The organism is Psychrobacter sp. ANT206 (assembly GCF_056880555.1).
In genome coordinates this window covers 115,343-346,028 of the sequence record NZ_CP096271.1, presented here as the reverse complement: position 1 = coordinate 346,028, position 230,686 = coordinate 115,343, and the positions used below count along the sequence as shown (strand labels likewise).

Annotated in this window: 190 protein-coding genes and 7 tRNA genes (2 of these 197 cut by a window edge); 79 read left to right on the top strand and 118 right to left on the bottom strand. The window is 42.6% G+C overall.

Features of this window, described 5'->3' with window-relative positions:
* The 4 genes from M0221_RS01480 to M0221_RS01465 form a co-directional block, all read right to left on the bottom strand.
* Positions 1-292, bottom strand: partial view of an RnfH family protein gene (locus M0221_RS01480; RefSeq protein ID WP_483284147.1) — the 5' portion only. 128 nt of this gene lie to the left of the window's left edge; 292 of the gene's 420 nt are visible here — the first part of the coding sequence; it begins with the start codon at positions 290-292; its stop codon lies beyond the left edge, outside the window.
* Entirely contained in the window at positions 280-1,422 is a 1,143-nt protein-coding gene (locus M0221_RS01475) for a hypothetical protein (protein ID WP_149408892.1), read from the bottom strand. Before M0221_RS01475 ends, M0221_RS01480 begins: the two co-directional genes overlap by 13 nt.
* A 256-nt stretch (positions 1,423-1,678) precedes the next feature.
* Positions 1,679-2,347, bottom strand: coding sequence for a c-type cytochrome (locus M0221_RS01470; protein ID WP_011512659.1), 669 nt, complete (start codon positions 2,345-2,347; stop codon positions 1,679-1,681).
* Positions 2,348-2,689: 342 nt separating this feature from the next.
* On the bottom strand, positions 2,690-3,025 hold the full coding sequence (locus M0221_RS01465) for a c-type cytochrome (RefSeq protein WP_011512658.1): 336 nt from the start codon (positions 3,023-3,025) through the stop codon (positions 2,690-2,692).
* 411 nt (positions 3,026-3,436) lie between these two features.
* Here M0221_RS01465 and yihA point away from each other — a divergent pair, with 411 nt between their 5' ends.
* Positions 3,437-4,207 (top strand): ribosome biogenesis GTP-binding protein YihA/YsxC, encoded by a 771-nt coding sequence (yihA, locus tag M0221_RS01460; protein WP_084674207.1) that lies wholly within the window; start codon positions 3,437-3,439, stop codon positions 4,205-4,207.
* Between the two features lie 107 nt (positions 4,208-4,314).
* Here yihA and M0221_RS01455 read toward each other — a convergent pair whose 3' ends face one another.
* Positions 4,315-5,019 (bottom strand): HAD family hydrolase, encoded by a 705-nt coding sequence (locus M0221_RS01455; protein ID WP_483284146.1) that lies wholly within the window; start codon positions 5,017-5,019, stop codon positions 4,315-4,317.
* A 135-nt stretch (positions 5,020-5,154) separates the two neighbouring features.
* Complete coding sequence (locus tag M0221_RS01450; protein ID WP_483284145.1) at positions 5,155-6,171, bottom strand: RluA family pseudouridine synthase; 1,017 nt, start codon at positions 6,169-6,171, stop codon at positions 5,155-5,157.
* A gap of 1,207 nt (positions 6,172-7,378) precedes the next feature.
* Between M0221_RS01450 and M0221_RS01445 the strand changes: the two genes are divergently transcribed.
* Positions 7,379-11,719 (top strand): Rne/Rng family ribonuclease, encoded by a 4,341-nt coding sequence (locus M0221_RS01445; RefSeq protein ID WP_483284144.1) that lies wholly within the window; start codon positions 7,379-7,381, stop codon positions 11,717-11,719.
* 123 nt (positions 11,720-11,842) lie between these two features.
* Here M0221_RS01445 and M0221_RS01440 read toward each other — a convergent pair whose 3' ends face one another.
* Positions 11,843-12,766, bottom strand: coding sequence for a DUF808 domain-containing protein (locus tag M0221_RS01440; protein ID WP_149408897.1), 924 nt, complete (start codon positions 12,764-12,766; stop codon positions 11,843-11,845).
* A gap of 401 nt (positions 12,767-13,167) precedes the next feature.
* On the opposite strand from M0221_RS01440, the gene M0221_RS01435 reads away from it, so the two are divergent.
* From M0221_RS01435 to M0221_RS01415, 5 genes are all read left to right on the top strand, one after another.
* Positions 13,168-14,025 carry a DsbC family protein gene (locus M0221_RS01435; RefSeq protein ID WP_483284143.1) on the top strand — a complete coding sequence of 286 codons (858 nt, stop codon included), beginning with the start codon at positions 13,168-13,170 and terminating at the stop codon, positions 14,023-14,025.
* 214 nt (positions 14,026-14,239) lie between these two features.
* Complete coding sequence (locus M0221_RS01430; RefSeq protein WP_483284142.1) at positions 14,240-15,586, top strand: homoserine dehydrogenase; 1,347 nt, start codon at positions 14,240-14,242, stop codon at positions 15,584-15,586.
* Positions 15,587-15,644: 58 nt separating this feature from the next.
* Positions 15,645-16,826 (top strand): thiolase family protein, encoded by a 1,182-nt coding sequence (locus tag M0221_RS01425; protein WP_483284141.1) that lies wholly within the window; start codon positions 15,645-15,647, stop codon positions 16,824-16,826.
* Positions 16,827-17,213: 387 nt separating this feature from the next.
* Positions 17,214-18,062: a DUF2382 domain-containing protein gene (locus tag M0221_RS01420; RefSeq protein ID WP_133103825.1), complete on the top strand. Its 849-nt coding sequence runs from the start codon at positions 17,214-17,216 to the stop codon at positions 18,060-18,062.
* Between the two features lie 171 nt (positions 18,063-18,233).
* Entirely contained in the window at positions 18,234-18,902 is a 669-nt protein-coding gene (locus M0221_RS01415) for a YsnF/AvaK domain-containing protein (RefSeq protein WP_483284140.1), read from the top strand.
* A 94-nt stretch (positions 18,903-18,996) separates the two neighbouring features.
* Here M0221_RS01415 and M0221_RS01410 read toward each other — a convergent pair whose 3' ends face one another.
* On the bottom strand, positions 18,997-19,518 hold the full coding sequence (locus tag M0221_RS01410) for a hypothetical protein (RefSeq protein WP_483284139.1): 522 nt from the start codon (positions 19,516-19,518) through the stop codon (positions 18,997-18,999).
* A 182-nt stretch (positions 19,519-19,700) separates the two neighbouring features.
* The gene (gene secA, locus M0221_RS01405; protein ID WP_483284138.1) at positions 19,701-22,469 is read right to left on the bottom strand and encodes a preprotein translocase subunit SecA; all 2,769 of its coding nucleotides are present in this window, start codon (positions 22,467-22,469) and stop codon (positions 19,701-19,703) included.
* A 398-nt stretch (positions 22,470-22,867) separates the two neighbouring features.
* On the opposite strand from secA, the gene mutS reads away from it, so the two are divergent.
* The gene (gene mutS / locus M0221_RS01400) at positions 22,868-25,987 is read left to right on the top strand and encodes a DNA mismatch repair protein MutS (RefSeq protein ID WP_483284137.1); all 3,120 of its coding nucleotides are present in this window, start codon (positions 22,868-22,870) and stop codon (positions 25,985-25,987) included.
* A 92-nt stretch (positions 25,988-26,079) separates the two neighbouring features.
* A complete protein-coding gene (gene fdxA / locus M0221_RS01395; protein ID WP_440825423.1) occupies positions 26,080-26,403 on the top strand; it encodes a ferredoxin FdxA in 324 nt (107 codons plus the stop codon).
* A 94-nt stretch (positions 26,404-26,497) separates the two neighbouring features.
* Here fdxA and M0221_RS01390 read toward each other — a convergent pair whose 3' ends face one another.
* The 23 genes from M0221_RS01390 to M0221_RS01280 form a co-directional block, all read right to left on the bottom strand.
* Positions 26,498-27,025 carry a pilin gene (locus tag M0221_RS01390; protein WP_483284136.1) on the bottom strand — a complete coding sequence of 176 codons (528 nt, stop codon included), beginning with the start codon at positions 27,023-27,025 and terminating at the stop codon, positions 26,498-26,500.
* A gap of 118 nt (positions 27,026-27,143) precedes the next feature.
* The gene (locus M0221_RS01385) at positions 27,144-28,226 is read right to left on the bottom strand and encodes an O-antigen ligase family protein (protein WP_483284740.1); all 1,083 of its coding nucleotides are present in this window, start codon (positions 28,224-28,226) and stop codon (positions 27,144-27,146) included.
* 317 nt (positions 28,227-28,543) lie between these two features.
* The gene (locus M0221_RS01380) at positions 28,544-29,002 is read right to left on the bottom strand and encodes a pilin (protein WP_483284135.1); all 459 of its coding nucleotides are present in this window, start codon (positions 29,000-29,002) and stop codon (positions 28,544-28,546) included.
* 294 nt (positions 29,003-29,296) lie between these two features.
* The gene (locus M0221_RS01375) at positions 29,297-29,749 is read right to left on the bottom strand and encodes a type IV pilin protein (RefSeq protein ID WP_263240901.1); all 453 of its coding nucleotides are present in this window, start codon (positions 29,747-29,749) and stop codon (positions 29,297-29,299) included.
* Positions 29,749-30,315 carry a type IV pilin protein gene (locus M0221_RS01370; protein ID WP_327107299.1) on the bottom strand — a complete coding sequence of 189 codons (567 nt, stop codon included), beginning with the start codon at positions 30,313-30,315 and terminating at the stop codon, positions 29,749-29,751. The genes M0221_RS01375 and M0221_RS01370 overlap by 1 nt, the downstream gene beginning before the upstream one ends.
* Before the next feature lie 142 nt (positions 30,316-30,457).
* Complete coding sequence (locus M0221_RS01365; protein ID WP_483284134.1) at positions 30,458-34,384, bottom strand: PilC/PilY family type IV pilus protein; 3,927 nt, start codon at positions 34,382-34,384, stop codon at positions 30,458-30,460.
* A 138-nt stretch (positions 34,385-34,522) separates the two neighbouring features.
* Positions 34,523-35,353 (bottom strand): PilX N-terminal domain-containing pilus assembly protein, encoded by an 831-nt coding sequence (locus M0221_RS01360; RefSeq protein WP_263240903.1) that lies wholly within the window; start codon positions 35,351-35,353, stop codon positions 34,523-34,525.
* 22 nt (positions 35,354-35,375) lie between these two features.
* Complete coding sequence (locus M0221_RS01355) at positions 35,376-36,353, bottom strand: PilW family protein (RefSeq protein WP_483284133.1); 978 nt, start codon at positions 36,351-36,353, stop codon at positions 35,376-35,378.
* Positions 36,353-37,003 (bottom strand): type IV pilus modification protein PilV, encoded by a 651-nt coding sequence (gene pilV, locus M0221_RS01350; protein WP_483284132.1) that lies wholly within the window; start codon positions 37,001-37,003, stop codon positions 36,353-36,355. Before pilV ends, M0221_RS01355 begins: the two co-directional genes overlap by 1 nt.
* On the bottom strand, positions 37,000-37,479 hold the full coding sequence (locus M0221_RS01345) for a pilus assembly FimT family protein (protein ID WP_483284131.1): 480 nt from the start codon (positions 37,477-37,479) through the stop codon (positions 37,000-37,002). The genes pilV and M0221_RS01345 overlap by 4 nt, the downstream gene beginning before the upstream one ends.
* A gap of 302 nt (positions 37,480-37,781) precedes the next feature.
* Complete coding sequence (locus M0221_RS01340; RefSeq protein ID WP_483284130.1) at positions 37,782-38,624, bottom strand: ComF family protein; 843 nt, start codon at positions 38,622-38,624, stop codon at positions 37,782-37,784.
* Positions 38,625-38,666: 42 nt separating this feature from the next.
* The gene (locus M0221_RS01335) at positions 38,667-40,085 is read right to left on the bottom strand and encodes a phospholipase A (RefSeq protein ID WP_483284129.1); all 1,419 of its coding nucleotides are present in this window, start codon (positions 40,083-40,085) and stop codon (positions 38,667-38,669) included.
* Between the two features lie 473 nt (positions 40,086-40,558).
* On the bottom strand, positions 40,559-42,793 hold the full coding sequence (locus M0221_RS01330; RefSeq protein ID WP_483284128.1) for a cytochrome c biogenesis protein CcdA: 2,235 nt from the start codon (positions 42,791-42,793) through the stop codon (positions 40,559-40,561).
* Between the two features lie 59 nt (positions 42,794-42,852).
* Positions 42,853-43,377, bottom strand: a complete 525-nt coding sequence (locus tag M0221_RS01325) for a protein-disulfide reductase DsbD domain-containing protein (RefSeq protein ID WP_483284127.1) — start codon at positions 43,375-43,377, stop codon at positions 42,853-42,855.
* Positions 43,378-43,682: 305 nt separating this feature from the next.
* Entirely contained in the window at positions 43,683-44,216 is a 534-nt protein-coding gene (gspG, locus tag M0221_RS01320) for a type II secretion system major pseudopilin GspG (protein ID WP_474723366.1), read from the bottom strand.
* A 515-nt stretch (positions 44,217-44,731) separates the two neighbouring features.
* The gene (gspF, locus tag M0221_RS01315) at positions 44,732-45,934 is read right to left on the bottom strand and encodes a type II secretion system inner membrane protein GspF (RefSeq protein WP_149408917.1); all 1,203 of its coding nucleotides are present in this window, start codon (positions 45,932-45,934) and stop codon (positions 44,732-44,734) included.
* An 83-nt stretch (positions 45,935-46,017) separates the two neighbouring features.
* Positions 46,018-47,106, bottom strand: a complete 1,089-nt coding sequence (locus tag M0221_RS01310) for a hypothetical protein (protein ID WP_483284126.1) — start codon at positions 47,104-47,106, stop codon at positions 46,018-46,020.
* Between the two features lie 283 nt (positions 47,107-47,389).
* Positions 47,390-48,325: an AraC family transcriptional regulator gene (locus tag M0221_RS01305; protein ID WP_483284125.1), complete on the bottom strand. Its 936-nt coding sequence runs from the start codon at positions 48,323-48,325 to the stop codon at positions 47,390-47,392.
* A gap of 350 nt (positions 48,326-48,675) precedes the next feature.
* A tRNA-His gene (locus M0221_RS01300) sits at positions 48,676-48,751 on the bottom strand.
* 40 nt (positions 48,752-48,791) lie between these two features.
* A tRNA-Arg gene (locus M0221_RS01295) sits at positions 48,792-48,868 on the bottom strand.
* Positions 48,869-48,960: 92 nt separating this feature from the next.
* Positions 48,961-49,037 (bottom strand) — tRNA-Pro (locus M0221_RS01290).
* 248 nt (positions 49,038-49,285) lie between these two features.
* Complete coding sequence (locus M0221_RS01285; protein ID WP_483284124.1) at positions 49,286-50,782, bottom strand: McrC family protein; 1,497 nt, start codon at positions 50,780-50,782, stop codon at positions 49,286-49,288.
* Between the two features lie 12 nt (positions 50,783-50,794).
* Positions 50,795-52,291 carry an McrB family protein gene (locus tag M0221_RS01280; RefSeq protein ID WP_483284123.1) on the bottom strand — a complete coding sequence of 499 codons (1,497 nt, stop codon included), beginning with the start codon at positions 52,289-52,291 and terminating at the stop codon, positions 50,795-50,797.
* A gap of 248 nt (positions 52,292-52,539) precedes the next feature.
* Between M0221_RS01280 and M0221_RS01275 the strand changes: the two genes are divergently transcribed.
* Entirely contained in the window at positions 52,540-53,259 is a 720-nt protein-coding gene (locus tag M0221_RS01275; RefSeq protein ID WP_149408921.1) for a DUF4442 domain-containing protein, read from the top strand.
* 146 nt (positions 53,260-53,405) lie between these two features.
* Entirely contained in the window at positions 53,406-53,927 is a 522-nt protein-coding gene (locus tag M0221_RS01270; RefSeq protein WP_483284122.1) for a RidA family protein, read from the top strand.
* A gap of 22 nt (positions 53,928-53,949) precedes the next feature.
* On the opposite strand, the gene gspE is transcribed toward M0221_RS01270, so the two are convergent.
* Positions 53,950-55,515: a type II secretion system ATPase GspE gene (gene gspE, locus M0221_RS01265; RefSeq protein WP_483284739.1), complete on the bottom strand. Its 1,566-nt coding sequence runs from the start codon at positions 55,513-55,515 to the stop codon at positions 53,950-53,952.
* A gap of 206 nt (positions 55,516-55,721) precedes the next feature.
* Here gspE and M0221_RS01260 point away from each other — a divergent pair, with 206 nt between their 5' ends.
* Together M0221_RS01260 and M0221_RS01255 are read left to right on the top strand one after the other, a co-directional pair.
* A complete protein-coding gene (locus M0221_RS01260; RefSeq protein WP_483284738.1) occupies positions 55,722-56,504 on the top strand; it encodes a thiazole synthase in 783 nt (260 codons plus the stop codon).
* Positions 56,505-56,550: 46 nt separating this feature from the next.
* Complete coding sequence (locus M0221_RS01255; protein ID WP_483284121.1) at positions 56,551-57,990, top strand: WS/DGAT/MGAT family O-acyltransferase; 1,440 nt, start codon at positions 56,551-56,553, stop codon at positions 57,988-57,990.
* 48 nt (positions 57,991-58,038) lie between these two features.
* Here the strand turns inward: M0221_RS01255 and M0221_RS01250 are convergent, their stop codons facing one another.
* Complete coding sequence (locus tag M0221_RS01250) at positions 58,039-58,866, bottom strand: inositol monophosphatase family protein (protein ID WP_011512618.1); 828 nt, start codon at positions 58,864-58,866, stop codon at positions 58,039-58,041.
* 368 nt (positions 58,867-59,234) lie between these two features.
* Positions 59,235-61,286, bottom strand: a complete 2,052-nt coding sequence (gene dxs / locus M0221_RS01245; RefSeq protein WP_483284120.1) for a 1-deoxy-D-xylulose-5-phosphate synthase — start codon at positions 61,284-61,286, stop codon at positions 59,235-59,237.
* A gap of 561 nt (positions 61,287-61,847) precedes the next feature.
* On the opposite strand from dxs, the gene ribA reads away from it, so the two are divergent.
* The 3 genes from ribA to M0221_RS01230 all read left to right on the top strand — a co-directional run bounded on the left by ribA (position 61,848) and on the right by M0221_RS01230 (position 64,596).
* Positions 61,848-62,522 (top strand): GTP cyclohydrolase II, encoded by a 675-nt coding sequence (gene ribA, locus M0221_RS01240; RefSeq protein ID WP_483284119.1) that lies wholly within the window; start codon positions 61,848-61,850, stop codon positions 62,520-62,522.
* Between the two features lie 18 nt (positions 62,523-62,540).
* A complete protein-coding gene (gene hemF / locus M0221_RS01235) occupies positions 62,541-63,551 on the top strand; it encodes an oxygen-dependent coproporphyrinogen oxidase (protein ID WP_483284118.1) in 1,011 nt (336 codons plus the stop codon).
* Between the two features lie 574 nt (positions 63,552-64,125).
* Positions 64,126-64,596: a c-type cytochrome gene (locus M0221_RS01230; protein WP_181209462.1), complete on the top strand. Its 471-nt coding sequence runs from the start codon at positions 64,126-64,128 to the stop codon at positions 64,594-64,596.
* Between the two features lie 80 nt (positions 64,597-64,676).
* Here the strand turns inward: M0221_RS01230 and gloA are convergent, their stop codons facing one another.
* Together gloA and M0221_RS01220 are read right to left on the bottom strand one after the other, a co-directional pair.
* The gene (gene gloA, locus M0221_RS01225; RefSeq protein WP_483284117.1) at positions 64,677-65,243 is read right to left on the bottom strand and encodes a lactoylglutathione lyase; all 567 of its coding nucleotides are present in this window, start codon (positions 65,241-65,243) and stop codon (positions 64,677-64,679) included.
* A 96-nt stretch (positions 65,244-65,339) separates the two neighbouring features.
* Entirely contained in the window at positions 65,340-65,978 is a 639-nt protein-coding gene (locus tag M0221_RS01220; RefSeq protein ID WP_149408929.1) for a carbonic anhydrase, read from the bottom strand.
* A 444-nt stretch (positions 65,979-66,422) separates the two neighbouring features.
* Between M0221_RS01220 and potA the strand changes: the two genes are divergently transcribed.
* The 4 genes from potA (at position 66,423) to M0221_RS01200 (ending at position 70,332) form a co-directional block, all read left to right on the top strand.
* A complete protein-coding gene (gene potA / locus M0221_RS01215) occupies positions 66,423-67,631 on the top strand; it encodes a spermidine/putrescine ABC transporter ATP-binding protein PotA (protein WP_483284116.1) in 1,209 nt (402 codons plus the stop codon).
* Complete coding sequence (potB, locus tag M0221_RS01210) at positions 67,631-68,509, top strand: spermidine/putrescine ABC transporter permease PotB (protein WP_483284115.1); 879 nt, start codon at positions 67,631-67,633, stop codon at positions 68,507-68,509. The genes potA and potB overlap by 1 nt, the downstream gene beginning before the upstream one ends.
* Positions 68,509-69,339, top strand: coding sequence for a spermidine/putrescine ABC transporter permease PotC (potC, locus tag M0221_RS01205; protein WP_483284114.1), 831 nt, complete (start codon positions 68,509-68,511; stop codon positions 69,337-69,339). The genes potB and potC overlap by 1 nt, the downstream gene beginning before the upstream one ends.
* Before the next feature lie 102 nt (positions 69,340-69,441).
* A complete protein-coding gene (locus M0221_RS01200) occupies positions 69,442-70,332 on the top strand; it encodes a LysR family transcriptional regulator (protein WP_483284113.1) in 891 nt (296 codons plus the stop codon).
* An 82-nt stretch (positions 70,333-70,414) separates the two neighbouring features.
* Here the strand turns inward: M0221_RS01200 and M0221_RS01195 are convergent, their stop codons facing one another.
* The 4 genes from M0221_RS01195 to M0221_RS01180 all read right to left on the bottom strand — a co-directional run bounded on the left by M0221_RS01195 (position 70,415) and on the right by M0221_RS01180 (position 72,977).
* Positions 70,415-70,786: a CrcB family protein gene (locus tag M0221_RS01195; protein WP_011512607.1), complete on the bottom strand. Its 372-nt coding sequence runs from the start codon at positions 70,784-70,786 to the stop codon at positions 70,415-70,417.
* A 58-nt stretch (positions 70,787-70,844) separates the two neighbouring features.
* Complete coding sequence (gene tsaD, locus M0221_RS01190) at positions 70,845-71,912, bottom strand: tRNA (adenosine(37)-N6)-threonylcarbamoyltransferase complex transferase subunit TsaD (RefSeq protein WP_483284112.1); 1,068 nt, start codon at positions 71,910-71,912, stop codon at positions 70,845-70,847.
* A 96-nt stretch (positions 71,913-72,008) separates the two neighbouring features.
* Positions 72,009-72,524: a c-type cytochrome gene (locus M0221_RS01185; protein WP_483284111.1), complete on the bottom strand. Its 516-nt coding sequence runs from the start codon at positions 72,522-72,524 to the stop codon at positions 72,009-72,011.
* 66 nt (positions 72,525-72,590) lie between these two features.
* Positions 72,591-72,977, bottom strand: coding sequence for a hypothetical protein (locus M0221_RS01180; protein WP_483284110.1), 387 nt, complete (start codon positions 72,975-72,977; stop codon positions 72,591-72,593).
* 392 nt (positions 72,978-73,369) lie between these two features.
* Here M0221_RS01180 and rpsU point away from each other — a divergent pair, with 392 nt between their 5' ends.
* On the top strand, positions 73,370-73,585 hold the full coding sequence (gene rpsU, locus M0221_RS01175) for a 30S ribosomal protein S21 (protein ID WP_010195908.1): 216 nt from the start codon (positions 73,370-73,372) through the stop codon (positions 73,583-73,585).
* A gap of 191 nt (positions 73,586-73,776) precedes the next feature.
* Positions 73,777-74,226, top strand: a complete 450-nt coding sequence (locus M0221_RS01170; RefSeq protein WP_483284109.1) for a GatB/YqeY domain-containing protein — start codon at positions 73,777-73,779, stop codon at positions 74,224-74,226.
* Positions 74,227-74,300: 74 nt separating this feature from the next.
* Here M0221_RS01170 and M0221_RS01165 read toward each other — a convergent pair whose 3' ends face one another.
* On the bottom strand, positions 74,301-75,986 hold the full coding sequence (locus tag M0221_RS01165) for a M48 family metalloprotease (protein ID WP_483284108.1): 1,686 nt from the start codon (positions 75,984-75,986) through the stop codon (positions 74,301-74,303).
* A 385-nt stretch (positions 75,987-76,371) separates the two neighbouring features.
* On the opposite strand from M0221_RS01165, the gene M0221_RS01160 reads away from it, so the two are divergent.
* The 4 genes from M0221_RS01160 to thiS all read left to right on the top strand — a co-directional run bounded on the left by M0221_RS01160 (position 76,372) and on the right by thiS (position 78,717).
* The gene (locus M0221_RS01160) at positions 76,372-76,866 is read left to right on the top strand and encodes a sulfurtransferase TusA family protein (RefSeq protein ID WP_483284107.1); all 495 of its coding nucleotides are present in this window, start codon (positions 76,372-76,374) and stop codon (positions 76,864-76,866) included.
* Between the two features lie 241 nt (positions 76,867-77,107).
* Positions 77,108-77,971, top strand: a complete 864-nt coding sequence (gene rpoH, locus M0221_RS01155) for an RNA polymerase sigma factor RpoH (RefSeq protein ID WP_011512600.1) — start codon at positions 77,108-77,110, stop codon at positions 77,969-77,971.
* Positions 77,972-78,036: 65 nt separating this feature from the next.
* Positions 78,037-78,405 (top strand): DUF423 domain-containing protein, encoded by a 369-nt coding sequence (locus tag M0221_RS01150; protein ID WP_201530492.1) that lies wholly within the window; start codon positions 78,037-78,039, stop codon positions 78,403-78,405.
* A 111-nt stretch (positions 78,406-78,516) separates the two neighbouring features.
* Positions 78,517-78,717 (top strand): sulfur carrier protein ThiS, encoded by a 201-nt coding sequence (gene thiS, locus M0221_RS01145; protein ID WP_011512598.1) that lies wholly within the window; start codon positions 78,517-78,519, stop codon positions 78,715-78,717.
* 297 nt (positions 78,718-79,014) lie between these two features.
* Here the strand turns inward: thiS and hpf are convergent, their stop codons facing one another.
* Both hpf and rpoN read right to left on the bottom strand, forming a co-directional pair.
* On the bottom strand, positions 79,015-79,383 hold the full coding sequence (hpf, locus tag M0221_RS01140; protein WP_149408943.1) for a ribosome hibernation-promoting factor, HPF/YfiA family: 369 nt from the start codon (positions 79,381-79,383) through the stop codon (positions 79,015-79,017).
* Positions 79,384-79,784: 401 nt separating this feature from the next.
* Complete coding sequence (gene rpoN / locus M0221_RS01135; protein ID WP_483284106.1) at positions 79,785-81,497, bottom strand: RNA polymerase factor sigma-54; 1,713 nt, start codon at positions 81,495-81,497, stop codon at positions 79,785-79,787.
* Positions 81,498-81,820: 323 nt separating this feature from the next.
* Between rpoN and M0221_RS01130 the strand changes: the two genes are divergently transcribed.
* Positions 81,821-82,717 carry a nitrilase-related carbon-nitrogen hydrolase gene (locus tag M0221_RS01130; RefSeq protein WP_483284105.1) on the top strand — a complete coding sequence of 299 codons (897 nt, stop codon included), beginning with the start codon at positions 81,821-81,823 and terminating at the stop codon, positions 82,715-82,717.
* A gap of 75 nt (positions 82,718-82,792) precedes the next feature.
* Here M0221_RS01130 and M0221_RS01125 read toward each other — a convergent pair whose 3' ends face one another.
* The 4 genes from M0221_RS01125 to lptM form a co-directional block, all read right to left on the bottom strand.
* Positions 82,793-83,842, bottom strand: coding sequence for a tyrosine recombinase XerC (locus M0221_RS01125; protein WP_483284104.1), 1,050 nt, complete (start codon positions 83,840-83,842; stop codon positions 82,793-82,795).
* Between the two features lie 63 nt (positions 83,843-83,905).
* Positions 83,906-84,793, bottom strand: coding sequence for a diaminopimelate epimerase (gene dapF, locus M0221_RS01120; RefSeq protein ID WP_483284103.1), 888 nt, complete (start codon positions 84,791-84,793; stop codon positions 83,906-83,908).
* Positions 84,794-84,993: 200 nt separating this feature from the next.
* On the bottom strand, positions 84,994-86,325 hold the full coding sequence (lysA, locus tag M0221_RS01115) for a diaminopimelate decarboxylase (protein ID WP_483284102.1): 1,332 nt from the start codon (positions 86,323-86,325) through the stop codon (positions 84,994-84,996).
* Between the two features lie 95 nt (positions 86,326-86,420).
* Positions 86,421-86,732 (bottom strand): LPS translocon maturation chaperone LptM, encoded by a 312-nt coding sequence (gene lptM / locus M0221_RS01110; RefSeq protein WP_483284101.1) that lies wholly within the window; start codon positions 86,730-86,732, stop codon positions 86,421-86,423.
* 601 nt (positions 86,733-87,333) lie between these two features.
* On the opposite strand from lptM, the gene M0221_RS01105 reads away from it, so the two are divergent.
* The 9 genes from M0221_RS01105 (at position 87,334) to M0221_RS01065 (ending at position 96,305) form a co-directional block, all read left to right on the top strand.
* Positions 87,334-88,566: an acetate/propionate family kinase gene (locus M0221_RS01105; RefSeq protein WP_333954656.1), complete on the top strand. Its 1,233-nt coding sequence runs from the start codon at positions 87,334-87,336 to the stop codon at positions 88,564-88,566.
* Positions 88,567-88,676: 110 nt separating this feature from the next.
* Entirely contained in the window at positions 88,677-90,833 is a 2,157-nt protein-coding gene (gene pta, locus M0221_RS01100; RefSeq protein WP_483284100.1) for a phosphate acetyltransferase, read from the top strand.
* 196 nt (positions 90,834-91,029) lie between these two features.
* A complete protein-coding gene (locus M0221_RS01095; protein ID WP_133103871.1) occupies positions 91,030-91,938 on the top strand; it encodes an adenylyltransferase/cytidyltransferase family protein in 909 nt (302 codons plus the stop codon).
* Between the two features lie 140 nt (positions 91,939-92,078).
* Positions 92,079-92,492, top strand: coding sequence for a ribosome silencing factor (rsfS, locus tag M0221_RS01090; protein ID WP_011512587.1), 414 nt, complete (start codon positions 92,079-92,081; stop codon positions 92,490-92,492).
* Between the two features lie 221 nt (positions 92,493-92,713).
* On the top strand, positions 92,714-93,514 hold the full coding sequence (locus M0221_RS01085; RefSeq protein WP_133103872.1) for an MOSC domain-containing protein: 801 nt from the start codon (positions 92,714-92,716) through the stop codon (positions 93,512-93,514).
* 6 nt (positions 93,515-93,520) lie between these two features.
* Complete coding sequence (locus tag M0221_RS01080; RefSeq protein WP_483284099.1) at positions 93,521-94,405, top strand: N-acetylmuramoyl-L-alanine amidase; 885 nt, start codon at positions 93,521-93,523, stop codon at positions 94,403-94,405.
* Between the two features lie 29 nt (positions 94,406-94,434).
* Positions 94,435-94,641: a hypothetical protein gene (locus M0221_RS01075; protein ID WP_483284098.1), complete on the top strand. Its 207-nt coding sequence runs from the start codon at positions 94,435-94,437 to the stop codon at positions 94,639-94,641.
* A gap of 190 nt (positions 94,642-94,831) precedes the next feature.
* Complete coding sequence (locus M0221_RS01070) at positions 94,832-95,401, top strand: DUF6932 family protein (RefSeq protein WP_483284097.1); 570 nt, start codon at positions 94,832-94,834, stop codon at positions 95,399-95,401.
* On the top strand, positions 95,394-96,305 hold the full coding sequence (locus tag M0221_RS01065; RefSeq protein ID WP_483284096.1) for a hypothetical protein: 912 nt from the start codon (positions 95,394-95,396) through the stop codon (positions 96,303-96,305). Before M0221_RS01070 ends, M0221_RS01065 begins: the two co-directional genes overlap by 8 nt.
* A gap of 407 nt (positions 96,306-96,712) precedes the next feature.
* Here M0221_RS01065 and purL read toward each other — a convergent pair whose 3' ends face one another.
* A complete protein-coding gene (purL, locus tag M0221_RS01060) occupies positions 96,713-100,723 on the bottom strand; it encodes a phosphoribosylformylglycinamidine synthase (RefSeq protein ID WP_483284095.1) in 4,011 nt (1,336 codons plus the stop codon).
* Positions 100,724-101,159: 436 nt separating this feature from the next.
* Between purL and M0221_RS01055 the strand changes: the two genes are divergently transcribed.
* The gene (locus M0221_RS01055) at positions 101,160-101,654 is read left to right on the top strand and encodes a pyridoxamine 5'-phosphate oxidase family protein (protein WP_483284094.1); all 495 of its coding nucleotides are present in this window, start codon (positions 101,160-101,162) and stop codon (positions 101,652-101,654) included.
* A gap of 140 nt (positions 101,655-101,794) precedes the next feature.
* Here M0221_RS01055 and pgsA read toward each other — a convergent pair whose 3' ends face one another.
* From pgsA to acs, 4 genes are all read right to left on the bottom strand, one after another.
* Positions 101,795-102,475 carry a CDP-diacylglycerol--glycerol-3-phosphate 3-phosphatidyltransferase gene (pgsA, locus tag M0221_RS01050; protein WP_011512579.1) on the bottom strand — a complete coding sequence of 227 codons (681 nt, stop codon included), beginning with the start codon at positions 102,473-102,475 and terminating at the stop codon, positions 101,795-101,797.
* Positions 102,476-103,066: 591 nt separating this feature from the next.
* Complete coding sequence (locus M0221_RS01045) at positions 103,067-103,498, bottom strand: MgtC/SapB family protein (RefSeq protein WP_011512578.1); 432 nt, start codon at positions 103,496-103,498, stop codon at positions 103,067-103,069.
* Between the two features lie 98 nt (positions 103,499-103,596).
* The gene (locus M0221_RS01040) at positions 103,597-104,766 is read right to left on the bottom strand and encodes an NAD(P)/FAD-dependent oxidoreductase (protein ID WP_483284093.1); all 1,170 of its coding nucleotides are present in this window, start codon (positions 104,764-104,766) and stop codon (positions 103,597-103,599) included.
* Positions 104,767-104,979: 213 nt separating this feature from the next.
* Positions 104,980-106,947, bottom strand: coding sequence for an acetate--CoA ligase (acs, locus tag M0221_RS01035; RefSeq protein ID WP_483284092.1), 1,968 nt, complete (start codon positions 106,945-106,947; stop codon positions 104,980-104,982).
* 387 nt (positions 106,948-107,334) lie between these two features.
* Between acs and M0221_RS01030 the strand changes: the two genes are divergently transcribed.
* A complete protein-coding gene (locus M0221_RS01030) occupies positions 107,335-108,636 on the top strand; it encodes a BaiN/RdsA family NAD(P)/FAD-dependent oxidoreductase (protein WP_483284091.1) in 1,302 nt (433 codons plus the stop codon).
* A 74-nt stretch (positions 108,637-108,710) separates the two neighbouring features.
* On the opposite strand, the gene nemA is transcribed toward M0221_RS01030, so the two are convergent.
* Complete coding sequence (gene nemA / locus M0221_RS01025; RefSeq protein ID WP_483284090.1) at positions 108,711-109,814, bottom strand: N-ethylmaleimide reductase; 1,104 nt, start codon at positions 109,812-109,814, stop codon at positions 108,711-108,713.
* Between the two features lie 234 nt (positions 109,815-110,048).
* Between nemA and M0221_RS01020 the strand changes: the two genes are divergently transcribed.
* Positions 110,049-110,201, top strand: coding sequence for a hypothetical protein (locus tag M0221_RS01020; protein WP_483284089.1), 153 nt, complete (start codon positions 110,049-110,051; stop codon positions 110,199-110,201).
* Positions 110,202-110,522: 321 nt separating this feature from the next.
* Here M0221_RS01020 and M0221_RS01015 read toward each other — a convergent pair whose 3' ends face one another.
* Complete coding sequence (locus M0221_RS01015; RefSeq protein WP_483284088.1) at positions 110,523-111,419, bottom strand: DMT family transporter; 897 nt, start codon at positions 111,417-111,419, stop codon at positions 110,523-110,525.
* A gap of 100 nt (positions 111,420-111,519) precedes the next feature.
* Positions 111,520-112,746, bottom strand: coding sequence for a tryptophan synthase subunit beta (gene trpB / locus M0221_RS01010; protein WP_133103883.1), 1,227 nt, complete (start codon positions 112,744-112,746; stop codon positions 111,520-111,522).
* Positions 112,747-113,139: 393 nt separating this feature from the next.
* Here trpB and M0221_RS01005 point away from each other — a divergent pair, with 393 nt between their 5' ends.
* On the top strand, positions 113,140-114,738 hold the full coding sequence (locus tag M0221_RS01005; RefSeq protein WP_483284087.1) for a GMC oxidoreductase: 1,599 nt from the start codon (positions 113,140-113,142) through the stop codon (positions 114,736-114,738).
* Positions 114,739-114,838: 100 nt separating this feature from the next.
* Here the strand turns inward: M0221_RS01005 and M0221_RS01000 are convergent, their stop codons facing one another.
* The gene (locus tag M0221_RS01000; RefSeq protein ID WP_483284086.1) at positions 114,839-115,684 is read right to left on the bottom strand and encodes a pPIWI-associating nuclease domain-containing protein; all 846 of its coding nucleotides are present in this window, start codon (positions 115,682-115,684) and stop codon (positions 114,839-114,841) included.
* 24 nt (positions 115,685-115,708) lie between these two features.
* On the bottom strand, positions 115,709-116,149 hold the full coding sequence (locus tag M0221_RS00995; protein ID WP_483284085.1) for a hypothetical protein: 441 nt from the start codon (positions 116,147-116,149) through the stop codon (positions 115,709-115,711).
* A gap of 233 nt (positions 116,150-116,382) precedes the next feature.
* On the opposite strand from M0221_RS00995, the gene lplA reads away from it, so the two are divergent.
* Positions 116,383-117,402 carry a lipoate--protein ligase gene (gene lplA, locus M0221_RS00990; protein WP_483284084.1) on the top strand — a complete coding sequence of 340 codons (1,020 nt, stop codon included), beginning with the start codon at positions 116,383-116,385 and terminating at the stop codon, positions 117,400-117,402.
* A gap of 129 nt (positions 117,403-117,531) precedes the next feature.
* Here the strand turns inward: lplA and M0221_RS00985 are convergent, their stop codons facing one another.
* Entirely contained in the window at positions 117,532-119,667 is a 2,136-nt protein-coding gene (locus tag M0221_RS00985; RefSeq protein ID WP_483284083.1) for a 2,4-dienoyl-CoA reductase FMN-binding domain-containing protein, read from the bottom strand.
* Between the two features lie 348 nt (positions 119,668-120,015).
* Here M0221_RS00985 and M0221_RS00980 point away from each other — a divergent pair, with 348 nt between their 5' ends.
* Positions 120,016-121,680 (top strand): AMP-binding protein, encoded by a 1,665-nt coding sequence (locus M0221_RS00980; protein WP_483284082.1) that lies wholly within the window; start codon positions 120,016-120,018, stop codon positions 121,678-121,680.
* A gap of 118 nt (positions 121,681-121,798) precedes the next feature.
* Here M0221_RS00980 and M0221_RS00975 read toward each other — a convergent pair whose 3' ends face one another.
* From M0221_RS00975 to hemA, 4 genes are all read right to left on the bottom strand, one after another.
* Positions 121,799-122,221, bottom strand: coding sequence for a DUF6691 family protein (locus M0221_RS00975; protein ID WP_333954676.1), 423 nt, complete (start codon positions 122,219-122,221; stop codon positions 121,799-121,801).
* A 72-nt stretch (positions 122,222-122,293) separates the two neighbouring features.
* The gene (locus M0221_RS00970) at positions 122,294-122,731 is read right to left on the bottom strand and encodes a YeeE/YedE family protein (RefSeq protein ID WP_011512564.1); all 438 of its coding nucleotides are present in this window, start codon (positions 122,729-122,731) and stop codon (positions 122,294-122,296) included.
* A 266-nt stretch (positions 122,732-122,997) separates the two neighbouring features.
* Entirely contained in the window at positions 122,998-124,134 is a 1,137-nt protein-coding gene (locus M0221_RS00965) for an aminotransferase class V-fold PLP-dependent enzyme (protein WP_483284081.1), read from the bottom strand.
* 571 nt (positions 124,135-124,705) lie between these two features.
* The gene (gene hemA, locus M0221_RS00960) at positions 124,706-126,100 is read right to left on the bottom strand and encodes a glutamyl-tRNA reductase (RefSeq protein WP_440825556.1); all 1,395 of its coding nucleotides are present in this window, start codon (positions 126,098-126,100) and stop codon (positions 124,706-124,708) included.
* Positions 126,101-126,786: 686 nt separating this feature from the next.
* Between hemA and M0221_RS00955 the strand changes: the two genes are divergently transcribed.
* The 10 genes from M0221_RS00955 (at position 126,787) to M0221_RS00910 (ending at position 135,769) form a co-directional block, all read left to right on the top strand.
* Positions 126,787-128,742: a tetratricopeptide repeat protein gene (locus M0221_RS00955; protein ID WP_483284080.1), complete on the top strand. Its 1,956-nt coding sequence runs from the start codon at positions 126,787-126,789 to the stop codon at positions 128,740-128,742.
* 184 nt (positions 128,743-128,926) lie between these two features.
* Entirely contained in the window at positions 128,927-129,565 is a 639-nt protein-coding gene (gene lolB, locus M0221_RS00950) for a lipoprotein insertase outer membrane protein LolB (RefSeq protein WP_483284079.1), read from the top strand.
* Between the two features lie 96 nt (positions 129,566-129,661).
* Positions 129,662-130,630, top strand: coding sequence for a 4-(cytidine 5'-diphospho)-2-C-methyl-D-erythritol kinase (gene ispE / locus M0221_RS00945; RefSeq protein ID WP_483284078.1), 969 nt, complete (start codon positions 129,662-129,664; stop codon positions 130,628-130,630).
* Positions 130,631-130,797: 167 nt separating this feature from the next.
* Positions 130,798-130,873: transfer RNA gene (locus tag M0221_RS00940), tRNA-Gln, on the top strand.
* A gap of 242 nt (positions 130,874-131,115) precedes the next feature.
* Positions 131,116-131,191, top strand: a tRNA-Gln gene (locus tag M0221_RS00935).
* Between the two features lie 110 nt (positions 131,192-131,301).
* Entirely contained in the window at positions 131,302-132,249 is a 948-nt protein-coding gene (locus M0221_RS00930) for a ribose-phosphate pyrophosphokinase (RefSeq protein ID WP_011512558.1), read from the top strand.
* Positions 132,250-132,681: 432 nt separating this feature from the next.
* Entirely contained in the window at positions 132,682-133,356 is a 675-nt protein-coding gene (locus M0221_RS00925; protein ID WP_011512557.1) for a 50S ribosomal protein L25/general stress protein Ctc, read from the top strand.
* A 159-nt stretch (positions 133,357-133,515) separates the two neighbouring features.
* Positions 133,516-134,097: an aminoacyl-tRNA hydrolase gene (gene pth, locus M0221_RS00920; RefSeq protein WP_011512556.1), complete on the top strand. Its 582-nt coding sequence runs from the start codon at positions 133,516-133,518 to the stop codon at positions 134,095-134,097.
* A 99-nt stretch (positions 134,098-134,196) separates the two neighbouring features.
* Complete coding sequence (gene panD, locus M0221_RS00915; protein WP_011279481.1) at positions 134,197-134,577, top strand: aspartate 1-decarboxylase; 381 nt, start codon at positions 134,197-134,199, stop codon at positions 134,575-134,577.
* Between the two features lie 211 nt (positions 134,578-134,788).
* The gene (locus M0221_RS00910; protein ID WP_020442551.1) at positions 134,789-135,769 is read left to right on the top strand and encodes a calcium/sodium antiporter; all 981 of its coding nucleotides are present in this window, start codon (positions 134,789-134,791) and stop codon (positions 135,767-135,769) included.
* Positions 135,770-135,811: 42 nt separating this feature from the next.
* On the opposite strand, the gene M0221_RS00905 is transcribed toward M0221_RS00910, so the two are convergent.
* From M0221_RS00905 to M0221_RS00895, 3 genes are all read right to left on the bottom strand, one after another.
* On the bottom strand, positions 135,812-136,465 hold the full coding sequence (locus M0221_RS00905) for an RDD family protein (protein WP_483284077.1): 654 nt from the start codon (positions 136,463-136,465) through the stop codon (positions 135,812-135,814).
* A gap of 174 nt (positions 136,466-136,639) precedes the next feature.
* Positions 136,640-136,716: transfer RNA gene (locus M0221_RS00900), tRNA-Arg, on the bottom strand.
* A 183-nt stretch (positions 136,717-136,899) separates the two neighbouring features.
* A tRNA-Ser gene (locus M0221_RS00895) sits at positions 136,900-136,989 on the bottom strand.
* A gap of 247 nt (positions 136,990-137,236) precedes the next feature.
* Between M0221_RS00895 and M0221_RS00890 the strand changes: the two genes are divergently transcribed.
* On the top strand, positions 137,237-138,031 hold the full coding sequence (locus M0221_RS00890) for a hydroxymethylpyrimidine/phosphomethylpyrimidine kinase (protein ID WP_483284076.1): 795 nt from the start codon (positions 137,237-137,239) through the stop codon (positions 138,029-138,031).
* 123 nt (positions 138,032-138,154) lie between these two features.
* Here the strand turns inward: M0221_RS00890 and M0221_RS00885 are convergent, their stop codons facing one another.
* Together M0221_RS00885 and proC are read right to left on the bottom strand one after the other, a co-directional pair.
* Positions 138,155-138,724, bottom strand: a complete 570-nt coding sequence (locus M0221_RS00885; RefSeq protein ID WP_011512552.1) for a YggT family protein — start codon at positions 138,722-138,724, stop codon at positions 138,155-138,157.
* Between the two features lie 121 nt (positions 138,725-138,845).
* Positions 138,846-139,679 carry a pyrroline-5-carboxylate reductase gene (proC, locus tag M0221_RS00880; protein WP_483284075.1) on the bottom strand — a complete coding sequence of 278 codons (834 nt, stop codon included), beginning with the start codon at positions 139,677-139,679 and terminating at the stop codon, positions 138,846-138,848.
* Between the two features lie 227 nt (positions 139,680-139,906).
* Here proC and M0221_RS00875 point away from each other — a divergent pair, with 227 nt between their 5' ends.
* On the top strand, positions 139,907-140,431 hold the full coding sequence (locus M0221_RS00875; protein WP_020442546.1) for a GNAT family N-acetyltransferase: 525 nt from the start codon (positions 139,907-139,909) through the stop codon (positions 140,429-140,431).
* Between the two features lie 6 nt (positions 140,432-140,437).
* On the opposite strand, the gene tilS is transcribed toward M0221_RS00875, so the two are convergent.
* From tilS to ppx, 3 genes are all read right to left on the bottom strand, one after another.
* Entirely contained in the window at positions 140,438-142,039 is a 1,602-nt protein-coding gene (gene tilS, locus M0221_RS00870) for a tRNA lysidine(34) synthetase TilS (protein WP_483284074.1), read from the bottom strand.
* Between the two features lie 157 nt (positions 142,040-142,196).
* On the bottom strand, positions 142,197-143,000 hold the full coding sequence (locus M0221_RS00865) for an acetyl-CoA carboxylase carboxyltransferase subunit alpha (protein ID WP_011512548.1): 804 nt from the start codon (positions 142,998-143,000) through the stop codon (positions 142,197-142,199).
* 229 nt (positions 143,001-143,229) lie between these two features.
* The gene (gene ppx, locus M0221_RS00860; RefSeq protein ID WP_020442544.1) at positions 143,230-144,756 is read right to left on the bottom strand and encodes an exopolyphosphatase; all 1,527 of its coding nucleotides are present in this window, start codon (positions 144,754-144,756) and stop codon (positions 143,230-143,232) included.
* Between the two features lie 405 nt (positions 144,757-145,161).
* Between ppx and M0221_RS00855 the strand changes: the two genes are divergently transcribed.
* Positions 145,162-145,566, top strand: a complete 405-nt coding sequence (locus M0221_RS00855; protein WP_020442543.1) for an Mpo1-like protein — start codon at positions 145,162-145,164, stop codon at positions 145,564-145,566.
* Between the two features lie 86 nt (positions 145,567-145,652).
* Here the strand turns inward: M0221_RS00855 and hemL are convergent, their stop codons facing one another.
* Positions 145,653-146,954: a glutamate-1-semialdehyde 2,1-aminomutase gene (hemL, locus tag M0221_RS00850; protein ID WP_020442542.1), complete on the bottom strand. Its 1,302-nt coding sequence runs from the start codon at positions 146,952-146,954 to the stop codon at positions 145,653-145,655.
* A 98-nt stretch (positions 146,955-147,052) separates the two neighbouring features.
* The gene (locus tag M0221_RS00845; RefSeq protein WP_011512544.1) at positions 147,053-147,406 is read right to left on the bottom strand and encodes a zinc ribbon domain-containing protein YjdM; all 354 of its coding nucleotides are present in this window, start codon (positions 147,404-147,406) and stop codon (positions 147,053-147,055) included.
* Between the two features lie 295 nt (positions 147,407-147,701).
* Between M0221_RS00845 and ygfZ the strand changes: the two genes are divergently transcribed.
* Together ygfZ and M0221_RS00835 are read left to right on the top strand one after the other, a co-directional pair.
* Entirely contained in the window at positions 147,702-148,469 is a 768-nt protein-coding gene (gene ygfZ / locus M0221_RS00840) for a CAF17-like 4Fe-4S cluster assembly/insertion protein YgfZ (RefSeq protein ID WP_483284073.1), read from the top strand.
* A 52-nt stretch (positions 148,470-148,521) separates the two neighbouring features.
* Positions 148,522-149,841 (top strand): D-amino acid dehydrogenase, encoded by a 1,320-nt coding sequence (locus M0221_RS00835; protein WP_020442540.1) that lies wholly within the window; start codon positions 148,522-148,524, stop codon positions 149,839-149,841.
* A gap of 96 nt (positions 149,842-149,937) precedes the next feature.
* On the opposite strand, the gene M0221_RS00830 is transcribed toward M0221_RS00835, so the two are convergent.
* A complete protein-coding gene (locus M0221_RS00830; RefSeq protein ID WP_020442539.1) occupies positions 149,938-152,181 on the bottom strand; it encodes a molybdopterin oxidoreductase family protein in 2,244 nt (747 codons plus the stop codon).
* A 496-nt stretch (positions 152,182-152,677) separates the two neighbouring features.
* Between M0221_RS00830 and M0221_RS00825 the strand changes: the two genes are divergently transcribed.
* The 3 genes from M0221_RS00825 (at position 152,678) to M0221_RS00815 (ending at position 154,983) form a co-directional block, all read left to right on the top strand.
* Positions 152,678-152,881 carry a CsbD family protein gene (locus M0221_RS00825; RefSeq protein WP_011512540.1) on the top strand — a complete coding sequence of 68 codons (204 nt, stop codon included), beginning with the start codon at positions 152,678-152,680 and terminating at the stop codon, positions 152,879-152,881.
* Between the two features lie 903 nt (positions 152,882-153,784).
* Complete coding sequence (locus M0221_RS00820) at positions 153,785-154,408, top strand: hypothetical protein (RefSeq protein WP_020442538.1); 624 nt, start codon at positions 153,785-153,787, stop codon at positions 154,406-154,408.
* A gap of 203 nt (positions 154,409-154,611) precedes the next feature.
* Complete coding sequence (locus M0221_RS00815; protein WP_149408985.1) at positions 154,612-154,983, top strand: hypothetical protein; 372 nt, start codon at positions 154,612-154,614, stop codon at positions 154,981-154,983.
* Between the two features lie 32 nt (positions 154,984-155,015).
* On the opposite strand, the gene M0221_RS00810 is transcribed toward M0221_RS00815, so the two are convergent.
* Together M0221_RS00810 and M0221_RS00805 are read right to left on the bottom strand one after the other, a co-directional pair.
* On the bottom strand, positions 155,016-155,327 hold the full coding sequence (locus M0221_RS00810) for a YqfO family protein (protein ID WP_149492409.1): 312 nt from the start codon (positions 155,325-155,327) through the stop codon (positions 155,016-155,018).
* Positions 155,328-155,412: 85 nt separating this feature from the next.
* The gene (locus M0221_RS00805) at positions 155,413-156,051 is read right to left on the bottom strand and encodes a DNA-3-methyladenine glycosylase (protein ID WP_483284072.1); all 639 of its coding nucleotides are present in this window, start codon (positions 156,049-156,051) and stop codon (positions 155,413-155,415) included.
* A gap of 209 nt (positions 156,052-156,260) precedes the next feature.
* On the opposite strand from M0221_RS00805, the gene M0221_RS00800 reads away from it, so the two are divergent.
* Positions 156,261-156,701, top strand: a complete 441-nt coding sequence (locus M0221_RS00800; RefSeq protein ID WP_483284071.1) for a hypothetical protein — start codon at positions 156,261-156,263, stop codon at positions 156,699-156,701.
* 73 nt (positions 156,702-156,774) lie between these two features.
* Here M0221_RS00800 and purC read toward each other — a convergent pair whose 3' ends face one another.
* From purC to M0221_RS00780, 4 genes are all read right to left on the bottom strand, one after another.
* Positions 156,775-157,488: a phosphoribosylaminoimidazolesuccinocarboxamide synthase gene (gene purC / locus M0221_RS00795; protein WP_011512534.1), complete on the bottom strand. Its 714-nt coding sequence runs from the start codon at positions 157,486-157,488 to the stop codon at positions 156,775-156,777.
* A gap of 129 nt (positions 157,489-157,617) precedes the next feature.
* Positions 157,618-157,953, bottom strand: coding sequence for a hypothetical protein (locus tag M0221_RS00790; RefSeq protein WP_483284070.1), 336 nt, complete (start codon positions 157,951-157,953; stop codon positions 157,618-157,620).
* A gap of 14 nt (positions 157,954-157,967) precedes the next feature.
* Entirely contained in the window at positions 157,968-158,873 is a 906-nt protein-coding gene (gene dapA / locus M0221_RS00785) for a 4-hydroxy-tetrahydrodipicolinate synthase (protein WP_011512532.1), read from the bottom strand.
* 536 nt (positions 158,874-159,409) lie between these two features.
* Positions 159,410-160,867, bottom strand: a complete 1,458-nt coding sequence (locus M0221_RS00780; protein WP_149408991.1) for a Do family serine endopeptidase — start codon at positions 160,865-160,867, stop codon at positions 159,410-159,412.
* A gap of 803 nt (positions 160,868-161,670) precedes the next feature.
* On the opposite strand from M0221_RS00780, the gene M0221_RS00775 reads away from it, so the two are divergent.
* Complete coding sequence (locus tag M0221_RS00775; RefSeq protein WP_483284069.1) at positions 161,671-163,965, top strand: cation:proton antiporter; 2,295 nt, start codon at positions 161,671-161,673, stop codon at positions 163,963-163,965.
* 137 nt (positions 163,966-164,102) lie between these two features.
* On the opposite strand, the gene tmk is transcribed toward M0221_RS00775, so the two are convergent.
* Positions 164,103-164,780, bottom strand: a complete 678-nt coding sequence (tmk, locus tag M0221_RS00770; protein WP_483284068.1) for a dTMP kinase — start codon at positions 164,778-164,780, stop codon at positions 164,103-164,105.
* A gap of 111 nt (positions 164,781-164,891) precedes the next feature.
* Positions 164,892-166,175, bottom strand: coding sequence for an endolytic transglycosylase MltG (mltG, locus tag M0221_RS00765; protein ID WP_483284067.1), 1,284 nt, complete (start codon positions 166,173-166,175; stop codon positions 164,892-164,894).
* Positions 166,176-166,344: 169 nt separating this feature from the next.
* On the opposite strand from mltG, the gene M0221_RS00760 reads away from it, so the two are divergent.
* Complete coding sequence (locus tag M0221_RS00760) at positions 166,345-167,109, top strand: DpnI domain-containing protein (RefSeq protein WP_483284066.1); 765 nt, start codon at positions 166,345-166,347, stop codon at positions 167,107-167,109.
* Positions 167,110-167,148: 39 nt separating this feature from the next.
* On the opposite strand, the gene M0221_RS00755 is transcribed toward M0221_RS00760, so the two are convergent.
* Positions 167,149-168,159, bottom strand: a complete 1,011-nt coding sequence (locus tag M0221_RS00755; protein WP_483284065.1) for an aminotransferase class IV — start codon at positions 168,157-168,159, stop codon at positions 167,149-167,151.
* A 3-nt stretch (positions 168,160-168,162) separates the two neighbouring features.
* Positions 168,163-168,828: a hypothetical protein gene (locus tag M0221_RS00750; protein ID WP_483284064.1), complete on the bottom strand. Its 666-nt coding sequence runs from the start codon at positions 168,826-168,828 to the stop codon at positions 168,163-168,165.
* A gap of 428 nt (positions 168,829-169,256) precedes the next feature.
* Here M0221_RS00750 and aroE point away from each other — a divergent pair, with 428 nt between their 5' ends.
* A complete protein-coding gene (gene aroE, locus M0221_RS00745) occupies positions 169,257-170,123 on the top strand; it encodes a shikimate dehydrogenase (RefSeq protein WP_483284063.1) in 867 nt (288 codons plus the stop codon).
* A gap of 62 nt (positions 170,124-170,185) precedes the next feature.
* Here the strand turns inward: aroE and M0221_RS00740 are convergent, their stop codons facing one another.
* Complete coding sequence (locus M0221_RS00740) at positions 170,186-171,313, bottom strand: FUSC family protein (RefSeq protein WP_483284062.1); 1,128 nt, start codon at positions 171,311-171,313, stop codon at positions 170,186-170,188.
* A gap of 407 nt (positions 171,314-171,720) precedes the next feature.
* On the opposite strand from M0221_RS00740, the gene M0221_RS00735 reads away from it, so the two are divergent.
* Positions 171,721-173,541 carry an acyl-CoA dehydrogenase C-terminal domain-containing protein gene (locus tag M0221_RS00735; RefSeq protein ID WP_181209395.1) on the top strand — a complete coding sequence of 607 codons (1,821 nt, stop codon included), beginning with the start codon at positions 171,721-171,723 and terminating at the stop codon, positions 173,539-173,541.
* Positions 173,542-173,645: 104 nt separating this feature from the next.
* Here the strand turns inward: M0221_RS00735 and M0221_RS00730 are convergent, their stop codons facing one another.
* Together M0221_RS00730 and ybaK are read right to left on the bottom strand one after the other, a co-directional pair.
* Positions 173,646-174,020: a 5-carboxymethyl-2-hydroxymuconate Delta-isomerase gene (locus M0221_RS00730; RefSeq protein WP_011512521.1), complete on the bottom strand. Its 375-nt coding sequence runs from the start codon at positions 174,018-174,020 to the stop codon at positions 173,646-173,648.
* Between the two features lie 81 nt (positions 174,021-174,101).
* A complete protein-coding gene (gene ybaK, locus M0221_RS00725; RefSeq protein WP_483284061.1) occupies positions 174,102-174,590 on the bottom strand; it encodes a Cys-tRNA(Pro) deacylase in 489 nt (162 codons plus the stop codon).
* Positions 174,591-174,837: 247 nt separating this feature from the next.
* On the opposite strand from ybaK, the gene plsB reads away from it, so the two are divergent.
* On the top strand, positions 174,838-177,630 hold the full coding sequence (gene plsB, locus M0221_RS00720) for a glycerol-3-phosphate 1-O-acyltransferase PlsB (RefSeq protein WP_483284060.1): 2,793 nt from the start codon (positions 174,838-174,840) through the stop codon (positions 177,628-177,630).
* A 108-nt stretch (positions 177,631-177,738) separates the two neighbouring features.
* Here the strand turns inward: plsB and ettA are convergent, their stop codons facing one another.
* Positions 177,739-179,400: an energy-dependent translational throttle protein EttA gene (ettA, locus tag M0221_RS00715; RefSeq protein ID WP_011512518.1), complete on the bottom strand. Its 1,662-nt coding sequence runs from the start codon at positions 179,398-179,400 to the stop codon at positions 177,739-177,741.
* A gap of 370 nt (positions 179,401-179,770) precedes the next feature.
* Here ettA and M0221_RS00710 point away from each other — a divergent pair, with 370 nt between their 5' ends.
* The 4 genes from M0221_RS00710 to M0221_RS00695 all read left to right on the top strand — a co-directional run bounded on the left by M0221_RS00710 (position 179,771) and on the right by M0221_RS00695 (position 183,644).
* Positions 179,771-181,093 (top strand): flavin reductase family protein, encoded by a 1,323-nt coding sequence (locus tag M0221_RS00710; RefSeq protein WP_483284059.1) that lies wholly within the window; start codon positions 179,771-179,773, stop codon positions 181,091-181,093.
* 129 nt (positions 181,094-181,222) lie between these two features.
* Positions 181,223-182,569 carry a fatty acid desaturase family protein gene (locus M0221_RS00705; protein WP_483284058.1) on the top strand — a complete coding sequence of 449 codons (1,347 nt, stop codon included), beginning with the start codon at positions 181,223-181,225 and terminating at the stop codon, positions 182,567-182,569.
* 183 nt (positions 182,570-182,752) lie between these two features.
* Entirely contained in the window at positions 182,753-183,046 is a 294-nt protein-coding gene (locus M0221_RS00700; RefSeq protein WP_149409007.1) for a GNAT family N-acetyltransferase, read from the top strand.
* 304 nt (positions 183,047-183,350) lie between these two features.
* Positions 183,351-183,644, top strand: coding sequence for a 4a-hydroxytetrahydrobiopterin dehydratase (locus M0221_RS00695; protein WP_133103928.1), 294 nt, complete (start codon positions 183,351-183,353; stop codon positions 183,642-183,644).
* Positions 183,645-183,792: 148 nt separating this feature from the next.
* On the opposite strand, the gene M0221_RS00690 is transcribed toward M0221_RS00695, so the two are convergent.
* Positions 183,793-183,948, bottom strand: coding sequence for a DUF1328 domain-containing protein (locus M0221_RS00690; protein WP_011512513.1), 156 nt, complete (start codon positions 183,946-183,948; stop codon positions 183,793-183,795).
* 459 nt (positions 183,949-184,407) lie between these two features.
* Between M0221_RS00690 and M0221_RS00685 the strand changes: the two genes are divergently transcribed.
* A complete protein-coding gene (locus M0221_RS00685) occupies positions 184,408-185,706 on the top strand; it encodes a saccharopine dehydrogenase family protein (RefSeq protein WP_483284057.1) in 1,299 nt (432 codons plus the stop codon).
* Positions 185,707-186,153: 447 nt separating this feature from the next.
* Positions 186,154-186,582 carry a hypothetical protein gene (locus tag M0221_RS00680; protein WP_483284056.1) on the top strand — a complete coding sequence of 143 codons (429 nt, stop codon included), beginning with the start codon at positions 186,154-186,156 and terminating at the stop codon, positions 186,580-186,582.
* A 135-nt stretch (positions 186,583-186,717) separates the two neighbouring features.
* Here the strand turns inward: M0221_RS00680 and M0221_RS00675 are convergent, their stop codons facing one another.
* On the bottom strand, positions 186,718-189,240 hold the full coding sequence (locus M0221_RS00675; protein ID WP_483284055.1) for a Tex family protein: 2,523 nt from the start codon (positions 189,238-189,240) through the stop codon (positions 186,718-186,720).
* A 418-nt stretch (positions 189,241-189,658) separates the two neighbouring features.
* Between M0221_RS00675 and ompR the strand changes: the two genes are divergently transcribed.
* Positions 189,659-190,423 (top strand): osmolarity response regulator transcription factor OmpR, encoded by a 765-nt coding sequence (ompR, locus tag M0221_RS00670; protein WP_011279439.1) that lies wholly within the window; start codon positions 189,659-189,661, stop codon positions 190,421-190,423.
* A 43-nt stretch (positions 190,424-190,466) separates the two neighbouring features.
* The gene (locus M0221_RS00665; RefSeq protein WP_483284054.1) at positions 190,467-191,654 is read left to right on the top strand and encodes a CobW family GTP-binding protein; all 1,188 of its coding nucleotides are present in this window, start codon (positions 190,467-190,469) and stop codon (positions 191,652-191,654) included.
* Between the two features lie 120 nt (positions 191,655-191,774).
* Here the strand turns inward: M0221_RS00665 and M0221_RS00660 are convergent, their stop codons facing one another.
* The 4 genes from M0221_RS00660 to ubiG form a co-directional block, all read right to left on the bottom strand.
* Positions 191,775-192,041 carry a DksA/TraR family C4-type zinc finger protein gene (locus M0221_RS00660; RefSeq protein ID WP_149409012.1) on the bottom strand — a complete coding sequence of 89 codons (267 nt, stop codon included), beginning with the start codon at positions 192,039-192,041 and terminating at the stop codon, positions 191,775-191,777.
* Between the two features lie 123 nt (positions 192,042-192,164).
* Positions 192,165-193,040: a YciK family oxidoreductase gene (locus tag M0221_RS00655; RefSeq protein WP_440825629.1), complete on the bottom strand. Its 876-nt coding sequence runs from the start codon at positions 193,038-193,040 to the stop codon at positions 192,165-192,167.
* A gap of 102 nt (positions 193,041-193,142) precedes the next feature.
* Entirely contained in the window at positions 193,143-193,853 is a 711-nt protein-coding gene (locus M0221_RS00650; RefSeq protein WP_011512506.1) for an HAD family hydrolase, read from the bottom strand.
* 34 nt (positions 193,854-193,887) lie between these two features.
* A complete protein-coding gene (ubiG, locus tag M0221_RS00645; protein ID WP_020442510.1) occupies positions 193,888-194,718 on the bottom strand; it encodes a bifunctional 2-polyprenyl-6-hydroxyphenol methylase/3-demethylubiquinol 3-O-methyltransferase UbiG in 831 nt (276 codons plus the stop codon).
* Between the two features lie 376 nt (positions 194,719-195,094).
* Between ubiG and M0221_RS00640 the strand changes: the two genes are divergently transcribed.
* Entirely contained in the window at positions 195,095-195,715 is a 621-nt protein-coding gene (locus M0221_RS00640) for a thiol:disulfide interchange protein DsbA/DsbL (RefSeq protein WP_483284053.1), read from the top strand.
* Positions 195,716-195,865: 150 nt separating this feature from the next.
* On the opposite strand, the gene yjgA is transcribed toward M0221_RS00640, so the two are convergent.
* From yjgA to mazG, 8 genes are all read right to left on the bottom strand, one after another.
* Positions 195,866-196,378, bottom strand: coding sequence for a ribosome biogenesis factor YjgA (gene yjgA, locus M0221_RS00635; RefSeq protein ID WP_011512503.1), 513 nt, complete (start codon positions 196,376-196,378; stop codon positions 195,866-195,868).
* A gap of 68 nt (positions 196,379-196,446) precedes the next feature.
* Positions 196,447-197,409 (bottom strand): RNase adapter RapZ, encoded by a 963-nt coding sequence (rapZ, locus tag M0221_RS00630; RefSeq protein ID WP_483284052.1) that lies wholly within the window; start codon positions 197,407-197,409, stop codon positions 196,447-196,449.
* A 59-nt stretch (positions 197,410-197,468) separates the two neighbouring features.
* On the bottom strand, positions 197,469-198,332 hold the full coding sequence (gene panC / locus M0221_RS00625) for a pantoate--beta-alanine ligase (protein ID WP_483284051.1): 864 nt from the start codon (positions 198,330-198,332) through the stop codon (positions 197,469-197,471).
* 51 nt (positions 198,333-198,383) lie between these two features.
* A complete protein-coding gene (gene panB, locus M0221_RS00620) occupies positions 198,384-199,184 on the bottom strand; it encodes a 3-methyl-2-oxobutanoate hydroxymethyltransferase (protein WP_483284050.1) in 801 nt (266 codons plus the stop codon).
* A 67-nt stretch (positions 199,185-199,251) separates the two neighbouring features.
* Complete coding sequence (folK, locus tag M0221_RS00615; RefSeq protein ID WP_483284049.1) at positions 199,252-199,818, bottom strand: 2-amino-4-hydroxy-6-hydroxymethyldihydropteridine diphosphokinase; 567 nt, start codon at positions 199,816-199,818, stop codon at positions 199,252-199,254.
* 34 nt (positions 199,819-199,852) lie between these two features.
* Positions 199,853-202,114 carry a polynucleotide adenylyltransferase PcnB gene (gene pcnB / locus M0221_RS00610; RefSeq protein WP_483284048.1) on the bottom strand — a complete coding sequence of 754 codons (2,262 nt, stop codon included), beginning with the start codon at positions 202,112-202,114 and terminating at the stop codon, positions 199,853-199,855.
* A 164-nt stretch (positions 202,115-202,278) separates the two neighbouring features.
* Positions 202,279-202,590 carry a ComEA family DNA-binding protein gene (locus tag M0221_RS00605; protein WP_483284047.1) on the bottom strand — a complete coding sequence of 104 codons (312 nt, stop codon included), beginning with the start codon at positions 202,588-202,590 and terminating at the stop codon, positions 202,279-202,281.
* 73 nt (positions 202,591-202,663) lie between these two features.
* A complete protein-coding gene (mazG, locus tag M0221_RS00600; RefSeq protein WP_483284046.1) occupies positions 202,664-203,527 on the bottom strand; it encodes a nucleoside triphosphate pyrophosphohydrolase in 864 nt (287 codons plus the stop codon).
* Between the two features lie 156 nt (positions 203,528-203,683).
* Between mazG and M0221_RS00595 the strand changes: the two genes are divergently transcribed.
* Positions 203,684-205,171: a phosphohexomutase domain-containing protein gene (locus tag M0221_RS00595; RefSeq protein WP_483284045.1), complete on the top strand. Its 1,488-nt coding sequence runs from the start codon at positions 203,684-203,686 to the stop codon at positions 205,169-205,171.
* Positions 205,172-205,322: 151 nt separating this feature from the next.
* On the opposite strand, the gene M0221_RS00590 is transcribed toward M0221_RS00595, so the two are convergent.
* From M0221_RS00590 to sdhC, 13 genes are all read right to left on the bottom strand, one after another.
* Complete coding sequence (locus M0221_RS00590; protein WP_483284044.1) at positions 205,323-206,702, bottom strand: UDP-glucose/GDP-mannose dehydrogenase family protein; 1,380 nt, start codon at positions 206,700-206,702, stop codon at positions 205,323-205,325.
* A gap of 37 nt (positions 206,703-206,739) precedes the next feature.
* Positions 206,740-208,407: a glucose-6-phosphate isomerase gene (gene pgi / locus M0221_RS00585; RefSeq protein WP_483284043.1), complete on the bottom strand. Its 1,668-nt coding sequence runs from the start codon at positions 208,405-208,407 to the stop codon at positions 206,740-206,742.
* Positions 208,408-208,410: 3 nt separating this feature from the next.
* A complete protein-coding gene (locus M0221_RS00580; RefSeq protein ID WP_483284042.1) occupies positions 208,411-209,295 on the bottom strand; it encodes a UTP--glucose-1-phosphate uridylyltransferase in 885 nt (294 codons plus the stop codon).
* A 53-nt stretch (positions 209,296-209,348) separates the two neighbouring features.
* Positions 209,349-210,389 carry a UDP-glucose 4-epimerase GalE gene (gene galE / locus M0221_RS00575; RefSeq protein ID WP_483284041.1) on the bottom strand — a complete coding sequence of 347 codons (1,041 nt, stop codon included), beginning with the start codon at positions 210,387-210,389 and terminating at the stop codon, positions 209,349-209,351.
* Between the two features lie 107 nt (positions 210,390-210,496).
* Entirely contained in the window at positions 210,497-211,372 is an 876-nt protein-coding gene (gene sucD, locus M0221_RS00570) for a succinate--CoA ligase subunit alpha (RefSeq protein WP_011512490.1), read from the bottom strand.
* Between the two features lie 104 nt (positions 211,373-211,476).
* Entirely contained in the window at positions 211,477-212,643 is a 1,167-nt protein-coding gene (gene sucC / locus M0221_RS00565; protein WP_011512489.1) for an ADP-forming succinate--CoA ligase subunit beta, read from the bottom strand.
* Between the two features lie 201 nt (positions 212,644-212,844).
* Entirely contained in the window at positions 212,845-214,296 is a 1,452-nt protein-coding gene (gene lpdA, locus M0221_RS00560) for a dihydrolipoyl dehydrogenase (RefSeq protein WP_483284040.1), read from the bottom strand.
* A gap of 271 nt (positions 214,297-214,567) precedes the next feature.
* Entirely contained in the window at positions 214,568-215,800 is a 1,233-nt protein-coding gene (gene odhB, locus M0221_RS00555; protein ID WP_011512487.1) for a 2-oxoglutarate dehydrogenase complex dihydrolipoyllysine-residue succinyltransferase, read from the bottom strand.
* A 155-nt stretch (positions 215,801-215,955) separates the two neighbouring features.
* Complete coding sequence (locus M0221_RS00550) at positions 215,956-218,841, bottom strand: 2-oxoglutarate dehydrogenase E1 component (RefSeq protein ID WP_483284039.1); 2,886 nt, start codon at positions 218,839-218,841, stop codon at positions 215,956-215,958.
* A gap of 812 nt (positions 218,842-219,653) precedes the next feature.
* Positions 219,654-220,364, bottom strand: a complete 711-nt coding sequence (locus M0221_RS00545) for a succinate dehydrogenase iron-sulfur subunit (RefSeq protein WP_011512485.1) — start codon at positions 220,362-220,364, stop codon at positions 219,654-219,656.
* 207 nt (positions 220,365-220,571) lie between these two features.
* Complete coding sequence (gene sdhA / locus M0221_RS00540; protein ID WP_011512484.1) at positions 220,572-222,422, bottom strand: succinate dehydrogenase flavoprotein subunit; 1,851 nt, start codon at positions 222,420-222,422, stop codon at positions 220,572-220,574.
* Positions 222,423-222,600: 178 nt separating this feature from the next.
* Complete coding sequence (sdhD, locus tag M0221_RS00535; RefSeq protein ID WP_262880863.1) at positions 222,601-222,987, bottom strand: succinate dehydrogenase, hydrophobic membrane anchor protein; 387 nt, start codon at positions 222,985-222,987, stop codon at positions 222,601-222,603.
* A gap of 17 nt (positions 222,988-223,004) precedes the next feature.
* Positions 223,005-223,391: a succinate dehydrogenase, cytochrome b556 subunit gene (gene sdhC / locus M0221_RS00530; RefSeq protein WP_011512482.1), complete on the bottom strand. Its 387-nt coding sequence runs from the start codon at positions 223,389-223,391 to the stop codon at positions 223,005-223,007.
* A gap of 1,031 nt (positions 223,392-224,422) precedes the next feature.
* On the opposite strand from sdhC, the gene gltA reads away from it, so the two are divergent.
* A complete protein-coding gene (gltA, locus tag M0221_RS00525; protein ID WP_483284038.1) occupies positions 224,423-225,703 on the top strand; it encodes a citrate synthase in 1,281 nt (426 codons plus the stop codon).
* 80 nt (positions 225,704-225,783) lie between these two features.
* On the opposite strand, the gene M0221_RS00520 is transcribed toward gltA, so the two are convergent.
* Together M0221_RS00520 and M0221_RS00515 are read right to left on the bottom strand one after the other, a co-directional pair.
* Positions 225,784-226,746 carry a hypothetical protein gene (locus M0221_RS00520; RefSeq protein WP_483284037.1) on the bottom strand — a complete coding sequence of 321 codons (963 nt, stop codon included), beginning with the start codon at positions 226,744-226,746 and terminating at the stop codon, positions 225,784-225,786.
* 100 nt (positions 226,747-226,846) lie between these two features.
* A complete protein-coding gene (locus M0221_RS00515; protein ID WP_483284036.1) occupies positions 226,847-227,344 on the bottom strand; it encodes a type IV secretion protein Rhs in 498 nt (165 codons plus the stop codon).
* 329 nt (positions 227,345-227,673) lie between these two features.
* On the opposite strand from M0221_RS00515, the gene M0221_RS00510 reads away from it, so the two are divergent.
* Positions 227,674-228,963 carry a replication-associated recombination protein A gene (locus M0221_RS00510; protein ID WP_483284035.1) on the top strand — a complete coding sequence of 430 codons (1,290 nt, stop codon included), beginning with the start codon at positions 227,674-227,676 and terminating at the stop codon, positions 228,961-228,963.
* 312 nt (positions 228,964-229,275) lie between these two features.
* Positions 229,276-230,388 carry a bifunctional 3,4-dihydroxy-2-butanone-4-phosphate synthase/GTP cyclohydrolase II gene (ribBA, locus tag M0221_RS00505; RefSeq protein ID WP_011512477.1) on the top strand — a complete coding sequence of 371 codons (1,113 nt, stop codon included), beginning with the start codon at positions 229,276-229,278 and terminating at the stop codon, positions 230,386-230,388.
* Between the two features lie 105 nt (positions 230,389-230,493).
* On the opposite strand, the gene M0221_RS00500 is transcribed toward ribBA, so the two are convergent.
* A protein-coding gene (locus M0221_RS00500) for an acyl-CoA thioesterase (RefSeq protein ID WP_483284034.1) crosses the window boundary here: on the bottom strand, positions 230,494-230,686 show its 3' end. The gene runs 293 nt beyond the window's last position; only the last 193 of its 486 coding nucleotides appear in the window; its start codon lies off the right edge, out of view — the gene reads right to left on this strand; the stop codon is at positions 230,494-230,496.

Below are 230,686 nucleotides of genomic sequence, written 5' to 3'. Positions count from 1 at the left end.
AACGTTTGGCTGTCGGCACTACCACATCAATCACCTCATCGCACCATTTTGCTAGTCCTTCAAACTGTATCAACCAACCAGCTTTCTTCAATGCTGCATATAAGGTTGTGCCATCAGCTACTGACAAGGTTAGATAATGCTGACTCTGTGCATCTTCAGCATAGGCTAAATATACCGTTATCATAATAGATTGTAGAACAGTGCCTTGCTGAAAGTTGTCTTGTTGAACGTTGTCTTGTTGAGCACTATCCAGTTTATTAACTTGAACCTCATCAGCTGTTAGCTTAACCACTGCATCACCCAACCTATCAAGGCTAATAAGAGTGCTACGGGCACAATCAAACGTATCGCCACACGCCATAAATTATAAAAAGCTTCATTGCCAAAGTTTAAAGACTTGCGCAAATGACTGATTTTCATCTGCCATCCTGCAAAAACTGACAATAACAATACGGCTATCGTACTGATGATAACCAGTATACCTACCAGCCAAATAGTCGGTATGGCAACGACCAACACTATCGCTATGACAGCCGTTATGACCAAACTGACCAGCAGTCCAAACTTATGCACGAGCTGCTGCGTACTATAATGTAGCAAGTAACTGGCGACAAAAATTACTCCTGCCCAATACAGTAGCTGTCCGATTGGTGGTAGCGTCATACCACTGATAAATAAAGCCACCATCCCTACCAATAATTGTAATATCCAAATCGGTAGCACCAGCTTGGTTGCTCGATATTCGTTTGACGCCTGAGCACGAGAAGGATTTTGAGCATAGTGATTGTCTACTCCCACCGCTGTTACCGCTTGCTTAGTGATACGGTTTTGACCAAACCAATATAAGCCTGTACCTGCGCCAACACTGACAAGTGCTAGTGCAACTGCTCGTGCCCATTCTCCTAAGCTGATATTGGTCATCGCAAAGGTAATATTTGGCAAACCGTTTGCTACCCCAAATATCAATCCAATAAGCATTAATCCCAAACCAATTGGTAAGGGTGTCACACCCAACAAGCTTAACAATGCGGCAATGACCATCAAGCCTGCGGCAACCGCAAAGCTTGGCACTTCAGGTGTGCTATTTAAGTCTGTAAGTGCAGTCAATATACCCGTGCTAGCACCTGATATCACAAGCGCTGCAATGATTATGGCTACTAGGGCAGCAAGCCAACCAAAGCCACGCCACAAGGCGCTGGCATCTGCCTCTCGAGTGAGCTTTTGCATACCCGCCAAAGGTGCTTCAGCACTACGATAAGCCAATGCTATCTCAGCATAAATGACCGGTAGCGAGACCAGCACCATAGCCAAGAGCCACAACAGCCAAAAATCAATCTCTCCTATTGACGCCGGTGCAAACCAGCGAAAAAGCAATAATGGTAGCAGCGCTGCAATAAAATAAGAAGCATAGCGAATCATCATAATTTACATCCAAGCGATTCAAGGTGAGTAACATTGAGTAATATTAGTTAAGCATAAATAGCTTTTAAGCTTTTAATCGTCAAATTGATATATAGGCGATTTATTTTTATAAAGTAAAGTACTACTAATATGCCATTATATAAGGACTGACAGTTATAAAAAAACCCCGAAATCGGGGTTTAATAACTCAGTTAAAACGAATACAAGCAGCGCTCTTATCGATAATGTGAATAAAGCAAACCGACTTTATCTGATATTAGTGAATAGCACTCACATAATCTGACAAGATACGGATATCACGATCTGACAGTTTAGAAGCAACGGTCTGCATCATGCCCATCTCGCCTTCTTTTGCAGCATCATTGACACGCTTTTGCTCGTCGCTATCGATATCATCTACACGACCAGCGGCACGGAAAAGCTTTAACTGGGTGGCAATATATTCAGCATGCTGTCCACCTAAACGTGGAAATGCTGCCCATACGTTACCCGCTGCGTCTGGACCATGACAGCCCGCACAACCGATGACACCGCGTGACTTATCACCACCTAAAAATAACTTGCTGGCTTCTTGCGTGGTTGCAGGATTACCGAACGCCACACCCCAAGGTTTCTGGCTTGAGTAATAACCTGCAACGTTGGCTAAATCTTGCTGCGATAAATTGGCCACTTGCGACTGCATGATACCGTTTTTGCGGTAGCCTGCTTTAAAATTGACCAATTGCTTATATAAATACTTAACGTTTTGACCACCAAGATTTGGCTGGGCAGGCACAGGGCTCACACCATCAACACCATGACAAGCAGCACAGACAGTTTCTGCAATTTGTTTGCCGGCATTAAGATCATATTCAGGAACAGTGATAGCAGCTTGTACGCTGAAACTTGCAACACATAAGCTGGCGGCAGCGATTAACTTTTTCATTGATACAAATCCTACTAACTCGATGTAAGCATTGTTTAGAGTGATTGCATTATGTAGACGCATTATATTCACAAAGCCATTATTTAGTTGCTAAGCCGTATATTCTATCGTCTTTATCACAAGCAGCACGAAAGTACTTACTAATATCAGGGTTTATTTTGGATTATTATAGCAAGACTTTTTACTATTTGCCTACTTAATCGTAGCATTGGGTAGTTTTCCCCCTCACTGACTCAATCTCTGGTTTATAAAGTGCAAAAAGCGCAAAAGGTTCTAGACCCTTGCGCCTTATTTATATGTCTTAGCAAATAGCTAATAAAGATTTAATAGATATTTAGCTAATTATTTGCTCATATACTCAATCAACTTACGATAGTCATCATTGCTACAATCTTCGCACAACCCACCAGCTGGCATCTGAATCATACCATTTTTGACCGAACTAATAAGTGCAGGCATGCCTTTTTGTTTTATTAGCTGCTGCCATTTGGCACTATCGCCTTTTTTAATCGCATTCAAGGCACCGCTGTCGTGACACGCAGCGCAGGACTCATTATAAGTCGTTGCAGTACTAGCCGCCCCTGCACCAGTTATCATAGCTGCACTAATGATAAGCGCGCTAACACTGCTGGCTAAAAAGCGATTGCCTTTGGCAAAAATCATGGTCATCGATAACATAAGACACCTCCATTGGCTCATTCGTCCAGACGTTTGCTTCATTGCTTCTGCGCCTTAACATCTGTGAATAAACCTATTCTGATAGAGATTGTAACAATATATGTCAAATTAATATATATGAATATAGTTTAACTTTGTTAATACGCTTGGATAAAGAATCGAAAAATGAGTTATTAGCCGCCTATCAATTACATCTCTACTATAATTAATATGCGGCTAATAACCGTTATTTCAATAACTAAGCGCATTAATAGTATAGAATAGTCAGTAATTTAAAACCCTTATTTTATGAAAGGTTGATAGTTGGTTATTAGTAGCCAAAAATGCTGTGCTATTGACCGAGCAATGGCAAAATCTTTTACTATTTTATCTAAATTTAAGTATCTAAATTTTAACCGTAATGAGTCATTTATGAGTACCCCGTTCAACGATGTCGCCGCCAAGCATGCGGCTTTTAATACCAAAGCCCGTCAGCGTATTCAGCAAACTGAATTTATGATGTCAGCACCAACCTTTCGCCTGTGTCCTGCAGATATAGGCTTAGAGGTGGCATTTGCTGGTCGCTCAAACGCTGGTAAGTCTTCTGCCATCAATGCGCTTACCAACCAGCGCCAACTGGCACGCTCATCTAAAACGCCTGGTCGTACGCAGATGATTAACTTTTTTAATGTTGGTGATGCTGATAGACGATTGGTAGATTTGCCAGGTTATGGCTATGCCGCTGTACCGCTTGAGATGAAAAAAGAATGGCAGGTTGAACTAGAAGAATATTTGGTATCGCGCTCAAGCCTTGCAGGTCTGGTTCTGATGAGCGATATCCGTCATCCATTGAAGTTCTTTGATGAGCAAATGCTACGTTGGGCAAAAGATGGTGAGCTGCCCGTTCATATCTTGTTAACGAAAGCAGATAAGCTAAAGTATGGTGCCTCTAAAAATGCGTTGCTTAATACTCGTAAAAGACTGAAAGAACTGGGTCTGAACTGTAGTATTCAGCTGTTTTCAGCCTTAAGAAAAGAAGGTCTGGATGAATTAGCAGGGGTTATGGGCAACTGGTATGAGTATCAGCTAGATGCAGACAAAATTATCGAGTCCTCTTTTGCATTGCTAGAAGGCGATGAGCTAGAAGACGCAATCGAACAGGATGCGCTTCAAAAAGACAGCTATCAAGAAGACAGCAAATAAATCTCATATCTTTCAATGAAAAAGGGTTTATCGTTATTATCGATAAACCCTTTTTTTGTTATCATTTTTTACCATTTAAGCAGATTATCATTTACGCCGATTTATATTTAAGCACATAATAATTGTGCCAACGCTTGGGGCGTGTCCACCTGATATGTGGGCTGCTGTGCGGCAAGCTCGTCGCTGCTGGCGGTACCATAATTAACTGCAATACTGGTCATGCCCAGACTGTTTGCCATTTGAATATCATAAATGCTATCACCGATAAATACGGCATCAGAGATTTGCTGTTCGGTATATTGCAAAATATCCGTCAGCATTTGCGGGTCAGGTTTGGAGCCTGCTTCATCCGCACAGCGCGTCATAACAAAATAATGATGGCTATCTGAAGCGTCTAAAACACGATCTAGACCCTTACGCTTTTTACCTGTCGCAACTGCAAGCTGACGGTTTTGCTGCTGCAAGGTTTGTAGCATATTTTCTATCGGCGCAAAGAACGGTGTACGCTGGCTGTTAGCAATATAATAATCTGCGTAACTTTGTTGAATTAACAGTTTTTGCTGATCGCTTGAATACGGATATAAAAGCTCAATGCCCTTCATTAAACTTAACCCGATAATATCTTTGACGGCCTTATCGGTTGTCTTGAAGCCATGTGCCTCACCTGCTATATGCATAGCCTCAACAATCAAGCCAATCGAATCCATTAGCGTACCGTCCCAATCAAATATGATTAAGGTCTTATCGGCTAAATGATGCGGGTTGGCTGACTGAGAACTCTGAGCAGGAATCGTTATAGTAGTTTGGCTCATAGATAGACCTTTATAAATAATCATAATAAATGGCAGATAGCAAAACGTCACGGCGACTTATGTTTCATAAGCTATCGTGACGTTTAAAGCTGATGCTTAACATATCATCTAATCAAAGCTTGTTTAAGCAGCCGATTATTTAGGCAAATTGGCTTTAATCTCTTCTGGCATCCAGTCGAGCATCTCTTCTGGTAAAGGCGCAGTGATAGTCTCATAACCAGGTATATCTAAGCGCCACGCATGTAAGCATAGACGATGCACGCCAGATTTATCATGTACATGGTACTTATCATCCCCTAAGATAGCATGACCAATGTGCGCCAAATGCACACGAATTTGATGGGTACGTCCGGTGAGCGGCTTGGCTTCAATCAAGCTAACGTGCTGCTCAGCAATCATAAAACGACCATGAACGACGATATCAGTCTGACTCTCTTTGGTTTGCGGGTCTTGTGTATCTACCTTAACGCGGCGCTCACCGCTTGCCAGTGTATAACGTAATAATGACGCATCGATACGTTGTTCGTTAAGTGCAGGCTGACCTTTTGCAATACATAAATAATGCTTTTGAATGGTTTTGTCGACCAGATGCTGCTGCAATACTTTAAGTGCAGAGCGTTTTTTAGAGATCATTAATAAACCTGAAGTATCTTTATCGATACGATGCACCAGCTCTAAATACTTCTTGCCTGTGACTTCACGCATGGCTTCAATGACACCAAATGCAAGACCACTACCGCCATGAACCGCAATACCTGATGGTTTATTAAGCACGATCAAACCTTCATCTTCATAGACCACACGCGCCAATAAGCTTTTGGCAAATTCGGTGCTGATGATAGGTTTTTCACGAGTGGCAAGTACCACTGGCGCAATACGTACCACGTCTTCACGCTGCACTCTGTCATGAGCCTTGCAGCGCTTGTTATTGACGCGAATCTCATCTGAGCGAATCATTTTATAGATATGCGGTTTTGGCAAACCTTTTAAGCGATTAAGCAAAAAGTTATCCAAGCGCTGGTCGTGCTGATGACGCGTGACTTCAAGGTAATTGACCTTGCCGAAGTTGCTAATCTCATCGTCAGCACTTTGTGGGCGCGTTTTGCTATTAAAGATAGCTGGCGCTTCGTGGATAGGTTCGTCGTTTGTCATTTTTGAGTTCGTCATTTTTAGTTAGGCAATTACATAAAGATTTGCTATAGTTTAACATGTTGAGCGCCAATTAAGCAGAGGTTGAGACAATAATTCATTGCTAATTGATTGTTGTTTTAGGTGGAAAATATCGATTTTATGACTGGCTAATCACTTGTCAATACAATCGGCTGACTCATACAACCTATGCAAGCTCGGCGCTTCATCTGATTTTAAGGGTGTTATAGCAACAGATATACTTTATAATACCTAGTAAATTGAAAGAACATGACTGATATTTATCAGTAAAAAATTATTTTTTAGTAAAAACTATTTATTCTTATGAAGCATTTCTTACAGAATATTATGACAATAGATAGGATCGACTTGATAAATATGGCATTAGCCTTTTATTAAGCGATAACCAACCATATACCCTTTACTCACTACCGCATGATAACGACTTGATTTGATGATTTATTATCTAACAGTCCTTTAGCCGCGTGCAGTTGAGCAAGTATGGGTCGTTGAGAGTGCAATCGAGTATTACCCTGTAAACCTCGATAACTGCCTGAGTATTGGTGGTCAAACAGAGGACGATAAGTAGAATAGACATGAGACACCGTGCCGATAAGCCGGTCATTTATTCTGTTTGCCAAGTACGCCCCGCTGATGACTAACGCAGCAAGAACTCGCTTTGAGACGCCCAAGATATTATTAACGTTATATCCAAAAGAACGATAAATAAAGAATGACTAATTGCTTAATCTGGACGGATAACCGCTGAATTGTAATTTATACAGTCAACAGCGATATGATTGCTAGACCTTGATTGATTATGTGACAGCACGATGCTTTTTTGGCATCAGTAATACCTTTATATATCAGTAACCATGCGCCACTATGACGAAATGACAAAGTGCGCTGACCACCAATATGGTTCAAAATACTGATAATAAACGATCACTAACCTGCTTATGCATTAATCGCTATAACAAGCCTGCTTATATTAAGATATAGACTTACACCCTATACCTTCTATATTGAAGTTACTATCACTGGTCCAAAGTTAAGCTTTCGAAACGCGTTTCTGCGCTTTATTAATGCCATGCTTTATGTTCTTTCGTTAATTTATATCTGCTCATGCTAATTTTGTTATTAGCAAGTACTTGCCACTTTACCCTAAAGCCTGTCTTTTCGTTATTATGCGTACTCATAGGATACTATTATGAAACGCATTTTAATCAACGCCACCCAAAACGAAGAAATTCGTGTTGCCCTCTGTAAAGGCAATCATCTATACGATTTCGATTTAGAAAACCGTACCCGCGAACAAAAAAAATCTAATATCTATAAAGGCCACGTAACCCGTGTCGAGCCCTCGCTTGAAGCGGTATTTGTCGAATATGGCTCACAGCGTCAAGGCTTCTTGCCGATTCGTGAAATCTCTGCTGAATATTTAAGCGGCAATCCACGTGATGAGAACATCAAAAAGCTGATCAAAGAAGGTGACGAGCTCATCGTCCAAGTTGAAAAAGAAGAGCGCGGCAATAAAGGCGCTGCCCTTTCAACTTATGTGTCATTGGCTGGTCGTTATCTGGTATTAATGCCAAACAATCCTCGCGGCGGTGGCATCTCACGTCAAATCTCAGGCAAATTGCGTGAAGATATGAAACGTATGCTTGGCAGCTTAGATCTGCCAAAAGGCATGAGTGTCATCATACGTACTGCTGGTATTGGTAAAACCCAAGAAGACTTGCAGCACGATTTAAATCATTTGCTAAACATCTGGCAAGCCATTCAAGAACAAAACCAAAAATATCCGTCACCGCGCCTAGTGCATCAAGAAGCGGGCGTCGTTACGCGTGCTGTCCGTGACTATCTACGTGATGACATCTCTGAGATTTGGATTGATAACGAAAACGCTTATATTGAAGCAGCGGGCTTTATCGATGCTGTGATGCCAAAACAGGCTGAAAAACTACGCAAATATACCGATTATGAGCCGATGTTTTCGCGCTTTAATATTGAAAAACAGATTGAAACTGCCTATCAGCGTGAAGTTCGCCTACCATCAGGTGGCTCAATTGTTATCGATCAGACAGAAGCATTGGTATCTATCGATATCAACTCTGCTAAGTCTACCAAAGGTTCAGACGTTGCTGAAACCGCTTACCATACCAATCTAGAAGCCGCCGATGAGATTGCCCGTCAATTGCGCCTGCGTGATATGGGCGGTTTGATTGTCATTGATTTCATTGATATGAATGACAACAAGCATCAAAAAGAAGTTGAAAAACGTCTGATTGATGCTACCAAATATGACCGTGCCCGTGTCCAGTTTGGTGACATTTCTAAGTTTGGTTTGATGGAAATGAGCCGTCAGCGCCTGCGTCCATCATTAGAAGAGTCAACCGGTTATATCTGTCCACGCTGTCATGGTAATGGCATGATTCGTGACCTGCGTTCATTGTCATTATCTATCATGCGTCAGATTGAGCAAATCGCGCTAAAAGAGCGTCAAGGTGAAGTTCAAGCAGAAGTACCGACTGATATCGCAGCGTTTTTGCTGAATGAGAAACGCGATAGCTTGGTCTATCTTGAACAAGACAGTGGTACGCGCATCACTATTTTGCCGCATGCGCATTTAGAGTCGCCAAACTTTAAACTTCACTTTAATCGCGATGGCTTTGCCCCGTCAAGCTACGAGCGTATCACCGATACTCAGCTGCAAGAACATAGCGAGCTTGGCTACAACGTTGACTGGCAAACGGCTGAAAAAGAGCGCCCTGAGCAGCAGCCAACTCGACAGCCTCGTCAAGCTGCGGATAAAAATAGCAGCGATCAAGCGCAGGCTCGTCCTAATGCCCAGCAAAGTACGCCTACGCAGCAGCAACAGAATAGCACCAGTCATAGCAATGAACATCGCAGTAATAACAATAGTAGCAATGTGACATCAGCACGTGCGCCACAGGCTCAAGAGACTCCAAGCGCTCAAAACCCTCAGAGCTCTCAAAACATTGTGACCCCATCAGCGCCAGTAGCACCACAACCTACTGCTATTGCCGCTGCACAGCCGCAAGCAGTTGCTTGGTTGTCTAATTTATTTGCGCAAGCACCGCAAGCTCAAACGACATCAAGTGTTAGTAGCCGAGACGCAGCTGAAGCTATTGAAGCATTGGTCAATACCGGAGCACAAAGTCTAGGCTCGTTTGGCCAAGTGGATAATACGGCTTTAGCGAACAATGACAATAGTCAAAATACTGCAACGCCTCAGCCAGCAACTAATCAGCAAAGTAGTAATGAGCAGAATCGTCAATTGACACGTTCTGCTGAGAGTAGTACTGATGATAGCAGCGACGCTGAAGAAAGAAGAAGACGTAAACCACGCAAATCAAGACCATCTAAGCCGCGTCAAAGAAAAGAGCAGGCAGATGAAACTGAGAATAGCGCCACTAGCAATACGACTGACAGCAGCGCTAGCACTGATGACAAAGCTAATAATCAAGATAAACGTCATCAAGATAATAGACGTCATAGCGATCGTAATCGCAACAATCGCCAAGACAATAATCGTAATACAAATGAAGACAACGCTAATCCGACCAGTGTTAATGCAACCAGTGTCAGCGACAGCAGTCGTTCTGACAGCTCTGATAATGTAGTAGAAGAGCAAACTCGTACTAAGCGCAAATCGAACAGTCAACGTGGATCACGTGGCAAGCTTGAGCGCGGTGAAACTTTAACGGCAGCTGATTCTAAGCAAAACAATCAGCAAGCCTCTAAAAATGCTAACAGCAACAAAAACCAGTCTAATGCGCGTCGCAACCAAGACCCTAATGAAGTAGTATTACAGGTGAATGAAGCTACTAGTGAGCTCAAATCACCAGAAGTGGTACATTTGTCATTAGATGATAGCAAGTCTGCATCACGCCAAGCGACTCACAAGCAAGCAGTAATTGAAAGTGATACTGATGCTGCAAAGGAGCGTTTAGAGAATAATAATGAGCAACGTGCGGATAAGCAAAAGCCAGTCGATAACAAACCAGCTCAACAAACTGATAAAACGATTGATACCAGCAGCGTTGCATCTGATAACACACAACAAAGTAGCGTCCAAGCTGAAACTTCCGAAAAAGTCTCTGCACAAGTCAATACTACTCAGATCGATCAAGTAGAAAAAAGCGCTAATCCCAACAAAGCGGAGCAACCTACTTCGAAAGAAGACGATAAAAGCGGCGATAAAATTGGTAGCCACAAACCTGCTATAGATGAACGAGCTAATACAAAAAGCAGCATGGACAGTGAAGCCGAGAATACTGCATCAACTCAAGAAGTGGTAGCGGTACAAATAGAAAAGGCAGCGCCAATCGAAACCACTCAGAAGGCTCATGTTACTGAAAATACTGCCGAAGAAAATGTGGTCGTGGATTCTAACGAAGTTGCTGCCGAGGATAGTATCAGTCAGGCAGTACTTGAGCTTAGCCGTGATGCTTTATTTGCTGAACGCTACGTTGCGGCAAATAAGTTTGGTCAAGCCAGTAATGACCCACGCGTCGTACGTCTTCAACAGGTGCAAGCATCATTTGCTAAAGCGTCTCACGCAAATGAGCAGGATGCGCAAGCTAGTGAACGCGCTCCTACCATTCGTGGTACGGTTGGTGAATTTATCCGTGCAACCTTAGCAGAGGCAGAAAATCGCTTAGCGACAGACGGTGTCATCAGCTGCTTTAATGCTGCTATGGCTAAGCATCTAGAGCAGACGCCAGTTAAAGACAGCGCTGACAAACAAGTGGCTATTAAACCAGTTGCTCATAGCGACTTTGACTTTAGTAACTACGGCTATCAGCCTTTAGCAGCGGACTACATTGCACGGTTTGAGTCAATGACAAAAGCCGTCAGTCAGTTTGCAGCGTCCCAAGGTAAAACATCAGTAGAGCCTCGTGCTATCAGTAAACGTGCTAGCAACGATCCACGTGGTCAGCATCCTGATTATAAAGAATCAGCGGTATTGGCTGTGACTGATGCGGCAAATAACGAGCCCGTTCAAACGGGCATCGATATTGATGCGCATGAAGTAGAAGCCGATGCTCTGGCCAATCAAGCTCAAGCAGATGCTGTCAGTGATCAAAGCAAGCAGTTATTAGATGCTGAGCAAAAATTAGCAGAAGTAGATGCAGTGCAAGCTCATATCGAAAGCACTGATATCGAAAGTATCAAAAGTGCCGAAAATGATGTAGCTGAAATCAAAATGACCGACGTCGACGCTGCTGAGGCTGCAAACGTTACTGTCGAGCAAAGTGAGACTGTACAAGATGCTGAATCAATAGTAGCGCCTTCTCTGAAAGACGACAGTCAAGCAGCCAAGTCAAAAACGACCATAGCCAGTTATAAAAACATGATTGAAAATGTGGCAGAGCAATTACTACCACAAAAAGGCATGTTCAACTTAACAACGCCTAAAGTACCAAAGGCTCGTGCCCGTAAGCCAAAAGCTGACCATAAAAAGCCGACGCAAGCTGAAAAACTAGAGTCAGATGATTCAGATAACTCAGATAGAGAGAGCTAATCGTAAGTTACCCTGTCTAAAAAGCAAAAGCCCCAAAGTTGCCAGCAACTTTGGGGCTTTTTTATCTTCTATTTGATCGAATATAAGAGCTTATTTAATATTGTCGATTAACAACTAAAGCTATTAATGAGCAGCAGATTCATCCTTATTGCGTATTTTACCAACAACCGTCAAGAGTGCAACGATGATCGCGCCAATAATAAAGCCAATAACACCATTCAGTAAGGCGGTAGTGAAACTTTCAAAAATACCGGTCAAATGGGCAATATCCTCAACACCATGATATAAGAAATTAATGCCATGCACTAAGATACCACCACCGACTAAGAACATCGCCAAGGTACCAGCGATAGATAGAAATTTCATTAATTTGGGCGCTGCAGCAAATAAAACCTTACCGACCTTTTGGGTAAATGCGCCTTCTTTTTCCATCATATGTAAACCAACATCATCAATCTTGACAATACCAGCAACCAAACCATAGATACCAACGGTAATACTAATCGCTAAAATAGACAGCACTAAACTGCGCTCTAGCAAAGTTGCGCTAGCAGTGGCACCCAATGCAATCACAATGATTTCTGCTGATAAAATAAAATCGGTACGTATTGCTCCTTTGATTTTCTCTTTTTCAAAAGCAACCAAGTCTACCTTTTCATCAGCATTGGCTTTGCGACGAGCTTCTTGCTCTTCATCATGTGGTAAAGCATGTGGCCAAAAGCGGTGGATGACTTTTTCAGCACCTTCATAAACCAAAAACAACCCACCACACATCAATAAAAACGTAATTAATGGCGGGTAAATAGCGCTGATAAGTAACGCCGCTGGGACCAAAATGAGCTTATTAATAAATGAGCCTTTGGCAACTGCCCAAACAACGGGAAGCTCACGGTTTGCTTTGACGCCTGAGACCTGCTCAGCGTTAAGCGCTAAATCATCACCCAGTACCCCTGCTGTTTTTTTGGCGGCGATTTTGGTCATGACCGAAACGTCATCCAAGATTACACTGATATCATCAAGTAAGGTTAATAAACTGGCACCTGCCATAGTTGCTCCTTAAGCTAAATTGCTTCAATAAGTAAATTTTCAAATAACAGATGACTCTGTCGTAAAATATGGTCAGTCACAAAACACAGTTATAAGCAGTAGCCTACCTAGACATAAAATGATATGAAATAGCACAAATGTATTTTATTTATATTTTCTTAACGAATAGCTACAAATTGTGTATTTAATAAGACCGTTATACAGGCTTTCGCGGTTATTTATAAAAATATGCTAATATGAGGCTGATTATTAGTTATCTTTTGTTATCAATAAACTGTAAAAATTTATTACCTCTTATAGATCGATCTAGTCATCATGTTAGATCAACATTCCAAAAAATCTTCATTACCTTTTTGCTACCAAAATCTTGATTAGGCATGACTGCCTAAAGGAAACATCCTATGTTCTTAGCGCCTTTTTCTAAAACCAATCCCAACCGTGATACGTTTTCTCGCAGTCCTCTTACTCGTGTTATGAGTGCTGCCTTGCTGGTTATCGTTGCAGCTGGCTGCTCTAATAATGCAGCAGATGCGACCAGCAATACAGATCTTGTCAATAGCAGCAAAGCCAAAACGAGTACTGCTGCGGTTTCTAAGGACAGCGATGCCAAAGTAGTAAAGTCTTTGCAAGCCAATTTAAAGGCTTCTGGTATTGAAGAGACTATTCTCTCAGCTGTACCAACCGATATGACTGGTATTTATTGGGTGACAGCTGAAGGATTGCCTTCTTTTTTTACGGATAAGGCGGGCAAGCATATTATTCAAGGGCAAATCATCGCGGTTGGTGCAGAAGCGCCTGTGGATATTAGTGCCGCGTTGTTGGCCAGTACTGCCCAAGAAGCGTTAAAAGCAGTCGACAAAAAAGACATGGTTATTTATCCAGCAAAAGGCGCGACTAAAGCTGTGGTTTACGCCTTTACAGATGCAGATTGTGGTTATTGCCGTAAATTGCATGAAGAGATGGATGATATTAATACACGTGGCATCGAGGTACGTTATTTGGCATGGCCACGTAGCCAAGAATCAGTGCCAAAAATGGAAGCTATTTGGTGTAGTCAAGATCGTAAGGCGGCAATGAATCAGGGGAAAGCTGGCGCCGATGTACAAGCGCCTAGCTGTGCCAATCCTGTACAAGAACAGATGGCATTAGGGGCAAAACTTGGTGTGCGAGGTACGCCCGCTATCTTTACTGAAGCAGGACAGCAAGTAGGCGGCTATCTACCTGCAGCTCAATTGGCAGAAGCAGTTGGCGCTAACTAAAGACGGTTATATGATTTAAGTATTTGTGATATGTATGACGGTGGCGACATTGTGTAGACGTCACAACTGCTTATCGGTATGATAGGATAAAGCGCTAGGCAAGCTTAGCCATATAATTTCTATATAAGCGCTTATTTATGTTAGTGATTCTTGTAGTTTCAAGATCTTTCATAACCGCGCTTTTTATCCCACTATTTAATCTCTTGAGGATCCTGTGAGCAAATCCATCAAACTAGCGATACTTGGTTTAGGCACCGTCGGAACGGGCGTGGTCAATCTAATCAATGATAATTTAGATGAACTAAAACGTCGTAGCGGACGCGACATTGTGATTACCGAAGTTGGTATTCGTCGTCAGCGTGATGACATTAATCCCAATATTATGCAAAACAGTGATCTGATGGCAACCGCTGCCAGTGACAATGTCGATATTGTTATCGAATTAATTGGCGGTACGACCCTTGCAAAAGACGTTATTATGCACGCCATCAAAAATGGCAAGCATGTGGTGACCGCCAATAAAGCGTTATTGGCTGAGCATGGTAATGAGATTTTTGCTTTTGCTGAACAGCATAATGTTCATGTCGCCTATGAAGCAGCCGTAGCAGGTGGTATTCCAATTATTAAGGTCATGCGTGAAGGTTTAGCTGCCAATAAAATTGATTGGCTAGCGGGTATCATTAATGGTACGGGCAACTTTATCATGACAGAGATGCGCGATAAAGGTCGTCCGTTTGCCGATGTATTGAGCGAGGCGCAAGCACTTGGTTATGCTGAAGCCGACCCTACTTTTGACGTTGAAGGTATCGATGCGGCGCACAAGCTGGCGCTACTTGCCTCTATCGCCTTTGGTATTCCATTGCAGTTTGACAAAGTCTACTGTGAAGGTATTACCGGTATTACTTTGCAGGATGTCAATTACGCTGAAGAGCTTGGCTATCGTATTAAGCACTTGGGCTTTGCGGTTCGCCGTGCAGGAAATGGCAGCGGGGACGACAGCGCCGGTATTGAGCTGCGTGTACACCCAACGCTGATTCCACAGAACGCCCTACTTGCTAATGTTAATGGCGTAAAGAATGCCGTACTAGTGAACTCTCACCCTCTCGGTCAGACGTTATATTGCGGTGACGGCGCGGGTGCAGGCGCAACGGCTTCTGCAGTGATGGCAGATGTAATGGATTTAGTGCGTGTATTAGGATGTAAAGATGCTGACCAACAAAACAACAATGGTCATCATGTACCGCACTTAGCTTTTATCCCTGAAAAATTGTCAGATACGCCAATATTGCGTGCTGAACAAATGATTACCGGATATTACCTACGTGTCCATGCGTACGATAGCCCTGGTGTGTTGGCAGATATTACCCGTATCTTGAGTGATGCCGGTATCAATATCGATGCTATTTTACAAAAACCGGCGCATAAGCTCGGGCAAGTGCCAGTGATTATTTTAACGCTGCCAGTGGTTGAGAGTCAGATGAATCTTGCCATCGAAAAAATCGAGAAGTTAGACACCATTACTGATAAAGTAGTACGCATACGCTTAGATGAGCTGGCGTAAAAATATGCTTTGATCAATCAAATATGTTGGATTAAAATACTCAAAAAAGGAAATAACAATGTCACATGATGCAATTGTAATCTTAAACGGCGCTCGCACCCCAATGGGCGGCTTCCAAGGCGCATTGACAGACATAAGCGCCACAGATTTGGGCGCAGCGGCTATCAAAGCAGCTGTTGAGCGTTCAGGCGTTAATGTTGATAATATTGATGAAGTTATTATGGGCTGTATCTTAACCGCAGGTTTGGGTCAAGGTCCTGCGCGTCAAGCGATGCGCAAAGCTGGCTTGTCTGATGCGACGGGTGCAGTTACCATCAATAAGCTGTGCGGCTCAGGTCTAAAAGCAGTTATGCAAGCTCATGACGGTATCAAAGCCGGAAGCTTTAAGGTTGCTGTTGCTGGCGGTATGGAGTCGATGACCAATGCGCCTTATATCATGCCAGGTTCGCGTGGTGGCTATCGCATGGGACATAAAGAAGTCAAAGATCATATGTTCTTAGACGGTCTAGAAGATGCCGATACTGGTAAGTTAATGGGTCAATTTGCACAAGAAATGGCGGATGAAAAAGGCTATACGCGCGAACAAATGGATAATTTTGCTATTGAGTCGCTAAATCGTGCACTTACAGCGATCAAAGACAATCATTTCAAAGATGAAATTGAACCAGTTACGTTCAAAACTCGTAAAGGCGAGCAAACGGTTGATACCGATGAGCAGCCTGCCCTTGCTAATGCTGAGCGCATCCCTACTTTGCGTCCTGCCTTTGCAAAAGACGGTACCATCACCGCAGCAAACGCCAGCTCTATCTCAGACGGTGCTGCAGCTGTTGTATTGATGAAAGAGTCACAAGCCAAAGAAGAAGGTCTAGAGTATCAAGCGCGTATCATTGCGACTGCCTCTAATTCTCGTCATCCAAGCGAGTTCACTATTGCCCCAGTTGGCGCGATTGAAAAAGTATTGGCAAGTGCTGGCTGGTCAGTCGCTGATGTCGATTTATGGGAAATCAATGAAGCATTTGCCATGGTTACGATGGCAGCAATGGATGAGCTAAACATTGACCATGCTAAGGTAAACATCGAAGGCGGTGCTTGTGCCCTTGGTCACCCAGTTGGCTGTTCAGGTGCGCGTATCCTAGTGACGCTTATTAACTCTCTAAAGCGTACTGGTGGCAAAAAAGGCGTTGCTACACTGTGTATCGGTGGCGGCGAAGCAGTAGCAGTAGCAATCGAATTGGCTTAAGCTATTTTAAAATGATCGGTATGCTGTAAATTTTTAGCTTATTATCAGAATCTAAAACCGCATTGCTTTGAGCAATGCGATTTTTTTATGTCAAAATATTAACACCCGTCTGCTTAAACGTATTAGCGTAGGAAAGCCTTAACTTAAAGGTTATATAGTGATTATGCTCTTTACAGCCTATTACACACCCTTACGTCAAGCGCACACTTTGCTACCTTGCTTATATATCTCATGCCAAATCGTCCTGTTACGATATCAACAAGTCGAGATAGCGACTGGCTATAATAAATACTATTGCTTGAACCGTTTATCTAATAACAGTTCATATAAGAATATCAATAAACCATTTTATAAAAAGAAATTTACTCATACAAAAGGAAGATAATAATGAGCCAACTTATTCGTTTAAGAGATATCCAAGCAACTCACCGTGATCTGATCGGTGATGATTATTATGACCCAACTGGCAAGACTGCTTTTGGTGTTAATGAAGAAAAAATCGGTAAAATTGAAGGCGCATTGGTAGAAGATACTACTGGTCGCATTCGTTACTTAATCGTCGATGCAGGTGGCTGGTTTAGCTCAAAAGAAGTATTGGTACCAGCAGGTTTAGCACGTATCGTTGGTGATGACGTATTCTTTGATAGCTTGACCAAATCGCAGGTAGAAGCGATGGAAGTCTATGACCATGATTACCAGTATAGCTATAAAGAACAGTATGAAAGAGACCGTCAGGCATTTGTCGCTGACAGTATCCCAGAAGCTGAGCGTATGGAAATTGCCGACCATAATTACGATGCACCCAATACGTTAGAGCTATTAGAAGAACGTCTGACTGTTAATAAAGATCGTATTGTGGCAGGTTTAGTAAAAGTCGGTAAGCATGTCGTGACTGAAGAGCGTAACGTCAATGTTGACTTGGAAGAAGAGCATGCCAATATTGAACGTACCAATGTTAATCGCCCAACTGAACGCCGTATCGGTGATATCGATGGCAATGAGACGATCGAAGTTGAGCTAGAAGCTGAGCGTGCTCATGTCAATAAAGAGACCTATGTCACAGAAGAAGTAAATGTTGGTAAAACGACAGAACGTCATACTGAGACTATCGTAGATACCATTCAACGTGAAGAGCTAGATGTCGATAATAATGGTAACGTGATTGATCGTGATGGCAATTTGTTTACCCGTGATGATATCACTGCTGAAGATGTACGCCGCGCTCGTGGTATGTAATAGCCTAGCCATTCGTATGGCTTTGTAATCTAAATAGTATTTGTGATATTGTTATATACTATTTAAATCAATACTATACGACAGCCATTAGCCACTGAGTGATTTGCTCAGTAGATAAGACCAGAGCTCGTCTCTGGTCTTTTTTTATATACAATAATAAGGACAACAACCATGAATGCTAATAATGAAAATAACTATCCTAATACCAACTATCCTGATTTTACCAATAATACCGCTAGTGGCACGCAAGATGATTTAACCTCATCTGACTTGTTATCATCTGATCATAGTCAGAAGCAAACAATAATAAGCAATCAACAAGAAAGTATTTCAGAAAATCTAACCGATACTAATAACACTAACGGTGGTTATCTAGAATTATTAGAAGAGCGCCCAGTGATCAATAAAGAGCGCTTAGATGTTGGTAAAGTAACTGTCACCAAGCATTTTCGCACCAAAACTATTCAAGTACCTATTGAGCTGGTAGAAGAATATATCACGGTACGTACCGATTATCAGGATGCCGAAAGTCAGGATCTATTGTCAGGGAACTATGATGATAAAGACATATTGCGTCATGTGGAGCCTTCATTAGATAGTAAAGCCGTTGTTACTATTAATGGCACACAAGTTGAGATTGGCGATGCGCCTATTGAAATTGTTTTATCGCGTCAAATCGCAACCATTACTAAGGACACTTACGTCGTCCAAGAAATAGCCATTGAAAAAACCACACATACGCATACTGACAGCATTGAAATCGAACTCAAACATGAAGAACTCGACGTTACTGAAGAAGGGTTTTTGGCACATGAGCAAAATACGGCTCATAAGAGATAAGCTGTCGAGTTTCTGATTTTGTGGAAAGCAAAAGCAAAAAAGCAACGCGAACGTTGCTTTTTTTATATTAAATTATCCATCAATGTTCTAGCCATTATTGGGTCTTTTTACATTCATAAGTAGTGACGTTAGTAGCGTCAGTGCCAGCGGTACGCATTACACCTGTTTCGCGATCTTTATGGGCCACGCGCCACTGTACAAAGCCTGTCGTACCATCGATAGCCGTTGCGCCCTCAAATACTTCAGGATTGCTGGCTTCATTGGTTTTTGTCAAAGTGACTGACCCTTTAGCAGTCGCAAGCACCACTTGGTTAGTATCTTTATAAGTCGCTTCGACTTCTAGCTCAGGAGAGCACAAGTACGTTATTTGATTGACGCCAGTATTTACTGTAGCTACGGTATCATCTGCGACTTCGCTAGCGGGGGCATCTACGACTACATCACTTGGCTCTGCAGGTTCAGCAGACATAGGCACAGCCTGCTCTTCACTGATACTCTCTTCTAGACTTGGCTCTGTTTCTTGCTTTGGCTGACAGGCTGTTATAGACAAGGCTCCTGCCAATAATGCCGTAACAACCAAAGAGTGACGCCACTGTTTTAATAATGCTACATTCATCATGCTCTCCCAAATAATTATGCTAAACACTATAGCCTGTCCACAAATGCGCGCCTACATTGAATTTGTAAGTAATCAATACAATGTAGATGATATTTTTATTCAGCCATCAATCCTCAGTGCATAAAAAAAGCCCCTATCTATTCGATAAGGACTTTTTAATCAAGGAATGTTAGCTAGGTTTATATTTTACCATGACATTGCTTATACTTAAGTGCTGAACCACATGGACATGGGGCGTTACGGCTGATATTCATACCAGCATATGGGTCTGTGCCCGCCATAGCCCCTGCTACGCCAGCACCCGTAGCAGCGCCAACGACATTGCGGCTTTGCACTGCTGCTCTCTCCACACCGCCGTCCATATTATCGATATCACTATGCTCAAACTGCATTTGCATATGAGCGGCATTTTCACGTTGCTGTATTTCTAACGCCTCTAGCTCTTCTTTGGTTGGGATATGCACACGTGATAAGTCTTGTACTGTTTCAGACTTGATCGCGCCAAGCATCATCTGGAACAGCTCAAATGATTCACGCTTATATTCCTGCTCAGGGTTTTTCTGTGCATAACCACGTAAATGAATACCTTTACGCAGCTGATCCATCTGGGTTAAATGCTCTTTCCAGTGCTTATCTAAACTTTGCAGCATAAAATGACGCTCAAGCTGGGCAGCATCTTTTTCGCCCATTTGTTCACGGCGACTGTGATAACGATCCAATGCTGTTTCGATGATCTTGGCTCGTAAGCCTTCTTCATCTAGGCGGCGATCTTCATCAAGCCAATCGTTGATAGGCATTGCAATCTTAAATTCGTTCTCAAGCTCATCCTCTAACCCATCGATATTCCACTGATCATCGATAGAACCTGGCGGAATAAACTGGTTAATCATGGCATTATAGACTTCTTGATGCATGATTTTAATGGCCTCTAACAAATCCATCTCAGCCAACAAATCATCACGCTGACCATAGATGACTTTACGTTGATCATTGGCCACATCATCGTATTTCAGTAGGTTTTTACGCGCATCAAAATCACGACTTTCTACTTTACCTTGAGCGTTTTCAATCGACTTTGAAACCATTTTATGTTCAATGGCTTCATCTTCTTTGAGACCCATGGCACGCATCATATTCACGACGCGGTCACCGGCAAAGATACGCATTAGGTCATCTTCAAGTGATAAGAAGAAACGTGACATCCCAGGATCACCTTGACGACCTGCACGACCACGCAGCTGATTATCAATACGGCGTGATTCATGACGTTCAGAACCAATAATATGCAAACCACCAGCCGCAACGACTTGGTCATGCTTGATTTGCCATTGGGCTTTTAGACGCGCCATTTCTTCAGGGCTAACCGCATCAATATCTTCAATAAACGATTGCCAGTTACCGCCAAGGATAATATCGGTACCACGACCTGCCATATTGGTAGCAATCGTGACCGATTTTGGACTACCTGCCTGCGCAATGATTTCAGCTTCACGCTCATGCTGCTTAGCGTTTAGCACATTATGCTTAACGCCTTCTTGATCGAGCAGATAGGACAATTCTTCACTGGCTTCAATCGTTGCCGTACCGACCAATACTGGCGCGCCTTTAGCTTGAATCTCTTGAATCTCGCGGATGATGCCTTTGTATTTGCCTAACTTGGTTAAGAAAATTTGGTCATCCATATCGACACGAGCAATCGGCTCATGCGTTGGAATCACAATGACATCTAAGTCATAGGTTGATTTAAATTCTGCCGCTTCAGTATCAGCGGTACCCGTCATACCAGACAGTTTGTCATACAGACGGAAAAAATTCTGGAATGTGGTGGTTGCAAGTGTTTGGTTTTCTGCTTGAATCTCAACATTTTCTTTGGCTTCAACGGCTTGATGCAGACCTTCTGACCAACGACGACCCGGCATAGTACGACCGGTGTTTTCATCAACGATAACCACTTCGCCATCATCGACAATATAATGGATATTTTTGACAAAGACATGGTGGGCACGAATCGCCGCTTGTACGTGAGCCAATAATGGCAAACGGCTTGGGCTATAAAGACTTTCGTTTTCGCCAAGCTCACCGACTTGGATTAAGAAGCGCTCAATCTTCTCATAGCCTTTTTCACTAATCTCAATCTGGCGATTTTTCTCATCAATCCAGAAATCTTCTTCTTCATTATTCTTATTGGCTTCTTCGTCTTTTGAGCGAATCAGCACGGGAATAATGGTATTAATCAGCGCATACATGCGTGATGAATCTTCAGCTTGACCCGAGATAATCAACGGCGTACGAGCTTCATCGATTAAAATAGAGTCAATTTCATCGATAATACAGAAGTTTAGCGGGCGCTGCTTTTTCTCTTTTAAACTAAAGACCATGTTATCGCGCAAATAATCAAAACCGTACTCGTTATTGGTACCGTAAGTGATATCCGCTTGATAAGCATCGACTTTTTCTTGTGGTGGTTGCTGCGAGTAAATCACGCCAACCGTCATGCCCAAAAAGCCAAATAAGGGACGGTTTAATTCCGCATCACGTGCCGCCAAATAATCATTAACCGTCACCAAATGTACGCCTTTGCCACTGATGGCATTGAGGTACATGGCCAAGGTACCCATCAAGGTTTTACCCTCACCAGTTTTCATCTCAGCGATTTTGCCTTCGTGCAAGGTAATACCACCGATCAGCTGCACGTCATAGTGACGCATACCGTTAACCCGTAGCGACGCTTCACGACAAACCGCAAACGCTTCTGGCAATAACGCATCTAGACTTTCGCCGCCTTGGTGTCTTGCTTTAAATTCTTCAGTTTTTTGTTGTAATTGCTCATCAGACAGGGCTTGTATCGCAGCCTCGTATGCGTTGATTTTGCTGACCACTTTGCGCATGCGTTTAAGCTCACGCTCATTTTTGGTGCCAACGACACTGCCTATAATCTTTGATAACATAATTTTTTGACCTATGGAAATATTCGATAATTAGTGCGCATGACAACGCTTTACTCGCTGTTTTTTTAATTATTTGGCTGGTTACTGTCCAATTTAAGACAGTCCAATAAAATATCGCCCAATTAAGTGTGACGTCATTATATATGGTTATGACGGCGATGGATACAAGGGCAGTTAGCAGATATTTGCCGACGTAAAAAGGTGATAGGACGTGTTAAAATAACACTTATAAACCTATGTTTTTCAATTTTTTTGCTTATTGCCAGCACACTTTTTAGATGATCTATTTTATTTTGAACCGATTATTATTAGCCTTTATATCTAAAGCCTTCTATCTAGCCAAACTTATTTAAACACCCCTATTCAATAAATAAAAAAGACAACTTAAGAGATTCTGCATGCCAGTTAAACCTTCTGCTCAAAATAACAATCTTAGTAAACCCACTTCAAAATCTGTGCCAGTTGACTCTGACTCATTGGTCATAGGTGATGCCATCTATCACTTGGCAGATCATACGCCGATGATGGTGCAATATCTCAATATGAAGGTTAACTATCCCCAAGCGTTATTGCTGTACCGGATGGGTGATTTTTACGAGTTATTTTTTGATGATGCCAAACGCGCGGCACAAATATTGGACATTACTTTAACCCGTCGAGGTACCGATAAAGCAGGTAATACGATTGCGATGGCAGGTGTCCCTTTTCATGCTGCAGATAGTTATATGGCAAGATTGATAGCTGCTGGGCAAACCGTCGTTGTCTGCGAGCAAATCGATGAATCAGCCGTTGGTAATGCGAGTAACCCGTCAAATATTCCTACAATGGGCGATAAGCAAAAGAAAGATAAGAGTAAATCTACTGCTGGCACTATTATGCGCCGTGAAGTGGTCAAAACGCTGACCGCAGGGACGATTACCGATGATGCACTCATTGCGCCCAATCACACCCCGACTGTCGTCGCTATTGATATCGAAATTCCTAAATCGAACAGCAAACAACCTGTGCAAGCTGCCGTTAGCCAAATGGATTTAGCCGCTGGAACTTTGACGACGCAAACGATCAGCGCTAATCAAGATGATATTGAAGCTTTACAAACCCAAATGCTCACGGTGCTGGCACGCTTTGCGCCAAGCGAATGTATTATTAGTGAAGCGCTGAGTGACAGTAACGGTGATATCAGCGCAGACTGGCTGCTGTGGCTACGTCAACATCTCGACTGCCCTATTATTGAAGTTGCGGGCAATGACTTCCACCGTGAGCATGCCAGCGAAACTTTGTGCCAACAGTTTGAGGTTCAGCGTCTTGATGGGCTTGGTATTAGCGATGCACCACTTGCCCAGGCTAGCTGTGCGGCGCTTATTCACTATGCACGACAAACCCAGCAGCGTCATGTACCACAAGTTAACCAGCTTATCGTCGAATATAATGATGACTATTTAATCATTGATGCCAATAGCCAGCAAAACCTTGAGCTATTTACGCCCGTTAGTAGTAATGGTACGTCATTAATATCGGTGCTCAATCATTGTCAAACGCCGATGGGTCGACGCTTACTCGTGCAGCAAATGAAACGCCCACTGCGTCAGCATTCGCGTATTAACTTGCGTTTAGATGCGATAACTAGCTTGTTAAATACTGATAAACAGTCTGAGCAATGCTCGGGAAATATCTTATTAGTTACCAGCTTGCGCGAAACCTTAAACGCCATCGGGGATATGGAACGTATCAGTAGTCGTATTGGGCTAATGAGCGCCAAGCCGCGTGACTTGCGCAAATTGGCTGATGGTATTGCTAGTAGCGCCCAGCTTACGACGCTAATGACAAATGCAGGTATTCGCCATGAGCAAGCGGGACTATTACCGATGCTAATGCAGCAATTGCCTGCGCAGCTACATGTCGTACAGTCTATAGCCGAGCTGATTGAGCAAGCCATTATCGTTGAGCCGCCTGCCCATATCCGTGACGGTGGCATGCTAGCCGCAGGCTATGATGCTGAGTTTGATCGCCTGACTCATCTGCATGACAATATCCAAGTGACATTGGATGAGATGGTAGAAAGCGCGCGTCAAGAGAGCCAATTACCCAGTCTAAAAGTGGGTTTTAATAAGGTCAGCGGTTTTTATTTTGAATTGCCTAAAATGCAGGCAAAGAATGCACCAGCGCATTTTATCCGTCGACAAACGCTGAAAAGTAGCGAGCGATTCATCACTGACGAGCTAAAAACAGTCGAAACTGAATATCTAAGCGCGCAAAGCTTAGCATTGACTCGCGAAAAGCATCTGTATAATGAGCTATTGATACAATTAGGTAGCCATTTAGCTGAATTACAACAGCTTAGCGCTGCTATCGCCCAGATAGATGTCCTCAGTAACTGGGCACAGCTTGCGATCACTTATAACTGGCAACGTCCAGTCATGAGTAACGACTCGAAAAACGATAATAGCATCTTAGATAGTAGCTTAGAAAACAGTCACTCAGAAAATGGCTTGAATAATAACAGTCAAACCAATATTGATATCAAAGCAGGTCGTCATGTTGTTGTAGAAGCTGCACTAAATCCTATTCATACTCATCAAAATAATCCTGCTAAACATAGCAGTCATTTTGTCGCCAATGATTGTGCATTGGGCAGTCATGCAAACCCTGAGCGATTATTAATGATTACTGGTCCTAATATGGGTGGCAAATCGACCTATATGCGCCAAACTGCTTTAATTGTTCTACTTGCTCATTGTGGTAGCTTTGTTCCAGCAGCGAGCGCTTGTATCGGAGATATTGACCGTATCTTTACCCGTATTGGTTCGGCTGATGATTTGGCGGGTGGCAAATCAACCTTTATGGTAGAGATGATTGAAACCGCTAATATTCTCAACCAAGCGACCAATAAATCGTTGGTGCTGATGGATGAAGTCGGACGCGGTACAGCCACCACTGATGGCTTGGCAATCGCTCATGCTTGCATTAATCGATTGGTAGAGATTGGCTGCCTGACATTATTTGCCACTCATTATTTTGAGCTGACAAAATTGGCGCAAAACCCTAGAGAAAGTAGTGGCAGCAATGACAAACTTATCCGTAATGTCCATGTCGCCGCCAGTGAGATCGACGGTCAACTGTTACTACTGCATCAAATCAAAGATGGTGCGGCAAGCTCCAGCTTTGGGTTACATGTGGCAAAAATGGCGGGTATCCCAACTCAAGTGCTGAATGATGCCAAGCGTTATTTAGTAGATAACTTAAGCATAGACAATCTAAAACCAGATAACGAAAGTATTGATGATGACAAAAATGAATTAGCTAAGTCGGTAAAGGATAAACGCCAGCAGACTTATAATAGTAATATAGAGAAATCAAACATCGGGAATCTTGATAAAAAACAAAAAAATACAGATATTCCACAACAAAATCAGATATTTAGCTTACAAGATGAGCTACAGGCTATCGACCCTGATAGCCTAACGCCAAAGCAGGCACATGATTTACTATATCATCTGAAGAAAATCATTAGTTATTAAAGGGAATTGTTAAATTATCTCAAAAGCGCTAAAATGTGCCTTATTTTTAATTTATTCTATTTCGCTCAATCCAATAACAGGTAGACAGTACTATGACCTTTGTCGTTACAGAGAACTGCATTCTTTGCAAATACACCGACTGTGTGGAAGTCTGTCCTGTCGACTGCTTTTATGAAGGACCAAACTTCCTCGTCATCGACCCTGATGAGTGCATCGATTGTGCTCTATGCGAGCCTGAATGTCCTGCCAATGCTATCTTCTCAGAAGATGAAGTGCCAAAAGGGCAAGAGCTGTTCACTCAGCTAAATGAAGAGCTGGCGCAAAAATGGCCAAACATCACTGAGATGAAAGGACAGATGCCAGAAGCTGAAAAGTGGGATGGCGTGGAAGGCAAAATTCAGTATTTAGAGAAATAGCTGGTGTTTTAAAACCGCTCAATGTATTGAGACAATAAAAACTACTTAATGGTCATTAAATAAGAAGGGCTATTAGGTAGTTTTTTATTGCTGCCTATAAACTCGTATTATGGGCGCATGAGTTAGGTAAATAAAGAATCTCAATATTACTACTACAGCTCCACGAGCCTGCACTGGTACGCAGCCATTGTATTTTTTTACCTGCTAGTCTTGGATTGACTTGTGTCGATATAGTAGCAGTGATGCTGGTGGTCAATACTAGAGGATTACTCATCTGTGCAACACCCATATTATTAGGTAAAACTACACCTACTTGTGAGCCACCCACTATCAGGTTGGAAGCAGAAGCGCGTGGATCACATTCATCAGTAGCCAATCCAATGACTGTCCTACCTGTTTGTATACATTCTTCTACAGTTAATCGCAGCTGTCCTAACTCGTTAATCACTCTTGTCGCTTGTGTTTTGCCTATATAGATTTGATACTGAGGAATAGCGATCGCTGCCAAAATACCAATAATGGCAACCACTATCATTAGCTCAATCAAGGTAAAGCCAGATTGCAGCAAGTGGTGACATTTTTGGGTCAATTTTGGAGTGTTAGGCGTTTTCATGGTGTTCATATCGCAGTCAATAGAGTTATCCTCCATAGTGCACAGCGTATGCCATCAGTGTATTTGACATAAAAACGCCTCATGTACTTTTAGCTAATTTTTAATCACTTTTTAACAATCAACCTCATTATAACAAGTGATAACCATAACCCCAAAATCTTGGCGGCGTTGACGGCATTTCTTCCAAAAATATATTGGTGTTCATAAACAGATAGCCAAAAATCAGTATTAAAATACTTATCAATAATATCGGCAGATATTTTGCCAAAATACTGGTGTCTGGCGGCGTAAGCTTAGCAGGCGAATGGAAATATGACGCATGAGCGAACACTGGATTTTTGAATAAGAATACGAACAACCATAACAGCATCATTTGTGTAATTGGGTAGATATATACCCCTGATAAAGACATATCAATACTGACAGCAAGTAACCCTGCTAAAACAAAATAGTTTTCTTTAAAACTCCAGCTAATATGACGGATTACTTTAAATACAATAAAAGCCAAAAAGCCAAAACCAATCAGACCTGTTTCGGTTAAAACTTGGATAAATATATTGTGTGGATGTGCTGATAACTGAGGATATTGCTCTAGCTGGTAAAACCCACAACCCAGTATTGGACGTGTTACCCAACATTGCAACCCATTAACCCATAAATCTATACGTCCACTAGAGGACTCTCGAACGATAGCTAAACCATCAGAGCCAAAGCTCGCCGCATAAGTAATCGCTAAATATGCTAGCCAAGAGGCGATATAAATACCAAGAAGCGGGAACCTTGTCGGCTTATGATAGACGGTAACGATAGCAATAAAAGCAGTATAGGCTAAGGTAACTGAACGACCTGCGTCTAATAAAATTGCAAAGAATGCCAAGAATAAAAATAATAGGTATAAGAGTTTATAACGCTCATTGCGAACATAAAACCAAGTAGCAAATATAGACATGATTAAGAAGTAGCTATCATAAACGCGGATATTCCAAGATAGCGGATACCAGTTGGCGATATAACTGCCGCTATTAATATAGTCGACCAGCGCCACTGGTAATAATAAAAAAATGACCAAACTGAATAGCACAATGGCTTTAGTTATCAGCGCATTATAATTTAGAAGCTGAAAATTCTTATACAGTAGATATGCCAATAATAAATCGATGACTATAAATAGCGGTTGCTGCCAAAAAAAGCTGCCAACCGCAGTAAACACAAAAAACAATATTACGCTTTTATTAACCTGAAATTGTCCTTTAACAACTGCCCATAAGCCAAATACTAATAATAAAACGACTTCAAAAATCCGATACTCATTATAAAAATTATAACCACTGCTGAAATTGACCATCCCTAGTATAAAATATATAAGGTAAAGTGCTACCACTCCTTCTTTATTCACTAAATCCGGATGAAACAGGGAGTGTTTATTAAGTAAGAATTTTTTTAGCATGCTAATCACTTGGAAAAATTAAGTTAAAAAAAAGCCAAACATTATGTTTGGCTTTCTATTAATGATATGTATATCAGCTATTAAGAAGCAGGGCAGCTTGCTGGCGCATATTTAGATTGTACAGTAGTGCTACACTTCCAAGTACCAGTAGCATCGCGAGTCCAACTCAAAGTATTTTTGCTAGCTTCTTGTAGAGTCTTAGCTGCACCAGTACCAAACGTAGCTACAATTGCAGTGGTTTCAGTAAGGGCATTAGCATTAGTACCAGTACCAGTAGTGGGAGCAGCGCCAGCCACCGTAGTAGTTTGAATGTTAGATGCAGTAATACCTAAATCACATTTAGTTGCAGCATCTTTACCTTCGTTCAAACAAGTTTCAACAGCAGTCTTGATAGATGATGTCTCACCCATTGCACGGCTAACTTGCGACTTAGCGATGTAGTTCTGATATTGAGGAATAGCGATCGCAGCCAAGATACCGATAATAGCAACAACGATCATTAGTTCGATTAAGGTAAAACCTTTTTGAGCAGTGTTCATAAGAACTCCTTTAGAAGTATATAAAGATAAATGGCTATTAACGCGTTTTATCTTTAGGGATATAATGTATTTTTCTCTTATTATAGATGGTGCACATAACGTGCCAAAATTATAGTTATCACTATTTTTCTTATTTCTTACTTAATAAATCATGCTTTTTGTACTAATGATCATTCAATCCAATTTTTACCGAAAAATAATGTTACGCTTAACCTACTAAAAATTGTCAGTATACCCATCATAAGTAGTAAAGATTACAGAAAACTGACGATTTTTGTCAGTTTTCTGTAATCTTTACTCATTCCACTTATCTCCTGTACCACAAACGTTACCCCGACACTTATTATTTTGATAATTGAGGCTTAGTATGCCGTCATTAGCCATTTGACTGTTGGGATTTGGTGTGGCGATGATACGCCACTCTGAGGTAAGCGGATTGGGAGTGAAGATGATGGTATAGAACGTCGGACCTTGCCGAGGGAAGTTACCCCCTAGTCCCGTAATTAAATCATTACTATAACTACCCTGCACTAACTTGCGACTTTGAATCTCAGCTGCGATATTATGCATCTCACTCATCATGTCAGTTCGTTTACTTTTGATCACGTAGCGTTGATAGTTTGGATAAGCAATGGCAGCAAGTATACCAATGATAGCAACCACTATCATTACCTCTACTAACGTAAAACCATGATGATTGTTAGACTTATGCTTAACTGACTCACATTTATTAAAAGTTAATCTCATTACCAGCTTTCCTCACCTGTACCGCAGTTATTATCTTTAATAGCGATAGTATTGGTTTTGTGCTGACAGCGTATGCCGCTACTGCTTAGCATGATAGTACTGCCACCCTTTGCAGGACCTGAAGTATTTGGTATTGCTAGCATCTTCCACGTCCTACCTGTGATGACAGAAAACCCAGTTGACACTAGCGATGCTTCAGTATTGCCACCGTCGACAAGGGTTATCTTATACCGATAATTAGATGCATCACTGCCATCAGGCACATAGATAGTTTTATTTACCGACGGATCAGCATAACTATAAGTCACAGCATTGGTTGTGCCATTGATCATTTGCGGTTGGAATCCTTGGTAGCTTAACGCTTTCGATCGCCAACGCTCAAGCTGTATCTGTAACTGCAGCATCTTCGATTGCGCATCACGCTCAGCATTGAGTACTACATAACGACGATAGCTTGGAACAGCTATCGCAGCGAGTATTGTGATAATAGAGATAACAATCATCAGCTCTATCAGCGTAAAGCCGCGAGTGTTATTAAGTGTGATTGTATCTCTCGTCTGAGTCATGTACGACGTCCCGTTATCTAATGACAGATAAGTCACACTATTTATCAAATATCGTGTGACTATATCTACGTGATACCATTGATAATAAAAATTCTAACAACTGGTAATTATAGAGCAATGGCTTTGATTGCCATAGACCCTACTATTTACGCTCGTACCAGACGCGTGGTTGCATCGTATAGCGCTCATTAAAGATATATTCACCAGCAGTACCATCACCACCTACTTGTGTAGGACGGCTTTGCTCACCTGGATATAAATCTTTGATATTACTATTGTTTTTTGAACCATCAGCATCATAGCTTGTCCGTTTAGCTTCTAATGCTCGTTCAGCAATCGTTGTATTTCCAATGAGCACTTTAAGGTCAGTATTATTAGCATTGAATGCCCCAAGTGTCAGCTCTTGGATACCTTGGCCAGCAGGCAGATAACCTCCTGTGCCTGTTACTGAGGTTGATTCCATACAGACGCCATAAGGTAAGCAGTATAGTTGACGCTCTGAACCACCAGATATTTTCGCCGAACAGCTTGAGACTGTACCGTAGAGCTTATCGGGGTTATAAACAGTGGTGTATAATAAGTTATTAATTACGACACTGTCGCCAATACCTTTATTATATCTGACATTGCTGTAGCCATCGAAGCGAGTCAATGGATAGTACCAGCCTTGTTTGGTGCCTTCTACCATCGCTGACTTTGCTGCAATTTTTGCAGCTTCATTTGGGGCGCTGCCTAATGTCGTTGCAAGATTTGTCAATTTACTTTCATTTAGGTCTTTTACAGAAAGGGTAAAACCACTTTTATAAAGATCTGCATTGGTAATGTCGTTATCAATAATCCCATACAGACGATTGGCATAAGTATTATCACTACGTAATGTCGATAACGGCGCACTGCGGTTACCCGATATGACGTTTATAAGCGCAAATAATTTGCCGTTATTCGTCCCATTACTCTGGTTACGATAGAAGCTAACTACAGGACGCTCATAAAAACGATAGGCAGGTTTACCACTAGGCTTGCTATCTAATACACGAGTGACTCCTTTAGCTAAGAAATTGTTTACCACTTCAAAACCAAACTTAGCAGGACGAGCATTTTGAAAGTCAGCACGGAATATTTGTCCACCAAGGTCAGTAGCATATATATGATCCACTAGCCCATCATTGTCCCTATCCAATACTGTAATTCCACCTGTGATACTATGAATCATATCTGTTGTCTTGGTATTTACACCGCTACCAGTTTCACCGCTAGTTGACCATATTAGCGTACCATCATTTGCATTGACCATATAAATGGCATTGCCTCTTGCAGGTTCAGCAGTAGTAGCGGTATATTCATCATTTTCATACTTGATGTCATAGCCACCTCCAAATATGAGCACATTGATTGGCTCTGCATCTTTTGTCAGGCGAATTTTAGCGGCAGTGGGTTTACTCCAAATTTGACCTAAACGCGCAAAAGTACTATTCGTCGCGTTGTTACGTCCTTCTGGTGTAAAAGTAAACAATACCTTAGGGCTATTTTTATCTGTTATGTCTACTCCATAGAATGCCTCACCACCCATACGTAGACCACCGTAGGCGAACATACCTTTTCCCTTACTTGGCACATCATCTACTTTTACTTTTTTAGCTTCTAAGTCATAATTGTAATCAGTAACAACCAACCAAGGAGCGTCTACACCGAAATACGGCTCACCAACTTTTGCCCTTGTCGAACTATCAACCAAAGCGATTGGTTGGCTTTCTAACATCTTCTTGGGAATGATGGCATATGTCTCTTCACCTTTATCAGAATCTACCAAATGCAAAGCACCATCCATAGAACCGAACAAAACGTAATCGTCACGCGTGCTGGTTATACGACCATTATCATCTAACGTCGCACTATAAGAGATTGCAGCAGGCTTTGAGTGAACAACACCCCCTAAAACCTTAACTGCCTTAGTAGGTTTAGTAAGTTGTAGATCTTCTACGTTCTTCGTGTCGGTCGGCTGCCCCTCACTCGTTAACACACTCTCAAAGCCCAAGAAACTTAGCAAGCGGCGCTTATTGATTTGCGTATAAGTAGCCGTATCTATGAGTGTATTGAACCCTTGTGGCTTACCACTACTATCAACACTCAATTTACGTAAAGTTGGTGTTTTATTACTACTAGAAGTATAGTCTTCAACATAAAGGGTACGTAAACTACCTAGACCTGAATTTGGCGACTTTAATTGAGCATATACGCCACCCGCTTCTACATCATTATTTGACGTTTTACCACCTTTAATATAATCACCGTTCTGCCATAGATCTTGAGTAGTGGCACTAAGATCACCAGCGACATCTTTATATAGTAAGTTTTTATTTTTGCCGAACAGTGTACCTTGATCTAGGTCGTATTTTTTAAGATTTCCTTTCCAAATACTTGCTGCTGAAGCTATATCAGGATCTAGCATAGGTAAATAGGCATATCCTAATTGATTAGAAGCACGGTACGGATCGTTAGGGACAGTTATGGTTCCTGATGGTGAAGTATTGATAATCTGCACCAAGTTGGCTGCAAAATCTACAATACTGGCTGCGATTTCAGAAGACTCTTCAGTATAGTAAAAACCACCATCACCGAAAGTTTTGGTCTCATTATCCCCTTTACGTTCTCCCAATCTACATAGATTACGAACATCTGAATCTCTTGATGCGCTTCCACTTTCACAGTCTGTAACTTTTACTAGTTTGCCGCTAGTTACAATATCTCTAGTACCTGTTAGTCCTGCAAATGTTTTACCAAAACCCACTGTTGCCGTTTTAATAGGTAGTTTGCCAGGATTTAATGGATTCCTCAGTAGCGCAGAATAGGTCGCCATACATCCCCAACCTTGATTGGTACTGCCACCTAAACCGCCTCCTGCTAAAGAATTGTTACAGGAATTCATTGATAAAGTAGATTCCTTTAGGGACGCGTTCATTATATCTAGTGAGTTAGAGTTACTGATATTATTAGAAGGCTCACCATCCGTTAATAAGTAAATACCGTTTCCACTACATTCACTTTTATTTAAAGGAGAAGTATAGTCGTTTTTATTTGTGTTTAACTTTTTAGAAGTTGCTATTGAGCCAGGGAATCCACTAAATGAGTTACTACCACTTCCAAAATACGTACGTCCACTATCAGCATGGTCCATATTAGAATCAACACTATAGTTCGGTAGTACATCAGAGCTACTTGACCAGCTACCCCACTTATTACAATCGTATATATGTATACCTAGTTCATTATCAAATGATAATGAACTGTCATTGCCGTTACAACGACGCCATTCATTTCTGCCATTACGAATCTCACGTTCGGCAACGACTTTGGTATCAGAAATAGTTGTCGCCCCCATCATATAGGCACCTGCCTCTGTAAGTGCAGACGCAGTAGGTGTTCCACCATTAGCTGTTAAGCTCTTAATTTCTTTGATAAGATTAATACGTTGATCAGGTGTTAAGGCAAAAGTAGGAGCTACCACATAGGCTGATTTTCCATCACTATTATAACTAAAGGCACCGACGCCTATTTCATAATCATCGGGTAAGTTTCCTTTATTAGCTACTCTTTTATCTGCTTGAATTTTATTACCAATGTATACCTCATCAGCCAGCAACTCTATGAGAGCTTTTTGTAAACGTGTCAATCTATCAAATCGCATATTTCTATTATTAGAAGATATATAACAACCTTTAGGTACAAAGCTCACACTCTCCTTAAGATTTCCGTTTATTTTTCCATTTGAATCACGTTGCCGAACTACTGCTGTAATCTCTTCTGAACTCTGACTGCTATAGCTACTACTACAACTGCCATAATCTACTGGTATACTCCTACTATCCATACTTCCTGAAATATCAAGCATCATAAAGATGGTTGCCGTGCCTGCTTTTGCTGGTGCATAAATCTCTAGATCACCAATAGGTTTATGATTAGGATTAGCTGCTTGTACCATAGTACCAGTCATACCGATAACGATTACTGCTGTTAGAGCTTTTATAGTCCATGACTTCCGATTAAATGCGTTGTTTTTTATATTATTCATGACTGACTCCTTAAACGGATTGAGTTATCGAGCGGATAATCATTAGCAGTCATGTAATGGCCATTTAACAATTATATATTCGCTACTTAAATGTACCCTAATAACTATATGGTGTTATCTATACTTAATTGCGGAAAACTAGTTGGTTGGTAGTGTACAAATCACACCTTTCCCTTTACCAAAGTCGACACAGTTCTTGCGTAATGACAAATTTTCTACGTTTGCCACTTCGTAGAGTACAGTACTCGGTACGCTTTCCTTTGCCATACAGCCACCAATTGCGTCTTCAGCCTTTGTCACTGTTGCTACTCGACTGGTCTTTTTAAAACAGTCTTTAGCTGCATCCGTTTTACCAGAATAGGCAGGTAAAATTGCCGTGCTATTAATATCAAACATAAACGCTTGGCTTGATATCTCACTACTGTCTTGACCGATAGTATAGCTACGAAATACTTCATTATTAGCATTTGATTCAGTTAGTGAAATATTTACTTGAGTCATACTCGCATTACGATCACTGACATAGTCTGCTGGTGTCGATGGATTACAATAACCAACTTCACTACCTACTATATTACCGCCATCTTTTGTATTAATAGTCGTTTTATTAATATCAAAGAAGCGACCACGTGGGCGAAAACAAAATACATATTCATGTTCGGCACTATTGGCATCTAGGATAAAATGCCCGAAAGGTCCTGTACGTGACAGCATATCTGTATAAACTTCTGCATCACTATTTCCATTGACACCTTGTTCGATATTTTGATTGGCGTTATCCGCTGACTGCAATAGCAAAGTATTAATCTGATCACTGGTTGCTAGTCGTAAATCTGTAGTACTTTGCTTGACAGCAATAACACCGACCAAAATAATCAATACCAAAAATAGTAGCACTACAATTAATACAGCGCCTTGCTGCGCTGATACAGAGCCATTAAATGACTGATAACGAGATGTAGTTGACATATTTTCCTCTTTTGGTGCAGTACTAATTGCTATTAACTGGTATACCAGTCACTGACATAACACGTGCATTACGCAATAGATTGATTGATTCATAGCTTCGTCGATAGTATTTAGTCGCTTCAGTTTTTAATGCATGGTCTGTACCAAATACATTAAAGCTGGTTTTGTCTATATTACTAATTAATGGTGTGCTACTGCGAACAATGACACCCAATTTAATTGTTGTGATTGCAGGCTTATCACCAACTAAAGGTTTATCCACATTGAGATACGTGCTTGAAGGTAGATAGGTCAAACCATTAACATCTCCTAGTGTACCTAGTAATACTTTAAATTGGTCGATAGCTTGTATCATCACTTCACCATTATCGCCTAAAGCAGTGACAATCCCTGCACTGCTCAAACGACCTGAGTCACAAGCCAAAACTAAATTCTGAGAGCCTGTAACAGCCGTCTTACCTGCTACTGGACGAACAAAATAACGCTCAATAACCCAGTCACTGCTACCAGCGACAATCTCTTTACCTTCACAATCAAATAAAGCATTTGGGGTAATGTTTCTATATTGAATGGTCAACTGGTCACTAGCAATATTAGTATTTGATATACCTGTCCAACCGTTAGCACCTGCAGTTCCTGTCTGACCGGCACTGACTGTAAGATAACCAGTATCTGCATAACTACTGTTGCCCAAGTTAGCACCTTTTAATACAACACCACCATTTTTTGTAGTGTCATTAATATTAGTAATTGGATTACCAAGATTAGCAATACGAATTTGATTCTCTAATGACTGTAGCGCAAATATTGTACTGTCTTGAACTTCTGAAGCACCTTGTTGTACTGTGACCGTCCGAGTACTGATGATATAAACTTGGATCACTGCGGCTGATATCAATAAACCTAAGACTAATGATACCATCAGCTCAATAAGGGTAAATCCGGCAACATCAGAATGTATGACGTCGAAGGTATAGGTTTTAGTATTGTGGCTGTCCATTAATATGCCTCCGATATTAGGCATTGACTGCCTGTCTTATAAACCCCTTTACTATTGGCACATGCCTTCGCATCTGTATCATCTAATAATGCTTTGCTATCATTCCAAGCAGTAACAATACACATCTGGCGTTGGATAGCCTGTGTCGTCGTCCCTGGACAAGTAACAATAGCGAGCTTGATATCTTCATCTTTTGCTGACTGTTTAATCATTAACGCATCACGGGTAGCAAGCTGACTGATATTGCATAATTTATTTGGGATTTTTTTACCATTAGCATCAGTTGTGACACCAGTTGATAGACAATTATCCGTGCCACTACGGCTAATTATCTTAGTATCAACTTTGATATTATCTGTTGCAGTACTAGTAATAACAGCTTGTATAGTCGGTATACCAAGTGCAGTATTCGGAGACACACTGGTGAAAGTAGAGCCACTACCAGTCACATAAGCCTCAGGATAGGCACGCATCACCTCAGCCAAGTTGCGCACGACAGTTAAAGATTTAGTACGCACAAGACTCTCATCAGTGGCACTAATGGCACGCATTTGTAGCGCACTAAAACCTAATACAGCAACAGATAGAAGCAAAACAGCAACCAATACCTCGACTAAACCCACACCATGCTGATTATTCAGGCGTTTCATGGGCATGTCCCTCCCAATTTGTTAGTGATATTAGCGACCTTACTTACTTCAATCTGTCGTGACTTCACACTCTTATTGCTATCACAGATAGTGTAAATAATTGAATCAACTCTTTTACTCGGTTTGAAGGTGATAGTGTTTTTAGACTCAGAGTCAGTGATGGTGCTTTTAGCGCTATAGCTATAGCTTGAAACATTTGCAACACTAATAACTCCTACATTAGTACCATTATTGTTGTATGTGAAAGTAAGGTCTTGACGACGAATAATGCTCTCAGCCTTAGCCTCTTTTAAAGCATTTTCTAACGTTGAAGCAGTCGACTTAACTCTTTGATTGGCAAGCTGAGTACTGATACTAGGCGCAGCAATACCGACAATAATAGCAAGCACGGCAATCGTTACCATCAGCTCAATCAGGGTAAATCCTGAGCTGGTCATATGCAATTTCTGTGGTTGATGGTTAACCGATGCGTTCACGTCAGATTCCTATATAGCTGCTGGCATATTCAAGCAGGACTGGCTTTACAGTCGTAGTGAATACCTAATATTTAAACAGGCTTTAATATAAAATAGTCAACTATAGCCATGCAATTTTTGTTCCATAAAACAAGTCGTCTAATCAGCTTAAACACTTTACTTCTCTATCTTTAAAGCAGGCTAGCTATTGGCTACAGACAGAATATGTTTATAGTCTATGTTATTGCTAATATAGCGTGGGAGTAAAATATTAGCAACATAATAGCAACATAATGGTAGTTGCTAACAAGTTTTATTAGCATCTATGACTGGCTGCCATGCGCCAATGCATAAGCACACAGATAGTATTTATTATTGGAGTTAGGAGTTGTTGAAGGGTAAATTGATAGAAGGCGAGCTAAGGCTTGTAAACTTGCTCCCGTAGTTGCTACATCATCAAATAAGATAAGGCGTTTAACGGGAGAAGGCTCTAGTAAAGTAAAAGCATTGTCTAGATTACTCAAGCGTTCGGCACGGGTGAGTCCTTGCTGACTGACCGTATTATCAATACGCTTGATACCTTGCCATAAAGGAATGTCCCAATGCTTAGATAAATGCGCGGCCAAAATACTGACAGGATCAAAGCCACGTTTAATGAGACGCTCATCGGTCGTTGGCATAGCGACAATCACACTATTATCATGATGGCAACCATGAGGTCGTGGTAGTTGACGTATTACATGTAACAATAACGGCAGCTTTGTCATATCCTCATGATGCTTGAAGGCTCTAATAGCTTGGCGCATGGGATAGTCATAGTAAGTTGCTGCTTGAATGGTTAGCGTCATGCCAGCAGTAATATCGACTTCAAATGGCTTGGGCAACCACGCAATACTGCTATGGCAGCTGGCGCATAATAGTCCACTACTAAAACGGCTATAGAGTTGCTTTCGGATTTTGCTAAAAGAAGAATGGCTACTTGATAAAGAGTAGGATGCGTTTTCAGCTAATAAACTGTTTTGACTGAATAATGGAGCGTTTGACGAGGAGGGATTTTGTAAAAGCTGTGATTGCGGAGTACTACGATAAACGGCACATAACTGGCAGCGTAAGTTTATATACTCTGCCAGCCATAGTCCGGCTTGATAAGGCGCTAAGTGACGCATGACTTGCTGTCACTATAGGCACCGATATTTAAAGCGCTAATATTACAGCCCTTTCCAATCGTTGAGTACGATACCAAAGCCGATAGAAGTATTCTCATAGTTATAATCTACGATAGATTCGCCATAACCTTGGAATACCTGCACAAAACCATTAACATTTTTCGATAAAGGATAAATATAATCGATTTGCGCAGCGCCTTTATTGGTGCCTGGATTATATCGCAACGTACCACTTAGGCTTTGTTGACTCGGCAAATCATATAAGAACTTGATATCGCCATAACCCATGAAATCTTCGATATCGGGATTGTCTTCACTGCTGTCATTTTCATTGTTCACTCGTAACCAGAATCTCGGTATGACAGATAATTTACCCCACTCTGCCCCTGCCATCACGTAAGCACGGTTCCACGAGCGCGATAATGGATCATCTTGACCATTTGAGTGGTGAATAGCACCTGCTCCGAGCATGCGCAGTCGTCCACCAAAAGGCAGATTTGCTGTCACAGGCTGGGTCAAAAATATCTCTGGCTGATAATCGGTTGCACGAAATGGTCGTGAATTGTCTTCATTATAAACTTGCCAATGCGACTCTTGAGTATAACCAAACCACAAATCAGCATTGGTATTAAACAAATCTTCTGCAACTTTAGTCTTTAATGATAGTTGAAACTTTAGATCCGTATTACGAGTGTCATTAGACGTAAAAGGTTTTTCCGGTTGAGGTCGAGTGGGTGTACTTGGGCTTAAATTAGGATCAAAGGTATAAAACAGTGGCATAACATAGGTTGGACGGTACGGTCTGACTGTCCATGTACCACGTTCACTGTTTTTATCAAGATCATACGCTAAGCTTAGCGGCGTATATTTTTCAATATCTGCTTGAGTCACGCCGACACTTTCCAATACCTCTGCTTCTCTTTGCGTCAGTCCAACCGTATCCAAACTTTCAGTCTCAGCGGGCGGTTTTGTTTCAATATCTTGAGGATAATTGCTCGAAACCTTTTTAGCAATGACATTGCCATTGGCAGTAATGGTACTGGTTTCTTCAGCCAGTATGACTTGAGGGTTGCCTGACAGCGTACTTATAACCGTTTTTGCCAAATCTACTGGCTGTTTACTTGTGACATAACTTGGCGTTTTGCCTTGTTCTGCAACCTTATCAAAGCATGCCAAACGGGCAGAACTGGTCTGTACTTGAGTACATTCAAAGAACAGAGCAGCCTGCTGAGCGATAAAATCTTCGCTTACTGCATTGCTATTTTGCACAGCGATACTGGTATTTATAGGCTGTAAGCTCTTAGCCTGAGCTGTATCAGCAGCCTGAGCTTGTACTGTGAAACAAGTGAGCGCTATACCAACAGCGATATGTAGAGAGCATTTAGTCGTTTGGAGCATCATTTTTTTTGGCGTTTCAAGTTTATTTACAGAGGGGCACTGCGAAGTAATATTGGAAAACATAAATATCCTTTATTCAACTGATCATTACTGTCAATAGAATATATGAGGTGATTGATATAACAATTAGCATTGAAGCTAAACTGGCATAAAAAATCAATATAACTTGGAGATAAAGGGTTGCTGTTACGCTGAATAATGCGCATTTAGCAATGTTGCTTTATTGTAATGAAAACGTACACACTATACTAGCTTTATTGCTGCATAATGTAGCGCTAAATAGATATAAGTAGCATAAAACCAAATGCTTATAATGAGTATAGAATAAAAAAAGGACCCTTTAATCAGTGTCTTACTAATGATGCTCTTAAAGTAATGTTGATTTATTTAGCACGAAATACAACTAATCGAGTGCTGCAAACCTTCTTCTGAGAAAAAATTAAAAAAGCCAACATACTATGACAGTGCGTTGGCTTTTTTATAGGAATCGTATTAAGGCATCTAAAGAAATAAAACAAAAATTTCCGATACGACTATTATTTATTTAATGCCGTCAAAGTCTGCTCAAACTCTGCACGACCAATCTCACCCACTTGTTTTTGTACCAACTGACCATCTTGGTAATACAATAAAGTTGGTGGTCCAAATAATTTATAACGCGCTAAAATTGCCTTAGAATCCGCCGTGGTTTCCGTAATATCGAGTCGTACCAATTGCCAGTCTTGCATTTGTGCAGGACGATTGGTAAATAAATTCTTATCCATAATGCGACATTCAATACACCAATCAGCGGTCAAATCGACCAAAACTTTAGGATTGGCGGCAGTGATAACATCCAATTCTGCCAACGTAGTGATATGCTCATCTGAGTTATTCGTCGCATTATTTTGAGCGCCAGCTTGACCGTTAGCTGACTGCACTAACATAGGGGCGGCACTTAATGAAGCTAACGGATGTAAGCTATCATCATTACCAAGTGCGGCACCAATTACTAAAGTAGCAGCCCAAATACCAGCTATCAAACCGATGGCTTGCGATAGCATTCGACCTTTACCACGCCAGCTCCATGCCCATGTTGCCACAACCATAAACCATAATGCCCATACCAGTAACATTACTGACGATATAAAGACCCGCTCTATTAATAGTAACGCTACGGCAAATAACAATAAGGCAAAACCTTGCTTGACCCAGTTCATCCAAGCGCCTGCTTTTGGCATAATTTTGCCTTGGGTAGCACCAATCAAAATCAGTGGCGCTGACAAGCCAAAGCCTAGCATAAATAGGGCAGCAAAACCCAATAGCGGATTACCAATCGTTGAGACAGCAAGCAAAGCGCCAAATAATGGTGCAGAAACACAAGGTGATACTACCAATGCTGATAAAAATCCAGCAGCTAAACTGCCACCAGCGCTACCGAGCTTACTATCGCCTGCTTGGCTTAAGCGCTGCATCTTACTACTGATAAAATGCGGCAAACGAATGGTAAATACTTCCAGCATATAAAGGGCTAACAAAACGAATATTACTGCAAAACTGATCAGGATGATTGGGTTTTGTAGCCAGCCGATAATGCCGAGTGACTCACCAAATACAGCAATGACAGCACCAAGTATCCCGTAAGCAATCGACACCCCAATCGCATAACTTGTCGTTAAAATGACACCTTTTTTAACCGTTGGATTTTGCTGACGGGCGACAATATTTGCGACGATAGGTAACATAGGTAGTACGCACGGCGTAAGCGCTAAGCCAAGCCCTGCCAAAAACAATAACCCTAATGCCAACCAAGGATGCTTGGCTAAGCCAAACGGATCGCCATCAGCCAAATTATCTGCGGTAGCTAGCGTATCATTTGTCGGAGCAGCATTATCTGCTAATGGTGTATCAGCGCCAGAAATTGTATTGGTGGCGCCAAGCCCTCCATCTAAAGCCTCATCATCCAACAACGCATAATCAATGACTTCATCTTCTTCTGCAAGCGCTTGCTCTGCTTCAGCACTCATTGCCTCAGTACTGTCTATACTTGTGGCATTTGGTGCCTCTGATGTTGTGACGCTATTGCTATTATTTACCGAATTTGCATTAGTAATAGTCTCTTGATTGACATCGCCTTTAGCAACACCAGTGACATTACTTGTCGTATTGACCACAGCTTGCGGCGAGCTTGCAACGATATCGACAGTGGTTTTTATTTTCTCAGGCGGGTAGCAAAGTCCGGCTTTGGCGCAGCCTTGCCAACCAATCACCACCGCTGCATTGTCAATGCTCTTGCCATTAATACTCAAAGTAGTAGTGGCTACCATATTTTTTTGATCAAATACTGGCACTTTACCAAAAGTTGGATCATCAATTAAGACAGGCGTTTGACTAAAAGTAAACGGTGCCGCCGTAACTCCAGCAGGCAAAGTGAGTTTAAGCTGATTCTTATAAACATAATGCTCTGGAGTGATATTAAAATTAATCGATAACTGAGTGCCAGCCTTGACAGCTTTACTGCTACTCGTGACTTGGAAGGCTTTATCCACTGACAGAAATTTCGATTGTCCAGCGCTTTGATTGCTACTAAAAAGATCGCCCAATCCTGCTGCCTGCGTCGTCATAGTCGTCGCAGTCAATCCTGCAAATAACGAGCTACTCGCTATAGTCAATGCCAGCAGATATGACTTCTTTGGCACTTTATTTACAACTGCTGGCAAATTCTTTGAAGACTGATTTCTTGTGGATACCGCTTTAAATGACGAAATGCTTTTTACTGTCTTGATGGACATAAAGGACTACCTGTTATAACGACTATATAAATCAACCTATTTGCGCTATCTATTGGCGACTAACGTTTGACTGCAATGTTTAACGTGGTTTTAACCTTTTCTGGCGGATAGCATAGTCCAGCTTGAGCACAACCTTGCCAACCAATCACAACCGGCACATTCTTTGCCGCTTTACCATTTTTGGTCGTCATCATAGTCGTTGCTACAACGGTCTTTTGCGTAAATACGGGTACCTTGCCAAAAGTTGGATCATCAATAGAAACCGGCGATTGGCTAAAGGTAAATGGCGACGCATTGATACCTTTTGGAAAACTTAAGGTCAGCTTATCTTTATACACGTAATGACCTGGTGTGATATCAAAAGCGATCGATAACTGCGTGCCTTTAGTGGTCGCTTTGGTACTGCTAGTCACTTGAAACGCCTTGTCAACGGGCAAAAATTTTGATTGCTGAGCACTATTACTACTAAACAATTCCCCCAGACCTGCAGCTTGAGTCGCAACAGACGTCATTGACAAAGTAGTCATCAAAGCAGTGGCTGTTATAGCAAGCAAATAAGGCTTCTTAGTTGATTGTTTATTCATGATAATTGATTTCGATTTTGATGTTTCAATAGACATATGATTACCTCGGATTACTAGAAGAACAGCTGTTTTTTTACAATCAATAGAAAATAGTCAATCGTTTTAATAATAAATAGCAGGGTTAAGATTCCGCTTATCTGAATTTAAAGTTAGTGATATTTATAGTTAGCGATAGTCATAAAAAATATCAACCAATAACGTCTTATTGGTTGATATATTAGTCTCATTAAAGATGCTTTTAGCGCCAAGGTATTTATCATGGTATCGCTTGCAAACAATACCTAAATAACTGAGTAGGCTAGAGCTTATAGCTGAGCATAAAGATCAGCATCCTGCCCTTCTCCGCCCTGTTCGCCATCAGCCCCTAGAGAAAATAAATCATAAGGTCGACCTTCACTACCCGGGGCAACATATTGCAGCTCGTTTTCCCAACCATCCGTTGGATACCCGCCTTTAATATAACCACCGTCAGGATAGTTCTTAGCTTCCGCTGGTGGCGTGGTGAGTGCTTCTAAACCTTGAGCCGTCGTTGGATAGCGTGAATTATCTACTTTATACATATCTAGCGCATTTGATACTGTTGATAGCGCTGTTTCAGTGGTTTTAACCCGTGCTTTATCACTTTGTCCGACCACCTTTGGCACCACTAGACCAGCAAGAATGGCCAAAATCACAATCACCACCATGATTTCAATCAAGGTAAATCCTGATTGGAGATTGCTTACGCGCTGAGTGCTTGATAAAGCAACAGCTTTCTGACTTTGCGCTGCCGCTAAACACTCTAGCGTATCATCCATATCACTTGGTGAAATCGTACTTACTCGAATATTATCAGTCATAGTCATCGCTTCTGGCATCGCTTTTCGCGTCAAGGTTATATAAATAATGAAAATGGCGTTTAAGTTACCTTTATCGTCACATTCACAACAGGCATATTTACAGTGTCTTAAGGAGCACTGAAACGATTATTACTATAAACCATGGTTTTACTTTTATCCAGCATTGAAGGCAGGTTGTCATTTAGATCAATGTGTTATTAATAATCTATGATAGCTAACCTTTTGAAATAGCGTTTGACTGTTACTTATAACTGATACTTACTATAACGCAAGGTTAGATTTGACAACAGTAAAAGCGTTGGTCGGTCAATAATATACAACAGTAAGCAAAACTTAAGAAACGTAGCCAAATTTGAAGTCAAATTATTAGAATATAAGTAAAAAAATGAACCAAAACATCAGAAGTATAGAAGCTGTATTTGAAAACAGAAAGTATAGAAACAGAAATGCCGTTAAGTATACGGGTGATAAAACAACTATTACTAACAGGAGCGTATGTTTAAGATTAATAAAAACTAGCCAGCCAAGTCATTCATATTCACAATTGGCAGCATCACCGCCATTACGATAATCATGACGACTACACCCATCAGCACCAGCATTAAAGGCTCAAGTAATGACAACAAGGTACTGATAAAATTGGTGGCTTCTGCCTCTTGCATATTGGCAGCACGGCTAAGCATATTTTCAAGCTCGCCCGAGTTTTCACCACTTTTAATCATTTGCACCATCATCGGCGGAAAATAGGGCGATTTGTCTAATTGACTCGACAGACTTGAACCCTCTGTTACTCTATCCGCAGCAGTAATGATGGTTTTTTGAATATGCAAATTGGTGGTGACCGCAGCGCCAATATGGAGCGCCTCAATCAATGGCACACCAGAGCGCACCAATATCGCAAGCGTACTGGCAAAGCGCGCCGCATTCAACCCTTTCGATAAGCGTGCCAGTATAGGCAATCTTAGCACAGCACTATCTATGGCAAGCTTGCCCGCTTGCGTCTGAGCAAAGCGATAGAATAAAAATGCCGTTCCTGCCAACACCAGCAGCATCAGCCACCACCACTGGGTAATAATATTTGATAAGCTAAGGACAATTTGGGTAATTAAAGGCAGAGCTTGTTCGGACTGCTCAAACACTTTGACAATTTTTGGTACTACAAAGCTCATTAACCCCATAATTACGCCAACTGCCATCACCATCAGCACGATGGGATAAACCATAGCGCCTTGTATTTTTTTCTGTAAGGCAAAGCGATTTTCGGTGTAATCGGCAAGCTGATTTAAGATCAAATCCAAATGACCAGATTTTTCTCCAGCTGCAATGGTAGCGATATATAATGGCGGAAAGCTCGCCGCTTGCTGCAAAGCGCGCGCCAAACTGAGACCTTCTAGGACATGCGACCGCACGGCAAGCATCAAAGATTTGATATGGGTTTTTGGCGATTGTTTGGCGACAGCTGCCAAGGTTTCCTCTAACGGAATACCAGCAGCAAGTAATACAGATAGCTGACGGGTAAGCAGTGCCAGCTCATAAGCAGAGGGTTTTTTATAGCGGCTTTTATGCTGACTTTGCCTATCATTGACGGCGTTGACTTCGACAGGCGTCCATTGTTTATCACGCAGCTGCTGGCGTACTTGCCGCGCAGAATCACCTTCAAGCAAGCCTTTTTGGATGCCGCCACGATCGTCAAGCGCTTTATAATGATAAGCGGGCATAGCAGCGGATATCCTAAGACGGTCAAGAGTAAAAGAGGATGGATCAAGATTTGAAAAGTTGGCTTATTAAAAGAATAGACGACTTAAAGAAGCGGCGTAGAATCGTTACTATCCGGCATCAAGCCTTGCAATAATAGAACATCTAAATGCTGTTGTTGTAGCTTTTTATCAAAATCATTGACTTCAGCGATCAGCATACGCTCAATGCGCTTATCACTGGCAAACACACTGAGACGTGCACAAATGACCGCCAATTGATAAATACGTTTTTTACAATAACCGTCTAAACCTTGTAGCAATCTGACCATGTGCGGGGTTTCAAGGCTAGCATAATGATAGTCACTCACCACATCCTGACCAAGTGCTGTCACGCCATAGGTAATAGATAAATGGGCGCAAAAATAACAGCTGAATAAATAGCCAACCACATGTCCTATATAATAGCCACGATCGTAAGTAAAGCTACTGACGCCAAAGTGCCCGAGCACATAGCTGTTCAAACTGCCTTGATCAAAGATAGGCTTATTATGCTTTAGCTTGCCGACGGTGGCAAAGCATAATGGATTATGTCCATCCTGTGTTGTCAACTGCCAACCTGCAGGTTGCTGAGCTGGCATATGGCGTACAATATCTTCGATGATGTCATCGACCACATGCAGCTGCTGCCATAAGCGCTCAATGGCATCCGTATCCATCAAACCGCGTTTATCCAGCTGCTGTGCAAGCAAATATTGCTGGTATTCGGCAAATTGTGTTTTGAGGGTATGTACAAGGTAAGTCGGACGGATAGCAGCAGAAGCCAAATATAATTGCTGCGTGCGCTCATGCTGCGCCCGATAAAGTGCCACGCGCTGAGTAGCAATACTACTGTCACTTGCAGAGATAGATGAGCTTTGGTTTATCAGAGTATGATTAGCATTATTTATATTAGCAGAGCTAGTCTCTGTCAAGCTGCCATCCGCATTTGGCAAAACAAATAATGCTAATAATGCCGCTTTATCAAGCCGAATAGCCATACCTGCCTGTGCGCTATTTTCCTGCTGAAGATTTGAGTCATGCTGATTATTGTTAGCTTTGACTCTGCTATTAAGTTTGTCTTTATGATTAATAGACGCAGAAGAATCTTGTAGATCATTTGATTTTACGCTTGGTTTTGCGGTCGGTTCAGTCATAAAACACCATCAGCTGCAAAAATAAACATCACCTAAGTCATACTATATTCTGGATAGACCGTAATATATAAGCATAAAATATAGGTCGCTAAAACACCGTCGCAACTAGGCGACTTATTACTTCATTGTCATTCCATAGTACCTTAACCTACACTCATTGTCAGCTGTGCAAGATCGAAATGCTAATGATGAAAAATTAGTATCAGATAGACGCTATTATATCACTGACTCAGTTTAGAAAATATCACACAGCTTGGATGACTATTTATGTGTGAAGTAGCAGCTAAGCAAGGTTTTGTTTTTGATATTGCTGGCGGTACGCTTTTGGCGATATGCCATACACGCGCTTAAAGGCTTGGCTAAAGGTTGAGTCTGAGGCATAACCCACTAGCTCACTAATACGGCTGATACTATTTTGCTGCAAGCGCAAATAACGTGCCGCCAGACGCAAACGGTAGTCAATCAGATAGGTCAACGGCGGCATACCAACTACGTCTTTGAAACGCTGCGCAAAACTCGAGCGTGACATACCTGCAACTTCAGCAAGCTCATGAATGGTCCAGTTTTGGCTTGGATTTTCGTGCATGGCGACCAATGCCTTGGTTAAAAATGGGTCTTTCATGGCTTTTAGCCAACTGTCCGTGGCTTCAGGCAAACTTTCGATATAAACCCGCAAACACTCAATCATCATAATACTTGCCCAATGATTGATAATCGCCGTCTTACCCATCCGCTCATGCTCAGCTTCTAACGTCAGCAGTCGAATCTCAACATCAATCACCTCGAACCGACCATCAGATTCATCGTTAATTTCAGGCAATATCGTTGGTAGCACTGATAATAAAGGACGAATCATCTCTTTATCGTACTTGCATTCAATCAGTATCAAAGATGATTGGGCATCACCATCGCCCTGAATATCAAGCACTTGTTCCGTGCAATTAGTAAGCAACTCATCCAAAGGTTTGGCACTCTCACCATGATGGTTGAGCGCGTAACTGACATGATTGTGCGAGCTAGGAATCATAATAATGTCGCCAGCATGCGCTTCTCTGAGTCCACTGCCCATATCAATACAAAAGCTACCAGACATCACCAAATAAAACACAATCGTATCTTGTCTAGTGAGTGAGTAAGACCAATTGCCTGTACCATTTAAGCGATAGTATTTCGTATCGAATAAATGCACATTTTGTAGTAACACGCTTAATGCGTCCATTAACCATTTCCTCAATAACAGCTGCTCAATAACGCGCCACTTTAATAAAAAAATCGCATTAATATGAGGATCGATTTTATTTAAAAATATAGTGCTACTGAGATGAATTTTTCTTTGACAGTACAGCTAATGTACGTTTATAAAGCCCTTATTACACAAGATGTATCATAAGAAAAAATGATAAAAAACGCCAGTAGACTGTTAGATCATGAGCGATTTAAAAGATTTAGGACTATCACAGAGGCAAAAAGATATAAAATAGACAGGTACAAAAAAATGCCAAAAATGGCAGCGGGTTTTTTTAAATGATTTTAATATAGAATATAAACAGAAGGGATACAGCAAAAAAATGGGGCGACTGATGGGACTCGAACCCACGACAACCGAGATCACAACCCGGGGCTCTACCAACTGAGCTACAACCGCCATAACTGTTGCCAAAATTCAGCAATATATGCAGGCTAAATGGTGCGCCTGGCAGGATTCGAACCTGCGGCCACCTCCTTAGAAGGGAGATGCTCTATCCAACTGAGCTACAGGCGCTCTTAGAGGACTTTTACATATTTTGGTCCGCTTGATATACAAGAAACCAAACCATTATACATAAAAAAAAGCCTGTAAGGCTCTTAAATAGATGGTCGGAGTGATAGGATTCGAACCTACGACCCTCTGGTCCCAAACCAGATGCGCTACCAAACTGCGCCACACTCCGAAATTCTCTATTAACACGATAGTTTGTTGATTAACTGGTTGTTGGCAATGCCACTAACTGGCTAACGTTCCTTGCTATCGAGGTGCACATATTAAGGGGAAACGCCGATGGTGTCAACACCTATTTTTAATTAATTTGAAATAACTGCTAAATTATTTAAAAAAGGCTTATTTCTTATAAACTAAGCGTCGACAACAAGCGCTACTCAACATAGTGCCTCATGAGCTAAGCGCATATTATACTAAATCTTATATCAGAAGCAAGTCAGTGTTTATCGTACCTGTGCGCACATTAAAAGGTATCAGCCATAACTGAGCATAGGCTGCATTTTCACTATTGTATATGTCCTGAGTATCTTGCTTTAGTACAACCGCTCGTCTTTGATTGTCTTGCACTGGATATACCAGCCAGACTCGCTCTGCTTGATAAGCCTGCGCATAGCTGCTCAGTTGGTAAGCGTCGCTGGCAATAATGGCGCTGGCATGCGCTAAAGGTTTCCATTTAATATCGATCACGTGACTATATTGACCTGCTTGCTTTTCTGATGATGGATTTGCTCCTAAATTCTTTATTGGTAAAGCATCATCATGCTTCTCTTTATTTTTAGTATTCGAACGCATCTGGCGGTAAATCAATAAATCAGGACGAATAGACAAACACGCCTGCCCTTCTGCATCATTAAGCCAAACACGTTGCGCTTGGAATAATGGTTTATAGTCGTCGCTCAATTGCTGAAAAGACAACGCGATACGCTGACTTGCCCATTGCTCAAACGCTTGATTCATATCTATCAGTAAGCATAAGCGTGGCGGTGTAGACCTACTACCAAATGGTTTTGGTGCATTAATACTATGACCGATTTCCATATTTGATTGACTAAGCAGCCAATAAGCGAAATCTATCAGTTGCTGAGCGGCTTGTAATTGCTTTGCTTGCAGCGGCTGAATGGCAAGCTCACGCTTTGCCTGCTGATATACGGGCTGCAACTGCTGCCTTTCATATTTGTGCAGCTCAGACACGTGCTGCCATGGCTGTAGATAATAAAGAAGGTTTGACTGTGTTAGCAAAGGCGTCAGCAGCGTCAATGCACTCTTAATCATGCGATTGCCTAGCATGTCTTGGCTCAGCACACTGCGCTCACAAACGAATTTATGTGGCTGCATACTGTTATGACGTAATTGCTCTTTTATGATTAAGCGACCTTGCAGTGCTGCTTGGTTATGGATTTGGGTTTGATACTGTTTGGTCGGTTGATAATTCGTTAAACGCTGCAAAAGCTGCATACTGAGCCAATCTGATAAAGGCAATGTGGTGACTGGCAGAATTGTTAACTGGTTGCTGAATTGCCCAAAATTTTTGCTGTGAGGCGATTTGTTATCGTTACTGTTCATTAGGTCTGACAGCATATTTTGTACCCAGTGACGGGTTTGTACAATATCCGCATCTACTGGCGATTCATTTGACTGATATGGCTGCTTAATAGAGTTGCTAGCAGTGTTTGCGATAAATTTTGGCAGTATCTCAAGAGTCATGCCACTAGGCAGTACAATAACGCCAATATAATGTCCAACCTTGAGTTGCCACTGTCCTTGCTTGCGTTTAATACTAAATACTGACAGCTCTTGGGTTATCAGCCACTGAAAATCAGAGTCGTACAAGAAATTAGACGCTATTAAACGCTGATGTTCAAATACCGTCATGATATTCATTTCAGAGCTTTGAGTTTGTTTATCCTTATTTATCATCGATTAACATCCTCATGGATATAAGCGCTGATAGACGGCAAGCTGGGTGAACTTGCCATTATTGGCAATAAGGTCAGTATTAATTGCATAACTGCCGGCATTTATAGATTGAGTAAAATAGGATTGCTGTCCTGAAAACATGGAGTTCTGAGAAGCTATACCATTCTCGCTAGCCATTTGAGTGGGCATACCGTTATGTATTAACGTTTGACTATCATGAATAAATTGCGCCGATATTGGCTGCTGTTCATCTCTAAAAATATACTGCAAGACAGCCACTTGCCCGCCAGCTGCTTGGGCTAATTGTGGAATAATTTGCTCAGTAAGTGTCATTTGTAACTGCTCAAGATTATGCACGGAGAATAAAAATGCATGACCCATTTGCGCCTCAATCCCTAACGTTTGGCTAATACGATGATTTAAACCCGTTAATACTTTGGCTAAATTGATGGACTCTGCTTCGTCGACTATTTTTAATCCTTCATTCGGGTTGATAATCGGTAATAGCTCAGGCTGCGGCGGACAGTTAATAAAGCGAAAACGACGACGCAGTGCCATATCTAGTGGCGCTAACGAATGATCTTGGGTATTCATGGTGGCATAGATATCAACATTGGCAGGCACGCTAAACGCTCGCCCAGAGTATGCCAAACTTACTGTCATCGCATTGGGCGTACCCGCTCGTTTATCAGGTTCAATAAGGCTGAGCAATTCACCAAAAACCCGTGAGACGTTGGCACGATTAATCTCGTCAATCAGCATCGCATAACGCTGCTGAGGATTATCTGACGCGCGCTGACAGAGCTTTAAAAAGGCGCCATCAGTAATGGCGTAGCTCATTTGAGATGAGCTGTTATTCGACTGATTAGACGCTGCCATTACCGGGCGAATGCCCTCGACAAACTCTTCATAACCATATGCCTGATGGAAACTGACCATACTAAAGCGCTGCTGGCTAAAGCTCTCATTTTGGCTAGCACTATTATCATACTGCGCCTGCTGAAATTCTGACAATTGCTCTGACAATTCGCTTAATAGCATCAGGCTGTCAGGCAGTAAATACCACGCACCGCTAGGGTCTTTATCAAAGTACGCTTGGCTGGCTCTATTTTTATACGCAACCGTCTGTGAGCTTGTTGGACTGTGCATTTGCAGTACAGACCACGCTGTATTACTTAAATTTTTCTCACGTGCGTTTTGTAATGCTTTGGCGATAAAAAACTCATGATTAACGATTTCAGGTACTTTTACTAAGTCCTGTTTTTGCGATTGAAAATCTAAAAATATTAAACACACCACATCACGCCAGTTCAATTCTTGCAATAACTGCTTGAGTAAATCCTCATTATTGGCTCTAGGCAGATAGTCCGTATATTCTTTAGCAATTTGGAGCAATCGGTAGGTTTTACCAGTACCCGCGACGCCCGTATAAATAATATTGGTCGGTTTATCATCACACATATCAGGCATAACATTATCCAGCAAAAAAGTATAAAAAAGCGCTAGCATTTTATCATTATAGCTACTCACTTTACATGGTATCAGTGCTTAAATTACTAACGCCTAAGATGCCGTTACGTCACTGTTATTTTGTAAGCGCAGCAGTACATGGTAATAATAGTAGCGACTGAGCAGTTAATGTACCATAACTAAAATAGCTGCTAGCATAAAGCCTATTCGGTGACTCATTTATACCATGAGCCTTTTAACCCTAGTATCATTAGCATTGTAAATCCCACTTAAATGAGGAATATTGTATGTCAGGATTATTAAAAAAACTCCCGATCAAACGGACCAATAAACTGCCAGCCAAAGTCTCTGAGAACACAAAACCTGCAGTCGAAAAAACCAATAGCACGCTTAAACCAATCAGCAATCAATTTACCAAACTGTTATCTATCACCAAATATTTACCTGCTGGTGCACGTTCGAGCATTTTATCGAAAGCATTTGGTAAGGTGGTACCTTATGTGGGCACAACGGGTATCTACTATGAAACGGTCGAGCCAAACCAAGTGGTGGTCAGTTTAAATAATACCAAAGCGGTCCAAAACCATATCGGCTCCGTCCATGCAGTTGCCATTACTTTGCTTGCTGAAACGGCAACGGGATTCATTTTAGGCTTAAACTTACCTGCTGATCGTGTACTATTGATTAAGTCTTATTCAGTGAATTTCTATCGACCGATTAAAAAAGGACAAATGGCTGCCATCGCAAGCTTATCTGATGAGCAGCGTTTAGATATTTTAAATACTCCGAAAGGCGAAATGATTATTCCATGTGTCATTCATGACCGTGAGTCGGACAGTGATCGCGACCCAATCGTAGTCGAGATGACATGGGCTTGGATACCCAAGTCTGAGTTAGAAGCGCGTCGTCAAGGCAAAGCTAATGAAAAGTCGGCAGAGGCTGATACTGAGTCTCATACCAAGGTAGTAGTAGAAGTAGAAACAGACGCAAAAGTAGAAACTGAGTAAGACAATCAATCAGCTGATAATGATGAGGCTGTTTAAGATAATTAATATATTAAGAATACGTAAAGTAGTGCGCTATCCATGTTAAAGCATTTTTATAGCGCACTTCGTATAGCAGTGATTTATAAACTTATAATAAGGAGACAATGATGTCCAAAATGATTTCCAAAGCTATTTCTAAAACAGCGCTTACTAATTTATCCAAGGCTTTTCTTATCAGTATCTGTGCATTAGGATTTACCGTTAGTGCCACTGCTGCACCCGAAAAAACTTCAACTCATACACACCATGCAGCAACTATGACTAAGTCTAGCCCTGTGTTTTTAGGTGACGGCGGCAATTATCCTTTCTCAGAAGCAGTCCGTGTCGGCGATACTTTGTATATGTCTGGTCAGATTGGCTTTAAAGATGGCAAGCTGGTCAAAGGCGGTGTTAAAGCTGAAGCCAAACAGACAATGGATAATATCAATACCACGTTATTGAAATACGGTTACCAAAAGTCAGATATCGTTAAGTGTATGGTGATGCTCACCGATATGGACGATTTTAATGACTTTAATAAAATCTATAAAGCTGAACTGGCAAAGCCTTATCCCGTCCGTTCAGCTTTTGGTGTCGCAGAGCTAGCGGCAGGTGCCAGCGTTGAGGTTGAATGTATCGCTGTCAAATAAAAATGTCTCTTAAAATATTACTCTAAACAATCAAAGCGTCCTCAAGTAGGGCGCTTTCTTTGGTCACGCGTAGCACTTCTTCTAACGTCGTACGTCCCGCGATTACCTTACGCAAACCATCAGCACGAATCGATGGTGTCTTTTGGCGGGCGTACTCTTCTAGCTCATACTCAGCGGTATTGCTATGAATCATGCGTCGCAGCGCATCATCAACGGGCACCACTTCATATATCGCTGTTCGCCCTTTAAAGCCTGATTGGTTACACTTATCGCAGCCGACTGCTCTAGGTAGCTTGATAGCTTTATCTGTCAGATTATCAGCAACATTGTTAGTTGCAATATTGTCAGACATTGATTGAATACCAATCTCAGTAAACAATTTGGCTTGTTCATGGTCAGCCAGCTGCCAATCATGACAATGTGTACATAATGTACGTACCAAACGCTGGGCGACCACGCCTATCAATGATGATGATAATAAAAACGGCTCAACACCCATATCTTGCAAGCGCGTAACCGCTCCAATAGCGGTGTTGGTATGTAGGGTTGATAAGACCAAATGCCCTGTTAAAGATGCTTGCACAGCGATTTCTGCTGTCTCTAAATCGCGAATTTCACCCACCATGACCACGTCTGGGTCTTGACGCAACATTGCACGCAAGCTCTTAGCAAAGGTCATATCGACTTTGTTATTGACCTGCGTTTGCCCAATACCATCAAGCTGGAACTCGATCGGATCTTCAGCGGTCAAGATATTACGGGTTTGGTCGTTCAAATCAGTTAGTGCAGAATATAGCGTGGTGGTTTTACCCGAGCCTGTCGGTCCTGTCACTAATATAATGCCATGCGGGCGATGGATTAAGCGCTTAAGCTCACTATAATCATTATCAGATAGCCCCAAATAAGTCATATTCAAGCGACCTGCTTGCTTATCTAGTAAGCGCATGACCACACGCTCACCAAAACTTGACGGCAATGTCGATACCCGCACATCAACCTCGCGCCCCGCTAAGCGCAAGCTAATACGCCCATCTTGCGGCACGCGCTTTTCAGCGATATCCAGTTTTGCCATCACTTTAATACGCGATACTAATAACGGCGCTAATTGACGTTTTGGTGTGATGATTTCTTTAAGCTCACCATCGACGCGGAAGCGAACGACCAAGCGTTTTTCAAAGGTTTCAATATGGATATCTGAGGCGTTTAGACGTATCGCTTCGGACAATAATGCATTAATCAGACGGATAATAGGTGCATCGTCTTGTTGATCCATCAAATCTTCAGTTTCAGGCACGCTATCTGCCAAGCTATCAAGATCAGGATGGTCTTCAAGACCAGCTGCGATATGCTGTGACTCGCCAGTGTTACCTGCATAAGCGGCATTCATGCGTTTCTCAAAATCGTCCGAGCTGACACTTTCATATATTGGCACACCGCGTATGCCTTGCTGCTGTAAAAATCGCACCGCTTCATTGATTGCTGAAAGCGGCGTCACCTTGGTCAATAGCAATGTCGGTGGCAGCTCAGGATCAATGGCTAGAATAACCAAAATCTGATGGCGTTTTGCAAAACTGTACGGCAGTTGCATCATAAAAACGACCTAATAGATAAAGAAAAACTCAGAAAAAAACTTGTATCAAAGCATGGTAAATGTATTATTCTTAACTGGCTCAACTCAAAAAGACTGCAAGTAAGATTGCATGATTTTGTTATAATAGCATTTTGTTTTACTCGCCATTAGGATTTTCAGTTATGTCAGATAACACTAGCACTGCCACTCAATCGACACCCCTTTTGCAAGATACTTTTACGGTAGGCAGTCGTACTTTTTCTTCTCGATTATTGGTCGGTACGGGTAAGTATAAAGATATGACTGAAACAGGTGCCGCCATCAGCGCGTCAGCAGCAGAGATAGTGACGGTCGCTATTCGTCGTACCAATATCGGTCAAAATAGCAATGAGCCCAATTTGCTTGATGTCATTTCACCAAACAAATACACTATTTTGCCAAATACAGCGGGTTGTTTTGATGCAGAAACGGCGATTCGTACTTGTAAGCTTGCTCGCGAGCTATTAGGCGGGCATAATCTGGTTAAGCTTGAAGTATTAGGGGACGAAAAAACCCTCTATCCGAATGTGATGGAAACGCTAAAAGCTGCCAAAGTATTGATTGATGACGGTTTTGAGGTCATGGTATATACGTCAGATGACCCTATCGTTGCTCAAGAATTAGAGAGTATGGGCTGCGTGGCAATTATGCCACTTGGTAGTCTAATTGGCTCTGGTCTTGGTTTGCTCAATCGCCATACATTAAGCTTGATTATTGAAAATGCGAAAGTACCCGTATTGGTTGATGCTGGTGTCGGTACAGCTTCTGATGCCGCGATTGCCATGGAACTTGGCTGTGATGGCGTACTGATGAATTCAGCCATTGCCAATGCGCAAAATCCTGTGATGATGGCTCAAGCAATGAAACATGCGGTATGGGCAGGTCGTCAGGCTTTCTTGGCGGGTCGTATGCCGATGCGCAAAATGGCAACTGCCAGCTCGCCACAGACGGGATACTTTTTTCAGTAGTATTAAAGGTTAGGTGATTATATTTTTCATTATAAAAGGATTTATTATGCGACTTCTTACAGCAGTCGACCAGTTGTTTTTACTTCTTGAGTCGCGTAAACAACCCATGCATGTTGGAGGTCTATTTTTATTTGAATTACCAGAGGATGCCGATATCAGTTTTGTTCATCAGCTTGTAAAGCAGATGCAAGACTCTGATGTACCGCCAACGTTTCCGTTCAACCAAGTACTTGAGCATATGGTATTTTGGAAAAAAGACAAAAATTTTGATGTCGAGCACCACTTGCATCATGTCGCCCTACCCAAGCCCGCCCGTGTGCGCGAACTTTTGATGTATGTTTCAAGAGAGCATGGTCGTCTATTGGACCGTGCTATGCCACTGTGGGAATGCCATGTGATTGAAGGCATTCAGCCAGAGAGCGAAGGTAGCCCAGAGCGCTTTGCGCTGTATTTCAAAATCCATCACTCGCTGGTTGATGGTATCGCTGCCATGCGTTTGGTCAAAAAATCCTTATCACAATCGCCCAATGAGCCGGTTACTTTGCCTATTTGGTCATTAATGGCACGCCATCGCAATCAGATCGATGCTATCTTGCCCAAAGAGCGCTCCGCTTTACGCATCCTGAAAGAGCAAATATCTACCATTAAGCCTGTGTTCACAGAATTACTGGATAATTTTAAAAATTATAATGACGACAGCTATGTCAGTACCTTTGATGCGCCGAGAAGTATTCTAAACAGACGCATCTCAGCATCGAGGCGCATAGCGGCACAATCTTATGATATTAAGCGCTTCAACGATATTGCTGAGCGTATTAATATTAGCAAAAACGATGTAGTACTAGCCGTTTGTGCTGGTGCTATCCGGCGTTATTTGATTTCGATGGATGCACTACCTAGCAAGCCTCTGATTGCGTTCGTGCCCATGTCTTTACGAACTGACGATAGTGTCGCGGGCAATCAGCTGTCATTTGTCCTTGCCAATCTGGGTACTCATCTGGATGATCCATTGAGTAGAATCAAGCTAATTCATCGCAGTATGAACAATGGAAAACGCCGTTTTAGACGTATGAATCAAGCGCAAGTTATTAACTACAGTGTGGTGTCTTATGCATGGGAAGGGATTAATCTGGCGACTGGTTTGTTTCCTAAAAAACAAGCCTTTAACCTGATTATCTCAAATGTACCAGGCTCCGAAAAATCATTGTATTGGAATGGCGCGCGCCTACAATCTTTGTACCCTGCCTCGATTGTCTTCAACGGGCAAGCGATGAATATTACGCTGGCAAGTTATTTGGATAAGATTGAATTTGGTATTACTGCCTGTAGCAAGGCCTTACCTCATGTGCAAGATATGCTGATGCTGATAGAAGAAGAGTTGCAGCTGCTTGAAAAGGTTAGTAAAGAGCTTGAATTCAATGGTATTACAGTTGAAGATAAAAGTGGCTATAAAGATAATGGTAAAACAAAAAAGCTGGCTCCGTAACGGAACCAGCTTTTTATTTGTCATACTTAGCTATCTAAAAGGGGACGATTAAAGCGCATCGCCCCATGCTGGCACAACCACTTGCATCAAAGGTTTTAGCAGTTTTATATTACAAGCAAAGATAGAGCCTGATGTCATCGAATTGTGTGCGCCGGTATGATCAACGACCACGCCACGTGCTTCGGTGACAATAAGCTCGCCTGCTGCGATATCCCAAGGCTTGATTGACATCTCAAAGTAGCCATCAAAACGACCAGCAGCCACATAACATAAATCAAGAGCAGCTGAGCCTAAACGACGGATTTGACCGCCCGCTTCAGTGATTTTTTGTAGGCTTTCGTAGTGCTCTTTGGCATATGAGATAACTTCGCCATTGCGCTTACGCTCAAGAGGATGCCCAGTAGTAAATAAACCACCATCGATCGTTTTACGCTCACTGACACTGATACGGCGTTGGTTTAAACGCGCGCCTTTACCACGGCTAGCAGAGAACATCTCATCACGGACAGGATCATAGATAACACCATGCTGAGTCACGCCTTTATGCTGTACGGCGATAGACACACAGAACTGTGGTACGCCATGAACGAAGTTTTTAGTGCCATCTAGTGGATCGATAATCCAGCACCAGTCAGCATCTTCGCCGCGACCTTCCTGCATACCAAACTCTTCACCCAAATACGAATGATTTGGATAGCTGGCTTTTAGCGTCTCAATCGTCAGCTCTTCACTAAAGCGATCAATACGAGTAACCAGACCATCTAGTCCTTTTGACTCGATATCCAACTCAATTTTGTGACGGTTTTGATGCGCGTACAAAATTTCTTTACCGACTTTTTCAGCAGCACGCGCTGCGATGACGACCATGGGTTCCATACAATAACCTGCTTGTTTGATAAATGGATATTACTAGATAAATATTAATTGATAAGTACCAATCGATAGATACTTATTAATAAATAAAGTATGTAAAGTAAGAGATACTTATAGCACCAACACTACTTATAAAATCAATGAAAAATAAAGCCACATAGCAAACCACAATATTTGGTTGCTATTAGTCGCACCGCTCAAGTTGTCAAATAGTTCACACCTACGGCAAGCAGGCGATATCTTGGCACAAAAATACAGCTTTATTTTTTACACAGCTATTTTATCAACTTTTTACGGACTATGGGTATTTATTATTTTTATAATGTAGCAGATAGATGATTAATCGTCTTTTAAACCTTAAGCCAAATCAGTTAAGATAATAAGTTTTGGAGCTGATTGAACACACCTTCCACATCTAGACCACAATCTGCTAGCTGTTCTGCTTGAGAGCCATGCGCAACAAACCGATCAGGGATACCTATATTGCAAATAGATGGACGATGGATTTTAAAAGCAGCCGATTTATTTAATAAGTATTCATTGACCGCACTACCCGCGCCGCCCATGATCATATGCTCTTCTAAAGTCGCTATATGAGTAATACCTTGCTCAACTAGGGTTTCAAGCAAGTTAGTATCTAAAGGCTTCACCCAACGCATATTGACCACATGCAGCTGACAGCTTGATGCTAATAAAGGGGATTTCGCAATCATTTCTGCGGCTTTCTCAGCCGTTTCGACCATCGTACCAAATGCCAATAATGCCAGTTTCTTGGGTGCATCGTCTGTACCAAGTACCGACTCTATAACCGCCTCACCAATATTATAAATTTGCGCAGGCTGCGTAATAGTCGCGCCAGTGCCGACACCGCGCGGATAGCGCACTGCGGTACAACCTTGGTATTCATAACAAGTATTGAGCAAATGATAGCATTCGTTTTCATCTTTTGGCGCTGCAATCAGCATATTGGGCACGCAGCGTAAAAATGTAAAATCAAATACGCCCGCATGCGTAGCGCCATCTTCACCAACTAGGCCGGCGCGATCAATGGCGAACATCACATCAAGATTTTGTAAAGCAACATCATGTATCAGCTGATCGTACCCACGCTGTAAAAACGTCGAGTAAATCGCTACAATCGGCTTCACGCCTTGCGTTGCCATGCCACCCGCCAACGTCACAGCGTGTTGCTCAGCAATCGCTACATCAAAGAAACGCTCTGGAAATTGACGAGCAAACTCGATCATCCCTGAGCCTTCTTCCATCGCTGGGGTAATGGCGAGCAGCTTATCATCTTGTACCGCTTTGTCACATAAAAACTGCCCAAATACTTGCGAGTACTTTAAGGAAGGTTTAATCGCTATTATTTCTGGTTTCTCAGTTTTTGGTACGTTATCTTCAGCAGGTAAGCTACTAATAGCATGATAGCCGACTGGATCTAATTCAGCAGGCGCAAAGCCTTTACCTTTGGTGGTATAAATATGGACTAAAACTGGACCTTTGACTTGCTTGGCAAGCGACAATACACGTAGTAGCTCAGGAATATTATGACCATCGAAAGGACCAAAATAGGTAAAGCCTATCGCCTTAAATAGATTGTCTTCTAGTTGCGGTACATCGCGCTGCTCTTTATGACGCTTACGTCGGTCAAATGCTTGCATATCAGGGCGTTGACATAATATTGGCTCGCCTGCATCAGAGATATCAACCTGATACCCTGACTCCCAAAGCATTGCTAAATGCCGTGAAAAGCCACCAATCGAGCAGGATATAGACATGTCATTGTCATTCAAAATCACCATCAAATCAGCGTCTTGTTGCACCGCGTCATTCATCGCTTCAAATGCCATGCCACCTGTCATCGCCCCATCGCCGATAATACAGGCAACCGTCTGCGCGCGCCCTTGATAGCGTAGCGCTAAGCTCATGCCTAAACCGGCTGAGATGGACGTTGATGAATGACCAACCCCAAAGGTATCATAGACAGATTCGGCGCGTTCTGGAAAAGCCGTTAAGCCAGTTTTAGATCGGATAGTACCTAACTGATCACGGCGACCTGTCAGTACTTTGTGCGCATACGCTTGATGACCCACATCCCAAACGATCTGATCTTGCGGGGTGTCTAGCAAATAATGTAGCGCAATGGTCAATTCAATCACGCCTAAATTGGCACCGAAATGACCGCCGCTTTGACCCGCTGAATACAATACAAACAGCCTTAGCTCATCGGCTAAAGTAATCAGCTCAGCACTGCTAAAAGTCTTGAGATCAGCAGGACTATCCACACTGTCGAGCAATGGCGTCTGCGGACGCTCACGTGGAATCACTGCATACGTTTGTTGCAGTTTTGATAGCGGTACAGCAGAATCAACAGCTGACGCAGATAATGACTGAGACTGTGGGGAATGAGGTGACTGCTGCATAAAACGTACGATACCTACCAATCTGCTGACCAGATGCTACCTTAGACAAGGTCTAGCAATAGCAATAGTCTAAGTGGCGTTAATAATAGCCATGCCATCATTTGTATCATTGCTAATACAAGGGATGGCATCGACTATACAATTAGTGATACAGCTTTTATCGCTGCAATAACCCAAAATACGCTATTTGATATAAAGATAATAACGTTCAATGACAACCCTAAAGACTGCTCTAATAGCTGTCTCAAAGGTAATAATGGCTATTATGCCTTATTATTTTGTATCCATACCGGACGTTAGTGACGACATAGTAATGTAAGGGCAAAGACTTGTCACTGTATCCGTCAAAATAGTATGGCATAATAGCATTTATTTTTAATTGTCGCTTTAATCATCGTGCGCCGTCTGTGAACTTTGTGTGTTTTTATAATTTATGGGTTTTTATAATAAATATAATTAGCATACTATCTTGCAAACCCGCTAGCTTACAAGCACTTAGCTATTACTATAAAGCTATGTCAGACAGTTAGCGCCACAATGATCAGCTTATGCAGGGCATTAATGTCATATCAATTTATTACTAGCGCCAAATTGCCTACTCGCCACGGCGAGTTTGATATTCATATCTTTGAGAATGATGAGGGTCAAGAGCATGTGATGCTGACGGTAGGTCTGCCTGTGTTTGATCAAACGGATATTGCCGACAGCATCTTAAATCAAAAAGATGATGCTTTATCAAAAAGCCCTATTCCGTTAATAAGAATTCATTCTGAGTGCTTAACTGGTGACGCTTTTAGCTCCTTAAAATGTGATTGCGGCTCACAGCTAAATACCGCTATGGATGCGATACAAAAAACGGGCTGCGGGGCGATTTTATATCTGCGCCAAGAAGGGCGCGGCATCGGTCTGACCAATAAAATCCGCGCTTACGCCTTACAAGATCAAGGTCACGACACTCTAGATGCCAACCTTATGTTGGGGTTGCCTGCTGATGCGCGTATCTATGATATGTGCGGACCGATGCTTGCTCATGTAGGCGTTGATGCTGTGCGCCTTATCACCAATAATCCTAGTAAAGTCGCTTACTTAACCGAGCATGGTATCGATGTCATTGAGCGGGTGCCATTAGTCGTTGGGGTGAATGATATGAATGCTGAATATCTAGCGACCAAGCGCGATCGTATGGGTCATCTATTAGACACAGATTTTAATACCACCCTACACCTTAATAAATAGCAAATAATCAGATATTTTATGAGTATCCCAAATATAGATAACGATATCAATGTGTCAGCGACCGATGCAACAACGACACCAAGCCATCATGACATCATGCGCGTGCGTGAGTTTCTAGTCGATTTGCAAGCGCGTATCTGCCAAGCTCTAGAAGCGCAAGAAAGTGATGGCTGCACTGGTGCGCAGAAAGCCGCTACCTTTGTCCCTGACGATTGGGAGCGCCCTGAAGGTGGCGGTGGTCGTTCGTGCGTATTGGCAGACGGTGAAGTGATAGAAAAAGCCGGCGTTATGTTTAGTCATATACACGTCCAAAACCTGCCTGCTTCAGCAACTGCGCGTCATCCTGACATTGCTGGTCGTAAAGCACAGGCAATGGGCGTATCTCTTGTTGTGCACCCCAAAAACCCTCACGTTCCCACTAGTCATGCCAATGTACGCTTGTTTATTGCCGAAGCAGAAGGCAAAGACCCTATTTGGTGGTTTGGCGGCGGTTTTGATTTAACGCCATTTTATCCTGTGCTTGCTGACTGCGTGCATTGGCATCAAGTCTGTCATGACCTCTGTGCACCTTTTGGCGATAGTATTTATCCTGATTTCAAGCAATGGTGCGACGAGTATTTCCATTTACGTCATCGTGATGAGCAGCGCGGTATCGGCGGCTTGTTTTATGATGACGTCAATACTGAAAGTCGCGGTTGGGATTTTGAAACCTGCTTTAAATTTATGCAAGCGGTCGGTAATGGCTATCTTGAAGGTATGCTGCCAATTTTTGAGCAGCGTAAAAATGTGTCCTATACTGAAGCAGAGCGTGAATTTCAGCTCTATCGCCGAGGTCGCTATGTTGAATACAACCTCGTTTATGACCGTGGCACTCTATTTGGTCTGCAAAGTAATGGGCGTATTGAATCCATCTTGGTCAGTATGCCACCGCTCGCTAGCTGGCATTATCGCTTTGAGCCAGCTGAGGGCACGCCTGAGTTTGAGTTGATTTACTTCTACCTAAAACCGCGTGATTGGTTGACTTTATAATCGGGATTGGCATAATAACTTACTAGTATTTATTGGTTTTGATATAAATCATTTTATTGTTCAAAAGGTCAGCTAATCATGCTGACTTTTTTTATTTTAAATAAAGCGCTATTCAAAATAAGTAATGATAATTTTTAGGACGGCAATTTATATAGTCAGTCTTGAATAAAAGAAATACAAAAATTATAAGGTACTACTGGTATCAATTTTTCTTGCTTACTGTGCCTACGCAGACAGAGGCTGCGAATAATTAATCCCAGTAGCACTGCATTCTTTTAAAAATGTATCTACTCTAGCTTAGCGAAAGCGATTAGTTAAAACCAATTTATGAGAATATTTAATCTATTTTACAAAAACTCACGGTTTCGCCCTATGCTACTTAAGCTGCTTGCTGTTTAATATAGGATAGTACGTAATTTAAGCATCATGAAAAACAGTATTTTCGAATGTTAATAAAGAAAATATATTAAAAATATTGGATAAAATTTATTTTAATAGTAGCCATTTAATCAGGTGACGAGCATGCGTATGCTACGCCACCTTTTTATTAGCAACGTAAAAAGGAGCACGAATCATGACTCAGGTATCGAATCAAAAATCATTAAAATCTATCTTTGCTATCACTTTGATGGCAGCCACTTTAGGACTGACGGCTTGTAGCACACCAGTAGACCCTGATGTCAAAGCTCGTCAGGACATCATGAAGAACTTCGGTGATGCGATGAAGGTTATGGGCGGCATGGCAAAAGAGCCGGACACCTTTGATGCGGCAGTGTTTAAAGAGCAGGCGGCATTTTTAGCAGAAGAGTCTAAAAATCCTTGGAGCCATTTTAATAATAAAGACGCCGCTGGCAATGCCAAAGCAGAGGTTTGGTCAAATGTTGATGGCTTTAAAGCTGAAGCAGAGAATTTCCAAAAGGTCACTGCTGAGCTAAACGCTGCTGCACAGACAGCAACCAGCATTGACGATGTGATGCCAGCTTTTAAACCTGTTGGCGACAGCTGTAAATCTTGCCATACGGATTTCCAAGTCGAAAAAGACTAAATAAGAATCCTTTAGCAATATAAAAAGCCACCCTATCAAACAATAAGGTGGCTTTTTTATTCACTTAACTTATGAATCAATTAAGCCATCAAATCTGCTTGTACGATTTCAATCCAATACCCATCAACATCTTTAATAAAGACAATATTTTTCATGCTGCCTTCATCTGGACGTTTTTTGAATTCGACATTGTTTTCATCAAACCAAGCTACCGCTGCATTGAGATCAGGTACATTAAAACAAATATGACCAAACCCTTGTGGTTCTTGATTGCCATCATGATAGCTAAAGTCCGCTTTTGTCTCGGTACCATAGTTATGAGTCAATTCCAAAATGCCACGCTGACGGAAGGCAAAAATCTCTAAATCATTACCTGACGGCAAGTTTTCACGTTCACTCTCAGTCAGCTTGGCTAAAAAGTACAAATCAAAACCCATGGCTGGGAATTTTTTGACTGCCAGTAACGTCATACCTAAGACGCCAGTATAAAACGCTAAAGACTTCACAGGATCTTTGACACGCAGCATCGTATGGTTAAAAGTATAACCTGCCGTCTGCGCTGAGATAGGCTGTACGCCATTAGCCTTTACGCTGCTTTCAGGTTGCTCTTGTATTGAATGGTCGTTATTAAAAGTATTATTACTCATGATTATTCCTATATTTAAATATTTTTAATCACTAATAGATTAAATGATCATACCTATAACACTTAGTCTTTCTAGCCTAGCCTTTATACAACACTATTAAGCATCTAAAAACCGCACTTTACCTGTTTCTAAGTCGTACTCGGCACCAACGATCAATAGCTGACCACTACTGGTTAAATCCTCTAACGCACGCGAGCCGTGCTTTAATTGACTGACCGACATACGCACATTTGCACGTATAGAGCGATCAACCAGCTCGTCTGCATCCACATCTTGCCCATTGGCGGTCGCAAGTTCATGCAGATTATAGACACTTGGACGGATACGGTCGACGATAGATTGTAGATTGGGTGAGTAGTTTTGCTCAGGATTGATTAATGTTTCAACACAGGCGGTGACAGCGCCGCAGTGCGAATGTCCAAGCACCACGACCAGTTTAGTATTGAATTTTTCAGCAGCAAATTCGATCGAACCAATTTGTGAAGGAGCTACCACGTTACCTGCGACGCGTATGACAAATAAATCACCTAAACCTTGATCAAAAACGATCTCAACCGGTACCCGTGCGTCCGAGCAACCCAAAATAATCGCTAAAGGGTCTTGATCTTTGATTAATTCTGGACGCCTTTGCATACAGGGATCGGTATTGGTCAAGCTGTCTACATAGCGTATATTACCTTGCTTAAGCAGCTCCAGTGCTTCCTGACCTGTTTTAGGGCGTGTATTGTTAGGCATAAGAAATCCTTGATAATTTAACTGGTTAACATAGTAAATTGCTCTATAACTATCCTGTCATAGAGTCTAAGTCTTCGTTTGGCGCTTTAAGCAAACCTCACTTAAATTCTTACTTTTATAAGTCACTCTATATTTATCATACGCAAACCAATTGTATAGGAATAAATTCAAAAAAATGGTAAAAATTATTTAAATTAAGGGTGGCTACTTAGTCTATTTAACAAAGCGTAGACTCATCTTTAATCGCTATTTCAAGATCACTATAGGGGTTAACCAACCAACAAGGAACTTGCGCTGACTTATAGTGAAGGTTTGTTATAATAGCCTGCGACCAATCACCGTTAAACTCATCGCTTTAACATACTAAATCATCATGTCTAACGTATATAGCGTTCAGACTGCCACTAATATTTTAGTATGTATGTCGGTAATTTAGGAATCATTATGACCGAATCACTTTTAACGCCGCCGACTATTCCTGCATCAGAAAACACTGATAAGGTATTGCTACAACTAACCGGTCTAAAGAAAACCTATGATAATACTGAAGTCTTAAAAGACATCAATCTTGATATCAAGCATGGTGAGTTTATTACCTTACTCGGTCCTTCAGGCTGTGGTAAAACCACTCTACTACGACTGATTGCAGGGTTTGAACAGCCAAATGCAGGGGCGATTTATTTGGATGGCGTACAGATGGCAGGCTTGCCCGCTGATAAACGTCCGGTCAATACCGTGTTTCAGCAATATGCGCTATTTCCGCATATGACCGTCGCGCAAAATGTGGCGTATGGTCTAAAGCTAAGAAAAGTTCCTAAAGTTGAGATTCAAACGCGGGTACGTGAGATGCTAGCGATGGTGCAGCTAGAACATTTAGCCAATCGTCGCCCGCAGGATTTATCCGGTGGTCAGCAGCAGCGCGTTGCTATTGCACGTGCAGTCATCAATCGTCCTAAATTACTATTGCTCGATGAGCCTTTATCGGCGCTCGATCATAAGCTGCGTCTACAAATGCAGTCTGAGCTTAAACGCCTGCAGCGTGAGCTTGGCATTACTTTTGTCTTCGTTACCCATGATCAAGAAGAAGCGCTGTCGATGTCAGACCGCATTGCAGTAATGAAAGACGGCAAGTTTCAGCAAATTGGCACGCCTATTGATATTTACGAAACCCCTGCCAATTTATTCACTGCTAAGTTTATTGGCGAGACCAATTTATTTAAAGCGGAAGTCAAAGGTGTTTATCCTGAGCAGCCAGATCGTGATGGTCGCGTGACCAATGGTCGTATTGAGGTCGAAGTCTGCGAAGCACAAGTTCAAGATGGACCAACACCGGTGCGCAATCTGCGCCGACCCGATTTTGCCAACGATGTCCAAGTCGGCGATATCGTCAACTTATTGTTACGTCCTGAAGATTTACGGATTTATGATCCGACTGACAACACCCATGGTGGTTTATTAGGGCGGGTCATCGAAAGCAATTATAAAGGCAGTACCTTAGACTCTATTATTGAGCTGGCTAATGGTCATGTGATTAAAGCATCGGAATTTTTCGATGAAGATGACCCAAGTTTTGACTATAAGCTTAATGAAGGTGTAAAAGTGTCGTGGGTCGATGGTTGGGAGTGGGTATTGCCAGAAGAGGAAATCCACTAATGGCACATACTGGCATCAGCAATAAAAGCCCTTTTCGTACCGCAACGCTATGGCTGATTTGGGGCTGGCTTCTTATCTTTGCGCTATTACCCAATATATTAGTCATAGCCGTCAGCTTTTTGACCCGTGATAGCACAGCTTTTATCAGCTTACCTGTCAGCATAGACAGCTACGTGCGCATGATTGATCCGCTTTACTTTGATGTCTTCGTGCACTCATTATGGATGGCAGGGATTACTACGATAATCTGCCTACTACTCGGCTATCCTTTTGCTTGGTTTGTCTCACGCGTGAGCAAACGCTGGCAGCCTTTGTTAATGCTCATGCTGATATTGCCATTTTGGACCAACTCCCTAGTACGGACGTATGCGCTTAAATTATTATTTGCCAATAACGGGTTAATTAATAAATCCTTATTAGCCATAGGCGTTATTGATGCGCCCATTGATATTTTATATACCCAAGGCGCTGTGATTGCTGGTTTAACGTATTTATTGTTTCCGTTTATGGTGCTGCCGCTATATGCCGTGTTTAGCGATTTGCGCAATGATATGCTGCTTGCCTCGCAGGATTTGGGCGCATCGAAACCGCAAACCTTTTGGCATGTGGTACTACCCTTAACCACACCTGGTATTATCTCAGGGGTGCTGTTGGTACTATTGCCAGCAATGGGTATGTTTTATGTTGCCGATATTTTGGGCGGTTCACGCAACTTACTCGTTGGAAATATTATCAAGAATCAATTTTTAGATGCCCGTGATTGGCCATTTGGCGCGGCCGCCAGTGTGCTATTGACGCTTGCTATGGCGGTATTATTGCTTGCCTATCGCGCTAGTAGTCGCCGTATCGGCAAGACTGACTTTAGCGAGGTGGCCTAATGTCTGATAGTTCACTCAATGGCTCAACAAATAACAAATCGCCGAAAAACAAAAATCCCATAAGGTTTGGCAATATCGTCGCCAAAGGCTACCTTGGGCTGATTTATACTTTATTATATCTACCCATCATAGTATTGGTAGTGATGTCATTTAATAAGTCAAAAATTGGCTATAATTGGGGCGGCTTTAGTTTAAAGTGGTATGAGTCATTACTCAATAATCAGGCGATGTTAGATGCTTTTTGGCATTCGATTTTATTAGGTTTGGTTGCCGCTACGGTTTCTACAGTCATCGGTACATTAACGGCGCTTGCGCTGCATCGCTATGACTTTCGCGGTAAAGGTTTATTAAATGGGCTGCTATTTGTGCTGATGATGTCGCCTGAGATTGTCTTGGCGATATCGCTATTGGCGCTGTTTTTATTAATCGGACTGCAGCTCGGTTTTGTCTCGCTATTATTAGCGCATATTACTTTTTGCCTGCCATTTGTGGTCATTACCGTTTTTGCGCGTTTAAGTAGTTTGGATGAACGTTTGATGGAAGCAGCGCGAGATTTGGGTGCTAGCGAATCAATGATGGTGCGTACGGTCTTGATTCCAGTAATTTTCCCAGCGGTGATGGCAGGTTGGTTGCTAGCCTTTACCTTATCGCTTGATGATGTGGTGGTATCGACCTTTGTCACCGGCCCTAGCTATGAGATTTTGCCGCTACGTATTTATTCTATGGTGCGTGTGGGACTTAAGCCTGAGGTCAATGCTATTGGTACGATATTGCTGGTTGCTTCCTTAATTCTGGTTGTGATTTCACAGTTATTGCTACGTCGACGTTGATATTAATATTGCTCTAATCAGTTTCGCCTATCGGTATAACAGGTGTAATGCTTCTATCTGCTATACCTTATTTCTTTTTCACTTCAGTGGTTAGGTTACTTTATGCTAGAGCTCCGTCATCTTAATACGCTAACTGCGCTGCGAGCCCATGGATCATTGGCCGCTGCTGCCGATGAGCTGCATGTCACCGCCTCTGCGGTCTCCCATCAGTTAAAAGAACTAGAGAATTATTACGACATTAGTTTGGTAAATCGGCGCACGCGTCCGTTGACCTTTACGCCAGCTGGCAAAACGGTATTGGCACTGGCAGACAGCATTTTACCTCAGGTCACGCGCACCAAGTCAAACTTAAAACGCTTAGCCCATGGTCAAGCAGGCAGATTGCGCTTGGCGTCTGAATGTCATAGCTGCTTTGATTGGCTGATGCCGATTCTCAATCATTATCGCCGTGAGTGGTCAGATGTGGAGCTAGATTTTGCTACTGGTTTTGAGCCCGAGCCGCATCATTTATTGATGGAAGGTGATATTGATTTATTGATTACTACCAGTAATTTACCGATAGAATGTATCAGCTATCAGCCCTTATTTGAATATGAAAGTCGTTTGATACTATCGCCGACTCATGACTTGGCTGAGCAACAATTTATTCATGCCAAAGACTTAGTCGATGAAACCTTGATTGCTTATCCAGTGGAAGCTAAGCGCCTCGATATTATTGCCAATTTTATGTCGCCAGCACAGGTCAGCTTTAAAAGTATGCGTACCACCGAGCTAACCGCTATGTTGATTCAGTTGGTTGCTAGTGAACGCGGGGTGGCAGCACTCCCCGACTGGGTGGTCGCTGAATATGAAAAAAAAGGCTGGGTAGTTTCGCGCCCATTAGGTAGCGGCGTCTACTGTCAGCTCTATGCGGCAACGCGCACCTCGAGCCAGGATACGGCGTATATGCAAGGGTTTGCCAGTTTATTAGAAGGTATCGTAAAACCGGTATAGCCAGTGCTTTTTTTAGAAATTGTTAAAAAAAGAGCGGTATTAAAAACTAATATGGCTCTTTTTTATCGCTGCATTTTTATTATTATAAAACCAACTTAAAGAAATAAAATCCAAGTGCCGTTGCTAATAACGTCAGCCCCACATGTAGCCCAATTAGCCCTAAGCCCGCAAGCAGTTTGCCATTATGTATAAAGGTAAATACCTCAACGCTAAAGGTACTAAAAGTCGTCAGTCCACCCAAGAAGCCAGTTATCACAAACAGTCTAATATTGGGAGACAAACCGCTGCCCACACGTTCGAACCACACCAAGGCCAGCCCTATCAATAGCCCACCTAAAACATTGGCGCCAAGCGTCCCAAGTGGTATCCAGTGGTGCATCGGGTTAAAACGCGCTAGCCACCCTCGCAGGCAAGCGCCAATGGCAGCACCTAATCCAATCGCAAGCCACTGCATAAGTTATCCTTGAGTGATATAAAGTTTAATAAATTGGATACAAGCAACTTTCTAGCGCTTATACCGCAGGCAACTCGGTCATTGGCCAACGTGGCACGCAGCTGACAGCCAAATCATCGGACTGCCCTGCTTGCAAACGCTCATAACCGGCATAAGCAATCATTGCACCATTATCAGTACATAAAGCAGGCGGTGCATAATATACGGTCGCATTGATTTTAGCCAGTTCACGTTCGAGAGTGGCACGCAGATGACTATTGGCACTGACACCGCCTGCTATTACCAATCGGCTCATATTGACTTGCTTAAGCGCTTTGACACATTTTTTCACCAAGGTATCAACCACAGCATGCTGAAAACTGGCGGCAATATCAGCACGGACTTGCGGGTCACTATCAGAAGCACTTCCTGAACCCGCTGAACCGCCTGAGCCATCAGTATCTTTGATGAGGTTATGTACTGCTGTTTTCATACCGCTAAAAGAAAATTCCAAACCGCGATGTAACATTGGTCTAGGCAGACTATAAGCATTCGGATTGCCATTTTCCGCTAATTTAGCGATATTAGGACCACCCGGATATGGCAAGCCCAACATCTTCGCCGCTTTATCAAAACACTCACCTGCCGCATCATCAATGGATTCGCCAAGGATTTCATATTGACCAATACCATGCGCAGCAATGAGTAGCGTATGCCCACCAGAAACAAGTAAGGAGACAAACGGAAACGCTGGTGGATTCGCACCCATCAGCGGTGCCAATAGATGCCCTTCCATATGATGAACACCAATCGCTGGAATATCTAACCCATAAGCCAAGCTACGACCAAACAATGCACCCGTCATCAAGGCGCCGATAAGCCCCGGACCCTTGGTATAAGCGATGGCATCAATCTCATCTTTAGTGATGTTGCATTGCTGCAAAAGCTCGTTAAATAAAGGCACTAACTTACGGATATGATCGCGACTAGCAAGCTCAGGCACCACGCCACCATAAAGGGCGTGCAGCTCTATTTGTGAATACAGTACCTGCCCAAGTAGACCTTTATTATCGCTCGTTACCTGCTCGCTATCAAAAATCGCTAGACCCGTCTCATCGCAAGAGGTCTCTAAACCCAATACTTTCATCTATGTGCCTTTATATTTTGCCTTGTAGCGTGAATAAAAAACCACCACTGTAAGCTTACAATGGCGGTCAGTTTAGCAAATTTCAATCAATAATATTTAGCTAGCTGCAGCAACCATATAATCAACAGCCGCATGAACTTGTGCCTCACTGACTTCAGCGCTTGCCTGCGCAGGCATTTTGTTAAAGCCCTTGGCAGAGTGCATATGCAGTGTATCGATACCTTTGGCAATTCGTGGTGCCCACGCTTCTTTATTACCGAATAATGGCGCGGCTAATAAACCTTTTTCATGACAGACTTTACATTGTTTTTCATACAATGCAGCACCTGCATCAGCAGCCAACACTTCAGGCTCAGCAGCGGCAGCACTTACTTCTTCCGCTTTTACTTCTGACACCTCAACTGTTTCTACTTCAACAACAGGCTCAGCTTCAGCAGGCGCTGCTGGCTCGACAACCACAGCTTCGGTTTCATTAACCACCGCAGGCTCATCAGTGGGAGTGTTATCACCACCGCTACAGGCGCTAAGCGTCAATAACACACTAAGACTTAGACCAGACAGCGCTAACTTAACAACTGATCTTTTCTTTATTACAGCTTGTTTAACAGTCATGGTTGTTTCCTCATCTATAGATGGTTAGTGACACCGCTCATTATTGAATACTGCCTTCAAGCAGGATTAATTGGTTGCAGGTTCAGCTGAATCCGTCGCCAGCACTTCAGTACTATTGGCAGTATCGGCAGTCGCCACAGCGGTATCAGAACTATCAGCGCTTACCGTTGCATCAGCGGCTGTTCCCTCTACTGCGACAGCCCCTTCTTCAGTACTCATCGTCGCATCTGTTGTCGCATCAGCTGCTGGCATTGGCGCTGTTGCTGGGAAATCCATCTTTTCTGCTGCAGGTGCATTCGCGCGAGCAATCTCTGCTGCCTCATCAACACGATCGACGGCTAAAATGTGATCTGACTCTTCACCTTCTTTCTCACTACTACAAGCACTGACACCAAAACCAAGAGCGACGATAAATGCTGTACTTAGCGCCGTATTGAGTACTGATTTTTTCATTCCAACATCCTTAATAAAGTGCACATAAAACGATTGATATTATGCAAATTATCATAGCATAAACTTGGCCTAAACCGTTATAGACAGTAGGGGTTTTATTTATACTGATGCTATTTAGTAAATAACCCGTTTATCCTTCCTAAAGAACGTTTAGCTATAAATGACTTACGACCCTTATTGCTGGCAGCAGTTTGCAACTTAATGATAGTTATAGATTAATAAGTAAAAGCCTTTGACTTTATTGCGATTTTTTATTAAAATAGGCGCCCTTGTGCTATTGCGCAAGATTGTCCTAGTTTGAGCTGATGCCAGTAATCTTGAGATATTACGGCTAAATACTAATACACAGCCAAACTAATGCCCTTATATCTCATCCTAATCGAGGAGTCTTCATGCCTGCAGTTAAGGTTAAAGAAAACGAACCAGTTGATATCGCTATCCGTCGTTTTAAACGTGCTTGTGAAAAAGCTGGCGTATTGTCAGATGTACGTAAGCGTGAATTTTATGAAAAACCAACGCAAGTACGCAAGCGCAAAAAAGCTGCTGCAGTAAAGCGTTATAAAAAGAAATTACAACGCGAAACTATTCGTACCACTCGTATGTACTAATCGATAAGTCGATTAGCTAAATACCAGCGCTACACTAACGCCACTGTTATCCGATGATATCAGTGGCGTTTTTTATGCTACAATTTTTGTTATTACTATCATTGGTTCTAACACTTTCTATTATAAAGCTTGTTCTGATTAGTAAACTTTTTACACAAACTTTTTACCTATAATCATAAGGAATAACAACAATGAGCCAAATTAAACAGATGCTAACTGACACCATCAAAGTCTCCATGAAAGCACGTGAGATTGAACGGGTCAAAGTACTGCGTAACGTACAAGCGGTTATCAAACAAATTGAGATTGACCGTCGAATAGAGCTCGATGATGCCGAAGTTTTGGAGATATTACAGAAACAGCTCAAACAGCGCCATGAGTCATTGACTATTTTTACCGAAAATGGTCGTGATGACTTGGCAACCAAAGAGCAGTTTGAGATTGATATTATCAATGAATATATGCCAAAACAGATGGATGATGCGGAGATTACTGCCTTGGTAAACGCAGAAATCGCTGAGCAAGGCGCAACGTCAATGCGTGATATGGGTAGCGTGATGGGTATATTAAAAACGAAAACTGCGGGTCGTGCTGACCCTGCCTTAATCTCAAAGCTGGTCAAAGACGCGCTACAAGGTTAATCGCTACAGCATATTGATAAAATCAACGCTTTTTCTATATAGCGCTTTATAGCAGTTAGTTATCAAAAGACCGCCTAAGGCTTAAAATCTTTGGCGGTTTTTACGGCTTTGATTTCGGCGTTAATATTGGCAAGCAGTGGACGAGCGCTATTGGCTTGAGCTGTATTTTGTAAATTTTCTGTCAATTTTTTGGCTTGTGTCAAAGAAGTCAGCGCGCGCTCGTAGCTTCCACTCCATAGTTGGTCATGACTGCGGTAACGTAGTGCATTAATAGTAGCAATACTTTTTAGCGGTGCAGAATTGGTGGTCTTTGCCAATTTTTCATTGGCCAATTGCAAACTTTGCCAAGCATAACGGTCGCTTGGTTGCTGTTCAGTCAATGGCTTAAGCAATGCTTGGGCTTTGGTTGGCTGATTACTATTGGTCAATGCTTCCGCCAGATAAAGTCGTAAGTCACGGCGCTCAGGATACAAGCGCTGCTGACTCTCTAATATTTCAGCAGCTTGTTGCCATTTATTTTGTTCCGTCAAAATCTGGCTTTGGGTAATGGACAATAATGGCTCGAGCACTTGGCGCTTCGCTATCGGCAATGCCGACAGCTCGACAAATAAATTGTCTGCTTCTTTAAAGCGCTGCTGCTCTCCATACCAGTGCATCAGCGCAAGCTTTGCCCCGACGCTGTTTTTTGCCGCAGTCGTTAACGCAGTCTCTGAAGCATGCTTTCCGGTACTTTGTACGCGCCAATAAAGTAAATCAAACAGAGCTTGATGGCGCTGCTGTTGATTTAACGGCAGCGTATTATAACGCTGCGCGCGGCTTTGAGATTCACTCAAACGCTCATTACTCAGTGGATGAGAGCGGATAAAGCTTGGCAAAAACTGATTGGCGGTTTGATTCATCTGGCTTTTTTGATTCATGGTCGCAAAGAAGCGCGGCATCGCCCGTGGGTCATAGCCAGCTTGGTTCATGATTTGCATACCGACCCGATCAGCATCACGTTCATTATTACGACTAAACGCCATACTACTATTCATCGTGGCGGTTTGGCTACCCATCATCACTGCTGCTGCCGCATCACCATCGACGGTCGATGCAGCAATCGCGGCGAGCATGCCACCTATTTGCATCAGCAAGGCTTTTTTGCGCTCATCAGCGCCGCTTTCATAATGACGCTGACTGATGTGCGCGACCTCATGAGCCACAACGCTTGCCAGCTCATCCATGCTGTTTGCAGCCAATATAGTGCCGGTATTAAGACCAATTACGCCGCCTGGAGCCGCAAATGCATTAATACTTGGGTTATCGATAATGACCAAACCAAGCGGTGCTTGCTGGCGCGCTTGGGCATTGAGCCGCCATGTTAGTTCTTTGACCGTTTCTTGAATCCAAGGGTCATGCTCCATCTTTACACGACCATTGATGTTTCTTAATGACCATTCACCAAGCAATTTATTTTGATATTGCTCATCAAAGCTCAGCCCTTGCCCCCGTAAACTGGGCAAACTTAGCTCTTCTGTGTTAGTGGTTTGCCATGAATCATAGCTCAATGGCACCGCTTGGCTTTTGCTATAGGCGGCGCTTGTACAGGCCAATAATATCGTTGACAGGGCTACCTTTAGCGCAAGCACTGGCGACAGAGGACGGTTTACCTGTTTAGATAATGGTGCTGTCTGTCTGCTTTTATCCTGCATAAATGCACAGTGATGCTGTGCATTTATTAGCGGCTTATCAAGCATTGCTTGTTTTTTAGAATAATCCAAGTGCGTACCCTATATGTATAATCATAACGTGCTTTGACTATACGAGCTTGTCTATTGAAGGTCAATTGCCGTCTGCCTGTCGCTACTAATAACTCCGCAGAGCGTCACTATTGCGCAACATGGTTATGTGAACCTATTAGATAAGTCTAATATAAAAATATGAAGATCAATACTACTCAGTTGTTCTGATTGATCAAACGCGATGATGACTATATTCAACTGCAATTGAATACAGGCAATTTGCTATAATGGTTGCTTATAAAACCGTCGGCGTCACAGCACAATCGCCATGTTGTATTAAGATAGTATTATCCATAAATATTGCAATGCTAAGCATTAGACTGAAACACAAGGTTTAATATTAGCCACGTTAAAGGTTTATTTTATGTCTGCTGATAGCCCATCCATCATGGTACGAGCCTCTTATCCGATATGTTTGGGAGAGACTGTGTCTAAGAGCAAGCAGCAATCAATCAAGCAGATCCTAGACTTATTACCAACAGATGACATCAACTTAAATGATAAAACAGATGACATCAACTTAAATGATAAAACAGATTTGAGTAAACCAGTACTTGTTATCAAAGATATGGTCGATGGTCGCGGACTTGCCTGCCCGATGCCACTGTTAAAAACTAAGGTCGCATTACGCAGTGTCGTCTCTGGGGAGTCATTGTACGTTGTGGCAACTGACCCAAATTCTCAAGCTGACATTATGGCTTTTTGTCAGCAAAGCTTACAAACAAAAGCCACAAACCCGCTATTGCTTAGTATTAATCAAGCCACCGTATCAGACAGTGAAGGATTTAGCGCCAGCCAATCTAAATATTCTGTTGATACAATATATCACTTTATCATTACCAAAACTGATAGCAACTAAGCGTCGCTATCCTTTACAATTACAACTATAAAGATTTTTATCTGACTGTTTGCTTATCTATTTAACCAAGGTCAAGAATATGGCTAATACCACTACTAACGCTGCAAATAACCGTAAAAAAGACAGCGCTGTTCCTGAAATAAACGAAGCGCGCGATGCAGCACTGAAAGCGGCAGCTGAGCGTCCGCCTTATGATGCCAGCGCGCTTGGCGATACCAGTACCCGTGATTTGGTACCTGCCATGCCGACGCATTTGTCCGCACCTGGGGTGAATTTGGGTGCTTATATTAATACCGTGCACCAAATCCCTATCTTGACTCCGACGCAAGAGCAAGAGCTTGCCCATCGCTATTATGATGAAGGCGATGTGGAAGCGGCGCGTTTACTGGTCATGTCGCATTTGCGTTTTGTCATTCATATTGCCCGCAGCTATTCAGGCTATGGATTACCGCAAGCAGATTTGATCCAAGAAGGTAATTTGGGACTTATGAAGGCGGTAAAGCGTTTTGATCCTAACAAAGGCGTACGTCTAGTATCATTTGCAGTGCATTGGATTAAAGCAGAGATTCATGAATTTGTCATCCGTAACTGGCGTATTGTAAAAGTTGCTACAACCAAGGCGCATCGTAAACTGTTCTTTAACTTACGCAGTTTAAAAAAGACCAACAATCAGTTGACCCTCGAAGAAGCCGATGCGATTGCCAATGACTTAAACGTTACTCGCAAGCAAGTGCTTGAGATGGAGTCGCGCCTGACCTCTTATGATGCGTCATTTGAGGCGCAATCAAGTGATGATGACGATGGACGTTATGCGCCGCAGCTATTTTTAGAAGATGGCATTGACCCTGCCGAAATCGTCGAAGAATCTGACTGGGAAGAAAATAATTCATCAGCCTTGATTGCTGCAATGGAAACCTTGGATGATCGCTCACGTGATATTGTCGAGCAGCGCTGGTTATCTGAGCAAAAATCAACGCTGCATGAGTTGGCAGCGGTCTACTCTATCTCTGCTGAGCGCGTACGCCAAATTGAGAAAAACGCCATGGATAAAATCCGTGAAGCGATGACCATCGACAGTGTGATTTTGCCTGATGATATTCAATAATTTACCTATCAGTAAGACAAATGTCTTTGCCTAGTAAGCATTTATTCAACAATACGAGTACAACCATGTTCAATTGGATAAGTATCGCGGCGATCAATATGGCTATCGCCGTTGCTTTAGGCGCGTTTGGCGCGCATGGTCTCAAAGCTATGGTCAACACTCAACAGCTAGGATGGTGGCAGACGGCAACCTTGTATTGGTTTGTCCATTCGCTTGGATTATTACTTGTTGGTATCCTTATTCGCTTAAACTATGCAACCCAAACCGCCGCATGGTTATTACAAATTGGTGTCATTATTTTTGCGGGTAGTTTATACGCCATGACACTTGGCGCGCCACGTTGGTTCGGTGCCATTACGCCTATTGGCGGTGTGCTGATGATTGCAGGTTGGTTATGGCTTGCGCTATCTTCAGCACGCTTAACAAATAGCTAATTGATTTAAATAAGAAATAATCTTATTTAAATCAATTAGCTACGTTAGTGTTGGTAATAGTGAAAATAGTAAGGCTAAATAGGAATTTTGGATTATTAGGGAGCACGATTTATGAGCAATATTAGTGTCAATGGTAAGAAGTTACAGACGACTCATCAAACGGTACAATTGGTTGTCAATGAGCTTGGGCTTAGTAACGGTCGTTATGCGGTAGAAGTCGATGGTGAACTGATTCCTAAAAGTGAGCTTGATAAGCTACATATTGTTGAAGGCATGACTATTGAAGTAGTACAGGCTGTAGGCGGTGGCTAAGGTTTTTAACCATTGAAATAGAAAGTCGTTTTTGATACATAGCATTTTAGAAAATTACACTGTAAAACCTAACGTTTACAACCCTTTCCTTTTTAAATTTATTATAAAAAAGACCTCAACGATTATTCGTTTGAGGTCTTTTTTTACTTAGCGTCTTAGGCTTGCTGAATTGCTCATTTTTGAGCATGTCATGTATTCAATTTACTGAGGAATACTCGTCAATTTAATAATCTTGCTATGTGTGCATTTATTTACTGGCTAATGATAATTAAAATTTTATGACACAGCAAGCTATCACTAAACTGCAGGCTCAGCTTCAGCCGTCATCAAATCTTCATAGCGTGCATCACGCCCTGCACCCTGTGTTTTTTTGCTCTCCATCTTTGTTTTATACTTCCGTACTTGTCTATCAAGTTTGTCTGCCATCTCATTTATGGCTTTATACATATCATCATCAAGAGCTTGGACAAACATCTCTTTACCCGAGACTCGCATGATAGCTTCAGCCTTATGGCTCTTTTTAGCACCGCTGTTATCTAGCGATAGAATCACTTGAATACTTTGAATCTGATCGAAGTGACGCTCGACTTTTTCAAGTTTTTCGCGAACTGCGGTGTCCATGGCATCGGTAATACTGATATGGTGACCACTGATAGAAACATTCATATTATTGTCCTCTTATTAGTACTTACAATCAACAGATGAGGTCGCATCGCTGCTCTTGTCATCCTGCCTTACCACAAAATAATCTTGTATCTTTATCCTCAACGCCTTTAATAGCAGTGCTTTTAATAAAATATCGACATATCCTTTTATCGTCTTTTTATCTCATCCCTAATGACTGACTACATAAATTTGCTAAATCGACACTTTGATTTTGTTGTTGGTATGACTCTAATTTGTCATGAAAACCTGCTAGTAGCAAGGCTTTATATTGTAATTAAATGTAATAAAATCGGTTGTTTCTTTAATGTTTCTATATAATCAGAAAATTTTATTTTTTATATTTCCTATAGAATATTTTGATTATTAATCACCTCTTTAGATAACTTATTGAATTCAGACCATTAATATTTTTGTTTGCGCTGTGTAGATGAGCCAATATTCATTGCTTCACGATATTTAGCGACTGTTCTTCTGGCAATATCGATACCTTCTGCCAACAAATAATCTTTTATCTTACTATCAGACAATGGCTTTTTGGGCTCTTCATCAGCGATAAGCTGCTTAATCATCGCGCTGATAGCAGTTGATGAGATATCACCATCGCTGCTGCTAACATGTGATGAAAAGAAATGCTTGAGCGAAAACAGTCCTTGCGGTGTCAAAATGGTCTTGCTAGTGGTCAGGCGCGAGACCGTTGATTCATGTAAATCGACTTCGTCTGCAATCACCTTTAAAATAAGCGGTTGCATAGCAGTGGCGCCATACTGCAAAAAAGATTGCTGGTAGCGCACGATGCTAGTGGCCACCTTTAAAAGGTTCTGATTACGCTCTTCGATACTGCGAATAAACAAGCGCGCATCAGTGAGGTTTTCACGCAGATATTGATTATCAGGGCTATTATCGCCGCGCTTAACAAGGTTGGCATATTCTTGGTTGACTCGTAGTTTTGGCAAGGTTTCAGGGTTTAGACGTACCTGCCAGCCATCTTCTTGAGTAGATGTGGTGGTGTTTTGATGAGCATCATGGCGACGGATAGGCGTCACCAATACATCAGGGATATCATAGCTGTCGGGCGACTGAGTATAATCCGGTTGGCGGCTTTGAAATAGCAATCCTGGTGAAGGATTTAAAGTACGCAACAGCGTAAGCGCAGGGGTAATCTCATGAGCCGCAAGTCCTGTGCGCTCAGTTAAGGCGTTAATATTATTACTGACCAGATGCTCACTGGCAGATAAGAGCGCTTGGGCTTGTTTTAGATAAGGCGTGTCAGTGTCGAGCTTAGATAGCTGAATCGCTAAGCATTCACTTAGATTGCGTGCGCCAACCCCCAGCGGATCACAGGATTGAATCATGCGCAATACCGCCATTACCTCATCCTGCTCAACGCGCTCATCCCACTGATAAAAGCTCGCAATGGTATCAAAGCTCTGTAGCAACTCCTCGATATCGAGCCGTACAAAACCCATGTCGTCCATAGAATCCATCAAATACTCAGCGATAAGAGTATCTGTCTCTGAGAGACGTTTAAAATTCAGCTGCCAACGCACATGGTCTTGAATCGTCGCATTGGTACTGCCCTCATAGCGATCAAAGTCCTCAGAATCTGGACGCGCTGATATGCTGCCTGAACCAGTACTGGCGGTGCTAAAACCGTCATAATTTGCATTAGGGCTATCATAGTTTGAGCTTTCATAGTTTGAGCCTTCAAAGTCTTCAAGCGTATAACTGTCGATGGCATCCGTATCAAAACCGTCTTGCTGCAATTTATCTAGACTATCATTAGTAAAGCTATCGCTAGTACTGTCATCATAGTCAAATCCATCTTCATTATTTGATGAAGGAGATATAGAAAACGTATCAGAAGCAGTACTCTGATTCCAACTGTCTAACGTTAGTGGCTCGCCAAACTCATCTAATGCGTCTTTATCCATACTTTCGTACTCATCTTCATCGTTTTCGATGCGTTCTAGTAATGGATTACTGTCCAGCTTCGCTTGAACCTCTTGCGCCAGCTCAAGACTAGAGAGCTGCAGCAATTTAATAGCTTGCTGCATTTGCGGGGTCAGTTTTTGTGAGGTGCTTAGCGTGGTCGCCAATCCGAACGACATACTCATGGGCAGTTTATTACACTCCAGTCTTGGTAATATTGTCTTTGTAATGCTGATTAGTGAGCGGTTTACCCTTAACAGGACATGACGATAGCATTTTTTGCGACAATTTTGCTATGATAATTTATGCCCTTGCCAGATAAGTGAATGACAAACCTCTGTCCGTAGCTTTCTGGTAGCTTCTAAAGAATACTTTAATAAAAATTTATACCTGTGCATAGTTGCATAGAATGATTTGCGGAGTAAGGTTCAAATAAACCATTAATAATGACAAACCTGAAAACGTTTTATAAGAGATATATAACATTAACAATATTGAGAAGCCTGCTATGAATGAACATATAAATAACATACAGCTGACCGTTGCTGCTATCCAAATGAATAGCCAGCAAAGCACTGAAGACAATCTGTCGGATATAAAATCCGCTATTATGGATGCTCGTGCACAAGGTGCGCAGCTTGTCGTACTACCAGAAAACTGCTGTAGCATGGGTAGACAGTTTGCTACTGCAGAGCAGTTCGATGCGCTGTCAGCGACGATAGCGGAATATGCATGTACGTATGGTATATACGTACTAGCGGGCTCTCTGCCCTGCCCATATCGCCCTGACGGTATGATTGTGCCTGATGGTAGATTACGCCAAGTAAGCCTATTGTTTGCGCCGGATGGTACACAAGTGGCGCGCTATGACAAGATTCACTTATTCACCGCGACCGTCGCCGATAAGCAAGGCAGTTATAACGAAGCGGCGACGTTTGAGCCAGGTACGCAGACGGTCGTGGCAGCGCTCGAAGTAAATGATGATGTTTATCAGCTCGGTATGATGGTTTGCTTTGATCTACGCTTTCCTGCATTGGCGCAGCGTCTGCGGCAAGCAGGCGCAGAACTATTAAGTGCGCCATCTGCTTTTACGTATCTAACAGGACAAGCCCATTGGTCGCTCTTACTGCAAGCACGAGCTTTAGACAGTCAATGTATGGTCATTGGAGCAGCACAAGGCGGTGAGCATGCGTACAAAGACGGTCATACACGTCAGACGTGGGGACATACGACGATTAGCGCTTATGATGGAACTGTAATGAGCAGCTATAATGATAGCGAATTGAACCCATCTTTGAATAAAGACCATAAAAATTATGCTTTGGTCCTAGCGACGTTAGATAGACAAGCGCAAAATCAGGGACGACAAAAGATGCCTATCTTTGATAGTCATCGTTTGGCATAAAATAATTTTTATAAAAGCTTCTTGATAAAAGGGTTTTTCAATCAAAACAATTTGTGATGAAAGACACTTTTAAAATTAAAGGGTTGAATCGCTGTCTTTTGATACGTGAGTGGCTCGAGGATGGGCGCGGTCATAGACTTGGGTCAATTTAGCAAAATCGACATGGGTATAAATTTGCGTGGTACTGATATCGCTATGCCCAAGCATCTCTTGGACAGCGCGCAAGTCGCCACTCCCTGATAACATATGTGATGCAAAGCAATGGCGCAATAGATGCGGATACATGTTTTGAGCAATACCAGCACGAGTAGCAGCAACTTTAAGACGCTGCTGCACGGCCCGTGTTGATAAACGTGTACCCAGTTTTTCACTAATAAATAATGCACTGTCCATCTGCTCTACCCACAGATTACGGTGCGGTAAATAACGACGAATGGCGTCAGCCGCTTTTATCCCTAAAGGTACTAGACGTGTCTTATTCCCTTTACCGGTCACGCGTACCCGCAAATCAGCCAAGTCCACATCTACTATATCTAACGCGACGAGCTCGCCGACACGTAAACCACTGCTATAAAGCAATTCAAACATCGCCTTATCACGTAGCCATAATCGTGCTTGTTCAGGTGTATCGGGGATTTCTTGATCGAGCAATTGTGTCAATAAATCCACATCTGCGATAGAGGGTAATGGTCTAGGGCTGCGCTTGAGCTGATAGCCTGTGGTTGGATTGATACGTGCCAAATCCTCTTCTATCAGCCAGCCATAAAAATGACGAATGGCTGATAACTCTTGCTGGACGCTGGCAAGGGCTAGCTTGTCTTCATCAAGGCGTTGGCTGATATGCTGTGCTAATTGGCGTTTATCACAGCGCGTCCACGTCAAGCGTTTACCGCGCAGAAACAGAGCCAGTTGATTCAAGCCTGCAAAATAGGCCGTCAATGTATGCGGCGAGTGATTGCGCACAGACAAGACATTTAGCCAACGATGCACAGGGGCTAATAATTCACTTAACGCGGCATCAGCTTCTATGGTGATTGCCAATCCTGCTGATAGCCATGACGGTGAAGCGGATTTTTTATCAGATTGTGCGTCTGTCACTTGAGATTTCTTATAAGACATCACCATATTGAAAACAACCCCATTACCTATATCTAGCTAGTAAAAATAACTGTTATTTGCTTTTTACTATTAACCTTCTGGATTGGGCTTGATACCGGCTTGGGCCATCAAGCCATCTGGACTAAAGACACCTTCATACACAAACGCAGTTGGTCCGGTCATCATGACCGAATAGCCGGGCTGCCATTTGATCACCATGCTGCCGCCATAGAGCTGAGCACGCACGTCTTCGCCTTCGTCAAGCCAGCCTTCACGTATGCCGATGACAACGGCTGCACAAGCGCCGGTACCACAGGCTTGCGTCTCACCGACACCGCGCTCATACACTCGCAGACGAATATGACGTTGGTTCATTATTTGCATAAAACCGACATTGACGCGTTCTGGAAACGCCGGATGCGATTCGATGGCTTTACCTAAGGTTTCAACGTCGGCATCAAGCACATCAGCAACTTTTATCACCGCATGCGGGTTGCCCATATTGGCAACATAAAGCTGCACAGGCGTACCATTCACGTCCAGATGATAGGCATTTTGAATTTTGGTGGTGGCTCTTGGGGTAAATGGAATCTCGCTTGGCTCAAACTTGGGCTTACCCATATCAACCTCTACCCAGCCATAACGATCGGTCGTCAGCGAAATAATGCCGCTTGCGGTCTCAACACGCAGGCGCTGCTTAAAAGATAATTTGCGCGCTTGCACAAAACGGGCAAAACAGCGGGCGCCATTGCCGCATTGTTCAACCTCTGTGCCATCCGTATTAAAAATACGATAACTAAAATCAACGTCGGGGCGCATCGGTGGCTCAACGACGAGCAACTGATCAAAACCAATACCTAAATGACGATCACCCAATAATTGCACCAAATCCTTGGTCAAGTCCAAACGCTGAGTCACCAAATCGATGACCATAAAGTCATTGCCCAGCCCGTGCATCTTAGTAAATTCTATTAGCATATCCCTGATACCCTATCCTATTTTTATGTATGTCTTATATTAGCACGCTGTCAGTTACAATCATAACTATCACCGTTATCAAATGCCAAGTTACATTCATCTTTGAATATTCATGTATTCGATCAAAATTTGCCATAAAAAAACCCACTAGCATTATGATAATGGGTTAGCTTTTTGAGATACTTGATATGGCTTAGCAGTTAGCTTTGCCACAATATTTCGTCTGCATATAGCGCCTCAACGGTTTCACGTTTGCGAATCAGCTGATGGCGCTCATCAGCTATCATAACTTCACTAGCTCGCGGGCGTGAATTATAGTTGCTGCTCATGGTAAAGCCATAAGCACCAGCGCCTGTGATTGCCAAGATGTCACCGGTAGTGAGCGACAATAAACGGTCTTTCGCCAAAAAATCACCCGTTTCACAGATAGCGCCAACGATATCCCACGGCTGTGTACCTTCCGTGTCAATACCATTATTAGGCAAGACACTTGGAATCACTGCCATTTCAGCTTGATATAAAGCAGGACGAATCAAATCGTTCATCGCCGCATCGACAATGGCAAAGTTCTTATGCTCGGTGGGTTTTAGTACGTCAACTTGCATCAATAAAATACCTGCATTTGCCACGATACTACGACCCGGCTCAAAGAATACCGTCAAGCCAAGCTCGCTAAGTTTTGGCAATAAAGCATTGGCAAATTCATCGATAGACACAGGCGTCTCATCGATATAACGCACACCCAGACCACCACCCAAATCGATATGACGCAGCTCAATACCTGCTTTACGTAAGCTATGTACCAGCTCAATCACTTTGTCCAATGCCGCAACGAATGGCGCAACTTCAGTCAACTGCGAGCCGATATGACAGTCAATACCAACGATATCGATATGAGACAATTTGGCGGCTTGTTGATAAACGACCAGCGCATCCTCGTGAGCAATACCGAATTTATTGTCTTTGAGACCTGTTGAAATATACGGATGGGTTTTGGCATCTACATCAGGATTGACACGTAGTGATATCGGCGCTGATTTATCAAGCTGCGCGGCAACTTCATTAATTAGAGTCAGCTCGCTAATCGACTCAACATTAAAGCAACCAATACCTTGGTTAAGCGCATATTCAATATCGCTATAGGTTTTGCCGACGCCTGAGAATACCACACGTGCAGCTTTGCCGCCTGCTGCCAATACCCGCATTAGCTCGCCACGTGAAACGATATCAAACCCTGCGCCTGCTTGCGCCAATACGCCAAGTACCGCAAGGTTTGAGTTTGCTTTTACCGCATAGCAAATCTGGTGAGTTAAGCTGGCAAAGCTATCGGTATAAGCTTGATAGACATCCAAAATGGCTTGCTTTGAGTACACATAACAAGGCGTACCATAGTGTTTAACCACTTCATCAATACTGACCTGTTCCATATACAGTGCACCGTCGCGATAATCTAGCGCGGGTAAATGGGCGGTTAAGGCTTCAGGATTGATGTACAGGCCTTGCTCAGTTTGGGTCGTGACTGACTGACTCATATAAATATCTCTAATATAATCAAGGTAACAATAAAGTATTGGGCTTGCTCAAAAATCGTTTGAACATTTACATTTTAATAATCCATGATTACTTATTAGTAATCGTTAGGATCGTTACTCGGTTCAGGCAGCTGAAAACTCTCTGTATTTTGTTGGTCGCTGTCAATCTTAGCAAAGGCGGTATCTTGTGGATTACTGCCACTATCTAATATTGCCGTGCTATCTCGCACTGCTTTACTACCAGCGTCTACAAGGTATAAATCGCCTTTTTGTCCGCAGCCAACCAACAAGGCCGCTGAGGCTATCGTGATCGACGTACCAAGCATGATGTTATACATACTATAGCGAGTGGCGCTGCCCACTGTCTGAGAGTGCTTGGGTTTTGAGGTATATCGTGTCGTAAACATAGGATAGATAACCTGTAATCTTGCAACGGTGTACGCGATAAAAATCACTATCAGCGAAAACAACCAAGGCTGCAATAGGGAAAATAGGAAGATTTTTTAATCATAGCATTATTCTATAAAGCTGTGCGCCTATAGAATATGTTTGCGTAGTAAATTTGCTGAAATGTAGTGATAGAGAATCCAATATAAATATAAAACAATCTTATTGATCTAAAGCTAGACAAACTTACTTACAATTTTTATAAAGGTAAATTTTTACTTATTTTATCTAATAAGCCCTCACTGTCTTCGGTGCACACCTGTAACCATCAATCGAGAACTGGCTGATTAAAGCCTTAGAGTTATCGTGGTGTCACTGCCAAAATATGATACATTATAGTCAACCCTTGTAGCTATAAGGCAACGCTAGCAGGCGTTTGCTTTACATTGAACCTCTGTTAGACATAGTGATGGCTCAAGCATAACGAAAATCAGCGCGATGATGGTTTATGTTTCCAAACCGTGCAACCTATACCAGCACCAATATCGCTGGTTTTCGTTTATTCAACAGGTGATCGTCAAGATGCGGCACCTTTTATAAAAGACAATCTAAGGATAGAGTATGAGCGCTGGCGTAAGCACCACTTTTGATGACAAACATTCTGAAGCATCGACCCTGACCAATCCTACTTTAGTATTGAACTGCGGCTCCTCTTCAATCAAATACGCCTTAATTAGTGAGGATGAAGGTACTCGTATCACAGGTCTTGCCGAAAACTTAGGTCTCGATACTGCCCGTATTAAACACACCACATTAAATGGTGAAAAGTTAGAAATTGCAATCGCTGGTGGTCGTCATGAACTTGCCTTACAGAAAATCCTTGAGCTACTTGAGCAGTATCACTTTATTGCTGTTGGGCATCGAGTGGTACATGGCGGTCGTGAGTACTCAGAAGCGGTGCGTGTCGATGCGCATGTGTTAGCAGAAGTCAAACGTCTAAAAGTCCTCGCCCCATTACACAATCCGGCAAACGCACTAGGTATCGAAGCTGTACAAGCAATCTATCCTGATATTCCGCAAGTGGTGGTATTTGATACTGCCTTCCATCAGACCATGCCACCTGTTGCTTTCCGCTATCCGCTACCAAAGGCACTCTATTCAGAACACAAAATTCGTCGTTATGGCTTCCATGGTACCTCGCATGCTTATGTATCAGAACGCGCCAGCCACATTACCAGCGCAACAGGACCACATGGTTGGTTAACTGCGCATTTGGGCAACGGCTGTTCAGCAACGGCTGTCTACGACGGCAAAAGCCTTGATACCAGTATGGGTCTGACCCCGCTTGAAGGTCTTATGATGGGTACGCGTAGTGGTGATGTTGACCCAAGCTTACATATTCATCTCAAGCGCCAACTTGGTATGAGCTTAGAAGAAATCGATAAAATGCTCAATAGCGAAAGTGGTTTACTTGGTATTTCAGGCTTATCGAATGACTTGCGTACCATTGAGCAAGCCGCTAATGAAGGTCATGAAGACGCAAAGCTGGCTATCGAGATGTTCTGCTATCGTGTTGGTAAATACCTTGCCAGCTTAAGCTGCGCGCTCCCTAACTTCACCGGTATTGTCTTCACCGGTGGTATCGGCGAAAACTCTGTGACCACGCGGACGCGTATTTTAGAAGTCATGCGTCATTTTGGCATCAAAGTAGATGCTGATAAGAACGCTGGCTTGGTCGGTGGCAATGAAGGCAGTTTCCATGCTGACGATAGCAGTATTGAGCTGTGGGTTGTCCCAACTGATGAAGAATGCCGTATCGCTCAAGAAACTCGTGCAGCCTTGGGTCTAAAATAAAACTAGGTCTATAATAAGACTCATATGCCTGCGATAAGAATCACAAGTTGATTCTTATACGCTCAAGGATGACAATCTCTCTAAAAATATAATAAACAGTAGGATACATTATGCAAACTATTTTACTTGTACCTATCAGCCGCGGTATCGGTGTGACGTCAGCGGCGTTAGGCTTGATTCGTGCTTTCGATTATAACGGTATCAAAGCGGGTTTTATGAAGCCGTTTTTACAAGACGATACGCTGGATAAGCAAAACAGTCTAGACAGCTCAAGCGCATTAGCCATGCATGCCTTTGGACTAAAGCCACCCAAATCGATTAGCCGTCAACATGTTGAGCGTATGATTGGTGATGACAATCTTGATGACTTAATGGAAGAAGTGGTTGTTAACTACCATACTCTTGGTGATGATTACGATGTGGTGATTTGCGAAGGCTTAGTACCGACGACTGAAACTTCTTATGCCTCACAGATCAACCGTGCGATTGCTCATGCACTCGATGCCCGAATCATCTTTGTTAGCACCGCTGATACCAGTAAACCTGCCTATTTGGCCGATAAGCTTGATGTCCATGCACGTGAATTTGGTGGTATGGCAAGTGATCGTACGCTTGGCTGTATCTTGATGCGGATGCATGACTTGCCGAATACGCAAAGCACCTTAGAAAATCAAATCGTTGCCCCTGGTGAAGCGATTGTGAGCTTGGATAGCGGCTTTATCCAAGAAGTACAACGCTTATCGCCGCATTTTAATACCGAACAATTCCGCTTAATTGGTGTCGTACCATTTAGTGACTCATTATCCGTGCCGCGTACGTGGGATATCGCTGCTGAACTTGATGGTACTTGGCTCAACGTTGGTGAGGCAAAATCGCGCCGTATCAATCGCATCAGCTTGACCGCACGCTCAATTGCACGTGTCGATGAAGTGTTCAAACGTGGTACGCTTATCGTGGTGCCGGGCGACCGTGACGATTTACTCTTGGCAGCGGGTCTTGCCTGTATCAATGGTATTCCGCTAGCAGGATTGGTATTGACTGGCGGCGTTGTCCCTAGTCCAACCGTCGCTGAGCTTTGGCAATCTGCACTCAAAACGGGTATCCCTGTGATGAGTGTCGAAGATGACAGCTTTGAGACGGTACAGAGTCTATTACACATGAGTGCTGAGATTCCAAGTGATGATACTGAACGCGCTGAAGAAGTGGCGCGCTATGTCGCGGCGCATCTAGATCTTAGCTGGATTAAAGCGTATTTTAGCCAAAATCATGAGCCACGCTTGTCACCTTCTGCTTTTCGTCATCAAGTGGTCAAAAAAGCGCAAATCGCCAAAAAACGTATCGTGCTGCCAGAAGGCTCTGAACCGCGTACGGTCGAAGCTGCCTGTATTTGTCAAAGCCGCGGTATTGCCAACTGTGTGCTACTCGCTAAGCGTGTTGATGTTGAACAAGTCGCCAAAAACCGCGACTTGGTATTACCTGAAGGGCTTGAAATCATCGACCCTGACAGCTTAGATATGAGCAAATATATCGCCGCTGTAGTCGAGCGTCGCAAAGGTAAAACCAGCGCAGAAGTGGCTGCTGAATATCTGCAAGATACCGTTTATTTAGGTACGACCATGCTACAGATGGACGAAGTTGATGGTCTGGTCTCTGGGGCGATTCATACCACGGCGAATACTGTCCGCCCAGCGTTTCAGTTGATTAAAACGGCACCGGAGTATTCACTTGTATCGTCAGTCTTCTTTATGCTGTTGCCTGAGCAAGTGGTTGTCTACGGTGACTGCGCCATTAATCCTGATCCAAATGCAGAAGAATTGGCTGAGATTGCCATTCAGTCTGCGCAGTCTGCTGCCGCCTTTGGCATCGATCCAAAAGTGGCAATGATTAGCTACTCTACGGGCTCGTCAGGCACTGGCGCTGATGTCGAAAAAGTCGCCCGTGCGACCCAAATCGTCCGTGAACGTGCGCCGAATCTAAAAGTCGACGGACCGCTACAGTATGACGCGGCTTCTGTCATGAGCGTCGGCAAGCAAAAAGCGCCGGATTCGCCTGTTGCTGGGCAAGCAAACGTCTTTATTTTCCCAGACCTAAACACCGGTAACACGACTTATAAAGCGGTACAACGTAGCGCCAATGTGGTCAGTGTTGGACCGATGTTGCAAGGCTTAAATAAACCAGTCAATGACTTGTCACGTGGTGCCTTGGTCGATGATATTATTTATACCATCGCACTCACAGCCATCCAAGCACATAGCGACGTTATTTAAACATCTAAAGCTTCATTCAAAACACGTATTATTGAGCCGATTATCATAATGATGGTCGGCTTTTTTATGGCTTTTAAACGGTATAATTAAGCATAATAAAATCGATACTCGGGATAAGTAAATAATCACATGCTATAGTCGATTTAAAATAAATCAACTACAACGCTCATCTGCATGAGTTTTTACTCACTCATTTATGTCAAATACTTCTAATAGTTATCAAAGCCAAAATACTAAGTCTGCCATCCGTGCTTATTTGGGCGGCTCATTTGATCCTGTGCATCAGGGTCATTTACAAATGGCGATGACCGTTTATCAAAGTTTGCTACCAATAGCACAGCAGCAACAGCGCGAACTGTACGTATCGTTGCTGCCTAATGCGCGCTCGCCTTTTAAAGAAGATAGCACCGATCCTAAGCATCGTCTGGCGATGCTAAAGCTGGCAACGCAACAGTCGCCCTTATACATTAACGAGCTTGAGCTGTGGCAAGCACCGCCTGTCTATACTATCGATAGTGTGCAGACACTGCGCACACGCTACCCGCATGACAGTCTGATATTTGTCATGGGGATGGACAGCGCGCGTAGTTTAGAACACTGGAAAAATGGGCTGCAACTAACTGATTATGTCAGTCTATGGGTATTTGACCGTGAAGAAAATTTTGATAGCGATATAGATATTGATATCAAAATTGATAAAAACTTCTCTAAGACTGAGTTGCACCACTCTCTAACATCCCAACTTCCAAAACTGCTACAACCTTTAACAATCGATTCTATAACTGAATTATTAGCCGCTAACCCTCAATCTTTAACAAACAGCTTTTGCGTAAAAAATAGCCATCAAGGTCATATTTATATCGACCCGCGCCCTGTGACAGCAATATCAAGCACACACATACGTCAGCAGCTTTATCAACAACTGCCGCAAGCACCTCAATCATTAAATATAACGCACAGCACTGACATGCAAATTGCATCTTTACAACCAATAAATGATATCATAGGCAATACTGCACCCAATTCATTAGCTAAATGGCTAAATCCTGCTGTTTATCAATATATTATCGCCCATCAGCTATATTCTGCTGCTCAATTCCGTTAAAATCGCCTTATACTTTTAATTTTGCCCACTTTGATCATTTTTCCTCAAAAAACGTCTGCCCCTATTTGGCTCGTTAGAGAATGCATTGTGACGATTTACCATTTTATTTTTAATATTTACGATTCAAGAGATTAAAATTTATGACCAACACCATGACTGACGAACGTTTACAAGAATGTTTGACCCTTGTTCAAACCGCGCTAGACGATATGAAAGCTAAGAACATCACCGTAATGGATGTAGCAGCATTGACAGACGTAATGGAGCGTATCATCATCGCTGACGGTACCTCAAAGCGCCATGTACGTGCAATGGCTGATAGTGTCGGCGCTGAAGCCAAACTGGGTGGCTTTATGCCACTAGGTCGTGAAGGCGGTATCGATTCTGACTGGACATTGATTGATTTGGGCGCTGTTGTCGTTCATATGATGACGCCACAAGCCCGTGAGTTCTATGACCTAGAAGGTCTATGGTCATCGCCTGAACAATTGGCTGAGCTGGTTGCTGTGCCGCGTGAGAAGAAAACAGCCGGTCGTCGCAATAAAAATAAATAATCTTATTTTTTGCCAAAGCTGCTTAAGAAAAAGACCAGATATCTATTCTGGTCTTTTTTTGTCTAAAATTTAATGTGCTAATAAAATTCAAAATATTGCTAAATTTTAAACGGCTGAATTCTTACCATTAGATGAATGATTAAGCTAAGATAATACGCATTATTAATACCAATATCGATATAACCTCTTCCCTAATAAATCCCTACAGATTAGGAAAACCTATGAACTTAGAACCTATGAACATACAACCTATAAACTCAAAAACGATAGCATCTTCTAGCCAAAAAAATACTGCTGACTTTAACCAAACCTTGCCGCTCCATATCGCTACCCTCATCTGCGTCCGTGCTGGCAAAGCCATGCCATTTACCCGTGAAGAAATGAGCGCCATCGATAAAGCACCAATCAAAGCGCCCGTCGCTGTCAACTGTATGGGTCTCACAACTGATGAGCAAGCCGATAGACGTCATCATGGTGGCCCACTAAAAGCGGTACATCAACTAGCGACGGCGACTTATGACAAGATTAATGCAGAGTTTGGCTTGAAAGTGCATGTTGGCACATTAGGTGAAAACCTCACTACAGAAGCAGTAAATGGTTTGCCAGAAATGACGGAAGCGACGGTTTGTATTGGTGACGTTTTTCAGTATGGTCAAGATGAAAGCATTGATGGGAATGGTGGCGACAGCGTGCAATTACGCATTGTCCAGCCGCGCCGTCCCTGCTACAAAATCAATGACCAAATCGGATATTTTACCAAAGTGCCAAATATTGCGTCTTGGGTCAGCAAACAAGGCATCGCTGGTTGGTATTTTCAAGTCGTTCGTGATGGCATTATTAGCGCTGATTTACCGGTATATTTAATCGAACGCCCCTATCCTTTTGCGACACTTGAGAAACTGTGGCAGTTGTCAAACTCAAAAGAGACATTTGCAGCAGAAGTCATTGAACCTTGGCTTGCGATTGAGTGTTTGGAAGAGAGCTGGAAGAAGGTTTTGGCAAAGAAGATTAAAAAGGGTTAGCATTTCATGGCAAAAAATATCTTTTTAGCATTAGCATATGCCTTAACGCTGCCTTTAATTGGCTGCATGACCACTAATAACACCCAAATAGCGAATACTGAACCCTTCGTTATTGATAGCGAAACCTATCAAGCCACTGGCAAAAGCGAGCGGATTAAATCCATCGTCCTGCACTATACCGTCTCAGATAATGCCAGATCTATAAAAACACTGACCACCGGTAACGTCAGCGCCCACTATCTAATTTTGGATAATAACGATAATAAAATTTATAACTTAGTGCCCGAAGGCGAACGCGCGTGGCATGCTGGCGCGGGCGGTTTTGCCGGTAGAACGATACTCAACGATACCTCTATCGGCATCGAGATTGTCAATGCAGGCATTAAGCCTAAATATCGAGATGCCTTAAAAAACGGCGCGCTCGACTATCATCCTTATGAGCACTATGTCGAATTTAATGAGTTGCAGATTAAGAAAGTGGCGCAGCTGGTGCAAGACTTGGCAAAAAGATATAATATCTCAGCAAAGAATATCATCGGTCATGCCGATATGGCACCCTCGCGTAAGATTGACCCCGGGGCGAAATTCCCTTGGCAGCGATTGCATTTCGATTACGGCATCGGCGCTTGGTATGATGAATTTGATAAGCAATTCTTTATGAATCAAGACGTGCTTGCAGCAGCAACGATACCCGAGATTAAGCAAGCGTTTCGCGATTACGGTTATCAAATCAATAACAGCGATGAATGGGATAAAGCCAGTCGCAATGTCGTGTATGCCTTTCAATTGCATTTCAGACCGCAGCAGCCAACGGGCGTGCTGGATTTAGAAACTTATGCTATTTTAAAGGCACTCAATAAGAAGTATGCTGGTCGTGATGACTTTTATTAATGGATAAAAAATATTAGGAGACATAAGCCATGAGCAACTCACAATACAACGAGCAAAATGAGCAAGACGAGCTGCAGAAATATCTAGAAGAAAAAGCCAAACAAGAGCAAGAAAAAGAGCAGGAAGCTGAGCCGCTCTCTGCATATGAAGCTTGTGTACTAAAAGAAAGCGCTAGAATTCATGAGTTGATTGCTGAGGCTCAGAAAGAAGGTAAAGAACATTCAGATGATGAGTAGTTTTTATGTAAATATCGTTTATGCAGTATTAAAGGCTTCGATTAATAATTGCTCAAATGAAAAATATGGCTTGGATTTGTAGTTAACTTATACTTGATAAACTTAGCTTGAACTCTAAAACTGGTTTATACTTAAAATTTATAATCAGTTTATTCTAATACTTACGTAAAAACTTTTGAAGAGATATTGAATGTGGAACATACAAGGAGTAATACCACCAATTGCTATTGGCGAAGAGGGTCATAGTCCTAAGCGTTCTCCGTATCCTATTAGCATTAACGAGTTTGTACAGAGCTTTGCCTTTTCAACTGAACGAATCGAAATACTTATTGGTTTCTTAGAATATAGGAAAGCTATATACTCATCTGGTATCGAAACAGGTTTTCAGTGGGTAAACGGAAGTTTTGTTGAAAATATAGAATCAATTGCTGAGCGCGCTCCAAACGATCTTGATGTAGTAACTTTTAGCAACTTATATCAAACTATACCTGATTATCTCGATTGGACTAAAAGGAATAATAATTTAGTTGACAATCCGATAGCTAAAAGTCAATACAAAGTTGATTCTTACTGGGTTGACATGGATTTAGGCTTTAACGAAGCAAGTATCAAAAGATGTACTTATTGGTACAGTATGTGGTCTCATCAAAGAGATACTAATATCTGGAAAGGTTTCTTTGTTATTCCTTTATCTCCTAGTGAAGATATTGAAGCTATCAAGTATCTTTCTGAATTAAATATAGAGTCTAATCATGCGTGAAAATGACTATAACAAGTTACTTGCTGAAAAAAGTACACTTGAAAGCTTGATTGAAGAAACACCACCTTATGCTATTGTCGATAGGATGAGCCTAGAGTCACGTTTAAAGAGTGTTAAAGCTGCAATTAGTAAAGTCGATACTCGCAGATTGGTAAAAAAGACTATTTTTACATTCAGGGGTAAACCAGTTCATAAAAGCTACGGTATTACAGCTGAGTTTTCTGGTAAGGCTATTGATAGCCTAAATAATATGATTGCTAGTGTAGTTGCTAGTTTGAATAATAATTTACGTTTTTCAGGACCCATACCAAATAGAGAGCAGCATCAATTATTAATAACAGGTACTGCTACAGGCTCATTTGGATTTGAACTAGAATTACCAGAACCTGATTACGACTTACTAGCAGGACGGAACGGAACGGAAGAAGCTATTGATGATATACAAAAGCTCCTACAATATGGTATTGATGGCACAGACGAGCAAATTAGCGATGTAATTAATGAGATACATCCAAGAGCTGTTCGTAAAGTGTATGACTTTCTTGAGTTAATGTTCCGTAGCGAAGCTTTGTTTGCAATGGAATTTAATAAAAACTTAACACGCATTGATTCCCAAGAAGTTTTAAAGAAACTCATTACACGCCTTTCAGAAGAAAATATCAATGAATTTATCGAAGAGTATAAGGGTCAATTTCAAGGAGTTCTACCTAACTCTAGAACCTTTGAGTTTATGGAGTATTCTGATAAAACTTTGATAAAAGGTAAGATAGATCATACATTTGAAGACCCTGACGTAATAAACCGTGATTATTTACATAAATCGGTCACAGTTGAGTTTAAGGTCGTACAATTTGGACAAGCCAAACCTAAATATACTTTGAAAGACATCAAGAAAATTAACTAATCATTTCATGACACCATTAGAAAATCTTATTTAAAAGATTTTTTTGCAAACCTAATAAATCAGCAATTCTTTTTTAGGGTTTTCAGGTTACGCTATCGCTAACCCACCCTAGCGATCTTTTAGTGTATCAGCTATAACTACGACGAATACCTGCAAGAACGCAATGTCACTGCTAGCCCCGACTGCAGCGGTATCCTGCTGGTTTGGGCGAGTTGCGGTGGCTAGAGTTTGAGGTGGTGTCGAGGTAACAGCAACATCTCAACTCGTGTCACCGCCTCGCCCAGACTGGCAGATACAAGCGGAAGGCGGGATTAGCTCCCCTACTTCTAAGAACACTCAAACTCCAAACACAAAAAAGGTGAGCCGAAGCCCACCTTTTTTTATGTCTAAAGTTAACTCAAACTATCCTAACGCAACCAAGCGCGGGCGTTACGGAACATACGCATCCACGCACCGTCCTCATCCCACGCTTCTGGTTTCCAGCTGTGATTGTAGGCACGTAGCGTACGCTCAGGGTGCGGCATCATGATGGTGACGCGACCGTCGGTGCTACACAGACCTGTGACACCGCCGAGCGAACCGTTTGGATTGAGTGGATAAGTCTCAGTTGACTGACCTTGGCTATCGACGAAGCGCATGGCAAGTTGACCATGTTTTTCCATACCGTCGATTTCAGTCGTGTTTAGTGTGGCATAGCCTTCACCGTGCGCGATAGCGATTGGCAAGATACTGTCTTGCATACCTTTAAACAAGATAGACTTGGTACGCTCAACTTTTACGTTGACCGTACGCGCTTCAAAGCGAGCGGATTTATTGGCGATAAAGCGTGGGAAATTCTCCGCGCCTGGGATGAGGTCTTTTAGCTGCGCCATCATCTGACAACCGTTACAGACACCGAGTGAGAAGGTATCAGGACGGGCAAAGAAGCGGACAAACTGCATGCGAAGCTCGTCATGGAACAAGATAGAGTTCGCCCAGCCAGAGCCTGCGCCGAGTACATCACCGTAACTAAAGCCGCCACAAGCGACCAGACCGTCGAAGTCACGTAGATTGATGCGACCTTCTAGCAGGTCGCTCATGTGTACATCGACCGCTTCAAAGCCAGCTTGGGTAAAGCCTGCTGCCATTTCTGTCTGACCATTGACGCCCTGCTCACGCAAGATAGCGACTCTTGGTTTATTCTCACGACTGGCTAAGTATGGTTCTTCAACTTTTTGATTCAGATCAAAGTTCGGCGCAGCGATTAGACCTTGATGGCTAGCGTCGCTAATCAAGTCATACTCTTGCTGTACGCATGCTGGGTTGTCACGGCGACGGGCGATCTGATAGCTGACCTGACTCCATTCTTGTTGCAGCTCAGAACGCCTAAAGCGTAGGGTATCATCACCCATGTGCAAAGGCGTTTGGATGATTAAACTATCTTCTTCCGAGCTTTGACCGACGAGACTGAGCATATCGCTGACGTTAAATTCTTCTGCCATTTGCATTAACGCAGCGACATTTTCTGGTAATACTTGAATGACTGCGCCCAACTCTTCACTGAACAATTGACCAAGCAGATTATCATCGGTCAATGACAGCTTGATGCCTTGACGGCTAGTGAATTGCATCTCAGCGATGGTCGCGAGCAAGCCACCATCACCGATATCGTGATAAGCACTGATGACGCCTTGCGCGTTGCCTGCTTGGATAAAGTTAAAGAAGTCGACCAAGTCACTTGGTTGCCCTAAATTCGGGCAGTCATCACCTAATTGGCTTAAGGTTTGCGCAAGGATTGAACCACCTAGACGTAACTTGCCTTTAGATAAATCAATGCGATAGAAAGCGCTATCACCGTTAATCAATTCAGGCGTTAAGGTTTTTGCCACGTCAATAACAGGCGCAAAAGCAGTAATAACCAAGCTCATTGGCGACACGACTGATTTATCCGTGCTGCCGTTCTCGTCTTCATCCGTCCAGTTAGCACGCATCGATAGCGAATCTTTACCAACGGGGATAGCGATACCTAATGCTGGACATAATTCTTCGCCAACAGTATGTACGGCATCAAACAATGCTGCATCTTCTGCATCATCGCCACAGGCGGCCATCCAGTTCGCTGACATAGTAATGTCAGATAACTGAGTAATACGTGCGCCAGCGATATTAGTAATGGCTTCACCGACTGCCAAACGAGCAGAAGCTTTTGGATTAATCAACGCAACTGGCGTACGTTCACCAACGCTCATCGCTTCACCGCTCATTGGCTGACCATCTAAGGCAACCAAGCCTGAAGCCGTAACGGCGCAATCAGCAACGGGTACTTGATAACGACCAACGAACTGATCACGCACAACCATACCCGTGATAGAGCGGTCGCCAATGCTGATCAAAAATGATTTGCTAGCAACGGTCGGATGACGCAACACGTCTTTGATAGATTCAGCTAAATTAACTTCGCCTAACTCTAAAGCTGGTAAGGTAATTTCTTGACGCTCAAAACTACGCTTCATCTGTGGTGTACCGCCAAGCAATACTTGCATCGGCATATCGACTGGTTGCTCAGGGAGCAATTCATCATTCACAACAAGCTGACGTACTTCAGTGGCTTCACCTAAAATGGCATACGGGCAGCGCTCACGAGCACAGATGGCATCGAACTGATCCTTGCTCTCAGGGCGAATCGCTAGCACATAACGCTCTTGCGCTTCGTTTGACCAGATAGCCATTGGCGACATGCCAGCTTCTAGCGACGGAATTTTACGTAGATTTAGCACCGCGCCCATTTCATGGTCATTGACCAATTCTGGCATCGCATTAGACAGACCACCTGCACCGACATCATGTAGCGAGACAATTGGATTACCGTCTTTGCCATTATTGCTTGCATCAACGTCATTACCAGCTAGCGCCCAGCAGCGATCCATCACTTCTTGACAGCGACGTTCCATCTCAGCGTTATCACGCTGTACAGAAGCAAAGTCCAAGCCTTCATCAAGTGAACCACTATCAACTGAAGATGCCGCACCGCCACCTAGACCGATTTGCATAGCAGGACCACCAAGGACGATAAGCAGGTCACCTTGTTGAATGGCATTTTTTTCAATCAAATTGCGTTTGATATTGCCGTAACCACCGGCAAGCATGATTGGCTTATGATAGCCGCGCATTTGGCTGCCGTCTTTTGCCGCTGAAGTATCCAATTGGAAACTACGGAAATAACCGCATAGGTTTGGACGACCAAATTCGTTTGAGAAGTTGGCTGAGCCTAATGGTGCTTCGGTCATAATCTCAAGACTGGTTGCCATACGATCTGGCGTACCATAATCCTGTGTACTTAATTGACCTGACTGCTCCCATTTTTCCGCAAGCTCTGGAATGTGAAGATGTGACACATGGAAACCAGTTAAACCGGCTTTTGGCTTACCGCCACGTCCGGTTGCGCCTTCGTCACGAATCTCACCGCCCGCGCCCGTTGCTGCACCTGCATACGGCGCGATAGCAGTTGGATGGTTATGCGTTTCGACTTTCATTAAGATATCGATTTCTTCTTGATGGAAATCGTAAGGATGGATTGAGTTGGCGTCCATTGAATCCGTAGGAATCGGATAAAAACGCATCCCTTTAGAGCCTGCCATCACTGCCGCGTTGTCTTTATAGGCAGACAAGATGCCTTGCGGATTGGCTTTATAAGTATTCTTAATCATTTGGAACAGTGACTTTGGCTGTACCGCGCCATCAACTGTCCACTCAGCATTAAAAATCTTGTGACGGCAATGCTCTGAGTTTGCCTGTGCAAACATCATCAGCTCAACGTCGGTTGGATTACGCTTGAGCTCATTAACATAGGCATTCATCAGATAATCGATATCTTCACTCGATAACGCAAAGCCAAATTCTTTATTGGCTGATTCTAACGCCGACTGACCTTGTCCAATCACATCGATATGATTCAGTGATGCCGGCTTTTCATCGTCAAACAGTTTATTTACGTCATTTAAATCATAGACCAAGCTTTGCGTCATACGGTCAAATAATAGTTGCTCAGCGGCTTTAGGTAGCGTTGCATTCACTTCGCCGTCTGCTTTTCCATCGACGGTTAGCGTATAAACAATGACGCGCTCAACACGATTAATGGCAATTTCACAGTTATTAAAGATATCGGTCGCTTTACTTGCCCATGGCGATATCGTACCAAAACGTGGACCAACGATAACTTGTAGTTGATTGCTATTTGGGGCTTCAAGGACAGTGCCACTGTCGACAGCAAGTAAGTCTAGCGCTTTTTTATGCTCATCACCTTCGAGTTCTCGTGATAACACATACACTTGCTGGGTATGAATTTGGCTGACATTTAGCTCGGTTTTTTGCTGAAACTGACTGATGAGTTGCTGCGTCTGAAAATCGGTAAGAAACGGTTGTCCGGCGATGGTCATCATAAAGGCATATTCCATAGGATATAGGCAATAACAGGCATCTCTGCCATGCTAAGTAAATGGTTCGCGTATTATAACAAGAAGCCCTGTAATAAGCAGGACAAAACCAAGATAAATTGCCAATTGCTTCGGTAATATCATGCTAAAGCATTGAGCAAATACTGACGATTTGCTATCAAAACAGCAAGGCTGACGGCCCAGCGTCACAATTTTTACCTAAAGCTTATAATCCTTACAAACCCTCACATCGCCTTACGGGCAACCTATATAAATAGCCCAGCAGAAATCGCTATTCTAGACAGCAGTTCTTGACGAGCTAGTTTTTATAAAACCAATTTTTATAAAATAAACGGTTTGTATACACTAACCTGTTAATGATTATTTCCCTAACAACTATAAATTCAAAATTTATTTACAATAATGAAAAAGGATATCCACAATGAGTAACCAAGAGCATCTCGATAAAATCCAAGCCGTCATCAAAGACATGAAATTTGCCATGATGAGTACCAGCAATAAAAAAGGCGATATTCATGCGTGGCCAATGACCACAAGTGAAGTCAACCTTGATAATAAAGAGATCTGGTTTATTGGCGATAAGACATCAGACGTCGTCAAAGATATTCAGGATGATGCAAGAATCGGGCTGACTTATGCCACTCAAGATGAAAAGAACTTTGTTTCTATTAGTGCTAACGCTGAATTACCGACAGACAAAGCTAAATTGGATGAGCTTTGGTCGCCAGTTTACAATGCCTTTTTTGAGCATGGTAAGGAAGATGAAAACGTACAATTGACTAAAGTAGTTCCTCATGGTGCAGAATGCTGGCTTAGCGGTAGTACAGTGGTGAATATGTTTAAGATGGCAGCGGCAGCCGTACAAGAAGGCAAAACTGCTGAAGATATGGGCGAGACCTTTTCCGTTTCTTTATAATTTATCATTAAGCTATTAAATAGCTAAGAAAATTTATCATAAAAAACGCCAGTAGCTGATGCGACTGGCGTTTTTTATTGACTGGGCTTTATAGTTTTAGAATAAAGTATAAGATTTAACCGCTATATATTTAGCTACCTTTACCCACTTTGCTTTAAATATGGCCACGCAGCTTTAAGATAAATCATCATCGACCATAAGGTCAGAATCACTGCCGCTACCATCAAGACATAGCCGATGGTTTCAAGCGATTCCCAATTTAACAAAAGCACCGTAATCGCTATCATCTGAAAGGTGGTTTTGAGCTTACCTACATAAGACACCGCTACACTGGTACTTTTACCCAGTTCTGCCATCCATTCACGCAATGCCGATACGGCGATTTCACGCGAGATAATCACAATTGCTGCTATCGCCATGATGATATTGGGATGCCATTGCACTAAGATAATCAGCGCGGCTGCTACCATCAGCTTATCAGCGACTGGGTCTAAAAATCGACCAAAGGCTGATACCACATTGAGCTTACGGGCAAAATAGCCATCGAGCCAATCGGTAATGGCTGCTAGGATAAAAACGCCTGTTAATAACAAGTGACGCAATAGACTGTCGCTAAAGTCACTCATACCAACCTTTGCAATCACGTTATCAGAGATTGCGGGCATGCCGATCCCCATAGCAGGTGGCCAATAGGCAATCGCAACAAATAGCGGAATCATCAAGATACGCGCAATCGTCAGGTTATTGGGCAAATTAAAAATACTTTTGTTATTCTGCGTACTTGACGGCTCCTGCGGATGCAAATGCGTGCTCTCAGTCATGGCAAACCCAGTTTAATATTGACCTAATAATGACGGATAGCTTAGCATTTTTCAGCCAAGTCGTCATGCCCTCTATGTAGGTATCGTTTATGCCAAGCGTATATTTTTCTAATTGAGCAATTTTTATCCTAGATGTGACGTATTTAGCCATTTTAATGAGTGATAGCTGATTTTTATCACTGTTCCTTATCGCTATTTTTTGCAAAAACACCTCAATACTGTTGAATGCCTAGATACATCCATACATACACCGTCTAAAACGTAATAACATGTAAGCAAGCTTAGGAAAATAGCTGAATGTCGGTTATTATGAGCCGATGATATCGATACACTTGTACACTAAAAATTGTAAGCAGATGTAAGAGTCTCTTGAACTGTCTCTTTTCAACCAAATATAAATAATAAGAATAACCCCTAGTAATAATAAATTTGTATCAATTTATTTGTGGCTCATGATTTTTCATTTGATCACATGATAAGTTTTCCTCAGTCCACGGTATCTCCTCCGTGGGCTCTTTTTTTACCCACTATTCAGTCGTTTTATTCGCTGGGTGTCCTTTATACATTGTCTCGCAGTATTTTCATTGGTTTCTACAGCTTTTCTTTTGACTTAAACGGCTCAGAGAATTGCAAGATCAAAAAACCAACCACAGACAAGATAATCGCAATTTCATAACGCCCATAAGCGACTGAGATACCAATAGCGCCAGTATTCCAAAGGCTTGCTGCCGTTGCTGTACCTTTTGAGCCTTGTTCATTTTTAAATATCGCGCCGCCACCGATAAAACCCATGCCGGTGATGATGGCATACATGATTCTCGCCTCACCAGTCGCATCATAAATATCCATACCAACGAGCATAAAAGCACAGGAAGCAATGGTCACTAAAGGAAAGGTTCTAAGCCCTGCGCCGTTGTCTTTCATCTCGCGGTTGAGTGCAATCGGTAAGGAAAGAATAAAGGCAATTCCTAATTGAAAAAAATGAAATTGCATCAGCTCCATATCGATATCAAATCCAGACATAGCGTTCTACCTCCTCTTATAACGATAAACGTTTTAATTTTTAGTGTTGGTTATGAGCTTGTTTACCGTTTTAAAAAATACACTTTCAGTCATCGTTTTTAACTGATTGAGTCAGCGCAGATTTTTGCTACGGTTTGTTTTGCCATCTGATAGCAGCTTTCGATGTTACCTTGTCCACACCAGTCGCCACTGACAATCCATTGACGCGGCTCATCAATTAAAATACCAAACTCTGTATTATCAAGCTGCTTAAGGGTTGCAGCATAACGCCAGCGATGACAATCGATTTGGCTTGGCGTACTATTTTCATCCCAACTCAACGCTTGCTTTGCTGCTTGTAGCAAGATTGCTTTTACAGCTTCTATATCGTCATCGACATGCTGCTCCGACCAATCGTTGCGAGCATGAATAGTAATACTGGGTAATAGACTGCCATGGTCAGGTTTTTGATGTTCAATAAAGATACGATCGAGCACCGAATCCTGCACATAAGCCACATCCCATAAAGGGGGTGACGTGTTTAATGCAGGAGGTAAAAGCTGCTCTTTATCCCACCCAAGCATCAAGGTATAACAGGCCTGCATCTGTGTTTCGCTAATTTTTGCAAGCTCTTCAAAATTGCTATCCGCCATCAGCTCTACAGCTTGACCATTGGGCGCTGTACAAATTACCCAATCATAGCTGCCAAGGCTGTTGCCATTCTCATCAAACAGCTCAGTTTTGTTATTAGCCTCATTTTGTTCTACAAAATCTTCTTTGCGTAATGGCGCCACACGAGTTTTAAAGTTTATAGTTGTATGCTCTAGTTCATCAGCCAAGACACGACCCCAACTGGTCATTTTGGGCGTGCTGATATAACGCGCTTGGGTACTGCTCCATTGCTCCTTGGCTTGTATGTCAGCATTCTGAGCGGCATCGTCAGAAGGTATTAAGTCCACCACATTGGCATACCATGGCTGTAATAAATCACTTTGTAGCCATGGTTTGATAAACTGCTGAAAGTCAGCACTTTTGGCAGTAAAAAACTGCGCGCCAAATGCCCATTGCCAGTTTTTATGCGTTGCGCTGTCCATGCGATAGCGTGTTGCTAAACGACCAACGCTACGGGATTTCTCAAAAATAGTAATTTTAGGTGATAATGATTTACCGTTTGCTTCAATAAAAATGCGCTCCAATAACGTAGCCGTAAATAAGCCAGTCAAACCCCCGCCAATAATCGCAATTTTCGGTATGGATTGTTCAGTCGTATGCAAAGTAGAATCAGTCATAATGACAATAAACCTTATAAAATATTTAGCAAAATAGTAAGTAGTCAGATGAAAATAAGGGGGTTATTCTAAAAAATATCAAACCTCTAAAGCCTGCTAATATCCATGATATCTCGGTAAAAAGCCATGCTACTTTTATAGCATGGCTTTTTACCTCAGCTTCCAATCATTTTTAAGCATTGACCCTATTCAAATTTTATTGATATTGGACAATCAATGTGATTTTGCCCGTTCTGTCTTGACCACTTCGACTAGCTCGTTAATAACTGAGCTGTCAGCTAGGGTAGATAAATCACCCAATCCAACATATTGCCCTGCCGCTAGACTACGCAAAATACGGCGCATGATTTTACCAGAGCGAGTTTTGGGTAAAACATTGACCATATAGATGGCATCTAAATTGGCAATCGGACCAATCTCAGAGCGCACATGACGGTTTAACTCCGATTTTAGTGCTTCAGTTGCCGTCTCACTCGACTTTAAGATAACAAAAGCGCAAATACCCATACCACGTATATCGTGTGGCATTCCTACGACAGCTGCCTCTGCCGTCGCTGGGTGTGCAACGATCGAGCTTTCAATTTCTGCTGTGCCCAGTCTATGTCCTGACACATTGAGCACATCGTCGACACGACCAGTAATCCAATAGTGACCATCTTCATCACGCTGTACCCCATCACCAGTAAAATAATAGCCAGGATACTCGGTAAAATACGTCGCTAAAAACCGCGCGTGGTCTTGATAAATGGTACGCATCTGACCGGGCCAGCTACTATTAATCACCAAATTACCCTCAGCAGCACCTTCAAGCGCAACACCATCAGTATCAATGACTTCAGGGACGATGCCATATAGAGGATTCATCGCCGCGCCCGGCTTCATTGCGACCGTCCCCGGTATTGGCGCGAGCATAATACCGCCCGTTTCTGTCTGCCACCAAGTATCGACAACCGGACACTTGCTGCCACCGACGACATGATAGTACCAGTCCCATGCTTCAGGATTAATTGGCTCACCAACCGTCCCAAGTAAGCGCAAACTTGAGCGATCCGACTCACGTACAAAGGTATCGCCCTCTTTCATCATAGCTCTGATAGCGGTCGGTGCAGTATACAAGACAGTAATTTGGTGCTTATCGATAATATGCCCAATGCGTGCCCATGTCGGATACTCTGGCACGCCCTCAAACATAACGGTCGTAGTGCCATTAGCAAGCGGTGCATAAGTGGCATAGGTATGACCCGTCACCCAACCGACGTCTGCGGTACACCAGAACACGTCATCATCTTTGATATCAAAAACATCACGAAACGTGGACAGCGCATAAGTGATATAACCGCCTGTGGTGTGCAACACGCCTTTTGGCTTGCCTGTTGAACCAGAGGTATATAATAAAAATAGCGGGTCTTCTGCATTCATGACTTCAGGTTCGCAGTGCTGCGACTCACCATCGACCAAGCTATGATACCAGATATCACGGCGACCACTCATCGGCACCGAGTTACCCGTACGATGGACGACGATGACATTACTGACGCTGTCAGTGCCATCCATATCTAGCGCGCGATCGACATTGGCCTTGAGTGGCGTACGCTTGTTACCACGGATACCTTCATCAGCGGTAATGACGAGCTTAGATTGACTATCAATGATACGATTACCCAAGCTCTCAGCAGAAAAACCGCCAAATACCACCGAATGTACCGCGCCGATACGGGTACATGCCAGCATGGCAACCACCGCTTCTGGTATCATCGGCATATATAAGGTAACGCGGTCGCCCTTTTTGACCCCAAGCTTGCGCATGGCATTACCTAAGCGACAAACGGCTTCATACAGTTCTTTAAAGGAGATTATTTTATGCAAGGAAGGATGATCCCCTTCCCAAATGATGGCAGGCTTATAGGGATTATTTTTGACGTGGCGATCCAGACAGTTGACCGAGATATTTAACTCACCATCCTCAAACCATTTAATGCGAAAGTCTTCTAAGTCGTAGCTGACGTCGCTGATTTTAGTGGGCTTTTTTATCCAATCAATCAAATCGGCACGCTCCGCCCAAAAGGCATCCGTCGCCTCAGGTGACAAAATTGATTGCTTATATTGTTCAGCATACTGCTCGGCGGTGATATTGGCTGCGGCGAGGAATTCAGGCGCAATGGGAAATGATTTTTGAGTCATGAGCTTTATCCTTTTTTAATTATTATGACCTGTAGCAAACATCGCTGATAGTGAGGATTGGCACAGGCAATAAGGGTCATCTTCCATAATAGTGACACTCAAAGACAGTTTGACAAATATGCTGAATGGTTGCAAGGCATCAACCACTAATCACAACAATTGTATAGCACGCCAGTATGTTTAAGATTGCAGATTCTATGGCTGGTATTTTTTATCGCTCTTTTTTGAAAATGCAGTTGCGACAATGCTATTTAATCCTTGTAACCTGTTATAAAACATGGACAATAGCAACCTGATATCAAGCGCTATAATTGATATCGCCATTCTTTATATGACAATAGGCTCTATGAGCCTTATTTGCTCTTTTAAAATCAGGAACTACCGACCATGGACAATCACCGCACTGCCTCACAATACTCGCATTATGATGTCATCATCATTGGTGCTGGTGCGTCAGGGTTATATTGCGCATTAACCGCCGGTCGCCGTGGTCGACGCGTATTGGTACTTGACCACGCCAATAAAGCGGGCAAAAAAATCCTTATGTCTGGTGGCGGGCGCTGTAACTTTACCAATTATTTTGTGGAGCCTGAGCATTTTATCGGTAGCAACCCACATTTTTGTAAATCAGCGCTTAGTCGATATCCGAGTTGGGAGTTTATCGGTATGGTTGAGCAGCATAAAATACCCTACCATGAGCGCGAGCATGGTCAGCTATTCTGCGATGATTCGGCGCAAGATATCTTGACGATGCTGCTCGATGAATGTGCCGCTGTCGGTGTACAAGTCAGGCTCAACACTCAAGTCGACAGCGTTCAAGCATTCGAAAACGATAAGAAGGCACGCTTTCAATTATCGACCAGTAAAGCGCTGAGCAAAAAAGAAAAGCAAGAAAGAAGAGAGGCTCCAGAGAACACTAAGCCTGTGCAAACAGGTATTCGCTGTGAGTCACTGGTCGTGGCAACGGGCGGACTGTCCATTCCAACCATGGGTGCGAGCGGTTTAGGCTATGAGTTGGCACAGCAATTTGGTCATAGTCTAATAACGACTGATGCCAGCTTAGTGCCTTTTACCTTTACCGATAAAACTGGCGAGTTGATTCGTACGCTTGCTGGTATTAGTCTCCCTGTGATTGCCAGCAATGATCGCATCTCATTTAAATTGCCACTACTATTTACCCATCGCGGACTCTCTGGTCCTGCTATGCTGCAATTGTCCAACTACTGGCATACAGGCGAAACCATCAGTATCAATCTGCTCCCCAATATCGATATAACAACCCTATTGCTTGCACATAAAAAAACACATCCAAGACAGCTTATCCGTACGGTATTGGCTGATTATACAGACAATGCCTTACCCAAAAAATTGCTTGCGGCTTTACAAACGACTCTGTGGGATGACATCAAAGACAAAGAGCTTGCCAATATTAAAGATGAGCGTTTAGTTGAACTTGGTGAAACGCTTAATGGTTGGCAGCTAAAACCTTCTGGCACCGAAGGCTATCGCACTGCTGAGGTCACGCGTGGCGGCGTCAAGACTGATGAAGTCTCCTCAAAGACCATGCAAAGTAATTATCAAGATGGTCTGTATTTTATTGGTGAAGTGCTGGATGTCACAGGCTGGCTCGGTGGTTATAATTTTCAATGGGCGTGGGCAAGTGGCTTTGTCTGCGGTGAGATAGTTTAAATCATATTGACCAAACCATAAAAAGCCACCTTACGAATTATCGCAAGGTGGCTTTTTTATTGACCGTCAAACCATTACGCTTGGTTTAAAAACGGATAATCGGTATAGCCTTCTGTGCCGCCACCATAGAAGCTTTGCGGATGCTGCTCATTGAGTGCCGCGCCTTCGCGAATACGCTCAGCCAAATCAGGATTGGCGATATAATCACGGCCAAACGCCACGGCATCGATGTAGCCTGACTTGATGTTTCTTTCAGCCTTTTCCGCTGTATAACCACCTGCGGCAATGATTGTCTGATCAAAGGCATCGCGAACACGCTGACGGAACGCATCGCTATAAGGCGTTCCACCTGCCCAATCAGGCTCAGATAAATGCAAATACATAATAGTGCGTTGATTGATTTGCTCAATCAGCCAAATGTTTTCATCTTCGTTATATCCAGCTTCCACATTATTAAACGTACCAAGTGGTGAAATACGAATACCGACATGGTCCGCATCCCATGCGTCGACACAAGCATCAATCACAGCCAGCATTAAGCGCGCACGGTTCTCACGGCTACCGCCATATTCATCAGTGCGCTGATTGGTATGCTCAGCCCAAAATTGATGTAATAGATAGCCATGTGCACCATGAATTTCCACTCCATCAAAACCCGCCTCTTTAGCGTTTTTGGTCGCAAGACCGAAATCAGCAATAACTTGCTCTATCTCTTCCAGTGTCGCAGGACGCGGTGTGGTCGCTTCAACTCGAATGGCTTGGTTGTTGCTATCGCGCAGTGAAGTACGTACTCCCACATGAACATCGGAGGCAGAGATCGGCGCCTTACCGTCAGGCTGAACACTTTCGTGTGCTACAAGACCAGTGTGCCAGAGCTGTACTACTATCTTGCCGCCTTTTGCATGGACATTGTCGACAATGGTTTTCCACGCTGTCGTCTGATCTTCGGTATGGATACCAGGCGCGCCTGCATAGCCTTTTGCCTGAAAAGAAACCTGTGTCGCTTCAGCAATGACAAGCCCAGCACCGCTACGCTGTGAGTAGTACTCGCCAGCAAGCGCTGTAGGGACGTCACCGGGCTCGACAGAGCGCAAGCGCGTCAAAGGTGCCATAATAATGCGATTTTTTAGGGTTTGGGTGCCCATTTTGACGGGTTCGAATAAATTATCATGTGCCATAAAAAGCCTTATTTGCTGTTATAAAAATACGGTTATAGAATTTGTTAATGATGAATAATTCACACTTAATATTACGTCCAAAACGCATTAAGCACGCTATTCATAAGCCGTGTTCTTTATAGGGCGTAGATACGGTAATTCCAAGGAAAAATTACAAACAAAAATATCAATATGGCATGATATCGGTATTGATAATACTCATTATTCAAAGCCTCTTACTAGCATATTAAGCGAATGACTTTAATCAAATTGGCTGATTATTTCATTAAGCCTTTATCCAGCGGATGGCAACAGACAATCAAGATATCTTTTGGAGCGATGCTGCCCATTACCACTACTTTTGAAGAGCTGATCAAACGGGCGGTATTTTGGGAAGATTATGGGTGACGTTATCCCAATGGCTACGCGGTAAAAGACGCCAAATTTTTATTAGATGTACATCGCAATGCGATTTTCTTCGATTTGGCGTGCCGATGGCGACAATAGGGAGTGCTTAGAAGGGCTATTTTCTTCGATTTGACGTGCCGATGGCGACGATAGAGAGTGCTTGGAAGGGCTATTTTGCCAAAATAAACGTGTCGAAGGCTAAATCTAAAACATCCAAAATATGGATCATTTTTATTTAACCGTTAACCGAATACATTAGCCACAAAAAAAACCTGATTTTACACAGGTTTTTTTATATGAAATTTAAAAATAGTAAATATTTTATGATTTGAGCATCTTTTTAAAAGACAAATTCAAAGACAAATAAGTACCAAATAATATCACTATTGAACCAATGATCGCGGGTGTATCCAATGCCTCGCCAAGCAGCAGATAGCCTAAAATAATGGCAAAAATCGGAATCACCAAAGTAATACTGGTTGCTCGTACCGGACCGATACTTTTAATCAACTGATTCATAAAAATTAGCGCGATGGCAGTCGAAAACACACCGATACAAATAACAGAAATCCAAGCCGTTACGCTGATGTTCTTGCCATAAGGAAACTCATAAACCGCCACAGGCAACATAATCACACTGGCAATGATAAGCGAGCCTGCGGTAATCGCTACTGGTGAAACATTTTCCAAGTAATTTCGAGTGATATTTGCCCCAAGCGCGTAGCCAACACAGGCCAGTAATGCGTAGCCCATCGGTAATAAGCCAGAACCTGACCCAGCGCCTTGCCCGCCAAATAAGTTTTCACTCATTAGAATCATCACACCGATCACACCAATGACCAAACCGAGAATTTGCTTTTTTGACAGTCTGTCTTTAAAAAATACACTGGCAATAAAGCCGCTTATCATTGGCACAGATGCATTAAGCACTGCCAATACGCCAGCGTTTACCGAGCGCGCTGAAAATGCAAACAAGATAAAGGGCACTGCTGCGGAGAAAAGCCCAACCAACGTTAATACTTTCCAATTTTCACGAATGCCTACTCTGTTTTTCTTTTTTAATATTACAAACACCAACATCGTCAGTCCAGCCAAGACCACACGTAGGCTGGCAAAAGCTAACGAGCCAAATTCAGGCACGCCAATACGATAAAAAATGAAAGACAGCGACCACATAAAGGACAAGGTGATAAAAATAATGAGGTCGCGGTTAGACATGAGATGATCCTATCGAGCATTAGACAGTAAAAAAACCTCGATGATAACTGGTTAAGCGCTCAATAGGTATTGTATTTTCTGTACTTATCACAGATTTATTCTATAAATCCACCTTGTCCAAAATAAAATCGATGTCTTTGTCACCGCGCCCTGACAAATTGACCAAAATCGTCTCATCCGCTGACATATCTTTGGCGATTTTCATGGCATAAGCGATGGCATGTGCCGACTCTAAGGCAGGAATAATACCCTCAAGGCGCGACAATGCCATAAACGCTTCTAAACATTCTGCATCAGTCGCTGATTCATACGTAGCCAGTTGTAAATCTCGTAAATGCGAATGCTGTGGTCCAACCCCTGGATAATCTAGACCAGAAGCAATCGAATGTACCGGTGCTGGCTCGCCTTTTTCATCGAGCAATACATAACACTTAAACCCATGAATCTCGCCTTTGACGCCCAGTGACATCGTCGCCGCATGATTGGGTGTATCTAGGCCTTCACCTGCGGGTTCCACGCCTATTTTTTCTACATCTTTATCATCAAAAAATCCGCTAAACATACCAATGGCATTGGAGCCGCCACCAATACAAGCAACTACCTTATTGGGCAGCTTACCCGTCGTCGCTAAGAACTGTGCCCGTGCTTCATGCCCAACCACCGACTGAAAATAGCTGACCATTTCAGGATATGGCGCCGGCCCCAATGCCGAGCCAATCGCAAACATACTGGTATCAAGCTCATTCAAATAAGTCTCAAAAGCGCTATCGACTGCTTCTTTTAGCGTACCAGCACCGCGTGAGACTGGTACGATATTGGCACCCAAAATCTTCATCCGGCTGACGTTTGGATGCTCCTTTTTAATATCGACCACACCCATGTGTATTTCACACTCCATACCCATCAAGGCCGCTGCCGTTGCCAACGCTACGCCATGTTGCCCCGCACCCGTTTCGGCAATCACTTTGGTTTTGCCTAATTTCTTGGCTAATAATACTTCACCCAAACAGTGATTAATCTTATGCGCGCCCGTATGATTTAAATCTTCACGCTTAAAATAAATCTGCGCGCCGCCGCAATGCTCCGTCAAACGCTGCGCATGATAAATAGGACTTGGACGACCAACATAGGTCTCACGCAAGCGCTTCATCTCAGTGATAAAATCATCATTTTTAATGATTTCACGAAAACCTGCTTCGATTTCTGCCATGGCTTTAGCCAGCTCAGGATGACCGATTTTGCCACCGAACTCTCCGTATAAACCTTCGCTATTCGGTAGTATTGATTGATGTAAACCGTAGCCAGTTGCTGTATTTTGCGTTGTCATAACTAAGCCCTATTATTTTGAAATGAGTATTAGCATTAATATTTTGCCAAATTATTTAGCATTGTTAATAGTAAAAATATTTTAATGTATTTACGTTCTAGTACATTGAAACAAGATAGTAAGCGAAATTCCCTATTTGGTCAAGTTTACACGTCACTCTAAAAATAATTGACTAAGTGACTGGCTAAGACATTGACTAAAAGCTGGCAAGAATACTCAGTGAATTAAAGTTCGACTTGTCTATAGCTATTAAGGCAATAGCGTGACTGAAATAATAACGCAACCTATGTTTGCTAATATGATGCTCGCTTGGCTTAGCGCACCTTTGCGGTCGAAAGCTAATATTATTCAACTCGGGCTTTTTTTAGCTTAAATATCAAATTAGGATACACCATGCAACGACGCCAACTGATTAAAGCGATGGGTTTAAGCTTAGGCGCTATCAGCACCTCCGCTGCGGTGAGTGGCTGCCAAACGCTTGCTAAGCAGCCAAAACTACCAAGCACCATCACCCAAGCTGGACACTTTCCCAATATCATCGTCGGTAGTGGTTACGGCGGCGCGGTATCTGCACTACGATTAAGCGAAAAAGATCATAAAGTATTGATACTTGAGATGGGTATGCGCTGGGATAGAACGCCCGAACATAATACCTTTTGCAAAATGATTAGCGCCGATAAACGCTCAAGCTGGTTTAGCAATATGCCAAACGCCCCTATCCCGATTCCAATTCCTATCAGAAAATATCCTGGGGTTTTGGATTTAATCGAATATGACGATATGAAAGTATTCGCAGGGCGTGCTTATGGCGGCGGCTCTATCGTCAATGGCGCGATTGCCATTCAGCCAAAACGCGCGCACTTTGAAGCAGTGTTCCCATGGATTAATTCTGATGAGATGTACGATACTTATTTTCCCCGTGCCATGAAAAATCTGAGAGTCAGCCAAATCCCTGAATCGTTCTTTAATGAGTCCGAGCATTATGAATACACTCGCGCCGCTGAACGCCAAGCAGGAAAAGCGGGACTTAAAACCGAATTCTTCGGTAATAGCTACGACTTTGACTATATGCAAAAAGAAGCGCGTGGCGAAGTTTATGCTTCAGGACTGGGTGGCGAAGTGATTTATGGCAATAACGCTGGCAAATTTTCACTCGATTTAACTTATCTCAAAGACGCTGAATCAACGGGTAACGTCATAGTCAAAACTCTACGCAAAGTTAACACTATTCAAGCGCTCGATAATGAGCAACTCAGATTAGAAGTTCATGTCCTAAATACTACAGGCGGCATCGATAAAATTGAGCATTATACTTGCGATAAGTTATTCCTTAACGCAGGCAGTACGGGCACTTCAGAGTTACTGCTTAAAAGCCAAGCGGAAGGCAAGCTTACCAAGCTAAATGAACATATCGGCAAACACTGGGGACCCAACGGCAATATCATGACGGGACGCAATTTTGTCCACGCCGCGGGCACCACCCAATCTACCATTCCGGTCAAAGGGATAAATATGTGGGACGGCGATAGAAGTGGCTCAAAGTACAAAATCTTTGCCGAACTCGCGCCATTGCCATTGGGACTTGAGACTTGGACAACGCTATATCTCGCCATCACTGACAATCCAGAACGTGGCAATTATTACTATGATAAAGCCACAAAAACCGTCAAACTTAACTGGAAACGCGAGCAAAACGAGTACTCGGTAAACGCTGCCAAAGAGCTGATCGAAAAACTCGCCAAAGTAAATGGTGGCTCCACCTCGAGCTTACTGTTTACCAAAGGCTTCGGCGATAACTTCTGTTATCATCCGCTTGGCGGCTGTGTATTAGGCTTGGCGACTGATGAATTTGGTCGCGTCAAAGGGCATGAGAATATCTACGTGCAAGATGGCGCGTTAATCCCCGGTAGCGCTGGCGTCAATCCGTATGTGTTTATCACCGGACTTGCCGAGAGGAATATGGCGACTATTTTAAGGAAAGATTTTGTTTAGGGTGTTGAAAGTTTATAAAGCTGGGCTAGATAAAAAAACGCTCTTGATGAGCGTTTTTTTGGGTTTGTAGAAGTTATTTGATTTTAGGCTCTTTCCGATATTACCCATCATACCAACTGGAAATGTCTACGCTGAATTGGTTGAGATTAATGACACTACCTAATGGCTTCTTAAATAGTACTTCCATCTCACTGTAAACAGGAAATGAAATTGGAATTTCGGCCCCATTATCTTTACGACGATCAGATTCTGATCCATATAGCAAAATCACATCTATAAGTGCTTCGACACTCATTACTAGTGAATTTGCACCAACCTTAATAACATGAATTTTTTCTGGTGTTATTTGTTCAATATACTGATGGGTTGATATTTCTATCAACTCGACCACCGACTCACTATTTATTCGTTTAATCAGCATTTCATCAATATTCTCGAATAGCTTATCTGCTACTTCTTTTCTAAGCTCGTCAATCTTTTTAACAAAACCTAGTGTTACAGAAAGATACTGCTCTGCCGTTTTTTTAGTTTTTTCTGCTGAACTATTAAACTTCGATTCTTCTATATGAGTAAATTCACTCAAGTCATTTATGATGTCTTTTAGTTCGTTAGAAACATCATCCACTTCATCAATATAAAGCTTTTCAATTACGTAAAAATCAGAAAGACCACCTTGTATCGCGAATTTTATTCGATGTTTTCGAGTGATTCCGTTAGATGATGTCCCATCTGGTCTAAACCATTCACATTTTCTAAGCTCATTATCTGGCGCTAGTCTATGTAAAACATGCCTTGTAAGTTCACGCAGTGCATAAGCAAAATTATTCAACCTCAGTGCGTTAGGAGTTAAAAGGTTAATAAAAGCAGAATTCAATAATTCTTTTTCAAAACCATCAAGAAGTACACTGTTAATTTTTTCCTGATACTCATTTCTTAAAGATTCCATTTATATTCCTATATAAAATCGTTATTAACTTTTCCACTCACTCATTCTTTGTCGAGATATTTCTACTGCACTCTCAGAGAATAGTTCAGGATAGCGAAGTATTACTGCTTCGAAAGCATAGGCTTCCAAGCCCATCTCTAATAATGCGGTATAACCTTTTGTCTCAGATTTACGATCAACAGCGCGCTCGACAGCATTAATTATTCCGTATTTTTGAATCATTGGCCAAGTTCTAGATGCGCGTGTTTTCTTACCATTTTTGGCACTTAGCACCTCTTCATAAGCATAGACTGCTTTTATAGCTTCTTTCTCTGCCGACGTTTCAGCACCATAGTTTTCAGCTTTTAAGTGAATAGCTCGTTCTTTTGCTTGTTTTACCAAATCTTCTCTGCCTGCATCCAAAGCATTTTTAGCAAAAATCTCACATTTCTTAGGAGTGTCTAAGTTTTTTATCCTTTCATCCATAACCAAATCTCTTCTTATGCATCGGTTAGCTGGTTTGAACCAATGCTATTTGTTACTTAGTACCAGTCGTAATCATAACAGAAAGACTAAAAATAAGTTAACTTCTTAAAACCTCAGACTTAAACTGCTCCTATACCACACACTCATTGAATTCTAATCTCGCATCAGCAACAATGACAATATCTATTTATAATATTCACTATAGAACAATCATTTGAGAAAAAGGACAAACAATGAAACTGCGCATCTTAAAATCTGCCGTCACCAACCCTTGGTTTAACCTCGCCACAGAGGATTGGATATTTAATACCCTTAATCCCGACTCGCACACGCTATTTTTATGGCGCAATAGCGAGACCGTGGTCATTGGGCGCTCGCAAAACCCATGGGTAGAATGCAAAATTGATAAGATGGAAGCCGACGATGTGTTTTTGGCACGGCGTCAAAGTGGCGGTGGCGCGGTGTTTCATGATTTGGGCAATACTAATTTTACCTTTTTGTCGCCTAAAGACGACTACGATCAAGAAGCGAACTTTACCATTATCATCAATGCGCTAAAAAAACTGGGTATAGACGCTGAGTTATCTGGTCGTAACGATATGCAAGTCGATGATAAGAAAATATCAGGCAGCGCCTTTAAACATGCGGCAGATCGCAGCTTTCATCATGGGACTTTACTCGTCAATGCCAACATGCAAAAACTGGGCGATTATCTAAATCCGCATCCGCTTAAGCTGAAAGCAAAAGGGATAAAATCTGTCCGTGCGCGCGTCGCTAACTTGGTTGAGTTTAATGAAGACATCAATCACGAGACTTTATCCGAGGCGATTATCGAGGCGTTTTGCGAATACTATCGTGACAAAGATTATGGCGACACTACGCCAGTAGAAGAATTGGATGAAGCCAGTCTCGCCAAGCAGCCTAACCTGAATAAATACTATCAGCAGATGGCAGATTGGGATTGGCGCTTTGGCAAGACGCCTGAGTTCACCCATCACATTGAGACGCGATTTGATTGGGGCATTATTGATTTGCACCTTGATGTGAAGCAAGCAGTGATACGCGAAGTGGTCATCTTCTCTGACGCGCTAAACGTTGAGTTGATTGATCTTTTAAAAGAATCACTGGCAGATGTTAAGTACGACAAGCATGATATTAAAGCTAAGTTTGATGAGCTCAGCAGAGCGCATGCTGAATTGGCAACGCAGATTGATGATGTGTCTGAGTGGTTACGTGGTGAAATGGAAGGTTAGATTTTCTACAAGAAAAATAGTAGGCAATTAATCACATTTTAGTGGTTAATTGCTTGGTTAAGCAGATATAAAAAAACGGTAAGATAATTAATCTCACCGTTTCTATATTTCACCTAAACCATTCAAACTTTAAATTGCAGCCGCAACCTCAGCACCATCTCTTATAGCACGCTTAGCATCCAGCTCAGCCGCCAGCTTAGCACCACCGATAAGATGATATTGTGCATCTGGCGCATCGCCAACGTTTGGCATCAGCTCAACGACCGACTCTTGACCAGCACAAACGACGACGCTATCGACACGTAGTAACTGGCTTTGACCTTGGTTATTGGTGATCCAAATACCTTCATTGGTGATTTTATCGTACTTCGCACCTGATACTTGAATGACGCCGTGTGATTTGACATGGGCACGATGTACCCAGCCAGAGGTTTTATTGAGCCCACTACCCAAGCGACCTTTAGTACGCTGCATCAAGTACACTTGGCGGATAGGTTTAATGGCTTCAGGCTTGATTAGTCCGCCCTCGGTTTGATAGTCGGTTGCAGAGGTGACGCCCCATTCTTCACGCCACTCTTCGATAGACTGGGCTTTTGGACGATAGCTTGGGTCTTTGAGCAATTCAGGACCTAGCTCATCAAGCGGCTGACCATGTTTGGCGGTCAAATATTCACTAACATCAAAACCAATACCACCAGCACCGATGACAGCAACGGTATCACCGACAGATTTTTCACCAGAGAGCAGTTCAGCATAGCTCATTACTTGTGGTAAATCCGCGCCTTCCAGTTTGCCAGCTAGGCTTCTAGGGACAACACCGGTTGCGACGATAACGTGATGGAATTTGGCTTTCTCCAGCATGGCTTTATCGACTTTGGTATTGAGTTTGATCTCAACACCTAAGTGCTCAAGCTCATTGATATAGTAGCGAATGGTCTCAAAGAATTCTTCTTTACCAGGGATGACCTTGGCATAGTTAAACTGTCCGCCCAAGATGTCTTTAGCTTCAAATAACGTCACATCATGACCACGTAAGGCAGCAACATGAGCGGCTGACATACCAGCGACGCCGCCACCGATGACTGCGACCTTTTTAGGTTTTTTGGTTTTCTTATAAACCAATTCAGTCTCATAGCAGGCTTGTGGATTGACCAGACAAGTCGAGCGTTTATTTTCAAAGGTATGGTCAAGGCAAGCTTGGTTACAGGCAATACAGGTATTAATACGATCTGCCTGACCATTTTTGGCTTTATTCACCCAATGGGCATCGGCTAAAAATGGACGCGCCATCTGAATCATATCTGCTTGACCACTAGCGACAATTTCTTCTGCCGTTTCTGGCATATTGATACGGTTGGCTGCCATCATTGGGATGCTGATGTGTTTTTTAATTTCAGCAGTGAAATCAACAAACGCCGCACGCGGTACGCTGGTGACAATCGTTGGTACGCGCGCTTCATGCCAGCCGATACCGGTATTCATGATGGTCACGCCAGCTTCTTCTAGCGCTTTGGCGACAGTGATGACTTCATCCATGACGTTACCGTCTTTGACCAAATCGATCACTGACAAGCGGAATAAGATAATAAAATCTTCACCGGCAGCTTCGCGTACGGCTTTGACCACGTCGACCGCAAACTTCATGCGATTTTGAATATCACCGCCATATTCATCAGTACGCTTATTCACATGACGGGATAAAAACTGATTCAGCAAATACCCTTCTGAGCCCATGATTTCGACACCATCATAACCCGCCTGCTTAGCAAGCTTTGCGCAACGGGCATAATCTTTTACCGTTTGTTCGATGTTTTTAATACTCATCTTACGCGGTTTAAATGGTGAGATTGGCGATTTAATCGGACTTGATGAGACGGCAAATGGATGATAGCCGTACCGACCACTGTGCAAGATTTGCATGATTATTTTGCTGTCATACTTATGCGCAGCACGGGTCACGCGTTGATGGTTAATAACGTCAGCACGCGTATTCATGGTGCCACCAGCAGGCAGTAACCACCCTTCACGATTGGGCGAAATACCGCCCGTAATCATCATCGCTACGCCGCCTTTGGCACGTTCGGCAAAATATGCTGCCAGTTTACCGTAGTTATAAAAACGGTCTTCAAGCCCCGTATGCATCGAACCCATCACCATGCGGTTTTTAAGCGTGGTAAAGCCCAAATCTAATGGCTCAAATAAATGCGGGTAGTGTGCATTAGTGCTGGTGGTCTCAATAGAAGTGGCAGTACGGCTGGCGGACATATCATTTTCCTTATGAATGGTTTATGAGAATATTTTTTAGGAATGCTTTGTAAGAGTGCTTATATTGCTCGTGCTATAGGATTTAGCGTTACGGTATCGTACCACACCGCCATTATCATCAGCTATGCAGACAAGCGACTGATGAGTGAACACTAATTAATAGCGGCGCTGAACGATGCTGTCTAATAGTGAGGTTTTTTGCAGATAGGTAAATAATCTCCACAAAACCTGTCCAAATTTTGCCTGCGACTGTCTATAATAATCAGATCCTGATACAGTTGATTGGCGACAGCAAAGCACCATTACTGCGTCATCGACTACAAAAACATATGATAAAGGACTATCTGCATGACAGACTTCCATACCGGTCTCGGCAAAAATACTGCCAACCATCAACCGCTTACCCCTATTGATTTTATCATCCGTACTGCTCAGGTCTATCCTGACAGAACCGCTATCATCTATGACGACTTAGAACATAATAACCTCACCCAAACGTGGCAACAGACTTATGATCGTTGCAGACAACTGGCGGATGGTCTGCGTAAATTAGGCATTGATAAAAATGACACGGTTGCAGTCATGATGCCAAACACCCCAGCAATGGTCGAATGCGCTTTTGGCGTACCCATGTCAGGTGGCGTGCTTTGTACGCTGAACACCCGCCTCGATATCAACGCCCTGACCTTTTGTCTGCAACACTCAGAAGCCAAAGTATTGATTCTAGACAGCGAGTTTGCTGAACATGCTGAAATGATCGATGAAACCTTTCCAAATCTAATCGTGATTCATGCGACAGATGCGGCGCTTGATATTGAAGGTTTTGGACAAATGAGCTACGAAGCATTAATCGCCAGCTCAGATAATTTAGATAATTGGGAAAAACCATTAGATGAATGGGATGCTATCGCGCTCAACTATACCTCTGGCACGACGGGTAAGCCCAAAGGCGTGGTCTATCATCATCGCGGTGCAACGCTCAATGCCGTCTCCAACATTTTAGATTGGGATATGCCCAAGCACCCTATGTATCTATGGACGCTGCCATTATTTCACTGTAATGGTTGGTGCTTTCCGTGGACGATTGCTGAGCGCGCGGGCGTCAACGTCTGCTTGCGCAAGATTGACGCTGATTTTATTTTGCAGCTGATTGCCAAGTATAAAGTTAGTCATTATTGCTCAGCACCCGTGGTACACAATATGATTGCAGGCGGCAAGTCTGAATATAAAGACGCCATCAATCATGAAGTCAAAGGCTGGGTCGCTGGTGCACCGCCGTCTGAAACCATGCTCGCTGCTATGGAAGCTATGGGCTTTCATATCTCGCACGTTTACGGTCTTACCGAAGTCTATGGTCCGGTCACCGTCTGCGCTGAGCAGCAAGAATGGGATGAGCTGGATGTCGCTACTCGTGCGCAAAAGAAATCACGTCAGGGCGTAACGTCACATTTAATGACTGGCTTTGAGCTGTTTAAACAAGGGACTACTGAGCCAGTTGCTGCTGATGGCGAAGAGATGGGCGAGCTGGCACTGCGCGGCAATATGGTAATGAAAGGTTATCTAAAAAGCCGTAAAGCCACCGAAGAAGCCTTTACTGATGGCTGGTTCCGCACCGGTGATTTAGGGGTCAAATATCCTGACGGCTATATCAAAATTATGGACAGGCTTAAAGATATTATCATCTCAGGCGGTGAAAACATCTCTAGTATCGAAGTCGAAAACACCCTATATAAAATGCCAGAAATCCAAAGCTGTGCGGTCGTCGCCGCGCCGCATGATAAGTGGGGCGAAGTGCCGGTGGCATTTATCGAGATTCATGAAGGCAGCACCTTGCAGCGCGACCATGTGATGGAACATTGCAAGCAGCATTTGGCTGGCTTTAAAATGCCTAAATACATTATCTTTGCCGAAATTCCAAAAACCAGCACCGGTAAAGTGCAGAAGTTTGAGCTGCGTCAAGCGGCTAAATCATTGGTACACGAAACGCCAAAAGTAACGGCAAGCGCCAAGTAAGCTTTTATCAATGATGATTCATAATACTGAATCATCATTGATAAAAAAGGTCAGCCTAATGAATGTAGGCTGACCCTTTTATTGAGCTAAAAAACCAAGCTTATTATTAATCAAACAACTAATTAAGCTTTGGCTCCAGCCATTGATACACCAGCATACCGATTATCATCGCTGGGATAAAAACATATGCCTGCCATTGTCCTGTGCCGAGCAGCACAATACCAGGACCTGGGCAAATACCCACCAAACCCCAGCCGATACCGAATAGCATTGCGCCGATTAACAGTTTTTTATTGATCACTGTTTTGCTTGGCATATCTATTGAAGTGCCAATCCAGCTGGTCTGTTGACGCTTAGCTAATTGGACACCAACGATGGCAACTATTAAACCGCCACCCATCACCAATGCAAGGGAAATATCCCATGCACCAAAGACGTCCAAAAAACCCTGTACTTTAACAGGATCAGTCATACCTGAGATTAATAACCCAATACCAAATAGCAGACCTGCCAGTAACCCAATTATATTTTTTAGCATCATTATGTCTCGCACTTCATTCGTGGATATAAGCTTTTATGAATCATATTCAACGTTGTCTTAGCAATGTGTTGTTTAAATTAAACCCAAGAGATGTCGACCAATATAAACCGTCACAATACCAAATAACATAAAGGTCACTGTCGCCGCCATCGACCGTGGCGACAGTCGCGCATTACCACAAATACCATGTCCGCTGGTACAGCCTGAACCTAAACGCGTCCCAAAACCAACCAATAGCCCCGCACCGATTAATAACGGTATCGAGGTACTGATTTCGATATCAGGTAACGGTCTAAATAAGCTATATAATAATGGCGAGAGGATCAGACCTGCAATAAATAATACCTGCCACATCTCGACGCGCTTGGGTTTAAGAAGACTTGAGAAAATACCACTAATACCCGCAATACGACCAATGCCCAATAGCAAGATAACCGTTGCAACGCCTAGCATCAGCCCGCCTACCAAGGAAATTGGCGTAAAAGCTTGCCAGTCTATTTGTATACCCATAATAATTACCTAAGCTGATTTTTTATTAAAAATGGTTTTATATCTTCAATTGAGTTTAACAACGATATCGTACTACTGCTATAAACGATTTTTTATTATTTATATCTTACTACATATTACTTTATATAAATACATTATATTATAAAACATAATGAAAAAGTAAAAAAAATACTGAACATTGCGTCACGCATTGCTCAGTATCTCTTCATTTGATGGCTGACTGGCTTAATAAATATAGTCGTTAATAAACGAATCAGCCTCTCAAATCATTTTGCTAAGACTTCATCAAGCGCTTTTTCAAAACGCTCTACCGCGCCGTCGATATCGGTCAATTTATCCAAACCAAATAGACCTAAACGGAACGTTTTGAAGTTCTCAGGCTCACCCACTTTTAACGGTACGCCAGCAGCGATTTGCAATCCAGCTTCAGCAAAAGCACTGCCTTTATGGATGTCATCACGGTCGGTATAAGATACGACAACGCCTGGTGCTTCAAAACCTTTGGCAGCAACGCTTTCAATACCTTTATCTGCCAGTACCTTACGGACGCGGTTGCCAAGCTCCCATTGTGCATCACACAATTTATCAAAGCCAATCTCTTTTGCTTCCAAGATAGTATCGCGGAATTGACGCAAGCTATCGGTTGGCATAGTCGCATGATAAGCGTGACCGCCGTTTTCGTACGCACGCATGATGATTAACCATTGCTTTAAATCAAGGCTAAAGCAGTTAGACTCTGTGGTTTCTACCTTTTTGATAGCAGCGTCACTGAGCATAACCAGACCTGCACATGGTGTGCTACTCCAGCCTTTTTGCGGCGCACTGATGAGCACATCAATGCCCAATTTTTTCATATCTAACCATACACAACCTGAAGCGATACAGTCAATAACCAATAAACCGCCAACACTATGTACGGCAGCGCTTAATGCTTTGATGTAGTCTTCTGACAAGATAATGCCCGACGACGTTTCAACGTGCGGCGCATAAACGACAGCAGATTTGTCTGCTTTAATTTTGGCAACGGCCGTTTCGATATCCACTGGCGCAAATGGTTTTGGCGCTTCCGTCTCTTCTGTACGCTCAGCCGTTAGTACCGTAGATGATTTGGCAAATTTGCCTTTTTCTAATATTTGCGTCCAGCGATAGCTAAACCAACCGTTACGGATAATGAGACAATCTTCATCAATGGTCAGCTGACGGGCGACTGCTTCCATACCATAGGTGCCAGAACCCGGAATAATAACCGCGGCTTCAGCGTTATAGACTGTTTTTAGGTTGCTGAGCAAATCATTCATCACCTCTTGGAAGGCTTTTGACATATGATTAAGGGCGCGGTCGGTATAAACCACTGAATATTCTAATAAGCCGTTTGGATCAATATCTTGACGTAATGCAGTCATGTGACGCTCCTGTCTGTTGTAATATTTTTTAAGTATGAGTGATAAAAAAGTCTGGACACTGTCTTAGCAAATTTAGGTCAGCTATTATTTTAATCAAACATCTTTTGACCAACGTAATATGATAGCCAGATACGTTTATAGATAGCATTCACTAAGTACGAATATCGAGTAATAATTGAGAATATGACGCAGGGTGGACGATGTAGCACTTTATCCTAGCGCTATTGCCGTTGACGGTGGTATCTTTTACGTCGTTGATGTCATCAGATATTGAATGAAAGCGCATAAGATACGCAAACCATTATCGTTGCTACGCGGTAGTAGGCTGATAACAGTAGTGATTGAAAATGATTGATTGGATAGATAAAAGTTAAATAGTATAAAGACGCTGGTATTGTAACGAATACCGCTCGAGTATCCTAAAAACAGTCCCTATTCATCGATCAAGCATCATCACTTAATATCGTCATAACAGCTCGATATTAGCACTGATAATGCAGGTTGACAATGCTATGTTTGCGTTAAAACCATACTGATACAATTTCTTATTTTTGATGATAAAAGGCAACTATCAGTGATTCCGATGGGCGTCTTGTAGACCTGATACCACAAAATCGAGTAATTCATTGTCACCTTCGCGTGCCGCCTTACGCATGAGCTTGGAAGGCGCATGGGTCAAATTTTGCGTTAAGCGCCGCGTTAGCTCAATCATAATATCTTCAGGGTTAGCATTATCGCTTTGCAGCTCTGCGATAGAGGCTTGCAATAGTTTGTTTACCTGCTCATGAGTACGCGCGCGATATTGCTGAATATCCTTGCCTACTTGGCGTACTTGAAAGCGGCGATCCATCTCAACCACCAATTGACTGACCAACAGCTCAGCGTCTACTGCTGCTTGCCGGCGTTGTTCGATATTACCGGCTATCACATGCTGCAAATCATCAACAGAATATAGATAAACGTCATCTATCCGGCTGACAGTCGAATCAATATCACGCGGCACCGCCAAGTCAATCATCAGCATGGGCTGATAGCGACGGCTCTTTAGTGCTCGCAGCGTCATGGTTTTATCAATCAATATGTCCATGCTACCGCTACAGCTGCTCACAATATCGGCCTCTGCCAATACTTGTGGCAGCTCTTGCAGCGTTCTGACTTCGATCCGGCGATTGGGATTGCGCAGCTCAGCCGCTAACGCTTCTGCGCGTTCAGGATTACGGTTGCAAATAATAACGCGACCGACTCCAAGACCTGCGATATGCGTCGCTACCAAGCGGTTCATCTCGCCAGCGGCTACCACCAGCAAAGTACGACTTGGCAAATCATCAAAGATTTGCGTCACCAGTTTGGCAGCAGCATAGCTAAGTGATACGGCTTGTGCGCCAACTTGGGTCTCATTACGTACTCGTTTTGCCGCTGCAAATACCTGATCAATAATCCAACCTAGCTGATTGCTAAGCGCTTTTTGATCTTGCGCCATATGCACAGCGCGCTTGATTTGCCCCAGTATCTGCGGCTCACCGAGTATCATAGAGTCAAGACCTGCAGCCACTCGTAGCCAATGGGTTAAGGCATGCGTATCTCGATGGACATACAAATAAGGGTCAATCTCATCCAGTGATAATTGCTTAAAACCTGCAAGCCAAGTTTTAATTTTTAGGATGTGAGCGCTGATGATAGTCGATGAGAGGTTGGCGCTATTGTTAGCCGTCATACTAGACTCTATAACTGAAGTCTCTACAACTGCTGAGGCTGAATTTGGCAGTAACGTGTGTGGTGATAATATGCTTTCTGGGACCAATGCATAAATCTCTGTACGGTTGCAGGTGGAGACTATCACGCTACCATCGCTAAAGCCTTGTAGCTGTGCAAGTGCGATACTGACCTCGTCACCGACAAGCGCCAAGCGCTCTCGTAAAGCGACTGGTGCAGTTTTGTGATTGACCCCAATGACCACTAATCTCATTATTGACAGACCATAAATATAATATTCACTCGCCAACCAAACACCTTTAGCGGTTTTCAAAAAATTAAAATCCTATTTTTCAAAGACAGCTTTTGACAAGAAATCTTTGAAAAATAGCTTTTAATAGGCAACTTTGAAAGTAAAATAATAAAAAGCGCTTATTATATCATTATTGATAGCTTTATTTAACACTCACCTCTATAAGCCAGCACTTTGTCTGTATCTGGGCGCATGGCTTACAAATCAACTGTAATTACTGGTTTAATATTCTAACATTTGCATATAGGTTTACTTAAAGCTAACAATGTTACCCTTAAATTCGGGTGCTACTATAGTTGATCCACTTTTAAAAGAATACAGAACTACTGGGGTTGATTATTCGCAGCCTCTGTCTGCGCAGGCACAGCGTAATCACAGCAAGCAAGAAAAATTAACCCCAGTAGTGATTGATAACATTTGTATTTCTTTTATTTAGGACTGTCAATAGAATAAATTTTCCCTATTGCTGATGCCTAAGTAACACGGCTGCTATTGTGTATCCCTTCATGCTACTCTTATAATGTTTGACATCATTATTCGTCACAGATATCTGTTTTTAAAACGATTATAATAAACCCAGCCTTCTATGTTGCAAATCCTTTTACTAGGCATAGAAACAAGGTCAGAATAGGTAAATACTGCACGCTATGGTCTTTTTTGGGTCCTCATTTAGACGACAATCTACGCATAATGCTCAATCTAGCCTTAGTGCTTTATTGCATACTCTCATTGAGCGGCTATGCCAACGTTATAAGCTAGCGTTTTCGTTGGCGGTTTGTTTGTGCCTAGGATTCCCTGCCCATGCTGACCATGCCATTGTCTCACCAAACATAGCTTTGTCCAAAGTCTCTCCTACTAACACTAGTAGTGCCACCGTTACCAGAACCATTAATGCCTCTAGTCAAGTCATTAACAGTCACACACCAGTGACTAAAAGCATCGATAATAAAAATTTGATAACTGATGCTTCGATAGCCGAAAGTACTCCGTCATCTGACCTCAATAAAATAAGCAATGAACCAAGCTTATATGCATTATTAGATGCAGAATTTTCTGCAAATCGTGATGATACCGAGCGTGCGCTAATTATCTATAAGCAGCAATCATTTAAACAAGACGCCACAGCCGTATTTGAGCGCGCGTTGAGCTTATCATTACGTAATGACAGGGTCGAAGAATCTTTACAATTTGCCAAAGCATGGCAAGATGAAAACCCAGACCATGTGCCTGCTTGGTTTTATGTCGCTCATTTGGCACTGCGGGCGCACGATTATGATTTGGCGGGCGAAACTCTAAATCGCATCTTGAGCTATGATCCTCGCGCCGACCTTAGCGAAATTCTGATTGGTATTTACCCAAACAGCGATGATGATAAGCGAGAGTTACTCGCCGCTCTGCAACCTATCGCAAGTGAACAAAACGCCTCGCTATCAGTCTTAAAAGCTGGCTTGCTTTATCAGTTTAATGAACCTGAGATTGCCATCGTTCATATCAATCGAGCCCTTGAGCGCCAGCCGGATTATGTGCCTTTTATTACCTTAAAAGCAGATATCTTGCGCAAAATCGAAACGCCAGAAGCAGTCATTGAGTATCTTAGCCAAGCACGCTTGCGTAATGCTGACAGTAAGAATCTATACTTGTATGAGATTCGCTATTTGCTTGATTTGAAACAGAATGAGCAAGCGTGGCAGCTGTTGTTAGGCGCTCATCAGCGCTTTGCCGATGATGCTGAGATTACCTTGTTGGCGGCGCTAGTCAGCTTAGATATTGAAAAATATACTAGTGCCGATCAATTGCTTAATACGCTTGCCAAAAATCCCGCTTATTTAGATCAATCTTATTATTATCTGGGCATCAGTGCCGAGCGTCAGCAAAACTTTGAGCAAGCCAAATACTATCTCAATGCTGTCATGCAAGAGGACTTGGTATTGGAAGCTCGACGAAAAGTGGTCGCATTAGACTTACTCAATAATAATGTTGATGCCGCTATCGCAACGTTAGAAAAGCTGCGTAAAGACTTTAGCGTCTTCGCTCCTGATAGCTTTGTGCTACAAGCCGATATCTTATGGCAACAGAATGAACCTGCAGAAGCCTTACGCCTATTAACTAAGGCTTCTCGTCAATACCCTGATAATGAGATGCTGCTTTTTGCACGCGCCCAGCTCCTTGATGATAAAGAGGACTATATCGTCAAGCGTACCTTATTTAATCACTTGCAAGCGCTTGACCCCAGCAATCCTGCTTATCAGCTAAGTTACGCCCAGTTATTGCTGGCCAATGAGCGTGGTTCTGAGCAAGGATTGGCGTTGGCGACAGCGATCATACAAATACGCTACGATGACCCTCGCTATGACAATGAGCTGCACCTGCAAGCTCTCAATGTACTGGCAAGTAATGCGCTGGCAAACGAGAATTATCAGCAAGTGATCGACTATCTGCAAACGCCTTACGATGTGCTCCCTACTTTACGCTCAGGTACGCTGCTGTTACGCGCTTATCAAGGCTTAGGCGAAAGTGAAAAAGTTGACGCTTTACTTGCCGACTTGCAGCAGCGTTTCTCATTTGGGCAACACAATATCAATGACCGTATACAATTGTATTAATAACAAACGATATAATTAATAAGCAATGGCATAGTGCTTCTAAGTCCTCGAATACGACATCCTATTATTACAAGTCATGTATAAGAAGCTAACAGCCACGCATAACTGAGTAACAAATAACACTTAAGCTAACCTGCTCTCGAAACAAAAATTTTGCAAATTTGTCCATTTTTGAGGAAACATCATGTCTACCCTGCGATCTTTTTATAAACCTAATAAATTGGCCCTATTTGCCGCTATGACAGCAGCAATGGTAATTACCTCTGGCTGTCAGTCTATGAAGACCGCCAACGCGACCAACCAGCCTAGCACAACCATTCAAGGTCAAAATACTGAACAACCAAAGAAACTTGAGAGCTTTAATATTACAGGTAAGATTGGTGTTACAACGGCTGCGAGTGATACAACAGGGGCTCAAGGCGGCAGTGCATTTTATGCATGGGGTCAACAGAATGATCGCTTTGCCATTGAACTCATTGGTGCGTTAGGCATTGGTAAAACCAATATCGAATACAATGGTCAATCTGCGACTTTGGTAAGCGAAAAAACCGGTACTTTGAATGCGGCTGATCCTGAAACCCTGCTTAAAAAAGCCACCGGCTGGCAAGCGCCTATCTCTCAGATGCCTTACTGGATTTCTGGACGCTCAGCGCCTTCAGACAGCGCACCGCAGCTTGATGCCCAAAACCGTCTAATTAGCTCAGTCAATGGCGAATGGCGTGCCAGCTTTAGCTATAAAGGCAATGATAAATTACCAAATAAAATCAGTGCCGTTCAATCGCAAGGCAACAAAGTTGTTATGACAATTGATCATCAAAAGTAATAGCACCAATTAGATTTGATCGCTATTGCAAACAGCCATTTTTATAAATGGCTGTTTGCGTTTTAAAATTGCACCTGAGAATTGTGACCATCATTTATGATTAAGAACGCTACTAATTCATCTGTCATCACGCGCTTATCACCAGCAAAGATTAATTTATTTTTGCATATTACCGGTAAGCGCGCTGATGGTTATCACAATTTGCAAACGGTGTTTCGCCTGCTCGATTGGGGCGATTATTTGCATTTTTCAGTAGCAGATGAATTAATAATTACTATTGATAGCGTAGCAGACAATAGCGCTGTAGATAATAGTAGCCTCTGTGGTCAGCTACTCACGCTAAGTGGTGCCGACACCATAACCAGCAGCATAGAGGACAACTTGATCTTTAAGGCGGCTAATGCCCTACTGGCAGCTGCTATAGACTCAAATTCGCTACCTAAGAATCTACCGAAAGTGTCAGTGAGGTTAGATAAGCACTTACCGATGGGCGCAGGCTTAGGTGGTGGCTCGTCCAATGCCGCGACGACATTATTAGTCTTAAATAAAATATGGCAGATTAATTTTGATCAAGATACGCTTATAAAAATTGGCGCAAGCATTGGCGCTGATGTGCCGATATTTATCTTTGGACAAGATGCTATTGCGATGGGCATTGGCGAAGAGCTGACAGCGATTGATTTGCCCGAGCAACAGTATTTAGTATTGACCCCTAATGCTCATGTTAATACTGCCGAGCTTTTTGCGCACCCCAAGCTACAGCGAGATATCGCCCTGCTATCAATTAAGACCATTCAAAACCAGTCCAATGACTATGTGCAACATTTAAACACGCCTTATCAAAATGTTTTTACCCCAGTGGTCACTAGCCTTGCTCCCGCCGTCGATGAAGCACTACGCTATTTGCAAGAGTTAGAGACTCAAGTACTAAGCACAGCAAGAATGACTGGCTCAGGTAGCGCAGTGTTTTTGCCATTGGATGCAGGTGTGATATCTGATAAAGCGCGTTTGGCAAAGTGGATTGAAGAGGCGCCCTGTCCTGCCTATTTAGTTCGTAATTTATGAGTTAGATTTGAGCTATAGTGTGAAAATAAGAGGACTATAAATACAGCGTAAAAAGTTTTATGGATCCAATACCCTTTTTATTTTTGACCTATTTTTTAATAAAAGCTATAAAAAGGCGCAAATGACTTGCAAAATCTGAAAATTTAATTATAATAGGTCGCCTCAATAGGGGTATAGCCAAGTTGGTAAGGCATCAGGTTTTGATCCTGACATCCGTTGGTTCGAGTCCAGCTACCCCTGCCATTTTTAAGCTCAAAGCATTAGATGTGTACTTATTATAAGCAGTTTATAGACAGCCGCTTATCTTATTGACATTGACAATGTTATCCCAGTTTCGGTATAGTTCGCAATGAACACCGTTAGGGAAAAGTTATGTTTTAGACGATTTTTCTGTTTATGAGATAACAAACAGGTCGTGACGCTATTCTAATAATGACTGTTAAAAAGTTGCTTTTAGATATCGACGTACACAGCCTAGACATTACAGGGGTATAGCCAAGTTGGTAAGGCATCAGGTTTTGATCCTGACATCCGTTGGTTCGAGTCCAGCTACCCCTGCCATTTTTTACTGTAATAGTAGTCATCAATCTTTTTCACCACTCTTTTCTGAATTTGAGCAGTTTGACACTGCTTAGCGGTCGCTGCTTGAGTCAATCAATAGGACTTCTGTCATGCCTTATTTGGCGATTTTTACGGGCAATGCCCACCCAGAATTAGCAAAAACCGTAGCCGATCATCTCCATATACCTCTTGGTAAAGCTGACATCACGCGTTTTTCTGATGGCGAAATTGCCGTAGAAATCAAAGAGCACGTGCGTGGTAAAGACGTGTTTATCATGCAGCCTACTTGTGCACCGACCAACGACAATTTGATGGAAATCATGATGATGGCAGACGCTTTGCGTCGCTCTAGTGCTGGTCGTATTACAGCAGTCATGCCGTATTTTGGTTATGCCCGTCAAGACCGTCGCCCTCGTTCAGCTCGTGTGCCTATCTCTGCTAAAGTCGTTGCTGACATGTTGAACATCGTTAGTATCGATCGTGTGATGACCGTTGATTTGCACTCAGATCAGATTCAAGGTTTCTTTGACATCCCAGTCGATAATATCTACGGCACGCCTGTATTGCTTAACGATCTACAAAAACAAGATTATGACAACATCATGGTTGTCTCTCCTGACGTTGGCGGCGTGGTTCGTGCACGTGCGATGGCTAAGCAGTTGGGCGATACTGACATGGCGATTATCGATAAACGTCGTGCCCGTGCCAATGAGTCGCAAGTGATGCACATTATTGGTGACGTCCGTGACCGTGATTGTGTTATCGTTGATGATATGGTCGATACGGCTGGCACGCTATGTAAAGCTGCCGAAGCGCTTAAAGCAAATGGCGCACGCCGCGTAGTGGCTTATATCACGCATCCTGTGTTATCTGGTAATGCGCTTAAGAACATCAGTGAATCAGAATTGGATGAGATTGTCGTTACTGATACGATTCCATTGTCTGATGCTGCCAAAGCTTGCAGCAAGATTCGTCAAGTGAGCATCGCGCCAATGTTGGCTGAAAGCTTACGCCGTATTAATAACGAAGAATCTATCAGCGCGATGTTTGACGCTTAATAGTTATCATAGATTGAAAAAAGCGCCAAGTTTCATTACTTGGCGCTTTTTTTGTTTAATGATTTTAATTAACAGTTTTGCGCTGTTGTTCGTATAGGTGTTTTTCATAAGGATCTTGCATAAGGGTTTTGCCCAGCTATTTTACGTAGGTCTTTCTTATTATTAGCTAATCACGTATAATGCGCGCCTGTGCTGACCGTTTTTTATGATTTAAAACAGTCGGTATTATTAAAAGTGCTGATCACGTTTAAAATAATGATTTTCTTGATAATTTTTATCATGGCAATCATTAGGTTAAGCACATGGCTAGATTTGATTATCGGCGTTTATCACGCCCGACAAATACTAGCTATCATCACGTATTAGTGGATTGGTCGCAAATCCACTTTTTTATGACCAGACACTTCATCATTTTTTTATAGGATTACATCCATGACTATTAATCATTTTGCATTAAACGCAGTTGATCGTTCTGCTGAGCTTCAAGGTAAAGGTGCGAGCCGCCGCCTACGTAAGCAGAACCTAGTTCCTGCTATCATCTATGGTGGTGGTGAGCAGCCAACAGCTATCTCTATCAAAATCAATGAGCTAGTAAAATCACTAGAATTTGAAGCGTTTTTCTCACACATCTTGACTTTGAATGTAGATGGCGAAGAGCATCAAGTAGTTATTAAAGACTTGCAACGCCATCCTGCTAAAGGTTTCCCAATGCATGCTGATTTCCAGCGCGTTGTGAAAGGTCAGAAAATCAACATGAATGTTCCTGTTCATTTTTCTGGTCGTGAAGAAGCGCCTGGTACTAAGGCTGGTGGTGTTCTATCAACACTAGTAACTGACATCGAAATCGTTTGCATACCATCACAGTTACCTGAATATCTAGAAATAGATGTGTCTGGTATGGAAATTGGCGATTTGTTCCGTCTATCAGACATCACTCTTCCTGAAGGCGTGGTTATTGCTGAGCTTGAATTAGAAGATGGTCATGACCGTACGATCGTGAACATGCAGCCACCAACGGTTGAAGAAGTTGACGAAGCTGCTGAAGTGGATGCTGCTGACGTACCTGCGACTGAGCAAGGTACTGACGAAAGCAAAGACGGCGAGTAATAAACCGGTTTTATATAGCGACTTATTGTTGTCTATATAATGTAAGGTTCGTTCAGTCAAAAAAATAGCAGGTGATGAATATCTCCTGCTGTTTTTGTAAGTAAGGTTTGAGAAATCAGACCTGACCACTCATTTATTATAGTCAAGCAGGGTGTTTTTATGGCCATAAAGCTTATAGTCGGTCTTGGTAATCCGGGTCAGGAATATATGTTTACGCGCCATAATGCAGGATTTTGGTTCGTCCTTCATTTGGCTCAGCAGTTTAATATCACTCTCGCCCCCGACAAAAAATTCCATGGAGTGACAGGACGCGGGCAGATTCATGGGCATGACGTGCGTCTATTGATGCCGCTGACTTTTATGAATAAATCAGGTCAGTCGGTCGTGCCCATGGTTAAATTTTATGGCATTGATAATGACGAGCTGTTAATCGCCCATGATGAGCTTGATATTCCCGCTGGCAGCATCAAACTCAAAACTGACGGTGGTCATGGCGGTCATAATGGTCTGCGTGACATAACCCCCCATATTGGCAACGACTTCCATCGTCTGCGTGTGGGTATTGGTCATCCGGGTCACAAGTCTAAAGTCAGTGGTCATGTGCTTTCAAAAGCTGCGCCAGATGAGCAGATTGCTATTGATAGTGCATTATCTGCTGCTTTTGACGCCCTGCCTTTGCTATTAGGCGGTGATGTCGAAAAAGCACGTTCGCAAATTAATGGTTTTAAATTACCTGAATGAATGGTGTTTCAATTATAATAGCCTTTTATTTTAGCAAGTTAATCCCCATTAACGTTTTGATTTGACTCATTTATATCCGTTACACTAAGGAAGCAATCTATGCTACTTAATATGCTCAAGTGCAAATTACATCGTGCCCGTGTTACTCATGCCGAACTTCACTATGAAGGCTCATGCGGTATCGACGGTGATTTGTTAGACCTTGCCGGTCTGCGTGAAAACGAATCTATCGACATCTATAATGTTACCAATGGCAAACGTTTTCGCACCTATGCTATTCGCGCTGAAGCGGGCTCTGGTATTATCTCCTTAAACGGTGCAGCAGCTCATATGGCAGACCTAGGCGATATCGTTATCATCTGTGCCTATGCACATTTTGATGAAGTTGAAGCGTCAACGTACCAGCCAAGACTGGTCTATTGCAATGAAGATAATACGGTTAAAGACACCGCAAATATTATTCCAGTACAAGTGGCCTAAGAAAATCATTTAAGAACTTGTTACATAAACCATGAGTAAATACATGGTCACACGGTTGCCATTTCTGTCAAAAGCCCATTAAAATACTTGTACTTATATCGAAGCTGAATCCAGATTGTGATTCAGCTTTTTTTTATGCCATTTTTATATGACATAAGCTTGCTCAAAAATCCAATATCTGTTTTTTATCTCTAACGAAGGAGTTGTCTAAATGTGGTTGGCAGTTATTGCAATATTGATTGGTCTTGCGATTCTTGTTTGGAGTGCCGATGTCTTCATTGATGCTGCAACAGCATTAGCAAAAAAGTTTAATGCGCCCAGCTTCTTAATTGGCGTTATCATATTAGGAGTAGGCACATCTGCCCCTGAGATGGTCGTGTCTGCATTGGCAGCATTGGAAGGCAGCCCTGAACTCGCATTAGGTAATGCGTATGGCTCTAATATCATCAATATTGCTTTGGTCTTGGGTGCAACGGTACTCATTAGCCCTATTATCATTCATAAAGGTGTCATCAAGCGCGATCTGCCAATACTGGTAGTCATCACTGCATTGGCAGCGTGGCAGCTTCGTGACGGGCTATTAAGCCTAACTGATGGTCTGGTACTATTGGCATCATTGGTTATTGTGTTGGGAATTCAGATCATTCTTAGTTTACGTGAAAGCAAATCAAATGATGAAGAGGCTACTACAGAAAATTTGAGCGGTACAGAGGACAACCATCCTAGCTTGATGCGCGGTTTAGGCAGTTTAGTCATTGGCTTATCAATGCTTGTAGCAAGCTCGCAAGCCATCGTCTGGGGGGCCGTTGAGCTGGCAACGTTTTGGGGATTGAGCGAGCTGATTATCGGTCTGACTATTGTTGCTATTGGAACCTCGCTGCCTGAATTGGTCGCAAGCTTATCAGCCGCACGTAAAGGTGAGCACGACATGGCACTGGGTAATATTATCGGCTCTAATATATTTAACACCTTGGGCGTCGTTGGTCTCGCAGCGCTTATAGCGCCAATCACAGTCAGCCCAATTATCTTATCACGTGATATATTGGCGATGAGTCTGGTCACGCTCTTACTGGTAGCTATGGCGGTTTTTGCCTTTATGAGTAAGCGTCCATTCGGTCGCGCTTCTGGCTCGACTTTGGTCTTATTCTTTGTCGGCTATACTTTATGGTTGATGCAAACAGCCAACATGTAAGGTTTAAAATATGTTGACAGACTATGGCAATGATAATGTGGTTTATTTTCCTTGCTTACGGTTTCTAATCACTCGCCATAGTCCTTCATTCTCTGTTTTTGGCATTTTTAAGGTAATGGTATTCGATAGCATATCTTGCACTGCGAGACCACGTGAGTTGAATAGGCAAAAAGCATAATTAAAAACAAAGCCCAGAAAGACACTGGTCAATAAAATAGCACGCGAGCCACCGATGACACTACCAATGAGACCAAATATAAGTGGCATGATACTGGCTGCTAGAACACGCTTAAAGGATTGACCCCACGTGAGCAGATGACCGTTGTTATTAACGGTTTTAAGCCGCCAAGTCTGCATACCCAATGTCTGCCCACCGCGACGCCAGAACATCCCATAGAACCCTACCAACGTCAGGATAAAAGAGGGTGTCATAATAACGTTTTGATACCATGTTGGCAGTGATTGAGCTTGTGACGACTCGCTACCTGTCTCCATCGTCAACAAGGTGCCAATCACCGTCAGCACCGTCCCTACCAAAAATAATAATGCTAAAATCAGCATACCATCATAAAGAATCGCTGCCATGCGGGTGCTGGGTTTAGCAATCGCTAGCTCTTCAACCTCAGAGGTATGAGGTGCAGATTTTTTGGCTTTAGCAGCGGATTTAGACGGGCGTTTAGATAAACTCTTTGACATGGTACCAGCTCATAGCAAGCAATGAATAATAGCGCTATTGTACCGTAATTCAGGCACTTATCGTACACTATACTCAGGATAGTCGATTGGATATGAAGAAATCGCAGACGTAAAAAAACCGCCAAATTGTCATAAGACAGGCGATTGATTTAGTAAATAAGCGATGATGTAAAATGGTGCGCTTGGAGAGATTCGAACTCCCGACCCCTTAGTTCGTAGCCAAGTGCTCTATCCAACTGAGCTACAAGCGCGTACTTTACACATCATTTACTGCTTTGTTAATAACAATTACAGTAAATTAGGTTGGTCATTATATAGATAATTTCGCTTGTGTCAATATCTTTTTTTATTAAAATCAAATTAATTTTTGTTTTAACAAAACAGAAGATAATTAACGCTGTTTTCGCTTGATTACTCTAATAACAACGAATAAATGGCGGTGAAGGAGGGATTCGAACCCTCGATACGCTTACACGTATGGTTCCTTAGCAGGGAACTGGTTTCAGCCACTCACCCACTTCACCTAACGATTTAAGACACTTATCAAAGTATTTTTAATAAAAACACCTCTTTAAACATAGTACTGATGCTAACAATACGTCTTATGCCGTGGGCGAGTATTATAGCAAAGCCAAAACGAATTGCAAGCATTGTCTGTCCTTTTAATCATGCTTTTTGCATAATTATCGATTTATCGGTCTTTATGGCTTTTTTGACAGTAGATGGCTATAGTATTTACCACTTATTATAAAAGATATCAAAGGATGTGTTATGCGACCAGTCGTATTGTGCTTTTCAGGCTTAGACCCCTCAGGTGGTGCTGGATTACAAGCGGATATAGAAGCCATCGGTCAAGCAGGCGCTCATGCTGCTATCGCTTGTACGGCTATTACCATACAAAACTCGCAACAGGTATTTGGCTTTGATGCGTGCGCGGCAAATTTAGTTAAAGATCAAGCCAGCGCTGTACTTAATGACTTGTCTGTCAGTGTCATTAAGTCAGGTATGCTTGGTACGACTGATAATATCACTATGCTCACCCAGTTATTTGCTGACGCGATTATTGTTAAGGGTACTCCTTTTGTATTGGACCCAGTATTGGTCGCCAACAGTGGTGGTAGCTTAGGCGATGAGCAGACGCTAGTCGCCGCCTTTAGACAGCTGCTACCCTATGCCACCTTAATTACCCCTAACACTCATGAGCTGCGCGCCTTGAGTGCTGAACAAGACTTACATATAGGTGCTCAGAAGTTATGTGCACAAGGCACTCATGCAGTACTGGTCAAAACCTCACACGACTTCGATAGCGGTGATATTGAGCAGTATTTATACATAAAAGGCGAGATGGTACATAAAAGTATCTTACCACGCCTAAAAGGCGAATTTCACGGCTCTGGCTGTTCACTAGCGAGCTTTATCGCTGGGCGCTTAGCGATGGGTGATGCGCTTATCGAGGCGGTAAAAACGGCGGATAGCTGGATTACCAAAACGCTGCGTGCCGCTGATGCACCGCACCCTGAGGATGCTAAAGCGCAATTGATACCCAACCGCTTTATGCGCTTTTAGCACTTAGTATTTATCATATAATTTTATCTAAATAACGAACATAAAAAAGGCACTCTATCTTGTATAGAGCGCCTTTTTTATTTGAAATTTTATTATCTCGAAAACCTTTTTAACTTAACTGGCTTAACCTAACATCGGCATAAAGCTTGATGCCAAACCACCGATAAAGATTTCGAGTAGGTAAAAGGCAAAAAAGGCAATCATCGGTGATAGGTCAATCATGCCTAAGTTTGGCGTAATACGACGAAACGGTGCCAAAATAGGTTCTGCTAAATTAACAATAATACCAATAAGCGGATGCTGAGACTGTGTAAAAACCACAATCCAGCTAACGATGATAGAACCAATCACCAAGTAGCGGCACATGCGTAAAAAGTCTAAAACCAAGCTGATAGTACCAGTAAAAAACAATGGGACTGGCGCAATACCCTTATGTGTTAATGCTGCTTTTCCTGCGATATCAATCAGACGAATCAAAAACATCAGGACGATGGCAGCGATACTAATACGACCTTGTGCAACGGTTGGAAAAATACGTCCAAAGACATCGACGATATGGGTCGCTTTATAGGCAGGCGCAATCATAGGATTGCTGGCATCCATCCCTGCAAACTGCAGCATAAAACGAATAAACACCAACATCATGGCGAAGGTAGTGACCAAATCAAAAATTTGCAATAACATGTTGTTCATGAAGCGCTACTCAATGTGACATTATTAACAGGTTTGAGGATGACGAATGTCATTATCAGGCATTTATTATAACCAGTCAGAGGCCGCATTTTATAAAATACTACCTCTATTATAAAGATGATTATTTGCTCATCTCTTCACTCAAGTCTTGGCTGCGATCATAGCACGCTTGCATGGCTTCACCAATTTGACGACCAATGTCATTGGCTTGCATTGATTCAATCGCAGCTTGGGTTGTGCCGTTTGGTGAGGTCACTTTACGACGTAGCTCGCTTGGCGCATCTTCGCTACCCATTGCCATTTTTGCCGCGCCCAACATGGTTTGCATAGCAAGCGCGGAGGCCTGCTCTTTATCCAATCCTAGAGCCACTGCCCCATCAACCATAGCTTCAATAAAGTAAAACATATACGCTGGCGCTGACCCTGATACAGCAGTTACCGCATGCATGTGTTCTTCATTATCGACCCACATGACCAATCCTGATGCTTCCATGACCGCCGTTGCCAATTGCTTCTGTTCAGCAGAAATATCATCAGTACCGTACAGACCCGTTGCGCCCATTTGAATCATTGCAGGTGTATTTGGCATCGCGCGGACGATATTGTCATACCCACCCAACATGTCAGATAAAAGCTCAGTCGACAAACCTGCTGCCACTGAAATCACCAGCTGCTTGTCTAAGATATCCGAAAAGCTACTGACTACCGCTTTCATCACTTGCGGTTTGACCGCCAGCACCACAATGTCAGCATCGATAACGGCAGCTTTTGCATCAGCAGTTGGATCAACCGTGTTCAATCCTTTAGCAGCCAATTGCTCACGCGCCTCGCTACTCGGATCAGCAACGGTAATCAGACTCGGTTTGACACCGCAGCTAACAAGCCCGCTAATCAAAGCCTGCGCCATATTTCCGCCACCGATAAAGCTGATTTTCTTATTATCTAATACTGACATACATGTCTCCTATTCAAAAAACCAAAGGTATTCAAACTAACATAATGATAGGTAAAATGACACTCAGTTTACCATACTGCTACTGGCGCTGTTCGGGAAATTCAAACGCTAACTAATAGTACTACTAGTACTACCGTTTAATTGAGATACTAAATTAACATCGAATATCACACAGCTTACCTGTTAGATTAAAAAGTCGTTTAGGTAGAGTGGTACAGGGGAAAAACATGTTTTGCATTCGTAAAGCTCATTCAAAAGATTTTGCGGATATTGCTCATATCCATTGCAAAAGTTGGCATGACGCCTACTTGAATCTGCTACCTAAGTCTTATATCAACAATAAAAACAACCTTAGTGAAAAAACAAAAATGTGGCAGGAATTGATTAATCATCCTGATGTCATTATTTGGATAGCCTATGATGCTAATCATAAGAGTTTAGGATTTATTGGGTATTTTACTAAAAATAATAGCTATGAAATTACAACTCTCTATGTTTTATCAGAATATCATGGGCGAGGTATAGGCACCGAATTGATGAAAAGGTCATTACAAGCCATATTGAGTTTTAATATCAATGCAAATTTTTATTTATGGGTATTAGAGAATAACGCGCCTGCCATTCATTTCTATAAGAAATTCGGCTTTGTCTGTAATGGTGAAAAAAGTGAAGAAGATTATAAAGATACACAAATAGTAGATATCAAAATGATCAAAAAAATGAAGATCTACCCTACTCAAGGCTTTGAGTAACAAACATCAAAACGAGCTAGGTACGGTTAAACAGCTGCTAATAGCACTTTCTATACTATAAGAATTATTTACAGTATTAGTTAACCGCTTAGCACCATCCAACACCCAGTTTTCAAGAGGTGATAATAATAAAATAGGTTGTTCTATCGGGCAATCGTTCTCTAAAAGCTCGGTTTCACTACTTTCTTTATTTATCAAAGTCACGCTAACGACTACCAAACTCTCACGCATCCATGATGGAATACCTAAGGTTTGATAGAGCTTTTTGCCCGATTGTGGACGCGACGCCAATGCGGTTTGGATACGCGTGCTGCGATGTAATGGCGCAAAAGTGATCGCAACCTTATCTTTATCGCTTTCTAATAGTCGCATTACTTCATTTGGCAGAATCTGTAATTGCCAAGTGAATTTATCATCATTGCGTAAATTAATTGGAACGGGTTGTCTTCCAGTTGCATGAAAATCTGCCCCAATAAGATTAGACTCAGTATTAATCAACAAGCTCTGCGTCTGTTCGGCAAGCGGCAACTCTAACCATTTGAGCCAGTCGCTACTTAGACGATAAAGCTGCTGACGATAACGGCGAATAGTATATGACTGTTCGCGTCCTTGCCAAAACAATTCCGTTTGATGGTCATGGTCATCACGTTGGCTTAGGCTCAATACGTTATCGACAAGCTGCTTAGCAGGCGGTAATGGCTCATCTTGACCAAGCCAATAATGCAATAGTTGTCGTTGGCGATAAAGTGGTAGCTTTTGTAGTTCATCTATATTTAGCACACGCTGCGCAGATGATAGCTGTAATGATGCTACCTCTGTCCACTGTAAATCTTTTGCCGTTTGTGCATTAACGGTGAATTGCGCATCGCTTAGTAGCTGCGCGCTACGCGCTATGTTATCAATAACGTTAGGATTGTATTTCGCTAATACTGGCATGATGTCACGGCGCAGTCCACTACGGACGTTATCACCGCCGTCATTGGTGGGATCATCAATATAAGACAGCTTTAAATTCTGAGCATAGGCGCTAATACTAGCACGTTGTATGGTCAGCCAAGGTCGCCATAATACAATACGATGCATGCCTTTTGTTTGTACACGCCACGGCTGCATACCCGACAGACCATTTACTCCTGCGCCCTGAATCAATCGCATCAACACAGTTTCAGCTTGGTCATCAGCATGATGGGCTAATAGTAATACATCATCTTGATTGAGTTGCGCACGCATCACATCATAACGTGCTTGCCGTGCGGCTTGCTCATCACGTCCATTTACGTGTGCTTGCAAAATAGTGCATGGTATCTTTTGAGCCTTTGCCCAGTTAGCAACGTGCGCAGCCCAAATAGCGCTATCCGCTTGCAAGCCATGGTTGACATGCAATAGTTGCGGTAAAAATGGCAGTCGACCTTGCTGATAGAGTTGCACACATAGCGCTGCCAGTGCCAATGAATCACGCCCACCACTACAGGCCAGCCAAATTCGCCGACCCTGTAGCTGCTCGCCATACTCAGCCATACTGGTCAATAATGCCTTTGCCAAATTATCGTCAATCGGCAGTTCAGCTATTGGCTCAATAGGATATGGTAGGATTGCACTGCTGCTCATCATTGACCTTATCTCATTAGTTAGTATATGAATTAATTGACACAAAAAAACGCGCCATAACATGACACGTTTTTATTTTAACATTAAGTGTAAGCCTCTAGTGCTAAAAGCTGATTGTCAACTATTTAGACACAGGACATACTAGCGATAGAACATACTAGCAAGGCAACATGACTTCTGAGTTAAACGATTTGAATTTCTCATAACGTAGCTCACAACGCGTATGGGTATCTAAATCTTTCAGCTCGTCCAGTTGCTCAACCAATAAAGCTTTTAATGCCGTCATTACTGGCTGTGGCTGAATATGGGCACCTTCACCTTCGTCGATGACCGCATCAATCAAGCCCATTTGATACAGATTGATAGCATTTAACTTTAAGGCTTCACTGGCATCTTGCGCTTTTTCGGCAGTTTTCCATAGAATAGAAGCGCAGCCTTCAGGAGAGATAACGGAGTAAATACTATTTTGTAGCATATTTACCTTATCGCCAACACCGATCGCCAATGCGCCACCTGAGCCGCCTTCACCAATAATGGTGACGATGATAGGCACTTTTAAACTAGAAAACACAGCAATGCTTTCAGCAATGGCTTGTGCTTGTCCACGTTCTTCTGCGCCAATGCCCGGATAAGCTCCTTGAGTATCGACAAAGGTCATAACCGGAATATTAAAGCGCTCAGCCATTTTGACCAAACGAATGATTTTTCGATAGCCCTCAGGGTTTGCCATACCAAAGTTATGCTCAATACGCTCACGTGTGCTGCGACCACGGTGTTGACCAACAACCATCACCGGCATACCGTTTAGGCGCGCAAGTCCACCCAGGATTGCCTTGTCATCAGCAAAAGCGCGGTCGCCGTGCAACTCATCAAATTCGGTAAACAGCTGATTTACATAGTCCATAAACAATGGACGTTTGGCATGCCGTGCAAGCTGAACGCTATCCCAGACGGTACTCATAGACGCTTCCCTTTCTTAGTTATACTTAATAGAGTTATGTTCAATATGGTTAGATTTAATACTGGCATCGTTATCGGTTTTAGGATAATGAAAGTACAGTTGTAAACTCAATAAAAACTATAATAGCACATCTTATATGCCATAACATTACCGACAACACCGCTTTTGTTATGTTATTTCTAACCGCATTAATCAAGTAATCTATTAACAGTCTTAGCTGATAAAAAAATTAAACCTCAATGACGCTTAGTTTGACGCCCCATTTGGCAAATTGTTCTATTTCAGTCTGCAAATCAGATAATAAGAAAGCGTAGTGCTCGCTGCTATCACCAACCATGATTTGCCAATGATTGTCATCATCTACTTTTAATTCTAATGTTGGTAATTCATAATCACTGCGACTGTGATGTGCCAGTACTGCCAAACGTAACAGCAAGCACAGATAAACGAGCTGATCACCGCCGATAGTACACGTCTGCTCTAACATATCTGCTTTGAGCTTACGACGATGATTCAACATCAGCTGTGCCATACGTTTTTGGTCGACTTGTGAAAACCCTGGAATATCAGAATGTTCCATCAAATACGCACTGTGTTTATGATAGCTACTATGAGCAATCGCCAGTCCTATCTCATGTAAAAATGCAGCTCGCCTGAGTAGATCGCCATCTTCCGTACTGAGTCCAAGTTTAGTTTGCACTTGCCCAAAAAGGTGGCGACTGGTTTTGACTACTTGCTTAGCCTGCTTTTTATCGCCTGAATAGCGCTTAATCAGTGCCAATACACTGCGGTCACGTACGTCTTCACTGGCAAATCGTCCAAGCATATCGTACATGACACCTTCGCGTAGCGCGCCATCTGAGTAAGTAATAGCATCTACGCCCAACACCTTCATGACTGCTCGTAATACCGCAACGCCTGCTGGAAATACGGCTTTACGGTGCTCTTTGACGCCTTCTAAATCAATGTCATCAACGTTGCCAATTTTAAGCAATAATCTTTCTAACTTTTTAACACCTTTATAAGTGATACGCTCCTGCTCGTCTGCCCAACCTTTTGAAACAAGGACGTTACGTACCGCTTTAATCGTACCACTCGATCCAATGGCGCTGCTCCAGCCTACTTTTTGGTAGCGCCCATTGATCGCCAGTACTTCTTTGCGCGCAGCCGATATGGCGTTGTTAAAGGCCTCTTTGGTAATTTGCCCATCAGCAAAATACTTCTGCGTAAAGGCAACACAGCCCATCTGTAAGCTCTCGGTCAATAATGGATCAAACTCTTGGCCAATAATAAACTCTGTTGAGCCGCCACCAATATCGATAACCAGACGCTTGTCACTACTGGCATTGGTATGCGAGACTCCTAAATAAATCAAACGCGCTTCTTCTCGTCCCGCGATAATCTCAATAGGCTTGGGTAAGATTTTATTGGCACGGCTGATAAAATGATTGGCATTTTTGGCTTGGCGTAAGGCGTTGGTCGCAACAATACGAATACGCTCAGGAGGCACCGAATCTAGACGCGCCACAAAGCGGCTGAGACAGTCTAAACCACGCTGCTCCGCTGCTGCACCCAAAATATTATGCTCATCCAGTCCTGCAGCTAACTGAACTTTTTCAGACATAGACACCACTTTTCGCACTTCACCATGATCGAGGCGAGCAATGGCTAAATGAAAACTATTGGAGCCAATATCAATGGCTGCCATCAGTTCATCTTCTGCGAGTGGTGGATTTTTTAGGTTGTCTTTGGGCATAAGGAAGGTCGTTACCATGTCAGATCAAAAGATAATTAAAAGGGTTTAGGCTTTTAAAATAGAAAGTACGTTGGATTAAAGTAAGGACTACCATATATAAAAAAGATAATAGTCACATAAATGATGGCAAGTTTTGCCATTAAAACATTTATGCCAAACGCTGGCAAGTAAGCGAAGACAACCGCTAAACAGCGGCTAAAAACAGGATAGGTACTTTGTGAAGCAAAAAATATCTTCTGCCCTTAGCCATTATTTGTTCAATATTGGCTTGCTACCACCACTATTGTCTATATTATAATAGAGAACAAGTACTTACCTATGAGCTTTATGGTATCAAGCTATTTCATTCTACTGACAAGACTCATTACGGATAGATGAGACATAACCTACAAGGAAGCCAAATCGATGAATAACACCCCTACGCAAACGTCACAAACTAAAGAAATTACTGCCGAAAAAGACAGCCGGAACAATCTAATAAAAATGGATAGCTCAGACAAACCGTCATTTTATGACTTTTATCTTGATGAGCATCAAAATATGGCTTGCCGTAGATTGCATTTTGCAGGCAGTAGCTTTGGGTTAATTGGACTGGCAAAATCTGTTAAGAATCGCTCAGCAAAACCCTTACTTAAAGGTATTGCCGCAGGATACGCTTGCGCTTGGGTCGGACATTTTTTCTTTGAAAAGAATAAACCCGCCTCTTTTAAATTTCCTTTAAAAAGCTTTGCTAGTGATTTTCGTATGTATGCGGATGTGCTGCGAGGTAATTTGAGTCTGAGAGACCGTAAGTTTGATAAAGTGCGATAAATACAACTGCCTTTATTATTCATAAAAAAACCAGCACAGTAATCTTGTCACTATGCTGGTTTTTTCAGACGCCTAAAACTGCTGTGTTACGCTTTTGCCATTTCTGCAAATATTTCATCAGCGGCTTTAATAGTCGCCTCAATATCTTCGTTACTATGCTTGATAGACATAAAGCCTGCTTCATAAGCAGACGGTGCCAGATAAATACCACGATCAAGCATACCGTGGAAGAAGGTATTAAATAACTCCATATCACACTCAGTCACTTCATCAAAGTTTTGAGGTACAGTCGTCGCACTGTCTTTGACAAAGAACATTCCAAACATACCGCCCAATTTATTGGTGCGCATATTGATGCCATGCTTGTCAGCAGCCGCTTGGAAGCCATCAACCAAATGATCTACTTTCGCTGATAGCTCGTCATAGAAACCGTCTGCCGTTAAGTCTTCAAACATCGCAATACCAGCACGCATCGCTAGTGGGTTGCCTGATAACGTGCCCGCTTGATAGACACCGCCAAGTGGCGCGATGCAAGACATGACTTCTTTTTTGCCACCAAAAGCACCAACTGGCAATCCTGCACCGATGATTTTACCAAAGCAAGTCAAATCAGGGTCGATACCGAAGTGCGCTTGCGCACCGCCAAGTCCAACACGAAAGCCCGTCATCACTTCATCAAAAATCAATACTGCGCCATTTACAGTACACTGCTCGCGCAACGTATCATGGAACTCTTGGCTTGGAATCACCATGTTCATGTTACCAGCGATAGGCTCTAAGATAACGCAGGCAATCTCTTCACCCCATTTCTCAAAACAGTCTTTAATCGCTTGCGGATTGTTATATGGAATCGTAATAGTATGCTTGGCAAAATCTGCTGGTACACCTTTTGATGTTGGCTCACCAATATCCAGCATGCCTGAGCCTGCTTTTACTAGTAGGCTGTCTGAATGACCATGGTAGCAGCCTTCAAACTTGACGATTTTGTCACGCTGAGTATAACCACGTGCCAAACGAATCGCACTCATCGTCGCTTCCGTGCCTGAGCTGGTCATACGAATCATCTCAACACTCGGGACGATTTCGCAAATTTTATCGGCAACGGTGGTCTCAAATGGCGTTGGCGTACCAAAGCTCAAACCATCATCAGCCGCTTTTTTGACCGCATCAATAACTTTTGGATGGGCATGACCCAAAATCATTGGACCCCAAGAGCCAACATAATCAATATAAGCATTGTCTTCGGTATCATAGATTTTGCTACCATTGGCACGGTGCATAAAGATTGGCGTGCCACCGACACCAGCAAAAGCTCGGACAGGCGAATTTACACCGCCAGGGATATGCTTACGTGCTTGCGCGAATAGTTGTTCATTTTTAGTGCTCATAGTTATTCTCTACTTAATCGTTTTTTATTTAGTGATTTTATAATTAGGGATTGTCTATTCAGTAATTTGTATTATTTTTTTCACAATAAGTGTGTGGCTTAAGCTTTTTTAACTACCGATGATTTAAGTTTCATCGGACCATAGCCATCAAGCTTACAATCAATATCATGACCATCGGTCGCATCTGGCAATAGACGAATACTTTTTGCTTTTGTTCCTACTTTGATAACGGTTGAAGAGCCTTTGACTTTCAAATCTTTAATCACGGTCACGGCATCGCCGTCTTGCAGCTCATTACCAACGGCATCGCGAATGACCGCGTCTTGATCTTCAGATTGTGCTACATCGGTTTCTGCCACTGTCCATTCATGAGCACACATCGGGCATACCAGCAGCGCGCCATCTTCATACGTATATTCAGCATCACATTTCGGACAATTTGGTAAGCTCATAATTCCCTCGGCAGCCATCATATATTAGGTTTATTCCAGAGCTCACATTGTACCGTAACTCGCACTCTTTAACCAATTTGTACGCTTGAAAACCGCTGGCTATGCCCAATTTAACGCTTGATAGCTATCTTAACGATGACGTTTTTTATGAGGGTGTTTTTTGTGGTACTCTTCTTAGCCTCATCTGATTTTATAATTGTTTATCTTGGCATAAAAATCTGAGCTATCATTTTTTGATACTTATTCTTAACATTTAGTGCTTTATAAAAAACCTCTTTTCAGAAGGATAATAACAATGACTCAATCTATCAATACGGCGGCATTGCCACAGTTTTCCCAATTATCTATCCAAGGCGAGGATGCCGAAAAATTTTTGCAAGGACAATTAACTTGTGATGTCACTAAGCTCGGTCTTAGCTATCAAGCCGCAGCCATTGGGAATTTAAAAGGTCGCATAGAATTCGGTATTTGGATTAAAAAACAAGCGGAAAAGCATTTTGACATGGTCATCAGTGCAGATTGCGCTGAGGCTTTCCAAGGACATTTAAAAAAATTCGGTGCCTTTTCAAAGTTTGATACTAGTGCCCCGACACCTATTTATCCTTGTGTTATTGATGAAGTGCCGACTTTTAGCCATCAGGACGACCACAATACATCTAAGAATATTCAAGCTTGGATGCAGTCTAGTATCGCAACTGGTAACTATTGGATAGTAGCGGCAACGCAAGGCGAATTCCAACCACAAGAGTTGCGTCTGCATCAGCGCGGCGGCATGGACTACGATAAAGGCTGTTATTTGGGTCAAGAAGTCATCGCCCGTATTTACTTTAAATCAGCGCCGAAAGCGTTTTTGCACTATGTAAAAGGAACAAATGTAAAAGGCTCAGGTACAACTCCTGCCGCTGGTGAAAAACTGGATAAAGTACAAGTCGTCAATGCGATTACTACTAGTGAAGGCTTTGAGGCATTGGTCGTGGCTCGTCCAGAACAGTTGGCTGAAAGTAATCTGACCATATTGGACTTACCATTGGCGCTACAAGCGGATGTTGCTCGCCCCAAGTAATACCAGATAACAACGCTCTCATCTAATTTCATCAATCGCAGCAGAGTAATCTATGACCCATATTGCGGTACTCGGAGCAGGCGTGGTGGGCGTGACCACCGCATGGTATCTCCGCCAAGCAGGCTATGATGTGACCGTGATTGAGCGTGAGTCAGCGGCAGGTATGCAAACCTCATTTGCCAATGGCGGACAGATATCAGTCTCGCATGCGACCCCTTGGGCAAATCCTACTGCACCGATAAAAGCACTCAAATGGTTGTTTCGCGAGGATGCACCGCTGCTTTATCGGTTGCGTGCGGATAAGGCGCAAATTAAATGGGCGATGCAGTTTTTGCAAGAGTGCCGCGCAGATCGTGCTGATGCCAATTTGGTGCAAATGGTACGTTTGGGATTGTACTCACGAGATGCTTTGCAGCAGCTGCGTGCTGATATTGGTATTGATTATGAACAGCAAACGCGCGGTATCATGCATTTTTATACCAATCAAGCGGAATTTGATGCTGCGATAGCGCCTACAGAGCGTATGCAGGCGCTTGGCTGCGAGCGTTATGTGATTGACATCAATAATGCCGTTAGTCTCGAGCCAGCACTCTACCCCATTGCCCATAAGCTCAAAGGCGCGACGTATACCAGCCATGATGAGTCAGGCAATGCCCATCTATTTACTCAGCGTTTAGCTGAACGCTGCGCTGAGGCTGGCGTTAAGTTTTTATACGACACTGAGATTTTAGCGATTAATGTGGATGCTGACTCTGCGCGTCCGCACGTACATAGCATTACCATTCGACCCAAAGGCGAAAATGCGCAAACCTTTAGTGCAGATAGCCATGTATTGGCGCTTGGTAGCCATAGCGTCGCTTTAATGAAACCTCTTCGTATGCATCTGCCTATTTTCCCTGCCAAAGGCTACTCAGCCACTTATCAAATCAACCCACGAGCACCCCATCTAGCACCCTTTGTCAGTCTCATTGATGATGAGTTTAAGCTGGTCACATCGCGTCTTAGTGATAAATTGCGAGTGGCAGGGACAGCAGAATTTAATGGCTACAACTTAGATTTGAATACCGTACGCTGTGAAGCCATTACTCGCCGCGTGCAGCAATTGTTTCCCAAAGGCATCATTGCCAACTCTGTACAATATTGGACAGGGTTACGACCAATGACACCATCAAATGTACCGTTAATAGGGCGCGCGCATATGGGTAAAGTCCGACATGGTAGTCGAAATATTGACGCCACTTTTGATAATTTATGGCTCAATACTGGTCATGGCACGCTTGGCTGGACGCATGCATGTGGTTCGGCTAAAGCGATTAGCTTACTAATACAAGGCGAGATACCTGAGGTTGATTTTGATTTTATCGGTATCTAGATTTAGTCTAAGACAAATTAATAAGGTAAATAAAAAGCGCTTATCATTATAAATAAGCGCTTTCGAGTCCAATCTTAACTATAGGACTGATTGTATTTATGCAGCGCTACCCGACTCGGCTTTTGAATTTGACGAAGAGTTCGAACTGTTTGACTCAGCAGTTTCTGAGAATCCAGCAGTTTCTGGGGATATAGTTCCTGCATGTATAGCTTCCAATTGCACAGGGACGCCATTTACAGCGGCATTACCGCTTAACTCATCAATCAACGTATCATCTGTCAGATCATTCACACTGACACCTGCATGCGCTTGGGCGATTTTTTGCTTAACGCCTTTACGGCCGTGACCAAAGCCATGCGGAATACTCACTACCCCCGCCATCAACTCATCAGTGATTTCTGCTGCAACAATCACGCTACCGACGCGCGAGGTGACTTTCACGTCTTGACCATCCTCAATACCATATTGCGCAGCAGTATCTGGATGCAGCATGAGCGTACAGCGCGGCTTACCTTTGACCAAGCGGTAGCTGTTATGCAGCCACGAATTATTACTGCGGACATGACGACGACCTATCAATAAAATCTCGCTGTCATCATAATTTTGCATCATCGCTTGCACGCGGGCAAGATCTGCTTGATAAAAATCGACATTCAGATGAATCTGCTTATCTTTATGCTTTAATGCTTGCGGCAGCATGGTTTTGAGCGGTCCTAGATCAAGACCATGAGCATTTTTCTTGAGCTTGTTCAGTGTCATGCCAGCATAAGGTCCACGCCGTAATCCCTGATCGAGTACGAATTTCGGTCCTATCCGCCTTATCAATAGCCGTTCGGCTTTGGTTGCTAAAGACGCTTTTTTATCCAAGCGCTTTGCCAGCTCTAGATAGATTTGCCAGTCATGCTTGGCGTCCTTATCTTTACGAAACAACGCTTTTGAATATTTAGCCACGTTATGTACGGCAAAATTATTAAAGGTAACGTCGTAATGGTCGCGCTCTAGCGGTGAGACTGGTGGCAAAATAATATTAGCATGGCGACTGGTTTCATTGACAAAATAATCAATGGCGACCATAAAATCTAACTGTTCAAAGGCTTGATCTAATTTTTCGCCATTGGGTGTACTCAAGACAGGATTACCTGCCACAGTCATAAAGCCTTTTAATTGCCCCTCACCTTCGATCAATATCTCATCACTCATGGCAACCACGGGATATTCACCATTAAAGTCAGGCAGCTTGCTGACACGACTATGACGCTTACCCAAATACCCCGGACCAGAATTATTCACCACATCGACTGCAGCATTCGGGAACATCAAACCGCCTACTTCATCTAAGCGCCCCGTCACGATATTAATAACCATAGACAAATACTGGCTTAATAAACCAAATTCCTGCACTGATATACCCATCCGACCATAGCAAACCGAGCTTTTTGCTTCACAAAATTCTGTGACCAGTCGCTTGATGTCGATGGCGGCTATGCCCGTAATAGCAGTAACTGACTCTGCACTATAGTCTTTGGCAAAATCTGCCAGTCGCTCTATTTCTGGCGCGAGTGCTGCTGCTCTATTATTGATACTTGCTTTATCAGCATAGCCTTGCAAATAAATCTCATTGAGCATCGCTAGTAGTAGCAACACGTCAGTCGCTGGACGAATAAAGTGATGCTCGCTTGCGATATCAGCGGTTTCAGTACGTCTTGGATCGATGACGATGACTTTGCCACCACGTGCTTTAATGTCTTTTAGTTTTTGGCGCATGTTTGGTGCTGTCATGATACTGCCATTAGACGCTAGCGGATTGCCACCGATGATGAGCATATACTGAGTACGATTGACATCAGGCACAGGAATACGCAGCATATGCCCAAATAAATGCATGCTAACGATATGGTGCGGTAGTTGATCGACCGAAGTGGCAGAGAAGCGACTGCGCGTTTTGAGGCTGTTTAGCAGATACTTAATCGTCAGCATGCCACCCAGATTGTGTACGTTGGGATTGCCCAAATAAACACCAAAAGCATTTTTGCCATGTTGTTTTTGCACTGCACCAATACCAGCTGCGACTTTATCTAACGCTTCAGTCCAGCTAATTTCTTTCCAGCCTTTAGCCGTTCTTTCAACAGGATGACGCAGGCGGTCAGGATCCTCATGCAAATCTTGCAAGGCAGTCGCTTTTGGGCAAATATACCCTTTAGAAAATGGATCGCTCTTATCCCCTTTAATCGATAAAACCTTTTTGCCATCGTGCTTTATCTCGATACCACACATTGCCTCACACAGAGTACAGGTTCTAAAATGCGTCTGCTCTTTGGATTTGATTTGTTCAGTCACCACGGTCACGCTCCCTGTTTTATATTGTCATTCTCAATAAATCGATACTGAATTCCTTTTTAAGACTGTGATTACTGACAGTCTATTCTCTACTATATCTCGCTGATGCTGTAACTCATAGCCAAATGTGTGCACTGTAGTTATGCACCTTAGTTACGTACCTCACTGACAAAATATCCTAATGATTACATAACTAGACTGCTCATAACATAGTCATGATTTTTTTTATAATTGAGCAACAGTATCAACATTGTCCATACAGACAAAGCATTTTGAAATTCATATATTAGTAGCACAAGTTAGCCATTGGCTATTTGTAATGTAGTTAAGTGTTTTAAAATACGCTATATAAGAAATAAGCTATTTAACAGCAATACTGTACTAGCAATAAGAATCATAAATAATAATTTGAATATTAAAGCGTGATGCAACCTGTTGATTTAACTTTTAAATAACAGCTACTGTAAAAGACGCAATAACTAAAACAAGGAAAATAGCAATGAATGAACATACTCTAAAAGGCGAGTGGAACCAAGTAAAAGGCTCAGCAAAGCAGAAATGGGCTGACCTTACTGATGACGATTTATTACATGTTGAAGGTAGCCGTGATAAGCTCGTTGGTAAAGTACAAGAGCGTTATGGTCATAGTAAAGATGACGCTGAGCGTGAAGTAGATGCATGGCGTACTGAAAATAAATACTAGTAAATAGTGATGCTTGTAACAAGAGTTAAGATAAAATGTTTATAGGCAGATTATTTAAACGAAAACCGCATTAGAAACTAATGCGGTTTTTTTATGCTCAGTGTATCAGCAAATGCTTATCAGGGACAAAACTCAAACCTCAGATACGATAAAACCGCATAGCAATTAATTGTTATGCGGTTTTATTGTTAACTATCCTTGTTACCCACCACAGCTCTAATCACTGCATCCTTGCAAGATATTGAGCATATTGTGACAGTTGGGCATCCTGCCCTTTTTACTACTAGTGGCATTATCTGCCTGCAACACGGGTTATGTGTCCTTAATCCAATTGCTATTATCATCCTGATGCTAGCCGTTGAAATATTATCCTTAATACGGTCAACTCAATCCTTGAGTCACATTCCCTTATGCCGTGTGTGTATAGTGTCAAATTATTGAGCTACTGTTAAGTCGCGTAAACGTCATTGCGTGTAAGCATATGCTTACATCAGTTTAAATCCAGAAGGTTAATAGGCTTAACCTTCTGATATTAATAGCTTTTAATATAAATATCTATTTTTAAGCTAGAAAAAACTAATACAGACCACTTAAGTATTAGCGATATTCGCTGTTCTAAGCAACACCTTAGTCACTCAAAGTATCGAATGCTTACGCAATTATTTGCAAAATTTACAACTTCTTAACACCAACGACACGTATTAATGAGCTTTAAGTCTTACTATGTGTATGTAAGAAAACATTTCAAGAATAACGGTAATTAAGAACAAACATCCATAGCTTATAAGCATATCTTGCGTATTATTCATGATTGTTAGCGTTATTCTGCATTATATATTGACAAAATTTTGCAACTGTATATAAGCACTTTTTAAGTCAACTTATATCTTAGGAGATTCCATCATGAAAACGTTAAAACCTTTCTCATTTAAAACTGTCCTTTCTGCCTCACTTGCATTTTCACTCGTCGGCGTTACTGCTGGCTGCGCTGTCGCCGGTCCAGGTTATGACAATTATCCGATATACAATGACAATAGCGGTTATAACCACGCTGAAAACAACCGTGCCATTCAGCAGCTGCGTCAGGATTTACGTCGTAAAGGTTATAACGTGATGGACATCAGAACAGAGAGCTACCGCGGTAACCGTGTGCTGACGGTTCTTGCTAAGAAAAATAATCAAGCGTATGAACTAAAATATAGCTCACCAGATCTCAGGCTGATCAGCTCGACCAAAAAACCTTGGTCTAATGTCTGGGATGATAAAAACGACTATAAAGATAATGGCAAATACAAAGATAAACATTATAAAAATGAAGATAGCATCAAAAACGAATCACGTTATCCAGCGATTAAACGCCGTGCTATCAATAAAGTTGAGGGTATGGGTTATCGAGTCAAAGATATCGAGTTTGAACAAAAGAACAATCGTGGCGTGTTTGAGATTGAAGCCAAACGTGGCTCACAAGAGTATGAGATTACACTTGGCTATCCAAACTTGAATGTAATCAAGATTAAAAAAGATTAATGTTAAAGCCATAGCATCCGAATAACATCTATTCGTTCTATTATTTATCAAATTTTGGCATCATTTAGTATTTGATGTCCGCGGTCAAATAAGCCAGCCCTTGGTTTATTTGACCATTTTTTATCTCTTTTTCTTATTTATCGTATACTATCTATTTATCGTCGTTTCATACGCAATTTTCATATCATTACTGAGATCATCTTATGAACATTAATTCTTTACTAAAAACCACAGCAGCGGGCAGTATGGCAGCAGTGCTATTAACGATAACCACAGGTTGTGTTACGACACCTGGATATAACCCTTATGGCGACCTTTATGAAGATATTTATAAAGACAGTAGCGTCTATAAGAAACATAAGGAAACCATCAATAACGTTGATAAAGATATTTACCGTCCTGCTATCGAGCAAAGAGCAGCAAATAAAGTCCGTAGCATGGGTTACCGTGTTGAAGATGTTAAATACAAAAAAGGCGACAACAAAATAAAAGTAAAAGCATACCGCGGTGGTGAAGATTATAAAATCGAGCTTAGCTATCCCGGCTATAATGTTTTAAAAATAAAAGAAGACTAATAGTCTGTTTTAAGAAGCATTGAAAACTGCGATCAAAAATCTAAGACTTCAATCACATCATAAGCAGGTGTTTCATAAGGGTGCGCCTGCTTTAATGCGATAATGACATCACCAATATTAACCTTAGCAACCACCATCTCTACCCGCCATTCATTGACTTTCTCTAAACTGTCCTGTGTACCAATATGTGGCGTGCTACCTACGAGTGGCATGAATTGCCCTATCCCCTGCACTTGCCAACAACACTGCTCATAATCGCCAATTTTGCCAGCACCTGCTGCAAATAGCGCCGACTTTACCTGTTCTAATACTGAGTCTGGTACAAAAACGGTAAGTTTATACATGTCTTAGCCTCATTAAATAGCAACCTTATTAAATTAATCGCCTCATCAAATACTTGAAAATTAAGTTAAAACTATAAAAAATTTTCTACTTTTTTGACAAAGAAGGGTGATCAGTCCATATATAACGCAGCAACCACTCTTTTGCGTCGCCAGCATAATCAATGCCGATACGGGGGCGTAATGATACTAGCGGCTGACAACCGTCATCCTCCACCCAAACTTTTGAAGCAGGCTTGATTGGCTTACCGTATAACGTTCTATCTATCTGTAAGCCCTTGGTCAGCTTGCCAGGACCTGCCAGCTGTTTGATATGATTAAGTTGTTTATTAACGTCTAATAATTGCTCATTCATTAAGCGAGCGCTACCCTCTATTAAAAATCCAGCACGTATTAAAACAGCTTCTGGCGACTCTGTTGGTCCACTGACCAAATTGAGCATATGATGAATACCATAAGTCAGGTATACATAAAAAACACCGCCTATATGGTACATAATCTCTGTACGCGGCGTACGTGTGCCTGCATGCGCATGACACGCAGCATCCCCCTCGCCAATATAGGCTTCTGTCTCTGAGATACGCATACGCAATATTTTTTGTTGACCATCGCTGTCTGTCAGCTCTCGACACAACACCTTGCCAATTAAGTCGGCAGCCACCACACAAGTGGGACGGGCAAACCAAGATGGCTCCAAAACACTCGATACAACTTGAGACGCTAACATCAGTCATAACCTTTTTATAAGGGTTTGTATTTACACTCTATTATCACAGCAGCATAAATTTAACATAAAAAGCCATCAAAGGCTGTCTGATAGCGACCACCATTACTTATTGCAACTGATGTTATACAGACAGTTAACTCAATATAATAGTAATCTTGATCCCAGATATACCACACTAAAAAACATAATTAAATTAAAAGGATATAACAATGAGTAACTCTAATAGCCAAGGCAATAAGCAGCAAAATGGTAGTGATAAAGCAGAAGACAAAAAAAATGATGTAAAAGACAACAACACTGCCAATGACACTAAAGATCAGAATACTGATAAAGGTTCTGACAGTAAGAATTCAAATAATAGCTCAGACAACAAAGACAACAAAGACAACAAAGACAACAAAGACAACAAAGACAACAAAGACAACAAAGACAACAAAGACAACAAAGACAACAAAGCATCAGATAAAGACGATAGTAAAGATAGTAAGTCTTCAGATAAAGATGCTAAAAGTAAGGGCGATAAAGACTCTTCTTTAGCTGATACTGCTACTACAAAGGCAAAAGAAGTGGTCGGTACATTAGCAGATAAAGCGGCAGATGCCATGGAGTTTGCTGCTAAGAAAATCAAAGACGCTCGTAAAGACAGCTAATAAATTTAAGTGCAAAAAAAACTGAGCCATGGCTCAGTTTTTTTATGTCTTGACGGTTTTAATTTTTCTACATTTAGCTCAGTGGTACACCGATACGGCTTGCCACTTCTTCATAAGCTTCGATGACATCACCTAATGACTGACGGAAGCGGTCTTTATCGAGCTTCTTCTTAGTGGCTTTATCCCAAATGCGGCAGCCATCTGGTGAGAACTCATCACCTAAGACGATACGGTCATGAAATACACCAAACTCTAGTTTGAAATCTACTAGTATCAAATCACCAGCATCAAACAGCGCTGTCAAAACTTCATTTACTTGATGACTCAGCTCTTTCATTTTAACAAGCTGTGCGTCATTTGCCCAGCCAAGAGAAATTGAGATTGACTCATTAACCATCGGATCGCCAAGCGCATCATCTTTATAGAATAGCTCGTAAGTCGGTGGCGTCAAAGCCTGACCTTCTTCCAACCCTAAACGACGTACCAAACTGCCCGCAGCAAAGTTACGCACAACGCATTCAACCGGAATCATATCCAAACGCTTGACCAACACTTCATCATCAGACAATTGCTTTTCAAAATGCGTCTCGATACCAGCGTCAGCAAGCTTTTGCATAATAAACGCGTTAAAGCGATTATTAACCACGCCTTTGCGTGCAAGCTGTTCGATACGCTTACCATCAAGCGCTGAGGTGTCATCACGGAAATGTAAAATCAGCAGGTCGTTGTCTTCTGTTTCATAAACAGATTTGGCTTTGCCTTTATAGAGCAGTTCTTGCTTTTGCATTAGGAGGTTTCCTGTTCGTTCAAGCTTATGTGGTAAAAACGCGCAGCGACCGCTGATAACTTATAAAACCAATGAGATACATTGGTATTGATAAAAGCATCAGCGGCATAGATAAGGTTAAAAAAGACTTTATTCAGTACGACTCGCAACAGCGCGTTGCGGTTTTGGTAGCTGGTACTGTTTACCAGACTCGTTCTGTAATGTGAGCGTATTGGCGCCTGCATTAGGGGTTGGGTAAAGCGGTACAAAGGGTGCAGTCTCTTGAGCAGCTGGCAGCTGTAGCGACGCCAACTTTTTACTTTGCTGATACTCTAGGCTACCATTGTCACGCTTACCAATAAATTCTTTTGTCGCTTGGCAGCCGCTTAATACTAACGTACTACCCAACAGGACCGTCATTACAGCAGGGAATATTTTTGCAGTCATTGATGATACTTTCATCATATTATCTCTCTGAGTTAGCATTTACACGCATCATTTTATAATAAGTTTGCACGAACCAAAGCACTATCAATCGTCGCGTGATGTTGCTCGGCTAGCCATACTAGCGGCAGGCGAATACCTTGATCTATCATACCCATTTTGTGCAAAGCATACTTGGCTGGAATAGGGCTTGATTCGATAAACAAGTCACGATGTAAATGTTTAACGATATCATGTACTTGACTTGCGGTATCGAAATCACCGCGCAAGGCTGCTGTAAAAGTTTCACTCATCGCTTTTGGTGCGACGTTGGCAGTCACAGAGATATTCCCTTTACCACCAAATTTCATCAGCTCAAGGGCACTACCATCATCACCAGACAAGACAACAAGACGATCGCCCACTGCTTTTATTAATTGCTCACCACGAGCAACAGAACCTGTCGCGTCTTTGATAGCAACGATATTATCGATATCCGCTAAACGCTCGACTGTTTCTTGCGCGATATCAACGACGGTGCGTCCAGGGACGTTATACAGCATTTGCGGGATATTAACAGCTTCAGCAATGGCTTTGTAATGTTGATATAAGCCTTCTTGTGGCGGCTTATTATAATAAGGGGCGACCAATAATGCACAATCTGCACCAGCATCTGCGGCATCTTGGGTCAGCTTAATGGCTTCCACCGTATTGTTCGCACCAGTACCTGCAATCACCGGCACACGACCTTTAACATGCTGTACAAAATAGCGAATGACATCGCTGTGCTCTTGCATTGACAAGGTTGCAGATTCGCCAGTCGTACCAACAGCGACAAGGCAATGTGTGCCTTGTTCAATCTGCCAATCTATGAGGTCTGCCAGACGTTTATAATCGACCGTGCCGTCACGAAGCATGGGCGTTATCAAAGCTACCATTGAGCCTTGTAGTCGGGTTTTAATATCGTCGTATGCTGTGCTCATAACTGTGCCTTACTCTCGTATCCTAGCTTTGACTAAAGCTATCACATGATAGGTCGTTTGCAAGTACCAATGCATATTTTGAAGTATTCATTGTCAAATAGCTGCATGGATACTATAAATAATATGCATGCTCATAAACATCATTGGTAAGATCTTGCTCGAGGTTAATACTGAATGTTTGTATGTCTTATACCGTCCTTGACGCCATTTTATCTGACATTAATAGGATGATTATCTCGCTATAAAAACGCCTGCTAGTGTAGCATATTTTGGATTGACCGCTATTAATCAATTAATGCCAAAGCAAGCCATTCTGAAAATAATTGCCCAGTTGCTTCAATCTCATTGCGCCATTAATAGACAGTGAGATTGAGGACGTTTAGTTTTAAACCAAACCGTCAGTTTAGCGTAATTGCCAAGGGTCGATAAAATCTTTTTAAGCCTTTTAACCAATCGTCAACACATCGTTGGCTAGCCGATACAAGCAAACAAACGCTTATGTCCTTTTGTGCCACAAGTAATAGCAATATCTTTAACTACTCTATCCGTAATCCGATAATACCGGGGATACCTTGACGCATAACTTCGATCGTCACCACTCCCTTTTTAGGCAATACCGACACCGCACTCGAAACATCATTAACGGTTTTAATCGGTTTTTGATGTAGGTTGGTAATGATATCGCCTGCTAATATACCTGAGCGTGCTGCCAATCCAGTTGGTTCAATCGCTGTGACCAAGACACCAGTTTTATTATCAGACGCCAGCTCTGCTTGTTCCTCTGGGGTCAAATTACGTAAGGCTAAGCCCAGACTTATCTCGTTATTTTGCTGACCACGGCTTTGTGATTGCATGTCATTTGAGGCATCACTCAGCTTGCCAGTGACAAGCGATTGCTTACCATTACGCTGGATTTGCATGCGAAAGCCATCATTGGGACGCGCGCGATTGATCAGGTTCAATAAATCAGAGGCTTCCATAATTTGGACATCATTGTAGCGTAAAATAATATCCCCTGATTTTAGTCCTGCTTTTTGGGCAGGTGAATCAGGCGACACGCGTGTCAGTAACGCCCCTTGCGGACGCGCTAGGTTATAGGCTTCGGCGAGATTGCGATCGATATCTTGCGGATAAATACCTAAATAAGCACGCTCAACCTTGCCATTGGTTTTGAGCTGCTCATAAACATCCATTGCCGCATCAATCGGGATGGAGAACGACAATCCCATATAACCACCGGTGCCACTAAAAATACGTGAGTTAATGCCAATCACTTCACCGCGCTGGTTAAATAAAGGTCCGCCTGAGTTACCAGGATTCAATGCCACATCGGTTTGAATAAATGGCACACTGGTTTCACGCGAAAAGTTACGTGATTTGGCGCTGACAATACCTGCTGATGCTGAATAATCGAAACCAAATGGCGAGCCAATGGCCAGTACTGGTTCACCGACTTTTAGGCTATTAGAATCACCAATCGGTAGCGCTGGGAATTTTTTGCCTGTGACCTTTAATACTGCCACATCCGAGCGCTCATCGCTGCCAACTAAGGTCGCATCCAGCTCAGTTCTGTCATTGAGAGTCACTGTAATTTTGTCTGCGCCCGCCACTACATGGTGATTGGTCAGCATATAACCATCATCGGTCACAAAAAACCCCGTGCCATACGCATGCTCAATCGCTGGTGTCGCAGCTTGATCAGGGATACGTAGGCGATCACCAAAGAATTTCCGTAACAGCTCAGCCGTTTGGGCTTTTGCAAGCTCAGCCTCACTCACAGTTTTGGTCACATTGACGCGTGCCACCGCTGGCGTGACTTGCTGTACCAATCCTGAAAAATCCGCTGTGGTGACAGCTGCTTGCGCACTTGGCATAGTGTTGAGATTAATACCAACAACCATGGTAGTAGCGACAGCGATTGCCAAGGTGCTGCGTTGAAGCAAGCGCTGCATAGTAGCTATGGTGATTTTCGATTTAGATATGTCGATTAGCATCTTATCCCTCATCCAAGTGATTTTTATAATTTTTGTGAGTGGCTATGCTATTAACTTATAGCACGGCTTGGCATTTTAATTCATGATTAATAAATAGTACTTTCATCTTAGTTTATAGAGTATTTTTGCTGACTGCAGCTTAGTTTGTCATCTATCTCAATACGGTAAGTTAACTTGAATATGCTAATTGCACTATACGCTAAACCACACACTGCAAACTCAGAATCATCTGAATACGATTATTACTTGCGACGTCACTTAAGGACTTCATCGAGCTATCATGCTAGCTATTAGAATCACTGATCAACCATAGCTAGTGAACAACATCGTTGCAGCATTCAGTCGCTAGTTCATAACCAAAATGACTTATGCTGTCTGTCTTTTTAAGAGTCTTGTAACGCTTTGGGTGACAGTGAGCACTCAGTTATATAAAATAAAATCATGGTATGATAACCAGTAAAAAACATTTAAAACAAACAAAAGTTAGCGCTGAAACTTATTAATGCTTCATTGTTTAAATTGGCTATTATTTTACCGTATCTTCTCTCTTTTGCGCTTCTGGCTATTAGATCTTATATTCTAAAGCCCCACGACTTTACCTAGAAGCGTATTCATCTTTGCTATTATTCTGTGTTTGCTACTATATAGTATACATGACTCATGCTGTGACTCTTGCGGTAACTGTCGATAGCGATTTTTGATGATGATGTGAATGAATCATGAACTAAAAAACTGTCTATGCTAAATGCTATAGCCTCGAATCGCTCTACAGCATGACTATATTATTATAAAAGGATTAATTTATGGATACCGCCCTATTGTTATCCGGCGTGGTTGGGATTGGCATTGCCGCCCAATGGTTGGCTTGGTATTTAAAGCAACCGTCCATTTTGTTTTTATTACTGATTGGTATTATAGTTGGTCCAGTATTAGGGGTTTTCGATCCTGACTTAGTACTCGGCGAACTGATGTTTCCCTTTATCTCACTAGGCGTAGCGATTATCTTATTTGAAGGATCGCTGACCTTAGAGTTTGAAGAGATTAAACAACACGGCTCTGTAGTACAGATGCTGGTTTCCGTCGGTGTGCTAATCACTATCGCTATCGTGTCGCTGTCGACGTACTTGCTCTTTGATATCGACCCGATTATTGCCTTATTGTTTGGGGCATTGGTCTGCGTGACTGGTCCAACGGTCATCATGCCGTTACTGCGCAGTGTACGACCCAATAAAACCATCTCCAATATCTTAAAATGGGAAGGTATCATTATCGACCCTATCGGCGCGATTGCGGTGGTACTGGTCTATGAATATATTATCTCAGGTGGTGAAGCCAGTAGTATTTTGCTGTTTGCTAAGATTGTGGTATTGGCAGTAGCAATGGGGCTAGCTGGCGCGTGGGCATTAGCATTTTTGATGCGTCGCCATATGATTCCTGAATTTTTACGCAATGTTTTTACCCTTGCTTTTGTACTGGTGTTGTTTTCAATCTCCAACCATCTGGAACATGAATCCGGTTTATTGACGGTGACTGTACTTGGGGTTGCGCTGGCTAATTGGCCAAAATTCCCACGTGATACGATTTTAGAGTTTAATGAATCGCTTACAATCTTATTGGTGTCGGTCTTATTCATTATTCTTGCAGCGCGTGTTGAGCTGGAAAGCTTATTGAGCGTCGGCTTTGCAGGTCTAGTGCTACTAGCGATTGTAATGTTTGTCGCCCGCCCCCTATCGGTTTGGGTATCATCTATCGGCTCTAACCTAAAGACCAAAGAAAAGCTGATGATCAGCTGGATTGGTCCGCGCGGTATCGTTGCTGCTGCCATCTCATCACTCTTTGCCATTCGTTTACAAGAGTATGATATTCAAGGGGTTGAGCTACTGGTGCCTTTGGTGTTTTTGGTCATTATTGGTACGGTGATGATTCAGGGTTTGGGCGCAAAAATGGTAGGGAACTTTTTGGGTGTCCGTGAGCCTGAAACCAACGGTATCTTGGTCGTTGGCTCAAACCCTGTCGCTTTGTTGGTTGCTACTTCGTTAAAGGATCAGGGCTTTGATGTCATCGTTGCTCATAATAACTATACCAACATCGCTAGCGCGCGCATGAGTGGCTTGCGTACTTACTTTGGCAATCCTGTCTCTGACCACGCTGACCATCATTTGGATCTCATCGGTATCGGACGTTTATTTGCCATGAGTATGGATAAAGAGCTGAATACTTTATCCGAGATTCACTATCGTCATGAGTTCGGTGAGCGCAAACTGTACCGCTTAAAGTTTAGCGATGAAAAAGTCAAAAGTGAGCGCGATGACAAGCAAGGAAACTTCCATTCGCAGTGGCTATTTGGCAAAGATGTGACCTATACCAAGCTTGCCAGTATGCTGTCCAAGAAAGCCCGTATTAAAATCACCAATATCACCGACAGCTATAGCTTTGAGCAATATAAAGCCGATAATAAGCAATTTGTGCCGCTTTATACGGTCGATAAAGAAGGCAAGCTACATGTAATTACTGACAAATTCGATGGTACGGTGCCGCGTGATCGCAAGCTTGTTTCATTGGTCGTCGATGATGACGTACAGCCAAAACCGGTCGATGTGACGCCGCAACAAGAGCAAGCGCGCGCTGCAGCTGACGCAAGCTTTGAGTCCGACTCTAAAGCGCCTGAAAAACGCCAAGAAATAGAGCTGGCGGACGATGATAGTGATGTAGAGGAAGCATCTTTGATAGATAACGACAAAGACGCTGAACAAAATCTACCTAATGATGTGTCAGCTGATGCTAGCTTAGCGTCTAATCCATCTTCAACCATGCCAACAGCATTAAATGATGAAGCAGCTAACGAAAAAATAGCAACATCTGAATCTGCCAGTACTAGTCAGGTCAATCCCGAAGTATTGCCTGCGAATCCCAATACGCCAATAATACCGAAAACAGCAAGCAGTAATAAAAACAGTGGTAACGGTAATGGCAGTGCGCCTAAAAATAAAAACGGCTCTCTAGACCCCAACCGTCTACCGGACTCAGGCCAAGATAAAGCGGCCAAGAGTAATACTGCTGAAGTTATATTAAATAAAGATATAGGTAAAAATGATTGAGATAATGGTCATATAGATAAAACCTAAATAAACAACGCTTAAATAGTGTTTATTAAATGCCTATCAATGAACAAAGCCCCAACTAGTTAGTTGGGGCTTTTTATTGGAGCAAGCTTATTTCTTTATGAAAATGTCTATTAAATATCCAACTTCTCTTCGATCGTCAGCCATATTCGTGCGCCGACCTCATTAGCGCTGCCTGAGGCATCAATACGCTGGATACGTTCAGGCTGCTCGCTAGCAAGGACACTAAAACCTTGATGTACTCTGGTAAAAAATTCCGTCGCTTGTTGTTCAAAGCGGTCAGCGGCACTGCGTTTATTAGCACGTGCCATGCCTTCTAATACTGGTAGATCTAGCCACAGTGTAAGCTCGGGTAATTGCACCACAAACTGCTCGATAAGCATGTCAATTTTGGCACGGACAATCGCATCGCCATCTGCACGTCCAAAGCCTTGATAAGCCACTGTTGAGTCGGTAAAGCGGTCACATATTACCCATGTACCACGTTGCAGCGCTGGCAAAATGACTTGCTGCATATGATCACAGCGCGCAGCAAACATGAGTAGTAACTCTGTATCATCATTGATAGCGGTATTCGGGTCTAACAATATCTCGCGCAAGCGTTCAGCAAACGGACTACCACCCGGCTCACGGGTGCGCAGATAATCAATGCCGCGCGCTTGCAGACGTACACATAGTTGCTCAATCGCCGTGGTTTTACCAACGCCTTCAGTGCCCTCAAAACTAATAAAACGCCCTTGAGTGGGCGTAGGGGTGGTTTGAGAAAACGGCGCTTGTATGGATGCTGACATGATATGACCTTATGTCATTGTTGAGCGTTATCATTACTTTTATTTTTATAACGATAATGCTCAATAAATGATGGTTTTTTAAAGCAATATAAATAGCAACATAAAATAGTGTTACTGCGGCGGCGTTTGAGCTTTCTTCTCACGCATGACACCGAGATACTCTTTAACTGCTTGATTATGCTCAGCTAGGCTATTGGTAAATTTATGCCCACCGTTGCCTGTCGCCACAAAATATAGCGCTGCGCTATCGGCAGGATGTAAGGTTGCTTCGATAGAAGCCGCTGACGGCAGTGCAATGGGTGTCGGCGGCAAACCATCGATTTGATAAGTGTTATAGCCTGTTTTTTCATCGATGTCTTTACGGCGAATATTGCCTTCATAGCGGCTGCCCATACCATAGATAATGGTAGGATCCGTCTGCATACGCATATTTTTGTTCAAGCGATTATTAAAGACGGCTGAGACCAAAGGACGCTCTGCTGCCACACTGGTTTCTTTTTCGATAATAGATGCCATTACCAGTGCCTCATAAGGAGTCTGATAAGGGAGATTTGGCGCACGGTTTTCCCATGCCTTGGTCAGCGCTTGCTGTTGGCGTTTGTACAAGTCGGTCAATACCTTCTTGTCGGTAGTGCCTTCCCCATAATAATAAGTATCAGGGGCAAACCAGCCCTCAAGATTGTGATTGACAATAGGATCATTACTATTGGCAACTGCATCCGGCAATATGCCAACCAAATCTAACGCTTCTGCGATGCTAGCATTCGTACTGTCAGCGGTCAGCACTTCTTTTTTGATGCCTTTGTTATCACGTAGCGCCTGATACAAATCTTTTGAGGTTTTGCCCTCGATAATTTGTACTTTAACCATCGCCGCTTTTACCCCTTGCCCAAGCACGTGTAGCGCTTCAGCAATAGTGGGGTTTTCCGGTAATTGGTAAATACCTGCGTGCAATGGACCATCGACTTGCGTTTTCATATAAAGCTTGGCAATCGTGGCAGAAAATAGCGGAATTTCCTGTTGCCACTGCGGTAGCAACCCGTAATAGGTCTGACCCTTTTCAATCGTCACCATTTGCTGCGGCTGTTCAATCCGACCAAATAAGGTCTGATAAACCATGACTAAGAAAAATGCAGCAATTAACCCGAGTACCAACAACACTTGATAACCGCGCTGCATAAAGAATGAAGGGTTATCGGCTTTATAATGACGTGGTTTATTATTACCACTTATGAGCGAGACATCTGTAGGCGGAACTTCCTCTACACCTGTCTCATCGACTGGCTTTGAATTCAAAGGTACCCCGTCGATACGCTCGTCAGCAGTACCTTTTTGGTCATTCGATAGCGTATCATCAGGACGTTCAGGAGGCGTTTCAGGGGTTGGCGTGCTCATGGTCACTCGCGAGGCAGAAGTTTGCTAGAATTTAGCACTGAACCGCTTATTTTTCAATGGGATTTGCTTAGCTTATCCATTAACTTAGCGTTTAAGCTCATTTATATGGCTTAATACTCATATCGCTTATTTATCACTTCAAATCTTTCCTTTAATAAGAAAACGGGCTATGAACCTAAATTTTAATCAAAGTCTTGCCAAAAAATATAAATCTGAACCTCAAAAAATTCGTGTGCTTAGCGAAGATTGGGTAGCTAAGCAAAGTTATTGTCCTAATTGTAATGCCGAACCATTGGCTGCATTTACGAACGGCAAACCTGTCGCTGACTTTTATTGTGCAAACTGTGATGAGCAATACGAATTAAAAAGTAAGAAGGCTAAATTAAGTAACATTATTAATGATGGCGCTTATGCCACCATGATTGAACGTATCAATAGCAAGGATAATCCCAGCTTTTTCTTTTTGACCTACTCTCAAGAATATAGGGTTAATAACTTCTTAATCATTCCCAAACAATTCTTCAAGCCCGACATGATTATAAAACGCAAACCGTTATCCGTTACTGCCAAACGTGCGGGCTGGGTTGGCTGTAATATTGACTTGCGTAAAGTGCCCGAATCAGGAAAAGTATTTTTAGTCAAAGACCAGCAAGTCATACCACGAGATAATGTCACTGAGCAATTTCAAAAAACCTTGTTTTTACGTACACAATCTATCGCCTCACGCGGCTGGACACTAGATGTATTGCAATGTATTGATAAGCTAGAAGCTAATTTCTCTCTCAATCAGGTTTATGCGTTTGCCGACTTATTAAAGCTTAAACATCCTGAAAACAACCACATTAAAGATAAAATCCGTCAGCAATTACAAATATTACGCGATAGAGGCATTATTAAGTTTTTGGGTCGTGGTCATTATCAAAAATTATATTAAACGCTTTTCGTTATAACGCTCAGCTCTAGGCTGCCCTTTTTAAATATGATTAAATCGCTTAAAACTCACTATTTCACCCGACAGTAACGTCAGACTGGTCATTGGCATAATACCGCGTAACGCATTGCAAAAGAACAGCTGCTGAAGCTGTGGCAAATCCTTATCTTGTAATGACCGCACAACAACTGGATATTTCGTCGTAGATAACTCATCAATAATTACTTGCCGCATCACCCCAGCGACGCCCGATTGTGCCATTGATGACGTATACCATTGACCTTGAGTTAAATAATTTGCGTTGCCTTTAACAGCCTTGTTTTTATCAGCACTATCTTTATCAGTATTAGCCGTATTTATCATCTCTGAAGATGGCGACTCTACCAGTCGGCTATCAGATAATTGATAAAACATATTGCTCATCGTGCCCTCAACCCAGCACCCAGTCATATCACGTAACAAGCCCTCACCAATATCTTGCGAGCCATTAGAGTTTAATGAACGAGCTTTGATATCCTGCAACTCTGCACTCGCCAACACATTATCAAGACGATTTAGACTTTTTAGTCCAGCAAGAGACGGCGGCAGACAAGCGATTTGCGAAGATAAACAAACAGCAGTGCTCATAGGCTGCATCGGAACAAAAATACCATCAGCTAACGGCAATTGCTCAGTAGTGCTAACCTTCATCGTTAAGGATTTTAGCCAAGTCTCACATGTGCTACCACACTCACTTGGCGTATAGCCATAACCACGGATATCTTGCGCGGCGCGTGTGATGACAAGCTTTAGCATACCTTGTTGTAGCTGCTGCGCATGCACTTGCAAAGCAGATAATAAAGAGCAGTGGTCTAAATCAAGCTGCAAGGCAATCGCATGAGAGATGAGACGCTGATGATGATAATCCGCCCACAGTATCTGCCCATTGATAACGCCCATGGTGGTAAAAAAACCATCGGCGTATGCTAATCCGCGATTGTCTAATGAGGCGGTACTGGCTGTAGTCTGCTTGTCTAATGCAGATAAACAGACCCAGCTATTTGATGGCTGCATGGCTTACTGATTTTTTTGGCTAGCAGACTTATTGATGACCAGCATACAGCTATAAAACTCACATTTTGCCAGCTCTACTTTTTGCCCACCGATGACTTTATTTTTGATAATTTGACCGTTTAGCATATCAGCCACCAGCTTACCGCCCTCATCACCCATTAATTGAAGAGCAAGTTGATAGGATTTTTTGGCATGACCTTGACTGAGTGATTTTTCTTTATCCGAGTCGGTAGGATTGGCAAAGTACCAGCCAAGCTCGAGATATTTTTCAGAATCGATAAGATCTAAATAAGGTGCTTCGGTATTCATAAAGCGGTATTTGGACGCAGGATTACTGGCATAATCCAAGCTATTTTCATCGGTGCTGACCACTTTACCAAGTGTTGATTTGATATCGTCTAGTTGATCGACACGAAGCGGCTCGACTTTCTTAGGACCCCATGACGCGACATCATATTTGACTGGGGTGCCCTCTTGCGCAGTAGCGCCATCTAAATCAGCATTTGGCGCAGGGTCTTTTGGTTTTGGTGTATCGGAGACGGTCTGCTTATCAGCACTTACTTCCTCTGTTGATACTTTGCTGCTTTTATTGTTATCACAGGCGCTTAACGACACGCCAACTGCCATTATCGTACTGACCATAAGGGTCTGTAGGGTGTTATTCCACATGGGCAACTTACTCACACTTTAAGATAGTTCTGAAAATAGTATTAACAAGCAGCTAGGTATGCCGCTGATAATGAATAGTGTCTGTTATTGAAATCTTGCTATCACTGAATTCTATACATACGCTTTTTCTATTTAAATATTCTATAAATCACATTAAAAAAGCACAGGGAAAAATAATATGGTTACTTTTTCATGCTCTCTAGTTTACCCAACTGCTTAGCGCTTGACCACCCTTTACCTTACGGATAACACTCGCAGAGAGTACAGATTTGTTAAGATGCTAACGTCATAAAAATTCATCCCGACTCAGCTAGTTATATCCATAGCTTCAGGTTTGTCAAACGGTGCGTTATCCCTTATGATAAGTACGCTTTGATACCCTTACTCTATCACCCTTACTTATGCCCTGTACCGCCAGTGGAGCCTTTATGACCCAGCATTTTATTGTTATTGGTAATCCAATTGCCCACAGCAAGTCTCCTGAAATCCATACGTTATTTGGTACGCAAGCAGGGCTTGATATCTGTTATCAGCGTCAATATTGCCCTGATGACGCAGCAAGCTTTACAGCAGTGATTGAGGCATTCTTTCATGGTGGCGGCGTCGGTGCCAATGTGACTGTACCCTTTAAACAGATCGCTTATGAGTGCTGTGCAGCGCGAGGTGGCTTATCTGAGCATGCCAAAGTCGCTGGCGCGGTCAATACATTATTATTAAATAAAGCTCTGCTGGCAAAAGGTGTATCACCCGTAGAGGCGTTATGTGGTGACAATACTGATGGTCAAGGATTGGTCAATCATATGCAGCGTTTAGGCTGGCCATTGAATGGTGCACGCGTGGCAATCATTGGGGCAGGCGGTGCAGCGCGCGGCGTGGTATTGCCGCTGATAGAGGCTGGTATTGAAACGCTGACCATCGCCAATCGTACAGTGAGTAAGGCAGAAATATTAGTCGATGAACTTAGCACCGCAAGCGAAAAGATAAATCAACATACTATTCAAACCTATGCGACGGCTGATTTAAGTGGCGACTTTGATATCATTATCAACGCCACATCCATCGGACTATCAGGTGAAACCTTGCCATTAGCCGATACGCTAAACTGCCAATATGCTTACGATATGATGTATGGACGTGAGCTGCCATTTTTACAACATTTTTCTACCTTTGGCGCTCAGACATCGGATGGTTACGGCATGCTGATCGGGCAAGCGGCGTTAAGTTTTGAGCGTTGGACAGGACGCGCTATTGATATTGCGCAAGCGACTATCGCATTAGAAAACGTATCAACATAATAAACGGTGCACGAGTGCAGCTACCATCTATCTAAATGAAAAAAACGATCTACGTTTTTATACTAGCCAAATCGTATCAGTAGCCATTTTTCTATACGGCGCAGCGGTACACGCAAATTCGTTGAATGCATGACAACCCCGCCGCCAAGACCAACCATACAGCCAAGTAGTGTATCCAACAAGCGTGTGTGCGTGACCTCTTGATAGACCGCTGACGTAAGTGGCAACCCACTGCCATATTCTGCAATGAATATCGTCAGTGGTGTGATAAATACAACGGCTAGTCCATAATGACGATCTACCAAGGATTCAATACAAAGCATCATAACCAATATTGAAATAGCGATACCCCATATCGACAGCCCCCAAGATAGCATCCAACTCGCCAGACCCGCGCCTACCAATGTCCCTAGTAAACGATGTAGTTGCTTAATCCACATCGTCCGTAAGTGGATACCCTGAATGATCAGAAAACAGCTAACCGCTGCCCAGTACGGATTAGACATATTTAGCATCAAGGGAATCAAGAGCGCTAAACTGACAAAACCCGCGACAATAATGCTTTCACTAATAGTATCAGACTCATAGCTATAAGTTGGTGTCGGCGTAGCAGGACGCGTCGCTAATAAAAATAGTGAATACAGCAGCCCCATGATTAAGGCAAAGCCACTGCCCAGCATCACAAGCCCAGTGGCTGACATGATTTTCTCTAATGGCAGTGGTATAAATAATGCTAGTGCCCCAGCCATCATCACAAACAAGCCAGCTGGCGGCGGCTGGCGATAATAACGTCCAAACATAACCACACCAAAGGCTATCAGCATAAACACTGGCAGCCTAAGAATAGGTACTTGCTGTGCTGCCAAGCCGAATGCAAAGCATAACGACATGGCAAAGCCCCATGTCATCAAAGTCACTAAACGATAGGGCAACTTACCTATTAAAGGCAAATTCAAGATGACCATTGCCCCCAAAGACGCCTTGATACCTGATGGCAAAGCCTCAAAGTAAGCGCCCACAAATACGGGGAAACTGATGGTAATGGCAGCGATAATGGGCATATGCCACGGTCTCTTGCTTTGATTGACGGTGAGCAAATGAGCAAGCTCACCATCTATCAAAAACTTGATGCGAGTTAACAGTATTGTCAGCCAAGACACCCGCTTTGCCTTGGACTTTGGTGCGCTCATACAAGGCCTTCCTTATATCGTAAATGCATTAGAATAATGGGCTTACCGTTCGCCTTGATCATACGGTTATTCTTATTATAGATAATGGCTTAGCAAAATATCAGGTTAAAAAGCTCATTGACACAATAATAACTTAATGTTTTAATTATACTAATTAACTATGAATATTAGTTATTAGTTATATATTTGTCGGTATATAAGATTTATACTGCATCAATGCGCAAAGACTGTTTTTTATCAAGGATAACTTAACAGTTTCCAAAATAGACAAGCTAGCCTTAACATATCCACCCATTGACTCAAGATATTCTCTGTTTTTATTCCAAATAATTAAAATCGTTTCCATAAACTCTGGCTTAAAAACTAAGTCAACCGTCTATGATAGCGAACAACTAAAGAGAACGACTATGTTAACTTACAAAGCACCTTTACGTGATATCAAGTTTTTAATTAATGATGTATTTGACTACCAAACGCATTATAAAGATTTGGATAATGGCGAAAATGCAGATCCTGAAACCGTTGATATGATTCTTCAAGGTATGGCAGATTTTGCCGAAAACGTTTTGGCACCTTTATATCAGCCAGCGGATGAAGAAGGTTGTCATTTTGAGAATGGTGTGGTGACGACGCCTAAAGGCTTTAAAGAAGCATATCAGCAGTTTGTTGATGGTGGCTGGCAAGGTATTTCTTACCCAGAAGAATATGGCGGTATGAACTTACCGACCTCATTGAACCTTATCAAAGCTGAAATGATCGGTACAGCTAACTGGCCTTGGGCAATGTATCCTGGTTTATCAACCGGCTGTATCAATACCATTATGCAGTATGGTACGGATGAGCAAAAAGAGACGTATCTACATAAATTGGTCGAAGGCTCTTGGGCAGGCACTATGTGTCTAACTGAGCCACAATGTGGTACAGACTTGGGTCAAGTAAAGTCAAAAGCTATTCCACAAGACGACAGCAGCTATAAGCTTAGCGGTACTAAGATTTTCATCTCAAGTGGTGAGCATGACTTAACTGAAAACATCATTCATATCGTTTTAGCCCGTCTACCGGATGCGCCAGAAGGCACCCGTGGTATTTCATTATTTATCGTACCGAAATTTTTGCCAAATGCTGAAGGCGAAATTGGCGAGCGTAATGGCGTCTCTTGTGGATCTATTGAACACAAAATGGGCATCAGCTCATCAGCCACTTGTGTCCTAAACTTTGATGATGCCGTTGGTTACTTAATTGGTGAGCCGAACAAAGGTCTAAAAGCCATGTTCACCTTTATGAACACTGCCCGTATTGGTACTGGTATCCAAGGTTTGGCGCACACTGAATTGTCATTCCAAAACGCCCTACCATATGCCAAAGATCGTCGCTCAATGCGTACTTTATCGGGTACGAAAGATCCTGAAAAAGTTGCTGATGCGATCATTCATCATGCTGACGTACGCCGTATGTTACTTACCCAAAAAGCTTTTGCTGAAGGCGGTCGCTCAATGATTTATCATTCAGCACGCTATGCAGATAAAATGGCGCAAGGCATCATCAATGGCGATGATGAAGAGTTTGAAAAATGGGATGATAAGCTTGGCTTTTATACGCCTATCCTAAAAGGCTTCTTGACTGAGCTAGGTATTGAAGCGGCTAAACACGGTCAACAAGTTTATGGCGGTCATGGCTATATCAAAGAATGGGGTATGGAGCTTATCGCTCGTGATGCTCGTATCGCGACTATGTACGAAGGTACGACTGGTATCCAAGCATTAGATCTATTAGGTCGTAAAGTGATCTTGCAGTCTAAAGGTAAAATCATTCGCGATTACACTTCAAGCATTATGAAATGGTGTGGCGAGTATGCCTTAGACAAAGACATGCGCAAGTTTGTTTGGGCATTGACTAAGCTTTGTGCTGAGTGGAACACTCTGACTGTACGCTTGATGCTGATGGCACGTAAAGACCGTGAAATCATCTCAGCAGCATCTGATGATTTCTTAATGTACTCAGGCTATGTGATGATGGGCTACCACTGGGCACGTATGGCAGCGGTTGCTTATGACAAGCTTGAAAATGGCGGTACAGAATCACCAGAGTTCTACAAAGCCAAAATCCAAACGGCAGAATTCTATTTTGATAAGCTGTTACCACGTACTTCAGGTCACGCCGAAGGCATGGTTGCACCAAGCAGCAGCATGACAGCAATGGACATTGATAACTTTGCTTTCTTAGACTAGGATTGATTAAAAGCTAGTCTAAGACTGTTATAAATAAAAAAGCGCTTAGTTGAATAACTAGGCGCTTTTTTTATACTGTATTAGCAAGTAACTAATAAATTCAGTTACGCATTTAACATTTTCTTATGATACACCGCACTAATCTCTTCAACCTCTACGCAGACTTGTAACGATGCACGTCCTGATTGCTCAGCACCCAGCGTTTGCTCTATAGTAGTCACCAATTGCTCAGCAAGCTGATTACGGATACTTATATCACGACCGCTCATGATTTTTAGATGTGCATAAATAAAGCCATTGACTTGCTCATCATCTTCAACGCCCACTAAAAACGTTTCGACACGAATAATGCGCGCTTTAATATCTGTTGCTTTACCAAAGTGTCCACTGTCCCACAGGATCTTATTCAATGCTTTGAGGAATGATTCTTCGTGAGCAATACTGACATTGGGTGTCACTTGAATGGTTAAATGCGGCATGATTATATCCTTATATAATACGGGTAAAAAACGAAAAGTGAATAGCTTCGCAAAGCTAATGTATCTGACAATCAGCCGTTTTCAATCATCGGTAATAGTGGCAAAGCGAGCCGTAAGTGTCGTCGCTAATTGTGCTGGCGGCAGTTCAATCTCTAGACCACGGCGACCGCCACTGATGTAGATAGTCGAATGTGTTTGCGCTGATTCATCTATAACAGTTGGCAAGCGTTTTTTTTGTCCCAACGGACTGACACCGCCGAGTACATAGCCAGTACTACGCTCGACTTGTTTGGGATCTGCCATTTGGACTTTTTTGCAGGCCAGCATTTTATTAACAGATAGCGCCTTAGCCATTTTTTTAAAGTTTAAGGTTTTATCCACTGGCAAGATAGCAACGGCGAGCACATCTGTATCGGTCAATACAACCAAGGTTTTAAAAACCTGTGTCACGTCAACACCCAGCTTTTCGGCCGCTTCTAACCCAAAAGAGGCAGCGTTACTATCATGAGTATATTCATGTAATCGATAATCAAGACCACGTTGTTTGGCGAGATTGATAGCTGGCGTCATAATATTCTCACTGAATTAAGTGACGTTAATGAGTAAGCAGAAATACAAGATAGTATATCTTGTTCAAAACTATTTTTACCCTAAATACTTTACTTTTCAAATCATTGAATAGCTTATGCAGCGCGTATCTTACTGCACAGTAACCAGAGCTTATTAATATTGGTAGTATCTACAGACACTATATATCGCTTTGATGGCTTTTATGGCATTATAAGGGCAATATATTTGACTAATTTTGATACCGATTATGATACCGAAGTTCTTAAAAAAACGGATTTTTAAAGCACCAGTGGTCAGCGGTAATACGCCAGCCACTGAACCGTCAGACACGCCAAAAATTGATGGTAGCCCTATTGTATCCACGCCTTATACTAATGCCCCAATTAATCAATTGTACCGTAAAATCTCGGGACAGATGCTAGATGTGGCGGTAAAACCAAAGCTTTTGGGCGAATTGCCAGAGTTTGATCAGGATGATCAGACGTTAAGATTTTATGTGCTGCAAGATTATTCGCGCTCCAACAGTATTTTGATTGACCTGCAAACGCAAGAACATAAATTACCGCCAGCATTGGTTGGGGTAAATGACAGTGCTCATAATATCAAAGAAAATGCTGCCATTATATTTTTACATCACCCCCATGCTAAAGAAAACCAACTATCACCGCGCCTATCACGTCTGGTCTCTGCTGTTTTGCAGTATCCAGAATTAAAAGTACGCTTGGTACCAGTATCTATCCTCTGGGGACGCGCGCCTGAAAAAGAGGATTCTTTATTTAAACTGCTAACGGCTGATAACTGGCAAGATCCTAGCATTACCAAACAGTTATTTAATATTGGGGTGATGGGACGCGATACTTTTATACAGTTCCATCCTCCGCAAGATTTGCGTACCCTTATTAATGATAGCCTTAAAGACGATGATGATGAGCCTACTGACTTAAATTCCGTTATCTTTGAATCTGCTACTCTTGATACGAATGCCAGTGATGCTACAGATAGCGCCACTGAAAATACAATCGGTGTAGCGCCAAATTATACTGTGGTAGCTGCGGCTGATGGCAATCGTGAGCTTGTACGCTCATTGCAGCAGCAGCTTAATATTTATTTGGACAAACAACGCGCCAGTATGCTCGGTCCTGACTTATCAGACAGACGTAACTTAGTAGATAAGCTGGTTTACTCGCCTGCCATTAAACATGCAATAGAGGCAGAAGCGGCAGAGACCGGTACTAGCCCTCGAGAAGCGCGACTACTTGCAAAGAGCTACGCTAATGAGATGGTCAATGATTACTCACATGCCATCATCCGCGGTTTTTATAAATTTTTAACGTGGTTATGGACGCAACTGTATGATGGTGTAGAAGTCCATCACTTCGAGCGCGTACGTGAACTGGCAGCAGATTATGAGCTGGTATATGTACCTTGTCATCGTAGCCATGTTGACTACCTACTACTGTCTTATGTCATTTATAAACGCGGCTTGAGTATTCCTTATGTCGCGGCGGGTGATAACTTAGATGTGCCAGTTTTAGGTCCAATATTACGCGGTGCAGTGGCTTTTTATATACGTCGTAGCTTCCGTGGTAATGCGCTTTATACCGCAGTTTTGCGTGAATATATGCACACACTTATTACCCGTAATACCCCAATTGAATATTTTATCGAAGGCGGGCGCTCACGCTCAGGACGTTTGCTACCACCGAAAATGGGTATGCTAGCAATGACAGTGCACAGCCAATTGCGTCAGAGTAACAAGCCAGTGGTCTTTATTCCGACTTATATCGGTTATGAGCGCATCATGGAAGGTGGCACCTATATCGGTGAGCTAAAAGGTAAGCCAAAAGAGTCTGAATCATTACTTGGACTCCTCAAAGTCGGTCGCAAGATTGAACGTATTTTTGGCAATGTGCACTTAAGTTTTGGTACACCGCTACATCTAACCGATTTTATGGCAAAATTTGATGTACCAGAAAATAGCTTACCTGCTGATCGCACCGATACGCCGCTCGATGATAAAGCCAGCGCCATGGTTGATAATATCGGTGTCAAAGTCATGCAGCATATCAATAAAGCAGCGGTGGTTACTCCGGTATCCTTGCTGTCACTGGTGTTACTATCTGCACCAAAATCAGCGCTCGATGAAGATATTTGCCGCGAGCAAATTGCCCTTTATCAAGGTTTGGCTCAACAGCTGCCGTATTCAAGTGATACGGTCGTTACCGACATGTCGCCGCAGCAAATTATTGATTATGGTATTAAGTTAAAACTTATTGAACGTATCCCTCATATCTTGGGCGATATCATTCAGATTGCAGGTAAACAAGCAGCACTGCTGAGTTATTTCCGTAATAATATCTTGCATGTCTTTATTCTCCTGTCTTTCTTAGCGGCTTTAGTTGCCCGTAATGGTCGTATCGAACGTAGCCGTCTAGACAATATCGCCATGCAGCTCTATCCATTTCTGCAAAGCGAGCTATTCTTATATTATCCTGCACATGGTTTGGCGGATACCCTGAACAAAAAAGTTGACAGTCTGATTGCTCATGGTTTGATTGTAGAATTGGGCGATGGTATGCTCAGCGTCCCTGAAGCCAATAGCAGATGCTACCAACAGCTACAAGTGCTTGCCACGCCGGTTGAGCAAAGTCTTGAACGCTACTTTATGACCTTGGCTCTACTCGCTCAGCAAGGCTCAGGCAACTTAACCGAAAATGAAGTGGTTGATTTATGTCATTTGCTTGGTCAACGTTTATCAGTGTTATATGCTGATGATATTCCTGACTTCTTTGATCGCGCATTATTCACCAGTTTCCTCGGTGCATTGACTCGTTTAGATTATCTGCAAAAAGATGCAGAAACTGGCATCTTAACCTTTGATCAACGTATCAATGATATTGCTCATCATGCAAAATATGTGCTGAGACCCGAAATGATGCAAATCTTGCATCAAGTTGCCAGTCTCAATGAAGAAGAGATTGCTCATGCTATTACTGAGATCAGCAATAAAAAGCAACGTAAATTTGGGCGTAAGCGTTAACTTTTAAATCACTTAATAACACAAAAAAATGATGATGCATAAAAAAGACCTCTAATAATTAGAGGTCTTTTTTTATTACTTTACATTTGAAATTTCTAAGCAACTATCTTAAGTTGAAATCTTTTTATACTTCATACGCTTAGGATTGGCATCATCACCCATCGTCTTTTTACGATACGTTTCAAACTCAGAATAGTTACCATCGAACCAAACTGGACCTTCATCTTCAAACGCCAAGATATGAGTCGCGATACGGTCAAGGAACCATCGATCATGCGACACGACCATGACAGTACCTGGGAAGACCTGAATCGCATCTTCTAGCGCACGTAATGTTTCAATGTCCAAATCGTTTGATGGTTCATCAAGGAGCAATACGTTTGCGCCTTGCTTCAAGGTCTTAGCTAACTGCAAGCGGTTACGCTCACCACCAGACAATTGACCGACGTGCTTTTGCTGGTCTGAACCTTTAAAGTTAAAGCGACCAATATAAGCGCGGCTTGGCGTCGTATAGTCGCCAACGGTAATAATATCAAGCCCGTCAGAGATTTCTTCCCAAACTGTTTTGCTGTCATCTAAATTGTCGCGTACCTGACCAACATAAGCAACTTTGACACTTTCACCCAAATCGACTGAGCCTGTATCTGGCGTATCGCGTTCGGTAATCATGTTAAATAGTGTGGTTTTACCCGCACCATTTGGACCAATAATACCAACAATGGCACCAGCTGGGACGTTAAAGCTAAGGTTTTCATAAAGTAAACGGTCACCAAATGACTTGGAGATATCGTTTACTTCGATGACTTTATTACCCAAACGTGGACCCGGTGGAATATAAATCTCAGAGGTCTCATTACGTTTTTGGAACTCTTGTGAGTTCAATTCTTCAAAACGCTGCACACGAGATTTAGACTTAGCTTGTTGACCTTTTTGGTTTTTACGAATCCAATCCAGCTCTTTTTTCAACGCTTTAGCAAACGATTCTTCTTGCTTATTCTGCTGCTCTAGACGAGTGTTCTTTTGCTCTAGCCACTCAGTATAGTTGCCTTCATACGGATAGCCATGACCGCGGTCAAGCTCCAAAATCCACTGAGCGACATTATCCAAGAAATAACGGTCATGGGTAATGGCAACGATAGTACCGCTATAGTTCTGCAGGAACTGCTCTAACCATGCCACGGACTCAGCGTCCAAATGGTTGGTTGGTTCGTCAAGTAATAACATATCAGGGCGTGATAAGAGCAAACGACATAGTGCCACACGGCGTTTTTCACCACCAGACAGTTTACTGACATCCGCATCCCAAGGTGGCAGACGAAGTGCATCAGCCGCTTTTTCAAGCTGGGTATTTAAGTTATGCGCATCCCATGCTTGGATGATGTCTTCCATCTTACCTTGCTCTTCAGCAAGCTTGTCAAAGTCAGCATCAGGTTCAGCATATTCCGCATAAATGGCATCAAGACGAGCAAGCGCATCTAACGCCTCACGCATACCGTCTTCGACGTTACCACGGACATCTTTGCTGTCATCGAGCTGCGGTTCCTGCGGCAAATAACCGATTTTGGTACCCGTTTGCGCACGAGCTTCACCACTAAATTCAGTATCCACGCCCGCCATGATGCGTAGCAAGGTTGATTTACCTGAGCCATTGATACCCAAAACACCAATTTTGGCGCCAGGGAAAAAAGATAGATTGATGTTCTTTAAGATTTCACGCTTAGGTGGAACAAGTTTTGACACGTTGTTCATCGTGTAAATATATTGAGCCATTAACACTCCGATAGACTGCATAAAAGAGGCAAACAAACAGACTTAGCAATACTACCAAGTAAGCTGCACCTCAAAATCAGGGGTATTCATTGACTGTCATTATCGCATTGTGGCGCAACCCCTGCAAGCTAACTGGCTGTTTTACCGCTTGTTTCATACCTTTTGACACAAAGCTGAGCGCATTTTATATAAAAGCTTCTATTAAAATTATCATTCAGCTTACTGGTGTATCTTTATGATTCATGGCAGTTTTATAAAAACCACAAAAAACAGCATTAAACATTTCGCAAAATTAATCAATAGACGATATTATATTAGCTAATCTTAATAAAATAGCTTTGTAAAAACGGCTTGATAGAAAAGGTACTCTATGACGACTGGCTATCGCCCTGAACTGATCCAACGCCTGTTTATTGATTTCATCAGTACGCGGCTGCACCCCTTTTGGTCATTAACTGTGCCTAAATTGCGTCTTATAGCACGCCGTACACTCAGTGATGACTTGATAGCGCTACAATTTGAGCCTAACCGCGCCTTTAAGCAGCAAGCTTTTAGTTCAAATAATAATTCACACGATGGCTGGCATGGCGGTCAGCATATTAATTTAAGCATACTTATTGATGGTATTTATCATCAACGCCACTATTCATTGGTTGGTCTAGCGCAGCAGCCATTATGGTGGCATGAGGACAGCGATAAAAATTCTAATCGAAATCAAAATAACCTTAATAACAGCCTTGATGAAAACGGCTTTGATAGAGATCGCCTTGATGAAAAGTCGCAACCGCAAACTATTGTCTCTACGATAACTATTGCTGTTAAGCCGCAAGGTCTAGTATCAGATTATCTAAGTAAACGTGCAGCACTGGGTACTATATTTAATAGCAGTTTACCCAGTGGCGAATTTACTCTAGCTCATACAGTGTTAGCACAGCAAGCAAGTCAAATAAGCAAATCCTTATCCCTTACCCCTATACCACTGCCACTATTGTTTATCGCTAGCGGCAGTGGTATTACGCCAATGCTAGGTTTGATTACGCAGGCGCTGCAAAATGGACATCCAGTAACGCTGGTACATTACAATCGTACAACTTTCTATAAATCACCATTGCAGGATCAATGGCAGCAGTTAGCTGCTAAATATCCAATATTCATTTATCATCTTATTAATACGGGAGACCCCAATACTTACCTTGCCGGCTCGCGACATTTGAGCGTAGAAACTTTAACAGCATTAAAATTACCGTTGATGGATACACAGATATTTGCCTGTGGTTCGCCGGCGTTGTTAGCGGGTTTGTACCGCGCTTGCGATGAGATTAATTTGCCAGATAACAAGCAGCTGCGTGACAACATTACGATAGAGAGCTTTAGTGCCATAGAGAACTTCAATCATATCTTGCCTGCTATAGATAAAGCAGACGAAGAAGTGATTACTAGCGACGTAAAAACCATTTATTTACGTGGACGGCAACGACAATATAACAGTAGTACGACATTACTATTAGGTGCTGAGAGCGCTGGTATTCGAATGAGCCACGGCTGCAGACAAGGTATCTGTCAGCTGTGTCGCTGTCATAAGATCAGCGGAAGGGTCAAAAACATTCAAACCGGTAAGATAAGTAATGATGGCTATGAGTCTATTCAAACCTGCATTAATGTACCAATGACTGATGTCATATTGGATATTTAAAAAATATTATCAAGGATAAGACAGCCTTGCATAAACATTTATTTGTAATGTTTATTAAAACTGACACCGATGATTAAACCGAACGTTGTGCTTGCGATTTATTGATGCACCTTCAGATAAGGACTATCTATGCGCTTATTACCCCCTATATTTAAAGCTAAATCTGCAGTCTCTATTATAACTTCGCTAGTCGATGCACCATTCAAAACCACGCGATATCCGACGTTAACGGGTACACCGTTACCAAAAGTGCAAACCGAAGCGCTCGCTAATGAATTGAATACACTGTATCAAAGCGTGATGGACTCACTAGGCAGCGATGATGCGCGCTATATTCAGCGTGTTTATGGGACGGTAGTATATAGCGAGGTAATTTCACGGGCATTACTGGCATTTTCTGGGCAATTATCATCAAAACGTAGCAAACTTAGCGTTTGGCTACTTGGCACATCCTTACTGAGTTTTAGTAAAATTTTAAACAATATGGAGCTTGGTCATAACGTCATGCATGGTCAGTATGATTGGATGCAGCACCCTCACCTTAACAGCCAAAAGTTCGATTGGGATATCGTTTGCCCTGCGCCCCTATGGCAGCATTCGCATAACTACTTGCATCATACTTTTACCAATATCGTCGGTCGCGACCATGACGTCGGCTATCACTTGATTCGTGTGACTGATGAACAGCCTTGGACGCCAAGCGATCGTTATAACTTATTTAAGACGATGATATTGGCATTAGGCTTTGAATGGGCAGTCGCTTTCCATGATATCCAAATCAGTGTTGACGAATACGCAGATAGGCCGCAGCTGGCAGAAATAATGCAGCCAAAAGCTCGTGCCCTATTCAGTAAAATCGCCCGGCAAGCGGGTAAAGATTATATGGCTTTTCCTGCGGTGGCAGGTCTGACATTAGGTCGTAGTAGTGCAATGACAACCTTAAGCGGTAATCTCACTGCCAATATTGCTCGTAATCTATGGACATGGGCGGTGATATTTTGTGGTCACTTTACTGAGCAGGCGCATATTTATACCCAGCTTGATGCCAATGAGAGCAAAGGTGATTGGTACGTACGCCAAATTCTCGGTTCTAGTAATATTCAGGGTAATAAATGGTTTCATATTCTGACTGGTAATTTATCGCATCAGATTGAGCACCATATCTTTCCCGATATGCCGGCTAGGCACTATGCGCAGATTGCACCAACCGTACAAGCCATCTGCGCTAAATACGATTTAGCCTATAATACTGGGCACTTTAGTCATCAATTTAAGCAAGTAATTGGACGCATTCGCCATTTTAGTAAACCAAGTAGCGATGAATGGCGCGCTTACACACAATCGATATCAAATAATGATAGAAGCATTACCAACAAAAGCAGTAATAACCATGCCTCTAACAACGCTACTGAGACGTTACGTGGTTTTAGAAGGTTTCTCCCTCAGGTTGTGCGCCAAGCTATGTTTTATGCCTGATTTTTTATTAACGAGACTGGCATAGTCTTTAAGCTTGAAAAGAGCTTTTAGAATAGAAGCCTGTTAAAAATATTAACATTTGCCCTATCTACTCTTACGCTAACAGCCTAGAGATGTAAACTAGAAATCTGCACAATAACAAGAGTAGAAATAATTATAATATTTGAAATATAGGGAGTTTTTATGAGTAACGTCGGTACAAAATCAGATATAAATATCGTCCATAATGAGGCAGCGAGACGCTTTGAGACTTCGATAGATGGGCAGACAGGTTATATCAGTTACAAAGAGCGTGAGGATAAGCTGGTATATGATCATACTATCGTCCCACAGGAGTTAGGTGGTCGAGGGGTTGGCTCGGCATTGGTAAAACATGCATTGGACTATGCTCGTGAAAACAATAAGAAAGTAGTACCGCAGTGCTCGTTTGTTGCCTCATATATTGATAAAAATCCTGACTACAAAGATCTACTATAGTTCAAACTATTGAATAAGTATGTTTGACGATAAATAGCTACGATAGTTTGCTCTATTAACCGTTATACTAGCGCTATATCCTCTCATTAATAACGTCATTGCCCTCCTATCTTCTTGATACTTCTATTATATTTTTTTAGCCAAATATATAATAAAATGTCAGTGACAGGTGGGTTTTTTGTCCTATAAATTTTTATAAGCGTTTATTACATTCGTGAAGGCAAATAAAAATTACAGTAGTTGCCACACTATTTTATCGTTAATAATGATTTTTCTATCAACCATAATAATAAAGGATATCACCATGAGTAGTTTATCTAATCAACAGGTCGATTTGCAGCTAGAAGAATTACCAGGCTGGCAGCGCGAAGGTAATGCGATCGTAAAAACCTACCACTTTGGCGATTTTGTTGAAGCTATGAGCTTTATGAATCAAGCCGCTTTTCATGCTGAAGCGTTAGAGCATCATCCTGAATGGAGTAATACTTATAACGTAGTAGAAGTTCGCCTGACTACTGGCGATACTGGCGGCATCACCAGCCATGATGTTCGTTTAGCAAAACGCATGGAACATATCGTCCAGCCCAAACGCTTATAACTATCAAGCTGTGCGCTTACTACGTATCATTGAGCAGATAGCTATAATTTTACTTATAAAAAAAGACCTCAGATACTATCTAAGGTCTTTTTTACTAGCCAGTTTTCTAACTGGCTAATGTCTTTATAGGACGAGTATACTTTTCCTATTACATACGGCGGCTAACAAATGCCACGATGAATAGAATGACTGCTAATGCTAACAAGATATAGGCGAAGTTTGCAGACAATCCAGCAACACCACCAAATCCTAAGAAACTTGCTAACAATGCGATTACGGCGAAAATAATAGCCCAACGAAACATAATAATTCTCCTAAAATAGTAATTGAAAAGTCAAATAATAAGGTTGCTATAGTAATTGCTAACCAACTAACTCTTACATTACCAACCTCAGTCATCCGATATTTTGCTTTTTATTTTTTTACAGCTCTTAGTGTTTAAAAATATAGATAATGCTGTAGATAGTGCTTAGGAATATAGAGTAGCAATGATTTTCAATCTAAAAGGTTCATTTTGGTAATAATGTCGATAGGTTATGTAAACTTTGTAGCAAATCTTACCATTTAAAGATATTTTCAGTACTTATGTGTGGAAACGGTAAATAAGCACTTAAGTACTACTAAGTATATGAGAAAATTATTCAAAGATCTTACGCTCGATTTTATAAATGTTATTTATGATGCTTTTTTAAGCTCAATTGAACTTAACGATCATTTTCTTATAACAATCATTTGACAAAGCACACTAACAAGGAAGATAACGATGAATACGGATATAGCAAAGAGTACCAACTCATCAGGTGATAACAAAAAAATTAATAGTGAAAAACGAGCTTATGCGGTGGTTTTATATGGGGCAACCAGCTTTGTTGGGCAAATCACTGCCCATTATCTGGCAGAGTTTTTGTCTGCTAACAAAGATAAGAGCGGCTCTGAAATTAATTGGGCGATAGCAGGTCGTGATCAAGAGAAGCTCAACGAGTTGCAATCTAAACTGGTAAGCAAAGTAGATATTATCATTGCCAATAGCGATGATGCGGCAAGCCTTGATGCAATGACCGAGCAAACGCAAGTCATTATCTCAACCGTTGGACCTTATCTTAAATACGGCGAACCGCTTATCAAATCGTGTGTTGATAATGGCACAGATTATGTTGATCTCACTGGTGAGGCAATATTTATCAAAGATGTGATGGATAAGTATCAAGAGGCGGCAAAACAAAGCGGCGCCCGTATCGTCAACTCGTGTGGCTTTGATTCTATCCCATCAGATTTAGGCGTCTACTTTACGCAAAAGCAAGCTGAAGCGAAGTTTGACAGTGCTTGTGATGTGATTCATATGCGCGTGAAAGCCGCGAAAGGCGGACTATCAGGCGGTACGATTGCCTCAATGGCAACCATCTTTGAGGAAGTTGGACAAGATAAATCTCGTCGTAAGCAAGTGGCAAATCCTTATTTGCTCAACGATGATAAAGATGCGCCAAACGTACGTCAGAACAATGTCAGTAAACCAGAATACGATAGCGAACATAAGCGCTGGCTTGCACCTTTTGTGATGGCAAGTATCAATACGCGCATTGTGCATCGCAGTAATCAGTTGCTTGGTTATGAATATGGACGCGAATTTAAATATGATGAAGCAATGTGGATGAAAGATGGTCTCAAAGGTAAGCTGACGAGTTACGCCTTGAGTGCAGGCTTGCTCGGCTTTGCCACTGCTATGATGATTACGCCAAGCCGCGAGTTATTATCCAAGCATGTCTTGCCTAAATCAGGTTCAGGACCTTCTAAAGAAGAGCAAGAAAACGGCTATTTTGATATTCGTCTCTTTGGACAAACACCTAATAAAGACAGTATTACTACCAAAGTAACGGGTGATAAAGATCCAGGCTATGGCAGCACTTCACATATGTTGTCGCAAGCGGCATTATGTTTAGCGCAAGATATCAGCAAAGAAGAAGTGAAGGGTGGTTTTTGGACACCTGCTTCAGCAATGGGCGACAAGCTACTTGCTCGTTTAGAGGAACACGCTGGTCTGAGTTTTGATGTGATTGATAGCTAAACCTATGTCTTAAAAAGCATTTTCTATACTATCAATCAGTAGTATTAAAATAACCGTATTTTGGTCACAAGGTGCAGTTTTTATCTCACAATAACACTACAATAATTGCACGACATCACTTATTAGTAGGGGTCTGTTAGATTTTTCATAGATGTACCACTGAATGTTTAGTATTTAAATTGTTATTATTGTGCCTAGTGTTTACAACGTCTTTTATATTTATAGATAACGTTATGCACTGACCAGAATTTTTGTACGAATCAATCATGATAGTCGCCTATTGATTATCATGATTTTATTTTTTCTATAGATTATATATTAGTTATTTTAAATATATAGATTCTGTATTCTACATAGATAAGTATCATATCAGATCGCATTTAATCAAAGTTATCTCTACGACCATTTTAGCTGACATTATAAAAATATAAATTGAGGATTAAATAAATGAAAAACCATACTCTAGCTTTATCATTACTGATTGGCGCGGCACTTACTGTTCCGACATTGGCAATGGCAGCTCCAGCTGATACTAAAGCCGCTAAAAAGACGATCGCCACTGCTGAGATTGCTGTTGAAGCCAAAGTTGAAAGCACAGGCAATGAGACTGATGCAAATACTTCTAAAACAAGCAAAATGACGCCGTTTGCGATTAGCGAAACTCAAACGATTTCGCGCGCACGCGTCAATAGCAATATTGGTCAACAGCCAATGACTACTGAGATAAAAGCGCCAAACGGTCAACAACCAATGACTACCGAAATAAAAGCGCCAGCAGAAGCTTCACAAAATTCAGAATTACAAACAACGGAAATTGTCTCTGAAGATGTAGTGTTAGATGTAGAAGAAGACTTAGCAGAAGAAGATGAGCTATAAGTAACTACCTAAGTAATTATACTAAGGCGATTCTTGAAATAAATATAGTGATCAAAAAACACCATTGATATATTTGATTTAATAAAAAGGCAGCCTAAAGGCTGCCTTTTTTGTTTCTAGTTAGAATAAGACGTCTTATTTCTTAACTTTAGTCACACCTGCTTCTTGCAATAGCGCGCCGAAAGTACCCATTTTGCTAGGCGATTCTGCTTTTTCTGCACGAGGCGCCTTACTGCGACTGTCGCTATTATTGCTGCTACTAGGTTGACGCTTAGGCTTAGACGGACGCTTATCGCCAGCTGGACGATTACTGCGCGGACGACTGGTATTCTCATCATTATTAGTAACATTTGCCGTCGCAGGTTTCGCTGCTGGACGTACAGGCTTTTCAGCTTCAGGTTTCATACTAAAACCAATACGACCGCGTTTTTCGTCAATAGAGATGACACGGACCGAGACGATATCACCGGGCTTGACGCGGTTCATCGGGTCTGCGACAAAGTCATTGGCCATTTGCGAGATATGAACCAGACCATCTTGATGCACGCCAACATCGATGAAGCAACCAAAGGCAGTCACGTTAGTAACAACCCCTTCTAATGTCATGCCTTCGCTCAAATCTTTAATGCTGTTCACATCTTCACGGAAGTTAGCCGTCTTAAACTCAGGACGTGGGTCACGAGCGGGCTTAGCAAGCTCATCTAAAATCGCTTTTACGCTAACATTTTCATCATTAGCAGCTAGCGCTGTGGTATCGATACTATTTAACACACCATCGTTACCTATAACTTCTGGCAAGGCTTTACCTGTTTGGGCAAGTAAGCTGTCGACCAGCGCATAGCTTTCTGGATGTACACCAGTTGCATCAAGTGGATTGCTACCATCATGTATGCGTAAGAAGCCTGCGGCTTGCTCAAAGGTCTTAGCACCTAAGCGCGGCACATTTTTCAATGACTCGCGGCTATCAAAAGCGCCATGCTCTTTGCGATAGGTAACGATTTGCTGCGCAACATTCTTATTTAAGCCAGCAATGTGTGCCAAGATAGCGGGGCTTGCCGTATTCACATCAACACCAACGGCGTTAACGCTGTCTTGTGTGACTTTATCAAGACTATCTGCCAACTGAGCTTGATTGACATCATGTTGATATTGACCAACACCAATGGCTTTTGGATCTACCTTGACCAGCTCTGACAATGGGTCTTGTAGACGACGAGCAATAGATACTGCCCCACGTACAGAGACATCTAAATTACCAAGCTCATCAGTAGCAAGCTCACTGGCAGAATAGACTGACGCGCCAGATTCATTCACGATGACTGCTTTAGCTTTTAATGACTCGTTCGCCGCCAAAATCTCTTTAATCATTGCGTCTGTTTCGCGGCTTGCCGTACCATTACCGATAGCCACTAGATCCACATTATAAGTACTTAATAACTCATCGATAACCACTTTGGCTTCAGTCATTTTATTATCAGGCGCAAATGGATAAACCGTTGCGATAACAGGCTTGTCTTCGCCATCTAACATCACATGACCTTGAGCATCAACAATCGCCATCTTAACGCCATGACGGATACCGGGATCAACACCCAAAATAACTTTGCGACCAGCCGGTGCTGACATCAGTAAATGCTGTAAATTATTGGCAAAAACATCAATCGCAGCCGCTTCTGCAGTCAGACGCTTTTCAGTCAATAAACGATGCTCGATATGCGGACGCCATTTGTCTTTCCATAAGCTGCTCGCCGCTTCTGTCAAAAATTCTTGACGCTCAGTTGGCGCTTTAGCATCAATCTCAAAATGCTTAATAATTTTTTCAATAAAAGGCGCATTTTCGCCTTCAATTTTTAGACCCAAGACGTTTTCTTGACGACCACGTAGCATCGCTAATAAGCGATGATTTGGCAAACGTGCAAGGCTTTCGCTATGCTCAAAGTAATCTTTGAATTTTTCACCGACTTCACGTTTTTCTTCACTGGCAACGCTCGATACGATACTGGCTGTTTTGGCAAAACTGCTACGTAAATGATCTAACAAGTCTAATGCTTGCGTCCATTCATCTACGATAATGGCTTGTACACCAGCAAGTTGCTTCTCGATATCACTAAAATCAACTTCAATCTCATTACCGCTTTCATCAGTAATGCTTGATTGTACTTGATAGTCTGCTAATGCATCGGTTGGCGTCACGTTTTGCGTCAACACTGCTTGTGCAGCAATATCAAGACCAGCAGCACGTGCTTTGGCAGCTGGTGAACGGCGGCGCGGACGATATGGCAAGTAGATGTCTTCAAGCTCAAGTTTTGAGGTTGCATTATCAATACGTGTCTGCAGCTCGTCAGTCAAATTGCCTTGTGTGCTCAGTAATTCAATAATTTTAAGGCGACGGGTTGCCATATCACGTTCATAATTGAGAGACTTCTCTAGTGCGCGCAATTGCGCATCGTCGAGATTCTGCGTCTTTTCTTTGCGGTAACGGGCAATAAACGGAACGGTCGCGCCTTCATCGTACAGTTTGACAAACGCATTGACTTGAGCAGTCTTAATGCCAAGCGCGCGAGCAAGCTTGTCGTGAATATTCGCGTGTGTGGTTGCATCCAAAACCTGTGCATTTGTCGAGGTTTGAGATGGCGTTAAGGTATCAGTGCTACTCATAGACGTATCAATCGTTGAGAAATGTAGTTTTGCATTATAGCAAAAGCTGCATGAATAGAAATCCTTTTTATCTTTTCGTTATTTATCGTGTTATTTATCGCAAAAATCGTTTAATGAGCACACTCTTGACGCTTTATTAAACAAACACCTACAGCATTTGCCTTTATCAGTGATGCAATTATGACTGCAATCTTATACACTAAAGTCTCATCAGCACAAATATTGCTGTGTACCAACGTACTGAACAATAGTTCTCATTTTTATAATTTTTTGCCAATCAATGGAATGATGCTCAAATAGTTGCACTAATAAATGGTAAAAGTGGTATTCACACTGTTTTTATTGAGAGTAAATATACTGACTGGTGCGTTTTAACAATAATTTTTGCTAATAATAATTTTTATAAGAGGATGCCTGTATGTCTGAAAATAACAGCCCCGATACCTTAACTCAGCGTATTCTAGTCGTTGATGACGATGCACGATTGCGCTCTTTGTTACAGCGCTTTCTAGAAGACGATGGTTTTGTTGTCCGTACTGCCCACGATGGCAGTCAAATGGATAAGCTGTTGCAGCGTGAGCTTTTTTCATTAGTGGTACTTGATTTGATGCTACCAGGCGAAGACGGTATCAGTATTTGTAAGCGTCTGCGCGAAGACAATGGCGACATCCCTATTATTATGCTCACGGCTAAAGGTGGCGACGCTGATCGCATCGCAGGTCTAGAAGCGGGTGCGGATGACTATCTACCAAAGCCATTTAATCCAAAAGAGCTATTAGCACGTATCAAAGCAGTACTTCGTCGTCAAAATCGTGAGCTACCAGGGGCACCAAGTCATCAGCTTGAAGTAGTAGAATTTGGTCCATGGACACTTGATTTATCGACACGTACGCTCAAACGCGACGGCAATGTTGTCACCTTAACGACGGGTGAATTCTCGGTACTAAAGGCATTGGTTCAGCATCCACGCGAGCCATTGACCCGTGATAAGCTGATGAACCTTGCCCGTGGTCGTGAATGGGGCGCGATGGAGCGTTCAATTGACGTTCAAGTATCACGTCTGCGCCGCTTAATTGAAGACAATCCTTCACAAGCACGTTATATCCAGACTGTCTGGGGCGTAGGCTATGTATTCGTACCTGACGAAGCAGAAGTCGAAGCAGCTAAGAGCGAATCACTTTAAATTTCTAAGTATTGCTTGTGTCCGTTGATATATCATACTATTAATGGGTAATCCTATTAATACAACGGGCGCAACATTGAAATCCTCTATTATTCATCAAAATATACCCTGCACTTTGGTGACAGGGTTTTTGGGTTCTGGCAAAACCACACTTATTAACCAATTGATTGCCGATAAATCCACTGATGAGCGTTGGGCATTATTGATTAACGAGTTTGGTCGGATTGGTATCGATGCAGCCTTGGTTTCAAGCTCACAAGATAGCGATTCCGCTCAAAATAATATCGCCATTCGTGAAGTTAGCGGCGGCTGTATTTGTTGTACCAGCCAGTTACCTCTACAAATCGCTATTAGTCGCCTGCTCAGTGACCATCATCCGCAACGTCTGCTTATTGAGCCAACAGGGCTTGCTCATCCACGTGAGCTTATACGGCAGCTTAGCGCGCCGCATTGGCAGACGGCTCTAAAGATGCAAGCGGTCATAACTGTACTTAACGCTTTGCAGTGGCAACGAGAAAAATATCGTGCTCACGAAGGGTTCCAAGCGCATATTCGTGATGCCGATGTCTTGGTCATTAATCGCTATGCCCAATTAAGTACTGACGATAAGCAAGCATTACAAGATTGGGTAGCAGAGTTAAATGCGCAAATTACTATTATTTGGGCAGAATCTGATGATCAGACCACAATTAACGATATAAGCACATCAAATGACTATTCAGCAGTGTTAAGCACGCAGCTGAACAAGCCTAGCCAGACTATCTCACAACAGCGGACAGTTAATATTGCTCAGCCGAAAAAATCTGTGATTAGCTTGCAGCCGCTGAGTCATTCATTATCGAATAAGTCATTATTCAACCCTTTCACAAACGATAATAATATTCAGGCAGACAAAGACATCGAGCTGCCCTATCGTTATCATGAAATACAGCAAGATATCGTGGTTGCAGGTTGGCGACTACCAGCGGACTATATATTAAATGCTGATAAGTTACAGGATTGGCTGCTAACGCTACCAAACTGGCAACGCATCAAAGGCGTATTGCATACGTCTAATGGCTGGCTACAAATCAATTTTACGCCTGATAGCTTGTCTACAAAGACAGTGAGCGTACAAGCCGACAGCCGACTAGAAATTATTTTGCAAACAAGTACTGGGCAAAAAGATGCGATAGAGGTTAAGCTAGATTGGGAAGCCTATGACCATGAACTCATGGCCTTGATACTATAGCTAATGATTGCATAGCCATCTATTGTAGTGATAGAAAGATTGTTGATAAAAATAGAACCAATAAAAAAGCCCACACTATTTTGATAGTGGAGGCTTTTTTATTGAGCAGCATTGGTTTTATTAGCGTAACTGACTGTCTTTACTGCCACGGCGATTAAACAATTCCGCAGCTTTTGCTTCTTGCTCAAGCTCAGATTGACAGCCAACACAATGCTGTACACCGGGTACTGCAATGCGCCGTGCTTCTGGAATGGGATTGCCGCATTCATCACAACACTCTGCGCTTTTACCTGTCGGTAATGCACGGCGTGCGCGCTCTAGCGCATCGTTAACGGTCGCATCCATTTGCTCATGCTCAGCACCATCTCTTGACCAACCACCTGCCATAGTCTTATCCTATTTATTTTTATTAATTACGCTTATTTTCAGCCTAGCATAAAGCTCTTTAATAACAAATAGATGGGGTTAGATATCAGCAATTTCAATCTGCCAGCGCAGACAAATTGTCGCTCAATTCTTGGGTTGTAACTCAACCACTTGTCCACGTACCCTGATACTCTCATCACTCATCAAGCATACATAGCCTGCCATAATATCTTCAGGAGTTTTCAGACTCATCGGATTTTCACCTGGATAAGCATGGGCGCGCATATTGGTGCGAGTACCACCCGGATTGATACAGTTAAAACGCAGATTGGTGGTGTTTTGCGTCTCTTGGGTAAAGATATCGCTCATTCCTTCTACCGCTTGCTTAGACAGCGCGTAAGCACCCCAAAATGCGCGAGGATGCGTACCAACGCTGCTAGAGGTAAATACGATAGAACCATGCGGTGCATCTTTGAGTAACGGCAGTAGCGCTTGGGTAAGCATAAAGGTCGCTGTGAAGTTAATCTTCATGACTTGAGCAAACATATCTACATCGTACATCTCAAGTGGCGTCAATGGACCAAGCATCCCAGCATTATGCAATATCCCATCTAGCTGACCCACTTCTCTATGAATCAAATTTTCTAGCTTTTGCATTTCTGCATAGGTAGCGCCTTCCAGATTCATCGGTAACATAGCAGGTTGCTTACCACCAAAGCTCTCGATTTCATCATAGACATATTCAAGCTTGCTACTGGTACGTCCTAATAGCAGCACCGTTGCGCCATAGCGTGCATAGGTCAATGCAGCGACCCGACCAATGCCATCACCTGCGCCTGTGACTAAAATGGTCTTGCCATCTAAACAGTTTTCAGAGGGTACAAAGTCACGAATATCCCCGTGGGTTAATTCGGTTGCAGACGATTGCAATTCAGTCTGATGGCTTGCAATATTATTGGCTATATTGTCGGCTGAATGGTTTGCCGACTGATTCGCTAATGGGTTGATATTGTCACTCATGGCGTTACTCACTACTTATCGTTTAATAAATGGGATGGTTAACCATTATGCTATGTTGTTAAATTTTGCCTGATAACACGCTGATCTTGTGGCTCATTGGAGTTATAAATAGTCGAATTTACCAGAAGAAAGCAGTAACTTACTCAACTGTTCAGGGGTTTCCGTAATATAATCTGCGCCCCATTTCTTCAGGTTGTTTTGATCTTCAGGCGGAATATAACCATAAGCGGCTAGAATCGTGGGCATACCAGCGGCATTACCAGCTTCGATATCACGGATATGATCGCCAACATAAATCACACTTGCAGCAGCGCCGCGAGGGATACCAAGCTTCTCTAGCGCCGCATACATAGGCTCTGGGTCAGGTTTAGGGCGTGACACATCATCAGGACAAACCAAAACCGCACAGCGCGTATCTAGCTGCATTTTTTCTAATAACAGCTCTGACAAATAGCGCGGTTTATTGGTCACTATACCCCACGGTACACCTTTTTCTTCAAGGGCACTTAAAACGTCCTCAAGCGTGTCAAAAACATGACTATCCACACAAATATCTGCTTCATAATCATCTAAAAACTGCTGACGAAATTCAAGCAACGTCTCTTCGCTAAAGTCTGTTTGCTCATTATGACGTAGCATAAGCTGCACCATCGCTGAAGCACCTGCCGATACTTGCTCACGAATCTCTGTCTCAGACGGCGCTTGCCAGCCGTTTTCTTGGCTCATTTTGCCAATAATACGTACAAAATCGGCAGCAGTATCTATCAATGTCCCATCTAGGTCAAATAAGACCGCTTTTACAAATTGGCTCATTACGAAGGCTCTTAATTAAGGTGATAAAAGGGTATTAAGCGAGAGGTTTCTGTACTGCTATCATATAGTTGACATCGACGTTTTGAGCTAGCCAGTAACGCTTGGTCAATGGATTATAGTGCAGTCCAATGATATCTTGGCGCGCAAACTCTGCATCAATTGCCATTTTATCGAGCTCAGCTGGCGTAATAAACTTGGCATAATCATGCGTACCGCGATCAAGCAAGCGCAATACGTACTCTGCACCCACGATAGCAAACAAATAAGATTTTGGATTACGGTTAATCGTTGATAGTACACATACGCCGCCTGGCGCCAACAGCTTAAAACAAGCATCTACAATAGCGGCTGGATCTGGTACATGCTCTAGCATCTCCATACAGGTAACCACATCAAACTGACCAGCATGGGTAGCAGCCAATTGCTCAACCGGAATATGCTGATAGCGCAAGGTATCTTGTAAGTTACTTTGCTCAGCATGGAGGCTTGCTGCTTTAAGATTTTCTGTCCCAAGATCGATACCTGTCACATCTGCGCCGCGACGTGCCATCGATTCTGACAAGATACCACCGCCACAACCGACATCAAGAACCTTTTTACCCGCCAAGCCCATCTCTGCCGTTTTTTGACTATCAGCACTCACGTAGCCACGCTTCACATTTTCCTCTATCCAGTTTAGACGCAGCGGATTGATTTCGTGTAAGGTAGCAAAGGCACCGGTTTTATTCCACCACTCACCCGCCAATTTATTAAATTTTTCAACTTCGCTTGGATCGACATTGATAGCGTTTATGGTATCGTCGGCCATGCCACTATCATTTGCTTGAGTGTGCAAAGGCTGCCCAGAAAATAAAGCTTGGCTCATAGTTTTTCCTTTATTGTTATAGTATGTGACTAAAGACTCAATATTAACATGCGAGCCGCAAAGCTGCCGTAAGTACATCGTCACCGATTGTGAATTGCTTTATTGATGCTTTAAAGGTCAATAAAAATAGAATAACAGGCTATAAGTAAGATACCTTAAATAATGACTGACAGCATTACAACCATTAGTTAAGAATCTGGTTCACAAACTGCCGCATTTTACGCTATTATAGTTGCTATTCTATAGTAGGTCGACTCAGTCGACCTATCGTCGTCTATTGACTTTGTCATTGCTTATTTGCTTTGGTATTTATATGACTATCAAAGCTATAACTATTAAAGCAAACTTCTGAATGTCGTTATTTCAAGGAATAAGTATGAAACGTATCATCGCATTAACTGGTTTGGCTTGCGCTATTGGATTTGCCAATATTGGTGCACAAGCTGCCAATTATGTCGCAGGAAAAGACTATCGTGTGTTAGATAATCCAGAAAAAATCAGCGGTGATGCTATCATTGTGCGTGAGTTTTTTTGGTATGGTTGCCCGCATTGTAATGTCCTTAATCCACACATGGAAAAATGGGCAAAAAACAAAGATAAAGATGTGGCATTCTTTAAAACACCCGCAGCATTGAACCCTGTTTGGGAAGCCAGTGCCCGTGGTTTTTATGCCGCGCAATTACTGGGTTTTGAAGACAAGACCCATGACGCGTTATTTGATGCCGTACATAAAGATGGTAAGCAATTATTTGACCAGTCTTCATTAAGCAAATGGTATGCCTCAAAAGGTGTAAACGAAAAGAAATTTAATAGCCTTTACAACTCTTTTGCTGTTGGTACCAAAATCGGTCGCTCACAAGCAGGCGCCAAGCGTTATCAGCTATCAGGTGTGCCAGCCGTTGTCGTGCAAGGCAAGTACGTGGTAACCGGTGAAAGTGCTACCGTACCTAAAGTAGTTGATTTCCTAGTCGACAAAGTACGCGCAGAGAAAAAGTAACATTAGTTTTTTAAAAAAATATAAAAACGCTATTTCTGATCCATTAAAAAAGCCAATCTTTACTGATTGGCTTTTTTGTGTTTTAGTATTCTATCTTTAGTGTTTTATAGGTACCCACTAACCAAATTCGCTTGCCTATATCTCTTATCGCTATTTTTTTAGATTCGTTAAAATAGCGACTTCACGGATATAACTGGCCAAATCTGCTTTTGACTCCGCCATTAGCTCCTCATCGTTTGTATGCTTAGCGTACTCAATCCAGAGCAATAGCTGATACATACTATGCTGCTCAGAGGCTTTATATTGTTTGACAAACTGCTTGAGCGTCCCTTCATCATTGATATTTAAACGCTCATACCAGCTCTCTATCTTAGAAACTTGCTCTTTAGGAAAATAGGCATCAAATAATGCTTTTATCAGTTCATGGCGATTTTCTTCAATCATAAGCTTGCCAACACGTTTGGTCTGACGATTACGCGCATTAGCGCTTGTGATATCGGCAAGCGCCATTAATTCCGCCATAAAATAATCACTGGCAGGTAAAGCTTTAAGTTGTTTCTTCGATAAGCTGGCAAGCGGTATCGACAACTGTTGCAGGCGCTCATGAGCTTTTTTGAGCTCTGTGCGTGAGACGCGCATATCTTGTTCTGACCAGTCAATCATAAAAGCTTTCCATGTTTAAAAATAAATAATAGGTATAAAAAAATTAAGTATAAAAGGTTTAGCAAACGCTACCAGCGATGCTTTTCACGGTGTTTCGCCGTCACGGTTAAGCCTTCTGGCAAGCTATTTTGCAATCTATCTTGCAGGTGTTTGGTGATAAATACCGAGCGGTGCTTCCCACCGGTGCAGCCAATGGCAACCGTTACCGTATGACGATTATTATGTAAAAAATCAGGTAACCAACGATTCAAGAATGTAGCGATATCTCCCGTCATCTCAGCGACCTCTGGATAATCGGCAAAAAATGCACTCACTTCAGCGTCAAGACCTGTCGCCGAGCGCAGTGTCGGATTCCAATGAGGATTGGGCAATATTCGTACATCAAAAACGAAGTCTGCATCGATAGGGCTGCCGTACTTGAAACCAAACGATAGCAAATTAATCACGATTTGATTATCTACACCCACATAATCACGCAGACGCTCTTTTAGCTGATGGATATTGAGCATACTGGTATCTATCTTGATATCGGCATGCTTAAATATCGGCTGCAAAAGCTGTATTTCTTTCTCAATAGCTGCTGGTAAATTATAAACGTTATTTTCTACGCCTTTGGTATCTAACACCATCAACGGATGGATGCGGCGCGTGGCATTAAAGCGTGCAACCAGCGTCTCTTCTTGCGCCGTCACATACATCACCGTGACCGCCTCTTCGCCATAGGTCTGCTTTAAACTGTCATGGATTGCATCAAAGTTAGATAAATCTGCGCGCGGCGTACGAATATCCACCCCAAGGGCAATGCGTTTAATTCCACTATCACAGACCAGCTTTTGCGCCGCTTCAGGCACAAGAGACAAAGGCAAATTGTCAATAGAATAAAAACCCAGATCTTCAAGGATATTTAGTACCGAGGTTTTCCCTGAGCCTGAACGTCCTGACACTACCAGTATACTTAGTTTATCACCAGTGGATTCGTTAGAATCTGTTAGCTTTGATTGAGCATTATGGGTGTCTTGATTTACCTGCATGTTCCGTCATCCTTATAAATTGCATCCCGCAAATTACAATATTATAAATAGCAGCGTGATCAAACTTTATTAATCGTGACCAATCGATTGTCTAGCAAGCGTGCACGACCTAGCCATGCAGCCACTAAAATAACCAAGACTTGATGGTTATTAATACTCTCATCATCAACAGCCGTTAGCTCAGTTGTTTTTACTTCTAGATAATCAATCATAAACCCCGCACTAGTAATACGCTCGTGAGCTGCTGTCAAAAGCACCTCTAACGGCTGTTTATTATCGGTAATCTGTTTGGCTAAATACTGCAGCTCCTGCTGTAAGATAGGCGCTGTTTGGCGCTCAGACTCGCTTAAATACTGATTGCGCGATGATAACGCTAAGCCATCAGTAGCACGAATAATAGGCGCGCCAATAATATCAATTGAATAGCTCAAATCACGAACCAACTGCTTAATAATGGCTAATTGCTGATAATCTTTTTGCCCAAATACGGCTATGTTAGGTTGCACGATATTGAAGAGCTTAGAGACAACAATACCGACACCATCGAAATGATTGGGGCGGGTTTTGCCACATAGTTGCTCAGTAATAGTCCCAGCGAGAATAGTGGTCGGCGGCGGTAGTACCGGATACATCTCATCAACAGTAGGAGCAAAAACATAGTCAGCACCAACCGTGGTAAGCTTCGCGACATCTTCATCTAAGGTACGAGGGTAGCTATCAAAGTCTTCACCAACCCCAAACTGCGTTGGATTGACGAAAATACTAACCACCACGATATCTGCATGCTGCTTGGCAATTTTTACCAGCTCCAGATGACCATCGTGTAGATTGCCCATTGTAGGTACTAAAGCAATGCGCTGCGCTGTTCGGTAAGGCTGCAGAGCAACGCGTAAGTCTGAGATATGGTAATGAATCGTCGGCATGGTTAACTGCTCTTTTACTGATGGACCTAATTACTGAAATTCTATATTTGCTTAGCTAAACTGGTGCTGCTCTGTTGGAAAACTACCTTCCTTTACTGACTGCTGATACAAGGCAAATGCGCCTTCGATACTGTGCTCAGTGTTACGCTCATCAGTCAAAAAATTATGGATGAAACGCGGCGCGCGACCATGAACCATACCGAGCATATCGTGCATGACCAATACTTGACCATCGGTATCGGCGCCTGCCCCAATACCAATCACTGGTACAGCGACGGCTTCCGTTACCGCTTTGGCAAGCTCAGCAGGCACACATTCTAGTACCAGAAGCGCTGCACCAGCGTCAACCACAGCTTGTGCATCGTCAAGGAGTTTTTGACCTGCTTCATTGCCGCGACCTTGGACTTTATAACCGCCAAAAACGTTTACCGACTGCGGTGTTAAGCCTAAATGTACACAAGTTGGCGTACCTGCTTGCGCCAATGTTGTAATCAACTCGCAAAGCTCACGACCACCCTCAATTTTAATCACATGAGCGCCTGCCTGCATCAGCTTGCGGCTATTAATAACGGCTTCAGGCAGCGTCACATAGCTCATAAAGGGTAAGTCCGCTAAAATAAGCGCGTGCTTATTGCTACGGGCGATATTAGCAGTGTGGTAAGCCATATCATTGACGGTAACAGGCAAAGTTGACTCATGACCCTGCACCACCATACCCAAGCTATCACCGATTAAAATCGTATCAATCTGCGCTTTTTCCATCATGCGCGCAAACATGGCGTCATAACAGGTCAGACAAGTAAATTTGGTACCGTCTTTTTTAAACTTATTTAAAGTAGATAACGTTGTCATATCGTTATATCATCCTCAATACTTCTGAATATCAATCAACTGTCATTCACTTTAAATGAATGTCTCTTTATTTATGACTTGACGCATCATGTTCTAACAGCTTCAAACCTGCCCAATCGCTGCTTTGGGGATAGTCGATTATCGACTTTCCTACAATCATTAGCTCAGGTGCGAGCTCTCGTAACGGTATCAAAACAAAATTACGCTCATGCAAACCCACATGCGGTATCGTTAATGTTGGCTCAGAAATCCGCTCATCGCCGTATAGCAATATATCCACATCAAGACTACGCTCACCCCAATGACGCAGGCGGGCACGTTTTGCTTGCTGCTCCAACTGTTGGCAAAATGTCAGCAGCTCAAACGGCGTAAATATAGTTTCAAAGCCAGCAACGGCGTTCATAAAATCTGGCTGATCTTGCGGTCCCATCGGTACCGAAGCATAAAATGAAGAAATACGCACAGTGCGTATCTTTTCTTGCTCTTGCATCATCTCAAACGCGTGCTGTAAATGATCAACAGGCGCCCCAAGCTCATTTGCCAGATTGCTACCCAAGCCAACATAACAAGTGACCCAAGAGCAAATGGCGATAGATTTGCTATCAAAATCAGTATTATTAAAGCGCGTGTTCATCGTTATCACTTTACTCTTATATTCGCTGTCAACGTTAAACGTCATTGACGCTTGGCTGACGACGGCGACGTTTCGATGGTACAGGGCCTTTATTGGCATTCATGTTACTGTTAGCTACTTTATTAGCATCTTGCGGTTCGTTAGAACTTTGATTAGTAGCACTTTGACTACTAGTGTCTCGTTTGGCTTTAGTAGGCTTAGTACTTGATGCTTTAGCAGGTTTCGGTGCTTTATCAATGACGTTATCAGTAGAGCCAACAGCTAATTTAGGCACTTTTTTTGCGTACTTCCCAGATGATTTCTCATTACTACTAGTGTCTATTGTCGTTGCTTCTTTAGCACTGCTAGCCTGTGCGACAATACCACTATTGTCAATCACAGTAGGCTGACGACGACGGCGCTTGTGCGGTATCGGCTCATTATTCATACTAACAAGTGCTGGTGACTGCGCGACGTTGCGCTCTGCATAATCGGAGCTACGAGCATTAGTTGAAGAAATCTGAGTATTCACTGACTCTTTTGGTGCATGAGATCTATTAGTTAAGTCACTCGCTTTATTAACAGCTTTTTCTTGCGGCTGCGATTGACTATCTGCCGATGCCTTTTTACTAACTGTTGCTTGCTCAAGCACTTTTTGAATAGGCGCTTTTTGCGTCGCTTTAGGCAGTGCTTTATCTGAACCAGATAGCTGCTTTTTCAAAGGCGGTACGACGTTGCCCTGTTCTATGACAAACAATGGGGCAGGTTTCGGCGTGTGCTGCTGATTGCTACCATTATTACTGCTCGCCAAAGACAATTGCTGCAACTGTGCCAGCTCATTATTGTCTTGTGTGAGTTGCTGCGGGCTATAACTTTTACTATTAGCAGAAGTATGCTGACTGGCACGGCGACGACGTGATGGCACATTTGAGGCATCATTAACCATTGCTGGTTTTGCATGACCATTACTCAGCGCTTTACCTTGATAGTCATTATCTAACTGACTTAACTTAGCATTGTCGTTCGAGTTCTGCTGCTTTTGACGATTGCGTCCACGACCACGCTGACCTTGTTTATAAGCACCGCGGCGGATATTTTCATCAAAGTCATCAATCGCTTGATCCTGCTGCTGCTCAGTCAAGGTTTGATAGGTCTGCCACCACTCGCCCATATCATTAGTCGATTCAGAAAGTGGATGCTCTGCATCGCCGCACTGCTCGCGCAATAATAAGAAATCAAAACCGGCACGAAAACGTGGATGCTCAGATAGCTGTACAATCTGTTTGCTACGCGGCGCGGCCAGTTTTGGCTGTAATATCCAGATATCACGAATAAACTGTTCAGCAAATTTTGGAATGGCAGTCTTGATACGTTGACGATCAATCACTTTGCCTGCTGCATGCATTTGTGCATCCGCAAAAGGCATATTGCGCTTTTTGGCTTTTTCTAGTTGATGTAAGTAGTTCTCCCACAGCAAAGCGGCATAAAAGAATGCTGGGTTGATACTTTTGCCAGCAGCAATACGTTTGTCGGTATTAATAGCGACTTGTTTAACTAAGGCACTTGGCTCAGAAGGCGGATAAATGATGAGACTATCAATCGCGCCTGAATCAAACAATAACGGTAATAATGGTACTAAATAACCACCGGTAAACATCTTTTGCGTTTCATCATACAGACGGTGCGGAGAGATTTGCTCAAGTAATGACCAGTTGCCATCATGGAACTGTGCGGCTAATTCGCTATCAAACTCAAAACCCAATTTTGCTTTGAAACGCAAGGCACGCAGCAATCTGACCGGATCTTCTTCGATACGAATCGGTGCATTGCCTAATAAACGGATAATTTTATTATCAATATCTTCAAGCGCGTCGCAAAAATCATGAACTATGCCTTTAAGTGGCTGATAATAAAGGGCATTGATAGAAAAATCACGACGGGCAAAGTCTTGTTTGATATCACCCCATACATTGTCGCGCAGAATCATACCGTCTTGATTGGTATTAGAATCATTAATAGGTGGACCACGGAAGGTGGCTACTTCGATAAGCTCACGCCCAGAGTACACATGCGCCAACTGAAAACGGCGACCGATAATACGGCAGCGCTTACCAAAGACGTCTTTAATCTCATGAGGCTTGGCATCAGTGACCGCGTCAAAATCTTTTGGACGCAGTCCTAGCAAGGTATCACGCACGCCACCACCGACGATATAGGCGTCAAACCCAGCTCGGGTTAGGGTTGCGATTACTTCGGTAATAGAATTGGGTAATTCAGATTTATTCAGTTCTAACTGCTTGGCGGCACGCTCGGCCATGCATCTACTCCTTGCCTTTTTTCTTAACCACCCTGACGAACACAGCGTCAATCAGGCGGATGTACGTGCTAGTTTAACAAATTTTGGCCATGGTGGGTGTATTTAGACAGTTACTTACATGCTATTTTGTCAATATTGGGGTTAATTAAAGTAAAATACAGCGATTAATCTTGCACGGTCAAACGTCCTCGATTTTTATCAACGGTTTTTGCGCCAATACCCTTTACCTTTGTCAATTCATCAACCGTTCTAAAACTGCCAAACATCTCACGATATAGGATAATGGCTTGCGCCTTATTGCTACCGATACCATGTAGCAACGTAAGCTCACCTTCTGTTGCTCGATTAATATTAATCATTGACTGCATACGTGCTTGAGTTTGCGCTGTCTCTTGCGTCAGTAAGTAGTTATAAGCACTTTGGGCATTATCAAAACACGGTGCTGCATTAGCAGTATTAATTGACGTAAAAATCATAGAAAGCATGCCCACTAAATAGAAACCCCTTTTTTGGAGTAATTTAGGGAGCAAGGTAGCGAGTAAATACTTACTAGGTGCGTTCATGTTGTTTAGCCGCTTCCCATAATGCGTCCATTTCATTAATATTGCTATCTTCTAAGCGCTTGCCAGCAGCGGCTAGTTGATCTTCAATATAGCCAAAACGCGATTTAAATTTATGTACACAGGTCAGCGTTGCTGTTTCCGCATCAAGGTCTAATTTGCGTGCCACATTAACCAGCGCAAACATGCAATCACCAATTTCCTTTTCAATATCAGCAATATTGGCGTTTATATCGTCTTTTGATTTATCTAATAGCTCAGCTTTTAACTCACTCACTTCTTCATTAAGCTTATCGAACGCACCGCTGACACCTTCCCAATCAAAACCCAGTTTTGACGCCTGTTTTTGTACATCCTGCGCCTGCATCAGCGCACTACCTGCTTTGGTATTGTCCAAACGACGCTGTGGTTTACCACGTGCAGCGCGCACTTTTTGCTCCTCCGCCTTAATCTCATCCCAGCGTTCTTTTACCGCGGCTTCATCTTTAAGCGTTTCTGCTTCAAACACATGCGGATGCCGGCGAATCAGCTTTTCTTGCAAAGTGGTAATCACATCACTCATATCAAAGCGCTCTTGTTCAGCGTACATCTGACAATGAAAAACCACTTGCAGCAGCACATCTCCAAGCTCGCCTTTGATGTCTTCATCATCATTACTTTGTACCGCTTCGCCGAGCTCATAGGCTTCTTCAATCGCATAAGGAATTAGACTATGATTGCTTTGCTTTTTATCCCACGGGCAATCGCTACGCAACCGCGCCATTAAGGACAACAAATCCGCTAATTCGCCACTTGCTTTTGGCGTTCCTAGTACCGGTGTTGGCACTTTAGCTTTATTTTTTGGGTTACTCATAAAAAAACACTCTTATACTTTTATTGGTTATTAAATAGAACCCTATTAAGTTTATAACGATTTTGTCGTTAGTGTAGCATTGAACACTGATTAGCTTATAATTGAGTAATCTACTTAATTATCATCTCACTGCTTAAACGCAAGGATTTTATCGTTATGCCCACATCCGATACGAATAATGCCAGCTATGCGACTCAAACCCAGTTCGCACCGATTAAAATTGATTCATTTAAAGCTTACGATATCCGCGGCGAGCTTGGCGTCAATCTCGATGAAGACATCGCTTATCGTATCGGACGTGCTTTTGCCCAGATTTTATTCGAGCGTTATAGCACAGCTGATGCCCCCTCTGACTTACAAGACGTAGAACCAGCTATCGTGATTGGCAGCGATATCCGCCATTCAAGTGAGCAGTTAAAACAAGCGACAATCAAAGGTATGCTAGATGCTGGCGTCCATGTGATTGATTTGGGAATGACAGGTACAGAAGAGGTCTACTTTGCTACTAGCTATTATCAAGCGTTGGGCGGTATCGAAGTAACTGCTAGTCATAATCCCATTAATTATAATGGCTTAAAATTAGTCAAAGATCACTCAAAACCGATTAGCGCCGATGATGGCTTGGCAGAGATTCAAGCATTGGCAGAATCAGGGCAATTCAACACTGACAATACGTTAGGCAACCTACAATTACTGACGGATAAAAGCGCTTATATCGATCATGTGATGACTTTCATTGATACGGATAAATTAAAACCGCTTAAGCTGGTTATCAATTCAGGCAATGGCAGCGCAGGGCCAGTGGTTGACTTATTAATCGATAAGTTAGCACAAGTTGGCGCACCGATTGAAGTCATTAAATTGCATCATGCCCCTGATGGCAGCTTTCCAAACGGCATCCCTAACCCGATGATTTTGGCTAATAGAACCGCCACTCAGCAAGCTGTTTTAGCACATAAAGCCGACCTTGGGATTGCCTTTGATGGCGATTTTGACCGCTGTTTCTTATTCGATGAATACGGCGAATTTATCGATGGTAGCTATGTCGTTGGCATGTTGGCACAAGCCTTTTTAAATAAATATACGGGCGAGTCGATTGTTTATGATCCACGGGTAATTTATAACACTGAAGCAGTCATTCATGAGCATAAAGGCAAAGCGGTTATTAGTAAATCTGGGCACTCATTTATTAAGCAAGTCATGCGTGATTCTGGCGCAGTGTATGGCGGCGAGATGTCAGCGCATCATTATTTCCGCGATTTTTTCTACTGCGATAGCGGCATGATTCCTTGGCTGCTAACCATTGAGTTATTATCGATTACTGGTAAAACCTTGTCAGAATTGGTCAGCGGTTATATTAAAGCGTATCCAAGCTCAGGCGAGCTGAACTTTCATCTGACCACTCATGATGCGCTGGCGATTATTAGCGCTATCGAAGAGAAGTTTAGTACCGACAATCCAGCTAAATCCACCCTTGATGGCTTAAGCCTCAACTTTGGCGAATGGCGTTTTAACTTACGCGCCTCAAATACTGAACCATTAGTTCGGTTAAATATTGAAAGTCGCGGTGATGAAGATTTACTACAGACCAAGACCCAGGAGATTCAACAATGGCTTGCCAGTAAAGGTGCTGTACCTGCTTAACTTCAATAGCTGCAATGCTAAATAAAGACATTCTAAACTTATAAAGATAAAAAAAGCGCCGATTAATTTTTATATTAATCGGCGCTTTTATTTAGCTTTAATCTAACAACTGTTTGTCTACTGAGCTTATTTTATACTTGATAGAAAGCGCTTATTTAGCGCGACCAATCCCCATATAGTCGCCGACTAGACCATCTATCTGCGTTCGTGACAAGGCATTTTGCGCATCGAATACGGGCATCGCTTGCTCATTAAGCTTAGCAATATCTAGTAGGTTCTCTGGCAACCAGCTGATAATAAAAATTGCCTGCGCCTCATTAAGCTTTTGATAAGGATTATTTATTAACTCCAGTAATGGCTGCTGCTTATAAAGCGCTGCTAGCTCCGTTTGCGCTTTATCGCTATAAACCAGCGTGCGAATATTATAAGACCACAATAATGCCAATAAAGGATGAATCGCCGACTCTGCCGTCCGTCCTGAGCCGGCTTTATAACTGCCGCCCCAAATCATGACCGTTTTATTATCGATAAAACCATCAAAATATTGCCAAAACTTGCGGAATATTAGCTCTTTTTGGTCTTCATTAATATGGATAACCGATTGTAATAGCGGCATGGCCAAGCTCTGTGCTTGACTTGATTGCTGTAGCTGAAGCAATTCTGTCGGTAGCGTATTACCACCAAACCCCCAGCCCGCTTGCAAGTAGCTACTGCCCACGCGCTCATCAAGCCCCATGATATGGCTGACTTGCTGGATATCAACTTGTTGACTATCCGCCAAGCGCGACATCTCATTCATAAAACTGACCCGAGTTGCTAGCATCGCCATAATGCTACTACGAGCAAATTCGATAGTCGCGATATTGGCATAATGAGTAGCACGCGCATGCTGCATTAATGGCTGTAGCATACCCAAATGATGACGACTATTAGAGGTTTTTTCACCGAGTAGCCATAGTGACGGATTTAACATCGAGCTATAAGCGTCGCCATCTTTTAAGAAAACGAACGGTAGATAATAGACCCAAGCACGCTTTAAGCGCTGAGACAATGCATCTATAGTGCCAAGCTGCTTAATGCCGCTCATCATGAGCGGTTGTGTCTGCTGTTGACTGTGATTAAAAGCGGTAAGCCAATCATCCTCTACCCATACCGAATCGATACTGTCTAAAAACAACCAATATAGGATTACTGATTTTCTCTCATCATTATCAGTCGCTACTTCATAAAGCTGTATAAGCTTATCAGCGGTATTAGGCAGTGCAAAACTCATAATGTGCTGTTGCTGCGTATACATTTGCCATAGTGCCTGCAAATGATGCTCAAAGCCATATTGATGTAGCTGCTGCGCCAATATCTCTTGGTCTGCGTATAAATGCACTTGCTGACCAAGACTTGCCAGTACGACAGCACTGGTCACCGCTTCAATACTATGACCAATAAGTACGCAGACAGCAGAATCTTTTGCCAAATAACTAAACGAATTGGATTCAGATTGGGGCATGTTTTTATCCATAGTCTCGGCGCTCATGAGTGTACCTTTAATCGTTATTAATATAGCAGCGCTCTCAAGAAAGCTGTTTGATGTGTTTTAACAGCTGATTGGTTGAGGTATCGAATGGTGCGTTACCCTCTTGCTGCATCGCATCATGAACGGACTCTGCCATCTGCTTACCCATCTCAACGCCCCATTGATCAAATGGATTGATATCCCAGATACTAGCCATGACATAAACCTTATGCTCATAAAGCGCGATTAACGCCCCTAAACTATGCGGGGTAAGTTCATCAATCAGCAAGGTTGTAGAAGGCTGGTTGCCTCGGTAGTATTTATATTTATCAGCATCACAAGCAATTTGACTATCCGTTTCAGCGATAGCAGCATTACCAAAAGCCAGTACACGGCTTTGAGCCAAACAATTGGCTAAAGACAGTTCATGCTGCTGTTGTAGTGGCGTATTTTTTGCCTCATCACTGTAGCGACGTACACAAGCGATAAAATCACAAGAGACTTGCTGCGTTCCTTGATGTAGCAGCTGATAAAAAGCATGTTGAGCATTGGAACCAATTTCACCCCAAAGAATAGGACAGGTATCATAATCAATACGATCACCATGCTGGGTCACCGATTTACCATTACTTTCCATCTCTAGCTGAGTTAAATAACTGGGTAAATAGCTTAAGCGCCCATCGTAAGGCAGCACAGTATGAGCATTTACCTGCAAAAAGGTACTATTCCAAACTGCGATTAAGCCCAATAATACTGGCAAGTTTTCTGCAAAATCCGCCTGCGCAAAATGCTCATCCATACTATGCGCGCCTGCCAACAGCTCTTTAAACCCAGACATACCGATACGAATAGCTATGGCAAGACCAATCGCTGACCATAAAGAAAAACGACCCCCTACCCATTCCCAAAGCTGCAACTGGTGCTCAGGATGAATACCCCAATCACTCATTTTTTCACTATTGGCCGAGATACCGATGAAATGACGACGTAATACACTGTCTTCAGTGCCCGCACGCAGCTTTGCGGTTGCAAGCAGCCATGATAGTGCCGTTTTGGCATTGGATAAGGTATCAATGGTACCAAAAGATTTAGATGAGATAATAAATAAAGTGGTTTCAGGATTCAGATGTTTTAGCAAATTATCCAGCTGCGTGCCATCCATATTGGAGACGAAATGGACCTCAACACAGGTATCTGCCCACTCATCAAGGGCAGTGGTTGCCATCAGTGGCCCTAAGTCAGAACCCCCTACACCGATATTAACTACATCTGTAATCGCTTTACCTGAAAACCCGCGCCATGTCCCACTGCGTACACGCTCCGATAAGCGTTCAACTTGCCCCAAACTTTGATGGACATCAGCGACTACATCTTGATTATCAAGTTGTAAGTTTGCTGTGGTGGGCAATCGTAGTGCAGTATGCAAAGCGGCACGTTCTTCACTGGTATTCACCATCGCCCCTTGCAGCAAGGACTGAATACGAGTGGACAATTCACAACTATTTGCCAGATTTAATAAACTTTCTAGCACAGTATCATCTAGACATTGCTTGCTGTAGTCCATATACAGCGCCCCACTTTGAGCACTAAAACGTTGGGTACGCGTATTATTTTGTGCAAACAAGGCAGCTAATGACCACTTCGACTCAGCTGCTGCCTTCAGCTTCTGCCAATATTTAGAATGGCGGGCACTGCTATAGACTTTATTGTCTTTTGTATCGTTCATTAACTACTCTTCATCGGCTAGTTGCTGCTGAGCGAAATATATAAAAGCTTGCATATAAGAGCGCATATCGCCAGCATCATAACTGTTACCACGCATGGTCGTGACATTGACACCATACTCACTGATAAGCGCATCAATAGCGTCAGTCAATTGGATCTCTCCGCCAACTGAGGCTTGGGTATTAGCCAGATAATCAAAAATATGATGACTAAAGACATAACGACCAACCACAGCGAGTCTTGATGGCGCATCAGAGAGATTTGGCTTTTCTACAAAACCTGCCACTTTAAAACTGACATTCTCATCTGTTTTATCCTCTATATCGCCCTCATCCATAAGCGCTTCACTTAATTGAGCGATACCATATTTATGTACGTCTTTATCGGCGACCTTGTCGACCAATATTTGCGAATGGTTATCTTCAGAAAAAGCGTCAATCATAAACGCCAAATTGTCAGCAGACATATCACCATTAAAAGGATCAAGCACCACATCTGGCAGCAGTACTGCAAAATCATGCTTACCAATGATTGGGCGTGCGGCAAGCACCGCATGACCTAAACCCAATGGCTTACCCTGACGTATCATCGATATAGTCACATCATCTGGTAGCCAGTTTAAGCTGTCTGCTAGCTCGTTCTTACCTTTAACACGCAATTGATTGTCAAGCTCGGCATTGAGATCAAAGTAATTTTCAATAGCACTTTTTTGTGCATGACCAACCAAGACAATGTGCTTAATACCGGCAGCAATGGCTTCTGCCACCACATAATGGATGGCAGGACGATTACCAAGCGGCAATAGCTCTTTAGGTACGGATTTAGACAATGGCAACATACGAGTACCAAAGCCTGCAACGGGTATCACCGCGTGAGTAATTTTTTTCATAAGGATTAATACATACTTAATAAGAATGGATAAGGGTTTGTTTTCTATAATACTTATATTGAGTTATAACCATTTGGATTTATGCTTTGCCAACGCCATGTGTCTTGACACATATCAGTAATAGACAAGCTTGCCTTCCATCCTAATAACTCTTGTGCTTTATCAGCACTAGCATAGCAACTGGCAATATCACCAGCTCGTCGCCCAATAAACTGAAAAGGAATATCTTGAGCTGATACGGCAGAAAACGCTCTAACTAACTCTAATACAGACGTTCCCTTACCTGATCCTAAATTGATCGGAAGAAAACCTAAGCTTTGCTTTTGCTGCTTTAGATAATTGAGCGCGGCGACATGACCTTGTGCGAGGTCAGTTACATGTATAAAGTCACGCACACCTGTACCATCTACCGTAGCATAGTCATCGCCAAAAATGCTTAATTTATCAAGCTTGCCGACCGCGACTTGTGAGATATATGGCATTAAATTATTTGGAATATCATTGGGATCTTCGCCAATTTGTCCAGATGGGTGCGCGCCAACAGGATTAAAATACCTCAAAGGAATAAGGCTCCAACTGTTATCTGATAGCGCTAAATCTTCTAGAACATGCTCAACCGTAAGCTTACTCTGTCCATAAGGATTGGTACAGGAACGTGGAGAGTCTTCATTAATTGGCAGAATTTCAGGATCACCATAGACCGTAGCTGATGAAGAAAAGACTAGTTTTTTAACCTCATATTCAGCCATGATTTTAAGTAAGGCAATCGTACCACTCACATTATTATCATAGTACATCAAGGGTTTAGCTACAGATTCGCCAACCGCTTTTAAGCCAGCAAAATGAATCACGCCAAAAAATTGATGCGCGGCAAATACTTGCCTGAGTGAATCAGCATCACGAATGTCGCCTTCGATAAAGTCGATAGGCTGCCCAATAAGGCTAGAAACACGATTTACTGCCTCAAAACTGCTGTTCGATAAATTGTCGTATATCACCACCTCGTAGCCTGCTTCATGCAGTGCAATACAAGTATGTGAACCGATATATCCTGCGCCGCCAGTCACTAATATTTTATTTTTATAATTTTCCATATTGATATCCAAAGCAATTTTCAAACAAAAAAAGACACCCCATTGTAGGGGTGCCTTCATTATTTTTCAACGTCATTTGAGTATTAACAGTCAGTTAGCGGCTGATGCTACCAACCTGTCACTTCTTTTAGCTTCTCGCCCAATTTTGATGGGTCACGCGTGTAAGCAATACCTGCCGCTTCGAACGCTTTAAATTTATCTTCAGCTGTACCTTGACCGCCAGAGATGATAGCGCCGGCATGACCCATACGCTTACCTTCAGGAGCAGTTACACCAGCAATATAACCAACAACTGGCTTAGTTACATGGTCTTTGATATAAGCGGCTGCTTCTTCTTCAGCAGTACCACCGATTTCACCGATTAAGATAATTGCTTCAGTTTGTGGATCTTCTTGGAACAATTTAAGCGCATCAATCTGATTCATACCAGGGATCGGATCACCACCGATACCGATACAAGTTGACTGACCAAAACCAAGTTTAGTAGTTTGAGCAACGGCTTCATAAGTCAAAGTACCAGAGCGTGAGATGATACCCACTTTACCTGGCAAATGGATATGACCTGGCATGATGCCGATTTTGCACTGACCTGGGGTGATAACGCCTGGGCAGTTAGGACCGATTAGACGTACATCGCCTGCTGTTTCAAGGTAGCGTTTGGCTTTAAGCATATCAAGCGTTGGTACGCCTTCAGTGATCACAACAATTAGCTTCACACCAGCATCAATTGCTTCGATGATAGAATCTAGTACAAAAGGAGCTGGTACATAGATAACAGAAGCGTCTGCTTGGGTGGCTGCCATTGCTTCAGACATGGTGTTGAATACTGGCAAACCTAGGTGCGTTTGACCGCCTTTACCAGGGGTTACGCCGCCAACAACTTTTGTACCATATTCGATGGCTTGTTCTGAGTGGAACGTACCATTTTTACCGGTAAAACCTTGCACCAATACTTTGGTGTCTTTATCAATTAATACACTCATTATCTTATCCTTGTATGCGGTTGTCTGGTAGGCGCTTGCCTATCCTGCCACGTTAAATGTTAACGTCGGTAGAATAACAGCAAACGCCTTATACTCTTGAGCAATTAAGCTTTAACAGCGTCAACAATTTTTTGAGCGGCGTCTGATAAACCTTGAGCTGAGATCAGTTTCAGACCAGATTCTTCTAGAATTTGTGCGCCAAGCTCAGCATTGTTACCCTCTAAACGGACAACAACTGGTACTTTGACGTCAACTTCCTTGATCGCAGCGATAATAGCTTCTGCAATCATGTCACAACGTACGATACCACCGAAGATGTTGATCAGAACACCTTCAACGCTGCTGTCTTCAAGAATAATCTTGAATGCTTCAACAACGCGATCTTTAGTTGCACCGCCGCCAACGTCCAAGAAGTTAGCAGGCTTGCCGCCGTACAATTTGATGATGTCCATCGTAGCCATTGCAAGACCAGCACCGTTTACCATACAACCGATATTGCCTTCTAGGGCAACATAGTTTAGATCAAACTCAGCCGCTTTAAGCTCACGCTCATTTTCTTGTGATTTGTCTTGTAGCGCAGCAATCTTAGGCAAACGATACAAAGCATTTGAGTCGATACCAATTTTGCCATCAACACAAACGATCTCGCCATTTTCGCGAACCGCTAATGGGTTGATTTCAAGTAAATCAATGTCGTTTTCAACGAATGCTTGATAAGCACCAGACATCAATTTAACGAATTGATTGATTTGCTTGCCTTCAAGACCCAATTTAAACGCGACTTCACGCGCTTGGAATGGCAATAAACCAACCAATGGATCAATATTTACTTTAAAGATTTTTTCAGGGGTTTCTTCTGCAACTTTCTCAATCTCAACACCGCCTTCCGTTGATGCCATAAACGTCACGCGACGTGAAGAGCGGTCAACAACAGCGCCAAGATATAGCTCGGTTTGTACTGGATACATATCTTCTGCAACCAAAACGAAATTCACTGGTTGACCAGCGGCATCGGTTTGATACGTTACAAGGTTTTTACCGATAAGCTCATCAGTCACTTGCTTTGCTTCTTCACGAGTCTTAACCAGTTTCACGCCGCCCGCTTTACCGCGACCACCAGCATGAACCTGCGCTTTGATGACTGCGATATCAGTTGGAGTTTTGTCAAAAGCTGCCGCTGCTTCGTCGCCACTGTAGGCAATGATGCCTTCTTGAATTGGCAAGCCATAGCTTTTCAATAGCTCTTTTGCTTGATACTCATGTAAATTCATTGATTGAATCCTTTATTTTTACCATTAATAAAAAATGAAAACTCATACATCGTAGAATGCTCTACTGTATGTTAGACCAACGCAGCATTCAAAATAGTCATTCAAAATAGCTATTCGAACAATGCGATGGTCATGCCATCATCTAATAACCATTTAAGATACTTAACATATCTTTATACAAAATATTTTTAGTCGTTAAAATTATTTACGTTTTTTACGCTGAATGGCGTGAATGGCACGACCATCCGCAGACAATGCTGCTTCATGGACGGCTTCAGAGATCGTTGGATGCGCGAATGTCATCAACTGCAAATCTTCGATGCTTGATACAAATTCCATCGCAATCATACCTTGATGGACGATATCGCCTGCACCAGCAGAAATCGCATGCATACCTAACAAACGGTCTGTTTTGGCATCAGCAACGACTTTGATAGAGCCTTGAGCTTCACTTTGAGCAAGAGCACGACCGTTTGCAGCTAGGTTAAATGAGCCTGTTTTGACCTCGTAACCGGCAGCTTCTGCTTCTTGCTCTGTCAAACCAACCCATGCGATTTCTGGATGCGTATAGATGACGTTGATGATAGTGTCATAGTTCACTTGAGCTTTTTCGCCATGAATACGCTCAACAGCCATCATGCCTTCTTCCATGGCTTTATGCGCAAGCATAGGACCGCGTACCAAATCACCGATAGCATAAACGCCATCAAGATTGGTTTTGCACTGATCATTGACATCAATCAAACCGCGTTCGGTCAATTGAATACCACTGTCTTCGCCAAGTAGTTTCTCAGAATAAGCGCGACGACCGACACAAACGATCAGCTTATCAAAGCTCTCTTCACTAGATTCGCCTTTGGTTTCACTAGTAACGATGACTTGATCGCCTTTCACTTCAGCATTGGTCACTTTGGTATCAACACGGATATCAAGACCTTGCTTTTTTAGCATTTTACCGGCTTCTTTAGCGATATCTTTATCAGCAGCAGCCAAGAAGCTAGGTAGTGCTTCATATACCACAACTTCTGCACCTAGACGACGCCATACTGAACCAAGCTCAAGACCGATAACACCGGCACCGATTACGCCTAAACGCTTAGGTACAGCAGTGAAGTCAAGCGCGCCAGTAGAATCAACGATACGATCGCCGTCAGTTCTGGCAACTGGAATATCAATCGGCACTGAACCAGCTGCAAGAATCACGTTTTTAGCAGTGATAATCGTTTCTGCTTCATCAGCAAGGGCGGTAAATTTAACTTTTTTATCAGTACCTTTACCATCTTCTAATGTGCCCCAGCCTTGCAGCCAGTCAACCCCATTACCTTTCAATAACGCAGCAACACCGCCAGTTAACTGCTTAACGATGCCTTCTTTACGAGCAATCATTTGCTCGATATCGATAGCAACATCACCAGTAGTAATACCATGCTCATTAAGGTCGTGCTTAGTCGCTTCATAGCGATGTGAGCTATCAAGCAATGCTTTTGATGGGATACAACCGACGTTTAAGCAAGTACCGCCAAGTGCAGGCTCGCCTTTATAAACGCGTTTTTCGATACAAGCGACGCTCATGCCAAGCTGTCCTGCACGGATTGCTGCTTCATAACCACCAGGTCCGCCGCCGATGACGACTAAATCATAACTGTCTTTCATAATACGTTCCTATTTTAATTTTAGTTTAATGTTAGGTATCATATAAACCAATTTTATCTCGTTAGTAAACCATCGACTTATCTGTTCGATAACCAATACGATATCTAAATGCTAGATAATAGATGCGTTTAAAAAGACGATAAAGATAGTTGCTGAGTATGCTTAGCTCATTGCTCATAAGATAGAACTGAAAAAGCTAAAAGGCATTAAAAGATAATCTCTACAAAGCTAAAAAGCTTGTATCAGTCATCACTGATACAAGCCTAAAAACTTAAAGATCTAAAAGTAGCATAGTAGGGTCTTCAACCAATTCTTTTAGTGTTACTAAGAATTGTACCGCTTCTTTACCATCAATCATACGATGGTCATAAGACAGGGCAAGATACATCATTGGCAAGATTTTAACTTCACCATTAACTGCCATAGGGCGGTCATTGATGGCATGCATACCCAAGATAGCGGTTTGTGGTGGGTTCAAGATAGGTGTTGACATCAGTGAACCAAATACACCACCGTTTGAGATGGTAAATGTACCGCCAACCATGTCTTCTAGACCAAGTTTGCCTTCTTGTGCTTTACCACCAAACTCACGAATCTTGGCTTCAACATCTGCCATGCTCATACGATCAGTATCACGCAGTACTGGTACGACTAGACCACGGTTAGAAGATACGGCAACACCGATGTCATAGTAACCATGATAAACGATATCATCACCGTCTAATGACGCATTCACAGCTGGATAGCGTTTTAGTGCTTCAGTCGCCGCTTTTACGAATAACGACATAAAGCCTAAACGTGTACCATGACGCTTTTCGAACTGATCTTTATACTTGGTACGCATATCCATCAACGGTTTCATGTTGACTTCGTTAAACGTCGTTAGCATTGCCGTTTCTTGAGAAGCAGCTAGCAGACGATTCGCGATTGTTTTACGTAGACGTGTCATTGGTACGCGTTTTTCAGTACGCTCGCCAACTGCTTCAGCAACAGGACGACCACTATCAGAAGTGATTGAGCTGTCCGCTTTCAACGTTGGGTTTGACATGTCAGTTTTAGTCACACGACCGCCGCGACCACTACCTTCGACGTTTTTAGGATCTACGCCAGACTCTTTGGCTGCTTTACGCACTGCAGGGCTTTGATCTTTATGATCAGATTCAGCAGACGCTTGTACTGGCTCGCCGCCATCTGTTGCTTGCTTAGGTTGTACTGGCGCAGCTGGTTGATCTGGATCAACGGCAGGAGCAGCTTCAGCACTGGCGCTAGCACCAGCTTCAAATTCGGCAATCAGCTCATCAGACAATACGGTGTCATCTACTTGCTTAACGATTCGGGTTACAACACCGTTATCAGGCGCGACCACTTCTAATACAACTTTATCAGTTTCGATTTCAGCTAATAGGTCATCACGGTTTACTTGCTGACCTTCAGTGACATGCCATTCAACGATTGTACCATCGGCAACCGATTCTGGAAAAACGGGGGCTTTAATTTCAGCCATCGATATACTCCTTAGATTTGGATATTACTATTTATAATTAAGTCGTGATAGGCAGTCAGTGCCATTTAAAATGTGATATTTAAATTGTCTTACTGGGTACTGACTGTCATCGCCTGATTCATTGATTACATACAATCTGTTATTTATATAAGCTATTAAATAGACAGCTCATCTACACTGATACCAAGACCACCAGCGATTAAATCTTGTTGTTGCTTAACGTGTAATTTTGCTGATCCTGTCGCAGGCGCTGCACTGGCAGGACGTGCAACTGGCTCCATCACTTTTGCTCTGGTTGGATGCGGTACAACAATACGGAACATATGTGGTGCTAAGTAATACCAAGCGCCTTGGTTCAACGGCTCCTCTTGCGTCCAAACGATTTCTTTTAAGTTGCTGTATTTTTCAATTTCAGCAATTAAGCGTTTTTCTGGTAAAGGATAGAGTTGCTCAATACGAACGATTGCTACATGGTCTAGACCTAAAGCACGGCGCTGCTCAAGCAAGTCATAATAAACTTTACCGCCACATAGAACCATACGAGTCACATTGTCCGGATTTTGCTGATCCATCTCTGGCAATACTGTTTCAAACTTACCATTTGCCAATTCTTCTAATTGAGAAGTCGCAAGCTTATGACGTAGCAAGCTCTTTGGCGACATCACGATTAACGGTTTACGAATCGGGCGAACCGCTTGACGACGTAGCGCATGATAAATCTGTGCAGGCGTCGTTGGTGTGATGACTTGCATGTTGTCTTCAGCACATAACTGCAAGAAGCGCTCAAGACGGGCTGATGAATGCTCAGGACCTTGACCTTCGAAGCCATGCGGCAATAACATGGTCAAGCCGCAAACGCGCTGCCATTTGGTCTCGCCACTCGCGATGAATTGGTCGATAACTACTTGAGCACCGTTAACAAAATCACCGAACTGCGCTTCCCAAACAACCAATGCATTTGGCACCGTGGTCGCATAACCATATTCAAAAGCTAATACCGCTTCTTCTGATAGCAATGAGTTATAAGTGGCAAAGCGTGCTTGATCTTCACTCAGGTGAGCAAGTGGCACATACATGCTGCCATCTTCAATATTATATAGCTCACTATGACGATGTGAGAACGTACCACGCCCTACATCTTCACCAGTAATACGTACCAGTACTTTATCGTTATCAACCAGTGATGCGTATGCCAATGTCTCAGCTGCACCCCAGTTCAAAGGCTCTTCGCCAGTTTGCATTGCTAAGCGCTGCTCGACCACTTTTTGTACTTGGCGCTGTAGCTTGTAACCTTCAGGCATTTGTGCCATGCGGCGACCATAGCCTTTCAACACTTCGATATCAACACTGGTATCCCAATCATCAACCAAATCGTGACCCAAATAAGGTTTCCAATCGACAAATAGCTGCTCGTTAGGCTCATTTACCAATGAATTGGCAACATATTCACCGCGATCTAATGATTCACGATACTCATCTTCTAAACGCGTTTCATCTTCTTTACTCAGCAAACCTTCTTCGATTAACTGTTTCGCGTAAATAGTACGAGTCGTTGGGAGCTTTTTGATCACTGCATACATGAGTGGCTGAGTAGCTGAAGGCTCATCTGCCTCATTATGACCGTTACGGCGATAGCAGAAGAGATCTATAATGATGTCTTTGTCAAACTCATGACGATAATCTAACGCCAATTGCGCGGCAAATACCACAGACTCAGGATCATCACCGTTGACATGCAAAATTGGCGCATGAACCATTTTTGCCACATCAGTACAGTATTCAGTTGAGCGTGCATCTTCTTGACGGCTGGTGGTAAAACCAACTTGGTTATTAATCACAATATGGATGGTGCCGCCCGTCGTATACGCACGGGTTTGTGACATCTGGAATGTCTCTTGTACCACGCCTTGACCAGCAAACGCTGCATCACCATGAATGACGATTGGCAATACTGAATTGCCCGTCTTATTTTCATGAAGTGGCTGATCATTACGACGTACTTGACGCGCACGTACTGAGCCTTGTAATACTGGCGCAACGATTTCAAGATGGGACGGGTTAAATGCCAACGCTAAATGCGCCTCCCCACCTGGGGTCATCACGTTCGATGAAAAACCATTATGGTATTTAACATCGCCTGAGCCTTTTTCTGGCTGCACTTTACCATCGAACTCATCAAACAAATCAGCAGGGTTTTTACCCAAGATGTTTACCAATAGGTTTAAACGCCCACGGTGAGCCATACCAATGACCATCTCTTTTGTGCCATAACCGCCAGCACGTTGGATGATTTCATTGATCGCTGGAATAAAGCTCTCGCCGCCTTCCAGACCAAAACGCTTCACACCCGTATATTTACGAGCAAGATATTTTTCTAAGCCTTCTGCTGCCGTCAAACGCTCAAGAATAGACAAACGTTTTTCTGTATCAAAAGAGATATGACCTAGATTGGTTTCTAGATATTTTTCCATCCAGCGCTTTTCTGTGCTGGTGGTCACGTGCATATATTCTGTGCCGATATAACGGCAATAGACGCGCTCCATGATTTCAATGATTTCACGTAACGGTGCTTCATTTTTACCGATATTTAGATCATTAGTCGGAAATATTGTATCTAGATCCGCGTCAGAAAGATTGTGATAAGCAAGAGTCAAATCCTCTACTTCCGCACGTGGGTGTAGACTTAATGGATCTAGCTGCGCTCGGCGATGACCGCGACGACGGTAAGCTGAGATGAGCTGCTGTACGCCCATTTGCTTATTGTCACCAACATTGTTGCTATGACTAGTAGTCGCGCTACTGGTGTCGGTGCTGACCTTATTAGCCGTCTGATTACGGGCCAATAATAAAAACTGGTCTTTAATGGCGTTATGCGGTGCATCATTTGGCGATTTGTATTGTTCAAAATACGTTTGCCAATCGCTGCCAACACTATTAGGATCTTCTAGGTATTGCTCGTAGAGAATATCAATATAATTGGCATTATCAGCGGCCAATTCTGTTTGATCTACGCTCGCTGCTTCTTTAGTTATACTATTCATAATAATCGTCTATTTGATAGATAAATGAATGGAATCGTGCTTATTATTGTAAAATCTGTTGTATACAGGCGACTCAGCTATTGAATAAATAGCCTTTTAACAATGAACAATCAACATAGAACACCATTCAAATTATTTGTGAACGTTCAGTTTTCTTATGTCGCTCGTCGCAAAACATTAATTTATATATAATGCTACAAGTTATAACTAAATTGTTATTTATAGCATTTTTTTAAATTTTTTTTGTTCAGCTGGCTCATTTACAAGCCATTTCTGCTGAATAACTTGGCTATTGTAGCTCTGCAATGACTATTTGACAAATGATACACTGCCGTATAGCGTAACATGGCAACAATTGCAGCCATAGTTTGTTTGTTCAATACTAAGTATTTACGCAATGAATATCTATTATCACTTTACGCAATTCATAGGTGATTGACTTCCTGCATATTCATATATCACTGCTATGCATCCGTTTTAACCTCAGTATTATATACCTTCTATCATCGTCATTCACCCCTATAATCTTATAATAACCAAGCATTTTTTATGCTTAGCCATTACTACTTATAATTATATAGGCAGATAGAGCAGATAACAGGTTGTCTTACATATAAGCAACGTATTGTTAGTATGGCCTTACTTGTCATCATTATTCTGATGCAAATTCAAATATTGTTCTAAGACGACTTAACAAGCATGGTGACTTTACGCTATTGTTTTGCTTATTTTAACGAATAAAAAACACCACCTTATCTCAGGTGGTGTTTTTTATAGCGCTATTATAAAGCTAATTGAGCTTAAAAGGTATATTAACCTGCTTGATCAAGCAACAAATTACGCAGATGACCGATAGCTTTGGTTGGATTCAAGCCTTTTGGACATACTGATACGCAGTTCATGATACCGCGGCAACGAAATAAGCTGAATGGATCGTCTAAACGAGCCAGACGCGCGCGCGTATCACTGTCACGGCTGTCAGAAACAAAACGATCAGCATGCAGTAGTGCTGATGGTCCTAAGAACTTATCAGGATTCCACCAGAATGATGGGCAGCTGGTTGAACAGCAGGCACATAAAATACATTCATATAAACCATTTAACTTGTCACGTTGCTCAGGTGACTGCAAGCGCTCAGTCGCAGGCGCTGGCTGATCATTAATTAAGAATGGATGTACTTTTTCGTACTGCTCGTAGAATTGGTTCATATCGACGACCAAATCACGAACCACTGGCAAACCTGGTAACGGGCGAACGGTTACTTTTTCTGGCAAAGTATTCATGTTGATCAAACATGCTAGACCATTTTTACCGTTAATATTCATGCCATCAGAGCCACAGATGCCTTCACGGCACGAGCGACGGAAGGTAAGAGTTTCATCTTCCTTCTTTAGGCGTAATAACACGTCAAGCAACATACGATCTGAGTCTAATAGCTCAATCGTATAAGTTTGCATGCGCGGCGCTGCGTCCAGATCAGGATCGTAGCGATAGATTTCGATGGTGCGAGTACCTCGGCTCATAATGCTAAACTCCACACGTCGGTGATGGCGGGCATACAAGGATTGCAACATAGTCGCGCTGGCTATTAATCTGTACTGACAAGAATAATCAAATACGGATTAATAGGGCGCTGGCATGAGCTTGTAGCTGGCGGTCACCTTTTTAATAAATGAATAAAGGATAAAACGTTTATGCTGTCTATACACATCAGGCGCAAGGCGTCTGACTTAGTAGACACGAACCTTTGGCTCGATATAATCAACCGTTAATGGAATTTTACGAACCGGCTTATAGATAATCTTATTGCCTTCAGAATACCATAAGGTATGCTTCATCCAATCATTATCGTTACGACCGTTTGGTGCGTATTCATCATCTTCAGGACGATCATAGTCAGAGACACTGTGCGCGCCGCGGCTTTCATGACGCTGGGCTGCCGATATCATCGTCGCTTTTGCTACTTCGTAAAGATTGCCCACTTCAAAGGCTTCAATACGAGCAGTGTTAAAGACTTGTGATTTATCAGCCAAATGAATCTGATCAATCTTCTCGCCTAGCGCTAGGATTTTTGCAACGCCTTCATCCATCATCGCTTGTGTACGGAATACACTGGCATGCGTTTGCATGGTTGCACGAATCTCATCGGCAACGTCTTGCGCATTATAGCCCGAGGTTGACTGTTGCAGCTTGTCTAAACGACCGACTGTGTAATCAAGGACGCGAGGATCAAGTGGCTTATAGTTATGATCCGCATGATGGAATTCATCGACGATGTGCTTACCTGCAGCGCGACCAAATACCAATAAATCAAGTAATGAGTTGGTACCTAAACGGTTGGCACCGTGAACACTGACGCACGCGCATTCGCCAATTGCATATAGACCTTTAACCACGTTACCTTTTGCATATAGACCATCTTCATCCGTACCTGCTTCTAGATCCGGTACAATCACTTGACCATGAATCGTGGTTGGAATACCGCCCATCATATAATGAATGGTTGGAATAACAGGAATTGGCTCTTTCGTGATATCGACGTTGGCAAAGTTTTTACCAATCTCGAATACTGAAGGCAGACGCTTCATGATGGTTTCAACGCCTAAATGGGTCATATCCATCACAATATGGTCAGCATTTGGACCACAACCACGACCTTCTTTGATTTCTTGGTCCATAGAGCGTGATACTAAATCACGTGGTGCCAAGTCTTTTACGGTTGGGGCATAACGCTCCATGAACGCTTCGCCATCTTTATTACGTAAGATAGCGCCTTCACCTCGGCAACCTTCAGTCAATAGTACGCCTGCGCCATGGACGCCGGTTGGGTGGAACTGCCAGAACTCCATATCTTGTAATGGAATACCTGCACGAACTGCCATGCCAATACCGTCACCAGTATTGATGTAAGCATTGGTAGATGCGGCAAAGATACGACCAGCACCACCTGTCGCTAGGACAGTAATTGGTGACTGGAATACAGCAACTGTACCAGTTTCTTGTTCAATCGCGATAACGCCATTGATATTACCAGCTTCATCTTTGATCAAATCAAGCGCAATCCATTCGATAAAGAATTCAGTACCTTGCTGTAGATTTTTTTGATAGAGCGTATGTAATAGCGCATGACCGGTACGGTCAGCAGCAGCACACGCACGTTGTACGGCTTTTTCGCCATAGTTTGAGGTATGACCACCGAATGGACGCTGATAAATTGTGCCATCTTCATTACGGTCAAACGGCATGCCCATGTGCTCAAGCTCGTATACTACTTTTGGCGCTTCACGGCACATGTACTCAATCGCGTCTTGGTCACCCAACCAGTCTGACCCTTTAACGGTATCATAAAAGTGGAAATGCCAGTTATCGTTGCTCATGTTACCGAGACTTGCACCGATACCGCCCTGAGCTGCAACGGTATGCGAGCGGGTTGGGAATACTTTGGTTAAGACTGCAACCTTCATGCCGGCTTCAGCTAAGTGCAATGATGCACGCATACCTGAACCACCACCACCAACGATGACCGCGTCATAGTTTAGGGTTTTGATATTGCTAATGGTATTGTCTTGTCTAGTTGCCATTACGGTTTTCCTAATGCCTGTTAATACTTGCGAAGTAAATACAAGGACTGCTTAACCAGTCATACACTCCGAGCTGAATCATCGACTCAAAGCACGGATATGGATGATGTAATTGTATATAACTGGGTATCTAAGCCGCCTTCAACCACTTACTAAAATGTGCATATCTATCTGAGCGTTAAACAGCAACGACACCGAAGCCGTTACCCCAAAAAATCATGATGCCCCAGAATAAAAATACAAAAACGGCAATAATCATTAATGTCTGTAAGACCAAGCGTAGGCCAGCTGCGCTCGCGCCCAATTTACCGGTAGTAATATAGTCTGTGAACACGGTCCACATGCCAATCCATGCATGACCTGCAAGGGCTAGAACTGCTACTAAGCTAAATAGACGCATCGGTAAGCTGGTCATAAAATTTGACCATTCCGTGTAGCTCACATCGCCATGGGTCAAAAAGAAGCCCAATAGCACCACACTGTAAACAGCTAAGACCACCGCACTGATACGTTGGACTATCCAATCACGTGAGCCTGAGCCGGTTAGACTGGTTGCGCTTTTTATTCCTGAATCGTTTCTCATTAGAACATCACCCATACAAATGACGCGACAATTAATATCGCTGCAATTACAAAGCTGATCATAGAGGCGGCACGGCCAGATTTCAGCTCTTCATTCATGCCCATATCAGCAAATAAATGCTTCATACCCATCACAAAGTGATAAGCGATGGCGGCGACGAAAATCCATGCCAAAAAGCGCACTAAAACATTGTCAAAAACAGTTTCAAAACTCTCAGGCGATGCCAAAGAATTCTGCAATAACCACAGCATGACTGGAATAAGTAAAAATAAAATGATGCCAGAGATACGATGCAAGATTGAAGCAATCGCAATCGGTGATCGATTAACACTAATCACTTGGCTGAGGGGCAGATCAATAGGTCGGTTGCTTTTCACAGCGGGCATCCTTTTTGCGGTTATGTCTGGTAGTTACTTATGATTTAGCAATCGTCTGCCAAATACACTGAGCACCACACAAGACGAATAAAGTAAGGAAGGAAGAGCTAGCTGACGTCATTTAATTCGCGCTAAATCTGAAAGCATACGGAGATTGACAGGGTCATTATGGGCATTCAACTATCGCTCAATAAACCCTTTCAACAATAAGCTTTCTACATATTAACAGACCACAAAACGAAGCACGGGATAAATCGATTAACTATTCTATTTTTACTGGTTCCCATTAACAAAAAAAAGACAACGCCATGGAGTCATCTCTATGTTATCCTTTTTTGTTAAGGTAAACTTCACTGTAGGCTATTTAAAAATAGAACAGTTAACAAGAATATTCAAGCGATAAGCTCGGTCTTGGTCTACAAAGTGATTATTCAATCGTAACAAAGTATGAGTGGAGCAAAGTCCCTTACCTACTTTATTAGGACAAGTCATCAATTTGCGCAAAGCTAGTGCCAGTTAAATCCCTCTAATTATAAAATGACTGAGCCCTAATTACAAATTTATCCCCTAAATAGTGGTTATTAGAGATTTATTAACAAAAAACTGGCTATTTGCAATATGAATTCATTAGTATTACTCAGGCTTAGTGACCTATAAAGCCAAACGAATGTATCAGCTAATGATGCTCTGTCTGTTTTATAGTAAATATTAGAAGATATCTCAGAAGAGTACTTGTTTAAAACTGTCTCTTTATATCTAGGTTAATAATAATCATTACGCTATGATAAATAAGATGGTTTACAGTCAAATTACCTACTAGACATATTTTGATACAAAGTTTACAACCGATAAGCACTACTAGCGCACGTCTATTGGTGGTCTAGCAAGTAAAAGTCTTTTCAAAACTTAAGTAATAACTGCTAATATAGCCTGCATATTAAATAGGTCACATTCATTTTGGCCATTTGACTATTTATGATGCGAGGGTGTGCGTCACTATTATTTTTGTTCTAACAAGTTAAAACAATGGAGATTAAATTATGGCTGATAATCAAGCCACATTGACCGTAGATGGTAAGGACTACCAACTTCCTATTACTGAAGGTACTTTAGGGCCGTCAGTTATCGAAGTTGCTGCTTTCCAACAAGCTGGCTACTGGACCTATGATCCAGGCTTTATGGCAACTGCTCCTGTCGAATCGAAAATTACCTTCATTGATGGTGGTAAAGGCGAGCTATTGCATCGCGGCTATCCTATTGACCAGTTAGCAAACAATGCAGAATATCTAGAAGTGGCTTATGCACTGATTCATGGTGATCTGCCTAACGCTGAGCAAAAAGCCGATTTCTTTGAAAAAATTCGCAAGCATACTGGTGTTCATGATCAATTGCGTAAGTTCTTTGAAGGCTTCCGTCGTGACGCCCATCCAATGGCAATTATGGTTGGTGTCGTTGGTGCCTTATCCGCGTTTTATCATGAAGATTTAGACATCAGCAATGAAGAACATCGTGAAATTACCGCGATTCGCCTCATCGCTAAAATGCCTACACTTGCGGCAATGAGTTATAAGTACTCACAAGGCGAACCGTTCATGTATCCACGTAATGATTTCAATTATGCGGAAAACTTCTTATACATGATGTTTGCCACGCCTGCTGATGTTGATTATAAAACCAACGACGTTATCACGCGTGCTATGGACAAAATCTTTACCTTGCATGCTGATCACGAACAAAACGCATCAACGTCTACCGTACGTCTAGCAGGGTCTACTGGCGCCAATCCTTACGCTTGTATCGCTGCTGGTATCGCCGCCCTTTGGGGACCATCACATGGCGGCGCTAACGAAGCCGTACTTGAGATGCTAGATGAAATCGGTTCAGTAGAAAACGTTCCTGAGTTTATGGAAAAAGTGAAAAGCCGTGAAGTGAAACTGATGGGCTTTGGTCACCGTGTTTACAAAAACTTTGATCCACGCGCACAAGTGATGAAAGAGACTTGTGACGAAGTACTAGGCGCATTGGGTATCAATGATCCTAAGCTTGAGCTTGCTATGGCACTTGAGAAAATCGCTTTAGAAGACCCGTTCTTCGTTGAGCGTAACTTGTATCCAAACGTTGATTTTTACTCTGGTATTATCCTTAAAGCCATCGGTATCCCAACGTCAATGTTTACCGTTATCTTTTCACTAGCTCGTACTTCTGGTTGGATCAGCCATTGGTTAGAGATGCACAGCGCACCGTTCAAAATCGGTCGCCCACGTCAGTTATACACTGGTGAAACGCATCGCGATTTTGTTAAAGTTGAAGATCGTAAATAGTAATTAAGCATTTGTAAAAATAAACAGCCATAAAAAAATCTCGCCATGTGCGAGATTTTTTCATGGCTAAATTTAACGGATTACTTAAATTCTTTTAGCGTTTGCTCATATTTAGCGATTTGTTCATCATACCCTTCAATCGTTTCATTGAATTTTGCCATCAGCATCTCAAATTCTTGTTGTTGGGTTTGTTTCATTTTTTGCATATCTAGTACTTGCTGGGCTTCTATCTGCTCCCAAACTTGATGCTGAATGATCAAACGCGCCAAAGCAGGACTTTTAGCACTGACTCTGCCAGCAATTTCTGCATCTTCAAAAAGCTGTGGTACTAAGGTTGCGATATTAATCAAAGTATCCGTATCCTGCGCATTCAGTGGCGTGGTCACTGGCTGATAAAGCGCTTCCATTGCTTGCTCATAGCGTTCTATAATCTGCTTTTCAGTTAATATCACAGGCTTACGTGGCTCTAAGCTAATACGCTTTAACACCGTTAAATCGCGCTCACCAACTTCGGTACTGGTGTTAATTTCATCGTTTGTGTCAGTATCTGTCGCAGAGTTGCCATTTGCTACATCCTTTGCAGCTGCTACCGGATCTTGTGTTAGTTGTGGCGTAGCAGTTATAGCTCCTTGATCGCTATTAGCTGGCTGATTATTGCCAGTTGCAACAGTAGGCTCATCGACTAATAAAGCATTTTCACTGTCTGCGATATCAGCAGCTTGTAGCGACTCGTACTCTGCTTGCAGACGCCCCTGCAATGCCTGAAACTGGGTAACATATAAAGGTTGGAACTGCTCAATACGTGCGGCAGCAGAATCACTTTGCGCCATCGGTTGGCTGTCTTCTTCACTTGTTTGCTCACTGGTTTGGGGCTTATCCGCTACATTTTCTTCTGCTGCTTGCTGCTGACATCCGCTTAACAATAAGACACCAGTCAATGCCGCCGCCAGTAAGGCATTTGAGTGCTGTGGACACTCAATACCTTTATTAGTAAGGTTACCATAAACACCATTATCATGTTTTACTAGCCAAAATTTAAACATCTGAATTTATTTCCTGTGTTAAAAACAAAAATATCACATAGCTATATAGAGGTTAAGAATCAGTCGCGGCATGGTCTACTAGGCTCAAGATTAGTCGCAATTAAACCACTAAAAATGGAATACAGCCTGCAAGATCTTGACAGTATTGTCCGCGCTGACGACGGACAAAATAGTCTTGTACCATGCGTGCCTGCTGCTCGATACCATATTCAAGAAAAGGCTTACCCACTTTTAGCACATAATTATAGCGACGATCGATAATAGCACCGCGTACCACCTTCAAGCCTTGTTGCAGCTGCCACACATGTGTCAACTCATGTATCAGCCAACCTTGTTTGCCCAATGGCGCTTGGCTGAAATCATCTATCCAATCTGATGCATGAAAATAAATATGACCATTAGGACTCACAGCGTAATGTTTGAGTACCCACCATGCTGTTTTCAGCTGAACGTCATCAAGTCTGAGGCTGTCACCAAAAACCGAACGTGCAAGAGTAATTTCACCTTCAGTAAGAGACCGCGCTAGTTGTTTAGCAGTTACTAAGTCAGCAGATGCTGAACTACGATTTAATAGACGCTTAAAAATCGACTGCAACATGACTACTATCATCCTTTATCTGTGATCTATCATTTTCGTAAAGTTAGTTAACACCTTAATAGGGATAATATAGATATAAGTAAAGCGTTAAAGACATAAGCTGTACATTTAGCTGACTTTTATTAACGTGAATCTGCGTTAGCCTAGCTTTTATAATAATGTTAAAAACATCATGGATGATTACCTTATTTATGACTTATTGCTTAATCGCAATAAGGACAGCATTATAAAGACAAATATGGAAAACAATAATTTGACTTTGAATACTATGGATAACTGTTTAATCTTATAACAAAAAGCCTTGAATAACAGAAGATATAGAGAATTTTATGCCACCTAATTTTCATGCTGATACACCCCTCGCCCAGCGTATGCGCCCGACCACGCTTGATGCCATTATTGGTCAAGAGCACTTGTTAGCAGTAGGTGCTCCGCTAAGGCGCTTGGTAGAGCAAGGACACCTACCGTCTATTATTTTGCATGGGGAAGCAGGTATTGGCAAAACAACTATAGCTATGCTTTTGGCGGATGCCGTTGAACGACCTTTCCATGCACTATCTGCTTTGAATACTGGGGTTAAGCAGTTACGCGAGGTATTAGATACTAAGGATTCATTGAATTTTGAGTCGCCAGTGGTCTTTATTGATGAGATTCATCGGTTTAATAAAGCTCAGCAAGATGCATTACTGGGCGCTGTAGAGTCTGGCGATATCACCTTGATTGGCGCGACCACCGAAAATCCTTCTTTTAGTGTCAATAATGCGCTGTTATCACGTTGCCAAGTGTATCGCCTAAAGCCATTGACGCCTGAGCAAATCAGTGCGGTATTACAGCGGGCGCTTTTAGAAGATAATATACTGAAAAACCTATCGGTCGATTTGCAGGCGCAAGATACGATTAGCCAGTTGGCACATGGTGATGCACGAAAAGCCCTTAATTTATTAGAGCTGGCGATTCAAACGGCTGATACCAAGCAATCACCGATCATTATCGACGATACCTTAGTCGCTCGTGTCGCCCAGACTGCACTCGTACGCTATGATAAAGATGGTGAGCAGCATTATGATATGGTATCAGCCATGATAAAGTCAGTGCGCGGCTCAGATCCTGACGCGGCACTATATTGGATGGCGCGTATGCTAGTGGGCGGTGAGCCTGCCGACTTCATCGCGCGGCGTTTGGTCATTTTAGCCAGTGAAGATATCGGTAACGCCAACCCTAATGCCCTACTCCTTGCTGATGCGGCATTGCGCAGCGTGCAATCCATCGGCATGCCAGAATCACGTATTATCTTGGGGCAAGTGGTGGTCTATCTGGCAACCAGTGCCAAAAGTAATAGTACTTACAACGCTATCAATGCTGCGATGAGCTTGGCAGAAAAAGACGCCTCACCTGTGCCGCTACACCTACGTAATGGCGTGACCAAATTAATGCGCAATCAAGGCTATGGACAAGATTATATCTATCCCCACAATTATCCCAATCATTATTATGCGCAAAGCTACTTACCAGACAATTTAATCGGTACGCGCTTTTATGAATTTGCAGACAATCAGCGTGAGCAGCATAGCAAGCAGTTTATCGATTGGCTGAAAGACCAAGCGGCGAGTAATGACTAATCACTCAAAATATGACTGATTATATGCACTGATCTATCAATTGTCGTTACCATTAGTGATACTAATCACGGTTTCAGACAGACTGGCCTATATAGTTTCGAGATGAGGCAGCACAGTGGGATGAAAAGCGTTAAAATGTCCTCATAATGATGTATAAGCAATGATTAGATAACGTCTACAGTTGATCAATTTGATCCAGCGCGTTTTGCTTGACCACAACAGCGCTTTGTCGCATCTACTGCTACAATAGGCAGATAACGCTTTATATCCCATATTGACACCTATTTATACAATAAAATATTGAGATCTACTATGAGTTTAAATACGATTCCTGAGATTATCGAAGACATTCGTGCAGGTAAAATGGTCATCTTGATGGATGATGAAGACCGCGAAAACGAAGGCGATATTATCATGGCAGCGACCCACGTGCGCCCTGAAGATATCAACTTTATGATTACTCATGCACGTGGCTTGGTCTGTTTGACCTTGTCACAAGCACGTTGCCAGCAGTTGGCACTGCCACTCATGTCTGACCGTAATGAGGCAAAATTTAGTACCAATTTTACCGTTTCTATTGAAGCGGCTGAAGGCGTGACTACGGGTATTTCAGCCGCTGACCGCGCGCGTACCATTCAAGCAGCTGTCTCCTCTTCAGCAAAGCCAGAAGACATCGTTCAGCCTGGGCATATTTTTCCAATCATGGCACAGAATGGTGGTGTCTTGCACCGCGCCGGACATACCGAAGCAGGTTGTGATTTGGCACGTCTTGCCGGACTTGAGCCAGCAGCGGTGATTGTAGAGATTATCAATGCGGATGGCACCATGGCACGCCGTGATGATCTTGAAGTATTTGCAAAGGAACATGATTTAAAAATTGGTACGATTGCTGATTTGATTAACTACCGTATTGCTAATGAGCAAACTGTCGAAGAAATTGCATCGCATCCGTTTGAGACCGAGTATGGCACTTTTACCTTACATCGTTTCCGTGAGTTCGGTGCGACTGAAACCCATTTAGCTTTGGTTAAAGGCGATGTGAGTCAAGGTATTAGCACTGTTCGCGTCCATGGTTTCCATCCTCTACGCGATTTATTCGCTGCCAAAAATGATACCACTGGTCGTAGCGGCTGGAGCGTACGCTCAGCATTAGAAGAGATCAGTGCATCAGAGCGTGGTGTCTTGGTTTGGATTGGCAATCATGAGCCGACTGACTTAGGTGATGCCTTGGATAAGGCGGCATTGAATGAAGCTCTGTCTACCATCACACAGCAACCATATCGCAGTATTGGTGTTGGCGCACAGATTTTGCGTCATTTAGGGGTACGTGATATGCGCCTCTTGTCATCACCAATGAAGTTTTATGCCTTATCAGGTTTTGATTTGAACGTGGTTGATTTTGTCCATGCACCAAAGCAAGATTAATAGGCTTAATTAATAGACACTTATGATCAATAAAAAAGGCGCATCAACTGAGGTTGGTGCGCCTTTTTTCTTATTTGCTCAAAGCTTAATCACAAAGCATCATACTTAGAGTTGTGGGATATGACCGAATGTTGCTTCTAGAGCTAGTAGTTGTTCACGCTCCTCATTCGTCCATGGCTTTTTATCTTGACCATTGCTCTCTAAGCGCACTATCACTGCCTCAGCGGTCGCAACGATGGCAGCTTGTGCCGTACTATAATAGCTGTACTCGATTACTATGCTGGTGGTACCCAAACGC

What these genes read in the sequence shown, in the direction of transcription:
- M0221_RS01475 (WP_149408892.1), bottom strand. Translation starts at nt 1,422, where the DNA reads ATGATGATTCGCTATGCTTCTTATTTTATTGCAGCGCTGCTACCATTA.
- M0221_RS01470 (WP_011512659.1), bottom strand. Translation starts at nt 2,347, where the DNA reads ATGAAAAAGTTAATCGCTGCCGCCAGCTTATGTGTTGCAAGTTTCAGC.
- M0221_RS01465 (WP_011512658.1), bottom strand. Translation starts at nt 3,025, where the DNA reads ATGTTATCGATGACCATGATTTTTGCCAAAGGCAATCGCTTTTTAGCC.
- yihA (WP_084674207.1), top strand. Translation starts at nt 3,437, where the DNA reads ATGAGTACCCCGTTCAACGATGTCGCCGCCAAGCATGCGGCTTTTAAT.
- M0221_RS01455 (WP_483284146.1), bottom strand. Translation starts at nt 5,019, where the DNA reads ATGAGCCAAACTACTATAACGATTCCTGCTCAGAGTTCTCAGTCAGCC.
- M0221_RS01450 (WP_483284145.1), bottom strand. Translation starts at nt 6,171, where the DNA reads ATGACAAACGACGAACCTATCCACGAAGCGCCAGCTATCTTTAATAGC.
- M0221_RS01445 (WP_483284144.1), top strand. Translation starts at nt 7,379, where the DNA reads ATGAAACGCATTTTAATCAACGCCACCCAAAACGAAGAAATTCGTGTT.
- M0221_RS01440 (WP_149408897.1), bottom strand. Translation starts at nt 12,766, where the DNA reads ATGGCAGGTGCCAGTTTATTAACCTTACTTGATGATATCAGTGTAATC.
- M0221_RS01435 (WP_483284143.1), top strand. Translation starts at nt 13,168, where the DNA reads ATGTTCTTAGCGCCTTTTTCTAAAACCAATCCCAACCGTGATACGTTT.
- M0221_RS01425 (WP_483284141.1), top strand. Translation starts at nt 15,645, where the DNA reads ATGTCACATGATGCAATTGTAATCTTAAACGGCGCTCGCACCCCAATG.
- M0221_RS01420 (WP_133103825.1), top strand. Translation starts at nt 17,214, where the DNA reads ATGAGCCAACTTATTCGTTTAAGAGATATCCAAGCAACTCACCGTGAT.
- M0221_RS01415 (WP_483284140.1), top strand. Translation starts at nt 18,234, where the DNA reads ATGAATGCTAATAATGAAAATAACTATCCTAATACCAACTATCCTGAT.
- M0221_RS01410 (WP_483284139.1), bottom strand. Translation starts at nt 19,518, where the DNA reads ATGAATGTAGCATTATTAAAACAGTGGCGTCACTCTTTGGTTGTTACG.
- secA (WP_483284138.1), bottom strand. Translation starts at nt 22,469, where the DNA reads ATGTTATCAAAGATTATAGGCAGTGTCGTTGGCACCAAAAATGAGCGT.
- mutS (WP_483284137.1), top strand. Translation starts at nt 22,868, where the DNA reads ATGCCAGTTAAACCTTCTGCTCAAAATAACAATCTTAGTAAACCCACT.
- fdxA (WP_440825423.1), top strand. Translation starts at nt 26,080, where the DNA reads ATGACCTTTGTCGTTACAGAGAACTGCATTCTTTGCAAATACACCGAC.
- M0221_RS01390 (WP_483284136.1), bottom strand. Translation starts at nt 27,025, where the DNA reads ATGAACACCATGAAAACGCCTAACACTCCAAAATTGACCCAAAAATGT.
- M0221_RS01380 (WP_483284135.1), bottom strand. Translation starts at nt 29,002, where the DNA reads ATGAACACTGCTCAAAAAGGTTTTACCTTAATCGAACTAATGATCGTT.
- M0221_RS01375 (WP_263240901.1), bottom strand. Translation starts at nt 29,749, where the DNA reads ATGAGATTAACTTTTAATAAATGTGAGTCAGTTAAGCATAAGTCTAAC.
- M0221_RS01370 (WP_327107299.1), bottom strand. Translation starts at nt 30,315, where the DNA reads ATGACTCAGACGAGAGATACAATCACACTTAATAACACTCGCGGCTTT.
- M0221_RS01365 (WP_483284134.1), bottom strand. Translation starts at nt 34,384, where the DNA reads ATGAATAATATAAAAAACAACGCATTTAATCGGAAGTCATGGACTATA.
- M0221_RS01360 (WP_263240903.1), bottom strand. Translation starts at nt 35,353, where the DNA reads ATGTCAACTACATCTCGTTATCAGTCATTTAATGGCTCTGTATCAGCG.
- M0221_RS01355 (WP_483284133.1), bottom strand. Translation starts at nt 36,353, where the DNA reads ATGGACAGCCACAATACTAAAACCTATACCTTCGACGTCATACATTCT.
- pilV (WP_483284132.1), bottom strand. Translation starts at nt 37,003, where the DNA reads ATGAAACGCCTGAATAATCAGCATGGTGTGGGTTTAGTCGAGGTATTG.
- M0221_RS01340 (WP_483284130.1), bottom strand. Translation starts at nt 38,624, where the DNA reads ATGCGTCACTTAGCGCCTTATCAAGCCGGACTATGGCTGGCAGAGTAT.
- M0221_RS01335 (WP_483284129.1), bottom strand. Translation starts at nt 40,085, where the DNA reads ATGTTTTCCAATATTACTTCGCAGTGCCCCTCTGTAAATAAACTTGAA.
- M0221_RS01330 (WP_483284128.1), bottom strand. Translation starts at nt 42,793, where the DNA reads ATGTCCATCAAGACAGTAAAAAGCATTTCGTCATTTAAAGCGGTATCC.
- M0221_RS01325 (WP_483284127.1), bottom strand. Translation starts at nt 43,377, where the DNA reads ATGAATAAACAATCAACTAAGAAGCCTTATTTGCTTGCTATAACAGCC.
- gspG (WP_474723366.1), bottom strand. Translation starts at nt 44,216, where the DNA reads ATGACTGATAATATTCGAGTAAGTACGATTTCACCAAGTGATATGGAT.
- gspF (WP_149408917.1), bottom strand. Translation starts at nt 45,934, where the DNA reads ATGCCCGCTTATCATTATAAAGCGCTTGACGATCGTGGCGGCATCCAA.
- M0221_RS01310 (WP_483284126.1), bottom strand. Translation starts at nt 47,106, where the DNA reads ATGACTGAACCGACCGCAAAACCAAGCGTAAAATCAAATGATCTACAA.
- M0221_RS01305 (WP_483284125.1), bottom strand. Translation starts at nt 48,325, where the DNA reads ATGGACGCATTAAGCGTGTTACTACAAAATGTGCATTTATTCGATACG.
- M0221_RS01285 (WP_483284124.1), bottom strand. Translation starts at nt 50,782, where the DNA reads ATGATAAATAAGGATAAACAAACTCAAAGCTCTGAAATGAATATCATG.
- M0221_RS01280 (WP_483284123.1), bottom strand. Translation starts at nt 52,291, where the DNA reads ATGCTAGCGCTTTTTTATACTTTTTTGCTGGATAATGTTATGCCTGAT.
- M0221_RS01275 (WP_149408921.1), top strand. Translation starts at nt 52,540, where the DNA reads ATGTCAGGATTATTAAAAAAACTCCCGATCAAACGGACCAATAAACTG.
- M0221_RS01270 (WP_483284122.1), top strand. Translation starts at nt 53,406, where the DNA reads ATGTCCAAAATGATTTCCAAAGCTATTTCTAAAACAGCGCTTACTAAT.
- gspE (WP_483284739.1), bottom strand. Translation starts at nt 55,515, where the DNA reads ATGCAACTGCCGTACAGTTTTGCAAAACGCCATCAGATTTTGGTTATT.
- M0221_RS01255 (WP_483284121.1), top strand. Translation starts at nt 56,551, where the DNA reads ATGCGACTTCTTACAGCAGTCGACCAGTTGTTTTTACTTCTTGAGTCG.
- M0221_RS01250 (WP_011512618.1), bottom strand. Translation starts at nt 58,866, where the DNA reads ATGGAACCCATGGTCGTCATCGCAGCGCGTGCTGCTGAAAAAGTCGGT.
- dxs (WP_483284120.1), bottom strand. Translation starts at nt 61,286, where the DNA reads ATGCAGCAGTCACCTCATTCCCCACAGTCTCAGTCATTATCTGCGTCA.
- ribA (WP_483284119.1), top strand. Translation starts at nt 61,848, where the DNA reads ATGTCATATCAATTTATTACTAGCGCCAAATTGCCTACTCGCCACGGC.
- hemF (WP_483284118.1), top strand. Translation starts at nt 62,541, where the DNA reads ATGAGTATCCCAAATATAGATAACGATATCAATGTGTCAGCGACCGAT.
- M0221_RS01230 (WP_181209462.1), top strand. Translation starts at nt 64,126, where the DNA reads ATGACTCAGGTATCGAATCAAAAATCATTAAAATCTATCTTTGCTATC.
- gloA (WP_483284117.1), bottom strand. Translation starts at nt 65,243, where the DNA reads ATGAGTAATAATACTTTTAATAACGACCATTCAATACAAGAGCAACCT.
- M0221_RS01220 (WP_149408929.1), bottom strand. Translation starts at nt 65,978, where the DNA reads ATGCCTAACAATACACGCCCTAAAACAGGTCAGGAAGCACTGGAGCTG.
- potA (WP_483284116.1), top strand. Translation starts at nt 66,423, where the DNA reads ATGACCGAATCACTTTTAACGCCGCCGACTATTCCTGCATCAGAAAAC.
- potB (WP_483284115.1), top strand. Translation starts at nt 67,631, where the DNA reads ATGGCACATACTGGCATCAGCAATAAAAGCCCTTTTCGTACCGCAACG.
- potC (WP_483284114.1), top strand. Translation starts at nt 68,509, where the DNA reads ATGTCTGATAGTTCACTCAATGGCTCAACAAATAACAAATCGCCGAAA.
- M0221_RS01200 (WP_483284113.1), top strand. Translation starts at nt 69,442, where the DNA reads ATGCTAGAGCTCCGTCATCTTAATACGCTAACTGCGCTGCGAGCCCAT.
- M0221_RS01195 (WP_011512607.1), bottom strand. Translation starts at nt 70,786, where the DNA reads ATGCAGTGGCTTGCGATTGGATTAGGTGCTGCCATTGGCGCTTGCCTG.
- tsaD (WP_483284112.1), bottom strand. Translation starts at nt 71,912, where the DNA reads ATGAAAGTATTGGGTTTAGAGACCTCTTGCGATGAGACGGGTCTAGCG.
- M0221_RS01185 (WP_483284111.1), bottom strand. Translation starts at nt 72,524, where the DNA reads ATGACTGTTAAACAAGCTGTAATAAAGAAAAGATCAGTTGTTAAGTTA.
- M0221_RS01180 (WP_483284110.1), bottom strand. Translation starts at nt 72,977, where the DNA reads ATGAAAAAATCAGTACTCAATACGGCGCTAAGTACAGCATTTATCGTC.
- rpsU (WP_010195908.1), top strand. Translation starts at nt 73,370, where the DNA reads ATGCCTGCAGTTAAGGTTAAAGAAAACGAACCAGTTGATATCGCTATC.
- M0221_RS01170 (WP_483284109.1), top strand. Translation starts at nt 73,777, where the DNA reads ATGAGCCAAATTAAACAGATGCTAACTGACACCATCAAAGTCTCCATG.
- M0221_RS01160 (WP_483284107.1), top strand. Translation starts at nt 76,372, where the DNA reads ATGTCTGCTGATAGCCCATCCATCATGGTACGAGCCTCTTATCCGATA.
- rpoH (WP_011512600.1), top strand. Translation starts at nt 77,108, where the DNA reads ATGCCGACGCATTTGTCCGCACCTGGGGTGAATTTGGGTGCTTATATT.
- M0221_RS01150 (WP_201530492.1), top strand. Translation starts at nt 78,037, where the DNA reads ATGTTCAATTGGATAAGTATCGCGGCGATCAATATGGCTATCGCCGTT.
- thiS (WP_011512598.1), top strand. Translation starts at nt 78,517, where the DNA reads ATGAGCAATATTAGTGTCAATGGTAAGAAGTTACAGACGACTCATCAA.
- hpf (WP_149408943.1), bottom strand. Translation starts at nt 79,383, where the DNA reads ATGAATGTTTCTATCAGTGGTCACCATATCAGTATTACCGATGCCATG.
- rpoN (WP_483284106.1), bottom strand. Translation starts at nt 81,497, where the DNA reads ATGAGTATGTCGTTCGGATTGGCGACCACGCTAAGCACCTCACAAAAA.
- M0221_RS01130 (WP_483284105.1), top strand. Translation starts at nt 81,821, where the DNA reads ATGAATGAACATATAAATAACATACAGCTGACCGTTGCTGCTATCCAA.
- M0221_RS01125 (WP_483284104.1), bottom strand. Translation starts at nt 83,842, where the DNA reads ATGGTGATGTCTTATAAGAAATCTCAAGTGACAGACGCACAATCTGAT.
- dapF (WP_483284103.1), bottom strand. Translation starts at nt 84,793, where the DNA reads ATGCTAATAGAATTTACTAAGATGCACGGGCTGGGCAATGACTTTATG.
- lysA (WP_483284102.1), bottom strand. Translation starts at nt 86,325, where the DNA reads ATGAGTCAGTCAGTCACGACCCAAACTGAGCAAGGCCTGTACATCAAT.
- lptM (WP_483284101.1), bottom strand. Translation starts at nt 86,732, where the DNA reads ATGTTTACGACACGATATACCTCAAAACCCAAGCACTCTCAGACAGTG.
- M0221_RS01105 (WP_333954656.1), top strand. Translation starts at nt 87,334, where the DNA reads ATGAGCGCTGGCGTAAGCACCACTTTTGATGACAAACATTCTGAAGCA.
- pta (WP_483284100.1), top strand. Translation starts at nt 88,677, where the DNA reads ATGCAAACTATTTTACTTGTACCTATCAGCCGCGGTATCGGTGTGACG.
- M0221_RS01095 (WP_133103871.1), top strand. Translation starts at nt 91,030, where the DNA reads ATGTCAAATACTTCTAATAGTTATCAAAGCCAAAATACTAAGTCTGCC.
- rsfS (WP_011512587.1), top strand. Translation starts at nt 92,079, where the DNA reads ATGACCAACACCATGACTGACGAACGTTTACAAGAATGTTTGACCCTT.
- M0221_RS01085 (WP_133103872.1), top strand. Translation starts at nt 92,714, where the DNA reads ATGAACTTAGAACCTATGAACATACAACCTATAAACTCAAAAACGATA.
- M0221_RS01080 (WP_483284099.1), top strand. Translation starts at nt 93,521, where the DNA reads ATGGCAAAAAATATCTTTTTAGCATTAGCATATGCCTTAACGCTGCCT.
- M0221_RS01075 (WP_483284098.1), top strand. Translation starts at nt 94,435, where the DNA reads ATGAGCAACTCACAATACAACGAGCAAAATGAGCAAGACGAGCTGCAG.
- M0221_RS01070 (WP_483284097.1), top strand. Translation starts at nt 94,832, where the DNA reads ATGTGGAACATACAAGGAGTAATACCACCAATTGCTATTGGCGAAGAG.
- M0221_RS01065 (WP_483284096.1), top strand. Translation starts at nt 95,394, where the DNA reads ATGCGTGAAAATGACTATAACAAGTTACTTGCTGAAAAAAGTACACTT.
- purL (WP_483284095.1), bottom strand. Translation starts at nt 100,723, where the DNA reads ATGATGACCATCGCCGGACAACCGTTTCTTACCGATTTTCAGACGCAG.
- M0221_RS01055 (WP_483284094.1), top strand. Translation starts at nt 101,160, where the DNA reads ATGAGTAACCAAGAGCATCTCGATAAAATCCAAGCCGTCATCAAAGAC.
- pgsA (WP_011512579.1), bottom strand. Translation starts at nt 102,475, where the DNA reads ATGACTGAGAGCACGCATTTGCATCCGCAGGAGCCGTCAAGTACGCAG.
- M0221_RS01045 (WP_011512578.1), bottom strand. Translation starts at nt 103,498, where the DNA reads ATGTCTGGATTTGATATCGATATGGAGCTGATGCAATTTCATTTTTTT.
- M0221_RS01040 (WP_483284093.1), bottom strand. Translation starts at nt 104,766, where the DNA reads ATGACTGATTCTACTTTGCATACGACTGAACAATCCATACCGAAAATT.
- acs (WP_483284092.1), bottom strand. Translation starts at nt 106,947, where the DNA reads ATGACTCAAAAATCATTTCCCATTGCGCCTGAATTCCTCGCCGCAGCC.
- M0221_RS01030 (WP_483284091.1), top strand. Translation starts at nt 107,335, where the DNA reads ATGGACAATCACCGCACTGCCTCACAATACTCGCATTATGATGTCATC.
- nemA (WP_483284090.1), bottom strand. Translation starts at nt 109,814, where the DNA reads ATGGCACATGATAATTTATTCGAACCCGTCAAAATGGGCACCCAAACC.
- M0221_RS01020 (WP_483284089.1), top strand. Translation starts at nt 110,049, where the DNA reads ATGACTTTAATCAAATTGGCTGATTATTTCATTAAGCCTTTATCCAGC.
- M0221_RS01015 (WP_483284088.1), bottom strand. Translation starts at nt 111,419, where the DNA reads ATGTCTAACCGCGACCTCATTATTTTTATCACCTTGTCCTTTATGTGG.
- trpB (WP_133103883.1), bottom strand. Translation starts at nt 112,746, where the DNA reads ATGACAACGCAAAATACAGCAACTGGCTACGGTTTACATCAATCAATA.
- M0221_RS01005 (WP_483284087.1), top strand. Translation starts at nt 113,140, where the DNA reads ATGCAACGACGCCAACTGATTAAAGCGATGGGTTTAAGCTTAGGCGCT.
- M0221_RS01000 (WP_483284086.1), bottom strand. Translation starts at nt 115,684, where the DNA reads ATGGAATCTTTAAGAAATGAGTATCAGGAAAAAATTAACAGTGTACTT.
- M0221_RS00995 (WP_483284085.1), bottom strand. Translation starts at nt 116,149, where the DNA reads ATGGATGAAAGGATAAAAAACTTAGACACTCCTAAGAAATGTGAGATT.
- lplA (WP_483284084.1), top strand. Translation starts at nt 116,383, where the DNA reads ATGAAACTGCGCATCTTAAAATCTGCCGTCACCAACCCTTGGTTTAAC.
- M0221_RS00985 (WP_483284083.1), bottom strand. Translation starts at nt 119,667, where the DNA reads ATGTCCGCCAGCCGTACTGCCACTTCTATTGAGACCACCAGCACTAAT.
- M0221_RS00980 (WP_483284082.1), top strand. Translation starts at nt 120,016, where the DNA reads ATGACAGACTTCCATACCGGTCTCGGCAAAAATACTGCCAACCATCAA.
- M0221_RS00975 (WP_333954676.1), bottom strand. Translation starts at nt 122,221, where the DNA reads ATGATGCTAAAAAATATAATTGGGTTACTGGCAGGTCTGCTATTTGGT.
- M0221_RS00970 (WP_011512564.1), bottom strand. Translation starts at nt 122,731, where the DNA reads ATGGGTATACAAATAGACTGGCAAGCTTTTACGCCAATTTCCTTGGTA.
- M0221_RS00965 (WP_483284081.1), bottom strand. Translation starts at nt 124,134, where the DNA reads ATGACTGCATTACGTCAAGATATTGATCCAAACGGCTTATTAGAATAT.
- hemA (WP_440825556.1), bottom strand. Translation starts at nt 126,100, where the DNA reads ATGAGATTAGTGGTCATTGGGGTCAATCACAAAACTGCACCAGTCGCT.
- M0221_RS00955 (WP_483284080.1), top strand. Translation starts at nt 126,787, where the DNA reads ATGGTCTTTTTTGGGTCCTCATTTAGACGACAATCTACGCATAATGCT.
- lolB (WP_483284079.1), top strand. Translation starts at nt 128,927, where the DNA reads ATGTCTACCCTGCGATCTTTTTATAAACCTAATAAATTGGCCCTATTT.
- ispE (WP_483284078.1), top strand. Translation starts at nt 129,662, where the DNA reads ATGATTAAGAACGCTACTAATTCATCTGTCATCACGCGCTTATCACCA.
- M0221_RS00930 (WP_011512558.1), top strand. Translation starts at nt 131,302, where the DNA reads ATGCCTTATTTGGCGATTTTTACGGGCAATGCCCACCCAGAATTAGCA.
- M0221_RS00925 (WP_011512557.1), top strand. Translation starts at nt 132,682, where the DNA reads ATGACTATTAATCATTTTGCATTAAACGCAGTTGATCGTTCTGCTGAG.
- pth (WP_011512556.1), top strand. Translation starts at nt 133,516, where the DNA reads ATGGCCATAAAGCTTATAGTCGGTCTTGGTAATCCGGGTCAGGAATAT.
- panD (WP_011279481.1), top strand. Translation starts at nt 134,197, where the DNA reads ATGCTACTTAATATGCTCAAGTGCAAATTACATCGTGCCCGTGTTACT.
- M0221_RS00910 (WP_020442551.1), top strand. Translation starts at nt 134,789, where the DNA reads ATGTGGTTGGCAGTTATTGCAATATTGATTGGTCTTGCGATTCTTGTT.
- M0221_RS00905 (WP_483284077.1), bottom strand. Translation starts at nt 136,465, where the DNA reads ATGTCAAAGAGTTTATCTAAACGCCCGTCTAAATCCGCTGCTAAAGCC.
- M0221_RS00890 (WP_483284076.1), top strand. Translation starts at nt 137,237, where the DNA reads ATGCGACCAGTCGTATTGTGCTTTTCAGGCTTAGACCCCTCAGGTGGT.
- M0221_RS00885 (WP_011512552.1), bottom strand. Translation starts at nt 138,724, where the DNA reads ATGAACAACATGTTATTGCAAATTTTTGATTTGGTCACTACCTTCGCC.
- proC (WP_483284075.1), bottom strand. Translation starts at nt 139,679, where the DNA reads ATGTCAGTATTAGATAATAAGAAAATCAGCTTTATCGGTGGCGGAAAT.
- M0221_RS00875 (WP_020442546.1), top strand. Translation starts at nt 139,907, where the DNA reads ATGTTTTGCATTCGTAAAGCTCATTCAAAAGATTTTGCGGATATTGCT.
- tilS (WP_483284074.1), bottom strand. Translation starts at nt 142,039, where the DNA reads ATGAGCAGCAGTGCAATCCTACCATATCCTATTGAGCCAATAGCTGAA.
- M0221_RS00865 (WP_011512548.1), bottom strand. Translation starts at nt 143,000, where the DNA reads ATGAGTACCGTCTGGGATAGCGTTCAGCTTGCACGGCATGCCAAACGT.
- ppx (WP_020442544.1), bottom strand. Translation starts at nt 144,756, where the DNA reads ATGCCCAAAGACAACCTAAAAAATCCACCACTCGCAGAAGATGAACTG.
- M0221_RS00855 (WP_020442543.1), top strand. Translation starts at nt 145,162, where the DNA reads ATGAATAACACCCCTACGCAAACGTCACAAACTAAAGAAATTACTGCC.
- hemL (WP_020442542.1), bottom strand. Translation starts at nt 146,954, where the DNA reads ATGAGCACTAAAAATGAACAACTATTCGCGCAAGCACGTAAGCATATC.
- M0221_RS00845 (WP_011512544.1), bottom strand. Translation starts at nt 147,406, where the DNA reads ATGAGCTTACCAAATTGTCCGAAATGTGATGCTGAATATACGTATGAA.
- ygfZ (WP_483284073.1), top strand. Translation starts at nt 147,702, where the DNA reads ATGACTCAATCTATCAATACGGCGGCATTGCCACAGTTTTCCCAATTA.
- M0221_RS00835 (WP_020442540.1), top strand. Translation starts at nt 148,522, where the DNA reads ATGACCCATATTGCGGTACTCGGAGCAGGCGTGGTGGGCGTGACCACC.
- M0221_RS00825 (WP_011512540.1), top strand. Translation starts at nt 152,678, where the DNA reads ATGAATGAACATACTCTAAAAGGCGAGTGGAACCAAGTAAAAGGCTCA.
- M0221_RS00820 (WP_020442538.1), top strand. Translation starts at nt 153,785, where the DNA reads ATGAAAACGTTAAAACCTTTCTCATTTAAAACTGTCCTTTCTGCCTCA.
- M0221_RS00815 (WP_149408985.1), top strand. Translation starts at nt 154,612, where the DNA reads ATGAACATTAATTCTTTACTAAAAACCACAGCAGCGGGCAGTATGGCA.
- M0221_RS00810 (WP_149492409.1), bottom strand. Translation starts at nt 155,327, where the DNA reads ATGTATAAACTTACCGTTTTTGTACCAGACTCAGTATTAGAACAGGTA.
- M0221_RS00805 (WP_483284072.1), bottom strand. Translation starts at nt 156,051, where the DNA reads ATGTTAGCGTCTCAAGTTGTATCGAGTGTTTTGGAGCCATCTTGGTTT.
- M0221_RS00800 (WP_483284071.1), top strand. Translation starts at nt 156,261, where the DNA reads ATGAGTAACTCTAATAGCCAAGGCAATAAGCAGCAAAATGGTAGTGAT.
- purC (WP_011512534.1), bottom strand. Translation starts at nt 157,488, where the DNA reads ATGCAAAAGCAAGAACTGCTCTATAAAGGCAAAGCCAAATCTGTTTAT.
- M0221_RS00790 (WP_483284070.1), bottom strand. Translation starts at nt 157,953, where the DNA reads ATGCTAACTCAGAGAGATAATATGATGAAAGTATCATCAATGACTGCA.
- dapA (WP_011512532.1), bottom strand. Translation starts at nt 158,873, where the DNA reads ATGAGCACAGCATACGACGATATTAAAACCCGACTACAAGGCTCAATG.
- M0221_RS00780 (WP_149408991.1), bottom strand. Translation starts at nt 160,867, where the DNA reads ATGCTAATCGACATATCTAAATCGAAAATCACCATAGCTACTATGCAG.
- M0221_RS00775 (WP_483284069.1), top strand. Translation starts at nt 161,671, where the DNA reads ATGGATACCGCCCTATTGTTATCCGGCGTGGTTGGGATTGGCATTGCC.
- tmk (WP_483284068.1), bottom strand. Translation starts at nt 164,780, where the DNA reads ATGTCAGCATCCATACAAGCGCCGTTTTCTCAAACCACCCCTACGCCC.
- mltG (WP_483284067.1), bottom strand. Translation starts at nt 166,175, where the DNA reads ATGAGCACGCCAACCCCTGAAACGCCTCCTGAACGTCCTGATGATACG.
- M0221_RS00760 (WP_483284066.1), top strand. Translation starts at nt 166,345, where the DNA reads ATGAACCTAAATTTTAATCAAAGTCTTGCCAAAAAATATAAATCTGAA.
- M0221_RS00755 (WP_483284065.1), bottom strand. Translation starts at nt 168,159, where the DNA reads ATGCAGCCATCAAATAGCTGGGTCTGTTTATCTGCATTAGACAAGCAG.
- M0221_RS00750 (WP_483284064.1), bottom strand. Translation starts at nt 168,828, where the DNA reads ATGTGGAATAACACCCTACAGACCCTTATGGTCAGTACGATAATGGCA.
- aroE (WP_483284063.1), top strand. Translation starts at nt 169,257, where the DNA reads ATGACCCAGCATTTTATTGTTATTGGTAATCCAATTGCCCACAGCAAG.
- M0221_RS00740 (WP_483284062.1), bottom strand. Translation starts at nt 171,313, where the DNA reads ATGAGCGCACCAAAGTCCAAGGCAAAGCGGGTGTCTTGGCTGACAATA.
- M0221_RS00735 (WP_181209395.1), top strand. Translation starts at nt 171,721, where the DNA reads ATGTTAACTTACAAAGCACCTTTACGTGATATCAAGTTTTTAATTAAT.
- M0221_RS00730 (WP_011512521.1), bottom strand. Translation starts at nt 174,020, where the DNA reads ATGCCGCATTTAACCATTCAAGTGACACCCAATGTCAGTATTGCTCAC.
- ybaK (WP_483284061.1), bottom strand. Translation starts at nt 174,590, where the DNA reads ATGACGCCAGCTATCAATCTCGCCAAACAACGTGGTCTTGATTATCGA.
- plsB (WP_483284060.1), top strand. Translation starts at nt 174,838, where the DNA reads ATGATACCGAAGTTCTTAAAAAAACGGATTTTTAAAGCACCAGTGGTC.
- ettA (WP_011512518.1), bottom strand. Translation starts at nt 179,400, where the DNA reads ATGGCTCAATATATTTACACGATGAACAACGTGTCAAAACTTGTTCCA.
- M0221_RS00710 (WP_483284059.1), top strand. Translation starts at nt 179,771, where the DNA reads ATGACGACTGGCTATCGCCCTGAACTGATCCAACGCCTGTTTATTGAT.
- M0221_RS00705 (WP_483284058.1), top strand. Translation starts at nt 181,223, where the DNA reads ATGCGCTTATTACCCCCTATATTTAAAGCTAAATCTGCAGTCTCTATT.
- M0221_RS00700 (WP_149409007.1), top strand. Translation starts at nt 182,753, where the DNA reads ATGAGTAACGTCGGTACAAAATCAGATATAAATATCGTCCATAATGAG.
- M0221_RS00695 (WP_133103928.1), top strand. Translation starts at nt 183,351, where the DNA reads ATGAGTAGTTTATCTAATCAACAGGTCGATTTGCAGCTAGAAGAATTA.
- M0221_RS00690 (WP_011512513.1), bottom strand. Translation starts at nt 183,948, where the DNA reads ATGTTTCGTTGGGCTATTATTTTCGCCGTAATCGCATTGTTAGCAAGT.
- M0221_RS00685 (WP_483284057.1), top strand. Translation starts at nt 184,408, where the DNA reads ATGAATACGGATATAGCAAAGAGTACCAACTCATCAGGTGATAACAAA.
- M0221_RS00680 (WP_483284056.1), top strand. Translation starts at nt 186,154, where the DNA reads ATGAAAAACCATACTCTAGCTTTATCATTACTGATTGGCGCGGCACTT.
- M0221_RS00675 (WP_483284055.1), bottom strand. Translation starts at nt 189,240, where the DNA reads ATGAGTAGCACTGATACCTTAACGCCATCTCAAACCTCGACAAATGCA.
- ompR (WP_011279439.1), top strand. Translation starts at nt 189,659, where the DNA reads ATGTCTGAAAATAACAGCCCCGATACCTTAACTCAGCGTATTCTAGTC.
- M0221_RS00665 (WP_483284054.1), top strand. Translation starts at nt 190,467, where the DNA reads ATGGGTAATCCTATTAATACAACGGGCGCAACATTGAAATCCTCTATT.
- M0221_RS00660 (WP_149409012.1), bottom strand. Translation starts at nt 192,041, where the DNA reads ATGGCAGGTGGTTGGTCAAGAGATGGTGCTGAGCATGAGCAAATGGAT.
- M0221_RS00655 (WP_440825629.1), bottom strand. Translation starts at nt 193,040, where the DNA reads ATGAGTGACAATATCAACCCATTAGCGAATCAGTCGGCAAACCATTCA.
- M0221_RS00650 (WP_011512506.1), bottom strand. Translation starts at nt 193,853, where the DNA reads ATGAGCCAATTTGTAAAAGCGGTCTTATTTGACCTAGATGGGACATTG.
- ubiG (WP_020442510.1), bottom strand. Translation starts at nt 194,718, where the DNA reads ATGAGCCAAGCTTTATTTTCTGGGCAGCCTTTGCACACTCAAGCAAAT.
- M0221_RS00640 (WP_483284053.1), top strand. Translation starts at nt 195,095, where the DNA reads ATGAAACGTATCATCGCATTAACTGGTTTGGCTTGCGCTATTGGATTT.
- yjgA (WP_011512503.1), bottom strand. Translation starts at nt 196,378, where the DNA reads ATGATTGACTGGTCAGAACAAGATATGCGCGTCTCACGCACAGAGCTC.
- rapZ (WP_483284052.1), bottom strand. Translation starts at nt 197,409, where the DNA reads ATGCAGGTAAATCAAGACACCCATAATGCTCAATCAAAGCTAACAGAT.
- panC (WP_483284051.1), bottom strand. Translation starts at nt 198,332, where the DNA reads ATGCCGACGATTCATTACCATATCTCAGACTTACGCGTTGCTCTGCAG.
- panB (WP_483284050.1), bottom strand. Translation starts at nt 199,184, where the DNA reads ATGACAACGTTATCTACTTTAAATAAGTTTAAAAAAGACGGTACCAAA.
- folK (WP_483284049.1), bottom strand. Translation starts at nt 199,818, where the DNA reads ATGAACACGCGCTTTAATAATACTGATTTTGATAGCAAATCTATCGCC.
- pcnB (WP_483284048.1), bottom strand. Translation starts at nt 202,114, where the DNA reads ATGGCCGAGCGTGCCGCCAAGCAGTTAGAACTGAATAAATCTGAATTA.
- M0221_RS00605 (WP_483284047.1), bottom strand. Translation starts at nt 202,590, where the DNA reads ATGATTTTTACGTCAATTAATACTGCTAATGCAGCACCGTGTTTTGAT.
- mazG (WP_483284046.1), bottom strand. Translation starts at nt 203,527, where the DNA reads ATGAGTAACCCAAAAAATAAAGCTAAAGTGCCAACACCGGTACTAGGA.
- M0221_RS00595 (WP_483284045.1), top strand. Translation starts at nt 203,684, where the DNA reads ATGCCCACATCCGATACGAATAATGCCAGCTATGCGACTCAAACCCAG.
- M0221_RS00590 (WP_483284044.1), bottom strand. Translation starts at nt 206,702, where the DNA reads ATGAGCGCCGAGACTATGGATAAAAACATGCCCCAATCTGAATCCAAT.
- pgi (WP_483284043.1), bottom strand. Translation starts at nt 208,407, where the DNA reads ATGAACGATACAAAAGACAATAAAGTCTATAGCAGTGCCCGCCATTCT.
- M0221_RS00580 (WP_483284042.1), bottom strand. Translation starts at nt 209,295, where the DNA reads ATGAAAAAAATTACTCACGCGGTGATACCCGTTGCAGGCTTTGGTACT.
- galE (WP_483284041.1), bottom strand. Translation starts at nt 210,389, where the DNA reads ATGGAAAATTATAAAAATAAAATATTAGTGACTGGCGGCGCAGGATAT.
- sucD (WP_011512490.1), bottom strand. Translation starts at nt 211,372, where the DNA reads ATGAGTGTATTAATTGATAAAGACACCAAAGTATTGGTGCAAGGTTTT.
- sucC (WP_011512489.1), bottom strand. Translation starts at nt 212,643, where the DNA reads ATGAATTTACATGAGTATCAAGCAAAAGAGCTATTGAAAAGCTATGGC.
- lpdA (WP_483284040.1), bottom strand. Translation starts at nt 214,296, where the DNA reads ATGAAAGACAGTTATGATTTAGTCGTCATCGGCGGCGGACCTGGTGGT.
- odhB (WP_011512487.1), bottom strand. Translation starts at nt 215,800, where the DNA reads ATGGCTGAAATTAAAGCCCCCGTTTTTCCAGAATCGGTTGCCGATGGT.
- M0221_RS00550 (WP_483284039.1), bottom strand. Translation starts at nt 218,841, where the DNA reads ATGAATAGTATAACTAAAGAAGCAGCGAGCGTAGATCAAACAGAATTG.
- M0221_RS00545 (WP_011512485.1), bottom strand. Translation starts at nt 220,364, where the DNA reads ATGAGCCGAGGTACTCGCACCATCGAAATCTATCGCTACGATCCTGAT.
- sdhA (WP_011512484.1), bottom strand. Translation starts at nt 222,422, where the DNA reads ATGGCAACTAGACAAGACAATACCATTAGCAATATCAAAACCCTAAAC.
- sdhC (WP_011512482.1), bottom strand. Translation starts at nt 223,391, where the DNA reads ATGCCCGCTGTGAAAAGCAACCGACCTATTGATCTGCCCCTCAGCCAA.
- gltA (WP_483284038.1), top strand. Translation starts at nt 224,423, where the DNA reads ATGGCTGATAATCAAGCCACATTGACCGTAGATGGTAAGGACTACCAA.
- M0221_RS00520 (WP_483284037.1), bottom strand. Translation starts at nt 226,746, where the DNA reads ATGTTTAAATTTTGGCTAGTAAAACATGATAATGGTGTTTATGGTAAC.
- M0221_RS00515 (WP_483284036.1), bottom strand. Translation starts at nt 227,344, where the DNA reads ATGTTGCAGTCGATTTTTAAGCGTCTATTAAATCGTAGTTCAGCATCT.
- M0221_RS00510 (WP_483284035.1), top strand. Translation starts at nt 227,674, where the DNA reads ATGCCACCTAATTTTCATGCTGATACACCCCTCGCCCAGCGTATGCGC.
- ribBA (WP_011512477.1), top strand. Translation starts at nt 229,276, where the DNA reads ATGAGTTTAAATACGATTCCTGAGATTATCGAAGACATTCGTGCAGGT.